This is a genomic window from Nitrosospira multiformis, from assembly GCF_900103165.1.
GTDB lineage: Bacteria > Pseudomonadota > Gammaproteobacteria > Burkholderiales > Nitrosomonadaceae > Nitrosospira > Nitrosospira multiformis_D.
In genome coordinates, this window is the sequence record NZ_FNKY01000001.1 from 2,420,169 (window position 1) to 2,650,854 (window position 230,686).

The 230,686-nt window shown below is 53.6% G+C and carries 205 protein-coding genes, 4 tRNA genes and 1 pseudogene (2 of these 210 only partly in view); 87 read left to right on the forward strand and 123 right to left on the reverse strand.

Going from position 1 to position 230,686, the window contains the following annotated elements:
• From nhaA to BLR00_RS10930, 4 genes are all read left to right on the forward strand, one after another.
• On the forward strand, window positions 1-1,618 hold the 3' portion of the coding sequence (gene nhaA, locus BLR00_RS10915) for a Na+/H+ antiporter NhaA (RefSeq protein WP_074632495.1). 221 nt of this gene lie to the left of the window's left edge; 1,618 of the gene's 1,839 nt are visible here — the last part of the coding sequence; the start codon falls outside the window, past its left edge; it ends in the stop codon at window positions 1,616-1,618.
• 226 nt (window positions 1,619-1,844) lie between these two features.
• Window positions 1,845-2,273 (forward strand): OsmC family protein, encoded by a 429-nt coding sequence (locus BLR00_RS10920; protein WP_074632498.1) that lies wholly within the window; start codon window positions 1,845-1,847, stop codon window positions 2,271-2,273.
• Window positions 2,274-2,749: 476 nt separating this feature from the next.
• Complete coding sequence (locus tag BLR00_RS10925) at window positions 2,750-5,302, forward strand: 3-keto-alpha-glucoside-1,2-lyase-like domain-containing protein (RefSeq protein WP_074632501.1); 2,553 nt, start codon at window positions 2,750-2,752, stop codon at window positions 5,300-5,302.
• Between the two features lie 23 nt (window positions 5,303-5,325).
• The gene (locus BLR00_RS10930; protein WP_074632504.1) at window positions 5,326-6,423 is read left to right on the forward strand and encodes a hypothetical protein; all 1,098 of its coding nucleotides are present in this window, start codon (window positions 5,326-5,328) and stop codon (window positions 6,421-6,423) included.
• A gap of 24 nt (window positions 6,424-6,447) precedes the next feature.
• Here the strand turns inward: BLR00_RS10930 and BLR00_RS10935 are convergent, their stop codons facing one another.
• From BLR00_RS10935 to atpD, 11 genes are all read right to left on the reverse strand, one after another.
• Window positions 6,448-7,338, reverse strand: a complete 891-nt coding sequence (locus tag BLR00_RS10935; RefSeq protein WP_074632506.1) for a GGDEF domain-containing response regulator — start codon at window positions 7,336-7,338, stop codon at window positions 6,448-6,450.
• Between the two features lie 2 nt (window positions 7,339-7,340).
• On the reverse strand, window positions 7,341-10,676 hold the full coding sequence (locus BLR00_RS10940) for a hybrid sensor histidine kinase/response regulator (protein ID WP_074632508.1): 3,336 nt from the start codon (window positions 10,674-10,676) through the stop codon (window positions 7,341-7,343).
• Between the two features lie 506 nt (window positions 10,677-11,182).
• The gene (locus BLR00_RS10945) at window positions 11,183-12,130 is read right to left on the reverse strand and encodes a F0F1 ATP synthase subunit gamma (protein ID WP_074632510.1); all 948 of its coding nucleotides are present in this window, start codon (window positions 12,128-12,130) and stop codon (window positions 11,183-11,185) included.
• On the reverse strand, window positions 12,127-13,719 hold the full coding sequence (locus BLR00_RS10950; protein ID WP_107797589.1) for an alternate F1F0 ATPase, F1 subunit alpha: 1,593 nt from the start codon (window positions 13,717-13,719) through the stop codon (window positions 12,127-12,129). The genes BLR00_RS10945 and BLR00_RS10950 overlap by 4 nt, the downstream gene beginning before the upstream one ends.
• Before the next feature lie 22 nt (window positions 13,720-13,741).
• Window positions 13,742-14,680, reverse strand: coding sequence for a F0F1 ATP synthase subunit delta (locus tag BLR00_RS10955; RefSeq protein WP_074632513.1), 939 nt, complete (start codon window positions 14,678-14,680; stop codon window positions 13,742-13,744).
• A gap of 3 nt (window positions 14,681-14,683) precedes the next feature.
• The gene (locus BLR00_RS10960) at window positions 14,684-14,965 is read right to left on the reverse strand and encodes a F0F1 ATP synthase subunit C (RefSeq protein WP_074632515.1); all 282 of its coding nucleotides are present in this window, start codon (window positions 14,963-14,965) and stop codon (window positions 14,684-14,686) included.
• 263 nt (window positions 14,966-15,228) lie between these two features.
• Window positions 15,229-15,972: a F0F1 ATP synthase subunit A gene (locus tag BLR00_RS10965; protein ID WP_074632518.1), complete on the reverse strand. Its 744-nt coding sequence runs from the start codon at window positions 15,970-15,972 to the stop codon at window positions 15,229-15,231.
• A complete protein-coding gene (locus BLR00_RS10970) occupies window positions 15,962-16,318 on the reverse strand; it encodes an ATP synthase subunit I (protein WP_074632520.1) in 357 nt (118 codons plus the stop codon). Before BLR00_RS10970 ends, BLR00_RS10965 begins: the two co-directional genes overlap by 11 nt.
• Window positions 16,315-16,698 (reverse strand): AtpZ/AtpI family protein, encoded by a 384-nt coding sequence (locus BLR00_RS10975; RefSeq protein ID WP_081346731.1) that lies wholly within the window; start codon window positions 16,696-16,698, stop codon window positions 16,315-16,317. The genes BLR00_RS10970 and BLR00_RS10975 overlap by 4 nt, the downstream gene beginning before the upstream one ends.
• Window positions 16,691-17,080 carry a F0F1 ATP synthase subunit epsilon gene (locus tag BLR00_RS10980; protein WP_074632521.1) on the reverse strand — a complete coding sequence of 130 codons (390 nt, stop codon included), beginning with the start codon at window positions 17,078-17,080 and terminating at the stop codon, window positions 16,691-16,693. The genes BLR00_RS10975 and BLR00_RS10980 overlap by 8 nt, the downstream gene beginning before the upstream one ends.
• Window positions 17,077-18,549 carry a F0F1 ATP synthase subunit beta gene (gene atpD, locus BLR00_RS10985; RefSeq protein WP_074632523.1) on the reverse strand — a complete coding sequence of 491 codons (1,473 nt, stop codon included), beginning with the start codon at window positions 18,547-18,549 and terminating at the stop codon, window positions 17,077-17,079. Before atpD ends, BLR00_RS10980 begins: the two co-directional genes overlap by 4 nt.
• Window positions 18,550-18,989: 440 nt before the next feature.
• Between atpD and crcB the strand changes: the two genes are divergently transcribed.
• The 5 genes from crcB (at window position 18,990) to BLR00_RS11015 (ending at window position 24,384) form a co-directional block, all read left to right on the forward strand.
• Window positions 18,990-19,376 (forward strand): fluoride efflux transporter CrcB, encoded by a 387-nt coding sequence (crcB, locus tag BLR00_RS10990; protein ID WP_074632526.1) that lies wholly within the window; start codon window positions 18,990-18,992, stop codon window positions 19,374-19,376.
• Between the two features lie 174 nt (window positions 19,377-19,550).
• Complete coding sequence (locus BLR00_RS11000) at window positions 19,551-19,868, forward strand: DUF190 domain-containing protein (protein ID WP_074632531.1); 318 nt, start codon at window positions 19,551-19,553, stop codon at window positions 19,866-19,868.
• 262 nt (window positions 19,869-20,130) lie between these two features.
• A complete protein-coding gene (locus BLR00_RS11005) occupies window positions 20,131-21,840 on the forward strand; it encodes a tyrosinase family protein (RefSeq protein ID WP_074632533.1) in 1,710 nt (569 codons plus the stop codon).
• Window positions 21,841-21,851: 11 nt separating this feature from the next.
• The gene (locus BLR00_RS11010; protein ID WP_074632536.1) at window positions 21,852-22,271 is read left to right on the forward strand and encodes a hypothetical protein; all 420 of its coding nucleotides are present in this window, start codon (window positions 21,852-21,854) and stop codon (window positions 22,269-22,271) included.
• Between the two features lie 97 nt (window positions 22,272-22,368).
• Window positions 22,369-24,384 carry a multicopper oxidase family protein gene (locus BLR00_RS11015; RefSeq protein ID WP_256324120.1) on the forward strand — a complete coding sequence of 672 codons (2,016 nt, stop codon included), beginning with the start codon at window positions 22,369-22,371 and terminating at the stop codon, window positions 24,382-24,384.
• A gap of 179 nt (window positions 24,385-24,563) precedes the next feature.
• On the opposite strand, the gene BLR00_RS11020 is transcribed toward BLR00_RS11015, so the two are convergent.
• The gene (locus BLR00_RS11020; protein ID WP_074632538.1) at window positions 24,564-25,244 is read right to left on the reverse strand and encodes a hypothetical protein; all 681 of its coding nucleotides are present in this window, start codon (window positions 25,242-25,244) and stop codon (window positions 24,564-24,566) included.
• Between the two features lie 464 nt (window positions 25,245-25,708).
• Here BLR00_RS11020 and BLR00_RS11025 point away from each other — a divergent pair, with 464 nt between their 5' ends.
• Window positions 25,709-28,936 (forward strand): hypothetical protein, encoded by a 3,228-nt coding sequence (locus tag BLR00_RS11025; RefSeq protein ID WP_256324121.1) that lies wholly within the window; start codon window positions 25,709-25,711, stop codon window positions 28,934-28,936.
• A 129-nt stretch (window positions 28,937-29,065) separates the two neighbouring features.
• On the forward strand, window positions 29,066-30,259 hold the full coding sequence (locus tag BLR00_RS11030) for a hypothetical protein (protein WP_074632543.1): 1,194 nt from the start codon (window positions 29,066-29,068) through the stop codon (window positions 30,257-30,259).
• A 75-nt stretch (window positions 30,260-30,334) separates the two neighbouring features.
• On the opposite strand, the gene BLR00_RS11035 is transcribed toward BLR00_RS11030, so the two are convergent.
• From BLR00_RS11035 to BLR00_RS11055, 5 genes are all read right to left on the reverse strand, one after another.
• Window positions 30,335-30,943 carry a tetratricopeptide repeat protein gene (locus tag BLR00_RS11035; protein WP_074632545.1) on the reverse strand — a complete coding sequence of 203 codons (609 nt, stop codon included), beginning with the start codon at window positions 30,941-30,943 and terminating at the stop codon, window positions 30,335-30,337.
• A gap of 432 nt (window positions 30,944-31,375) precedes the next feature.
• Window positions 31,376-31,849, reverse strand: a complete 474-nt coding sequence (locus BLR00_RS11040) for a hypothetical protein (RefSeq protein WP_074632549.1) — start codon at window positions 31,847-31,849, stop codon at window positions 31,376-31,378.
• Window positions 31,846-32,442: a polysaccharide deacetylase family protein gene (locus tag BLR00_RS11045; RefSeq protein ID WP_074632550.1), complete on the reverse strand. Its 597-nt coding sequence runs from the start codon at window positions 32,440-32,442 to the stop codon at window positions 31,846-31,848. Before BLR00_RS11045 ends, BLR00_RS11040 begins: the two co-directional genes overlap by 4 nt.
• A 228-nt stretch (window positions 32,443-32,670) precedes the next feature.
• Window positions 32,671-33,942, reverse strand: a complete 1,272-nt coding sequence (locus BLR00_RS11050) for an NAD(P)/FAD-dependent oxidoreductase (RefSeq protein ID WP_074632552.1) — start codon at window positions 33,940-33,942, stop codon at window positions 32,671-32,673.
• Window positions 33,943-33,972: 30 nt separating this feature from the next.
• Window positions 33,973-34,983 carry a zinc-dependent alcohol dehydrogenase family protein gene (locus BLR00_RS11055; RefSeq protein ID WP_074634270.1) on the reverse strand — a complete coding sequence of 337 codons (1,011 nt, stop codon included), beginning with the start codon at window positions 34,981-34,983 and terminating at the stop codon, window positions 33,973-33,975.
• 314 nt (window positions 34,984-35,297) lie between these two features.
• Between BLR00_RS11055 and BLR00_RS11060 the strand changes: the two genes are divergently transcribed.
• Window positions 35,298-35,618: a hypothetical protein gene (locus BLR00_RS11060; protein WP_074632554.1), complete on the forward strand. Its 321-nt coding sequence runs from the start codon at window positions 35,298-35,300 to the stop codon at window positions 35,616-35,618.
• 37 nt (window positions 35,619-35,655) lie between these two features.
• Here the strand turns inward: BLR00_RS11060 and BLR00_RS11065 are convergent, their stop codons facing one another.
• A complete protein-coding gene (locus BLR00_RS11065; RefSeq protein ID WP_074632556.1) occupies window positions 35,656-36,666 on the reverse strand; it encodes a zinc-dependent alcohol dehydrogenase family protein in 1,011 nt (336 codons plus the stop codon).
• Window positions 36,667-36,896: 230 nt separating this feature from the next.
• Between BLR00_RS11065 and BLR00_RS11070 the strand changes: the two genes are divergently transcribed.
• The 3 genes from BLR00_RS11070 (at window position 36,897) to BLR00_RS11080 (ending at window position 40,771) form a co-directional block, all read left to right on the forward strand.
• A complete protein-coding gene (locus BLR00_RS11070; protein ID WP_074632559.1) occupies window positions 36,897-39,242 on the forward strand; it encodes a S8 family peptidase in 2,346 nt (781 codons plus the stop codon).
• 358 nt (window positions 39,243-39,600) lie between these two features.
• Window positions 39,601-40,059 carry a ferritin-like domain-containing protein gene (locus BLR00_RS11075; protein WP_074632561.1) on the forward strand — a complete coding sequence of 153 codons (459 nt, stop codon included), beginning with the start codon at window positions 39,601-39,603 and terminating at the stop codon, window positions 40,057-40,059.
• 169 nt (window positions 40,060-40,228) lie between these two features.
• On the forward strand, window positions 40,229-40,771 hold the full coding sequence (locus tag BLR00_RS11080) for a c-type cytochrome (protein ID WP_256324122.1): 543 nt from the start codon (window positions 40,229-40,231) through the stop codon (window positions 40,769-40,771).
• Window positions 40,772-40,891: 120 nt separating this feature from the next.
• Here BLR00_RS11080 and BLR00_RS11085 read toward each other — a convergent pair whose 3' ends face one another.
• The 4 genes from BLR00_RS11085 to BLR00_RS11100 form a co-directional block, all read right to left on the reverse strand.
• On the reverse strand, window positions 40,892-42,295 hold the full coding sequence (locus BLR00_RS11085; protein ID WP_074632564.1) for an adhesin: 1,404 nt from the start codon (window positions 42,293-42,295) through the stop codon (window positions 40,892-40,894).
• A 156-nt stretch (window positions 42,296-42,451) separates the two neighbouring features.
• Window positions 42,452-43,165 carry an NYN domain-containing protein gene (locus tag BLR00_RS11090; RefSeq protein WP_074632567.1) on the reverse strand — a complete coding sequence of 238 codons (714 nt, stop codon included), beginning with the start codon at window positions 43,163-43,165 and terminating at the stop codon, window positions 42,452-42,454.
• Between the two features lie 245 nt (window positions 43,166-43,410).
• Entirely contained in the window at window positions 43,411-44,154 is a 744-nt protein-coding gene (locus BLR00_RS11095) for a 3-oxoacyl-ACP reductase family protein (RefSeq protein ID WP_074632570.1), read from the reverse strand.
• A gap of 85 nt (window positions 44,155-44,239) precedes the next feature.
• Complete coding sequence (locus BLR00_RS11100; RefSeq protein ID WP_074632572.1) at window positions 44,240-44,902, reverse strand: thiopurine S-methyltransferase; 663 nt, start codon at window positions 44,900-44,902, stop codon at window positions 44,240-44,242.
• Window positions 44,903-45,222: 320 nt separating this feature from the next.
• Between BLR00_RS11100 and BLR00_RS11110 the strand changes: the two genes are divergently transcribed.
• Entirely contained in the window at window positions 45,223-45,516 is a 294-nt protein-coding gene (locus BLR00_RS11110; RefSeq protein WP_218124328.1) for a hypothetical protein, read from the forward strand.
• Window positions 45,517-45,854: 338 nt separating this feature from the next.
• Complete coding sequence (locus BLR00_RS11115; RefSeq protein WP_074632577.1) at window positions 45,855-48,026, forward strand: hypothetical protein; 2,172 nt, start codon at window positions 45,855-45,857, stop codon at window positions 48,024-48,026.
• 35 nt (window positions 48,027-48,061) lie between these two features.
• Here the strand turns inward: BLR00_RS11115 and BLR00_RS11120 are convergent, their stop codons facing one another.
• The 5 genes from BLR00_RS11120 to BLR00_RS11140 form a co-directional block, all read right to left on the reverse strand.
• Window positions 48,062-49,624: a flavin monoamine oxidase family protein gene (locus BLR00_RS11120; RefSeq protein ID WP_176759973.1), complete on the reverse strand. Its 1,563-nt coding sequence runs from the start codon at window positions 49,622-49,624 to the stop codon at window positions 48,062-48,064.
• 145 nt (window positions 49,625-49,769) lie between these two features.
• Window positions 49,770-50,222 carry an SRPBCC family protein gene (locus BLR00_RS11125; protein ID WP_074632582.1) on the reverse strand — a complete coding sequence of 151 codons (453 nt, stop codon included), beginning with the start codon at window positions 50,220-50,222 and terminating at the stop codon, window positions 49,770-49,772.
• A gap of 70 nt (window positions 50,223-50,292) precedes the next feature.
• A complete protein-coding gene (locus BLR00_RS11130) occupies window positions 50,293-50,640 on the reverse strand; it encodes a bleomycin resistance protein (RefSeq protein WP_074634273.1) in 348 nt (115 codons plus the stop codon).
• A 308-nt stretch (window positions 50,641-50,948) separates the two neighbouring features.
• Window positions 50,949-52,337 carry a serine hydrolase gene (locus tag BLR00_RS11135; RefSeq protein ID WP_218124329.1) on the reverse strand — a complete coding sequence of 463 codons (1,389 nt, stop codon included), beginning with the start codon at window positions 52,335-52,337 and terminating at the stop codon, window positions 50,949-50,951.
• A 100-nt stretch (window positions 52,338-52,437) separates the two neighbouring features.
• Entirely contained in the window at window positions 52,438-52,674 is a 237-nt protein-coding gene (locus tag BLR00_RS11140) for an anthrone oxygenase family protein (RefSeq protein ID WP_074632585.1), read from the reverse strand.
• Window positions 52,675-52,840: 166 nt separating this feature from the next.
• Here BLR00_RS11140 and BLR00_RS11145 point away from each other — a divergent pair, with 166 nt between their 5' ends.
• The 4 genes from BLR00_RS11145 to BLR00_RS11160 all read left to right on the forward strand — a co-directional run bounded on the left by BLR00_RS11145 (window position 52,841) and on the right by BLR00_RS11160 (window position 56,369).
• Window positions 52,841-53,287, forward strand: a complete 447-nt coding sequence (locus tag BLR00_RS11145) for a VOC family protein (RefSeq protein WP_074632588.1) — start codon at window positions 52,841-52,843, stop codon at window positions 53,285-53,287.
• A gap of 267 nt (window positions 53,288-53,554) precedes the next feature.
• On the forward strand, window positions 53,555-54,748 hold the full coding sequence (locus tag BLR00_RS11150; RefSeq protein ID WP_074632590.1) for a tetratricopeptide repeat-containing protein: 1,194 nt from the start codon (window positions 53,555-53,557) through the stop codon (window positions 54,746-54,748).
• 102 nt (window positions 54,749-54,850) lie between these two features.
• Window positions 54,851-55,930, forward strand: a complete 1,080-nt coding sequence (locus tag BLR00_RS11155) for an alpha/beta fold hydrolase (protein WP_256324123.1) — start codon at window positions 54,851-54,853, stop codon at window positions 55,928-55,930.
• A 151-nt stretch (window positions 55,931-56,081) separates the two neighbouring features.
• Window positions 56,082-56,369, forward strand: coding sequence for a hypothetical protein (locus BLR00_RS11160; protein ID WP_074632594.1), 288 nt, complete (start codon window positions 56,082-56,084; stop codon window positions 56,367-56,369).
• Window positions 56,370-56,396: 27 nt separating this feature from the next.
• On the opposite strand, the gene BLR00_RS11165 is transcribed toward BLR00_RS11160, so the two are convergent.
• The 4 genes from BLR00_RS11165 to BLR00_RS11185 all read right to left on the reverse strand — a co-directional run bounded on the left by BLR00_RS11165 (window position 56,397) and on the right by BLR00_RS11185 (window position 58,646).
• Window positions 56,397-56,867 (reverse strand): hypothetical protein, encoded by a 471-nt coding sequence (locus BLR00_RS11165; RefSeq protein ID WP_143007651.1) that lies wholly within the window; start codon window positions 56,865-56,867, stop codon window positions 56,397-56,399.
• 366 nt (window positions 56,868-57,233) lie between these two features.
• A complete protein-coding gene (locus tag BLR00_RS16730; RefSeq protein ID WP_176759974.1) occupies window positions 57,234-57,584 on the reverse strand; it encodes a hypothetical protein in 351 nt (116 codons plus the stop codon).
• A gap of 2 nt (window positions 57,585-57,586) precedes the next feature.
• Window positions 57,587-57,754: a hypothetical protein gene (locus BLR00_RS16735; protein ID WP_176759975.1), complete on the reverse strand. Its 168-nt coding sequence runs from the start codon at window positions 57,752-57,754 to the stop codon at window positions 57,587-57,589.
• 88 nt (window positions 57,755-57,842) lie between these two features.
• A complete protein-coding gene (locus BLR00_RS11185; protein WP_074632605.1) occupies window positions 57,843-58,646 on the reverse strand; it encodes a VWA domain-containing protein in 804 nt (267 codons plus the stop codon).
• A gap of 369 nt (window positions 58,647-59,015) precedes the next feature.
• Here BLR00_RS11185 and BLR00_RS11190 point away from each other — a divergent pair, with 369 nt between their 5' ends.
• The 3 genes from BLR00_RS11190 to BLR00_RS11200 all read left to right on the forward strand — a co-directional run bounded on the left by BLR00_RS11190 (window position 59,016) and on the right by BLR00_RS11200 (window position 62,623).
• The gene (locus BLR00_RS11190; protein WP_074632607.1) at window positions 59,016-60,665 is read left to right on the forward strand and encodes a tetratricopeptide repeat protein; all 1,650 of its coding nucleotides are present in this window, start codon (window positions 59,016-59,018) and stop codon (window positions 60,663-60,665) included.
• A gap of 69 nt (window positions 60,666-60,734) precedes the next feature.
• On the forward strand, window positions 60,735-61,952 hold the full coding sequence (locus tag BLR00_RS11195) for an NADH:flavin oxidoreductase/NADH oxidase (RefSeq protein ID WP_176759976.1): 1,218 nt from the start codon (window positions 60,735-60,737) through the stop codon (window positions 61,950-61,952).
• A 353-nt stretch (window positions 61,953-62,305) separates the two neighbouring features.
• Window positions 62,306-62,623, forward strand: a complete 318-nt coding sequence (locus tag BLR00_RS11200) for a PepSY domain-containing protein (protein ID WP_074632610.1) — start codon at window positions 62,306-62,308, stop codon at window positions 62,621-62,623.
• Between the two features lie 453 nt (window positions 62,624-63,076).
• On the opposite strand, the gene BLR00_RS11205 is transcribed toward BLR00_RS11200, so the two are convergent.
• Window positions 63,077-63,634, reverse strand: a complete 558-nt coding sequence (locus BLR00_RS11205; protein ID WP_256324124.1) for a transposase — start codon at window positions 63,632-63,634, stop codon at window positions 63,077-63,079.
• Between the two features lie 582 nt (window positions 63,635-64,216).
• Between BLR00_RS11205 and BLR00_RS11210 the strand changes: the two genes are divergently transcribed.
• The gene (locus tag BLR00_RS11210; RefSeq protein ID WP_143007652.1) at window positions 64,217-65,083 is read left to right on the forward strand and encodes a type IV toxin-antitoxin system AbiEi family antitoxin domain-containing protein; all 867 of its coding nucleotides are present in this window, start codon (window positions 64,217-64,219) and stop codon (window positions 65,081-65,083) included.
• Window positions 65,080-65,970: a nucleotidyl transferase AbiEii/AbiGii toxin family protein gene (locus BLR00_RS11215; protein ID WP_107797571.1), complete on the forward strand. Its 891-nt coding sequence runs from the start codon at window positions 65,080-65,082 to the stop codon at window positions 65,968-65,970. The genes BLR00_RS11210 and BLR00_RS11215 overlap by 4 nt, the downstream gene beginning before the upstream one ends.
• A 190-nt stretch (window positions 65,971-66,160) precedes the next feature.
• Here BLR00_RS11215 and BLR00_RS11220 read toward each other — a convergent pair whose 3' ends face one another.
• The 11 genes from BLR00_RS11220 to BLR00_RS11270 form a co-directional block, all read right to left on the reverse strand.
• On the reverse strand, window positions 66,161-66,586 hold the full coding sequence (locus BLR00_RS11220) for a hypothetical protein (protein WP_074632618.1): 426 nt from the start codon (window positions 66,584-66,586) through the stop codon (window positions 66,161-66,163).
• A 63-nt stretch (window positions 66,587-66,649) separates the two neighbouring features.
• Window positions 66,650-69,028 (reverse strand): Tex family protein, encoded by a 2,379-nt coding sequence (locus tag BLR00_RS11225; protein ID WP_074634276.1) that lies wholly within the window; start codon window positions 69,026-69,028, stop codon window positions 66,650-66,652.
• Window positions 69,029-69,266: 238 nt separating this feature from the next.
• Entirely contained in the window at window positions 69,267-69,833 is a 567-nt protein-coding gene (locus tag BLR00_RS11230) for a lipocalin family protein (protein ID WP_074632620.1), read from the reverse strand.
• 131 nt (window positions 69,834-69,964) lie between these two features.
• Window positions 69,965-72,136 (reverse strand): transketolase, encoded by a 2,172-nt coding sequence (tkt, locus tag BLR00_RS11235; RefSeq protein ID WP_074632623.1) that lies wholly within the window; start codon window positions 72,134-72,136, stop codon window positions 69,965-69,967.
• A gap of 78 nt (window positions 72,137-72,214) precedes the next feature.
• The gene (locus tag BLR00_RS11240) at window positions 72,215-72,544 is read right to left on the reverse strand and encodes a hypothetical protein (RefSeq protein ID WP_074632625.1); all 330 of its coding nucleotides are present in this window, start codon (window positions 72,542-72,544) and stop codon (window positions 72,215-72,217) included.
• A gap of 125 nt (window positions 72,545-72,669) precedes the next feature.
• Window positions 72,670-73,035: a monovalent cation/H(+) antiporter subunit G gene (mnhG, locus tag BLR00_RS11245; RefSeq protein WP_074632628.1), complete on the reverse strand. Its 366-nt coding sequence runs from the start codon at window positions 73,033-73,035 to the stop codon at window positions 72,670-72,672.
• The gene (locus tag BLR00_RS11250) at window positions 73,032-73,313 is read right to left on the reverse strand and encodes a K+/H+ antiporter subunit F (protein ID WP_074632630.1); all 282 of its coding nucleotides are present in this window, start codon (window positions 73,311-73,313) and stop codon (window positions 73,032-73,034) included. Before BLR00_RS11250 ends, mnhG begins: the two co-directional genes overlap by 4 nt.
• Window positions 73,310-73,798, reverse strand: a complete 489-nt coding sequence (locus tag BLR00_RS11255) for a Na+/H+ antiporter subunit E (RefSeq protein WP_074632633.1) — start codon at window positions 73,796-73,798, stop codon at window positions 73,310-73,312. The genes BLR00_RS11250 and BLR00_RS11255 overlap by 4 nt, the downstream gene beginning before the upstream one ends.
• A complete protein-coding gene (locus BLR00_RS11260; protein WP_074632636.1) occupies window positions 73,795-75,528 on the reverse strand; it encodes a monovalent cation/H+ antiporter subunit D in 1,734 nt (577 codons plus the stop codon). Before BLR00_RS11260 ends, BLR00_RS11255 begins: the two co-directional genes overlap by 4 nt.
• Complete coding sequence (locus BLR00_RS11265) at window positions 75,525-75,869, reverse strand: Na+/H+ antiporter subunit C (protein WP_074632638.1); 345 nt, start codon at window positions 75,867-75,869, stop codon at window positions 75,525-75,527. The genes BLR00_RS11260 and BLR00_RS11265 overlap by 4 nt, the downstream gene beginning before the upstream one ends.
• A complete protein-coding gene (locus BLR00_RS11270) occupies window positions 75,869-78,856 on the reverse strand; it encodes a monovalent cation/H+ antiporter subunit A (protein WP_074632641.1) in 2,988 nt (995 codons plus the stop codon). Before BLR00_RS11270 ends, BLR00_RS11265 begins: the two co-directional genes overlap by 1 nt.
• A gap of 430 nt (window positions 78,857-79,286) precedes the next feature.
• Between BLR00_RS11270 and msrA the strand changes: the two genes are divergently transcribed.
• Window positions 79,287-80,633 (forward strand): peptide-methionine (S)-S-oxide reductase MsrA, encoded by a 1,347-nt coding sequence (msrA, locus tag BLR00_RS11275; protein ID WP_256324125.1) that lies wholly within the window; start codon window positions 79,287-79,289, stop codon window positions 80,631-80,633.
• A 264-nt stretch (window positions 80,634-80,897) separates the two neighbouring features.
• Window positions 80,898-81,359, forward strand: coding sequence for a universal stress protein (locus tag BLR00_RS11280; protein ID WP_074632644.1), 462 nt, complete (start codon window positions 80,898-80,900; stop codon window positions 81,357-81,359).
• 65 nt (window positions 81,360-81,424) lie between these two features.
• On the opposite strand, the gene BLR00_RS11285 is transcribed toward BLR00_RS11280, so the two are convergent.
• From BLR00_RS11285 to BLR00_RS11300, 4 genes are all read right to left on the reverse strand, one after another.
• Complete coding sequence (locus BLR00_RS11285; RefSeq protein ID WP_074632646.1) at window positions 81,425-81,838, reverse strand: hypothetical protein; 414 nt, start codon at window positions 81,836-81,838, stop codon at window positions 81,425-81,427.
• Between the two features lie 492 nt (window positions 81,839-82,330).
• Entirely contained in the window at window positions 82,331-82,831 is a 501-nt protein-coding gene (locus tag BLR00_RS11290) for an NlpC/P60 family protein (RefSeq protein ID WP_074632649.1), read from the reverse strand.
• A gap of 387 nt (window positions 82,832-83,218) precedes the next feature.
• Window positions 83,219-83,470, reverse strand: a complete 252-nt coding sequence (locus BLR00_RS11295) for a hypothetical protein (RefSeq protein WP_074632652.1) — start codon at window positions 83,468-83,470, stop codon at window positions 83,219-83,221.
• Window positions 83,471-83,854: 384 nt separating this feature from the next.
• Window positions 83,855-84,232, reverse strand: a complete 378-nt coding sequence (locus BLR00_RS11300) for a VOC family protein (RefSeq protein WP_074632653.1) — start codon at window positions 84,230-84,232, stop codon at window positions 83,855-83,857.
• 266 nt (window positions 84,233-84,498) lie between these two features.
• Between BLR00_RS11300 and BLR00_RS11305 the strand changes: the two genes are divergently transcribed.
• On the forward strand, window positions 84,499-84,834 hold the full coding sequence (locus BLR00_RS11305) for a YegP family protein (protein ID WP_074632654.1): 336 nt from the start codon (window positions 84,499-84,501) through the stop codon (window positions 84,832-84,834).
• 206 nt (window positions 84,835-85,040) lie between these two features.
• Here BLR00_RS11305 and BLR00_RS11310 read toward each other — a convergent pair whose 3' ends face one another.
• The 5 genes from BLR00_RS11310 to BLR00_RS11335 form a co-directional block, all read right to left on the reverse strand.
• Entirely contained in the window at window positions 85,041-85,361 is a 321-nt protein-coding gene (locus BLR00_RS11310; RefSeq protein WP_107797569.1) for a hypothetical protein, read from the reverse strand.
• 360 nt (window positions 85,362-85,721) lie between these two features.
• Window positions 85,722-87,065 carry an N-succinylarginine dihydrolase gene (gene astB, locus BLR00_RS11315; RefSeq protein ID WP_074632658.1) on the reverse strand — a complete coding sequence of 448 codons (1,344 nt, stop codon included), beginning with the start codon at window positions 87,063-87,065 and terminating at the stop codon, window positions 85,722-85,724.
• A gap of 62 nt (window positions 87,066-87,127) precedes the next feature.
• Window positions 87,128-87,805 (reverse strand): HNH endonuclease, encoded by a 678-nt coding sequence (locus BLR00_RS11320; RefSeq protein ID WP_074632660.1) that lies wholly within the window; start codon window positions 87,803-87,805, stop codon window positions 87,128-87,130.
• Window positions 87,806-87,880: 75 nt separating this feature from the next.
• Window positions 87,881-89,671, reverse strand: a complete 1,791-nt coding sequence (locus BLR00_RS11325) for an ABC1 kinase family protein (protein WP_074632662.1) — start codon at window positions 89,669-89,671, stop codon at window positions 87,881-87,883.
• 1,505 nt (window positions 89,672-91,176) lie between these two features.
• The gene (locus BLR00_RS11335; RefSeq protein ID WP_074632664.1) at window positions 91,177-91,377 is read right to left on the reverse strand and encodes a hypothetical protein; all 201 of its coding nucleotides are present in this window, start codon (window positions 91,375-91,377) and stop codon (window positions 91,177-91,179) included.
• Between the two features lie 46 nt (window positions 91,378-91,423).
• Here BLR00_RS11335 and BLR00_RS11340 point away from each other — a divergent pair, with 46 nt between their 5' ends.
• Window positions 91,424-91,651 (forward strand): hypothetical protein, encoded by a 228-nt coding sequence (locus tag BLR00_RS11340; protein WP_074632667.1) that lies wholly within the window; start codon window positions 91,424-91,426, stop codon window positions 91,649-91,651.
• 284 nt (window positions 91,652-91,935) lie between these two features.
• On the opposite strand, the gene BLR00_RS11345 is transcribed toward BLR00_RS11340, so the two are convergent.
• The 5 genes from BLR00_RS11345 to BLR00_RS11365 all read right to left on the reverse strand — a co-directional run bounded on the left by BLR00_RS11345 (window position 91,936) and on the right by BLR00_RS11365 (window position 94,618).
• The gene (locus BLR00_RS11345) at window positions 91,936-92,118 is read right to left on the reverse strand and encodes a hypothetical protein (RefSeq protein WP_074632669.1); all 183 of its coding nucleotides are present in this window, start codon (window positions 92,116-92,118) and stop codon (window positions 91,936-91,938) included.
• A gap of 267 nt (window positions 92,119-92,385) precedes the next feature.
• Window positions 92,386-92,461, reverse strand: a tRNA-Glu gene (locus tag BLR00_RS11350).
• 48 nt (window positions 92,462-92,509) lie between these two features.
• Window positions 92,510-92,585: transfer RNA gene (locus BLR00_RS11355), tRNA-Ala, on the reverse strand.
• Window positions 92,586-92,689: 104 nt separating this feature from the next.
• Window positions 92,690-94,081 carry a glutamate--tRNA ligase gene (gene gltX / locus BLR00_RS11360; protein ID WP_074632671.1) on the reverse strand — a complete coding sequence of 464 codons (1,392 nt, stop codon included), beginning with the start codon at window positions 94,079-94,081 and terminating at the stop codon, window positions 92,690-92,692.
• A 192-nt stretch (window positions 94,082-94,273) separates the two neighbouring features.
• Window positions 94,274-94,618 (reverse strand): DUF3024 domain-containing protein, encoded by a 345-nt coding sequence (locus BLR00_RS11365; RefSeq protein ID WP_074632673.1) that lies wholly within the window; start codon window positions 94,616-94,618, stop codon window positions 94,274-94,276.
• A gap of 213 nt (window positions 94,619-94,831) precedes the next feature.
• Here BLR00_RS11365 and BLR00_RS11370 point away from each other — a divergent pair.
• The 3 genes from BLR00_RS11370 (at window position 94,832) to BLR00_RS11385 (ending at window position 96,102) form a co-directional block, all read left to right on the forward strand.
• Window positions 94,832-94,906, forward strand: a tRNA-Val gene (locus tag BLR00_RS11370).
• Window positions 94,907-95,564: 658 nt separating this feature from the next.
• Window positions 95,565-95,762 carry a hypothetical protein gene (locus tag BLR00_RS11380; protein ID WP_074632676.1) on the forward strand — a complete coding sequence of 66 codons (198 nt, stop codon included), beginning with the start codon at window positions 95,565-95,567 and terminating at the stop codon, window positions 95,760-95,762.
• A gap of 58 nt (window positions 95,763-95,820) precedes the next feature.
• Window positions 95,821-96,102 carry a DUF768 domain-containing protein gene (locus BLR00_RS11385; protein ID WP_074632678.1) on the forward strand — a complete coding sequence of 94 codons (282 nt, stop codon included), beginning with the start codon at window positions 95,821-95,823 and terminating at the stop codon, window positions 96,100-96,102.
• Between the two features lie 1,312 nt (window positions 96,103-97,414).
• Here BLR00_RS11385 and BLR00_RS16740 read toward each other — a convergent pair.
• Window positions 97,415-98,188, reverse strand: coding sequence for a PEP-CTERM sorting domain-containing protein (locus BLR00_RS16740; RefSeq protein WP_074632681.1), 774 nt, complete (start codon window positions 98,186-98,188; stop codon window positions 97,415-97,417).
• A gap of 369 nt (window positions 98,189-98,557) precedes the next feature.
• Between BLR00_RS16740 and BLR00_RS11395 the strand changes: the two genes are divergently transcribed.
• Both BLR00_RS11395 and BLR00_RS11400 read left to right on the forward strand, forming a co-directional pair.
• Entirely contained in the window at window positions 98,558-99,838 is a 1,281-nt protein-coding gene (locus tag BLR00_RS11395; RefSeq protein WP_074632684.1) for a glycosyltransferase family 4 protein, read from the forward strand.
• Window positions 99,839-99,880: 42 nt separating this feature from the next.
• Entirely contained in the window at window positions 99,881-100,966 is a 1,086-nt protein-coding gene (locus tag BLR00_RS11400; protein ID WP_074632687.1) for a hypothetical protein, read from the forward strand.
• 31 nt (window positions 100,967-100,997) lie between these two features.
• Here BLR00_RS11400 and BLR00_RS11405 read toward each other — a convergent pair whose 3' ends face one another.
• The 6 genes from BLR00_RS11405 to BLR00_RS11430 form a co-directional block, all read right to left on the reverse strand.
• On the reverse strand, window positions 100,998-102,017 hold the full coding sequence (locus tag BLR00_RS11405) for an ATP-grasp domain-containing protein (RefSeq protein ID WP_143007653.1): 1,020 nt from the start codon (window positions 102,015-102,017) through the stop codon (window positions 100,998-101,000).
• Between the two features lie 608 nt (window positions 102,018-102,625).
• A complete protein-coding gene (locus BLR00_RS11410; protein ID WP_074632690.1) occupies window positions 102,626-102,985 on the reverse strand; it encodes a hypothetical protein in 360 nt (119 codons plus the stop codon).
• Window positions 102,986-103,043: 58 nt separating this feature from the next.
• Window positions 103,044-105,167, reverse strand: a complete 2,124-nt coding sequence (locus BLR00_RS11415; RefSeq protein WP_074632693.1) for an Agd3-related carbohydrate deacetylase — start codon at window positions 105,165-105,167, stop codon at window positions 103,044-103,046.
• Window positions 105,168-105,890: 723 nt separating this feature from the next.
• Entirely contained in the window at window positions 105,891-106,490 is a 600-nt protein-coding gene (locus BLR00_RS11420) for a VOC family protein (protein ID WP_256324126.1), read from the reverse strand.
• A 48-nt stretch (window positions 106,491-106,538) separates the two neighbouring features.
• Complete coding sequence (locus BLR00_RS11425) at window positions 106,539-109,091, reverse strand: PEP/pyruvate-binding domain-containing protein (RefSeq protein WP_074632698.1); 2,553 nt, start codon at window positions 109,089-109,091, stop codon at window positions 106,539-106,541.
• A 2-nt stretch (window positions 109,092-109,093) separates the two neighbouring features.
• A complete protein-coding gene (locus BLR00_RS11430; protein WP_074632700.1) occupies window positions 109,094-109,708 on the reverse strand; it encodes a TetR/AcrR family transcriptional regulator in 615 nt (204 codons plus the stop codon).
• Window positions 109,709-110,008: 300 nt separating this feature from the next.
• On the opposite strand from BLR00_RS11430, the gene BLR00_RS11435 reads away from it, so the two are divergent.
• The gene (locus BLR00_RS11435; RefSeq protein ID WP_074632702.1) at window positions 110,009-110,914 is read left to right on the forward strand and encodes a c-type cytochrome; all 906 of its coding nucleotides are present in this window, start codon (window positions 110,009-110,011) and stop codon (window positions 110,912-110,914) included.
• A gap of 348 nt (window positions 110,915-111,262) precedes the next feature.
• On the opposite strand, the gene BLR00_RS11440 is transcribed toward BLR00_RS11435, so the two are convergent.
• From BLR00_RS11440 to BLR00_RS11500, 13 genes are all read right to left on the reverse strand, one after another.
• The gene (locus BLR00_RS11440) at window positions 111,263-112,057 is read right to left on the reverse strand and encodes a class I SAM-dependent methyltransferase (protein WP_074632704.1); all 795 of its coding nucleotides are present in this window, start codon (window positions 112,055-112,057) and stop codon (window positions 111,263-111,265) included.
• A gap of 102 nt (window positions 112,058-112,159) precedes the next feature.
• Window positions 112,160-112,930 (reverse strand): MBL fold metallo-hydrolase, encoded by a 771-nt coding sequence (locus tag BLR00_RS11445; protein ID WP_074632706.1) that lies wholly within the window; start codon window positions 112,928-112,930, stop codon window positions 112,160-112,162.
• A 10-nt stretch (window positions 112,931-112,940) separates the two neighbouring features.
• Entirely contained in the window at window positions 112,941-113,567 is a 627-nt protein-coding gene (locus BLR00_RS11450) for a hypothetical protein (protein ID WP_074632708.1), read from the reverse strand.
• Between the two features lie 22 nt (window positions 113,568-113,589).
• Window positions 113,590-114,225: a TetR/AcrR family transcriptional regulator gene (locus BLR00_RS11455; RefSeq protein WP_074632711.1), complete on the reverse strand. Its 636-nt coding sequence runs from the start codon at window positions 114,223-114,225 to the stop codon at window positions 113,590-113,592.
• Window position 114,226: 1 nt separating this feature from the next.
• Window positions 114,227-114,427 carry an FAD-dependent oxidoreductase gene (locus BLR00_RS11460; protein ID WP_074632713.1) on the reverse strand — a complete coding sequence of 67 codons (201 nt, stop codon included), beginning with the start codon at window positions 114,425-114,427 and terminating at the stop codon, window positions 114,227-114,229.
• A gap of 21 nt (window positions 114,428-114,448) precedes the next feature.
• Window positions 114,449-114,994, reverse strand: a complete 546-nt coding sequence (locus tag BLR00_RS11465; protein WP_074632716.1) for an OsmC family protein — start codon at window positions 114,992-114,994, stop codon at window positions 114,449-114,451.
• Window positions 114,995-115,361: 367 nt separating this feature from the next.
• A complete protein-coding gene (locus BLR00_RS11470; protein WP_074632719.1) occupies window positions 115,362-116,969 on the reverse strand; it encodes a tetratricopeptide repeat protein in 1,608 nt (535 codons plus the stop codon).
• 26 nt (window positions 116,970-116,995) lie between these two features.
• Window positions 116,996-118,066 carry a hypothetical protein gene (locus tag BLR00_RS11475; protein WP_256324127.1) on the reverse strand — a complete coding sequence of 357 codons (1,071 nt, stop codon included), beginning with the start codon at window positions 118,064-118,066 and terminating at the stop codon, window positions 116,996-116,998.
• A gap of 256 nt (window positions 118,067-118,322) precedes the next feature.
• Window positions 118,323-119,144: a sulfite exporter TauE/SafE family protein gene (locus BLR00_RS11480; protein WP_074632721.1), complete on the reverse strand. Its 822-nt coding sequence runs from the start codon at window positions 119,142-119,144 to the stop codon at window positions 118,323-118,325.
• Between the two features lie 11 nt (window positions 119,145-119,155).
• Entirely contained in the window at window positions 119,156-120,442 is a 1,287-nt protein-coding gene (locus tag BLR00_RS11485) for an NAD(P)/FAD-dependent oxidoreductase (protein ID WP_256324128.1), read from the reverse strand.
• A 64-nt stretch (window positions 120,443-120,506) separates the two neighbouring features.
• Window positions 120,507-121,367 (reverse strand): MBL fold metallo-hydrolase, encoded by an 861-nt coding sequence (locus BLR00_RS11490; RefSeq protein WP_074634280.1) that lies wholly within the window; start codon window positions 121,365-121,367, stop codon window positions 120,507-120,509.
• Between the two features lie 28 nt (window positions 121,368-121,395).
• Window positions 121,396-121,638 carry an FmdB family zinc ribbon protein gene (locus tag BLR00_RS11495; protein ID WP_074632722.1) on the reverse strand — a complete coding sequence of 81 codons (243 nt, stop codon included), beginning with the start codon at window positions 121,636-121,638 and terminating at the stop codon, window positions 121,396-121,398.
• 86 nt (window positions 121,639-121,724) lie between these two features.
• Window positions 121,725-122,378 (reverse strand): beta-class carbonic anhydrase, encoded by a 654-nt coding sequence (locus tag BLR00_RS11500; RefSeq protein ID WP_074632725.1) that lies wholly within the window; start codon window positions 122,376-122,378, stop codon window positions 121,725-121,727.
• A gap of 262 nt (window positions 122,379-122,640) precedes the next feature.
• Here BLR00_RS11500 and BLR00_RS11505 point away from each other — a divergent pair, with 262 nt between their 5' ends.
• Complete coding sequence (locus BLR00_RS11505; RefSeq protein ID WP_074632727.1) at window positions 122,641-124,200, forward strand: sigma 54-interacting transcriptional regulator; 1,560 nt, start codon at window positions 122,641-122,643, stop codon at window positions 124,198-124,200.
• Between the two features lie 455 nt (window positions 124,201-124,655).
• Window positions 124,656-124,886, forward strand: coding sequence for a recombinase family protein (locus BLR00_RS17275; RefSeq protein WP_442512578.1), 231 nt, complete (start codon window positions 124,656-124,658; stop codon window positions 124,884-124,886).
• A gap of 72 nt (window positions 124,887-124,958) precedes the next feature.
• Here BLR00_RS17275 and BLR00_RS11515 read toward each other — a convergent pair whose 3' ends face one another.
• The 7 genes from BLR00_RS11515 to BLR00_RS11545 form a co-directional block, all read right to left on the reverse strand.
• On the reverse strand, window positions 124,959-125,273 hold the full coding sequence (locus BLR00_RS11515; protein ID WP_074632730.1) for a helix-turn-helix domain-containing transcriptional regulator: 315 nt from the start codon (window positions 125,271-125,273) through the stop codon (window positions 124,959-124,961).
• Window positions 125,263-125,595, reverse strand: a complete 333-nt coding sequence (locus tag BLR00_RS11520; protein ID WP_074632733.1) for a type II toxin-antitoxin system RelE/ParE family toxin — start codon at window positions 125,593-125,595, stop codon at window positions 125,263-125,265. Before BLR00_RS11520 ends, BLR00_RS11515 begins: the two co-directional genes overlap by 11 nt.
• A gap of 197 nt (window positions 125,596-125,792) precedes the next feature.
• The gene (locus BLR00_RS11525) at window positions 125,793-127,727 is read right to left on the reverse strand and encodes a hypothetical protein (RefSeq protein WP_074632736.1); all 1,935 of its coding nucleotides are present in this window, start codon (window positions 127,725-127,727) and stop codon (window positions 125,793-125,795) included.
• A gap of 22 nt (window positions 127,728-127,749) precedes the next feature.
• Entirely contained in the window at window positions 127,750-132,669 is a 4,920-nt protein-coding gene (locus BLR00_RS11530; protein ID WP_074632739.1) for a hypothetical protein, read from the reverse strand.
• Window positions 132,670-132,678: 9 nt separating this feature from the next.
• Window positions 132,679-136,284 (reverse strand): hypothetical protein, encoded by a 3,606-nt coding sequence (locus tag BLR00_RS11535; RefSeq protein WP_074632741.1) that lies wholly within the window; start codon window positions 136,282-136,284, stop codon window positions 132,679-132,681.
• A gap of 44 nt (window positions 136,285-136,328) precedes the next feature.
• The gene (locus tag BLR00_RS11540; RefSeq protein ID WP_074632743.1) at window positions 136,329-139,631 is read right to left on the reverse strand and encodes a DUF6603 domain-containing protein; all 3,303 of its coding nucleotides are present in this window, start codon (window positions 139,629-139,631) and stop codon (window positions 136,329-136,331) included.
• Window positions 139,632-140,363: 732 nt separating this feature from the next.
• Entirely contained in the window at window positions 140,364-140,573 is a 210-nt protein-coding gene (locus BLR00_RS11545; RefSeq protein ID WP_074632745.1) for a hypothetical protein, read from the reverse strand.
• A 993-nt stretch (window positions 140,574-141,566) separates the two neighbouring features.
• On the opposite strand from BLR00_RS11545, the gene BLR00_RS11550 reads away from it, so the two are divergent.
• The 3 genes from BLR00_RS11550 (at window position 141,567) to BLR00_RS11560 (ending at window position 145,150) form a co-directional block, all read left to right on the forward strand.
• Complete coding sequence (locus tag BLR00_RS11550; RefSeq protein WP_074632746.1) at window positions 141,567-142,529, forward strand: hypothetical protein; 963 nt, start codon at window positions 141,567-141,569, stop codon at window positions 142,527-142,529.
• Between the two features lie 814 nt (window positions 142,530-143,343).
• Window positions 143,344-143,955: a helix-turn-helix transcriptional regulator gene (locus BLR00_RS11555; protein ID WP_176759977.1), complete on the forward strand. Its 612-nt coding sequence runs from the start codon at window positions 143,344-143,346 to the stop codon at window positions 143,953-143,955.
• A 694-nt stretch (window positions 143,956-144,649) separates the two neighbouring features.
• Window positions 144,650-145,150 carry a methylated-DNA--[protein]-cysteine S-methyltransferase gene (locus BLR00_RS11560; RefSeq protein WP_074632750.1) on the forward strand — a complete coding sequence of 167 codons (501 nt, stop codon included), beginning with the start codon at window positions 144,650-144,652 and terminating at the stop codon, window positions 145,148-145,150.
• A 142-nt stretch (window positions 145,151-145,292) separates the two neighbouring features.
• On the opposite strand, the gene BLR00_RS11565 is transcribed toward BLR00_RS11560, so the two are convergent.
• From BLR00_RS11565 to BLR00_RS11605, 9 genes are all read right to left on the reverse strand, one after another.
• Entirely contained in the window at window positions 145,293-146,273 is a 981-nt protein-coding gene (locus BLR00_RS11565) for a methyltransferase domain-containing protein (RefSeq protein WP_176759978.1), read from the reverse strand.
• 238 nt (window positions 146,274-146,511) lie between these two features.
• Window positions 146,512-147,402: a hypothetical protein gene (locus BLR00_RS11570; protein ID WP_074632755.1), complete on the reverse strand. Its 891-nt coding sequence runs from the start codon at window positions 147,400-147,402 to the stop codon at window positions 146,512-146,514.
• Window positions 147,399-148,022, reverse strand: coding sequence for an adenylyltransferase/cytidyltransferase family protein (locus tag BLR00_RS11575; RefSeq protein WP_074632758.1), 624 nt, complete (start codon window positions 148,020-148,022; stop codon window positions 147,399-147,401). Before BLR00_RS11575 ends, BLR00_RS11570 begins: the two co-directional genes overlap by 4 nt.
• Before the next feature lie 18 nt (window positions 148,023-148,040).
• Window positions 148,041-149,189: a citrate/2-methylcitrate synthase gene (locus tag BLR00_RS11580; RefSeq protein WP_081346736.1), complete on the reverse strand. Its 1,149-nt coding sequence runs from the start codon at window positions 149,187-149,189 to the stop codon at window positions 148,041-148,043.
• Window positions 149,190-149,221: 32 nt separating this feature from the next.
• On the reverse strand, window positions 149,222-150,208 hold the full coding sequence (locus BLR00_RS11585) for a malate dehydrogenase (RefSeq protein ID WP_074632764.1): 987 nt from the start codon (window positions 150,206-150,208) through the stop codon (window positions 149,222-149,224).
• A 127-nt stretch (window positions 150,209-150,335) separates the two neighbouring features.
• Window positions 150,336-152,324, reverse strand: coding sequence for a S41 family peptidase (locus BLR00_RS11590; RefSeq protein ID WP_256324129.1), 1,989 nt, complete (start codon window positions 152,322-152,324; stop codon window positions 150,336-150,338).
• Window positions 152,284-153,843, reverse strand: coding sequence for an amidohydrolase family protein (locus tag BLR00_RS11595; protein ID WP_074632767.1), 1,560 nt, complete (start codon window positions 153,841-153,843; stop codon window positions 152,284-152,286). Before BLR00_RS11595 ends, BLR00_RS11590 begins: the two co-directional genes overlap by 41 nt.
• Before the next feature lie 18 nt (window positions 153,844-153,861).
• Window positions 153,862-154,683, reverse strand: coding sequence for a uracil-DNA glycosylase family protein (locus BLR00_RS11600; protein WP_074632769.1), 822 nt, complete (start codon window positions 154,681-154,683; stop codon window positions 153,862-153,864).
• Between the two features lie 390 nt (window positions 154,684-155,073).
• On the reverse strand, window positions 155,074-155,523 hold the full coding sequence (locus tag BLR00_RS11605; RefSeq protein ID WP_074632772.1) for a hypothetical protein: 450 nt from the start codon (window positions 155,521-155,523) through the stop codon (window positions 155,074-155,076).
• Between the two features lie 414 nt (window positions 155,524-155,937).
• Between BLR00_RS11605 and BLR00_RS11610 the strand changes: the two genes are divergently transcribed.
• The gene (locus BLR00_RS11610; protein ID WP_074632774.1) at window positions 155,938-156,732 is read left to right on the forward strand and encodes a hypothetical protein; all 795 of its coding nucleotides are present in this window, start codon (window positions 155,938-155,940) and stop codon (window positions 156,730-156,732) included.
• A 238-nt stretch (window positions 156,733-156,970) separates the two neighbouring features.
• On the opposite strand, the gene BLR00_RS11615 is transcribed toward BLR00_RS11610, so the two are convergent.
• The 8 genes from BLR00_RS11615 to BLR00_RS11650 all read right to left on the reverse strand — a co-directional run bounded on the left by BLR00_RS11615 (window position 156,971) and on the right by BLR00_RS11650 (window position 168,515).
• The gene (locus BLR00_RS11615; protein ID WP_074632776.1) at window positions 156,971-159,748 is read right to left on the reverse strand and encodes a tetratricopeptide repeat protein; all 2,778 of its coding nucleotides are present in this window, start codon (window positions 159,746-159,748) and stop codon (window positions 156,971-156,973) included.
• 377 nt (window positions 159,749-160,125) lie between these two features.
• The gene (locus tag BLR00_RS11620; RefSeq protein ID WP_074632777.1) at window positions 160,126-160,446 is read right to left on the reverse strand and encodes a P-II family nitrogen regulator; all 321 of its coding nucleotides are present in this window, start codon (window positions 160,444-160,446) and stop codon (window positions 160,126-160,128) included.
• A gap of 9 nt (window positions 160,447-160,455) precedes the next feature.
• Window positions 160,456-163,521 carry an efflux RND transporter permease subunit gene (locus BLR00_RS11625; protein WP_074632778.1) on the reverse strand — a complete coding sequence of 1,022 codons (3,066 nt, stop codon included), beginning with the start codon at window positions 163,519-163,521 and terminating at the stop codon, window positions 160,456-160,458.
• On the reverse strand, window positions 163,518-164,753 hold the full coding sequence (locus BLR00_RS11630) for an efflux RND transporter periplasmic adaptor subunit (protein WP_256324130.1): 1,236 nt from the start codon (window positions 164,751-164,753) through the stop codon (window positions 163,518-163,520). The genes BLR00_RS11625 and BLR00_RS11630 overlap by 4 nt, the downstream gene beginning before the upstream one ends.
• Window positions 164,746-166,080, reverse strand: a complete 1,335-nt coding sequence (locus BLR00_RS11635; protein WP_074632780.1) for a TolC family protein — start codon at window positions 166,078-166,080, stop codon at window positions 164,746-164,748. Before BLR00_RS11635 ends, BLR00_RS11630 begins: the two co-directional genes overlap by 8 nt.
• A 324-nt stretch (window positions 166,081-166,404) precedes the next feature.
• On the reverse strand, window positions 166,405-167,118 hold the full coding sequence (gene dnaQ / locus BLR00_RS11640; RefSeq protein ID WP_074632782.1) for a DNA polymerase III subunit epsilon: 714 nt from the start codon (window positions 167,116-167,118) through the stop codon (window positions 166,405-166,407).
• Between the two features lie 96 nt (window positions 167,119-167,214).
• On the reverse strand, window positions 167,215-167,673 hold the full coding sequence (rnhA, locus tag BLR00_RS11645) for a ribonuclease HI (protein ID WP_074632784.1): 459 nt from the start codon (window positions 167,671-167,673) through the stop codon (window positions 167,215-167,217).
• Window positions 167,670-168,515, reverse strand: a complete 846-nt coding sequence (locus BLR00_RS11650) for a class I SAM-dependent methyltransferase (protein WP_074632787.1) — start codon at window positions 168,513-168,515, stop codon at window positions 167,670-167,672. The genes rnhA and BLR00_RS11650 overlap by 4 nt, the downstream gene beginning before the upstream one ends.
• A 526-nt stretch (window positions 168,516-169,041) precedes the next feature.
• Here BLR00_RS11650 and gloB point away from each other — a divergent pair.
• The 6 genes from gloB to BLR00_RS11680 all read left to right on the forward strand — a co-directional run bounded on the left by gloB (window position 169,042) and on the right by BLR00_RS11680 (window position 175,935).
• Complete coding sequence (gene gloB / locus BLR00_RS11655; protein WP_074632790.1) at window positions 169,042-169,833, forward strand: hydroxyacylglutathione hydrolase; 792 nt, start codon at window positions 169,042-169,044, stop codon at window positions 169,831-169,833.
• 257 nt (window positions 169,834-170,090) lie between these two features.
• Entirely contained in the window at window positions 170,091-171,218 is a 1,128-nt protein-coding gene (gene tal, locus BLR00_RS11660; protein ID WP_074632793.1) for a transaldolase, read from the forward strand.
• A 404-nt stretch (window positions 171,219-171,622) separates the two neighbouring features.
• Window positions 171,623-172,528, forward strand: a complete 906-nt coding sequence (gene gnd, locus BLR00_RS11665; protein WP_074632796.1) for a phosphogluconate dehydrogenase (NAD(+)-dependent, decarboxylating) — start codon at window positions 171,623-171,625, stop codon at window positions 172,526-172,528.
• Window positions 172,529-172,884: 356 nt separating this feature from the next.
• A complete protein-coding gene (locus tag BLR00_RS11670; RefSeq protein ID WP_074632799.1) occupies window positions 172,885-173,301 on the forward strand; it encodes a hypothetical protein in 417 nt (138 codons plus the stop codon).
• A gap of 95 nt (window positions 173,302-173,396) precedes the next feature.
• Window positions 173,397-173,993, forward strand: a complete 597-nt coding sequence (locus BLR00_RS11675) for a TetR/AcrR family transcriptional regulator (RefSeq protein WP_004176067.1) — start codon at window positions 173,397-173,399, stop codon at window positions 173,991-173,993.
• A gap of 169 nt (window positions 173,994-174,162) precedes the next feature.
• Window positions 174,163-175,935 carry a hypothetical protein gene (locus BLR00_RS11680; RefSeq protein WP_074634283.1) on the forward strand — a complete coding sequence of 591 codons (1,773 nt, stop codon included), beginning with the start codon at window positions 174,163-174,165 and terminating at the stop codon, window positions 175,933-175,935.
• Between the two features lie 159 nt (window positions 175,936-176,094).
• Here BLR00_RS11680 and BLR00_RS11685 read toward each other — a convergent pair whose 3' ends face one another.
• Window positions 176,095-176,340 carry a hypothetical protein gene (locus BLR00_RS11685; protein WP_256324131.1) on the reverse strand — a complete coding sequence of 82 codons (246 nt, stop codon included), beginning with the start codon at window positions 176,338-176,340 and terminating at the stop codon, window positions 176,095-176,097.
• Between the two features lie 436 nt (window positions 176,341-176,776).
• Between BLR00_RS11685 and BLR00_RS11690 the strand changes: the two genes are divergently transcribed.
• Window positions 176,777-177,181 carry a DoxX family protein gene (locus BLR00_RS11690; protein ID WP_074632804.1) on the forward strand — a complete coding sequence of 135 codons (405 nt, stop codon included), beginning with the start codon at window positions 176,777-176,779 and terminating at the stop codon, window positions 177,179-177,181.
• A 99-nt stretch (window positions 177,182-177,280) separates the two neighbouring features.
• Window positions 177,281-177,940: a 6-phosphogluconolactonase gene (gene pgl, locus BLR00_RS11695; RefSeq protein WP_074632806.1), complete on the forward strand. Its 660-nt coding sequence runs from the start codon at window positions 177,281-177,283 to the stop codon at window positions 177,938-177,940.
• A gap of 14 nt (window positions 177,941-177,954) precedes the next feature.
• Here the strand turns inward: pgl and BLR00_RS11700 are convergent, their stop codons facing one another.
• The gene (locus BLR00_RS11700) at window positions 177,955-178,611 is read right to left on the reverse strand and encodes a helix-turn-helix transcriptional regulator (RefSeq protein WP_074632808.1); all 657 of its coding nucleotides are present in this window, start codon (window positions 178,609-178,611) and stop codon (window positions 177,955-177,957) included.
• Between the two features lie 216 nt (window positions 178,612-178,827).
• Between BLR00_RS11700 and BLR00_RS11705 the strand changes: the two genes are divergently transcribed.
• Window positions 178,828-179,244 (forward strand): hypothetical protein, encoded by a 417-nt coding sequence (locus BLR00_RS11705; RefSeq protein ID WP_074632810.1) that lies wholly within the window; start codon window positions 178,828-178,830, stop codon window positions 179,242-179,244.
• A gap of 145 nt (window positions 179,245-179,389) precedes the next feature.
• Here BLR00_RS11705 and BLR00_RS11710 read toward each other — a convergent pair whose 3' ends face one another.
• Complete coding sequence (locus BLR00_RS11710) at window positions 179,390-180,172, reverse strand: N-acyl homoserine lactonase family protein (protein WP_074632813.1); 783 nt, start codon at window positions 180,170-180,172, stop codon at window positions 179,390-179,392.
• A gap of 221 nt (window positions 180,173-180,393) precedes the next feature.
• Between BLR00_RS11710 and tal (BLR00_RS11715) the strand changes: the two genes are divergently transcribed.
• On the forward strand, window positions 180,394-181,524 hold the full coding sequence (gene tal, locus BLR00_RS11715) for a transaldolase (RefSeq protein WP_074632816.1): 1,131 nt from the start codon (window positions 180,394-180,396) through the stop codon (window positions 181,522-181,524).
• On the opposite strand, the gene BLR00_RS11720 is transcribed toward tal (BLR00_RS11715), so the two are convergent.
• Window positions 181,493-181,726, reverse strand: a complete 234-nt coding sequence (locus tag BLR00_RS11720; protein ID WP_074632818.1) for a hypothetical protein — start codon at window positions 181,724-181,726, stop codon at window positions 181,493-181,495. The two genes, tal (BLR00_RS11715) and BLR00_RS11720, sit on opposite strands and share 32 nt — an antisense overlap.
• A 463-nt stretch (window positions 181,727-182,189) precedes the next feature.
• Between BLR00_RS11720 and BLR00_RS11725 the strand changes: the two genes are divergently transcribed.
• A tRNA-Asn gene (locus tag BLR00_RS11725) sits at window positions 182,190-182,265 on the forward strand.
• Window positions 182,266-182,600: 335 nt separating this feature from the next.
• Here BLR00_RS11725 and BLR00_RS11730 read toward each other — a convergent pair.
• A complete protein-coding gene (locus BLR00_RS11730; protein ID WP_074632820.1) occupies window positions 182,601-183,488 on the reverse strand; it encodes a DUF2971 domain-containing protein in 888 nt (295 codons plus the stop codon).
• A gap of 218 nt (window positions 183,489-183,706) precedes the next feature.
• Here BLR00_RS11730 and BLR00_RS11735 point away from each other — a divergent pair, with 218 nt between their 5' ends.
• The 3 genes from BLR00_RS11735 to BLR00_RS11745 all read left to right on the forward strand — a co-directional run bounded on the left by BLR00_RS11735 (window position 183,707) and on the right by BLR00_RS11745 (window position 186,480).
• Window positions 183,707-183,904, forward strand: coding sequence for a hypothetical protein (locus BLR00_RS11735; RefSeq protein ID WP_074632823.1), 198 nt, complete (start codon window positions 183,707-183,709; stop codon window positions 183,902-183,904).
• 93 nt (window positions 183,905-183,997) lie between these two features.
• The gene (locus tag BLR00_RS17055; protein ID WP_256324132.1) at window positions 183,998-185,551 is read left to right on the forward strand and encodes a PEP-CTERM sorting domain-containing protein; all 1,554 of its coding nucleotides are present in this window, start codon (window positions 183,998-184,000) and stop codon (window positions 185,549-185,551) included.
• Between the two features lie 218 nt (window positions 185,552-185,769).
• Complete coding sequence (locus tag BLR00_RS11745) at window positions 185,770-186,480, forward strand: transposase (protein ID WP_074632827.1); 711 nt, start codon at window positions 185,770-185,772, stop codon at window positions 186,478-186,480.
• Window positions 186,481-187,170: 690 nt separating this feature from the next.
• Here BLR00_RS11745 and BLR00_RS11755 read toward each other — a convergent pair.
• A complete protein-coding gene (locus BLR00_RS11755; protein ID WP_256324133.1) occupies window positions 187,171-188,736 on the reverse strand; it encodes an esterase-like activity of phytase family protein in 1,566 nt (521 codons plus the stop codon).
• Window positions 188,737-189,016: 280 nt separating this feature from the next.
• Between BLR00_RS11755 and BLR00_RS11760 the strand changes: the two genes are divergently transcribed.
• Window positions 189,017-189,775 (forward strand): bestrophin-like domain, encoded by a 759-nt coding sequence (locus tag BLR00_RS11760; RefSeq protein ID WP_074632832.1) that lies wholly within the window; start codon window positions 189,017-189,019, stop codon window positions 189,773-189,775.
• A 276-nt stretch (window positions 189,776-190,051) separates the two neighbouring features.
• On the forward strand, window positions 190,052-190,351 hold the full coding sequence (locus tag BLR00_RS11765; protein WP_074632835.1) for a hypothetical protein: 300 nt from the start codon (window positions 190,052-190,054) through the stop codon (window positions 190,349-190,351).
• A gap of 262 nt (window positions 190,352-190,613) precedes the next feature.
• Here the strand turns inward: BLR00_RS11765 and BLR00_RS16435 are convergent, their stop codons facing one another.
• The 3 genes from BLR00_RS16435 to BLR00_RS11775 all read right to left on the reverse strand — a co-directional run bounded on the left by BLR00_RS16435 (window position 190,614) and on the right by BLR00_RS11775 (window position 192,250).
• The gene (locus BLR00_RS16435; protein WP_107797566.1) at window positions 190,614-190,799 is read right to left on the reverse strand and encodes a hypothetical protein; all 186 of its coding nucleotides are present in this window, start codon (window positions 190,797-190,799) and stop codon (window positions 190,614-190,616) included.
• Between the two features lie 145 nt (window positions 190,800-190,944).
• The gene (locus BLR00_RS11770) at window positions 190,945-191,355 is read right to left on the reverse strand and encodes a hypothetical protein (RefSeq protein ID WP_074632837.1); all 411 of its coding nucleotides are present in this window, start codon (window positions 191,353-191,355) and stop codon (window positions 190,945-190,947) included.
• A gap of 682 nt (window positions 191,356-192,037) precedes the next feature.
• A complete protein-coding gene (locus BLR00_RS11775) occupies window positions 192,038-192,250 on the reverse strand; it encodes a hypothetical protein (RefSeq protein ID WP_074632839.1) in 213 nt (70 codons plus the stop codon).
• Between the two features lie 268 nt (window positions 192,251-192,518).
• Here BLR00_RS11775 and BLR00_RS16745 point away from each other — a divergent pair, with 268 nt between their 5' ends.
• Window positions 192,519-192,671, forward strand: a complete 153-nt coding sequence (locus BLR00_RS16745; protein ID WP_176759979.1) for a hypothetical protein — start codon at window positions 192,519-192,521, stop codon at window positions 192,669-192,671.
• Between the two features lie 4 nt (window positions 192,672-192,675).
• On the opposite strand, the gene BLR00_RS11780 is transcribed toward BLR00_RS16745, so the two are convergent.
• Together BLR00_RS11780 and BLR00_RS11785 are read right to left on the reverse strand one after the other, a co-directional pair.
• On the reverse strand, window positions 192,676-193,359 hold the full coding sequence (locus BLR00_RS11780; RefSeq protein ID WP_074632840.1) for a zinc metallopeptidase: 684 nt from the start codon (window positions 193,357-193,359) through the stop codon (window positions 192,676-192,678).
• A gap of 262 nt (window positions 193,360-193,621) precedes the next feature.
• Complete coding sequence (locus BLR00_RS11785) at window positions 193,622-194,335, reverse strand: Npun_F0296 family exosortase-dependent surface protein (protein ID WP_074632841.1); 714 nt, start codon at window positions 194,333-194,335, stop codon at window positions 193,622-193,624.
• A 515-nt stretch (window positions 194,336-194,850) separates the two neighbouring features.
• Between BLR00_RS11785 and BLR00_RS11790 the strand changes: the two genes are divergently transcribed.
• The 5 genes from BLR00_RS11790 (at window position 194,851) to BLR00_RS11810 (ending at window position 197,578) form a co-directional block, all read left to right on the forward strand.
• A complete protein-coding gene (locus BLR00_RS11790; protein ID WP_074632844.1) occupies window positions 194,851-195,264 on the forward strand; it encodes a pyridoxamine 5'-phosphate oxidase family protein in 414 nt (137 codons plus the stop codon).
• A gap of 223 nt (window positions 195,265-195,487) precedes the next feature.
• On the forward strand, window positions 195,488-195,793 hold the full coding sequence (locus BLR00_RS11795) for a hypothetical protein (protein WP_074632846.1): 306 nt from the start codon (window positions 195,488-195,490) through the stop codon (window positions 195,791-195,793).
• Window positions 195,794-196,085: 292 nt separating this feature from the next.
• Window positions 196,086-196,484, forward strand: a complete 399-nt coding sequence (locus BLR00_RS11800) for a response regulator (protein WP_074632848.1) — start codon at window positions 196,086-196,088, stop codon at window positions 196,482-196,484.
• Between the two features lie 278 nt (window positions 196,485-196,762).
• On the forward strand, window positions 196,763-196,987 hold the full coding sequence (locus BLR00_RS11805; RefSeq protein WP_074632850.1) for a hypothetical protein: 225 nt from the start codon (window positions 196,763-196,765) through the stop codon (window positions 196,985-196,987).
• Between the two features lie 225 nt (window positions 196,988-197,212).
• On the forward strand, window positions 197,213-197,578 hold the full coding sequence (locus BLR00_RS11810; protein WP_143007654.1) for a hypothetical protein: 366 nt from the start codon (window positions 197,213-197,215) through the stop codon (window positions 197,576-197,578).
• A 558-nt stretch (window positions 197,579-198,136) separates the two neighbouring features.
• Here BLR00_RS11810 and BLR00_RS17220 read toward each other — a convergent pair.
• From BLR00_RS17220 to BLR00_RS11825, 4 genes and pseudogenes are all read right to left on the reverse strand, one after another.
• Window positions 198,137-198,294: pseudogene (locus BLR00_RS17220) on the reverse strand (IS3 family transposase); the annotation flags it as partial.
• Window positions 198,295-198,793: 499 nt separating this feature from the next.
• On the reverse strand, window positions 198,794-199,369 hold the full coding sequence (locus BLR00_RS11815) for a LuxR C-terminal-related transcriptional regulator (protein WP_217628084.1): 576 nt from the start codon (window positions 199,367-199,369) through the stop codon (window positions 198,794-198,796).
• Between the two features lie 117 nt (window positions 199,370-199,486).
• A complete protein-coding gene (locus tag BLR00_RS11820; RefSeq protein ID WP_074632855.1) occupies window positions 199,487-199,969 on the reverse strand; it encodes a response regulator transcription factor in 483 nt (160 codons plus the stop codon).
• A 60-nt stretch (window positions 199,970-200,029) separates the two neighbouring features.
• Window positions 200,030-200,350, reverse strand: a complete 321-nt coding sequence (locus BLR00_RS11825) for a helix-turn-helix domain-containing protein (protein ID WP_074632858.1) — start codon at window positions 200,348-200,350, stop codon at window positions 200,030-200,032.
• Window positions 200,351-201,038: 688 nt separating this feature from the next.
• Here BLR00_RS11825 and BLR00_RS11835 point away from each other — a divergent pair.
• Both BLR00_RS11835 and epsA read left to right on the forward strand, forming a co-directional pair.
• The gene (locus BLR00_RS11835; protein ID WP_074632864.1) at window positions 201,039-201,755 is read left to right on the forward strand and encodes an Npun_F0296 family exosortase-dependent surface protein; all 717 of its coding nucleotides are present in this window, start codon (window positions 201,039-201,041) and stop codon (window positions 201,753-201,755) included.
• Between the two features lie 346 nt (window positions 201,756-202,101).
• Window positions 202,102-202,932, forward strand: a complete 831-nt coding sequence (epsA, locus tag BLR00_RS11840; RefSeq protein ID WP_256324134.1) for an XrtB/PEP-CTERM-associated transcriptional regulator EpsA — start codon at window positions 202,102-202,104, stop codon at window positions 202,930-202,932.
• A gap of 81 nt (window positions 202,933-203,013) precedes the next feature.
• On the opposite strand, the gene BLR00_RS16440 is transcribed toward epsA, so the two are convergent.
• Both BLR00_RS16440 and BLR00_RS11855 read right to left on the reverse strand, forming a co-directional pair.
• On the reverse strand, window positions 203,014-204,120 hold the full coding sequence (locus BLR00_RS16440) for a hypothetical protein (RefSeq protein WP_143007655.1): 1,107 nt from the start codon (window positions 204,118-204,120) through the stop codon (window positions 203,014-203,016).
• A gap of 108 nt (window positions 204,121-204,228) precedes the next feature.
• The gene (locus BLR00_RS11855) at window positions 204,229-205,194 is read right to left on the reverse strand and encodes a polysaccharide pyruvyl transferase family protein (protein ID WP_074632873.1); all 966 of its coding nucleotides are present in this window, start codon (window positions 205,192-205,194) and stop codon (window positions 204,229-204,231) included.
• A gap of 589 nt (window positions 205,195-205,783) precedes the next feature.
• On the opposite strand from BLR00_RS11855, the gene BLR00_RS11860 reads away from it, so the two are divergent.
• From BLR00_RS11860 to BLR00_RS11885, 6 genes are all read left to right on the forward strand, one after another.
• Window positions 205,784-206,767 (forward strand): glycosyltransferase family 2 protein, encoded by a 984-nt coding sequence (locus tag BLR00_RS11860; protein WP_176759980.1) that lies wholly within the window; start codon window positions 205,784-205,786, stop codon window positions 206,765-206,767.
• A gap of 232 nt (window positions 206,768-206,999) precedes the next feature.
• The gene (locus BLR00_RS11865; protein WP_074632878.1) at window positions 207,000-207,305 is read left to right on the forward strand and encodes a hypothetical protein; all 306 of its coding nucleotides are present in this window, start codon (window positions 207,000-207,002) and stop codon (window positions 207,303-207,305) included.
• Window positions 207,306-207,888: 583 nt separating this feature from the next.
• A complete protein-coding gene (locus BLR00_RS11870; protein WP_074632881.1) occupies window positions 207,889-208,299 on the forward strand; it encodes a nitrosocyanin in 411 nt (136 codons plus the stop codon).
• 390 nt (window positions 208,300-208,689) lie between these two features.
• Window positions 208,690-208,947 (forward strand): hypothetical protein, encoded by a 258-nt coding sequence (locus BLR00_RS11875; protein ID WP_074632887.1) that lies wholly within the window; start codon window positions 208,690-208,692, stop codon window positions 208,945-208,947.
• Window positions 208,948-209,122: 175 nt separating this feature from the next.
• On the forward strand, window positions 209,123-209,839 hold the full coding sequence (locus BLR00_RS11880) for a class I SAM-dependent methyltransferase (protein WP_074632888.1): 717 nt from the start codon (window positions 209,123-209,125) through the stop codon (window positions 209,837-209,839).
• An 18-nt stretch (window positions 209,840-209,857) separates the two neighbouring features.
• Window positions 209,858-210,793, forward strand: coding sequence for a bile acid:sodium symporter family protein (locus BLR00_RS11885; protein WP_074632889.1), 936 nt, complete (start codon window positions 209,858-209,860; stop codon window positions 210,791-210,793).
• 362 nt (window positions 210,794-211,155) lie between these two features.
• Here the strand turns inward: BLR00_RS11885 and BLR00_RS11890 are convergent, their stop codons facing one another.
• Window positions 211,156-211,947, reverse strand: coding sequence for a hypothetical protein (locus BLR00_RS11890; RefSeq protein ID WP_074632891.1), 792 nt, complete (start codon window positions 211,945-211,947; stop codon window positions 211,156-211,158).
• Window positions 211,948-211,991: 44 nt separating this feature from the next.
• Here BLR00_RS11890 and BLR00_RS16450 point away from each other — a divergent pair, with 44 nt between their 5' ends.
• The 3 genes from BLR00_RS16450 (at window position 211,992) to BLR00_RS11905 (ending at window position 213,393) form a co-directional block, all read left to right on the forward strand.
• On the forward strand, window positions 211,992-212,222 hold the full coding sequence (locus BLR00_RS16450) for a hypothetical protein (protein WP_074632894.1): 231 nt from the start codon (window positions 211,992-211,994) through the stop codon (window positions 212,220-212,222).
• A 255-nt stretch (window positions 212,223-212,477) separates the two neighbouring features.
• Window positions 212,478-212,849 carry a hypothetical protein gene (locus tag BLR00_RS11900; protein ID WP_074632897.1) on the forward strand — a complete coding sequence of 124 codons (372 nt, stop codon included), beginning with the start codon at window positions 212,478-212,480 and terminating at the stop codon, window positions 212,847-212,849.
• Between the two features lie 100 nt (window positions 212,850-212,949).
• Entirely contained in the window at window positions 212,950-213,393 is a 444-nt protein-coding gene (locus BLR00_RS11905) for a peptidase associated/transthyretin-like domain-containing protein (protein WP_074632899.1), read from the forward strand.
• A gap of 69 nt (window positions 213,394-213,462) precedes the next feature.
• On the opposite strand, the gene BLR00_RS11910 is transcribed toward BLR00_RS11905, so the two are convergent.
• The 3 genes from BLR00_RS11910 to BLR00_RS17065 form a co-directional block, all read right to left on the reverse strand.
• Window positions 213,463-214,293, reverse strand: a complete 831-nt coding sequence (locus tag BLR00_RS11910) for a Cof-type HAD-IIB family hydrolase (RefSeq protein ID WP_074632902.1) — start codon at window positions 214,291-214,293, stop codon at window positions 213,463-213,465.
• A gap of 50 nt (window positions 214,294-214,343) precedes the next feature.
• Window positions 214,344-214,478 carry a hypothetical protein gene (locus tag BLR00_RS17060; protein ID WP_256324135.1) on the reverse strand — a complete coding sequence of 45 codons (135 nt, stop codon included), beginning with the start codon at window positions 214,476-214,478 and terminating at the stop codon, window positions 214,344-214,346.
• Between the two features lie 331 nt (window positions 214,479-214,809).
• Window positions 214,810-215,184, reverse strand: coding sequence for a hypothetical protein (locus BLR00_RS17065; protein ID WP_256324136.1), 375 nt, complete (start codon window positions 215,182-215,184; stop codon window positions 214,810-214,812).
• Here BLR00_RS17065 and BLR00_RS11915 point away from each other — a divergent pair.
• The 9 genes from BLR00_RS11915 to BLR00_RS11960 all read left to right on the forward strand — a co-directional run bounded on the left by BLR00_RS11915 (window position 215,174) and on the right by BLR00_RS11960 (window position 225,016).
• Window positions 215,174-216,583, forward strand: a complete 1,410-nt coding sequence (locus BLR00_RS11915) for an alginate export family protein (protein ID WP_256324137.1) — start codon at window positions 215,174-215,176, stop codon at window positions 216,581-216,583. The genes BLR00_RS17065 and BLR00_RS11915 overlap by 11 nt on opposite strands.
• 202 nt (window positions 216,584-216,785) lie before the next feature.
• Complete coding sequence (locus tag BLR00_RS11920; protein ID WP_074634288.1) at window positions 216,786-217,871, forward strand: urease accessory protein UreH domain-containing protein; 1,086 nt, start codon at window positions 216,786-216,788, stop codon at window positions 217,869-217,871.
• A gap of 45 nt (window positions 217,872-217,916) precedes the next feature.
• Window positions 217,917-220,331, forward strand: a complete 2,415-nt coding sequence (locus BLR00_RS11925) for a heavy metal translocating P-type ATPase (RefSeq protein WP_074632904.1) — start codon at window positions 217,917-217,919, stop codon at window positions 220,329-220,331.
• Between the two features lie 39 nt (window positions 220,332-220,370).
• Window positions 220,371-220,580: a heavy-metal-associated domain-containing protein gene (locus tag BLR00_RS11930; protein ID WP_074632907.1), complete on the forward strand. Its 210-nt coding sequence runs from the start codon at window positions 220,371-220,373 to the stop codon at window positions 220,578-220,580.
• A complete protein-coding gene (locus BLR00_RS11935; RefSeq protein ID WP_368086149.1) occupies window positions 220,564-220,890 on the forward strand; it encodes a metal-sensitive transcriptional regulator in 327 nt (108 codons plus the stop codon). Before BLR00_RS11930 ends, BLR00_RS11935 begins: the two co-directional genes overlap by 17 nt.
• A gap of 82 nt (window positions 220,891-220,972) precedes the next feature.
• Window positions 220,973-221,704, forward strand: coding sequence for a c-type cytochrome (locus BLR00_RS11940; protein ID WP_074632910.1), 732 nt, complete (start codon window positions 220,973-220,975; stop codon window positions 221,702-221,704).
• The gene (locus BLR00_RS11945) at window positions 221,701-222,975 is read left to right on the forward strand and encodes a c-type cytochrome (RefSeq protein ID WP_074632913.1); all 1,275 of its coding nucleotides are present in this window, start codon (window positions 221,701-221,703) and stop codon (window positions 222,973-222,975) included. Before BLR00_RS11940 ends, BLR00_RS11945 begins: the two co-directional genes overlap by 4 nt.
• An 82-nt stretch (window positions 222,976-223,057) precedes the next feature.
• A complete protein-coding gene (locus BLR00_RS11950) occupies window positions 223,058-224,140 on the forward strand; it encodes a DNA topoisomerase IB (RefSeq protein ID WP_074632916.1) in 1,083 nt (360 codons plus the stop codon).
• Window positions 224,141-224,524: 384 nt separating this feature from the next.
• The gene (locus BLR00_RS11960; protein ID WP_074632922.1) at window positions 224,525-225,016 is read left to right on the forward strand and encodes a hypothetical protein; all 492 of its coding nucleotides are present in this window, start codon (window positions 224,525-224,527) and stop codon (window positions 225,014-225,016) included.
• A gap of 330 nt (window positions 225,017-225,346) precedes the next feature.
• Here the strand turns inward: BLR00_RS11960 and BLR00_RS11970 are convergent, their stop codons facing one another.
• Entirely contained in the window at window positions 225,347-225,733 is a 387-nt protein-coding gene (locus BLR00_RS11970) for a hypothetical protein (RefSeq protein ID WP_074632925.1), read from the reverse strand.
• Between the two features lie 274 nt (window positions 225,734-226,007).
• On the opposite strand from BLR00_RS11970, the gene BLR00_RS11975 reads away from it, so the two are divergent.
• The 3 genes from BLR00_RS11975 to BLR00_RS11985 all read left to right on the forward strand — a co-directional run.
• A complete protein-coding gene (locus tag BLR00_RS11975; RefSeq protein WP_218124330.1) occupies window positions 226,008-227,045 on the forward strand; it encodes a methyltransferase in 1,038 nt (345 codons plus the stop codon).
• A 140-nt stretch (window positions 227,046-227,185) separates the two neighbouring features.
• Entirely contained in the window at window positions 227,186-229,681 is a 2,496-nt protein-coding gene (locus BLR00_RS11980) for a TonB-dependent receptor domain-containing protein (protein WP_256324138.1), read from the forward strand.
• Between the two features lie 436 nt (window positions 229,682-230,117).
• Window positions 230,118-230,686 carry the 5' portion of a tetratricopeptide repeat protein gene (locus BLR00_RS11985; RefSeq protein ID WP_074632931.1) on the forward strand. It continues 2,038 nt past the right edge of the window, so 569 of the gene's 2,607 nt are visible here — the first part of the coding sequence; the start codon lies at window positions 230,118-230,120; the stop codon falls past the right edge of the window.

The following is a 230,686-nucleotide window of genomic DNA, read 5'->3' on the forward strand; positions in this document are numbered from 1 at the left end:
CGCCCGCCGTGCCGCCGAGTTGGTGGAATCATACAGCGATCCGACACGCTTCTGGCATGTGCATGTCGCGCTGATGACCCACGCCGCCACGCTGACCGCGGACGACTTGCACACGATCGCCGCCGACCAGATTCTCGAAGAGAAAAATGCGCCGCGGAACGAAGAGGGCACGCTAGGCGCAAAAGCCCGTGTGGATGCGGATGTGGAGAGCGCCGAGGCCAGTGGCGTCATCGTCACGCCGACATTCTTCATCAATGGCCGACGCTACGATGGCCCCTGGGATGCCAACTCACTTTCGGAAGCAATGCTCGGTTCCCTGGGTCATGTCGTCCATGCGGCCGCGCTGGACTTCGCCAAGTGGGCGCCTTCGACTGGTATTCTGCTGCTGCTGACGACTGCGATTGCCATTGCGCTGAGTAATTCCACCTTCGGTCCGGACTTTAATGAATTCTGGGATCAGCCCTTTGGAATCATCTTTGGCGATGCTGCGTTTGATCTCTCGCTGCGCCATTGGATAAATGACGGGCTGCTGGTTATTTTTTTTCTGGTAGTCGGTCTGGAAATAAAACGCGAATTCACGGTGGGTCATCTCGCCAGCCGTCAATCCGCAATGTTGCCGGTCGCCGCGGCCGTTGGCGGTATGGTGATGCCAGCGCTGGCATATCTATTACTGGTGCCGGAAGGTCCGGAAGGCGCATGGTCGCTGGGATGGGGCGTACCGATGGCGACGGACACCGCATTCGCGGTCGCACTGATTGCCATGATGGGCAGGCGGGTACCCATTGAATTACGCGTTTTTCTGACTGCGGCTGCCATTGTCGACGACATCGGCGCCATTATTGTCGTGGCGATCTTTTATACCGATGAGCTGCGCAGCAACTATCTCGCCGGAGCCGCTGCTATCACGGGATTACTGGCGCTGGTCAACCGGAGCGGCATCTATCGCACCTCACCTTACGTATTCCTGGGAATCGGCCTCTGGACCTGTGTACATTCCAGCGGGATCCATGCGACCCTGGCGGGCATCATTCTCGCACTCTTTATCCCTACTCGTCCGCCACCCAACCTCAGGGCGCTGATGCTGCAAGCCGATGCGATCCTGACAGCGGAAACGAAGCGTGGCAAAGAAGTGATGCGCTATGGCCCGTCCGAACCCTCCCTGGAAGCGTTGGATGCCATCCATGAGCGGCTGGAATCCCCGGCTGAACGCATGCTTCGTCACGTCGCGCCAAGATCGAGCTATGTAGTCCTGCCCCTCTTCGCACTGGTCAATGCCGGTGTGGCGGTCGAGACCGGGGCGCTCGGAGGTCAGACGGCACTCATGTTCGGTACCGCGGTCGCACTGGTGGTTGGGAAACCGCTCGGGTTCGTCGCTGCGGCGGCACTGGCCGTCCGGTTGGGCATCGCAACCAAACCCGCGGCATACTCCTGGCGTCAACTCGCCGGTGCGGGAGCCCTGGCTGGTATCGGCTTCACCATGTCACTTTTCATAGCGAGCCAGGCCTTTGAGCTTGAATCTGATTTCGCCGCCGTCAAAATAGCGATCTTCGCGGGCTCGATCATATCGGCGATCATTGGGACGGCGATATTGTGGAATGCGCGGTCCGATTCCAATTGACTCTTCGCAGGATGGGTGGAGCGTAGCGTAACCCATCAAAAAAACACCACTCTGCATGTCCCGGCAGGCGGAAAGAAGCATCATGGAGGCGTGACGTGGAGGATAGCAAAACGATGGGTTGGGCTTCACTCCACCCGTCCTGCGGCTAATCCGTGTGCCACCGAACAGACCTGACATGATTTCCGGCGCAGGCTGGTGATTTTTCATCAATCAGGGAGGAGCGATCATGACAACGAAGAAAGCATGGGCAGTCTGGCAGGGCAGCATCAAGGATGGCGGCGGCACCATCTCCACCGAAACCGGCGTGTTAAAGGAAGCGCCATATGGATTCAAGTCAAGATTCGAAAACGGCAAAGGCACCAACCCCGAAGAGCTGATTGGCGCCGCACATGCCGGCTGTTTTTCCATGGCGCTATCCCTGATGCTCGGCGAGGCGGGACTAACCCCCGAGAAGATCGAGACGCATGCGGATGTAACGCTGGACAAAGTCGGTGAGGGCTTCGAAATCACCGCAAGCCATCTTACCGTAACGGCAAAGATTCCCGGCGCGGATAAAACGAAATTCGAGGAAATTGCCAACAAGGCAAAAGCGGGATGCCCGGTATCCAAGCTATTCAAGGCGAAAATCACGATGGATGCCAGCCTGGAATCTTAATCTCTTTGTCAAACCGCTGCCCGGTGCTTGGAGGTAAAGTTTGCGCCCTTTCATCAGCACATTGATTTCAGGTAACCCGCCCTGAAACTCAGCCTACCTTAAATCCAAGCGGATCACGGTATACGTGAAGCCACGCAGCACAGCCGTCGCCGCTCATCTACTTGAGACCTCAGCGAGCAGAAAAATGCCCGGCGGAGGATTATTGCCGCCGGGCCAACTCGTCCCGTTACCATAAAGGAAGATTTGTTATCTCCCTTAAGCCGCATCTTACCCCCTTTGACGATATTGCCTATTGGACCGAAGTACAAAGGTGGAGAGACAAAATCAGCAGGATCACAGACTTCAACCCGCAGGTCCATTCAAATAAAGACGGGAAAAATTTTTGAATTGTTCTCTGAAGTGGTCTATAGATAACTAGCAGCCTGCCCGATGAAGATCCCTGAAGGATATGGATGGCCAGATGAAGGAGTTTCGATATGACGGCAAGTAAACCTCAAACCACCGACTTTACCAAAGACGTTCTGGGCCGTTACATCGCGAATGGACTGGATGAAGCCCTGAATAGTACCAGCAAGAACGGGCAGCGGCCAGATGGCACTCCAACCAGCGATGCCCGGCCCTTCGATGTAATAGTGGTCGGCGGCGGCAGCTTCGGACCGGTGTTTGCGCAGCACCTATTCTCGCAAGATAAAACGCACAGTCACCGCATCCTGGTGCTCGATGCCGGTTCGCTGGTGCTGACAGAGCATGTGCAAAACTATCCCCCGATCGGGCTTGGCGTCCCCGGACCCATTGAAACCGACCCATTCGTGCCGCGCGCCGAGATCTGGGGGCTGCCATGGCGCGCGGACCCCGCAAAGGTGCCGGGCGGGTTCCCCGGATTGGCCTATTGTTTCGGGGGACGCTCCCTCTATTTTGGCGGCTGGTCTCCACAATTGCTGGATACCGACACCGATACGGAAATGCCGCCGGACCGGTGGCCCGCCAGCGTGGTGAGTGAACTGAATACCAGGCATTTTGCGGAAGCCGCGCAACAAATCGGTACCGACCAGACGAATGATTTTATCAGCGGCCCCATGCATTATGCGTTGCGCAAGCAATTGTTTGACGGCATCAACGGCAATCAGGTCCCCGAGGCGATCAAGCCGGCTGAACTACCTCTGCACTTGCATGTACCGCCCGCCACATCCGTCGAACATAAGGAACAATGCAAGCTGGAAGCACCCTTGGCGGTCCAGAGCCGCGCGGGTTCCGGGTTCTTTCCCTTCAACAAGTTCAGCGCTGCGCCCCTGCTGATCAAAGCGGCGCGCGCGGCTTCCACCGAGTCGATGCAGACCGTGGGCTACCCGGACGATGTCAAGAAGCGATTCATGGCGGTGCCTCACTGCCGCGTAATCCGGCTCGTCACGGCAATCCAGAACGGGCTTGGGCGGGTGACCGGCGTGGAATGCGAGACTTACCTGCCGGTTTGCGGCGACGGCTTCAATGTACAAAAACAGCGTGTGACAATCCCCGTGGCAGACAGCGGCAACGTCATCATCGCGCTGGGCACCATAGAAAGCGCCCGCCTTGCCCTGCTCTCTTTCCAGGGAATCACGAATTACGGCAGGATAGGCCAGAACCTGATGGCGCACTTGCGTTCCAATCTCACCATCAGCATTCCGCGCACGTCATTGTCCAGTCTCAGCCCGGCGGTGAAAGCGCTACAGGCATCCGCCCTGTTCGTGAAAGGCAGGCACACCTTCGCCGATGATTCGGGCAAGGGTTATTTCCACTTGCAGATTACCGCGGCGGGGCTGGACAAACTCAGCGCCGATTCCGAGGCGGAGCTTTTCAAGAAGATCCCCGATCTGGATAGCGTGCTCCCGTTGCAGGAGGTGAACGACCACACGGTGGTTATTACCATTCGCGGTATTGGCGAAACCCAGGGACAGAATCCGGGCAGCGATATCACATTGACGAGCGAAACCGATGAGGTCGGTATGCAACGCGCATTGGTCGCTTACAATCTCAGTGCAAACGACTTCGAATTATGGGACGCCATGGACAAAGCTTCCGATGACGTAGCTAAGGTATTCGCTGGCGGGCACGATTTTACCGTCTTTACGGCAACCGGTCCCCAGACCGTTGCACCAACGGCGGACTTGAAGCAACTCGTGCCCTATAAACCGGGCCGACAAGGCGGACGCCGCGATGGCATGGGCACCACCCATCATGAGGCGGGACCGCTCTGGATGGGCGACGATCCCGATACTTCCGTCACCAATGCCAATGCCCGTTTCCACTTTGTTGACAATGCGTATGTCGCCGGGCCAGCCCTGTTTCCGACAGTCGGCTCGCCCAATCCGATGCTCACAGGGGTTGCGCTGGCGCGCCGCCTGGCGGAACAATTCACCGTTGCGTCGCTTCACCCTGATGCGGGATTCACCATGCTTTTCGATGGCACAGACGCGGGCAAATGGCGCATGTCGACCATCAGGAATCAGACCAATAATAATCCCGGCGGCCTGCTGCTTGTGGATGGCGCCCTGGAAGCGGTGCCAGGCAATGACTTGGGCATGTTCTGGCATACCGACCCGACACCTCAGGATTTCGTGCTTAAACTTGAGTGGTTGCGCTGGCGCGAGGATGACAATTCCGGTGTGTTCATCCGCTTTCCGCACCCGGATAGCAAAAATTACAACAATACCGCCTATGTCGCAATTGATTTCGGGTTCGAGATCCAGATCGACCAGCTCGCACATCCCGACGGTGCGCCCATTCGCAAGACCGGTGCGATCTACGGCTTCGCCGCGCCTAATGATCCCGATAATCTTCCGGTAAAACCGGTGGGTGAATGGAATGAGTTCGAAATTCATGCCCAGGGACAACACTATACCGTGTTTCTCAATGGCATAATAATCACCGAGTATGACAACTCCGATCCGGCGCGTGGCCAGCCCAGCTCGGGAAGCATACCCAGTTTTATCGGGCTGCAAACCCATACTGGACGGGTCGCATTCCGCAAAATCCAGATTAAACCACTTTAACGAGGTTCATCTTGGCAGGAAATATGCGTGGACTACCAAGACCGATAATTTCAGCCTGCATCTGTCTTGCCTGCATCCTGGGCAGCACTGAAACCTTTTCCGGCCCAGACTCTGGAGCCCTCCCTGGGGCCGCTCCTGGAGTCCCGCAAAAAACGCTTACCATCACAGAGCAATATAATCTTCCCATCGCCGAACTCTCGGGACTCGCCATCGCGCGCACTACAAGAAACAAAGGCGGGAATGGAAGCGTAGAAACAGGCGAGGATGGCATCAACATTTATGCTGTTGGCGACGGCAGCTACGAAATCGCTCGATTTCAGATCGACGCGGCATCAGGCGCGGCCATCATCGATGCGCAGGATGTCGCGGATGTGGTACGCAAGGGTAAAGCGGATGCCTCCCAGTGGGAAGCGATCGCAACGGATGGAAGAGACACGATCTGCATGCTGAGTGAGAACCGCGGCGAAATCACGTGCCTCGACCATCGCCTGGAGCGCCGACGGGGAAGCTTCACGCTGGATGTTTCAAGTATCGGCCACCTCGAGTTGGCCTGGGAGGCACGCCCCAATTCACGCGGCGAGGGGATGATACTCATGAAAAAGGGCCACGTCCTGGTTCTCAAGGAAAAGCACCCCGCGATGCTTGTGGAATTCGGCCCGGAAGGCGACTCCCCGATAGGTTACGGCCCGGCCACTTTCCTGCAAGATAATGAAGAATTCGCCGGATTAAAAACGGATTCCGAGGAACCGATTGTTTACCGCGCAAACCGGGCGATTTTCCCTATTCAACGCAGACTGGTGGCGTTGAAGACATGGGAATTCTCCGAGCGCCTGCGCGAACTCGCCATGGATGCAAGCGAAATCACGCTCGGCCCGGATGGAAGCGTTTACCTGCTCTCGCAGGAAAGCGCCACTCTGATCCGGCTGCAAAAGATTCTGAAGCCAGACGAAGACAAAGTCTCGCTGGATCGCGGCGCGTACTGGAAACTGCCCGCTGGGCTCGAAAAAGCGGAAGGCCTGGTGATTGATGGCGACATGCATCCCTGGATCGGTATCGACATAAAACAGACCAGCAAATTCAATCTCTTCCGGTTGTCCCCTATTGATGCCGCACCTGAATAGCGGAGTGTCCCACGAATCATGGAGTCATTTCAGATTTAAGAATTCAACGCGATTGCGGCCTGCTATCTTTGCTCGATAAAGCGCCTTATCGGCGGCTGCGATGAGCGTGCCCGTATCCTCCCCAATCCGGTCACCGCCCACCGTTACACCCAGGCTTACCGTCATGGAAATTTCCCCAGACCGGCTGTCAACAGGCTCCATGCTGATGGAATTACGAATTTGTTCGGCCAGGATCATCGCATCACTCCCCGTACAGGAGGATACTGTAATGAGAAATTCCTCTCCCCCATAACGCCCGATCCGGTCATGAGGACGCAGTACAAGGCGCATGCGCCGGGCTGCCTCCTGCAATACCGTGTCGCCAGCGGGATGTCCGTAGGTATCGTTGATTCGCTTGAAGTGATCGAGGTCGGCAACCACAACACCGATGCAGGTGCTTTGGCACGCCGCCCGTTCCACCTCTTCTTCCAGGTGATCCATGATTGCGGCACGGTTCCATACTCCGGTAAGGCGGTCGTGCGTGGCCTGGATATGCAGTTTCTTATGCAACGCAAGTATTCGTTCGGCCACCCGCAGCCGGGCCGCCAACTGTTCTTCATCGAACGGCTTGGTGATGAAATCATCGGCACCCGCGTCCATGCCTTCGAGATAACTGCCCTTGCTGTCCAGCGAGGTCAAGAGAATGATGTATGTATATTGCAGACTGGGTTCGGCACGGATCATTTTGCACAATTGTGGACCATCGATATCCGGCATCATCCAATCAGAGATCAGCAGAGAATATTCATCCTGTTTCCAGGTCTCCCAAGCCTTCTGCCCGTTTTCCACCGCCGTTACCGTGTACCCCAGTTTCCTGAGCGTCGCGCCAAACAAAAGGCGCGAGGTGGTATCGTCTTCCGCCATTAATATCTTCATAATCAGACCCTGTCGGACGGAGATTCGGAATGCATATCAAGCGCGGCAATTTCGACCTGTACGCGGCAAAATTCACCTTCGATCTGTTCTATTAACGCGACTGCTCCGGTCGTGTTGCCAGCTTTACCCAGCGCTTCCAGCTGCTGGGCAATATCCGCCATGTGCCGCGCACCGACGCTGCCACTCGCGCCTCTGAGCGCGTGAGCCGTCTTGCGCAGAAGCTCAGCATCGCCCCTATCCAGCGAGTTTCGTAGAATGCCGATGCGCTCAGTGCCCTCGTTCAGGAACGACATGAATATCTCACGAATCAAGGAAGGTTCCGTCGCGTCTCCCAACGCGCGCAGATTTGCAATGACTTCGGCACTCAATGCGGATGAAATATTGGGAGGAGCTGAAGATATCAGGGACGAGGAAGGGTCCGGCGTATCAACGCGGACCGTGTTTTCATTCTCTGCCTGGGTTGGCTGGGCGTCATTTTCCCGTTCCCGGTTTTTCCCTGGCCCCCATCGTTTTAAGGCGGCGGCAAAATCTTCCTGCTTCACCGGTTTACTGATGTAATCATCCATACCCGCGAGCAGGCAATACTCTTGATCTCCGTGCATGGCCTGCGCCGTTACTGCAATGATGGGAAGCCACGATTTTCCGCCGGGCCGGCGGCGAATCGCAGCAGTGGCTTCAAAGCCATCCATTTCCGGCATCTCGCAATCCATGAATACCATTTCGTAGGGATACGCCTCCACCATCTGCATGGCTTCCCTGCCATTGGCGGCGACATCCACATGGCAGCCCAGATTTCTCAGCATCATCGCCCCGACAATCTGATTGGTGACGTTATCCTCCGCCAGAAGCACTCGCATGCCAGTAAATGGGGGATTTGCACTCTCGATTATCTGTTCCTCGCAAACTTCCGGAAGGGGCTGACGATCGCTGATGAGGTCTATGGAGCGGCGGCGGCAGTATGCGTCCCAGACATTTACCAGCGTCGACAATAACTCCGATTGGCGCGCCGGCTTGACCAGGTAGGCCGAAAAACCGATTTTCTTGAGCCGCTCCCTGATATCACCCTCTTGTCCCAGCGAACTTAGCATCACCAGCTGGGTGTCGTGGAGCGAAGGGTCTGTTTTGATGGCGCGGCCCAGACTTTCCCCGTCCATTCCCGGCATTTGATAATCGAGGATGGCGATCTGATAGGGGTCACCGGCGGCATGCGCTCCACGCAGCGCCCGGAGCGCTTCCACACTGGATGCAGCGCTTCCGATGCGCATTCTCCAGACGCGGATTTGCTCTTGCAGCACGAGACGGTTAACCGAGTTATCGTCCACAATCAGTACACGGGCACGTGCCAGTTCCACATGCGGGCTCACGGCGGCCGGTTGATTCTGCTGCAGGGGCAGGCTAAGGGTAAACCAGAACGTTGACCCCATGCCCACACGGCTCTTCGCGGCGATGGTACCCCCCATCAATTTCACTAACTGCTTGCTGATGGCCAGACCCAGGCCTGTGCCTCCATAGCGGCGCGTGGTGGAAGTATCCGCTTGCGTGAATTTATCGAAGAGGCTCTCCAATTTATCTGCCGTGATGCCCAGCCCGCTATCCTCGACACTGATGCGGAGCTTGACCTCATCATCATCGATCGAGTCGGTTTCAACATTGATGAGAACATGACCCTTGTCAGTGAATTTGATGGCATTATTGGTCAAGTTCGTCAATATCTGACGGATACGTCCCATATCCCCGATCACATGGCGTGGCACATCCGGGGGGTAGCGCACGATCACATTCACATCATTCTTTCTCGAGGGTTGCATGGCGATCATGCCCGCTACTTCTTCAACGGCCTGAAGCAAGTCAAACGGAATAGGTGCAATCACCAGTTTACCGGCCTCGATTTTGGAGAAATCGAGAATGTCATTGATAATGGTGAGCAACGTCTCGCCGCTTGCGCGCGCCAAGCCCGCCAACTCGCGCTGCGACGCGGTTAACGAACTATTCAAAAGCAGGCCGATGGTCCCCAGCACGCCATTCATCGGCGTGCGGATTTCATGGCTCATGTTTGCCAGAAATTCGCTCTTGGCACTGCTGGCAGCCTCGGCTGCCAGCCGCGCTTTTTGCAGCTCCATCTCGATAGTCTTCCTTGCGGTGATATCCTGACCGGAAAAGTAAAATTCCTGGGTATCCGGTGTGGTGGTGATATTCCATGAAACCCAGCGGCCAGAACCGTCCTTGCAACTCATCTGGCTTTCAAAGGAAACCGGAATACCCGTGATGAGTTTATCCAGTTCCCGGGTAGTGCTCTCGCGGGAATCGGGGGAGACGAATTCCATGAACGGCCGGGATAGCAATTCCTCCGGTGAGAAACCCAGAACCTTTTCCCAGGCGGGGTTCAAGCGTCTGAAATGACCATCGGAGCCCGAGATGGCAAGAAAATTCAAGGACTGGTCAAAGTAGCGATCGCGTTCCGTTTGCGCGGTGATAAAAGCACGGGAAAGGCTGCCTATCTCGTCGCTGGAATCAATCTCGAATTGAGAGACATGATCCATTTCTCCGATATTCCGGGTTTCGTCTTCGAGCCGAACAAGATTCTGTACTTTTCGCCGCACGACCCGGTAAGAGAGTGCCAGCCAGGCCACGATAAAAGCGAGCGTGAGAAAGACGCCGTATACATAGAAAGTGGTGCGACGTTGGGCGGCTACAATCGCATCGAGCGTGCGGGCATCGAACAGTTCGTAGAACTCGTTCACCTGCTGCATGATTCTGGCCTTCTCGATATGGTAGTTCTCATCATGCAGTATGCGGCGGGCCAACTCGGGGTCAGGGGCTCTCCGTATGTCGAACTGATCGGTTGGGTCCCGAAAGAGTCCTTTCATTGCGTGGAATGCGCTGCGCTCCGATTGCACCAACCGGTTGGAAATATTTTCGGCCTCCGTCAGCTTGGCAAACTCTGCCGCAGTAAATCTGGACTGCTCCATCCGGGTTCGTAAGGAAATCTTCCGAGCTCCCGGACTGGGTTGGAAGCCGGGGTCGCCAATTATGAGATTCCAGTAGCTACGCTCGTAGTGGAGGGGCTGTTCCAGTTCGCCATTGCGGATCGCAAGTATCTGCCAATAGAAACGTTCAAACTTCGGGTCGCCGGTATCCACATAGGCTCGAGCCATAGTGGTCATGTCATCCGTCGACTGACGCAGCTCGTCAGCGACGAGGAAAGAAGTGTAGCGAACACTTTGGACCTCATCGAGTTCCTGCTGCCCGAAGAAGCGAAGTACGATAAAAAACACAAGCAGAGAAAGAAGCACCCCGGTTACGAGGTAAAAGATATGACTCAGTTTCCGGATTGTCATGATTCTTCCTTGGGTACGGGTCCACCGCGCGCAAAAAATTCGGAGCAAGCTGTGCTTGCCGGTAGCGCCCCAGGCCGGGCTTCAATTCGATATTCCACCGCCCCGGATCAACGCAACTGCTGTCGGTATGTGCCGTACGGTCAGGATGGAGCCATGTTCCTTACTTAATGAATGCGCACTACTTTCCAGGCAGATATTGTGACAGCGGACTGGACGCACAATCCACATGCAAGCAGGTTTGCAAATCTGGCAAATCTACCAGATGGCTCGCAAGCTGAACCGCTTCCTTATGCCCGTGATGCAGTCAGCCATTAAATAACAAAGGGCTATTCATGAATAGCTGTAACATTTTACAGGTGTGTTGCGGGATCCTGAATTGGCCCCGTATTGAAGACATAAACCAACTTGTGGACGATGTCGCTGGATATGCAGTCGCCACATCCCCGCGTGCCCCCACGTGCCATGGGCCACGTGAGCAATCCGCAGAGACGCGTCCCGGGCTCTCATCAATCCCATCTATCCACCGGCCGCCTTGCCTGCTCCACCCCAGCCAGCGCTTCCACTCCGGATATGACATCAAATAATTCCTCGTCGATCTTGCTTTGGCGCAGGCGATAAAACATCTGGTGAAGATCCGCGCTCAATTGGTCGATATTCTTTTCGGCGCGCTCCATTGCCGCCAGGCGGCTCGCATTCTCGCTTGCGAGGGACTCAGCGCAGGCGCGGAAAAGTGAGACGAACAGGTACTCTCGAACGAGCGCTTGCAGCGTTGCGGGACTGCCGCCCATTACCTCCGGCAGATTCTTCGTTGGCCAGGGAAGGCTGGCAAGGTCGCGCCGCCAGGCTGCGTCCAGGGGCAGCAGGCGCTGATGGACCGGCGCATACACCGCCCCCGCTCTGGAGCTGTTATAAAAGAGATAAAGCTGCGACATTTCATTCGTGCCCTCCCTTTTCCACTGGACATCGCCGTCTACCTGTTCCGGCACCAGCATTTGAAACAGAATCTGCCCCACCAGCGGGGTGATGGTCCTGATCGAAAGCGGAACAGCGAGAAGCCCCGCCAGCGGCATGCCAGTGAGTGCCAGCCGGTCATGCACGCGCTCGCCTACCGCCCAGATCTTTTTTTTGCCCGGCAGAGCCGCCAGCGTCTGGACGGCATAATCGGCCACGACATCGTTGAATTGACCCACCAGCCCCTGATCCGAGCCAAACACCACCGCGCCCATTATGCCCACATCTTTTTTCCGCCCCGCCGCTCCTGTCGCGGATCCGCTTGTGCGGAAGCAGACGCTCAAACCAAGCTGTACAGTATGATGATACCCATCCAGCGCATGCACCGATTTCTCATATTGTCCAATGCTCGCCGCCGCCAGCGCCTTCATGGTGCTAACCACTGCGCGCAGATCTCTGGCTCCTTCGATTTTCCGGCGCAGGCTCGCGGTGGTATCGCTCATGACGTTTCCTGCCCGGAATCGGCATTGGGTTCGATCTCAAACTCAGCCTCGGGTTCTGGCTCTGGTGCGGGCTGAAATCCGGTCAGTGCCTTGCGGGCGATTCGCAGTACCCATTCGCGATCTTCGTCACTCAGATTTGCGGCGGTTTCGATGCGTGCACGTACCTCGGATGGAATATCCGCCACCGCCTCCCTTATAGCCTGCTCGGCATCCACCATGCGGTCGAGCGGCACATCGTCAAACAGCCTGGCGGTCAGCGCCAGCAGCACGGCAATCTGTTCAGGCACGGCAACCGGGGTGGATTCAGGCTGCTTGAGACAGGCACGGATGCGCCGCCCGTGTTCGATAGTCTCCCGGGTATCCTCATCCAGCCTGGCGCCAAAGCGGGCAAAGGTTTCCAGTTCTTCAAACTGTGCGTAATCAAGCTTCAGATCACCCGCCACCGCGCGGTAAGCACCGCGCTGAGCCTTGCCGCCAACGCGCGAAACGGATTTTCCGGCATCGATGGCGGGCAGCACGCCCAATTCAAATAATGACGGAGAGAGGTAGATCTGGCCATCGGTGATGGAAATCAGGTTGGTGGGAATATAGGCGGAAATATCCTGCGCTTCCGTTTCGACAATCGGCAGCGCGGTCAACGAACCGCCACCAAGCGAGTCGCACAGATGCGTAGCACGCTCCAGCAGGCGCGAATGTATATAAAAAATGTCACCGGGATAAGCTTCGCGCCCCGGCGGCCGGCGCAGCAACAGGGAGAGCTCGCGGTAGGCGCGCGCGTGGTGGGTCAAATCATCGTACACGATCAGAACATCGCGGCCCTGCTCCATGAAATATTCCGCTATGCTGGTCGCGGCATAGGGTGCGATATAGGCGAGGCCGGGAGGGTCGTCGCCTTCCGTTACCACGACGACGGTATACTCCATCGCGCCTTTTTCGCGCAGGGTGGCAACCACTCTTGCGACACCCGATGCACGCTGTCCGATAGCGCAATAAACACACAGTACATTCTGGTCTTGTTGATTGAGTATCGTGTCGAGTGCGATGGCGGTCTTGCCTGTCTGCCGGTCGCCCAGAATCAACTCGCGCTGACCGCGGCCCACAGGGATAAGCGCATCGATAACCTTGATGCCGGTTTGCAGGGGCGCCGTGACGGCTGCGCGGTCCATGATGTGCGGGGCGGTGCGTTCGATCGGCAGGCGCCGGGTGGAAATGACCGGCGCTTTGCCGTCGAGCGGACGCCCCAGTGGATCGACAACTCGTCCGATCAGCTTGTCGCTCACCGGCACATCCATGACGTGCTCTCTGCGCTCGACTTCATCGCCGGTATGCAATTGCGAGTAGTCGTCGAGCAGAATCACACCGATTTCATTTTCCTCAACATTGAATGCTATGCCGTATGAATCACCGGGAAACTTCAGCACTTCCTCGAAACCCACGCCGGGAAGGCCGGACACTTTTGCGATACCGGAGGCGATACTCGTGATAGCGCCTGTCTCGCGCAATGAAAGTTGCGGCGTCCAGGCTTGCCGTGCTTGCGCTATTTGTGCGAATGCACTATCGAAGATACTTTGCAGATTCTTGGCGGGCATTTTCATTGGCTTAACGGAGATTTCAAGTCCGGGGCTTCAATACCGTCACTTTTTCCTGCCCTTTATTTCTTTCCTTAGCGCTACGATCCGTTTCAGATCGGGCTTCAGCATCAGAGCTGGATTCAGATTCCAGCTCGCCTTCAACATGATTTTTCAGCAGTCTGCCTATCTCCTTTTCCAGCGATGAGAGATAACCCGCGATACTCCATGCCACCTTATGTCCATGCGTGACGAGTTCAATGCCGCCGATCAGTTCCGGTTCGGTCGCAAACTGGACGGAAATATCCGCACCCAGGCTTTCCCTGATCACGGCGGCAATCGCCTCCTGCTGCGCCGCGGGCAGATCAAATGCGCTGCGAACCAGAACACTGGCTGCCGTTGCTCCCATTCCCGCCGTTGCCAATACCGCCGGTGCCGATATGGCTGCCGAAGGCGGCGGCGTCCTGATAGTCGAGGCCAGCCGCGCCTTCTCGTTTGGACTCAACTCGCGCATGCGCCCGATAAAGGCTTCCGCGATATGCGCCTCGAGAGTGGTATTGGCGAGATCGGCCAGCACCTTGCGGGCAATGGCGAATACTTCCGTGCCTATTCGCCGGGTGAGCGTTTCGCTCAGGCTTTGGTATTCGCGTCTCAATGCCTCTTCCCGTCTGGTACGCAAGTTATCCGCATCCTCCCGTGCGGCGGCGATCAATCGCCGGCGCTCGGTGCGCGCCTCGGCCGAAGCCTTGCTCAAAAGCGCGGCCCGCTGCTGCTCAAATTCATCATGCTTGTGCTGAAACGCATTTCGCTCTTTCTCAGCTTCCGTTTTTTTCGCATCGGCATCGGCGAGTTCCGCCGCAATCCGCTGCTCTCTCGCATCAAGGGCCTTGAGGATGGGTTTATAAAAAAAGCGCTTCAACAACCATACCAGAATGAGGAAGTTGACGACTTGCGCAATAACGGTGAACCAGTCGATCAGCACGGATTATTTTCCCGCAGCCTGTGCAATAACATGGTTCCAGAAGGGGTTGGCGAAAATGAGGATCATGGAAACCACGAAACAGTAAATGGCCAGCGACTCGATGATCGCCAGGCCGACGAATAACGTGCGGGTGATGGTCGCAGAGGCATCGGGTTGCTGCGCCAGCGATGTCAGCGCCGTGGCAACCGCCTTGCCTTCGCCCAGCGCCGGACCGATCACGCCGACGCTGATCGTCAGACCGGCCGCGAGAATCGATACGATTGCGATGAGGGTCATGCTGTCCATAGTTTCTCCTTATGCTTATGGGTATCTGTAATGATGAATTTGGCTCCGATTCGATTTACGAATTCCCTATGATTCATAGTAGGATGGGTGAAGCAAAGCGCAACCCATCATCCCAGCTTATTCCATATCTCCCCTTATTCCCTATCTCGCAAACCTCGCTAATCAGGTTTGGTTTTGATGGGTTGCGCTTCACTTCACCCATCCTGCAAAATTCATATCCATTCTGCATAAATACTAAGACGGATTCATGAGCATAATCTTTATCATTTGATTTTCTGGCCCTTTCCCGCACCCGGTACTCCGGGTTCCGTCGCGCCATGATTGCGGCGGCTGGCATGATCGGCATGGTCGGAGGTGGCGGCCGCAATATAAACCGTGGCCAGAATACTGAAAATATAAGCCTGCACCATGCCCGTCACCAAGCCGAGCGCGCTCATGACGATCGGAAAGATAAACGGCGTGATGGTCAGCAGGATCGCGAGAATCATCGTTCCGCTCATCATGTTGCCAAACAGGCGAATAGCCAGCGCCAGCGTGCGCGAGAACTCGCCGATGATGTTGAATGGCAGCATGAGGGGCGTCGGTTTGAGATAGGAACGAAGGTAGCCGCCCAATCCCTGCTCTTTTATGCCGTATATCGGCACGGCGATAAAGACGCAGATCGCCAGCGCCGTGGTGGTTGAAAGCGAGCCGGTCGGCGGCTCATAACCGGGAATAATGGTACAGAGGCTTGCCGCCGCGACAAATACAAACAGCGTGCCAAGAAAACCGAAGTATATCTGCGGCTGGCGCAAGCCCACTTCTTTAATCTGGTTGCGGATGGCGATAAAGACGATTTCCAGCAGATTCTGCCAGCGGGAACGTTCCAGCCCGATGGAGAGCTTGCGGGTAATGGCTTTTGAACCCGCGGCCAGCACAAACATCAATACCCAGGTATAAACAATCGTGGCATTCAGCTTCAGGAAGCCATATTCCCAGAAGACGATATGGTCGGGACTAAGGTGCATGGCTGGCCTCCCGCACTGGCTTTCCCGCTGGCGGTTCAGTGGGTAATCCAGCGGGCAAAAACGCGGATAAAGGAACCGGAAGAAGCCGCGTCGCAGCCAGCCGCGCGATGATGAATCCGAGCAGGCCCGCAAGCAGCGTTTTCCAGCCATCCCCCGGCAGGCCCAGCAGAAAATAGAAACCCGTCATGACGACGCCTATCCGCAGCAGCATGCTGCCCATGAACCAGAGACCCGCCCGGCTGGATGAAATGCCGTGGCGCACCGTCCACCACAGGCCGCCGAAGAAAATCGCCCCCAAAAGAATACCCGTCACCACCGCTAATGCCGGACTCCATAATTCACTCATCGCAATTTCTCCTTTTCGGGTTCCTCCCGCTCCTCATGGGTTTCCTTATCTTCCTTGTCTACCCAATACCAGGCATTCACACAGCCGATGATCAGACCGATAAACAACAGCATCAGCGTCCAGGAATGTTTCATGGGGACGTGTTGATCCAGCCAGACACCCAACGCCGCGCCAGCCAGCGTCGGCACCACCACTGACCAGCCCACCAGCCCTATCATACCCAGCCCCGACCAGACCGTCTGGGTACCCCGGCGCCGCGCCTTGAGCTTGCGCGCCGCCCTGACGCCCACCCGCCGGCTTAATTCCGGCTCGCTCCCGCCTGTGATGATTGTCTTTCCAGCTTTTCCCCCCCTCGCTTTCTCCCCCGATTCCTTACTCATGATGAAATTCCGCAAAGCGGCGGATAAAACCGCTTTCCATTTTCGCCACTACCCGTCGCAAGCTCAGCTCCTGCTCATCAAGATTCAGAAACTCATTTTTTACGGTCTCGCGCAAGGTGGCGAGATCGGCTCCTTCTACGGCATTGCGCACCGAAACCAGCACTTCCCCACCCGTTTTTATCAGGATGCCTTCATCGACCGCAGCATAGACTTCGCCCTCTTCTTCTGTCCCGTATATCAGAATTCCCGGTACCAGCGCCGCCACGCAGTCGAGCCGGTTGGGCAGGAGTCCGAACGACCCCTCACCCGTCTCGGCGACAATGCGGGTTATGCCGGTCCTGTCGGTGAAAACCCTGTAGGGCAGAAGAATTTTAAGGTTCATGTGGATTCATGCATAATGCTTACCTCGGAATCTGGCTTTGGACCCGGATTCAAACCGGGCTGCGGCTTTACCCGCACCTTTGTAATTTTCACCTCATCAACCGTCCCGATCATATATAGCGCCCGCTCCGGAACATCCTTGAACTCATCCTGGAGAATGCGTTCGCAGCCATCCAGCGCATCCTTGAGACTGACGAGCTTTCCCTTGATGCCGGTAAACTGCTCCGTAGTAAAAAAAGGCTGGGTAAAGAAGCGCTCCAGCCGCCGCGCGCAAGCCACCACATTACGGTCTTCCGGAGACAGCTGTTCCAGTCCGAGCATGGCGATGATGTCCTTGAGTTCCGCATATTGCGCGAGCGTGCGCCGGATCTCCTGCGCGATCCGGTAATGCCGCTCGCCGGTAACACCCGGTGTCGCCATTTTGGAATTGGATTGCAACGGATCGATAGCCGGATACAACCCCTCGCTGGCGCGTTTGCGCGAAAGTACGATGGATGCGGAAAGGTGGGAAAAAGCGTGGACGGCTGCAGGATCGGTGAAATCATCCGCTGGAACATACACCGCCTGAATCGACGTGATCGCACCGGTATCGGTATTGGCAATACGTTCTTCCAGCTGTGCCAGTTCCGTGCTCATCGTCGGCTGATACCCCAGGCGCGACGGCATCTGGCCCATCAACCCGGACACCTCCATACCCGCCTGGATGAAACGGAAAATATTGTCCACCAGCAGTAATACATCACGATGCTCGTCATCGCGAAAATACTCAGCCATGGTCAGCGCCGCATGACCCACGCGAAACCTCGCGCCGGGAGGCTCATTCATCTGGCCGAAGACCATCACCATGTTTTCCAGCACCCCTGCCGCTTTCATGTCGCGATAGAGTTCCTCCCCTTCGCGGCAGCGTTCGCCTATGCCACAAAAAATGCTGACTCCCTCATGCTGCCCGGCCACATTGTGGATCATTTCGGTAAGCAATATCGTCTTGCCCACACCCGCGCCACCAAGCAGGCCCGCTTTCCCCCCTCGCTCCAGGGGCATCAGCACATCGATGATCTTGATACCCGTCTCAAAAATCTCGGATTTGGTGGAACGCCGCGCCAACGGGGGTGACGAATGATGGACGCTACGCCATTCTACGTTTATGGGCGCCGGCTGCCGGTCGATAGGATTGCCGAAAACGTCGAATACACGCGAGAGAGTGGCGTTACCTACCGGCACCATCAGCGGCCCGTGCGTATCCGTAACCGGCATGCCCCGTGCAAGACCCTGCGTGGGTGTCAGCGCGATCCCCCGCACGTTATGCCCGTCGAGCTGGGACAACACCTCGATAACTATTTTCCCTTGCTGCCCGGTGCGCAATAATGAGTGGATAGGCGGCACGCGATTTTCAAATCGTATGTCCACGATGCCTCCGCGCACGGAAACAACGGAACCGAGTTCTGAAAAAGCAGCAGTCGCAGTATTCATGTGTCCCCGGCAGTCAAGGCGATGATCCTAAATCCGGTAGTTGGACGGGGTGAAGTGCGCAGTTTTTGGGGTACAGGGCAAGGCGCAACGACGCGGAATGGTCGTTCCATTCCAAGGAGTTGCAACGCAGCCATGTGCCGCAAAAACTGTGCAATTCACTCCGTAGCGGCCTCACCCAGGAGGCGAGAGTCAAATAACAGGAAATATTGCTATTAATCATAATACTGATCTATTAAATCAGCGATCAACTACCGGATTTAGGATGAGATAACTACATACTTTATGTATAGCATGCTTAATACGATAGTTATAGTTTCGCAGGGTTAGCGCGACGTAACCCAACGAAAAGCTGCGATGAAATCCTGTCCTGTTCCAAACACGATGGCCGAAATTTTTTATTCGCTGTATTCTTATATCTTCCCCATCAATGAGAACGAAAAATGGGCATCTATGCGGTAACGGCGGTGGGAGCGGGTGCGGCCTTGGGGGCATGGCTGCGCTGGTGGTTTGGCATCATCCTGAATCCGGTATTTCCCACCCTTCCTTTCGGCACTCTGGCTGCCAATTTAACCGGCGGTTATCTCGTCGGCATGGCGGTTGAATATTTTCATCACAACACGATGCTGCCACCCGAAGCACGGCTGTTCGCCATCACCGGATTTCTTGGCGGATTGACCACTTTTTCCACTTTTTCCGCTGAAACAGTTACGCTGTTGTTGCGCGAGCAATATGGCTGGGCTTGCGTTATCATTTTTTTACATCTGGCAGGTTCCATTGCCATGACGATACTGGGAATAGTGACGATCAAATGGCTGGCGCAGTCCTAGCAGCCTGTCGGACTTGAAGAATCGAAGCGAAAAAAATGGTTGGGCGAGGACAGATTTTGACGATTTTGCAGGCCAATAGTTGTTCTATTGGTCAAAAAAGCGGCGAAATATGGACCGGCCAGATCAATAAGAAAGAATAATGAGGGAGTAAACAGGAGTAAGTGGGAGATCAACATGCAAGGCATATTTCTCAAATTCTTTGTGGGCGAATACCGTGAACACGGCGGCATACTCTTATACGAGTGGCTGCTGGAGCGCGCAAAAAAATGCGGCTTTCGCGGTGGCACGGCCATACGCGCGATAGCCGGATTCGGCCGGCACGGCATACTGCACGAGGAAACATTTCTTGAGCTTGCGGCGGATCTTCCGGTAGAAGTGAGTTTTGTCCTGAACGAAGAGGAAGCCAAGCGCTTTCTGGAGTTATTGCAAGCAGAAAACCTGGACCTGTTTTATGTCAAATTCCCCGTCGAGTATGGATTTTTGCCGGCGTGACGGCAGATTGCTTTCATTCGTCTCAATTCCATACCACTGCCAACAGACGGGGTTGGCACAGCCCAATCCGCAATTTAGCCAGAATTTAGCCGATCACCCCATCCGCTGAGTCCAGCGTTAGTCCAATACCGGAATACGCCCTAGCGCGCTACCACGTTGAAAGCAGACTATCCCGCAATACCTGTAAGATCTTACAGCTATCCGGGAATGCCGTTTAATTATCTAATCGTGGTGACACAACAACCAGAATAAGGCTCCTCCCATGCAAAATGATGAATTGCGGCCATTATCCATGTCCCGCCGTGAGTTTCTGAAAACAACGGCTGCCGCCGCTACCGTCGTGGGCGCGGCCACCCTTCCATTTGGCAATCTCCATGCGCAAGCACCTGCAAAGTACCGGCGCCTGAACATTTCAAGTCCCGAGGCGAAACGGTCCATCGAGAGCTACAAAAAGGCGATCCGCGCGATGCTTGCGCTGCCGCCTTCCGATCCGCGTAATTGGTATCGCCTCGCCCTGACCCACACAATGGACTGCCCGCATGGCAATTGGTGGTTCCTGGTATGGCATCGCGGCTATATCGGTTGGTTCGAGCAAATTTGCCGGGAACTCAGCGGCGACCCGGCCTTCGCACTGCCCTACTGGGATTGGAGCGAGAATACGGACCCGCGAAATCCATTCCGGCCAAGCGTCCCCGCCGTCATGTTCGATGACGTGCTTACACCCACCGATCCTGCTTATATCGCGCACTTCGATGAATTCCACGCCCGCTACCGGGATGTCATGGCAAAGGCGGATTATTGGAAGCGCATCTACAAACCCAATGGCGAATTTGACGATGGAACACAATATGGCCAGCTCCTCGCTCGCGGCATCCGCACGCCCGATGACCTCTGGTTCGACATCATCAATGATCCGAGAGGCGCCTTCTTTTTTGATCGAGCCCATGCGCGCGGCGTGACAAAAGCGAAGCCGCAGCTCGATGGCAAAACGGCAAAGGCCGTTTCCCTGCAAACCCTGCTGGATGCACTCGCGCCACGCGATTTCCTCACGTTTGCCAGCCCCAAAACAATAGGCCACAGCGGGTTGACCGGCTTCGGCGTTCTGGAGGGGCAGCCGCACAACAGAGTACATAATTGTGTGGGCGGCATTTTTACCGATCCCGGCGGCAACACCACTAACAGCGGCGGATTCATGCAAGCCAACCTGTCGCCCGTCGATCCCCTCTTTTTCCTGCATCACTCGAATATCGACCGGTTGTGGGACGTATGGACCCGTAAGCAACAGGCGCGCGGATATCCTGTTCTGCCGGAAGGTTCGGATCTTGACACGTGGTCTGCGGAGCCTTTCGTGTTCTTTGTCGATTCGAAGGGACGGCCGGTAAGCAAAACGACTGCCGGCAACTATGCCACGATCGGCGATTTCAATTACGATTATCAGCCGGGATCGGGTGAACAAGTGGTGCCGACGGCCCTGGCCGCCGGAGCGCTCAAGGCAAAGGCTACCCGGATCGAGCGTTTCAGCGCACAAATTACCCGCCCGCCGGCAAGCACAACCGGGACAGCGAGCGGCGCCGTGATGATTCCGCACGCACTGCTCCAGGCGGCAACGGAACCGGAGGCACCGAGGCTTTTCGCACAGGTAACGATCGCTCTTCCTCCGCTGGCGCATGGCCGCGATTTCACCGTTCTGGTCAATGCACCGGCCAGCGCGACTGGGGCCGACCCTTCAAGTCCGCACTATGCAGGTACGCTCTCGATGTTCGGTCATCACATCGTGCACGCACCCGTCACCTTCACCATACCATTATCGGGTGCGCTCGCCGCGATACATGAAGGTAAACTCCTGAAAGCAGATGCGCCGCTGGATATCCGGATCGTGCCGGAGCAGATGGCCATGCACCGGGCGCTGGCGGCGAAGCCCGGCATGGAAACAAAGGCCGAAGTCCTTTCCATCGTGGTGGAAGCGCATTGACCGGGAGAATCATGTACCGGCAGTGGCCTGGCCTTGCATCGATCATTATTGTATTGGCATTTTCCGCCGCATGCGTAAGCTGCACGAAGGCTGAAGGTGATTCCCAGCAGGGGGTGATCGAGCTGGCGCTGACCCGTCCCGCGACTCCTCAGGAGGCGGTATGGGTGCAGGTCCGCGCGGGCAAGCTTCCGCGGGGAACGGAGATCCGTGTCAGCACACGCAAAGGAATATTGCTCGGTACCGTCTCGCCTTTTGGTGCGCAGCCGGGGCAAGAGGCCGTCACACACACTATTCCCCTTCCCCAAAGCGTCATTGTAAATAACCGCGTGCAATTGCGCCTTACGGTCGATGCACCCGGCACGCCCGCACGCTCACCGCAACCGGGCGAGGTGGAAAGCATCAATCTGATTTATGTGCCGATTAGCTTCTAGTCCGAAAATACGCATCGCAGGGAAGTGGGCCTCATCCGAAAGATGAAAGTCGAATAATATGAAATATTTTTATTAATCATTATTACTGGTCTATTAAATGAGCGATCAACTACCCCATTCAGGTTTAATTCGTACCTCGTTCCGCGCCCTTGCGCTATCCGCATTCGCATTGTGCGCCTTGGCATCCCTGGCGAATGCCCAGCCGGAAGATCGATTGGAAAATACTCGTGTGGTGGAAAATCCACCGTTGCTGGAGATCATCCGCCCGGCCAGACCGCGGGAAGAAGCGCGCATGGCCGCACCCGAGGGCGTACCCGCACCGGCGGCCGAGGCGGCGTTGGACCTAAACGTCACCTATACCAGCGGCAAGATCTGGAATCCGGCCGAACAGCGCTACGACGCAGTGAAGTTGCGAAGCTATCAGGGCAAAGGGGTCAACCCTGACGCTCCCTACGTGTCGCCCACCATCTCCATCCTGCCCGGTGAGACGATCCGCATGACGTTGCATAATCAGCTTCCCCCGGACCCAAGCTGCATCAAGGAGGGCAAGGATGTCAACATACCCCACTGCTTCAACGGCACAAACCTGCATACGCACGGCCTATGGGTAAATCCGGCAGGCAATGGCGATAATGTACTCATCTCCATCAACCCCGGCGTCAGCTTCCAGTATGAATACAAGGTACCGTCCGATCATCCGGCGGGCACATTCTGGTATCACACGCATCGCCATGGTTCCACTGCATTGCAAGTAGCCAGCGGCATGGCCGGAGCGCTCGTTATCCGCGGCACGCGCTACCCCTCGCAGGAATCGAACGGTGATATCGACACCTTGCTGGCACCCACTAACACCCAGCCTTTCATCGAGCGCTTGCTGGTCATGCAGCAGATCCAGTACGCTTGCCGCGACGCGCAGGGGAAGATCAAGACAAACGCGGACGGCAGTTACAAATGCGATCCGGACGATGTCGGCGGTATCGAAGGATACGATCAGTTCGGCCCTGGCACGTGGCCCGCTTCGGGCCGCTACACCAGTATCAATGGCCAGGTTCTCCCCACCTTCGGCGGCGCCAGAGCGGGGCAGATTGAACACTGGCGTGTAATCCATGGCGGCGTTCGCGACACCATCAACCTACAGTTCCGCAAACTCAAAGAAGGCGGCCGCAGCCCCGCCCTGTTAACGGCGGCCCAGCATAATGCCTATGTGCAAGAGAACTGTACCGGTCCGGCACTGCCGCAATACCTGATCGCGGCGGATGGGCTGACTACAAAGGCCGTGATCAAGACTAATGTCGCTGTCTATCAGCCCGCCTATCGCTGGGATACACTGATGGTTTTTCCTCAAGCGGGCGTTTACTGCGTAATTGACGATGCAGCTCCACCATCCGCGAGCGTGGAACAGGCCCCACCGTCACGCCAGCTGCTGGGCCTCGTCACCGTCGATCCAGGCCACCCGGTTCCTCGCGACATCACCGCCTATTTGACCAGCGAGCTCGTCGCCGCGGCCAAGGTCAACATGCCCGATTCCATCCAGTCGAGGGTGGCAAGCGACCTGCGCGATGGCTTGAAGCTTACCAAGTTCGTGCCGCATGCCGACATCAAGGATAACGAGGTTACCGGCACCCAGGAGCTCCGGTTCAATATAGACGTCAATAAGAGTCCGGCGGAATTCCAGGTGAACGGCAAGCCCTATGATCCGGGCAGAATCGACCGGGTGCTTACACTGGGCGGCGTGGACGAATGGACGCTGAAGTCCGATTTCGTCAGCCATCCCTTCCACATACACGTCAATCCTTTCCAGATCGTCAAGATTCTGGACCCCAACGGGAAGGACGTCAGCACTGCCGACGCCGTGGATTCGATTGACGCACCCGACCCGCAATATCGCGCGCTGAAGGGCGTATGGAAAGATACGCTATGGGTGAAAAACCTGGTGCCGCCGGGCAAGCTGCCCGGCCAGTACACACTGGTCGTGCGCACCCGTTATCAACGCTACATCGGCGACTTCGTGCTGCACTGCCATATCCTGGACCATGAAGACCAGGGAATGATGCAAAACGTCCGCATTGCCCTGCCGGATGGCGGTGGGAGCAAAAGCCACGGCCATCACTAATCACAGGTTGTTGGTTTATCGAGAAAATACTATCAATTTCGTCATTCCGGGCTTGACCCGGAATCCAGTCCGAGCCAACAGTGGTGTGTTTTGAACGCCGCTGGATACCAGCTTTCGCCGGTATGAAGTTTGTACTATTTTCCCACCGGATCAATAGATGGGATGCCGGGCGAGCATGATCACGTGTACCCCTCCTTCCACCGGACTGGTGCAAACCGGATCAGTGGCAACGGCGGGTTTCCGGTATTTTCCGTATCCCTGAGCGCGGCCGACAGGTCGAGCGCAATATCATGCGACTCGGGCGACGGCACGGGAACATCAAACTCCAGCGACAGAAGGTAGCGGGTACCCGGACTGGCAAGCACAAATTCGGTGCCGACATCACGATGCTCCCATTTCCCGCCGCTTTCGACCAATTGCCACTCGTTCTTTGTAGTATCCCACATGCCGAACTGGTATCCCCGCACCGCCTGATACTGCTTGTCACCGGCTACAAGCGAGGCCATCAGGGGCCGGAAGACAAATGCACCTGTCTCCGGCGTCACGTTCACGAAAATTCGTGTCTTGCCTGGTCGATGATTTTTAGGATAAACATTGCGCGGATCGACTGAAAGCGGCAATCCAAAGAAGATCTGGGTATCGTAGGTCCGCAACTGATTGTCGATCTTCACTTGCAGCTTCACCCCCGGCAGATCCAACGTTCTCTCACCCGCTTCCTGCTGCAATTTTGATTCAATCAATGCGGCCGGAAGCGCATCACCCACGTAAGCGGCACTTTCCCATCCGCCCCGAAAACCGGCGCAGCCGATGGTAGTGGCACATAACGTCAGAATAACGGAATACCGTGGCAGTATATGCATATCTCATTCCTCGTGATTCCGAGGGGATTATGGTCTTTACCCGCGCATCTGGACATACGGCGCAGGGTATCAATAAGCCACATCCCGTTGTCATCGCCCGTGCAACTTCCCGCGTCCGCAACAACCTGATCAATAACGTCTTTTAAACTATTCCTAGCTTCGGAGAAATTCACGATACGCATATCTTGCGCTTCCTTTTATCCGTAATTCTGAATCCCGTATAGCGCTTGTCGATTTTTGCTGAATAAGACAACAGGAATTCAACATCTCACTTGTACAATAAACTAAACAAGTATAGCAACCTCATGCAATTGCCAGCCATCCCTGAAGTTATTTGTGTGCGCGGCAGTTGCGGCAGGTACATCACCCAACTCCGTAAAAATCACCGGCGTAATGGGTTTTTACCGCCATCCATGCTATAAATAATTACGACGCATAACCAGCAGCCGGTGCATCACGCGCGCATGCAGCCGGCCGAAAAAACCTTTCATATGGCGGAACAACAAGACGACAAATCCAAACTGCCGCTAACGGGGATCTTTGCGTTGGTGGCGATCGTAAGCAGTTTCCTCATCTACGAGGGGATATCGCTCAAAACCTCCCGGCCCGTCGACAAGGAAATAGCAAGCAAAGGGTCTCTGGAAAAGGGCGTGGTGCAGGCACGCCTGTGGCAGGACCCATTCGAAGCCGTGGAAACACATCGGCTCCAGGAGGCGAAACAACCAAAACAACCAGGGTTGACCGACGACCCGCACACACTGAATAACCTGATCAAGGTCATCGGGGAATTTGGCATTCGATCCGGTCTTCGTATCGTGCCGGTATTCGTGGACGGAAGCCCTTATGTCAATGGCGTCGAATCCCGGCTCAGGGATCGTTACGCCATGGTATCGGCTTTGGGTGCGGCAGGCTATGTGCCGGAGTCGGGTGAGCACATCCGCATATTCAGGTGGGATCAGGAAAAAGCGCTGGAAACCGATGCGTCTTCCCTGCTGATCCCGGTCGAGCTGTTTATCCCGAAGGCAAAGCTCCGGGACAAGGAATATGGAAAACACGTTTTGGTCGTATGGCTCAAAGACCAGGATTTCGGACGGCTGGATAAACTGCTGGCGCATCTTGATGAAACACTCGGCAAAAGCCTGCCGCAAATAGAACCCGTATATAGCGTACTGGGGCCGCGAAGTTCCGCAACCCTGAGCGCCATGCTGAAAGAATTGCGCAATATGCAATCCAGCCTTCTCGCAAATCCCCCTTTCAGTACGTTAAAACATCTCAAATTCTATTCCCCCTGGGCAACGGCGGAGGATACCTTTCTGCTGGACTATCCGCCCATGCAGCCTGGCTCACCAGGTTTGCACAGCGGCGGCCCGGAAGCAAAGAGGACCGTTGAAGAACTATTCAAGTATCCGAGAATCGAGTTTATCAGGACGATCAAGACGGATGCCATGCTGGCGGAGCACCTTCTACAGGAATTGAAGCGCCGCCGGGTGGATTTGGAACCTTGCCCGGACAAGGATTGCAACCCGAAAGTCGCGTTGATTTCGGAATGGGATACGCTTTATGGCCGCTCGCTTCCACGTACCTTTGCGGCGGTGGCGATGAATAACGGTTCCGGCAAAGCCGGCCCGGCGCTGGAATCCGAAATCAATAAATTGCGTAGAGACGAATGGCCCGGCTGGATAACCCCGCATTCATACCTTGCAGGACTTGACGGCGAATTACCGGCGAAAGAGGACGACCAGAAAAAAGAGGGCGCTCAGTCCAAGGTAAAGGCATGGTACGAAGGCTCCTCTCAGGATGTTGAGCAGAATGCCGGACAGCGCCCCGAAGGCCGCGGTCAACTGGATTATCTCCTCAGACTGGCGGCGGCTTTGAAACAGGAGGAAGCAAAGAGCGGAGAGGAATTCAAGGCAATCGGCGTGCTGGGCAGCGATGTCTATGACAAGCTCCTGATTCTGCAGGCACTGCGCCAGACATTCCCTCGCGCCATCTTTTTCACTACCGATCTTAACGCCAGACTGGCCTACCCTCCTCAGTGGCAGTTCACACGTAATCTCATTGTTGCTTCGCACTTTGGGCTGGAGCTCCAGCCAGCGCTGCAAACACCCATCCCTCCATTCCGCGATAATTACCAGACATCGCTGTTTTATGCGGCCCTATGGGCCTTGGAGCATTTTTCGGCAAGAGCGGATTGTCCGGACTGCTTCCAGTTGAGCGTGAACATGGGCAAAGAACCGCAGCCGGCGATATTTTCCGGGAATGTAGCACCACGATTATATGAAATCGGGCGGCACGGCGCCTTTGATATCAGCACCGATATCCAAACAAGCATTGGCCCTCAGGCTTCGGATTACGCAAGCATCCACGCGCAGCGTCCGGATCTGGAGGCTCATTCCGGCACATGGCGAAACCTGAAACAAATGGGTGGAATGGCGCTCGCGGCCGTTGTGCTTGTCCTCGCCGCCATGCTGATCAGCAGCGCGGTGGCAGATGCCTGCCTCAAGCTTGCTTCGAACAAATGGTTCTGGCTGGGCCTCGCCATGGCGAGCGCGGCGGGTTACGGCGTGGCGGCACTGATGACCTGGATGGTACCGAATCCGGCGGAGAACGAGCCGTTCACCCTGACTGAAGGAATCAGCGCATGGCCGGCGGCGTCAATTCGCCTGCTCGCATTGGTGATGAGCGCGATCTTTCTCTGGTATTCCTGGCGAAAGATGAAAGACAACGAGAGCATTCTGGCGCGTGATTTTAATCTCACAGACCAAGATGGCGCGCCCGTGGATAAACTGGATTGTAATTCTCCCGCCTTATCCAGGTGGTCACTTCGCCGTAGCGTGGGAATACATACCTGGCGGCCGCAAATGGCGGATCAGGTCAATGCCGCGCGCCTTTGGCGGGAATACGCCGTGCTGGGGGAGCTGGGAAACTTTGCCATGCGGGGCGTGCCGCAAGTGGCGCTTGCGCTGCTTTTCGCATCTCTGATGATGGTTCTTTTCGGCTTTCCCAACACGCCCTGCCGCGGCCAGGGCTGCTTTGCAATTAATGATACTATCATAATCCTGAGCGTAGTCATGATGCTGATCCTGATATTCTATATGATAGACGCCACGCGGCTCTGCCGCAGATGGGTGGAGTGTGTCGCCATCAAGAAAATCCAGTGGTCCGATGGATCGCTTACAAAAATAGCCAAAGAACGGGGCCGAGGCAATAGTACGGGCACGAGCATGGACAAAGACAACCTGGATGAGTGGCTCGGCATTGAATTGGTCGCCGAACGAACAACGGTCATAGGCAATTTTATCTATTTTCCCTTCGTCATCATGTTGCTTCTGGCACTCGCCCGCCACAACTACTTCGACAACTGGGGATTTCCAGCCGCGCTCGTCATTATCTTCGCCCTCAATGCGATCCTCGTTGTCGTCAATGCGATGGCATTGCGGCGTTCTGCCGAAATGGCCAAACGGGAAGCCATCAAACGGCTGGAAAAGAAGCTTCTTGAACTACCGGATCAAACAGCGTATGGGGAATCGCAAAAGCACGAGATCGAGTGGACACTTGGGGCGATCAGGAACAATCAAAGAGGCGCCTTCCTGCCATTCACCCAGCACCCGGTGTTCGGTGCCGCGATCGCGCTGCCGTCCGGGGGATATGGCCTCGTACTCTTGTTTGAGTATCTGGCGACGGCATTCTGAGGAACCTCAACCTGCGTGGGGAAGAACAGGACTTCCTTGCATTAAACCAGGTTATAACCTATGTTGCATAATAAGTAGTTGCCCATGAGAATTCACGGCAGCCGGTTTTTGCGCAGATGAGGATTAGTCATGCTTGAGCCAAAATGTATGTTCGCCTTCGCTTTTCTTCTGATCGCGGTGCCTCTTTACGCGCAGGATCCGGTGCGATCGCCTGGGATTACCGAAACTGCGGCAGGGCAGGCCGGATCGCAGGTGCAAAATCCAAAAATAGCGTCACCCAGCTTCGATGGCATCGTTATTCAGGTGGAACCCCTGGAAGTAAAGTCGGTGAGCGGAGACGTACAAACGTTTCTTCCTGCTGATCGACAGGCCCCGGCCTACCTCACAAAGCCCAAGCCTGGGGATCTGGTTTCGCTGAGTTACGAACCAACGCCCAAAGGCAATATACTCAGGGAAGAAATCAAGATTATCGGCGCGACCGTCATCGGCACCATCAAGGAAATCGCCACTGATATGTCGTGGCTCATTGTCAGGACCCGGAACCTGGATGAACCCGAGAACGAAGTCAATGTTCCGCTCCAGACAAGCATTCAGTTTCAACCGCTGGTATCGGCCATGCGTCCCGGTGACGGAATCATGGCAACTTATGTGCGCAGTGGAGGCATCAATACCACGGATGGCATCAACTCCGTAAAATCCCTTGAGTGGCAGAGCAAATCGGTGGGGCGTGCCGCGCGCTGGTGGTCACTCATCGGTGCCATGGCGGCACTCTACATTCTGGCTTACATATTCACCAAGGGCCACCCGACTGCGCTCTTTCTGGGTACGGACAATCGCTATAGCAGCTCAAAATTTCAGACCGTTCTCTGGTTTTCGCTCGTTATCAGCGCTTACATCGCCATTGTATATCACCGCATCTTTGCGGCTGGCTGGAGCTACGTAGGCGGAGTGGATATCCCGCCGAACCTGCTTATCCTTTCCGGAATCAGTGTACTCAGTTTTACGGCTGCCAAAGCGATAACCGTCGGCAAGGTCGAAAAAGCCACCTCGGAGGGCAGGACAGATATGAAGGCCAGCGCCGATGCCCCCAGGGTTCTGGATCTAGTCACCGACGATTCCAATCGCACCGACCTCGGCGACTTTCAGATGGTGGCGATCACTATCCTGGCGGTGATTATCTATGCGATCTCTGCGGTTGAGTTTATGGATCACATCGAATTTCGCCGGGTAGTCACAATGCCGGATGTCGACGCAACGCTGCTTTCCATATTCGGCCTCGGCCAGGCCGCCTACCTGGGCAAGAAAGCGGCTGGAAATGAGTAGTTACCGCGACTTCTCGCCAGGATGGAGAAGGCCTCATTGACGCCTTCTCCATCTACTGCCCGATTACCGTATTATTTATGTTTTAGCGCATTGCGTACCGTAGGGGGTGCGGTCAGCGCCTGCCCATGATTCCGCCGCCGGTGCGGTTGCTCTGATCTCCGCGGCCCGCTTCGCGGCGGTTTCGGCATTCTTCGACCGCCCGGCCCCGGAAAGGGCCAACGCATAATCGTCAAGCACGGCAACGTAGAAGTCGGGCGCTTTTTTGGAAGCGATTTCGGGCTCCAATTCGGTTAATACACTTTCAAAGTAAGCGACAGCTTCAGTATATTTTTTTTGAGCAAGATTGAGCCGCGCCAGTTCCGTCAACGAGATATAAAACACGCCTCCGCTTTTCTTGTCCAGGTCATGAGCAGCCGTAAGCTCTTGCTCCGCCTCCTTAAAACGGCACGTCACCCCAAGGGAGCGGCCATATTCATAATGGAGAACAGCCCTGAAGCGGGGACTGGTCTGCGCCAGATTGGTATCGGTGAATGAACGAGCATAAATTTTGCGTGCCGCATCCCAATCCCCCTTGTCCCGGACGGCGGCCGCCGCCTCCATAGTGTCACCCGGTGATTTCTCGCTGACGGAGACACAACCTGCCAAGCTGAGTAAGACAATGACGCCTGGAACGAATCGCTTCATGTATTTCTCCCTGATCTGACGACGCTGAATAAGAATAATCTGATTATTGCCGGTATGATGCACTCCTCCATCCCTTTGTTGATTATATTACATTAAATGCTAATCAAATTTAATCGCTATTTATCGCGGCCGGCATCGGCGGGGGCAAATACGCTGGGAGCAATAACATACTGCCGGAAAGACCGCCTGTCGCGCTTATTCCATATATGTATCATACATCCCGGGTAGGATGGGTGGAGCGTAGCGCAACCCATCAAGATCACACATAACACGGCATATCAAATCATGATCGAAACAAGAGGAAGGCGGATTCAATGATGGGTTACGCTATGCTCCACCCATCCTACATACCCTGACCGGTTTTCCAGCCAAATAGGCAGCGTATAACGCGACCCATCGTCCAGCATATTCCTTCATGAATGCCCGTCAACGTCATGAAAATTTCCGGAACTCGCACTTACCCGTGTCCAACATCAATCCTTTACCTCCATAGCCCCAGACTGCAGTGAAGTGACTGGCTTTTTCACCGGCAATATCGCTGTTACCGTTAGAGATCGTCAATGAAACAATGATCGGTTCATTGCCGGGATGCGCGGCCGGTTTCAATTTGCCGATCGCGATGAGGGCTCCGTCAGCCGCATCTTTTACCGTCGTCGCCGTTGCCGCATAGCAATTGGTCCACAGGCACGCCGAAAGCTCGCCGTTTTTCGTGTTATAGATGAATGACTCGGCATACTGGAAACCATCGGTTATCTTTTCACACCGATCGCTTATGCACTCATACTGAGTGTCGGGCGTGCAATGATATTCCCTGTATTCCTGCGAAAAGCCCGTTGCCGGGCTCAACAACAATGTGAATAGCGGCACGGACGCATAGGGAATAGTGCCCCGCCAGCCATCGATCATGGTTCCGCGATGGTGTAGCCCCATTCCTCCAGTTGCGAGATAAAGGCAGGCAGATCCCTGGCCGTCGCCGGTTGCACATGCATGAGTATGTTGTACGAAACCTTGCGCCACTGCTGCGTAAACTGTGCCTCGATATTTCTTATCTTTTCAGTACCGAGCCCTTTCGGCGCTTTCCAATCCTCGGTGTCGATATCCCATGTCACAATAGTTAGCGACAAGTCGTCGGCAACTTCGACCAGCTCCGGATCGAGATTTCCACGAAATCCCCCCGCTCCATACGGCGGGCGGATCTTTGTTGGCGTCACCCCGGTAACGTCGGCAACAATATTCTGGGTATCCCCCAGCTCGGACCGCACGTCTCGCTCCGTCGCCCTCGCCAGATCCGGATGGCTCCAGGAATGATTCTGGATATCATGCCCCTCGCGGACGATCATCCTCGCCGCCTCGGGATACTGCTTCACCTCGTTGCCGAGCACATAAAATTCCGCCTTGATCTCATTCGCCCTTAACGTTTGCAGAATGCTCTCCAGCGCGCCCACAGGTGCTGGCCCGTCATCGAATGACAAGATTACCGATTTTCCATCCCCAACCATTTTTCCCCCGGATAAATTAAACGATCAGATCTTGACCACCACCTTCGCCCTTACCGTGGCTTTCAAATTTGATTTCTTTTACCGCTTGTTCAATATAGGACATTTTTGGGGAGTTGCAGAAAATACAGGGAGCAAGTCATATCAGCGCGGTGTAATGCGGCGAAAATATTGAAGATATCATTTCACTATCCGCTTGCTCAATATCCTGCGCGTGACGGGTGTTAACCGTTACTTCTTCCGCACCGGCCTTGCCCTGACAATCATTCTCAAGGACTGGTCCTTCGTTAAAAAGGCGACCATCCAGTTAGTCATTGTCATGAGTCTGTTGCGATACGTAATCAAGGAAAAAAGATGTACAAACAACCATGTTACCCACGCCATGAATCCGTTGAAATGTATTTCAGGTTTGGGGAGGTCCGCCACCGCTTTGCTTCTTCCGATTATCGCCAAGGAGCCTTTGTCATGATAGATAAACGGCTTTAATGGCTTGCCATGCAGTGAGGCGATAAAATTATCAGCCAGGTTTTTACCCTGCTGAAGCGCTACCTGCGCCAGCTGGGGGTGTCCCTGGGGAAAACTCTCATCGGAAGCCAGTAAACAGGTGTCGCCAATAGCATAGATATTCCGCGTTCCAGCCACTTTGTTATATTCATCCGCAGATAACCGGTTGCCTCGCCCGTAGCTTTCCAGCGGCATGCCCTCGAATACCCTTGCGATGACACCTGCGGTCCAGAACAGGATTCTGGTTTGAATGGCCTCTCCATTCGCAAGGATTACCGCATCATTTATATAATCCATTACCTGCGTGTTCAGCCGCACTTTCACGCGCATTTTCATTAGTGTGTCATAGGTATACCTTTGTGATTGCCCGCTCATCGATGTCAATAACGCGGGGGCGCCATCCACCAGGTAGATATGTGCTTTATGACCAGCCAATTCGGGGTAATCCTTTTGCAGGATATTTTTGCGCATTTCCGCCAGCATACCCGCGATCTCCACACCGGTAGGTCCGCCACCGGCTACCACCACGGTAGTAAGTTTCCTCTTTTTCGCTTCATCAGTCGCAATGGTGGCTTCTTCCATTTTCTGCAGGACGTAATTGCGTATTTCTATGGCATCATCCATCGTTTTCATGGGAAGTGCGGCCTTGCGAATGTTTTCCATGCCGAAATAGTTGCTTTCGGTGCCGGTGGCAAGAACGAGGTAATCGTAAAATAATTCACCAGTGGATAAAAGTACCTTGTTTTCTTCGGGAACAACCTTTTGCAAACTACCCAAACGGAAGCTTATATTCTTCTTGTCATGAAACAGCTTGCGAAAAGGGTAACAGATATTGGACACGTCCAGAAAACCCGTGGCCACCTGGTACAGCAATGGAGAAAAGAAATTGTAGTTATTCATATCGACTAGCGTGACATGAAAACCCGTCTCATTGGCCAGATGCTTCACCAGATTTATCCCGGCAAAACCACCTCCTACGACGACAATTTCTCTTTTCATTTTTTTACGACAACAAAATCACCGGAGCCTTCAAATATCGAGGCATATCTTGCCGAAGTGCCGGTTGGTTTCCTGATAGCGGAAAGCCTCGACGATTTCCTCCAACGCGAAATGACGATCAATTATCGGCCGCAAACCGGTGGCGTCAATCGCGCGAATCATATCCATCTGCTGGCGGCGGCTGCCAACGACCAACCCCTGCAGGCGTAACTGCCGTGTCAATACCGAAAGCAAGGGCAGCGTCCCTGTCACACCGGAAAGAATGCCGATCACCGCAATGTGTCCGCCGATGCGCGCCGCTACCATGGACTGTGCCAGCGTTGACGGTCCGCCTACTTCAATGACATGATCGACACCGCGCCCTCCTGTCAATCGACGCACCGAATCGCCCCAGTTTTCATCCTCACGGTAGTTGATGAGATGATCTGCCCCCAGCGCTTTAAGCCGGGCGAGTTTCTCATCGCTCGACGACGTGGCGATTACCGTCGCACCCGCCATCCTGGCGAATTGCAAAGCGAATATTGAAACCCCGCCGGTGCCCTGAACCAGTACGGTCTCGCTGGGTTTCAATGCGCCGTCCACCATCAATGCCCGCCATGCCGTCAATCCCGCGCAGGTAAGTGTCGCCGCTTCCGCGTGACTATAGCCCTTCGGCGCATGAGTGAATGCGGTCGCCGGCATTGTCACCTGCTGGCGCGCGAAGCCATCAATGCCATCGCCCGGAACGGTCTCCATGCTCTCAACCTCAGGTTCGCCGTCCAGCCAGGTGGGAGAGAAAGTACTGACGACGTGATCGCCTGCTGCGAAGTCAGTCACTCCCTCACCCACCGCGATGATCTCCCCCGCTCCATCCGACATTGGGATACGAGGCACTGACGGCGCCCACATGCCGCTGACCACCGCGTAATCATGGTAGTTAAGCGAACTCGCCCGGATTCGGACCACGATCTCGCCGGCTTTCGGCGTGGATGAATCGCAGGTGCCCAGCGTTACGCGATCAAATCCGCCGCCTGGCTGTACATAGATTACCTTGATAGTCATGATTTCGCCCTTGCGGAAATGTGCGCGGGTTGAACCGCAAAGAATATTGAGTGCTTGAATATGGGCGGACAACATCCTCGTACTTGAATTGATCAACATCGCCACAGGCGTGAAGACGAGTTGCTTTCATGACAGGCCCCGGATATTGTCGTGCTATATGATAATCCTATATTATCGTTTGCGAACCAGAGCGCTTCTTCATTTGCAGTGGGTGTGCGCTCAAAACGGCGTCGAATTAACCCCGGCCATTTCCAAACGCGACCAAACGCGAGCCGTTACAATAACAGGCCCTAGATACATAAGGAAACAAATTCATGGAATCAAAACCCATCACCAATACAGAGAGCATCATAAATTCCGGGGATTTGCGCACGCGCATCAGTTGGCTCAAGCAGGCATTGAACTACCGGTTTTCTGAAGAGTATTCAAAAGAATTAAAAGCGCTGAATGCGTTCGAGACAAATATCGAGCCCGTTGCTTCGTTCTCGACCTACGCGCCCGGTGCGGATTTGATTCGCGACAGCGACTTTGAAGAATACAAAAAGACGATGGAAGAACAGGATACAACAGATATTTCCAAGGCAGCGTTCAGTCCCGTCGATTTCAATGGCGTGATTTACTGGCTGCGCCAGTGAAGCAAAGCGGCCGCGCCACCGGGACCAGACCGGTGTTTCAGTGGGTGATTACTGTCTTTCCGATATGATCCCGCTCTTGTTGATAATGATACGCATAATTGGCGTGATCGAAAGTAAATGTGCGGGCGATGACCGGCCGCAAGCCGGAAGCGGCAATGGCACAATTCATCGCATGGAACATTTCAATGGAGCCAACGTGAATACCGAGTAACCGGATCGAGCGCAGCATCAATGGCAGCGGATCGATCTGCCCAAAACCCGAAACCAGTCCGATCAACGTGATAATGCCCCCAAATCGTACTGCCCGCAAAGAGCGTTCCAGCGTATTCGCGCCACCAACCTCCACCACGATATCGACGCCCCGGCCACCGGTCAGCTTCATCACCTCCTTGTCCCAATCCGGCGTATTCTGGTAGTTGATGAGGTGATCGGCGCCCATTGCCCGCGCCCGCTCCAGCTTCTCGTCGCTGCTTGAAGTCTGGATAACGATTGCGCCATGCAGCTTGGCGAACTGCAAAGCAAATAAAGAGACCCCGCCCGTGCCCAGCAGGAGAACCGTCTGACCGGCGTGGATTTTCCCGGCTTCCACCAGCGCATGCCATGCCGTCACACCGGCATTTGGCAGCGTTGCCGCTTCCTCATAACTCAAATGCGCCGGAAAAGGAATCGCTGCCCGCTCGGGAAGCACGACATATTCGGCCAGCATGCCATCGACCGTCCCGCCCAGGGAGCACTGAAAAATCTCCTGTGTCAAAGGCCCGGATATCCAATCCGGAAAAACGGTGCCCGTAACGCGATCACCGGCCTGAACGGCTTTTACACCCTGCCCGGTCGCGACCACCTCACCGGCGCCATCCGAAAGCGGAATGACAAGGGGTTTGACCCCAGACGGATAACGTCCATGAGCAACAATAAAGTCACGGAAATTCAGAGAACTGGCACGTACCTGAAGCAGTACCTCCCCGGGACCGGGTTCGGGTTGTTCCAGGTCTTTGCGCAATATCAAGTCCCTTATGCCATGGGTTTCCCTGAGTTGAAAAGCTTTCATTGATGATTCCTTTATTCTAAATCCGTCCTATGGCGAAAGCGCTCCCACACTGGACGCTGTTTAAAAAATTCAGCCACACTGTTAAGTTAGATGACAGATTTGAATTGTCAAGGCAAAAGAGAGGCTTCATCTTACAGTGATTCCATCCGGCTGCATGAGCCTACCTTGCATTTCCCTCAATACATGCTATTCATTACTTACAGCAATGCTTACAGGTCCAGGAGACAATCATGGCGACCAACAATAAAGGAATCCCCGCAGGCGAACCCCAACCCGGCACAGGCTACCGGCGCAGGGTAATTGTAAAATTCAAGGATCACGTCCAATTGCCAGGAGAAAACGCAGCCCGCATGGTAATGGCCGGTGGCGCCGGGCCTTGGGAGGCGCTGGCGGCACAGTTCCAGGGCATTACGCTGGAGCCGCTTCTGACCTTCAAGCAGCCGGATCAGTTTGCGGCGCTGACAGAACGGGCCCGAAGGCTTGACCCCGCCTTCCGGCCCGCCAACCTGAATGCCTATTTCGCCGTGCAGCCGCCGCCCGGCGCAGATGCCGAGGCACTCGCGAAAGCACTCTCCAGCTGGGAATCCGTGGCCACGGCTTATGTCGAGCCGCCACCGGTCGAGCCACCCTTCGTCAATGCGGCGGACGATCCGCGCAGTGTCAATCAGGGCTATCTCGACCCTGCGCCCGACGGCATCGACGCCGAATACGCATGGAATTTTCCCGGCGGCGATGGCGCCGGGCAGGCGCTGGTGGATATGGAATGGGGGTGGACCTTCAACCACGAGGATCTTGCTGCGCACGGTATTACCCTCATCTCCGGTCTGAATCACTCCTTCTTCTTCCACGGCAGCGGCGTACTGGGAGAAATCGCCGCAGTGGACAATAATGTAGGCTGCGTCGGCATCACGCCCGCGCTGGCTTCCATCCGCTGCGTCGGCCAGCACCTGCCAGGGGGTGGATACAGTACCGCGCAACCGATCCTGGATGCCATCGCGGTCATGAGCTTCGGCGACGTGCTGCTGCTGGAGGCGCAGACCAACCTCTTCGGCTACAACCTTGTTCCGGTCGAGATCGAACCGGCGGTTTTCGACGTGATCCGCCTTGCGACATCGCTGGGCATTGTCGTGGTCGAAGCGGGGGGCAATGGTGGCGTTGATCTCGATACCGTGGTCAACCCCGGCGGCCAGCAGATATTCAACCGCGCAAGCCCGGATTTTCTGGATTCCGGCGCCATTCTCGTGGGCGCTGCAAGTTCCACCGCGCCGCACGCGCGGCTCGGCTTCTCCTGCCATGGCAGCCGTATTGATTGCTATGGCTGGGGCGAAAACGTGGATACGCTTTCGTCTGACGGCACCAATACCGCGACCAATCTTTATACAACCGGTTTCAACGGCACATCGAGCGCCTCGCCCATTGTCACCGGCGCGGCACTCGCGGTGCAGGGTCTGTTCCAGGCGAGCCCGGCTGGCGACCGCCTGGATCCGGCGCAGATGCGCGCTCTTCTATCCGATCCCGCAAACGGAACCCCATCGCAAAATCCGGCAGCGGACCGCATCGGCGTCATGCCCAATTTGCGCGCCATCATCGACGGCATGATGCTTAACCTCCCACCCGACGTCTACCTGCGGGATTTCGTTGGCGATAATGGCGACCCCCATCTAGGCGCAATCTCGTCCAGCCCCGACATCATCCTGCGGCAGTCGTCCGTCGCGGACCCGCAGGGCACTTTCGGCGCCGGCAGCGGCACCGAGAACGATATGACGCTGGGTTACGAGGCGGAAGCCGGACAGGATAATTTCGTCTATGTACGCATGCGTAACCGGGGCGGCTCCGACGCCACCGATGTGGCAGCTACCGTCTATTGGGCGCCACCTTCCACACTCCTTACGCCGGATCTCTGGACCCTGCTGGGATCGGTCACGCTGCCAAGCGTGCCGATGGGGGACCTGCTGACCGTCTCGGATGGCATCACCTGGCCCTCGGCGGCGATTCCCGCGCCGGGGCACTACTGCTTTGTGGGCATCCTCAGCACCGCACGCGACCCCGGACCCGCACCGGCCGATTTTCTTGACTGGGATAACTTCACCACCTTCATCCGCAATAATAATAACGTCACCTGGCGCAATTTCAATATCGTCGATAACATGCCGCCGCCGCGCGCCAATCCCCCCGACTACGTGCCTCTACCCTTCCTCGCAGCAGGCGCGCCGGACAAGGCACGCAGAATGCGCCTTGAAATCGTGATGCGGCTTCCCGCCCGCGCCGAGGCCGTGCTGGAACTCCCCTCAGAGTTTGCCGAACTCATTCGCGCGCGTCCCCGCCTCATGCCGTATACGCCCTTCACGAACGCCGAAGGATGCCGCGTCGTCCACCTCCCCATCAACCACTGCGGCCGCACCCGGTTCCCCGAGGTGGTATTTCCCGCCAAAGCACGCATCCCGCTGCGATTGCTCGTGAAGATACCCAAGGAACAGCGTCAGCACGAGTTCGAGCTTTTCGCGCGCCAGGTTTACCAGGGAGAGGAAGTCGGCAGGGTTACGTGGAGACTGGTACCACAACGGCAACCACAGTAGCGTCCAAAACAGGTGAGCTTAAGGCTGAAACTTGATCTTTCCTCATTTTCAACCCAGATAATCCATTAGGACGCAAGGTGATGGCGAGGCAGGTTGCGAGACAGTTTTGCCGGTTGCGAGAAGTCCATAGCTTGGTCTATGGACGACAAACAAGCGGCGAAAATGACCGCAAACTGACCGCCAGCACTCGGGTAGGCTCGGAAGAGCCGCCTAATGGATTATCTGGGTTTAAACTGAGCGAGCGACCACCTGCGGCATAGTCACATCACTTTCAACATCCGACGCACGGAATGTGCTTCAACGTACAGATCAAAAGGTTACTTTCTTGTATCTTTGCTCTTATTCTCAGGAGAATAAAATGGATAACGCCAAAATCGTAAGCGTGCTGAATGGCCTGATCGAGATTTCACGCGATGGCGCCGAGGGCTTCAGGACTTGTGCGGAGGACGTGGACGACGCGGCGTTGAAACTATATTTCCGGAATCGCGCCGAAAGCTGCGAAAAAGCCATTCACGAGTTGAACACCGAGGTCAGGCGGCATGGGGGCGATCCCGATCCGGACGGCACTTTAACGGGCACATTGCATCGCGCCTGGGTTAACCTTAAAACGGCGATCATAAGCCAGGACAATCTTACCGTGCTTGAAGAATGCGAGCGAGGCGAAGCCGCCGCCGTGGTGGCCTATGAAAATGCGCTGCGGGAAGAATTGCCGGGCGAGTTGCGCGCGCTCATCGACACACAATTGGATGGCGCGAAAAGAAATCACGACCGCGTGCGTCAGATGCGCGACACAGCCAGACATTCCAAGGCGACTTGAACGTCATCGGCATACCGTGCATTGAGTAATCCCCATCGCGTGATCTTCGAATCCGGAGTGCATGCGGGCAGTTTCGTTGGCCACAGGCCTACGAGGCGCCGGGACGACGGGACACTGCCGCTGGCAACAAGACACCCTGTCACCGCGGTAAAAAACGTTACACTACAACATGAAAATAACAACTATCGCAATAATGTTGATGTCATTCCTGGCGATCGGCATCGTTGCGCTGGGCTTGGGGGCTTACAATATTTTTGCTACCAGCAAACACTGGGCCGTGACGGAAGCAGTCATCGAATGGATTCGCGAAAGCTCGATCAAGGCACGAACAAACGGTGTGGAAGTCCCTCCGCTCGATGACCGGAACCTTCTGTCAGCAGGGGCGGGAAACTATGATGCGATGTGTACCGCATGCCATTCGGCACCAGGCCGCGAGCCCACCGAGCTCGCGCAGGGACTTTATCCGCAGGCGCCCATATTTCATGAGCGCAGGCCTGAGACCGACGAAGAGCAGACGCTGAATCGTGCCAAAAAACATTTTCTGGTGATCAAGCACGGCATCAAGATGACTGCCATGCCCGCCTGGGGTTTTACCCACGATGATGAAACCATTTGGGGAATGGTCGCATTCATCCGCAAACTAAGCGGCATGACGCCGGAGCAATACAGGGAACTCACCGTATCGAGTCCAGGCCATCACCATAAACATTAGGTATCGCAAAATGCGGCAGGAGGATACCCCTATTCTCCTTCACTACCGGGTTAGTGCACGTAACCCAGCAATATGGGGTATCTCGCCGTCCTCTCGCGATTTGCAGGCGCGTAGGAACCGCTACTTGGAAACCCGGTGCAATGTCAGCGCAGCACCCGCCTTTGTCTCCAGCGTTGCGGTATTGCCATCGGCACCCAGCTTGAACGACGCTGTCTCGGTTCCGGAGAAGCCCGAGCAACCATTGTTATCGTAAGTAAATCCCTTGATGTTCAGCGCCTTGCTACCCGCATCGTAAGTGTACGACGCAAACTCGACACCCGGATCACCGCAACTTTCATGGCCTGGACTTGCGACATCCCCGATGGGGTCGATCATCATGTATTTCCCGTTGGAAAAGAACAAGTAGGTTGGAGTCTTGATGGCAGCCGCATCAGCCGCCCAGGCACCGACAATGCCTTTAGGATCATTCTCCATCTTGAAGAAACGGATCTCCTTGACCTCCGTCTTGATAGGTTCCTTCGACGAACTGATCTCCAGCGTGCCGGCGATATGAAAGAGTTCACCAAAGAGACTCTTCTGTTCCCGCTTCCTTTGCACCGTAAAAATATCCGAAGTAATCAAGTCAGAACCATCGGTACGGATTCGCCAGTTTGGCCGCGGGTTCGACAGCCCGGCATGAAGATTGGTATCGATTACCGGTTGCGCCGCGAACTTGAATCCCCTGGTATCCATCGTGGATAGACGCGCTGCACCGTATTCCACGCCGGCCTTACTGACCAGGTTGCCGCCACATACACGGTTGGTATCGCAGGAATCATCCGGCGAGGCTTCTCCTTGCAAATACTCGCCAGTGCCATCCGTTGAAATGCGGATAACGGAAGCAGTCGTATCGTCATGTTTAACCCAGATGCCGGTGCCGAGCATCTTCATGCCCTGCACAAGAAAATGGGCTCTGGCTTGTGCCGGGGTTTTGACCGGGCCGGCGACGCCGCCCGCCTCTCTCACCTTCTGTAATTCGGGTGATGCGGCGAATGCGGCAGGATCACCGTCAAGATTGATCGAGGCACTGACGGCGGATGCGGCACTCGCGGGAATGGAAATACCGTTCTCGGGGTTGCCATCCGCATCAAGGGACTGAAACAGGATAAGCAGATTTCGCACTCTGTTCTCATTATCGCCAGCCAATTCCATCGGCGTAACAATAGCCGCACCTTTCACTTTTCCAAGACTCAGGCCACCCAGCTTGAATTCTATAGTATCTCCATGATTATACTTGAATATTCCGTTTTCATCCGTGGTGCCGGAACCGCCGGGTGAAGCATAGGCGACGCCGCTCACCGCGGTATCCAGCAGCCTTCCGGTGGCTGGGCCCGTTTGCGGCTTGCCGCCACCACCACCTTTGTTGCTGCCGCTGTTATCCGATGCGGGCCCGCTTCCGTCACCGCAGGCAGCAAGGGCCAGGGCAAATGCCAGGGGCATCATGCGTGCCCAGGAGGTTTCTCTTTTCTTCTGATTAAATTTCATCCAGGTAGTCCGATCTAATTAAGAATTATCAAAAATCATTATTTTAAACTATAACGCCACGGTCTTGAAAAGCATCCCTTCCCTCTGTCCAGGAAGGCGGTCAATATCTCCGATAATCATGCGGCCTTCGGCAACCTGGCGACCCATCCAGCTCCATTATTCCTCGCGCTCGGCCTTTTCCTTCAGTTGAACCCAGTGACTGCCCCCATCCCTGCGGATCACCAGCTCCGGGTAAGTCCGAATCATTTCCAGCAACCCGGAATAACCAAATTGCTGGGGCGAAAATCCCGGATTGGTTCTGCGCATATACTGCCCCAATATCGGCAACCCGACCCAATCATCCGAGGCATCCGCGGCCAGCAATGAAACGGCATCGACAAGCGCCTTGGGGCGCTGTTTCTTGACTTTGGAAGGTTGAGCTTTGATGCTTTCCGATTCCGGCGGCTGATACTCAAAAAACTGATCACTGGCATTTCGCAGCGCATCAGGCGTCTTCTTCTCGCCAACGATATATACCTTGGAACCCCGCTCCCTCAGCTTGCGGCATAAGTAGGAGAAATCAGAATCGCTGGTGACCAGGCAGTAGGTCTCGGCTCTATCGTCGAACAGATCTTCCAGGGCATCCAGCGCAAGCGCTATGTCCGCTGTGTTCTTTCCCGATGCGTATTGATATTGGAGGCAAGGCGTGAAGGCCAGCCGCACCAGGGCTTCCTGCCATTTATTGGCGAGCGTCGCATGATTTCCGTAACCACGGCGTACCACCACGCGGCCAAACTGGGCAACCACGCGCAGCGCATACTCAAGAATCTCGGGCGAGGTGTTATCGCAGTCCACCAGCACCGCGACACGATCCTCCTGGTTATCCAGCACTGACCTACTCCCTTCCGGCGAATTATGTGATGGGTGGAAGATAGATGACAGCCACTCCGTTCATCGCCCGTATAAAACCGCACCACGCCATTATTGGCGAACGACACTATACCAAATGTATTGGCTGGCGCAGATTTTTTAGTTCAATAAGAACTCGCCCTGCCTGACTGGATGGGTTTTATTGCTCGATACCTTGCAATGGCTGCTCGTCGGTAACGCTGCAACAGAGCCGGGCGACGCATACGCTATGCGGTAAATCCTCCATCGATCGCCAGGCTTGCGCCGGTTACGAAACCCGCTTCGGGTCCGGCAAGATACGCGACCATCGCGGCGATTTCGTCGACGCTACCGTAGCGTGGAAGGGCCATGACCTTCCGCAGCATCTCGGCAAAATCGCCCTTGGCGGGGTTCATGTCGGTGTCCGTCGGCCCCGGCTGAACATTGTTGATGGTAATGCCGCGCGGGCCGAGGTCGCGCGCCAGCCCTTTAACCAATCCTGTCAGGGCGGCCTTGCTCATGGCATACACGGCGCCACCCGCGAATGGCATGCGATCGGCGTTGCAACTGCCAATATTGATGATGCGCCCGCCCGTCTTCATGTGCCGTACCGCGGCCTGCGTGGCCACGAACACCGCCCGCAAATTCACCGCCAACATACGGTCAAAATCTTCGAGACGATAGTCATCAATGGGCGCCATCAAGGCAATGCCGGCATTGTTCACCAGAATGTCGATGCCGCCCAGTTCCTCCACCGTTCGCTCCACGGCAGCCACCACCGCCTTGGCATCCGCGCTGTCAGCCTGGATTGCCAATGCCCGCACGCCCAGCGCTTGTGCCGCCGCCACTGTTTCGTTGGCTTGATCAGGCTTGCTGACATAGGTCAGCGCGACATTGGCGCCTTCGCGCGCGAGACGTTTGACAATAGCGGCGCCAATGCCGCGACTGCCTCCAGTAATTAACGCACATTTATTTTGAAGTATAAGGTTTATGAGTTCCTCCTATTAGGGAGTAAGAAACGGAATCAGTGCCTGGATTTCTTCGGAAAGGTGGTGTGCATCAAGCTCCGCTTCCTATTCAAGCGTTTTGCGATGTCAATAGGAAGATGTTTTCCCGCAACCGGCTAAGACCGCGTTTCTGAAAGCGTGGCTCCTGGGCAAGTATATCCGGTTGCGCCAGCAGGCGTATCTCGGCCTGTTTATGGTAAAGCGCTTCCACTTCGCCGGGAGAAACCGCAAACGGCGGCCCTTCCATTTCCGGCTGGGGATAATCGAACGTAACGAGCAGGATTTGTATTGCGGGCGGCAGGATGCCCAGCAAATGACGTACATAACGTTCGCGCATTTCCGGCGGCAGCGCGACCAGTGACGCGCGGTCATACACCGCGCCCGCTTTCGCCAGGTCATCTTTATTCAAATCAAAAAAATCGCCGCACAGAATGCGGATCCCATCCGCTTCGTAGCAATCGAATTTTTCGCCGGTCACGTGATGCGCGGTATACCCGTTTTCCTTGAAGAATGCCTGCACTGCCATGGCGCTCCATTCCACGCCCAGCACCGTATGCCCCTGCTTGCGCAACCATAGCATGTCGCGGCTTTTGCCGCACAGCGGCACGAATACCTCGCTGCCAGGGACAGGATGTAATTCCCGCCAGTATTGACGCAGATAGGGATTAATCTCGTCCTGGTGAAAACCGGTTTCTTCCCGTTTCCAACGCTCCAGCCAATAATCTTTTTTCATTTTCTTATCATATACATTAATTTTGATTCGATAAATGGGTAGTTTATGCCATGGATGGTCCTTGGCGGTGTTTCGATGGAATCAGGCTTGATCGATGCAACAAGATACAGTGATCCTTGTCGCGAAAATGCCCGTTTGGCGATTGTTGATACGTTGATTGATGTATAAAGGAATATTGGGTAAAGTGAGGACAGGCGCAATGGCAACATGGTATGACTTTGGTGAAAAATGGCATCCATCTAGCGGAACCGTAGCCTTCCCGGTTCCCCTAGCCTAAACAGGCGAACTTTGTTGAAATCTTTTTCTTAGGAGCAATCACCATGAACCAGAAGAGCACACTCCGAGTGGGTCTCACAATTATCGTTTTTGCCGCAGCGGGACTGCTGGTCGCTCCAGCGCCCGGTTACTCCCAAACCGGCGGCATGGAACGGCGGGATGATCGCCGGGATGATCGGCAGGATGCGCGTGAAACGAAACAAACTGGCCGAGAAGAGGGACGAGACGCCAAGGCGGATTGTCGGGACGCGGGTGGTAGCGGACCGGAGTGCCGCCAGGAAAAACGGGAAATAAAACAAGACGCTCGGGGCAAAGCCCGAGACATCAAAAAGGACTGATGCTCACAATGAACGGCCGGGTTCTCGACGCTTTGACTCGGCCGTAGCCAATAATAAGAAAACGGGCGGATTTCACCCTTGACCCGGAAACCGGCTAATGGATGTCCCCGGTTTCCGGCCGTTAAAAATATGCCCCGGATAATCCATGAGGACGCGAGATGCAGGCTAGGCAGGTTGCGGACCCCGTCGTGACCGTAGACATTACCATCCAGCTACATAACACCGTCCCCTGCGGCAACGGTTGCATTAAAGCATAACCGTGCGGCCACCTTCACCCCAAAATACGCAAGAAGAGTATCTTTTGCAAGATCACTCCCATTGATTCAACAGCTCACATCATGAACCAGGAAAAAATAGAAATTATCGACTTATGCTCCATCCATCGCGATATTGCCCGCTCCTACCTGGATGAGTTTATTCAAATCTATGAATCTGTTTTTCCAGATTCCATTGAGCGCGAGAATTCAGAACAGTGGCGGCAATCATTTTCAGAATTTTCACCCTCGGTTACCCAGATCAATATCGCAATTGCCCTCAATCAAGAACCGAATCAGGAAACACGTGTAATAGGCGGATTTGTATTTAAGCACTACCGGAAGAGTGGCTGGGGATTGTGGACTCATCTTGCCGTGAAGCCCTCTCATCAAGGAAAGAGCATCGACACACGTTTAATCAAATATGTGGCTGATTCGTTGGAAATACTCCTCTTTGCTGAAACAAGAGATCCGGAAAAATATCCCGATATAGATGAAAGAAGAAAAGCCGAGGAACAAATCGCTCGTTTTACGGGATTGGGTGCCAGGAAAATTGACATCCCCTGCCTGCCGGAGTTGAAAGAAAAACAGGGCTATCATTCTTTGCTGCTGTGTTTTCCGAAAAAGCCAGATCTGGAATTTATTGATAAAGAATATATTGCACCATTTTTGCTTGAATTCAATGAAGCCATTAGCGCCGGTGAGCCCGAGCCAAATGCCGATATCATCAAAATAACACAGGATTTGCCCAAGGAAGTTAAGCTGAAGAAATTAGCAGCAAGAGAAATACCGGTGCTGACTTTAAAAGGCGAATCCATTTTAAAAGCCGCATCGGTTTGTCTCCATTTTGTCGAGAGAAAGGCAAAATGTAGTGATTCGGAGCCTGACAGGGTCTTCGGATCAATGGAATTGGATTTATTGAATTACCAGTTTCAGGTGAACCCGCCGCTGATCAGTAGACATATACTCGGAGAAGGGAATCCCGTTAAGATAATATTTCCGCCATCATTCCAATATACCTCTGAAGGGCGAGCTGAAGCGCTTATTTGCGATCAAAGAGAAAAAATCGTCGATGGCATGCTTAGCATGACTGAGTTTAAGCATAGCAAGATAAGAATATGGCATTTGACACTATCAGCTCAACATTCTCCGCTCAACGAATTCGAAATCATCAAACTTATCAGTCTCTACGATGGGCGATCCGAAAACACGGGTCCATACGTGGAACTCTCCGAAAAAGATGCTGCTTCTGAAAAAAAGAAGCTTGCTAATGAGATAAGGTTTATCCACGGCAACGAGGAACTTTCGATAATTGGATTGATTAGCAAGTTGGTGGCTAATTCCCCTAATTGTGGAGGCCCCTCATCCCAACATGAAAAGCTCGAACTTAAAAGTGGAACGATTCAGCTTCTGCTAAAAAATGAAGAGACAAAAACATTGTTATGGAATGCTATCAGGGCGCGGTCAAAAACTGAAGAAAGCGTCAAAAATGAGCAAGGTTCCGGGAATAATCCTCATGAGGCAACTCGCGCTGTAATGGCCGAAAATGGCCTTCCAGCAAAAATCCTTCAGGCATTGTCGGGAATAACCATCGGAATTTTTGATTTTGGCGAAACAGATTTTGAAGAAATCGTGGATACATTTGAACCATCGTTCGAAGATGGCAGCGTATTTATAAAATTCAATCGATGCACGCTTTTATCCATAGCACAGGATGATCGTGCCTTTGAAACCTGCAGGAAAACGATTGGTATCAGCCCCTATCTGATTATTCCTCACGCGGTTCTCATCCATAATGAAGAATTGGTACTGATGGCGGAGGAAGCAATACGATCAATGCAAAAAAAGGAGTCTTCTATTCGGCCAGTCCTTAGTCTGGGCAAACTGGAGACGGCATATAACGCCGCCGCCGAATATTTGCATAGCTGGTATTTACCGATAATTTTTAATTATCCAACCGAAACTATATTATTCAAGCAGGGTAAAAAGAAACGCGGTTCCACTCAGAAACACAAGATAGTTCAATCACAATTAGTGGAACTTCAAAAACAGATTGAAGAAACCTGGCTGTTACGTCGCGGGATTGTGGGCGGGTTTATTGCGAGCCTGGTGGCGTTTATTTCAGCAACACAAGGTACTCAAACCATACTTACCATGCTGGGTATACACGATACAGGCATTCAGCATGTGTTCGGATTCTTTTTCTTTGCTCTGGTACTGGTGTTGTCGCTGATAGGGCTAAGATTCAAGAAATAACTAGATTCCAAGTAGTGCTCTTTTAAAATTGGAGTTTACCGAAGTGTATCGATAATTGCCTCAGCGGCAGCACGGCCGGTTTCAGCAGCACCGTTCATATAGCCCTGAAATTCTGTACTGCAATGCTCGCCCGCAAATAACAGATTGCCAATCCGGTGTCCAATTTCGCCGTTAAATTGAGTCCATTGGCCCGGCCGAAAGCAGGAGTATGCACCCAGCGAAAAAGGCTCTGAAGGCCAGTGAATGCGAAGGCTGGTGTTTGAAAGATTTCCAGCGAATCCAGGAAATACCTGATCGAGAGCGCGGGATAATTCTTGAGTGCGTTCCTCGGTGGTGCCGGCACCTATCTCTATGCCGGGTTTGCCGCCAAGATAGCAAGTGTATGCGCCGATAGATCCTGCCTGCAATCGACTCGCATCCCAACCCGTCTGAAATGCTTCGTCGGAATAGCATTCGCCGCTATACCCCTGCTCCCGCCAAATTCGCTTGTCGATGCCTATCACAAGTTTTGCATTGGTTCCATAACCGAGAGTACGAACCGCACTTCGCTTTATGGGCGGTAGCATGTCCCCCATCTCAACGTCTCGCAACAACGTAAAAGGCAGCGTCAGGACTACCCAATCCGGATCAGCAGAAATCGTTTTGCCCTGGGTAGTGAAGGTGAGACGAAACCCCTTGCCATTCGGCCGTACTGAAACTAACCGATGCCCAAATTGAATGTCTTGCCCGATGCGTTGCGCGAGCTCATGTGTGATGCGATTATTGCCGCCTTGAATTTTGAAGCGCTGGTCACTTTCACCAAAAATCTTGAATCCGTCTTTCACGGTTACATCAATCATGGACAAAAGATTGATACAAGAAAGCTCGCTCGCATCCAGGCCATACTCGGTTACATAGGCGACATTGATCAAATCGAGAATCCAGCCGCTGGCGCCGATTCGATGAAGATATTCTGACAACGAAATGGCATCAAACTCCGCGTCGATGCTGCTATGCGCCCTGGCGGTAATATTCGAGGACAAGCGCGCCGCATCACTGGCAATTTTTATTGCAAGCGGTCTGAATTCGGCGATTACCTGCTCTTCGCTATAGCAGCGTTTATTGAAAAAGAACATTGTCTTCAGGTTACGTTCATTTTCCATTTCGGTATCGAGCAAAGGGAGTCCGAACGCTTTAGCCAGAGCGAGCATGTCAAGATGCGTTGAGTCGATAAATTCACCCCCCAGCTCCGTTATCAAGCCTGGAGCGATATCGCCGTGAGAGGTGCGTATTCGTCCGCCAATCCGTTGCGACGCTTCATATACAGTGGCCTGATATCCAGCCTGGCGCAATACATACGCTGCGTTAAGCCCGGCAATACCCGCTCCTACGATGGCGATGCGCGGGCTTTCTTTTTTTACGCTGGCCAGTATCGGTGTTGCGTAGGCGGCGGTCAATGCGGCAGCTGAGCGGAGGAAATTTCTTCGCGATCCCGAGTAATCCGCATTGGCCTGCAACTTATAGCCCCGATCAGAACTATTCAGGGCTTTTGAAACCAACCGGAATAATGGGCTTCGCCCCGGCCTGGAGGGAGGGTTTGGAAAATTTTGCGTTATCACTTTGATTCCTGGATCGTCTGGTCAATCAGTCAGCTGAGGCCCGCTGTACCCCGCATCAATTTGCCGGCGCAAATGGTAGCCGTGATAATCCGGTGAGTGGGCAGATCGGCATGCACGGCATCCCGCACAGCCATTACCACAAAACTCATGTGCCAAATTCGGCGCCAAATTCCGCAGCAAGATCGCGGAGCAGGGAGCGGTATACCGTGTTCATATATTCCACTGCCTCAGGGATTCCCGACTGGGTTCCCGACTCCCACGAGCCGGACCATTCCACAAACGTCGTGTTGTCCGCCGTCAACGGCAGCAGATGCAGATTGCCGATGTACTCATGAATCTCCTGCGATGAAATGGGAGACGGCCCTTCATCCATGGAATACATCATCCGCTTCTCGATGGCGCTGTAGGCGATCAATGTATCCAGAAACAGTCCGTTCAACAGGCGCTTCGCACCCACGGTATAGCCATCGCTTTTCCCCACCTTCTCGCACGAAACAATCACGGATGGCGCCCAGGAAAATTCATGAAAGTCGCATATCCGCGACCACACCCGTTCTATCGGAGCGGGAACGATGATTGAATTGTAGACTTTGGGCATGGGTTCTCAGGTAGGTAGAGAAAGCAGCTCGCAACAAGCTCACGTAGCAGGCAAAATCAAATTACTGGCATCATGCCCGCTCCCCGAACTTCAGCAAGTTACCGTGGGTATCAATGACATATAATTCCTTCATGCCCCAAGGTCGAACGACCGGCGGCCGTAACGCCAATCCCCTGGCGCTGAAATCCTGAAATAGCCTGTCCGTATCGGCGACGCGGACATAACAACTCGTATTCTCCGCTATGTGCCTGTCGGAGCAAAGCCAGAAATGAATCTCGGCACCGTCACGGCTTACGATGGCGTACTCGTCCATTCTCAGCGCTTCAATAAAACCCAGGCGTTTCGTATAAAAGGCGATCGTCTCGTCTATGTCAAGCGATGCAAGAACCGGAACCGTGGATTGGATAAGATGAGTCATAATTACATCTGTCGTGTGAAATAACAGCATCCAAGCCTGGCTCTCCAACCAGAGAGAAGATTAAGCGTTTTATTCACGTTCATTCTACATTTCCTACCTGTAATAACCTGCATTTCAAGCTGCCCCGATCAGTATTCGACGACTTTTTCGACCGAGAATAACTGCATCTATCTACCCCGCAAACCAGAGATAACTGCAAATGAACCTGCACTTATCCGCTCCGACTTGTACACACATTCCCGCACAGTTGGTGTACTCCCCTACTGGTTAACAAATGAATGTATCGAGACAGTTCCTAAGTTCGTCCGCTATTCGCTGATTCGCGATGCTGGCATACGCTGACCATCTAGATGCAGGACAAGACTTTCAGCGCGGCCCCCATCATCGACTTCGAAGGTAATTTGAGCGTCCACTCCCTTACTAAAGAAGTCCCGCTCTCCCTCCGGAAAAAACTCGACTTTTTCGTAGCCGGTTGCTTGCACGAAGAGATGATCACCCTCCCGCGTTACAGTCAAGATGAAGTCCTCTTGCCAATGATAGCGGCCTACATAGCCATCGTATAAACATGGATCGATGGCCATTGCGATATGCTGCTTGGGCGGGGGAGAGAGAGGTATTTCTGGATTGAGCAGATGATATCCAACGTTTTCGACGCCAGCGGCGGATGTGTTTGAAAGAACTACGACACCCACTTTCTCCTTCATCAGGAAGCCGATAAACGAGGTATATCCGCCGGTGACGCCATTGTGCCAGATCATTTCATCCTCGCCGCTTTTCATGATCCCCCAGCCAAGTCCCCATTCGCTGTGCATTCCGGTAGGCCGCCGTACTGCAAGTGTCGCATCAAGCGCGGGAGCAAGTGGTGTCTGCTTTATGCCAAGTGCCATCTCCAGGAAAGTCAGCAAGTCGTTCGCCGTTGAGCGCAAGCCTCCCGCGCCGGCAAATGTCGTCAGATCCCAGTTTGGAACAGCTTCCGATGCCAGGTTGTGGCCGGCGGCAAGCCTCGCCTTCATCTCAGGCGAAAGAATGATAGCGGTGCTCTTCATGCCCAGGGGCGTGAATATGCGATTTCGAACGAGAGTTTCGTAATCTGCTCCGGCGCGCCATGTGAGCGCTTGCGCGAGGAGCGCATATCCCAGATTGGAATATGCCCATTGCGCGCCGATATCGCGCGTCAGCTGATGGTTCGAAAGGAACTGATAAAGCTGCTCGATGGAATAATCAGCATAGATATTAACCGGGTCCGCCGCGGGGGAAAAATTATCGGGTATTCGCGGCAAGCCTGACGTATGTGTTGCCAGATCCGCTAATGTGATCTCCTTTCCGCCGCGTTGCGGTACCACCATCTCTTCAGGAAGATGTTTCGCAATGGGATCGGCAAGCTCGGCCTCACTGCGCTGAGTCATGTCGGCGAGCAGCATGGCTGTGAAAATTTTGGTGACGGAGCCGATTTCAAAAACCGTATTCGCATCCACGAAACGAGGGCTGTCTTTACCGGAATGGCCGCGAGCGACGATACGGCGTCCTTCCGGCCCCACCAATCCGACAACGATGCCAACGCGTTGTTTACGGTTCTCGATCCGCTCCGAAATAATGCGGCGAATTTCTGAATCTGCCGGAAAACGAAAGTCGGATGAAGATTGCACTGACGCAGTGACCGCCATTAAAAACACGCCTCCTGCAATCAAGCACCTCATTTTCGCTTCCATAAAAGCTCCATTTGTTGGACTCGATCTGCAACCTCGCGAAACGTGGGCGCAAGCCGCATTCCATCACTCCATAATCTCTTTCCAATATTCAAATTCCAGCTAAACTATTGAGTTTATACAACGGGATACCGAGAAAAACAGTCAGGAACAACGGATTGATGATCACGATGTTGATGGATTGCATGGCGGCAATACCGCTTTCCGGATGGAGCCGGGCGAGCACCTTCATCACGGAATTCGAAAAGACAAAGAAAAGTCCCGCCATCAGCCCGCAACCCAGCACTGCCAGGAACGTCAACGGAAATAGCAGTTCATCAAGTGTCATGGACGTGCCCCGGATCGCCGGCGTATAAACAGGAATGCCTGACCGTCATTCAGTACGCCCCCTTCAGGCTATACTATCGATAATTACCGGACAAGCCAACCCTTGCAGCCTGATGCAGGCAGCAGACTCTCGACAATCAACCGGTTAATCATTCGGAGGAAACAGCATGGACGAGAAAACGAAACCGCACCTGGTCGGTGTCAATCACATCGCGCTTGAGGTCGGGAATATAGACGAAGCGCTGGCCTTCTATGCCCGCATCTTCACGTTCGAATTGCGGGGCCGTGGCCGGGGCGCCGCCTTCATCGACATGGGCGATCAGTTCATCGCGCTGACTGAAGGGCGATCACAGGGTGCGGACGACGACAGGCATTTCGGCCTCGTCGTCGATGATCGTTCCCACGTGCGGGAACTCGCCGAAGCAGCGGGCGCGAAGATTCTCGAAGGCAATACCCTGGACTTTCTGGACCCATGGGGCAACCGCATTCAAGTCGTCGAGTACCGCGATCTGCAATTCACGAAGACACCTGCCGTGCTGAAATTCATGGGCCTGGATCTGGACAAGAGTGAAGAGGCAAAAGCGGAGCTGCGTAAGAAAGGAATCGAGCCGTAAGGAGCCAAGGCACAGGTTCCGTAAGGTGCCGCGTGATTTGAGGTGGGTTTTCAAAGTGGCCCACGGGGAGGTGTGAGGCCCGCTTTTTTATTGCATGCCCAGCGTATCAAAAACCTGACTCTTGTGCGATACTACGCGCGCGCCAGGTTCAGGTCGTAAGAAAATCGGCGATTGCAATGAATACGTGCTTAATCGGTTTGACGTTGTCTGGTTTGATTTGGCTTGCTTTCTGTCCTCGTTCACCTGCGGCCTGCTCGTAAGGAATCCATGAAAACATTCCCGCTCGCCTTCCTCCTCCCCCTCTTGTTGGGCATGACGGGGCCTGCTCATGCGCAGGAGTCGAAATGGCAGATGATCAGCGAGGAGGCAATATCGCTTTACGGGAAGGGTCAGTATGACCGCGCGGTTGCGGCGATCAAGAAGTCGCTTGCCCTGGCGGAAAAAGCAGTGGGGCCCGACCATCCCAATACAGCAACCAGCCTGAACAACCTTGCGGAACTTTACCGCGACCATAGTCACTACGCTCAAGCCGAGCCGCTCTACAAGCGCGCACTGGTAATCCGGGAAAAATACTTTGGCCCCAACCATTTCCTCGTGGCGACAAGCCTGAATGGCCATGCGGAACTCTACCGCGCCCAGGGCCGTTACGCGGAGGCCGAGCCACTTTACAAGCGCGCCCTGGCGATCCGGGAGAAAACCCTCCGCCCTGACCATCCCGATGTGGCCCAGACGCTGAATAACCTTGCGGAGCTCTATTGCATACAAGGACAGTATGCCTCGGCCCAACCCCTCTACGAACGTTCATTGGCGATCCGGGAGAAAGCACTCGGCCCCGATCACCCCACCATGGCAACGGGCCTGAACAATCTGGCGCTGATCTATCACACCCAGGGCCAATATGCGCAAGCCGGGCCGCTCTACGAACGCGCCTTGGGAATCTATGAGAAAACACTCGGCCCTGGGCACCCCAATGTGGGAACAAGCATGAACAACCTTGCGGTGATCTATCACACCCAGGGCAAATATGCGCAAGCCGAGCCGCTCTACCGGCGCGCGCTGACGATACGGGAGAAAACACTCGGCCCTGACCATCCCGATGTAGCGAGGGACTTGAGCAGCCTTGCGGAACTCTATCGTATCCAAGGCCAGTATGCCCAAGCCGAGCCGTTCTATGAGCGTTCGCTGGCAATTTTAGAAAAGGCCCCCGGTCCCCACCGTCTTGACATGGCGACAAGCCTGAACAACCTGGCGTTCATCTACCACACCCAGGGCCGGTACGCACAGGCCGAGCCGTTCTACCAGCGCGCGCTGGGAATTTTCGAGAGCACCCTCGGCCCTGACCATCCCAACGTGGAAAGGAGCCTGGACAACCTTGCAAAACTCTACCGTGCAACGGACCAGACCAGCGCAGCCGAGAAACTGGGCGTACGGCTGGCAAGCTTCCGGGCCACCCCGCGATAACTCCAGGCGGTAACAACTTCGGTTACTGGCGTTCCTGAGAAACCATCACAATCGCCGTTGCCCCCGTTTTACACTCGTGGCATCCATCCGCTTGATTCAAGGTTGTCAAATACAAAACTGATGCACTTTTTTATCAGCCGTGCAGCTGCTCTGGCATGGCTACTGCTGATGATCACCGGTTGCGTACATACCGTGCCATTCAAGGATGCGGCGGGCCGCACCCTGCCCGGCAGCATCGCGAGCATGGAAACCGTGCCCATCGGCGGCATATTCCAAAGCATCTGGCTACGCGCCGTATCCCAATCCAGTCCGGCGCTGATCATCCTGCATGGAGGACCCGGCACCAGCGAATCGGCGCTCTTTCGCCACTACAATTCCGCCCTCGAACAACATTTCCTGGTTGTGTACTGGGAGCAGCGTGGAGCCGGACGCTCGTTCCATTCCGATATCCCGCCGGCATCCATGACCATTGCGCAGTTTGTGCACGACCTCGACGAAGTCGTGGAATGGGTGAGGCGGCGTTTTGACAAGGACAAGGTCATACTGCTGGGTCACTCCTGGGGCACGGTACTGGGTGCGATCTACGCTGCCCGATACCCGGAGAAAGTGTCGGCTTATGTGGGCGTTGCGCAGATTGCCGATGTACCGCAGACTCGCCAGCTCTCCTACGAGTTCGCTTTTTCGGAGGCAACGAAGCGAAACAACGCCAGTGCGGTCTCGGAATTGAAGGCCATCGGCCCACCCCCCTATGATTCAGTAGATGAGAAGTTGACCATCGGTAAATGGGTCGAGCGATTCGGCGGCATGTTCCACGCTGACCTTTCCACAGGAAAGCTTATTTGGGCGGCCCTCAACACCGATGAGGCCAACCTGATCGACCTCGTCAAATTCGGACAGGGCAACCGCTTTTCCCTAATAGCGCTTGAGGATGAAATCTCACGCCTCAATCTGAGCGAGCGCTACCAATCCTTCGACGTGCCCGTATTTTTTCTGCTTGGACGGCATGACCGGCATGTTCCGGCCATCCTGGCCGAACAATATTTCGGGACGATCAAGGCGCCGTACAAGCGCCTTGTCTGGTTCGAGCAATCGGCGCATAACCCGCCCTTTGAAGAACCGGCGAAATTCAACCAGGTATTGATTGAAGAAGTGCTGCCCCTATCAAAGCCAAATAAACATTAGAGAAAATTCGAAAAATGGCGCCCTGCTTTCCCGTAAAGAAAAGCAGCTAGAAGCGGCCAAGAGCGCGCCTGTCAAATACATGTATTCAAAGGGTAAAGGTCCTGCAATAAACCCTCCGTACAATTCAGGATTTCATACGACCCTGGATTTTATGCCTATCCTCACTGCGCAAACCATGAATAACAGGCGATTCTCAAAAAGCATAAAGAAGGAAATGACGGAATACGTGCTTTATATCAGAAGCACGGCAGGCACTATCGAGCGTAAAAGCAGCTACCCCATTTTCTGGTGCTATGAGTGGCTTGTCCCTTACGCGCATGAAGAACCACTCGTCGGGTGGCCTGAATCCAGGGTGTTCTGGGCAAAGGAAATCGGGCCCAGCGTGGGTATCGCGCCAGTTGCCTCGCCTGTTTCTACTCCCCCAGCTCCCCCGGATTAATTGCCCAGACATTCACGTTCACATCAACTACGGACACCTGTCGATACCAAAAGCGTCGCTCTCATTCTTTCGCCAGCAGCGCCAGCTCATTCGTGCATCGACGATACGCCACGAGTTATCGGGCTGGCGCTCCACGATCACCTCAAGACGATGGCCACGTACCGAATCGTCCAGCAAATTGTCATTAATGGCCACGAAATGATAGCGGCCCGGGTGCTCGCCGGGGCCGTGCCACAGGAGTGCGCCCACACGCTCCGCTCCCCAGGATGCGAAGTTCCGCACCAGGAGCACCGGCTCGCGTGGCCAGCTCTCTCCACGACGAACGGCCTCGGCGACCCGCTCATTGAATTCGGTGAACGGTTGTGGCCGAGAGGCGTGCACGGGCACTGCTATGGCGGTCGCAGCCGGATTGGCAGGCAGTATCTGGGCGGCGCAGCCCGGCAATAGCAGCGCGCAACTCATGACGACGACTCCAGTGAAATGGGTAGTCATTTTCATGATAAAAGCGCTCCCGGTAAGAAATATTGCTTGGAACGCAGCTATGTCAATCGCTTACCAGCCTTTCAACGGCGGTGCGCTGCCCAGCCAACCAGGCCCAAATCAACCAACCGCATGGCATAGGTCTCGGTTCCGGAATAGACGCTACCGCGCCGCCAATTCCGAACTCACCGCCACGCACAGCGTTCAGTGCGCTAATACCTGCATCATTCAGCGTTATGGAACAAAGTTTGCCGGCGTCAGTAAGGCTATATGACAATGAACCATAATTCGCTCCAGATATCAGATCGTTATTCCCGGCTGTAGTAGCAATATTCAATCCATTGTCAGAGTGGGCACTTGCTGTTCACTTTAAGAAATTCCATGTCACTGGACACGCCGCAATGAAATCAAACTTTTTGAATCGTGAACCCATATAGCCACCGCCGCGGCTGCTTGATCCTTCGGTATGTCAGAATCGGTGGCAGGCGCCTTCACAGGCGCTTTGGCGGGATCTTCCCAGATCCAGGCATTACACATCAAAGCTGAACCGCAAACCGCTCGCGCAGCGTTTTGCCAAGTCTCCTGATCAAGATTGGGAGCACAAACCAGGATTACCAGAGCTTCGGTCCTGTCCTTGACAGTGCATGGTTTGGAAGTCGCAACTGGATCGGCTAGCGCGCTCATTCCCACCATCATGAAACACATCAGACTAAACCACCTGAAGCAATATTTCATTGTCAATTACTCTCTTCAATAATTGATATGGGTGCGATACCCATATCAATTGCTTCAACGGACGATTGACATCCGGCGGATACTTCACGCATGCTCAGGGTTATTCTGAAAGCATGATCACGTAATCGCCAGTAGCCTCCTTCAGCTTTTCTTGTATCTTGTTTATCCATGCAGAAAAACCACATAGACTCGCCATAAAAATTGATCTTTGATTATATGTCGAGTCTATGGCTTAACGCGGTGTGATACGCTAGAAAATTAGCATACCTTGCTTTTTTTCCGGCGACTCATCCCCGCCAAGAGACCGATAGCAACCAAAGCCAATACAGATGGCTCCGGGACCTGATTCGTCGGTGGAGTAACAGAAGCAATAACCTTCGCAGCCAATACTGGAGCGAGGCTGTTAAAATCGCTGACAGGCACTACCCAGCTGCCACCAATCGGATTAGGGATGTTGCTCGCCTGGTTTACAGCCAAGATGGTAGCCGGAGTAGGAAAAGCCATCGCAAGCATGTTGTTCAATGCAGATTGACTCGAAACCCCGCTGCCGATGGCTTCGATGGAAAGCGCATCGATACCCGCTGCCGCCGCCGCTAGTGAGGCTGCCTCTGCATCATTTTGAGAATTAGGAGCGCCATCGGTTAGCAGATTGATAAGAGACTTGGTATCTGCCGCACTAAACACCGAGGAACCGGTCAGCAACGTGGTCATACTGGTGATGGCTGCCGCAGTATCTGTGCCGCCACCGAGCTTGCTATGGCTGGTAATGGCAGCTTGGATAGTTCCCAAACTGAGTGCAGTGAGAATGGTTGGGGAAACAACGGTAGCAACGGAACTACCATAGTTGACTATACTGATCTCCACACTGCCATCCACGGGGAGGCCAGCCAATGCAGAACTTAATCCGCTACGCATTAAATTGTAATTGCTCGTTGAGATACTCCCCGACGCATCCAATATGAACCCAAGCTGGGTAATGGGCACTGCCCAGGCACCAGAAGATCCCATCGCGAGAGAAAAGCTTAGCGTGAGTATGACAAATAGTTTATTAATTATTTTCATGGTACTGTCCTCTTGAATGTAGAAATATTTTAATTTTTGATAGCGAATCTGAACAGATAACTGTTGAGCTTCAAAAATGTTTAAGCAATATCCGTGCCATCTTTAGAGAATTCTCCTTAGTCCCATGACTTATAGTTTTTATTCAGAAAAATGGCTGCAAAGCTACGCGCTGAACTGTAAGTAAATCTGACATATTTTCCAAGCGAGCGGATCCATCCCCAAGTACAAATTCCATCCGGCTGTACTATTATGAATACATCTTCCGACAGGCAATTTGGGGTTTATCATGAATAAGCCGGGCAGCGGGTTCTTTCCTCTAACACCGGCATGGGATGGGGCACGTTCCGAATCAGCGCTTCAGGAGATGGTATGACTTTGGCGAAAACCGCATCATGGATGCTGACGATATCGCTCTGCATCGGGGTGCCCGGAGCTCGGGGGCATGATGAACACGACCCCACGGGAACCGCCCCGCGCGAAAAACTGGGCGAGGTAAACTTCCCGGTCAGCTGCAGCACCGAAGCGCGGAAGGAATTCAACCGGGGGATGGCCCTATTTCATTCCTTCTGGTTCTATCCGGCTATCCAGTCGTTTGACAAAGTGCTCCAGCATGATCCTCAATGCGGCATGGCATACTGGGGCATTGCGATCATGTCCATAGGCAATCCATTCACATGGCCGCCCACCCCGAAGGCATGGAAGGAAGGTGCATCCGCCGTGGCCAGCGCTCAGCGCGTGGGTGCCGGGAGCGAGCGTGAACGCGATTATATTGCCGCGTTGGCCGCATTCTTCAAGGATTGGGAAACAACCGATTACCGGCCACGGCTACTGGCCTTCGAGGAAGCAATGAAAGGCGTGGCAGCACGCTACCCACACGATACCGAAGCACAGATCCTCCACGCTCTCGTGCTCAACGCTGCAGCGCTGCCCACCGATAAAACTTTCGCTAACCAGCTTAGAGCGGCAAATATCCTGGAGCCGTTATTCAGGAAGTATCCGGATCATCCGGGCGTCGCCCACTATCTGATCCACACCTATGATTATGCCCAGCTGGCGGAAAAGGGACTTCCCGCAGCCAGAGTCTACGCCAGGGTCGCACCTTCGGTGCCACACGCACTGCACATGCCATCACACATCTTCAGCCGGGTTGGCCTCTGGCATGAAATGGTGGAAAGCAATCGCGCCTCTTATCTTGCAGCCAAGAGCGAACTCAAGGAAACGACCCTCGGCATTGGTGCGTATGATGCCCTGCACGCCATGGATTACATGGTTTTCGCCCATCTCCAGCAAGCGCAAGACCAGGCAGCCAAACGCCTTGTGGACGAAGCTACGTCGATTCGCAAGGTCAATGTGGAAAATTTCCCGGCCGCTTATGCCTTCGCCGCCATTCCCGCCCGCTTTGCACTAGAGCGCGGCGACTGGAAAGGCGCTGCCACGCTCGAGCTGTCGCCCGCCGGGCTGACCTGGAGCAAATTCCCGCAGGCTGAAGCGGTCCTTGTCTTTGCCCGCGGCCTGGGCGCCGCGCGCAGCGGAGATATCGCGGCCGCCCGCAAGGATATCGCACGACTGCAGGCACTCAAGGAAACGATGACGGCGACTAAACTGGATTATTGGGCGGGTCAGGCCGACTATCAAATTCAGACAGCCAACGCCTGGCTTGCTTTTGCACAGAGTCGAAACGACGAGGCAGTGCGGTGGATGCGTGCCGCCGCGGAAGCTGAAGACGCAAGCGACAAGCACCCGGTGAGTCCGGGTAATGTCGCTTCTTCTCGCGAGCTGCTGGGAGAAATGCTGCTTGAGCTCGACCGTCCGGCAGAGGCATTTGCCGAGTTCGAGCAATCCCTGAAGCGCGATCCCAACCGCTTCCGCAGCATTTACGGTGCCGCTCGCGCAGCGGAGGCGTCAGGCAACCGGAAGGAGGCTCGCGACTATTATGCCAGGCTCCAGATCCTGGCGGCCGATCATGATACCGCGCGTGATGAACTGGCCCAGGCCAAGGCCTTTCTCGGGAAACAGTGATTGCGGCAACCGCCTCAATCAATTCCCCACGCCAGATTGGCAGGTAATTCTTTTAAGAAAGGAAAAATCATGTCTCAATATGACCCCGACAAACTCGAACACCCCTCTCGTCGCTCGGCAAATGACCTGCTTACCAATACCAGCGAAAGCGTAGTGCAAGACGCTTTTCAAAGTCAGTGCCAGTGCGATCATGACCGCGAAGTGCCCGAAGTCGATCTACTGTCTCCATTGACCATTCGCGGCGTCACTTTCCCCAACCGCATCGCAATGTCGCCGATGTGCATGTACTCGGCGGAGGATGGTTTTGCCAATGACTTCCATCTGGTTCACCTCGGCAGCCGGGCGATGGGCGGCGTAGGGCTGGTAATCGTCGAGGCGACGGCAGTCACCGCCGAGGGGCGCATCTCACCTGCCGACATGGGAATCTGGAAAGACGAACATATCGAGCCATTGGCCCGGATTGCGCGGTTCGTGGAGACGCAAGGCGCCATTCCCGGCATCCAGCTCGCTCACGCGGGGCGCAAGGCCAGTTGCGATAAACCATGGACCGGCGGGCACAGCCTTAAAACCGCTACCGAAGGTGGCTGGCCGGTTATCGGGCCCAGCCCCCTGCCCTTCGACGCGGGGGACCCGATTCCAGCGGCCATGTCGGAAGCGGATATCGGGCATTGCATCGACGCCTGGAAAGCCGCCACCAAACGCGCGCTGGCGGCAGGCTTCAAACTCATCGAGCTTCATGCCGCTCACGGCTACCTGATGCACGAGTTTCTCTCGCCCATCAGCAACCAGCGCACCGACGAATATGGCGGTAGCCTCGAGAATCGCATGCGGCTATTGCTGCGCCTCGCCGGACGGTTGCGCGAAATCATCCCTCATGACCTGCCTTTCTTCGTGCGCATCTCCGCAACCGATTGGACCCACGGGGCCTGGGATATCGAGCAATCGATTGCGCTGTGCAGGGAGCTGAAGGCGCTGGGCGTGGATCTGATCGACGTCTCCTCCGGCGGCGCGACTCCCGATGCGAAGATTCCCGTATCAAGGGGCTACCAGATTCCTTTCGCCCGGCGTATCCGCGAAGAAGCAAAAATCCGCACCGGCGGCCTGGGTATGATTACCGACCCGCAGTATGCGGATGAAATCATCACCAGCGGCCAGGCAGACCTCGTTTTTATCGGGCGGGAGCTGCTGCGAGAGCCCTACTGGGCCATCAAGGCACAACACTCCATGGGGGAGGAACCAGCATGGCCGACCCAATATGGCTATGCGGTGAAACGTCGGGCAAAATAAGGGCGGGAATACAAGAAGTCCGTGATGGAAAAAGGCTTGATAGCTCGCGTTACTTGCGACCAATGGATTTCACTCAAAAAGCTATTATTCATTATTCTTTATAACGATGGGAATCGCCGTTAGCAGGAAACCGCGGTCTGTCCCCAATGCTGTTCCAATCAGATAGTTACATGATCGTCTGAGCAAAACTGCCGGATACTACTGCCTTTTACAAAAGCAGCTTAAGTGCGTTACCGCACAGACCGCTTTCTGATCCGCGTTTATCGTTCAAACTCGCCCTTTATTTCGATTAGTTTTTAAAAATAGAATGTTCTGGCGAGTGTGTTTCCTGAAGATGAGATAGGAGGTCACAAATGAAAACGAAATTATTCATGTCAGTTGTTCTACCCGCTACGATAGTATTCGCAACCTCGGCTTTTGCCGAAAAAGAGGAAAGAATTCCGTGGGCGGATGTACCGCCTGCAGTTCAGAAAACGATAATCGATCACGCAGGCGGTGGAAAAATTGAGGAAATTGAGAAGGAAACGAAAACACAGCACGTTCGAATCCTTCATTTCGATAGCGACAAAATCGTTACTGTTTATGAAGCTGAGGTAGAAAAACCGGATGGTAAGGAAATTGAGATCAGGGTCGACGAAAATGGCAAGCTCCTCAAGATAAAACATCTGTAGCGTCCGTCAAATGAACCACCCCCGCGCCAAGAACGCGGGGTATCAAAAGAAAGAAAACCAATAGGGTCAGACTCTGCGAAAAATGGCGAAAAATGGAAAAATGAATGGAAAAATGGGGACAGACCACGGTTCTCCACTACTCTTGAAATAATTTATCCGATTCTGGTTCCAACATTTTGCGTGGCCGTCCTGGTTTTCCGGGTATTACTCGTTTTCCTATGACTGACGACATTTGCACGGCGAAACGTTCATTACCAAGTGGGGGGAAATGGGGACAGACCACAATTCTCCGCTACTCTTGAAATAATTTATCTGATTCTGGTTCCAACGTCTTGCGCGGGCGTCCTGGTTTTCCGGGTATCACTCGTTTTCCTATGGCTGACGACACTTGCACGGCGAAACGTTCGTTGCCAAGTATAAAATTGCCATTTGTGGCTCGCCGGATTTCATCCATCAATGGCGGCTCCAATTCGTGGCGAAATAACGCGCGGTATGCTGCCTGTCGGGCTGCGGCATCCAGACCCAACATCTCATAAAGTGAATGTGGTTCACCAAGGCATCAACCTCACCCTGCGCGTTCGCCCGGTAACTTGACCAACGATATTCCGTCGGATGCGCTACCATGCCCGCCCGTACCGGATTCAACTCAATGTAGCGTTGGCAAGCCAACAAATAGATTTCGTCTTGTATCAAACAGGAACGGAATCGTCCTTCCCAGAGCGTCCCGCTTCGCTGGTAGGTGCGATTTACATACTGCACGTAACACTGACCCAGTACCTTCATTAACAATCCCGGCGCTTCGACCCCATCAGCCGAAATCAGTAGATGTACATGGTTAGTCATCAGCACATAGGCGTGAACCTGGCATCCTGTCTTACTGGCGTGCTCGGCCAACCAGTCCAAATAGACGGAGTAATCCTCGTCAGCGAAGAAGCAAGCTTGGCGATTGTTGCCGCGCTGGATGATGTGCAGGGGAATATTGGGTAAGACAAGACGAGCTCGGCGCGGCATGGTGTGACTTCAGTAAGGAACACTGGGTGAGTCTAGCAGAAAACAGTGGTCTGTCCCCTATTTCCGGTGAGCGAAATAGATTGATTGGATGCGAAGAAGCCAGCGTGGCAATAATTGCCATGCTGGCTGATGTACAGGGGAATATTGGATAAAATAAGAAAAGTTCAACGCGGTATGGTATGAATTTAGTAAAAAGCCCGGGCCGAGTCTAGTAGAAAACCATGGGCGGTTCGCAGCTTCCAAGCGGTGGCAAGTAGACAAGATACTTAGATTTTTAATAATTTATCCTTTGGAATTGACAAAGTCTTGTTAGAGATGTATTATCCATCCGTCCTAAGGACGGATGGATAATACATCTCCTTAAAGAACTTCCCTATGTGGCAATTTCTCGGATGAACCTGACTATCTTAGACGGGGTTACCTTCTAAAACCTCAATGCGCTCAGCTCTTGACGTAATATTGTAGTTGCAGTATCCTACACACGTCCTAAGGACGTGTGTAGGATACTGCTTTATCACTGATATGACATCCAACGGCTTTCCTATTGTCCGCGCTCTTGCTCTCGAACTCGGGAAGCTAGAAATGCCAGTAGTCCTTCGATACGATATTGCGCGTATCACTTGGCACTTGTACAAGGCTCAAGTTTATGAAGGCCAACCACTCAAAATTAAACGTGCCGCGCTGGATACACGTACCTTCACCAATATTGAGCGTAAGCTTCAAAACGACGCAGTTCTAAAATCGTTGCAAGGCCTGCCCGATCGTGCTGCTTATTCGCTCATAGGTGCCAATGTTACAGACCGCAGCGCCATCATCTGTTCCATTGACCCATTCTGTTACTTATCACATTTGAGTGCCATGGAGTTTCACGGTCTAACCGATCGGATGCCGGAGCAAATCTATGTCTCAACGCCTAGGGGCAGCGACTGGACAATTTTTGCCGAAGAAAAAATGGAAAAAGACTTGGGAAAAGACTTCGAAGTCTACCGAAAGAGTGGCCTTCCTCTACTCCGGCGAACAACGATAACTAAAATCGGGCATCGGTCGGTACATCGTTACGCGAGCATACACCCGGGTGCATTTCGGATAATCAAAGGTTCACCTATCCGAGTGGCCACAATCGGCCGAACCTTCTTGGACATGCTTCGCAAGCCCGACCTATGTGGAGGAATTGCTCATGTGATCCAGGTCTTTAAAAAGTATGCAGCAATCAATAAACGCCTCATCTTCGACGAACTGGATCAACACGGCGCCCCTATCGACAAGGTTCGTGCTGGCTTTATCCTTGAAGAAATCTGTCAGATTCGAGATCCGCGTATTAATGCTTGGAGTATATTTGCTGCTCGTGGCGGCTCCAGAAGATTGGATCCGGCTGCTGACTATGAACCCAATTTCTCTGAGCGCTGGATGCTATCGATCAACATTGCAACATCCGATGAAGAATTGTGATTGATCTTCAAGCTTGGGTCGAATCTGAAGATCAGATAGACCGAAAAACATTTCGACGAGCCGTACAATTGATTCTGCGTGGAATTGCACAGTCGCCTATCCTATCATCAATCATGATAATGAAAGGTGGTGTACTCTTGGCCATTCGCTACCAGAGCAGTCGATTCACCCGTGATATCGATTTCTCTACATCCCAAAGAATCCAAGATGTCGATATTCCTGCTTTGCTGAACACCATCAAAGAAGCATTGGTGCCTATCTCAGCAGACAATGAATATGCCTTGGCATTGCGTCTTCAGTCACACGAGATCAGGCCACCAAATCGTCCCGACGTAAGTTTTCCGACGCTTCAGATGCGCATTGGCTACGTAAGCCGCTTGGAGCCGAGGTCTATGAAGCGTTTAGAAGCAACCGGATCGGCACAGGTAGTTCAGGTCGATTACAGCTTCAACGAGTGGGCCAGTGAAACGGAGAAAGAATCCATTGACGGCGGTTCGCTGTCAATGTACACCTTTCATGATCTCATCGCTGAGAAATTACGATCTGTTTTGCAGCAACCCATTCGAGAACGTGGACGTTATCAAGACATTTATGACCTCTTCTTACTCCTACAAATTGGCCATCCACCGGAAGAGGCCGATCGCGAAGCGGTTTTTCGGAAACTTCTTGAAGCTTGTCGTGAGCGCCAAGTGCCCTTGCACAGAGCTGCGATGCGTGACCCAAAGGTCATTGGACTTTCCAATCAGCAGTATAGTACCGCTCTACCAAGCCTGATATCAGGAGAACTGCCAAGCTTCGATACCGCTTACAGCGCAGTGCAAAATTTCTTCGAATCCTTACCATGGGATACGATGACAATTGGAAACGACAGGGCTAGACTCAGCTGATCTTTAGATAAGAATCCACATTCTTCTGCCACTTGAAATAAAATCTTGGTTGTCCCTAATTCCCCGCACCTGTCCAAAATGCTTCATAACCTACCCTCCCTGAAGACCATGCACAATAGCGTACTACTAGCTCATAGAAACGTCCGAAGGACCGAAAAAGTCGTGATCAGCTCATACCCGACGATCTGTATTAAGCAAGCCTTCTGCCCTGTCGGTAATGTGATGGAGAAAGACGCATTACGGTATCGAAAGCCGCTTTGTACGCAGAGACTTCCCAAAGCCAAGCCTCTTGGACCTCGTATTTTGGATTATAAAGAACCCAAATCAGATAATCCCATTCGTAATTTCTTGCCTTTCCTACCAAGGTTACAAAGCTACCGGACTTGCCGCTGGGACGATTGGCTTTGACTTGATAGCGCGCTCCGTTAAACCTGAAGTCGTAGCCTTTTCGAACCGAAGTCATTCCCTGCATTGAGACGGAATATTCCTCAGCCGACGCACCCAAAATAAGTGCGGCATCCAATTCAGAAATTGCAGAAGTTATGCAAGGGGCATTACCAAATACGCACTCCCATTCAAGAGCCGATTCTACTAATTTCTTCCGTAAATTTTCCATGAACTAAGAATTACTTGTTTCTTTGGTATCTACAAGGATACTCATCCAGTCATATCAACGCAGCTAATAACCCTTCAACCTCGCAAAGGCCGCCGCCATTGCGCCGTTAGGCTCAGGTTCCCGTTTTTGTTGTTGCTGCTTAGGCCGCGATGAATCGTCCCTTCTGTCACCACGATGTTCAGATTTGTCGCTACGCTGCTCAGGCTTGTTCTCGCGTTGTCCCTGCTGTGATGGGACATCCGCCAACCGCATCGTGAGCGCGATCCGCTTGCGCTTTTCATCGATCTCCACCACCTTGACCTTCACCACCTGCCCCACCTTAACTACGGTATGCGGGTCCTTCACAAACTTATCGGCAAGCGCGGAAATATGCACCAGCCCATCCTGATGCACACCGATATCCACGAATGCACCGAAAGCGGCAACGTTGGTCACCACTCCCTCCAGGATCATGTCCGGGCGCAAATCCTTCATCTCGTTCACGCCTTCCTTAAAGGTGGCGGTGGTGAATTCCGGACGCGGGTCGCGGCCCGGCTTTTCCAGTTCACCCAGGATGTCGCTGATCGTCGGTATTCCGTACTTGCCATCCGCATACTTCGCCGGATTCAGCGACTTCAATAGCTGGCCGTTACCGATAATTGTCTTGATATCCTGCTTGAGGTCGGCGATGATTTTTTCCACCAGTGGATAGGATTCGGGGTGCACGGCCGAGGCATCCAGCGGGTTGTCGCCGTTCATGATGCGCAGGAACCCCGCCGCCTGCTCGAAGGTCTTGTCGCCCAGGCGTGGCACCTCGCGCAGAGCCGCGCGCGAAGTAAACATGCCTTTTTTGTCGCGGTAAGTAACGATGCTTTGCGCCACGGTGCTGTTGAGCCCGGATACCCGCTCCAGCAAAAGCGGTGAGGCGGTGTTGACATCCACCCCCACCGCGTTCACGCAATCCTCGACTACGGCATCGAGCGAGCGTGCAAGCTGGGTTTGGGCAACGTCATGCTGGTATTGGCCCACCCCGATGGACTTGGGATCGACTTTCACCAGTTCCGCCAACGGATCTTGCAAGCGGCGGGCGATGGATACGGCGCCGCGCAATGATACGTCCATGTCGGGCAATTCGCGCGAAGCGAATTCGGAAGCGGAATAGACCGACGCGCCCGCTTCCGACACCACAATCGAGGTCAGCTTGAGCGCAGGGCGCAGCTTGATCAGGTCTCTTGCCAGCTTGTCGGTTTCCCGCGAGGCCGTGCCGTTGCCGATGGAAATCAGCGATACTCCATGTTTTTCGGCCAGCTTTCCCAGAATATGAAGCGACCCCTCCCAATCGTTCTTCGGCTGGTGGGGATAAATCACGGCGGTTTCCATGACCTTGCCGGTGGCATCCACCACCGCCACCTTGACGCCGGTGCGCAGGCCAGGGTCGAGGCCCATGGTGGCGCGCGGCCCGGCGGGTGCCGCCAGCAGCAGCGCCTTCAGGTTGCGCGCAAAAACATGGATGGCTTCGGTTTCCGCACGCTTGCGCAGTGTGCCCATCAACTCGTTTTCCAGATGCGGAAAACTCTTTACCCGCCAGGTCCAGCGGACAGTATCGCTGAGCCATGCGTCAGCCGGCCGGCCCTGATTCTTGATGCGGAAGCGGGTGGCGATATGTGCCTCGCAGGGATTGAGCGGTGCATCCCATTTGGGTTTTTCCGCTTCGGAATCGAGCCGCAAGTCGACATGCAGGATTTCCTCGCGGCGGCCACGCAGCATCGCCAGGGCGCGGTGCGAAGGGATAGTATTGATTGTTTCGGAAGAGTCGAAATAATCGGAAAATTTGGCGCCTGCCTCCTCTTTGCCCTTGACGATCTTCGATTCCACTACGCCATGCGCCAGCAGATATTCACGCAGCCACTGGAGCAGTGTTGCATCTTCGGCAAAGCGCTCCATCAGGATCTGGCGCGCGCCTTCAAGCGCGGCTTTGGCATCTTCCACACCAGGGTTATCGCCCTGATCGGTGGTAAAAGCGGGTTTCAGGTATTTACCGGCTTCTTCCTCGGGTTGCAGCATGGGGTTAGCCAGCAACGCATCCGCCAACGGTTCCAACCCCGCCTCCAGCGCAATTTGTGCCTTGGTGCGGCGCTTTTTCTTGAACGGCAAATACAGGTCTTCGAGGCGCGTCTTGTCTTCCGCCTGATTGATCGAGGCCAGCAATACCGGTGTCATTTTACCCTGCTCTTCAATGGAAGCGATGATCGCGGCACGCCTGTCCTCCAATTCGCGCAGGTAGGTCAGCCGCTCTTCCAGCAGGCGCAACTGGATATCGTCCAGCCCGCCCGTCGCTTCCTTGCGGTAACGCGCAATAAATGGCACGGTGGCGCCTTCATCGAGCAGGGCTATCGCAGCAGCGACTTGCGGGGATTGGGCGGCGAGTTCGAGAGACAGGCGTTGCGTAATGGTGGGTAGCATGGTGGATGGCAGCATAGGTTTTATGGAGGAATACTATCTGTAAATAGGCCAAGCATGACGAGGCAGGTCCGATGCAGGACCGCGCCATCATATCATCGATGGATGAGGCGGGTATCTGGAGGCAGGTGCCGCACGGGCAGAGTGTAAATCAATGGCATTGATCTCCCGATCACGCCACGTTCGGGCTTCGAAATAGATAAGAAGAATTTTTTCTACCGGACGCTTCAGGTGCAAGCGCTTAATCCTTGGCGCCCATCGCCTGTGTTTTTGGCGCCTCTACCCCTCCCTGGTCGACATAAATGAGCTTCGTTGTGTCGAATCCCAGCTCATCAGCCTTTTTTATGAACCTTTTCAGTGCTGCGTCATCGACATGCGCGGTCCTGGAAAGAAACCACAAATACTTGCGATCCGGTCCAGTGACGTAGGAATACTGGTAGGCTTCATCCAGGTCGAACACCACATACGAACCATAAAAAGGACCAAAGAACGATACTTTGAGATAGCCGATATCAGGGCTTTCTACGAAATATGCCTTGCCTTCTGCCGTCCGCCATTCTTTTTTCTCCGGATCATATCCGCGATTCAGGACCCGGATGCCGCCATCTTCACGAAGACTGTAATTGGCCGTAATGTTGTTCAGCCCTTTTTCATACGAATGCTCGAGTCGTGCAATCTCAAACCAGTCTCCGAGATATCGCTGGGAATCGAAATTCTTCACCGGTGTAATGCCCTTGGGAACCCCGATTTCGCATCCCATCAGCATCAGCGAAGCTGCCGCTACCAGCATAAACAATAATTTTTGCATCTGGATTCCCTTCAATAGTCGTGTTAAAAACGATATACCTTCATGCTGCCAGGTTGCTCCCCCGGCAGCTGATTCGCTGCGCATGCACGATGCAAATAGTCTTATCGGCGTCGAAGCTGTACCTGCGCGCGTCAGGAATGCCCTTCGGAAGGCGCCGTCGCCGCCACGGCGGTTTCGCCCTGTCCATCTATGCCTGTATCTTCCCGTGCCGCTTCCTCCTCGCGCCCAAGCAGCCTGAGTGCGGCAGCGGTAACGCGCTCGGCTGTAAAGCCGAACCGTTTCATGACTTCCTCTCCTGGGGCCGAGGCGCCGAAGTGGTCGATACCGATAACCGTTCCCTCTGTCCCCGCAAATCTTTCCCATCCGAGAGAAGCCGCGGCTTCGATGGTGACGCGCTTTTGCACAGCGGCAGGCAGGACCCGCTCCCGATAACTGTTGTCCTGCTCGGCGAACAACTCCCAGCTCGGCAGGCTAACCACTCGGGCGCGCACCCCCAGTTCCTTCAACCGTCGCTGAGCCTTGACGCATAGGTCAACCTCGGATCCTGTTCCAATAAGCAATACCTCAGGCGCGCCTCCTGCTGCCTCCGCAAGAATATACGCGCCACGCGCAACCCCCGCCTCCTGCGAGAAGGAACGATCCAGAATGGAAAGATTCTGCCGGGATAATACCAGCAGGGTCGGGGTGGACCGCTGCACCGCAATCATCCAAGCCTCCGCGGTCTCGTTGGCATCAGCCGGGCGAATGACAGTCAAGCCCGGAATCGCCCGCAACCCGGCCAAATGCTCGATCGGCTCATGCGTCGGGCCATCCTCGCCAACCGCAATACTGTCGTGCGTGAAGACATACACCACCCGCAGTTCCATGAGTGCGCCAAGGCGTATGGCTGGCTTCATATAATCGGAAAAGACGAAAAACGTTGCACTGAACGGGAGTATGCCTCCATGCGCAGCCATGCCGTTGACTATCGCACCCATCCCGTGCTCACGAACGCCAAAGGCAAGGTTACGCCCTGTGTGGCCCCACTTGCCGCCTACGGCCCCGGAGATGCCTGGTGTGTCGTCCGGTGGCTGAAAATCACCTTGCTCTTTCAGCGCCGTGTTGGTGGAGGGATTCAAATCCGCCGAACCGCCGATAATATTCGGGATACGCTGTGCCAAAGCGTTCAAAACTTGTCCTCCCGCCACGCGCGTCGATACCGGTTTGTCCTCGGGCTTCCACGCCGGCAGTCCTGCCGCAAAATCCGTGGGCAAACGTCCACCCATGACTTGATCCCATTCGGCAGCTTCCGCCGGATAGGCAGACCGGTACGCATCCAGACGCCGTTGCCACGCCTGCTGATCCGTTGCCCCTTGGTTAATGGCCTGGCGGAAATGCGATACGGCTTCGGGCGGCAGAAAAAACGTATCAGTCGTAGGCCAACCCAGCGCTTTTTTCGTGGCGGCCACTTCCTCCTCGCCCAATGGCGCCCCGTGGGCGTGAAACGTGTCCTGCTTTTTGGGGCTCCCGTAACCTATATGCGTTCGCACCAGCAGCAAGGATGGCCGCCCTGTCTCGGCCTGCGCTTCCCGCAAGGCTGCGTCAATATCGTCCGTGTCGTTGCCGTCCGGCACGCCACGGGTATGCCATCCATATGCCTCAAACCGCCGGGCGACATCTTCGGTAAATGTGAGATCCGTTGCGCCGGCGAGGGTGATGTGATTCTGATCGTAAAGGTAGATCAGCTTGCCCAGGCGAAGATGTCCGGCGAGGGATGCCGCTTCCGCTGCAACGCCTTCCATGAGATCCCCATCGGAAACAAGCGCATAAGTATAGTGATCTACCAGCTTATGGTCGGGACGATTAAAGCGGCCTGCCAGCCATGCCTCGGCAATAGCCATGCCCACGCCGTTGCCGAACCCCTGCCCCAGGGGACCGGTCGAAACCTCCACCCCGGGCGTATGAAGGCTGCGCTCGGGATGGCCGGGCGTGCGGCTGCCCCATTGACGGAAGCGCTTGATCTCATCCAGGGGCAGATCGTAGCCTGTCAGGTGTAACAGGCTATAGAGGAGCATTGAACCATGCCCGGCGGATAAGACGAAGCGATCACGATCCGGCCACAGCGGATCGTGCGGGTTGAATTTGAGAAAGCGTGTCCAGAGAACGTAGGCCATGGCTGCCGCGCCCATAGGCAGTCCAGGGTGGCCTGAGTTGGCCTTCTGCACGGCATCCATGGACAGTACGCGTATGGTGTTGATGCACAGGTTATCCAAGGCTGTATCGTGTGTTGCACCCTTATAGCCTTCGTTCGGCTGCTCTGACATTTTTATCCTCCACACCGGGTACCGGCGAGTTGATACGCTGTTCCTATGAATATTACTGGGAAGTAGCAGGAAATGGAATCAATGAATCAGTTTCGGATAAGCTACCGGGTCGAAGTCCACCCATTCTCCGTTTTCCCACGCGCCCCGGGCACTTTCGATGTCTTTCGCGCCGGAGTGTTTCAGGCTATCGATGATACGCTGCTTCAGTTCCAGTTTGGCCACTCGAACCGCTACCATCATTCCCGCCGGCCTCGGCCGGGGCTCCTGGCTCGTGGCTTCGCCTTCTTCCGGAAGGCCGCTCGCCGCGCCATACAGCGAACCGGCGTATCCTCCAACCGCAGCGCCTATCCCGCCACCGGCGGGGTCTCCCACCAGGGTGCCGATGGTCGCGCCTGCAATCAGTGTCAAGCGGGTGCTGAAGTTATCGCCCGCATCACCTCATGGCAGATTCAGGGTGTTGTTTGAGTGAGGGCGTGGCAAGAGGCAGATCAGTTGTCCTTAGCATATCGCAACCCGTTGCACGGTGAAAAAATTTATTCGGAAGCTCCTTCGGCTCCATCCGGGGCATGCGTGACTTTTTTGACGCCATCCTCGCGTCTGCGGTATATCCCTGCACGCATGAGCAGCATCGCGGTCACGGGCGATGTGGCTATCACAAACAGCGCAATCAGCACCTCCTGGAATATGAACCGGTGTGCCTGCACGGAAGCAATCAATATCGACGCCAGCAACACGCAGCCCAGGCCGAGGGTATTACCCATGGTGGGCCCATGGATGCGCGCAAACAAATCCGGCAGTCTCAGCAAGCCGGAAGAGCCGATCAGCGTCAACACCCCGCCCGATACAAGCAGCAATGATGCCAACAGATCCGCCCACAAGGGAATGTCTGTCATGATCATGGTTCGATCACTTCCCCGCGCAGCAGGAACTTTGCCATCGCGGCTGAACCGACGAAACCGAACAGCGCGATCAGCAGGGCGATATCGAAATAGATTCTGGAGCCAAACTGGATTCCCAGCGTCAGCATCGTTAGCATACCATTGACATATAAGGTATCGAGCGCCAGTACGCGGTCTTCAGCGGCTGGCCCTCGCAACAGGCGGATCGCCGCGCATAGCATGGCCAGTGCGAAAGCCATCAGCGCAAAGGATAGAGCCCAGGGCAGCAGTGGTGTCATTCGAAAATCTCCATCAGTGGACGTTCGTAACGGTGCTTGATCGTTCGAATCCAGGTTTCCTCATCCTGCAAATCCAGCACATGAATCGTCAGGTCACCCCCATCCGCCGAAAGGCCGGCCCAGATGGTGCCCGGTGTCGCAGTAATTATACAAGCCAGCGCCGCCAGCCCGTATGGATCACGCAGATCAATGGGTATCCTCATGAAGCCCGAATTGGAACGTCGCTTCAGGGGCCCAAGAATGATGCCCGCGACGGCAATATTGGAACGGGCGATATCAAACAATACGACGAAAATGAGCCTCACCGCCGCCAGCAGATGGTGGGGACGGGCGCGTAATGGTCGCATGGCCGCCGTCCCGAGCGCGATGGCAACCGTCAGTACCAGGCCCAGCACCAGATGACCGGGCGCCAGCGTATCGTTAAGCAGGAGCCATAAGGCGAGCAGCATCACCGTGAATAGCGTCAGGGATGGCCAGCGTTTCATCGCCCTATTCCTCCTGTTTCCCCTACTCCCCCCACTCCCCCCAGTCCCTCGATGACCTCGATGACCTCTGTCTCGTGTAAGGCATTTGATAACGGACCGCCTCCCAATACCGCGTCGATATACGTCTGCGGCGAGGACAACGAATGTCCCGCGAGACCCAGAAAGTCCGATGCCGGTCCCGCCCCCACCGCCAGCGCCACGCTCAACAGCAGCAGCACGGCAACCGGTGCTGCTTCGACCAGGTGCAACTGCGGCGTCACGATCTCACCCGAGTTCCAGAACAGCCGCACGCCCATTTTGCACAGCGCGATGACCCCGATCAGGCTGGATCCCAGCACTGCCGCCCACAGCACCCATATCGATGTCGGCAGCGCCTCAAGCGGCATGTCGGACGGCACGGTCTCCAGTGCGGCGGAAAGAATCCAGAACTTCGCGACAAAACCCGATAATGGCGGCAGCCCCGTCACCAGAAGCGCACACGCAATGAAGCTCATGCCCAAAAATGCCATTGCCGCCGGTATGACAATTCCCACGGCTTCGTCGGGGCGGCTGGGATCAAGCGGTTCTTCAAGATCGAATGATTCAGCCGCATCTTCCGGAACGTTTTCGCCGGATCGCTGGGTACGCTCGATCATTTCGCTGAGCATGAAAAAAGCACCCGTAGCCAGTACCGAACTCACCAGATAAAACAATGCCGCACTCTTCATCCCGGCGCCACCCAGACCGAGCGCCGTCAACAGCGTACCGGCCGATGCGATGACGCAGTAGGCGGCCAGTCGCTGTGGCTGGCGTGCGGCCAGCATACCGGCAGTGCCCAGTACAAGTGTGACCAGTCCGATACCGAACAGCCAGCCGTCGCCGAATGGGGCCGGACCACCCAAATTGCCGGATGAAATGGACGGGTCGGACAACAGCGAGCCCAATCGCAGCAGCGCGTAAATCCCTACCTTTGTCATGATCGAAAATATGGCCGCCACCGGCGGGGCTGCGGCGCTATAAGTGGCCGGCAGCCAGAAGTTCAGCGGCCACGCTCCCGCCTTGAGCAAAAAAGCCACCCCCAGGATCGCCGCGCCGGCTTCAAACAGGATACGGTCGCCATCCGGCAATGTTGGAACGCGTGCCGCGAGGTCCGCCATGTTCAACGTTCCGCTTGCGCCGTAGATCAATGAAACCCCGATCAGGAAAACAAATGACCCCGCCAGATTGACGGCGATGTAGTGCAGGCCCGCCTTGACCCTCGCCGCACCCAAGCCGTGCAGCGCCAGGCCGTAGGAAGCAGCCAGCAGCACCTCCACGAATACAAACAGATTGAACAAATCACCGGTCAGGAACGCGCCATTTATTCCCATGACGATAAATTGGAACAGCGACTGAAAATGCGGCCCCATCTTTTTCCAGCGCGCCTGCGCATACACCAGCGATGCCAGTGCCAGCACCGCATTCAGCAACAGCATCACCGCCGACAACCTGTCCACCACCAGCACGATGCCGAATGGCGCCTGCCAGCCGCCCAGCAGATAAACACTGATGCCGTCTGGCCAGATCTCGGGCATTGCATCGCTGACCACATAGATCAGCGCCACTGCGGCCGCCAGGTTTGCCAGCGCGGCGCAAAGGGCCACAATTGCGCGTTCCGTGCGCCGGGCTTCGGCGAACAGCAGCATGGCCGCACCCGCCACCAGGGGGACGACTACCGGAAATATGGGAAGGTGCTGTATCCAGGTATTCATGGCTCGAGCTCTTCGCCCTCGACATGATCGGTGCCCGTCAGGCCGCGTGAAGCCAGCAGCACCACCAGAAACAGTGCTGTGGTGGCGAAGCCGATCACAATCGCCGTCAGAACCAGCGCCTGCGGCACGGGATCATCGTAAAGGGATGGATCGGCTTGCCTGAGGATATCGATGATGGGAACGAGCCCCACGGTCAGCCGCCCCATCCCGAAAATGAACAGGTTCACCGCGTATGAAAGCAAGGTGAGGCCCATGATGACCTGAAAGGTACGCGGACGCAGCAGCAGCCACACGCCCGATCCGGTCAATACGCCGATTGCCAGGGCATAGACGATTTCCATCAATTCTCCTTGGCGGCGTATGCCGAAGTGCCGGCCGGGGTCTGTAGGGCCTCTGGAGCTGGCGCCGTTGCCGGTCTGGCTCCGGACTCCACGTATGCGGTGCCGTGCTTGCGATGTCCGCGCCGCGATTGGTGCGCCAGCGCCACCAGGATCAGCACCGTGGCGCCAATCACCAGCAGAAATACACCGATATCGAATAGCAGCACGGTGGAAAGATGCAGCTCGCCGATTACCGGCAAGGCCGCATGCCATGTCAGGGCTGAGAGGAACGGACGCGCTGCCAGCCATGCCGCGAAGCCCGCTCCCGAGGCGCACAACAGGCCCAGCGCGATCCAGTATTGCGGAAAAATCCGGGTACGCGATTCCGCCCAGGCGGTACCTCCCACCAGATATTGCAGGATAACCGCCGTCGCCACGATCAGTCCGGCCACAAACCCGCCCCCAGGTTCATTATGCCCGCGCAGAAGGAAAAAAACCGCCACCATGCCTGCAACCGGCAACAGCAACTGCACGATCACCCCCGGTAGCCGCATCGGTCCCGCTGGCAGCAATGTATGCGGGTCCGGCGGCAATCCGCTGCTTTGCACATCCTGCTCCTGCTGCTGGATCGGCAATCCCACGCTTTCGGGCGCAGGACGGAACCGCCGCAGCAGCGCGAATACCGTCAGCGCCACGATTCCCAGCACCGTGATCTCACCCAGCGTATCGAAACCCCGAAAATCCACCAGGATCACATTGATGACATTGGCGCCCCCGGCCAGTGGCAGGGAATTTTCGATAAAAAACGGCGAAATGCCTTCCCCGGCCCGCCGTGTCAATACCGCATAGCTCAATGCGGCCAGTCCGGTACCAGCAATAATCGCCAGCACCAGGTCCCGTAGCCGCCGAGTTCGGGCCCGCAGGCGCACCCGGAGCGGAACCCGTTTATCATCCACCGATTTATAACGCGGGGGAAGCCAGCGCAAGCCCAGCAGGAGCAGGACAAGTGTCACCACCTCCACGATAAGCTGGGTTAGCGCTAGATCTGGCGCGGAAAACCAGACGAAGGTCATGCAGGTGGCCAGCCCGGCCGCACCCGCCAGGCTGAGTGCCGCAAGGCGATGGTACTTGGCCTGGGTGGCGGCACCGATCGCGCAGGCGGCACCAGCGAGCCACATCAGCGCGAAAGCGGGTTCAACCGGCGCCACAGCCATATTGCCCGCTGGCAACCCCCCATTTGACAAAGGGATCAGCGCGCATGCAAATGCCGCACAGATCAGCAGCAGCAATTGCACTTGCAGCCGGTCTGTCGACAGCCACCGCGTCAGCCCATCTGCCAATGAATCCAGCTTTGTAAGAAGATATTCAAAAATAAGCTTGCCGTCCAGGTGAAAGCGGTCGATCAGCGGCACCACTGCGGTGCCATGATGATATTTTCCAAGCATCCGGTACAGGATGACGCCCCCGGCCATTGCCGCCAGGCTCATGAGCAACGGCAGGTTCCAGCCATGCCAAACCGCCAGGCTGTGGAAAGGCATGTCTGGCCCCAGCACGGATCGCGCCGCCATATCCAGGTATGGTCCAATCGTTTTCGCGGGGATCATGCCGACCACAAGGCAGGTCAATACCAGCAACGCACTGGGAAGCAGCATCCAGAGCGGCGGCTCGTGCGCTTTCCTTGGCAAATCCGTGGCGGGCGGCCCAAAAAAAACCTGCAGTATAAAACGCAATGAATAAGCAACGCTGAGTACTCCCCAGATCACGGCCATTGCCGGCATGCCGATGCGTGTGATCGCATTGCCGCTGATGAATATCGTTTCGGTGAAAAACATTTCCTTCGAGATGAAACCATTGAGCAAGGGTACGCCCGCCATCGCCGCGGCTCCCACCGTGGCGAGCGTGGCGGTAAGAGGCATTGCGCGATACAAGCCGCTCAGCCGCGACAGGTCGCGCGTGCCGGTCTCATGATCGACCATGCCGGCGGCCATGAACAGCGATGCCTTGAATGTGGCATGGTTCATGATATGAAAAATGGCCGCGATCAATGCGAGCGAACTGTTAAGTCCCAGCAGCAGCGTAATCAACCCAAGATGGCTGATGGTCGAATAGGCCAGGACGCCCTTCATGTCACGTTGAAAAATTGCCATGTATGCGCCCAGCCCGAGCGAGCAAAGGCCCGCGCTGCCAATGATCCAGAACCACTCATCGGTGCCTGCCAGCGCGGGCCAGAGCCGCACCAGCAGAAACACGCCTGCTTTGACCATCGTCGCGGAATGCAGATAAACGGATACAGGCGTGGGCGCCGCCATCGCATGCGGCAGCCAGAAATGAAACGGAAACTGGGCACTCTTGGTCAGCGCGCCCAGTGCCACCAGGATCAGCGCCGGCAGATACCATGAATGTGCCCGAATCAGATCGCCTGAAGCCAGTACCACGTCCAGATCGTAACTGCCTGTGATGCGCCCCAATATCAGCACCCCCGCAAGCAGGCACAACCCGCCGGCTGCCGTCACGGTCAGCGCCATGCGGGCCCCGCGGCGCGCGTCGGAACGATGATACCAGTATGCAATAAGCATGAATGATGTCAGGCTGGTCAACTCCCAGAACACCACCAGCTGAATCAGGTTGCCCGACAGCACCACTCCGAGCATGGCTCCCATGAAAGCCAGGAAGAACGAAAAAAAACGCGGCACCGGATCCTGCGCGGACATGTAATAGCGCGCATACAGCACCACCAGCGCGCCCATCACGGTCACCAGCATGGTAAACAACCATGCAAAACCATCCATGCGAAAGGTGAAATCCAGACCTAGCCCGGGTGCCCACTGCAGCGTCTCCCGCACCACCTCCCCTTCGGCGACTTGCGGGTAGAATTGCAATGTCAGGGTGACGCACGCAACCGCGATCGCGCCCGCAAGCCAGGCTTCGGCATTGCGGGCGTGGGAGGGCACAAGCGCGGCGCAGAGACTGCCCACGAATGGCAGGATAACAATCCAGGCTAGCGACATGACACGTTGATTCCGGTTTAGCAAACCCTGACCGTCCCGCCAATCCATCGGATATGGCCATGTGCGGGCAAAAGCGTCAGATACGTTGAGATGAAGGCAGAACGGGCAGAAGCGAGCGATACGCTCCGGCCCGGGCTAAGCAGTTAACATGCCAGCCCTAATAATATCACTATCTGATGAGATACTCGCCAGGAGAACGAGTTCCTGCAGCGGCACGGATTTTTGAAGAGATCGCGCTCCCGGCGCCCAAAGGAAATAGGTATGAATAATGGTTTAATGGTGCTTTTATGGCAGTTGCAGCAAAAAGCAAGTAACATCGAAAAGGACGCTTATCGATAAAACCAGCGCATGTATTGGGCAATCCCTTTAACGGCCTTTTAACGAAAGAACCAACACCGCCCGGGGATGTCGAATTCACCATGATCAAACAATGGAATCAGCGCTCAAAATGAAAGCTGCGATTGCCATGGCAGCCGCTTTAAGCATTATCATCACCGCTTATGCGATGGAGAAAACCGTGACATCCGCTCAGAAAACAGATTTGAAAACAGATTTTATCGTCCTGGGTATGGGTTGCTTTTGGGGCGCCGAAAAACGCATGGGAGAAGTTACCGGCGTCATCGACGTGGAAAGCGGCTATGCGGGGGGCGATCTGCCGGGTGCTGGCTACCAGGATATCCTCAATCATGAAAGAGCGCTTCGCATCGGTAAAACAAACGCACGTAATCATGCGGAAGTGGTCAAGGTGACTTTCGACCCCGCCAAAGTCACGCTGGAAACGGTTCTAGGCAAATTCTGGGAAAGCCACAATCCCACCCAGGGCGACCGCCAGGGAAACGATATTGGGAGCAATTACCGCAGCGGGATTTATTATCATGACGCCGCCCAGAAAACCACGGCCCTGGCTACCCAGGCAGCATACCAGGGGGCGCTTGATGCCGCGGGCATCGGCCGGATAACCACTGAAATTCTGCCGCTAAAAAATTACATCACGGCTGAGGAATATCATCAGAACTATCTGAGGAAGAATCCCGATGGTTACTGCGGTCTGGGTGGTACCGGCGTAAAATATCCCAAACCGGCTGAGCGGGTTGCGCAGAATGGCACCCCTGCCACTACCGCAGGCGTATCCTCTGCGCGCCTGGATGGCGGTAATCTGAATTTCGCTCAGCAACTCATCGCGTTCGAGGCCGAGAATTGCGAGTTTTGCAAGCTCTTCGACAAAGACATACTGAGCCACTGGCAATCCGAGGTCCCCGTCGTTGCGACCATGAACGCCAATCCGCCCGTTGGCTGGGAATTGGAGAAACCCCTGTTCGCCGCGCCGACCATTGTGCTGTTCAAGAATGGCAAGGAGGTGACCCGCTACACCGGCTACAATGGTGAAAAAGCCAATTTCTGGAAATGGCTGGGCTTTCAGCTGCTATCGCCTGAACAACGAAAAATAGCCTTCCAGCAAGGCACTGAACCCCCCTTCACCGCCACTAACCTGGATGAAAAGCGCCCCGGAAAGTTTGTGGATCCCATCACGGGCGCAACCCTTTTTCTCAGCAATGCCAAATTTGAGAGCGGGACAGGCTGGCCGAGTTTTTTCGATCCAATTGAAGGGGCTGTTACCGAACACGAAGACAAGACGCATGGCATGCGACGAGTCGAGGTGCGCAGCGCAAGCTCCGGCATCCACCTCGGGCATGTGTTTAACGATGGGCCCGCTCCCACTTTCAAACGTTATTGCATCAACGGCAACGTTCTGAAATTTATCCCGGACAAAGAATAACTATGCCTCTATATAGTTTTCCGTAGGATGGGTGGAGCAAAGCGCAACCCATCATTGGGTTATTTTCCCACCTCACCAAACTACAATCGCGCTACTATCCGGCCATGATTTGATGTGTTGTGAGCGGTTTGATGGGTTGCGCTTCACTCCACCCATCCTACAATAGTATCGAGCCGGGAATTAACAGGGCGTGGAAAAATTGAGCCAGCCCGTTATTTCCAGCATCACGGGAAATCCGATTCTTGTTGAATAAGGAACGCACTCATGGAACCACTCATCCGGAAGATCATCCTGGCCACCGATTTTTCAGAGGCTTCTCAAGACGCCGTTCGCCATGCTGTATGGATGGCCAAATCGCTAAAGGCGGAACTCAAGGTTCTGCATGTGTTTGAGCCGAGCGGGTGGATGGTCCCCTCGCCCTACTACTTCACGCCTGGATTCGAACAATGGGTGGATGCCAGCCTCGATAAGACCCGGCAGGCAGGAAAAGAATCCCTCGAGGCCCTGGCGGAGTCGCTGGATATGCAGGCTGAAACCATCTTTGTTGAAGGCCCCACGGGTAAGGAAATTGTCCGGGTCGCCGCCGAACACCATGCCGATCTGCTCATCCTCGGCACGCACGGTTATACCGGATGGGATCATTTAACTTTGGGAAGTATCGCGGAATATGTGGTCAGACACGCTGCCTGCCCGGTCCTTACCGTCAAGCACCGCCAGACTTCCTGATCGAATATAAGGACTGGCATGAAAATCGAGCCGTCGCGTCTACGTCGGCTCCGCCAGGATAAGTACTACTGCTGCTTTATGTCCCTGTCTTTGGCATCCTTTGCATTACCGGTGAGGACAAGCACCATCGCTTCGGTTTTTGCATTTTTTACTATTGTGTCTACATAGGACTGGGCAAAAACCGGATCCGTTTTTTCGGCGACCAATGCCAACTGTAGTCGCTGAACATTCTTTTTGCATGAGTTCTCCGCTGTATCCACGACCAGACGGGCATCGGGCGAACCTGCTCTCATCTTTTCGGCACTCGACCAGACACAGATCGAGTATTCCTTGGCGGCCTTTTTAGTGATATCTCCCACCGTTGTTTTTAACGGAGGCGTTGAGACCCGGGGTACCGGCACTAAAGGAGGCGTGTTTCTGCATCCCGCAAGCATAAAGAAACCTATTCCGATCATGGTAACGATTTGTCGCATCTGCATTATTATTCTCCGCTCCGCCATAAGGCAGTTAACATCCGGTTGGCAGTTAACATCCGGTTTTCACCGGCACGGTTACAGGCAGCGCCTGTACCGGTCCAGCAAAATTGGACCATACTATATCCTACGATCTCAAGCAACTTGCATGCCATATGCTAAACATCGCAATTAATACTTTGAAAACATGCTGTTATAATAGTCTCTTAAATCTACCGGCGTAAAAGTGTCATTATTCCCGGCAACCGCGCAGCCTGCGATATCGCGTACAAAATGGCGTGGACTGAACAAGAGCAGGTAAGAAGCAAGAGTTTGGGATGAGGTCTGATAGCCTGGCCGCAATCCGGCCACTTTACCCGGAAGAGATACGCCGCCTCGTCGGAAATCGAAAAGTACTCAGAAAATGGATTATCTGGGTTCAAGGCACTGCTTTCACGGCCACCGTGCCATTTGCGATAAAGGCTTTCTGTAAACCGGGGAGATTGGTTCAGAGGTTTCTCAGGTATCCAGCCGCTTTGCCTTCCAGTAGGCAGATTTCCAATAGGTTTCGCTCAAACGGGAAATAATAACGCCGTGCTTTGTCGACGCATGCAGAAACCTGCCATCCTCCAGATAGACGCCCACATGCCGGACCGATATACCGGTCTTAAAAAACACCAGATCACCTGCCCGTAGCTGATTCTTGTCAATATCTTGCCCCAGCTCCGCCTGAAATTCCGTCGATCTTGGCAGCACGATGCCCAGTTTTGTCTTGAAAGTGACATGAACGAGGCCGGAGCAATCGATGCCATTTCTACTCAAACCACCAAGCTGGTATTTGGTATTTTTCCATTGACCGTATTGCGCATAAAGGCTTTCCTTCACCAGCGCGGAATTGTTCAGGTCCACCTTTGCACCGGGTACGTAGACGATCTTGGGCGCCCCCCTTTCCGGAACGCTGCTACAACCGGCGAGAGCCGTGATGATGAGCACGCCCACCATCCACCGCAGTCTATTCATCACAAGCGATTTTCATACGGAATAAACTGATTCTCTGCGACACAACCATTCTCCCGGTAATATCCTGATCAACCGTGCCGCCACGAAATGTCACGACATCGAGATAACTCGGCGTCCCGTTCAATCACCCTATTCTTGAACCGGCCCGGTGAAATATCCGGGCACTGACGAATTCTAAAGGATTATGCGCAAGCTCAGCAATAGACAGCTTCATTTGCCACCACGCCATTACGATGAATGACGTCATCCCGGGCAATAATGCACGCTGCCCCACGGAAGCCAAATGAAAGCAAAACGGTGCGGCAGAAACAGCGCCCCCATACCCAGTCGGCACGGGGCGCCATGAAAAGAATCAGTGATTAATCAGGATAATCGATGACTTCTGTGTCACTCTTTTAGCACCCCCGTATGTTGCGGCCCGCGGTGCCGTGTTCCAGCAGGCTGTGCATTTTTTTCATGAGTCATTTCCGGAGGGCAATCGCGGCCGGGCATAGCCTTCGAGCTACTATTCTGATCAGCTTTTTTCATCTTGGACGGCTCGCTACCGATAGCTGCTGGATTGGGTTCCCCCGCCAATGCGGCGAACGAGAAACCCATGGCAATCAGCAAGGAAAAAAATAATGAACGTATGGTTTTCATATGAACCTCCTTCAATATGCGTAAAATGAAGCCTTACGCACAACCAGCGTAATCCATGGCTGGACAGCGATTCATAATACTTACAGCCCCCCAACTGCTGGAAAGTCATCCACCGGTTGCCGTACTTTTTTATAGCATAAAAACCATTTTTTGTAAATGGTTATTCCGAGATGAATTGTCTCACTAAAGGACGGCAACGAACAGCAAGCCAGGCTAAACCGCAGAACAGGATCGGGCAGGAAACGATGATGCCTTGGCTTGTTGAGAGGTGGCGTGCAAGGGATGCTGGATTTTGCATGCCAAGGTCTTTGTTATGCGCTATTTACATCCCATCGCCCCATGTCCAGCCCGGATCGGAATGGCGGCATAAGTCGCCAAAATGACTCACGGCATCTTGTAATCAACCGTCAACATTTCCAGCAAATGCCCGCCGGGATCACGAAAATAAACGCCGCGCCCGCCATCATTGTGATTGATATTCATATTTTCCGGCTCGAAGGGGCCACTGCCATAGGGAATATTTTCCGCTTTCAAGCGCTCGAATATTCCATCGAACTCCTCCTCGGGCACTTTAAACGCATAGTGATGAGATTCATAATTATCGTTAGTATCGAAATCCAGAGAAAGTGTATCGTTTACCTTCACCACAATAAAATGGTGAAACTCACCTATGTAATCGAATCCGAATACCCTGGAATAGAACCTGGCGGATTCCACGTTGTTGTGTGCAGGCACAATGGTATGATTTAACGTAATAGTCATAATCTTTCTCCGTTGACGAAAGGCCCCTTTACCCCAATCATAGGGAACCTTCATCCGCATTTCAACGATAGCTGGCAAATTTGCTTTTCAGATCATAATCTCTGGCACATAATAGGAATGTCAACCATAGCCACTTGCTCTGCGTTGATTCTTCTGCTTTATGTTTATTTAAGCGCGATTCAAGATTCAGAGGATTACTACGTAAAATCAAGCGGTTGAATTATGTAGTTTTTTCAGGCTTTATAACAATAAGAGGGGGATTCAAAATGGCTGGGAAATTCGAGATTTATAAAGACAAGGCGGGTGAATTCAGATTCAGACTAAAGGCAAGCAACGGCCAGTCTATTCTTGCAAGTGAGGGCTACAAGGCTAAATCCGGCTGTACCAACGGCATAGCATCTGTCAGGAAAAACGCTCCTGACGACGCGCGCTATGAACGTAAAACAACCGAAAGCGGCAAATTCAGGTTCAACCTTAAATCAGGCAACCATCAGGTAATCGGCACGAGCGAGTCTTATGAATCGGAATCCGCCCGGGATAACGGCATAGAGTCGGTTAAGAAAAATGCACCGGATGCTTCGATAAACGACACCACGGACTAACCTTCAAGAAGGGCCTCCATCAGGAGGCCCTTCTTACTTCCGGACTACTGAAGATTCAGGCCGGTTGGAGTTGGCGCGGCTTACCTAGGCAGCCTGACTAAAGTCGGCACCAAAGTCCGCAGATTTGAATATTCATGATTTAAAGATATTAAAAAACCCGCTTGAAGCGGGTTTAATTTGAAACGGGAATAAATTGAATTCCGGTTTCAGGTGATGCCGCGGCGGGCGCGAGATTTCTGGGTTCTGCGCTGGGGCGCTCCGATAAGACCAGCCAGGGCAACACCGAGAAGCACGAGAGTTCCCAGTTCAGAGACCCCTTTTATCTCCATAAGATGCACAGGGCCTTGATTCCGGCTTGCCGTTTCAGCAGTATCCGTATCCAATGTAGTGGCTGCCACAGTGAAATCCTGAATGGATGTGTGACTTGACAACAGAGCATGATCAGGCGCTGTCCCGGCTTCTTGCACTGCATCCATCATCAACGACATCAAACCTATCAGTGCAATGATTACGATTGTGCTACGCATACCATTCTCCTTATGTAAAAGCTGCATATTTATCTCAGCCACAGTCAAACTAAAACGAACCTTTGGCAGAGATCACCTGCCGCCAAGTTCAGGCATATAACGCCTTTTGTTACATCTTACTCATTCCGACACGACTTCCTATCGGACTTCAGTACTACTCACTTACAAATCCCTGTTATCAATGTGACTATCATGCAACGGAAGAGTTCCCGTTACCCTCGTTACCATATGCCCGCTGTGCAACACGGGCCAATCCTGGTGAACCCTGAATCCTGATTTGGATAACTACTTGAAATAACGAGCTTCTAAATCGCGTCGCTATAGGAGCCGCTATAGGAGCATGTGGGAGCGGGATTTACGCTATACCTTCTGAAAATCGTATATCGATCCCAACGAAAGTATAGCCGTGAGCTCATCCAGCGCGGTTCGACTCTCTCGCAACAGTAACGGATCCGCCAGATCCGGCGGCGAGATGCGTTCACGATAATTTTTCTCGATCCATACCTTGAGCTCGTTGTAGAGGGGCTGATCGAGAATAACGCGGCTCATCCTGGTGACAGCCTCGAATTCCGCCTCGGCAAGTACGACACGCAGCCGAAGGCAAGCCGGCCCGCCGCCATTTTTCATGCTTTGACGCAAATTTACATACTCTACGCGCGTAATGGGGTTGGCTGCGTCCTGGACGACATGTTCAAGAAAAATTCGTGCCGAATCGCAGCTTTCGCATTCAACCGGCGCCAACACCATCATTTCACCGCCGGGAAGACTGATCAACTGGCTATTAAACAGATAGGTGCTTATTGCCTCAACAATGGAAATCTCGGATTCAGTGGCTCTTATGAATTGAATTGGATAATCGCATGCCGCCGCTATTTTTTCTTCGATTTCCCAGCCATCATCAAATGCCGCCTCATGATAGAGCAGAACGTTACAGTTACTGACAGCAAGCACATCATTGTGAAATGCCCCGGCGTCGATAGCGGCCGGACTCTGTTGGATGAACAGTTTCTTACCTGCCTTGATCTTATGGAGGCGCGAAATCGCTTCACACGCTTCCAGCGATTGGCGGGCGGGAAATTTCAATGGTCTTGGCGCGGTTCGATCAGCGGATCGGCCAAATACGAAAATCTCAAGACCGGTGTCGGCGTGATCCTGACACAGGCGCATATGATTCGCCGCGCCCTCATCGGCAAAATAAAGACCCGCCGGGAGCGGATCATGGTGCTCAAAATACCGCTCTTCGCTGAAAATCTTCCTGAGTATCGCCGACGTGGCGGGTGGCTCAATACTTCTATGGAGTTGCGACGGCAGATTAGCTGGCGTGAAGTGCACTTTTGCATCATCGGTATCCGCGCCCGGCGAAACCGTGGCGGCATTCGCGACCCACATGCTGGATGCGGAGTAGCATGCACGCAGCAGTACAGGCGCGGCCGCGGCGGCTTGACTGATAACGGATATCTCATCGCCGGCAAAACCCACCTTCCTGAGCATATCGATAGCCGGGCGGCTTTGTGGCGGCAGCACGCCTTGTCTGATCCCCAGATCGGAAAGACGTTTCATTTTTGCCAGGCCCTGGAGCGCCGCTTCCCTGGGGTTGGAACCGGTCAGCGCGTTCTCCGCCGCCGCGATATTTCCCACCGCCAACCCGCTATAATTATGCGTGGGGCCTACCAGGCCATCAAAATTGATTTCAGCCGCGTTCACGCAGGTACCAGACGTTTTAAAATGCTTGATCGATCATGTGCCGTCGCCACGCTGTAGCGTGCCTATTCCGGGATCAGCCTGCCAACGTTATCGTATAACCAGGCCACCAGTGCATGGGCGCTGGCCCCATGATGGATTTCACGATGGCAATTGGGACAAAGCGCCACGGCATTGGAGATGACGTCCTGTCCTCCATCGGCCAATTGCCGCATGTAATGCAATTCAAGGTGGGGCAGTCCATCAACGTTCTTGAAAGGCGCGGCTTTCTCGCAGCATTCACACGTCCCTTCCGCCTGCTGTAATACCCACGCTGTGACAGGCGCATTGCATCGAAATTGCGTAACCGTCACTCGCCGGGATTTCGGCTTGGCGTTGCCGTTTGGAATAGCGGGAGTTTTTTGCTTGAGCTCATCCCGTACCGCGATCTTGAAAGCGACAACGGGGATCGCCTTTTGACTCTGGGCTTCCCACAGAAATTTTTCGATCTGTGCCGCAACGGCGCCATCAATGTTTCGAGCGGGCTTGAGACCCGTCACCCAGCTGCGCCCCATGAGTGCAAGCACATACGAAATGTTTTGCATCCGGTACTCATATGCCTTCTCACTTCGACCGAATACCTCCGCAAGCCGCTTATAGTAATGTTTCTTTATGAAAGGCTGGCCTAAACGCTCGTCGCGCTGCATCTCGACGTAGGCTTGCACGGAAGCTTTAAGTTCTTCGTCGTTCCACTCATCATTCATCCTGATATCCTATTAACATAATGGAGTCATTCATTCGGAATGGATCGCCATACAGTCCTACAAAAAACATCGTGGTCAAGGCTTTCTGTCTCGGTCCGCCTTATTGCTGCGCGAAATGGAAAGCAGAAGCCATATCCCGCCGATTGTCGCGCACGAATAACCGATCAGCCCAAAGATAGGCAGCCCAAGCAAGGTGGGGCCGCCGGATACGGTCATGACAATGGATGAGCCCACGATAATTGCCGCGACAACGATACCAATCACCAAGCGGTTGGCGGCAGCACCCAACTGGTCTCCCACATGTTTGAGATGCGCGACCTCTACGTGAATATCCAGTCTGCCACGCCGGGCAGAACGCACCAACCGGGCAAGATCTCGAGGTAGATCACCGATGAGGGTGGCTATGTCGGCGGCCGCACGCCAGCCTCGCTTGGCCATGGCCGCAGGCACGTAACGGGCAGCCAGCGCACCCCGTAGCATCGGCAGTGCTTCCCCGGCCAGATCCAGCTCCGGATCCAATTCACGCCCCATGCCTTCCAGCGTAATAAAAGTCTTGACGAACAGCGCCAAATCCGGCGGCAAAGAAAGCTGATGCGCACGCAGGATAGTCACCAGGTCAGAGAGCATATTGCCCAGCTTCAGCTGCCTTAATGACACGCCGAGATATTGATCGACAAATGTCCCGATTTCACTCGTTAGCGCATCCTCATTGATGTCGCCACCCATTCCGCCGCCGCTTGTCCAATCGAGCAGCACATCGGCAACACGCATGTGCTCATGCTGAACCAATCCCAACAGGAGACGGGCCAATTGGTCACGGCGTTCCTCGGTAAGCCGGCCTACCATGCCGAAATCGATAAACGCGAGGCGATTGCCGGGCAAATAAAAAATATTGCCGGGATGCGGGTCGGCGTGAAACAAACCGTCCTCGACTATCATCTTTATCACCGCATGCACACCACGGCTGGCAAGGATCTTGCGATCAAGACCGGCATGATCCACGGCGGCGAGATCACGGCCGGGAATGCCGTCGATAAATTCCTGCACGCATACCCGCTCGCCTGTCCATTGCCAATAGACACGAGGGATAACGATGAGAGGGGGCGCGAAGCCGGTCCCGTCCGTAGCCGCCACAGCATCAAGGCCGGCGGCGGATGTTTCATACGTGGGATCCGGGCCCGAATAGCCCGAGAAATTCATCGCGATGCGTTCAGCATTGCGGCATTCGACCCCAAAATCCAACTCTCGCCGAAGCGATTGGGTAAATTGCCTGACGACCTCTTGCCAATGAACATAGCGCAGTTCCGAATTTCCCGTTTCAATGGCTTCCGCCAGCCTTGAAAGCCAGCGCAGATCCGCCTCAATGACCAACCGGATACCGGGCCGCCGCACTTTTACCACCACCTCCCCGCCTTCTTCCAGGCGGGCGCGGTGCACCTGCGCTATGGACCCGGTTGCCAGCGGCTGGGGATCGAACGCGGCGAATACTTCCTCAGGCGGAGCGCCGAGATCTTCGGTTAGTTGCTGATGAACTTCGGCATAAGGTGAAGCAGGCGTGCTGTCTTGCAGTTTGCTGAATTCTGCGATCCACTCAGGCTCGAAAAGATCGACACGCGTAGCGAGAATCTGACCAAGCTTGACGAAGGTTGGCCCCATTTCCTCCAGTGCCCTCCTCACCCGCGCGTGAGGAGGGAGATGAGCCAGTTCTCCCGCTTCATGCCAGTGCAATACCCGGCCAGTCCGCTCCAGCAAATTGGCGAGTCCCATCCGGCGCACCATATCGCCGAATCCGTAACGAATCAGGATCGATGCAATCTCTTGCAAGCGCCCGAGATCACGGGCCGCCACCAGTGCCTGCCAAAGCATCAAATATCCCTCAGGAATCTATGCTTCGATCGATCGGAATGGATCATAAATAGGGCTCATCTAATATGATGATTAGAAATCATATTATAACCATGATGAGTCTTATTGTCCCCATCCAAACGCACAAGGATCCTTAAACCTTAATCCCTGGCAGCAGATACTTGTTATGAACAGCTGGAAAAATGGGTAACCGCACAGAACCATGCAAGCTTATTCATCGATATAATGCCGCCCGAATGACGGGCTCTTTCAACCTAAATCCGGTAGCTGGACAGAGTGAAATGCGCTAGATGATCCATCCGATAAATGCGATCCCACCAAGGATGGTACCCATTGCATGGGTATCTGCGTGGCCGGCGCGCCGGCAAGCAAAGTGAAGCAGCCCTGCGGGAGCTCAGCGGAATTATGTGCCCCGGAGGAATGGTCTGCGTGGACGATACTCAGTCAACAGTGATCCGCCTAAGGACGGAATCAACTGTATCGACCTGTGTATAAACCGGCAATAGGCTATCAGTCATTCGCATCCGCTCACCCGGAGAACCTGCTTTGTGGGAATCCAGGTGAGCGGTCGTAGTCCTGTCGCATACCTATAACCGTCTTGATCGGTTGCGCGCGCTCATACAACATACGAGGCGCCGCCCGTGACCCTGCTATAACCAATCAGCTTACGAAAGCCCCCGAACCGGCCAGGAGAATCAGAATAAAGGTGCCCCAATAAATCATGTTGTCCATGGCATTACCTTTCACGTAGTTAAGATAATTCCTTAGCATGATCCGCGCAAATTGTTACAACTGTTCGTTAGACCGTCTATGTGCTCGAATGGTTTTCCAGGTTTATTGCAACAGGGAGTACGATGAATTGAGAAAACTTTAACCTGCCGGGAATGTTCAATCCACGCATGAGAAACCACTCGTGGGATGGCCTGAATCCAAGGTATGCTGGGCAAACAAGCTAGGGCCTGTTAACACTTATTTCGCACCCGCGTTGCTACACAAAAAACGCGGAGGCAAGGCGCGAAGCGCAGGCCATAGCAGGCCTATGGCCAAGCTTCGTAACGCGGCATCCGCGTTTTTTGTGCGCAACCCGAAGGGACGGGACGGCTTTCATCCAGCCCTTCGTTACTCGCCGCTTACGGAGGCCTGCTCCGCCGCGCGGCTCATGCCTCGTGCTGGATGAAAGCCGTCACCGTCGCGGGTGTGAAATAAGTGTTAACAGGCCCTATGATCGAGCGTGGGGATCGCGCCATTCAATTCTGCGGCTTGATCTGCCGGCAGCCCTTGATGTTGGGGAACCTTTGAATAAACCCCAGGTTCAGGGGTGCCCATCTTCCGCTTTTTCAAGCGGGCTCATTGTCTTACCTGGCGGCGTTGCTTTTCTGATGATCGCGCGGCAAAGGCGCATTCTGCTGATTCACGCCGCGTGAGCTGGCATGTTGCGTGTGGCGTTTCTCGCTTCTGGCCTATGGCGATCACCCATTAACAGGCGATGTCCCAGTCCTAAGGCATCAGGAGAATTGTTCGCTGCGTGTGCGCCGTCGTTGAATGGTTTTCCCCGCTGCCCGCGTGGGAGCCGTTAGTTCACTCATAGGCTCATATGGCGTTTTCTTGCGCTGAGCACGCTTGAGCATTTTAGTTGTGCTGATTTCCAGCCAGTCATCAAACTGATCGGGATTATAGTCTGATAAATCGTATTCCTGCTTTCTCACCGTTTGCTCCTTTAAGCACAAACCAGCAAAAAGATCCGGGGTGGATATGAATATCCGCCGCCGCTATCCACCCAACCTCGCCTTTTTACTCTTTGAGGAGGAAATGCAAAACAAATACCAACGTTCCGCAACAGATTCTCTGCCGTTTTTCAGGCACAATCTGTTCGGTTCCCCACTTAAGTGGTTTTTTCGCGTTTACCTTCGCTATGTGTGGGAGCTAGACGACGAAAGCTTCAACGGACATTTTCAGGGTGAATGTCTGAATGACCATTGATCTTCAACCCTGCATGAAGCACGCATTCTGATCGAAGTATGGCGAAGGATTACGATTCAATACGGCCGCATAGCTCGCTTGGCAATAACACGCCAGCTGAATTTGCAGCCCAACATCCATTTGCAACCCAGGATTCTACTGTGCGTCGTGTAACTGTAACTATTAGGAGGTAGCGGGTCAGATCTAGTGACGCTGGACAGCGAAATAATTCGTTCGCGGGAATTAACACTGAAATGTGCTAAGAAATAAATACCGGTTAAATGGATCTTGGGTTCGATGTTCCGTTAAATCTCTACCACTAAACTCACGCTTGCAACGGTAATCGAGGAGCCGATACAGTTTCGATGGACAAGATCGACGCTCTGTACACCGACACCATGCTCCGATTCAAACGCTCTGATTTTCTCTAGAATCAGATCTTCAAGCGCATTCTTGGCTTTGTTGACGGCTGCGATCGAATCTGACATATCCTCTCCGAGGCGCTATTGAGTCTTTGGCGAGTAACCTCTGACCAGCTATCGACACTTGAAGTAGTGCGGCAGCAATCCAAGGCGATGCAGGAAATAAAGGAATCCGACGTATAGGTGGATGCTATCGGCGATGGTCGGCATACCTGACCTTGACCGCGATGCACTTAAAGACTTTTTGCGCGGCCTTATTGATCACGTCACTTTAGATCACTCCAGTCTAGCTTATTGTATTCATTACAAATAAGCTAATAACTGGGGATTTCGTGGCGTCCCCAGGGGGATTCGAACCCCCGTACTCACCGTGAAAGGGTGATGTCCTAGGCCTCTAGACGATGGGGACTAAAGGACTTTCTGAACCGATTGCAACAAATACACCTTTGCCGGAATCTGGTGGAGGTAAGCGGGATCGAACCGCTGACCTCTTGCATGCCATGCAAGCGCTCTCCCAGCTGAGCTATACCCCCGATACCTGCCAATACCCGACAAAAGGAAGGCGAATTATACTGAGCCGCCCTGCCCCAGTCAACGTAAAGCGGAACAGGACAAATGGGGTCAAACAATGAAGGCCTCAGGCAGGAAAGTAGGCAAGCCGCTCATTCATGCGCTTGAGTGTTTCTTCCCTGCCGAGCAATTCCAGCACCGCATTTATCGATGGCGTCTGCGCTTCGCCCGTCACCATCACCCGCAGCGGCATGGCCACTTTGGGCATCTTCAACCCATGGGCCGTGGCGGCAGCCTTGATCGCATCCTGGATGGCATGACTATCCCATTCGATAACGGTAAGCCGCTCCATCAGATCAACCAGCGCCGGTTTTGCCTCAACGGTGAAATGCTGCGCCTTCAGTTCCTCGATGGGTTCCAGAAAACGGTAGAAATATACTGCCGCATCAGCCAGTTCCGCCACGGTATTAACGCGCTCCTTGAGGAGGGTCGCCACTTTCTGCAGGTCAGGACCCACAGCGGCGTTGCAACCATCCGCTTCAAGAAAAGGCATGACGAGTTTCGCCAGGCGCGCATCATCGGCAATTTTGAGATACTGCTGGTTGAGCCATTGCAGTTTTTCCGGATTAAATTTCGCTGGCGAACAATTAATCGACGCCAGATCAAACCATTCGACTAACTGCTCGCGGCTGAATATTTCCTCGTCGCCATGCGACCAGCCGAGCCGCGCGAGATAATTCACCAGCGCTTCGGGCAGATAGCCGTCGTCCCGGTACTGCATCACCGAAACCGCGCCGTGGCGTTTCGAAAGCCGTTCGCCATCCGATCCCAGTATCATCGGCACATGCGCATATTGCGGCAACGGCGCTCCCAATGCCTTGAGAATATTGATCTGGCGCGGTGTGTTATTGACATGATCATCGCCGCGAATCACATGGGTGATGTTCATATCCAGATCATCGATCATCACGCCAAAATTATAAGTCGGCACCCCATCCGCGCGTAGCAGCACCAGATCGTCCAGCTCGCTGTTCGCGACCGTAATTTCCCCCTTGACCAGATCACGGAATGTAACCGCGCCATCGAGCGGATTCTTCAGACGCACCACCGGCTTCACCCCGGCGGGCGGTGTTTGTTTCGAATCGCGCCAGCGTCCGTCGTATCGAGGTTTCAATCCTGCTGCACGCTGCTGTTCGCGCATCGCATCCAGCTCTTCCTTGCTGGCGTAACAATAATACGCATTCCCCGTGCGCAGCAACTGCTCCGCCACCTCATGATAGCGCGATAGCCGCTGCATCTGGTAAAACGGCCCCTCATCGTAGTCCAGCCCCAGCCAGGCCATTCCATCGAGTATCGCCTGCGTGGATTGCGCCGTGGAGCGTTCAAGGTCGGTATCCTCGATCCGCAGAATAAATTTGCCGCCGTGCCTGCGGGCATAAGCCCAGGAAAACAACGCGGTACGCGCACCGCCGATGTGAAGATAGCCGGTGGGACTGGGAGCGAAACGGGTACGGATCATGGGGATGCCGATTCCTGGCGATTGGAAAAGACCGCTATTTTACGCGACCCAGACAGGTAATGCTGAGTCATTCGTGGCTAATGTTACCGTAGGTAGCAACTTGGTGCTCTGCGCGTTGATCATGACAGGCAACTTGCGTGAAATCCGGATACCTCGTGGGTGATACCTTAGCGGCTTTTATAATTCCGATATTTAACCCCAGAATATTCCCGTTTGATCACGCTGCACCTCGGCCAATAGCCTTGCGATGTCTCGGCTTTCCGGGTATGGCTCGAAGAGATACCATCTGCTGTTTCGATCCGCACAGTACAGGAACCAGACATTCTTTTTTTCGTCTTTCTTGAAGCGCGCTACAGCCATTTCACCCCATGTGGCGGGATCGTCGAAATGAGGACGACACTCAAAAAGCTTTACTTCACTTCCTCTAATCTTGAATGTAATCTGTATTTTATTTCTGACATGAGCTGGAACCTTGCTCTCGCAATACGCTTTGAAAAGCTTCTCGATTCGCACTCGCTCAAATTCGGACAATGGCATCAAATACGGTCCATGTTTTTTGTAAAGTATAACGCAACATGTACGGCATCAGTCTCTGCAGCGGATACGTCCGCCAATGGCTTCCTTTTGCTCGCCTGATCCATGGCTTAGTGCTATCCGCAGGCAGCGCACGCGTTGACCAAAAGTGCGGATTCGTGCTCTAATTGCGCCTCTCTGAGCGGTTATCCACGGAATTAAGGAATCAACCGCAATGGGCGGTTAACTCAGCGGTAGAGTGCCACCTTCACACGGTGGAAGCCACTGGTTCGATCCCAGTACCGCCCACCAAAAGATAGTCCAAAGAAATTCAACAAAGGCCACATAACCCTCGCCCTTAGTGGTCATACCCAATTTGTCTTTCCCGGGGCACGTAGCAATGGCAGGGCGATGAGCGATGCTCCGGTAAATGCCGCTCTGCGACGCATGGGATATGACACACAAAACGAAATGACAGGTCATGGCTTTAGAGCAATGGCCAGGACCATTCTTTATCAAGAGATCGGTATTGCCCCTGAAATAATTGAACACTAGTTGGCGCATCGAGTTGCGAATAGCTTAGGCATGGCATACAACCGGACAAAGTTCATCAAAGAACGTCGGAAGATGATGCAGCAATGGGCAGATTATCTTGATACGCTCAAAGCCGGAGCCGAAGTGATACTGTTGCCGCAGCGCGCCTAATTGCCTTTAGGGAGCGCTACCGGGACGGACAGCGTAGTAGAGCACGGGTAGCACCCGCTAGGTGGGCAGGGGAATCAAAACAGGTGGAGGCAATTTACACATAATTCTCAGCATTATGTTGAATTTCCAGCCCCCAAAACTGGCTGGTTAGGCGGTACTCATGGGGAAGGAAACCATCGGCAATGGTGGGTGGGCAGAATTGCCTACCTCGTACACCCAATAACCGCTTCCTCATCGAACACTTGCCGAGCATAACCGTCATGATGTGTTGTCGCTTGCAGTGTTGCTGGGAATGCTTGCGGAAATGTACACCGAACCCGGACATGAAGCTGTCAATTCATTGAAGATTGCGCAAGCGCAAGCCCATGCCCCGCGCGGCAATCTGGCGCATGCCGTAGGTCATCTCACTGGGGCGTGGGGAATACTAGCTCTTACCCTTGATAACCTATTTTATCATGGGTAAAATGCTCCCATGAGGGGCGACCGGCGCCGAATTCAACGCAGAAGATGGGTGGGCAGTCATGAGCAATCGCTTCCTGAGGTGGGTCGACACATGGATCGAGGAAAACATCCCTCCCGGCGCCAATTCCGACATAGAAAGTCATGAAGTAAAGACAAAGCGGCTGTCGGAGAAACTGTTCGCCGAGGCAGCTGCGGCCAACTTCACAAACTTCGAGACCGAGGAGGAGCGGGAGCGCGTTACGTCCCGGGTACTGGCCGCGGTCTCGGACAGCAGAGACTTTGACATCGATGCCTATCATCTCAAGTCGCAACTCGCGCGGGAGAATGAAGATGGCGACTGAGCCCCGCATGGTTGGTCTTCAAGGCGGGATCGCGTTGGTTGCTTGGCAGCTGCTCGTGACATCCATAATCAAAAGAGGGCTGTCATTTGTTCTCAAGGATCTTCCTGGAGACAAGCCTGTAGTTTTTCGCATCGGTAAAGCATAGGCGCTTGTCATCTATATTCATGAATATAGATGAGTTCGAGAAATGGCCTAAGTAAATCCACTGGGCATTTCCTTCCTTCTCGCACAGCTCGCGATTGTCTAGAAAGTGAACTTCTTCGCCATATCGTTAGGCATAGTAATGTTCAGTTGTTGAGTCGTCCGCATAGCAAGTCTCCAATTAAAGTAATAGGATTTAATCCTACTATGACTACTATTAGATAGTCCTATTCTAATAGGAAACAGTTACTGCCGATTCATCACCACCCCTTACATTTAATTTGTTGTTGCCCACAGGAAAATCCCCTCGCCCCCGTTCCTGCTCCTCACATTCCCCGCCAGCCGCCAATTGCATGGCGGTTCACTTCGCCTGTCATGGCCTGTGATCCGCAAGGAAGTCTTGCGGCCGCAGCTCACTTGAATTCCATCTAAATCCCTCCTCGCCGGCACGACCTGACATCCCGCGCACCTCCCCCCATCCAAGCGGTGAGAAGAAATCCACGCTGGCCCGTCTCGGCATCCGTGAGCAAGGAGAGCAGGATCAGGCTTTCGTGCCTTATTTCCCGGCTGCTGTTGCGTTGTCCTTCGGCATTTTGGATGACCTGAAAATTCCAGTAGGAGAACAGTGCGATAGTGCAGATTATGGCTAGGGGAAAAGCCGAACATGGCCATTTCGGAAACAAGAAAGTTAATGTTCTTCGTTTTATCAGTCATCAGGGCAAGCGGGCTCGTTGCAGGGAGTCGCTATTTGTTAAACATCGTTGAATTGGAAAATGGATGGTAGCGTGAAAATCACGAGGTACGGGGGTATATTTGGGGGTATCCGTTGGAAAAGAAATATTCAGATCACGCATTGACGGCAGTTTCCATGTTCTATTCGGTTGCAGTACCGCCACCAAAAGCCGATCCAAAGAAGTCCATAAGAACTAGGAATAACGGGCGGCTATTGGCGACCGGTTAAAAAACCATCCTCAACTTTATGTCGTTATATGCTTCCTGCGAGGAGTACAAGTCTGGAGGAACGAACAAACCTATTGCAGGCAAGTATTCTTCCGAGTCGCCCCTCCCCCTTCAAAGAATTGGATGAGATCTTCTTTTCAGAAGAAGTAGTGCTGCAGATCTTCGTCCCCAGCTATCGCTGTCGCTGTAGTTGGGGACGCCAAGACGGATATCAGGTGAAACTAATGCTCCTGCGCCGTGCAATTCTGCCTATGAGCATTAATCCAGCCAGCAGCATGGCGTAAGTTTGCGGTTCTGGCACCACGCTAGCCTGCGCGGAAAGATCAAAACCAACGCTCAGCGATCCGTACCCAGCACGGCTGGTAACAATGCCGAATACCAGGCTTCCTGCTTGAGAATCGGGAGATGGATTCCAGTAGTCGTCAGTTAATGAGTACGAAACATTTGACTGGGCGCTACTACTTCCATTTCCTGTATAGTTATTAAAGCTTGCATTGCCCGAAACGGTGGCATGATCGTAGTAGCAATAATAACAGTCGGAGTCCCCGATTAAACTAAGCGTATAGGGAACAATCACAGTCAGTACACCGGGGCCATCCGCGAAGAAGTCCAGCGACCTGGTTCCTGAAGAGCTCGCAGAACCATTTGTCGCCATCGCGCTGCCCGAAAAGCTTAACGACGAAGCTAAGGTAGAGGCATGTACTCCGCCCGCATCCGCGTTGGTCTCTATTGTACTTCCCCAATCATTGACTGACTTTGAATTGCTCTCATTCATTCTGCCAGAATCGCCTTGCGAGCTGAGCGATGTTCGGTAGTTGCTGAACGTTGCCGCAGATTCTGAGCCGTTCAGGCTGGTAAACACTAGCTGAAGTTGGCTCCAATCAAGGGTGGCGGCAGCCGTAATGGGAGTCGCGACTGCACCTTGGCTCAGCCCAATGCTGATTGAGCCCAGGCCTATGACTAGGCCCTGTCTGAACTTATTCATATGAATCTCCTCAAAATGTACGGTGCATCTCAGCGAATGCTGAGAGGACAGAATAAAAGAATAGATATCGAATTTCTGGCTGCAAACGCACCGTCAAGCCAGGAGACAGAGGGATATACTTAAAGGTTTTTACGCTTTTACGCCTGTCTTACTGACCCTGCTCTCTGCACCCCCAGATCAATTCCGGCTTCAAATAGGCCACTTCTATTCTTGGCAGCAGGATCACCCTGTAACTTCTTACAGCTATCCCTCCCGTCGATTGTCATGCTTAATGAGCATGGCAGCACTCGCGAAATCGAGTTGCGATGAACCACCTTCCATTTATCGATTTTACTTCCCGTGCTTCCAGGGAGTCAGGGGCAATCATCCATGCGTGTATGTTTTATTTCTCATTCCGCCGGGCGGTACGGCGCGGAATTGGCTTTAGTCGAGCTGCTGCAGGGACTGCTTTGCTTGGGTGTTGAAGTTCTGGTGCTGATCCCGAAGAAGGGGCCGCTTCTCGACGAACTTGAGCGTCTGAATATTGAATGGCGAATCGTCGGCTATCCCGTTTGGATGTCTCGTCCCAGGCGGCTTCGCTCCCGCGTGATACGCCTGCTGAAAACGGCACTGATGAGTATCCGGGTAGCCTGGATAATCAGGAAATGGAATGCGGATGTCGTCTATACCAATACCGTCGTGATCGGGGTGGGTGCGCTGGCCGCCCGGCTATTACGCAGACCCCACGTCTGGCATTCGCACGAATCCCTGAAGCATAATCCCAGCCAGAAATTCGATCTGGGCGAACAGACAACCTCTTATCTCCTGCACCGCCTCTCCGCTGCGATTATCGCTACCTCCCACTCCGTCAAGAATGACTACAAGCATCTTCCTGATCCGGACAAGATCCGCGTCGTCTACCAGTCCGTTACCCCGTGCGCCAATGCCGGCTCACGTGAGCCAGTCCAGAATCGGCTATTTTTCCAGTGCGTCATCATTGGATCGCTGCATCCATGGAAAGGCCAGGACCAAGCCATCTCCGCGCTTGCGCAATTGACAGACAGGAACATCAATGCGCACCTGCTGCTGGTGGGGGATGATGGAAGACGCTACCGCGCGCAACTGGTGCAACAGGCAAAAGATCTCGATATGACGCGGCGCCTAACGTTTTACGGCTACGCCGAGGATCCCTTGCTTCTTATCAGGAACGCGGATGTGGTGCTCGTATGCTCCCGCTGGGAGGCTTTCGGCCGCGTGGCGATAGAAGCCATGCTCGCGGGGAAGCCCGTGATAGGAAGCGCGAGGGGAGCCACCACGGAAATCATTCAGCATGGACAAACAGGCCTTCTCTATGAGTGGGGCAACATAGAGGATCTCACGGAAAAGATACAGTTCCTGCACGACAACCCGGAGGAAGCCCGCCGGATCGGACATACCGCTCAGCAATGGGCAGCGAACCGGTTTACCCAGAATCGATATGCGCAAGAAATCCTCGATATTCTGTCAGAAGTGGCACCAAACCTATCCGGTACCACAATGCATCATTTTTCAACCGGTAAGGTGGCTGTGTCAGGGGCGGCTGTGTCGGAAATAGTTGAAAATGAGCCGGTTGCGTCCGGCATGGCTGAGATGGAAACCCAGGTGGAAACATCTAACCGAGGAGCTATTTAAAATATGGAGCGGTATGCCAGGAATGTCTCTTAGGATTTGTTGATGGTTTTCAGGTATGGCATCTTGATTTTCACAGCTATCGCGATTCTGATGTACGGCATTCTAAAACCCCATCGCAACTGGGACATGGTGGCTTATGTTGCTGCCGCTTATCACAAGGATGGCTATCGAGGCGCGGACTTGACCAGGGAAACCTACGAAGACATCAGAAAGATGGTGAGCAGCAGAAGATTCACACTGCTTACCGCGGGAGAATACAGCGAGACGGTATTCAAGGATTCTTCATCCCTGGAGCAGCAGATTCCTTTTTATTCCATACGGGTCGCATATATTGAACTCATGCGGCTGCTCAAGAAAACCGGCTTGAGCTATGCAAGATCCACCTTCGTCATCAGCGCATGCTTCGCCGCGTTATCCGTGTTGGTGCTGGGCCTGATCATTTTAAAAACTTCGGTGCCGATGGGAATGCTGCCCATCGTTGTTGCCGTTACGGGATATACGGACCTAGCGCGCCTCTCCACGCCGGATGCGATGGCGTGTTTATTTTCCCTGATGGGAATATACAGCTTGATGGCGAAGCGCAGGATGGTCTTTCTGATAGCGGCAATCCTGCCTTTGATTAGAAGCGATTTTGTTTTGCTATCGGGTCTTCTGATGGGTTATGCCTATTTGCAGGGGACAAGACTTCTTTCATTGCTATTCCTGATCCTTGCCGTCAGTTCTTATATTCTCGTCACAAAACTTAATGAGGGCTATGGATACTTGACGCTCTTTAACTTCGCCTTCATCAGCTCGCCTGTCCCCTATCCCGCAGATATGGTGATGTCGGCCCGGCTCGGGGATTATGTGGCACCCTATTGGCTATTATTCAATACCCTGATTTTTCATTCCCACGCGGTCATATATATCGTGGCGCTCTACCTCTTCTGGCTGAAGGGAGGGTGGCAAATGAAAGAACAGACCAAGTTCTATGGCCTGTTTGCCCTCCCTCTTATCTTTACCGTGGTGCACCTGATTTTATTTCCGTCCGACCACTTCCGTTTCTTTACGTTTTCAGCCTCTTTAATTCTGGTCTGGATCCTGGATTCCTTAGCACAGCCGGTTGCACCGGCCGCAATGGAGACCTGATATTTTCATTCATGGCCCGTTCGCCTGACCATCATTGCCTTCCGCCACCCCAAAGGGAATATTTCATGGATGCGAGATAGGCTTTGATGATTGCCCGGTGAGGTTTCGGCAGCAGGCATCTGTATAGCGTGACCATATTTTGTCTCGCCCAGGCCCATACCCGATAACGTAATATAAAATAAAAAAAATTCTCTGGAAGATGCTTCCAAACCTGATAACGATTCAGGAGCAGGTCGCCCCATCCTACCCTTAAAGCATGAGGCAGCAGGATTTCCGGGGGATAGTGAACGTCAAAGGGATAGGGCTGCTCCAGCGTTGCACCTGTCAAAAAGTACGTGCGGATTACCCTGGCCGGATCGTCGCCGAAATAACGCGGGTGAGCAAGCCATAAGTTCGGTCTCATATCCGCCTCAAAAAAATAGAGGTTCCCATCAATGCTGGAGCGGATGGAACTGATGTTCACGAAACCGTGCGCACCCAAGGCGCTGCCCAGTAAGCCGAGGTCATCAAAAACCCTTTGTTCCAATAGGGAAAGCTGGATAAATCGCCTGACCGTGGTTGGACCGAATCTGTACTTGTATTTTTCCGGGATGGAGTAGGCAAAATGGATGAGCTTTCCGTTCTGATAAAAAGCCTCCATGGACACCTCGACGCCCTGTACCTTCTTTTGTACCAGAACGGGATAAGCTTTGACTCTTCCTATCGCACTCTCCAGATCGCCAGGGTCCGAGCTTTCGAATATTCCGGTGCCTCCCGAAGCGGAATCAAGCTTGATGAATAAAGGGTGACCCAATTCCCTTGCAGCATTCCTTAGTCCCTCTTCATCGTTGGCAATCCGGAAATCGGGAGTGAGCAGCCCATTTTTCCTGAAAGCCTGGGACAAGCCGGTTTTTGAGAAGACATGCGCAAGATGTTCCTTTGAAGTAACGGGAAGCAACGCCAATTTTTCATCGGTGGAAAGATCGGAATGCAATATCTTGCCCAAGGTGGGATCATCTCCGATCACGACCAGAGAGTATTCCCTTTTTACCTTTTCTGACGCGATCTTCAAAAGAACATCATTTTGTTTTGCAAGAAAATAATCCCGTATCGACCGATTCCTTTTAAAAAGGGGATTGGTCGAAATTACGTCCACGGTAAATCCAGTCCGTGTTAATAAGTTTAGCGCGGCCACCATCAACTCTGGCCACGCGCCACCTATCAAAAGGGCATCGAGCTTATGCATTTTATTTTGTCGCGTTTCCAAAGATGGGAGCGTCGTGATTGGAAGCCGTTACCGAGCCGCCAAGGGGAAAAATCCGCTTTGGGGATCTGATACTCAACATTAAGTGTCAATGTCGGAACAGCTTTTGATTCTAGCCTTTTCGTTGCACCCGGCAAGCTGTATATTCCTACAGCTATTTTTCATTTGAATTTTGTTGTTGGCCAATGGCGAGTGCCCGGCAACAGCTTAAGGGAAGTAGTTCTACATGGGTACACATGACGAATCATGCCGTGCACAAAACCCGTCATCACTCGGGATTTGAAGTTTGTTACGGACGCCGAACTTAATGATTCACATCACAATCGGCAACACGTTTCTTCGATATCATGGCCACAGTCACCGGATTCTAACCAATCAGCACCATGGCCAGTCAGTGCACATCGGGCAGAATGTGATTATTTGGACTGACTTTCGAAATAAGCACTGGCCTCAAGCAGTGGCTTGGGATCACCGCCTTGGCGCGCAACGATCGCCGCCGTCTCTCTGTAGTGCTTTGCCAGCGATCCTGCCTGCCGGGGGTATAGCGGTTCCCGCACCTTTGACTTCTCGTCATTTTCCTTTCTGAACTTCTTTCTGATCGCTTCGTTATTGGTTTGTTGAAGTATCTCATCGGCCCTTTTTTTGTCCGGGGTCAACTCCGCGGCTCCTTTTGTAACCGCATAGGCCAGTTCCTCGGCTCCGGCGCCCGTCGTCACTGTCATGGCAACGATCAACAGGACAAGGAAGGTCTTGGTCGAGTGGATACGATGTATCATTTGGAACATCCTCCTAACCATTTACGTTTCTGGCAAAAAATTGGGCAGTAGTGAATGCTCATTGAGTCAGCGCCCGGTCAATTGAAAATACCGTGGAGTTCGTATTCACGGTAACCCGCCCAATAAACTGACCCCCATACAGATCTCCGCCCGAGAGACCCGTAACAAGAAGATTGGACACAAGTTTGTCGGCGGACAGCGTGACCTGATTCGCCGTGCGATTCCATGTCGCTTGAATAGCCGCGGATTTGGTATCGAGACTTTCCTGCGTATAGTCGCCAATCAGATAATAGGGATAGTTCTTGACCGGCAAGTTGAACAGCCGCTCATATTCTGTAAAGACAGCATTCAGCCAGTCAAACTGGAGGGTATTACCGCTTTCGTCATATTTGGCCAGGTTCGTCTGATGGAAAAAATGCGGCCACTTATTGAAGGTCAGCATGTGCCGCAATGCGATATCGGCTTCGGTCGCGAGAATCTCCGCATAATTCCGGGGGGTGCAAAGCGCTTCCGGTATTTCACATGGATTTTGCCCGGTACTTACAAATCGCCCGTGAAACAGATAGTTGTATTCGTCTTCCAACTGGAGTGGATTCGTCACATTATAGAAAATATTGGCGGGCCAGCGTGGCAACGCAAGCCGATCCTTCTGGCTGCCATCATCGTACTGAGTGATATACCGTTCAACGTTCTGGGCCCGTTGCGATGAATCAAAGGCAAGATAGTCCACGCCAGCCTTGGCAACGGCCTGAAGAAACAGCGGATTGGCCCCACCCTCATCAAATGGCACGTCGTCAGCTTGGACGTTGAACATCTCCGGATGCAAAGCGATATCATCGGTGCATTTGGGATCTTTCAGGCCAGAGTGCTTGCCACTCACGAGCACCCGGCTGTTCTGACTTTCCTCGGGAAGACCCAGAAGCGCCCAGACTTGCCGGTTCTTGATAATCTCCGCCTGGATGGCCGCAATCGTGGTAAAGGCAGCATAATCACAACGCGCATCCGCCGTCACCGGCGCCTTATGCATGTCTGCATGCGTATAAGTGTGGTTGATGAAGCGGAAATGCGCTTTATTGGCAACCACGGCCGCCACCAAGTCTTCCGCCAGGTTGGCGGTCAATGTCGCCGCCCCCGGATCCACCACCGCCCCGGAACCATTGAATGCAAAATCCAGCTTAAAAGTACCGGCTGCCGGATGCGCAGCGCGAAAGGCAGTCTGTTTGTTCACTGCATTGTTAATGTCATCGCCTCTCAACCGATAAGTATGGGCAGGATTATTTCTCTTGAGAGCGGGATCCCACAGGCTGTTGGCAAGAAACAAATCGTCCGAATGAGCAGCCATATGAACATGGCGTGCCCCAACGAATACCCCTTGCGTCACCCAGTTGATAAACTCGTAGGCTAGAACATTTGAATGGACGAGGAATGGGGCATGAGTAATCGTCGAAATCATCACTTCGCGTACCGGTGTTGTCCGGGAAGGCAGCATGTATCGTACGATCGATACCAGCGCTTCACCATTCTGGGTTCTCAGTAGGGGCTCAACGCTGGGAACAGAACCATCCCGAAGGCCGTTGGCATCATTTCGAGGATTCGCGGCGAAGGCAAAGTCCGTGATGGGAAGTGGGTTAGCCTGATTCACATACTCAAAAACTTCCTTGCTGTATCCACCAGGCACTGTCCACCGGGCGACGTAATCGGTTGAGCTGGATGAATAAACCAGGCCATAATCCAGATAGACCCCATAAGGGGGAACCGGGTCCCGATAAGTGCCCGGCCATCCCGACAGCACCGCTTGGCGGACGCCAAAGCCTTTCTGGTAATCGTGCAGGATGTCCCATTCCGCTGGCGTGAAGCCCGGAACCAGATCGGCATCCGTCAGGATGATGCCATTATAGTTGCCTACACAGCCCGCCTCCTCAGCCTTGCAGGCAGCTCCGGCAGAAGTAGAGGCAAGCATCGCTGCCGTTAAATCCTGCGTGCCGGCATTTAATACCTCGTATGGCACCCCCATTTGTTCAAGCACAGGCTTGATGTAGGCGAACCCCAGATCTTCCGCCACCTCGCCTGTCGTGATGACCAATATCCTGAGTTTGATGGCGTTATCAGCAAACGCAGGCGACGACGCCACAGCAATGAAAGCCAGCCATATCGTCATTGAAGCAAACAGCAAGCGTCTCATATTCAACTTCTTTTCATGAAATAAAATTTCCTTTTCGCAAATCCTATGAACGTTAAGACAGCAAGTATCGCAAGATAGTGTCAATGGCTGCCTAAAACCGATGCGATCAGGACAGCTCCAGCTATTTCCATGCAACTTATTCTCTCGCGATAATCCTCACGCTATAACGTTTAGTCCTTGTAGAAGGATGACCGGAAAACCGATCATTGCAATAATTTTATTACCGTCAAGCGTAAGAAAACCTTGCGCAAGCGATTGAACAGATGGCGTCCGAATTTTGCCGACAAATAGGCACTTGAGAGTGCGCTATCGCAAACCTGCCGGAATTCAGCCTATATCCAATAGTTGACCGGATGAAGTGTGTAGTTTTTGGGGTGCGGGGCAAGGCACAACGAAGCGGAATGGCCGATCTATTCCACTACAATCGGACGTTCTCGTCCTTTCGCAAAAGGTATTCCCACTCGCAATGTAGGAATAGTGAGATTTATGCTGGGGGCCAGCACGGTCCTGCATCAATGGCAACCGGGCGATGGAGAACTGCCGAAACGTCAAGGGACAGAGTATTCAAACCCGGACAATCCATTAGGCGGCTTTCCGAACCTGTCCAAGCAGGCAGTCAGTTTTCGCCTAATGAGTTATCCGGATTAAAACAGGCAGGCGAGGCAAACCGGCTGCATATGCCGCCCATACACGCTGCAATAGCGAATTTCTGCCGCGCAAAAACTATCCGGCATACGCCCGCGCTAATTCATCAACATCTATTTTCTTCATACGGAGCATCGCCTCCATCACCCTTCCCGACTTTTCCGGGTCGGCGTCACTCATCATTTTGGACAAAATGCTGGGAATTATTTGCCAGGACGCACCAAATTTGTCCTTCAGCCAACCGCACTGCTGTGCTTTTTCGTCTCCGCCTTCGGATAGTTTCTCCCAGTAATAATCCACTTCTTCCTTGGTTTCACAATCGATCTGAAACGAGATGGCCTCGTTGAACTTGAACGTAGGGCCGCCGTTAAGCGCGGTGAATGCCTGCCCATCCAGTTCAAACGCAATGGTCATTACTGATCCTGCTGGTTTTCCATGCACCTCACGTCCCGCTTCTCCATAGCGGGAAATGTTCAAAATCCTTGAATTCCGAAATATGCCGATATAAAACTCAACCGCTTCTTCAGCCTGGCTATCGAACCACAAACAAGGGGTGATCTTTTGAGTATTTGGCATGACGTTTTCTCCAGTCGGGATTAATAATAAATATGAATGACCATCATATCGGCTAGTCGTTTGCCGAACGCTGATATCGACAAAACGGGGAATTAAAATCATTTTTACACTTTACAATACCCCAGCCGGCCTCCTTTCGCTGGCGGTCACCTACTGCTCAAGCAACGTCACCACACCGCTCGTACCGTCAACTTCCACCATGTCCCCGTCCTTGAGTCTATCCAGTATTCCCGGCAGGTTGACCACCGCTGGAATGCCGAATTCACGGGCAACGATCGCACCATGCGACAAATAGCCGCCGGTTTCCACCACCAGCCCGCCCGCACTCAGGAAAAGTGGTGTCCAGCCGGGATCGGTGGAGGGAGCGACGAGAATATCGCCTGGCTGCAACCGGTAGCCCTCGGAGGGGTGGCGCAGAAGGCATGCTCTACCTGTGGCGCGGCCTGTACCGGTGGGTATGCCCCGGTAACGTGATAAATCATTTTCTGGCGCAACGGTACCTTGCCCCTGCCAGCTCGGCGTCGAATGCTTAGATGCCTCAACCAGTACATCCGGCGCTATCTCCTGTGACCATTGCTCGAATAGCCTGTTCCGCTCGACCACACGCGCCCTCACACCGGCTGCCGGGATATCACCGCCTAGCGCCCGCAGTATTTCAGAGAGCATGAGCTGAAAAATATCCGCTTCCTGCGCCAGCGCCCCCTGCCTGGCCAGATAGCGTCCGGCAGCCAGCAACAGCTGGCGTTCCGGTTCCATATAGGCGACCAGGGCGCTGCGTGCGGCTTCACGCTGGTTGCATTCCTGGCGTGCCGCTTTTACCAGTCCCCTGATAAACGCCCGTTTCCAAAATGGCACGCCAACCTTGATGCGCGTCAGGGCTTCCGCCACGGCTGCCTGCTGGCGAACCCGCAGAGCCACTTCATCAACTTCGGCCAGTTGTGCCAGTGACGACAACAAGTATTCCGGCGTTTCCCGCCATCGCGGATTGCGGAAATAGGTTTCATACAACCCGCGATGGCCGTAATGCTCAAGGAACGTATCGAAAGCTTGCTGAAATTCCGGATCTTTCCCATACTGGCAGAGCTGACGGCTGCCCGAAGCTTCATGGCTTTCTCGCGACGCGATTTCCCATGACAAACGTGCCAGGGCCATCAGCTCATAGCCTTGACGTGCCGTTACGCTCGGCTCGCCGCCTGCGAGCAAGGCCGTACCCAGCGCATATCCCTCGCCCGGAAAATATTTATCCAACTGCTCGACCAACATTGACAAGCTTCCGCCGCCGGAGCCCTGCAGAAAGAATAAATCGACCGCGCCCCGCCCTGCTCGAAACTGGCGCAGGATTTCCGCCCGCAATCCTGCCGCATCCTCGGGAAGCGTTTGTTTACGCCACTGGCCCGCCTCAATCATCGTGCACTCAACGGCTCGCATGCCCCGGCGGCGTTGAGCCGGAGAACGCAGCATATAACGCAACACCCGGCGCAAACGTGCGAGACGATCGCCAAGATTCGTCGCGGGCACCGCAATTTCCGGCTGATAGCCGCCAATCAGCCCATTCAACGCCTTGGGATCGACGCCTAATGCATCGAAACATTCCCACTGCAACAAGGAAAGCGCCAGATAAAGCCGGCCGTGAAAGAGGCCGGCGCGTTGCGCACCCGGCAGCACCGGGTAACCGGCCAGCAGGTAGCCCTGCGTGAGCAGTCCATTGACGAGCTTGCGTGAATTGCTCCAGTCGATGGCCGACAGCGGCTCGGGCACCACTTCGCAGGTATTGCCGCGCGTCCAGTACACCGGCTGGGTTTGTAATGGGGCGTAGGCGTAATGGGGCCTTGCGGTAACCGGCCGGCCCTGGGTCAGCCAAAACCGGTCCCCATCCCACGCCCATTCCAGATCGTAGAATGGATGTGTGAAATCCAGCGCTACAGCGGCGTCGCGCAGTAACTCGGCCAACTGTAAGGCTTGACTGGAAGAAAGAACAAAAGCCCCGGCTTCAGCCGCCGGTGTGGGGATCATTGCCGTTCCACCACCCGGTCGGGTGACGGCTTTGGCCGCCTTGCCGCCCATTCGCCGGTGAAGCAATGTCCAGTGATCATCGAGCGGATCTTCGGCAAAAACATATTCATCGCCATCGGTCTGCCCACTGACCAGCGCCTCGCCCAGGCCCCATTGTGCGTGAATGACCAGCCGGTCGTCACGGCCGCTAATGGGGTCGCAGGTAAAGGCGATGCCGGAGGCAACAGCGGGCAGCAGGGGCATGATAATCACCGCCATACCCGGCACCGTATCATCCGTACCCAGCCCCAGTTTTTGCCGGTAAGCGATAGCCGCCAGCGACCACAGCGATGCCCAGACCTCGCGAATAGCCGCCTGCACCTGTTCCATGCCGCATACATTCAGACACGAGCGGTAAATGCCGGCGAAAGAAGTCTTGGCCGAGTCTTCCCCGGCAGCCGAAGAGCGCACGGCCAGCGGCTTATTCAACCAGTCGCGGACAGCCAGGGCTTCCTGCAATGCGCCAGTTAATTCCGGGGGCAGTGCCGCTCCTGCATGTAACGGACACCACCCGGCTGGAATCACCAGTCCTTCCGGTACCGGCAAACCAAATTGCTTGAGCCGCACCAATTGCCAGGCTTTGCCCCCCACCATCACCGCATCGGCGGCCAGAACGCCTTGCCAGTCGAGCATTGCCGGTTGCGCCGCCATGACTACGGCCGCGACCTCAGTCCAAACAGAAAGAGATCAAGCATCCGGGAAAATTCCTCTGTCAACAACAGATCTTCATGCAGCAACCAGCGCAGCAGCGCCGCCAGATAGAGAAACTCCAGGTAAACCGCCAGGATGACCGGCTCCCGCGCTGCGCAGAACTCTCCGCTTGCCTGCCCTTGCGCAATAAAATGGCCGAAAATACGATCCAGACCGCTACGCGACCCGGCATCCAGCCGGTGTGGCTCGCTCAGCCGGAATTGTACGTAGGGTAGCAGATAGGCACGATGCGACTGGGACCATGCGGCGCTGCGTTCCAGAAACGCCCGTAATTGGCCCTCAAAACTTGGTAGGGAAACAATATCAGCCAAAACTTCGGGCCATGCTTTTTCCAGTTCGCGATGAAAGCGATGGCGCAGCAGGGCCTCCTTGGCCGGAAAGTGCTTGTACAGCGTCCCCTTGGCGACATCTGCAACGTCGGCAATGCGCTCCATGGTCACCGCCGCGAAGCCCTCGCTTTCAAACAATCCCCAGGCCGTATCCGTCAGGAAATCAAGTAACTGCAGACGTTTACGCTCGCGGCGGCCAGGCTCAACGAAATTTTTCGCAATATGCATTTTTATTCCTGCTGAGTTCGCCACACCAGCGTCTATTGCGGTATTCTTACCTTAATAATATAAACTGTGTATATAAATGTACGACGTTCATCTATTTATTGCAATGCCTGTTTGGCCTTTCACGCACATAAATAAAACTTAAGGTTTAATCTCTGGCTTTGCATATGCTGCTAAGGTAATCTTGCGATGACACGCGAGAAAGCCCATTACCGCTAAATCCGCTAACAACATGATGCCGGTTTTGGTCCTGGAATAGGTGAAAGAGAATGCGAAACAGTCTAATGGCGCGCTGAACTGGTAATGCTATCCCTAGCCCCCAAAATTTTAAGACATAGCCTCCTGTGTGGCCTGCTTGCCAGCGCTTTATCTCTTGCGCCAGCATTTGCACAAAACCCGATTACCTTCGAATTCAAAGGTGTGGATCAAGCTGTCAAAACACTCTCTTTAAAAGACCTGGGCGCCATCACGCCAGCAGTCTCGCTGAAGGTTTTTGAAGTACACGAAAATGCTGAACGCATTTATCGCGCTTTTCCAGCCCGGCCTGTATTGGATAAAATATTCGGCAAGGAGTGGGAAAAAGCACAGGAAATCGTATTCACCTCCATCGACGGATATCAACCAAGCATTCCGATAGCGAAGTTCCTCGCATATGACGCCTACTTCGCCTTCGCACATGAGAATGGCGCACCATTCACGATGACCAACACGCTACAGAACAATGAAATCGTACCACTCGGACCGCTGTACCTGATCTGGGACAATATCAACTCAAAAGTACTGCTTGAATCCGGCGCATCGGACATGCCCTACCAGATCAAGAGCGTCGAGATCAAGTTCGTGGCGCCGTTTCCCAATATCGCTCCCCCGGCAAATGCCTCCGCGGAAGTACAGCGGGGATTCGCACATTTTCGTAAATATTGCATGGCATGCCATACGATCAATGGCGAGGGGGGTGGCAAAGCACCGGAACTTAATTATCCGGTCAGTGTGGTCGAATATATCAAGCCTGAATACCTGAAGCGCTGGATCGAGAATCCCCAAACCATCCGGTACAACACAACGATGCCGGGGCTTGCGAAAGAGATTCCTGACCGGGGAAAGATCACGGAAGAACTTATCCTGTATCTCAAGGTAATGAGTATTACAAAGCGTGCCCCCATGAAGCCATCGGACCAAGGAGAATTAGATAGGCATCCACGTCCGTAGCTGTAACAACCTGCATTTGAAATCGCCCCGACCGGCATTCAGCGCGATTTTGAGTCAGGAATAACTGCAACTATTCATCCCCGCAAACCGGAATTAACTGCTAATGAACCTGCGTTTATCCCCGTCGACCTGCATTTGATCTTCGCGAACCGGGAATAAGTGCGACTGACGTGTCCCTTATTTTAGATCGGCAATCCCGCCGCCCATTTCCGATCGTGTAACTCGCTCGGTCCCATTTTAGAAAAAGGTCAACTGAATTTATTGAAAACGAGCGACTTGCTCTTGACCGATCTCCAACCAAAAGGACGATTTTGAGGGAAGTATGGCGCAACCCCCCAAGTTGCAATCTCAAGGCTTTTCTGCTTCAAACAGTATGGCTTGCATGGGATAGCGCGTGGGATTTGAGCCATACTCTTTTGTCAGCGCTTCCGCCAGCGCCTCGACTATCTTCTCGGGTTCGACTTCGCCGCGCTCCCTTATTTCCTCGATGACCGGACTGAACACCAGCCCCCGCGCGAAGGCCACTACATCCATAATATCGTATTCCCGTCGCTGAACCGAGATGCCAATTCGCGCAAAGCCTGAACGAATAAGCGCTTCTTTGATAGGGTCGATTTCGAAGCAGGAAACGGGAAGTTCGAGGAACTGGGGCGGGTTCGAGGGAAAGAATTGCTTCATCACCTCAAAAGCCAGGCTGGCGAATGGATTGTAGCGCCGGGAGTCCCACACACTGAACAAGTACCGCCCTCCACGTCTCAGCGTCCGGTGCGCCTCGCTAAACCCCACATCTTTATCGAAGAACATCACCCCGAACTGGCAGACCACCGCGTCGAACGCCTCGTCATCGAAAGGCAGCGCCATGGCGTCGGCGATCTGGAACGTGACCTGCTCATGGGGGAGAAACTTTGCGCGCGCTACATCCATCATGGAATCGCTGATGTCGATCGCAGTCAATAGCGCGTCCTTGGGAAGTCCGTCACGCAATCGCCGGGTGACTATTCCTGTGCCGGCCGCGATTTCGAGCACGTCGCGGACGGATCTTCCCGTTGTGCGTCGTGCGATGTCGGTAGCATAGTACTCGAAAAGCACGTGTCCGAGATCGCGATCGTAAGCGATGGCGACATCGCCAACATAACCTGCCATTTGACAATTCTCCAATAGTAGATGGGTTACAGGGGACCTGGCTGTTCAGGCCCCCACGGTATGGGACTGTGGAGTCTACACAAGCATTAAATTGCCAATCCGTTAAAAAATACAGGACTCACCATCCTCAGGTACCAATACGCGTTGTGTCATGCCCTTTTCATTGATGAACTCACGCAGTTCTTTTCTTGAAAGCATGGCATGGTTCACGGATTCCATGTGGCTCGCAATAATGGTTGCCTTGGGAGCGGCTTTATAAACCTCGTAAACATCCTTCTTATCCATGATAATCGGTTCATAGTCCAGGACCTGAGCGTCTCCGCTGTTAAGGATGATGACATCGGGCTCGTATTTCTTCAGGTTTTCTTCGACTCCCTTGTACCAGACGGTATCCCCCGCGATGTAAAGCGTCTTTTCATCGGAATGTTTGAATACGACACCCGACACATGGCCCAACAGGTCGGCCCATTTTTCAACAGTTTTTTCTCCACCATGCCTGCCCGGGGTTTTGATGAGTGTGATGTCATCAAAAACCGTGTTCGCCCCCAAAACCCGTATGTTCTTGAAGCCTTGCCCCTGAATTTCGGCTGCATCATTCTCGTTTTGCGTAAAAATCAGCATGTCTTTAGGCACTAGCTTTATGGCCGCGTCATCCCAATGATCCATATGAACATGGGTCACAATGACTGCATCGACATCAAGGATCTCGTCCATCGGAATAGGCAGATCCACCACCGGATTAGCTATGTGACTATTGATGGTCCCATCGAACCCTGGAAAAGCTCCTTTTTCTCCCAGCATGGGATCAACCAGGAATTTTTTTCTTGCATATTCGATAATGAGTGTTGCATTTCGCAGTTGCTGGAATTTCATGAGAACCTCCTTAAAGTTTTCTAAAGATATGAAAAACGATTGCCGTCACAATCAGAAGCAATAGGGGCCAGAATTGAGCGACATTTTCGTACCATTGCGTTCCCACCGTGATGGGAATTTCCAGCGTGAAATCCACCTGATTCTCGTCTTTCCCGGATAAATAAAGCCTGTATTCACCCATTTCGCCCATACGCAATGCCCGGGTGATAGTGCCAGCCTCGTAGACTTCCGCAGGAATCGTCAGCAGTGTTTCCGAGGGTGTGTAGCCTTCCATTCTTGCGAGCCTTATGGCCAGCGGCCACTCACGCGCGGACTCGGGGTAAAGAAGATCGATTGTGACATCCAGCGTTCCGGGGGCGGGTATTTTTCCGCACAGGACAGGAACGGACATCGCGCTGTTTGCATTCTCAGGAATTTCATAGTCTCCGGGAATGAAATAACCGGAGTACCCTATCACCAGGGATCCTGACTCTATTGTGCATGTGCCGCCACGAAAGCCCTTAGGATAGGTATTTGACTGATCTCCCTGGGAACTCACGTGAAATTGCAAGCCAACCGCGACAATAATTGCGAGAGCTCCGGTCAGGATCAGGAAACGCCGCATGCCTGTCGATAAACTTCCCCAAATGCCGTCCATTAAGTCTCCTATAAAATTCTGGCTAAGTCGATTCCATCGATTCCATGGTAGCCGCTGATACAGGTACTTCTGTCTGCAAGGGTGACCACTCCGTGCAACGCAGAACGTCCTCGGCGGCAAGCCGGGCGATGTAGGCTGCCTTGCTGTTTTGGGTGACCATGGCAGTTATAATTGCGCCCTCGATGATCAGGCCGAGTTTCTGGATGGCAATATCGGGATTACTGGCACCGCTTTCCACAACCAGTGTCCCGAGCCGGCCAATTATCTGGTCGCGGTATGCGCCTGCCATATCCCTTACCCAGCCGCTCCCCTTCTCATGTTCCGCCACGGCATTAACGAATATGCAACCAAAAAAATCTTCTTTCTCGAACCATTTTTGGAGCAGATCGAACAGGGCGAGGATGCGGTTCTGGGGGGAACATTTCAGAGCTGGCAGATCCAGGTCGAACCAGTGAAACCACATGTTTGCTTCCGTATCGAGCACCGCCTTGAGCAGGTTTTCCTTGGAGCCGTAATGCGTATAGAGGCTTTGACGGGCCACGCCTGCTTCCTCAAGAATCCGTGTAATGCCGGTCGCATGTATTCCCGCCTGGCAGAACAGGCGGCGCGCGGCCAAAAGCAATTTTTCCTCCGTCGATTTAAGGGTCTTTTTCTTCATCCTATTCCTCCACAGCCTGCATTGATTGATGTGGACTTGCCCATCCGGAAGCGCCCGAGGTGGCCAATTGTTTCCTGATTTTTCCCACCGCGGCTGTTTTCTCCAATACCAGCGGCTCAAGACCAATTCTTTTCAGCTCATACGCCGCCGACAATCCCGCTGGGCCCGCGCCGATCACTGCGACATCATGTACACCGGTCATATCCATTCTCCACGGTGATCATCAAAGCTCAGCTGCCAATTCTGTCTGCTTGCAATTGATCTCGACGTCGAGCGGAACCGGGCGGATGATGGTGTCCGGAATGGGCGCGGTCTTCAGCAGCTTGTCCAGAATTTCCTTCACCTTGTCGGGAGCGGAATCGGTCCGGATGTCCACTTCCACCCCGATGCTCTCAAATCCTGGATTGGCGGCTTCAAGGCCATAGGCGGCACGGAAATTTACCCGGCCGGAAACATCGAGCCGCAGCGATTTTACCGTGATGCCGGCAGCCGACAGCCCACCGATATAGGTGGCGGTAAGGCAATGTCCGACTGCGGTGAGCAGCATGTCCTCCGGTGTTATGCCGACTCCGCTACCACCGTAGCGCTCCGGTTCATCGCCGGTGACTTCCTGGCCGTCCGTAACACGTGAGACGGTGCGGTAGCCGTTGTTCCAGACAATGGTCGACTGAAATCGGGGCTTGGAAAGAGGCCCATCTGCATCCGTCTCGATAAGATCCTGCGTTGTCCGCAATCTATCGAGGTCGATTCCATTCACGTATTTCATCATTATCGTTCATCTCCTCTCATCATCGGAGTACCTATGCCACGCTTGATTTTCATGCATTCAGAGTAGCATCAAAGATAGACCGATCAGTCTAGTTATCATTCTATACCGTGAACAAAGACATTACAAGAAGTACGGATATGAATTTTTTGAAGAGTGAATTCCCCTGCCAGGAGAAAGCATCAATTGATGCAGGCTTGATCGTTCAGGGATGCGAACGAATACCTTTTTGTGTGTAGTGGTAAGAAATCGCTGGACAGATTATTTACGGGATCAAGAGCCGAAGGCCGTGACCAGCGACCGTTCCTAGACAATGAGATAACCGCTCGCCTGAAACCAGCTATCCGACCTTGGGAGAGCATCTATACAGTTACCTTTCAACTATACGCTTAGCCTCGACTATCCCGGGGCGCGGGCTGTCAGAGTACTCGGTCAATTTAAGCAGCTGCTCCGAGTAGTGAACTGCTATCTGCTCATTGCCCACTCGTTTTGCATTTTGAGCCGCTCCCGCGATCGCGGCATATCGGTTGGGCTGTTGTTCAAGAACTTTTTCGAACTCAGCGAAAGCATCAGCCGGTTTACCGTCGCGTTCAAGTGTCGTCGCCAGCATCTCTCGCGCCGGAACGACTGGCCCAGGAGTGACGACATTCTTTGCGCTCGCATCTTCACGTTCTGCCGCTCGGCGCAGTATTGTGATACCCTCATCGTGTTTGCCTTCAGCAAAGGCTGCCAGTCCGCGTACTACCTCGACCTGGATGTCGATCTGATCCGCCCAGTAGTTCAATTTCATAGATGCCGCCGCATCACGAAGTTCAGCCAACCGCTTCGCCTCGAAGTTCGCCTTAGCCGGCTCTCCACTCATCGCTGAACCAATACCGCGGGCGAAAGCGTTGACCGCTTCAGCCTGTGGATACTTCCTCCATGGGTAGGTATCCCGGGCATGTAATGGCAAATTCGCGGCCTCCTGCCAGGCTCCGCGTTCAAGTGCGATCCTTGCGGGGATGGCGGCGTACGGATACGCGACCCCAAGCATGTCGATTCCATATCTCGCTTGTTCTTGCTCCATGACCTTTCGCGCCGCAAGATCCTGACCTAACTGTAGATGGGCATATGCCATGTAGTCGGATGCATGATGCCCGTCGTGGGTAATCAAGTCATCAGCCGTCGCGGCCGCACGACGGTTTGTGTCAATCGACTCTTGCCAGAAGCCTGTGAGGGTGAAGATGTGCGATGGCATGTGCAAGGCGTGAGGCGCGTCCGGAGCGATTTTCGCGTACTTCCTTGCAGCGTCAATCCCACGCTTGGCCAACGGTGGATAGTCATAACTGTGAATCAGATAGTGTGCCACTCCAGGATGGTTGGGTTCTCGGGCAAAGATTGGCTCGAGTAGCAGGGCGGCGTGCAATTGGTTGCTATAGGTTTTGTCAGTAGGATTGAAATTCCTTGATAGAATGAGCGCATACAACACGGTTGCCTCACTGTCGTCGGGGTTCCGTTGCGCCAGCTGCGCCATCGCTTTTTCGAAGGCATCAGCCCTTTCTCGATAGTTCGCGTTGTTCAAGCCTTTAAAGAATATATCGAGTGCATCGACATAGTCACGTTCTCGCTGAGTCTTCAGCCCGGAATTACGTGCGGCATCGAGTAGTGTCGGCCCCTCAGTCATTGCTTTTTCTGACAAGGTGACTGGCCAGGCAAACGGGTTATCGAGAATCGCTAGAGCTTTTACCCAATGAGCCATGCCACAAGTGGGGTCGGCCTTGAGTACGTCGTCAGCCGTTGCAATGGCACGCTGCCATTGAAAAGAGTGGTAGTACGCTATTGCCACATTAAATTTGGCTTGTGCCGTAGCGTTGCACTCCACTTTGAAGTGGACATCGCCAATCATGGGTTTATGTGAACCCCCGTCATCCGCTCTTGCGACTTGAGTCAATGCCAGTGCCAAGAGCGTTGATATTAATACCTTAGCGCCTTTCCTCATGAATTCATTCCAGGCTTCCTTGGGTGTCATTTTCTGGTTTTGGCAAGTAAATTAGGTGGTGGCCCGATCGGCTCGAATTTTTTCAATAATGGAATATCCTCTTTGCTTATCCATCGGATATCCGTATCAAATGTGTTTTGGGGTTCCCAACTGCCGGTAAATTTCTTACCATCAGGCGTGAAAGTCCAGCACATTTCTTCACCAGGGGTATTGATGACATCGCCAAGATTGATCGGTTTCTGCCATTCTCCATTGGCATCCTGATGTGAAATCCACATATCGTGCCCACCCCGGGAATCCGGATCAATCCGTGTACTAGTGATGACCATACTCTTGCCATCTTTTGATACCCCGGTCCAGTGCATATGGTCACGCTGTGGAGAATTGATTTTCGCTCCCAGGCTCACCGGTTTCTGCCACACCCCATCTTTTTTTTCGACTTTCCAGATATCACTCTCTTGCGTAACTCCCGGTTGGCTGTAATTGAAATAAATGAGGCTGTCGGAAATAATAATCGGACAATGCTCCTCACCGGTTGGGGTATTGATACTGGGAAGTTCCGGAACATCGTTCCAGTTTCTGGCCGACTGCCATATACCATTTACCTTCTGAACGACATAAAGATCACCTGACAACAGGTTACCCGGTTCATATCTCGTAAAATAAATGACATTGCCATCGTCCGAGAAGCTGGGTTCCAGGTCCCAGGCCGCTGTATTGATATTTGGCCCTACGGTCGGATCGATGTCAGGACCGAGATGAATGGGTTCCTGCCATACACCATCCACATTGCGAGCCATCCATATGTCGAAATTGTAAGGGGTGCCGGGTGATTCGATACTGCCCGCGCGAGTTGAAACAAAAATAGCTGTTTTGCCGTCTGCACTGTAAGTAATTTCTATTTCCGAACCTGATGAGTTGATGGGTGCTCCCATATCTTTTGATGCAGCAGGCGGCTCAGTTGCTCCACCGCCTTCGGTTCCGTGCATACCCGGCATGGCATAAGACAGATTGCTTGCCAGCATTAATACCGGTAGCGTGGAACAAAGCTTCATAACAAAGCTGTCTTTCGTTCCATTCACGCATTTCATCGTCATCGTTCATCTCCTTATCATCGCTGAGAAACTGATGCCATTTTCGAGGAGCATCAAAATAGACCGATCAGTCTATTTTCATTCTATACCCTAAAAAAAGACATTACAAGAGGAGTGGAGATGAATTTTTTGAAGAGTGAATTCCTTTCCCAAGAGAAAGCTGTCAAATAAAGTAAGAGACTCTGCGGGAAAATTAGAGGCCTTGCTTCACAAGCGAGGGGGAAAGAAATCTCTTCTTATCCTAGTGTTTGTTTCAGTTTCAGCTACTCATACCTGTTACAACCGCTATGGCTTTGATTCCCATACCCGTCGCCACGGCCCCCGCAAGAATGGCGAAGCTTTTTTGCAATGCCGGACCCGTAAAGTGGTGGGCAAATCTGCTGGCCATCAGCATTGCTGTCACCGCACCTGCCACGAAGGGCAGCGCAATGGGCCAGTTCATGCTTCCAGCCACCATTGCCGAGAATGCACCGGCCCCGGACACCATTGCAATGACCGCGAGCGAGGTGGGCACGATGGTCCTCATGTGAAGAAGGGTGGCTTTTTGGAGTGCGGGCACGATGATGAAGCCGCCTCCCACCCCGAGAAGGCCAGAGAGAAAACCGGCTGCAATTCCAGATAATGCGAGCGATCTCGCGCAACGGGCGTCCCAGATAAGTCGTCTGCTGAAATCGTCGAGCTGGCACGGCGTAGCCAGCAAGGACGGTGTGGCTTTCGCAGAATGGCTTCCCGAACGCCTGAACATTCTGATGGCGATATAGCCGAGCACTGCCGCAAACAGGAGGCTCAAGGCCGCATCGGGTATTTTCCGGGCGATGTATATCCCCACTGGCGACGCCAGTGCGCCGGTGAGCGCGATGAAGCCAGCCGCCCGATACCTTACCCTTCCCTGTTTCAATGCCAGGAGCGCGCCGATGGCAGCCGTAATGCTAACCGCAAACAGGGCAATGGGCGCAGCCTCCGCTACCAGTAATTGCAAACCAAAAACGAGTAGCGGAACGGCGATGATGGCGCCCCCCGCCCCGGTCAGCCCGAGTATTACGCCGACCAGGGCACCAAAAAGCGCGGCCATCATTGACATGAGCACGACACTTAGGTGGGGCTGCCCGGGCGGGCAAGCCATTCGCGCCCTTTCAGGAAACCGTGCCAGTAAAACCAGGGAAGGAATTTTGCCTTGAGCAGCCAAGCCAGAAAGCGCGGAACCGTTGGGTCGAGACGAAAGGTTGGAAGCAGCTTGCCGCCATACCCGAACTCGGCAAGAATGACCTTGCCCTTCTCCACCGTGAGCGGACAGGAGCCATATCCATCGTAGAGCGTTGCCATTTCCCTACTCTCCCTGGCAGCCAGGAGGTTTTCCGCAACCACGACGATCTGCTTCCTGACGGCAGCGGCGGTCTTCGCGTTAGGGGAGGAACACACGTCCCCGAGAGAGAAGATATTCGCGTAGCGGGTATGTCGCAGTGTCTTGTGATCGACCTCACACCATCCCGCGGCATCAGCCAGCGGGCTCTTGCGCACGAAATCCGGCGCGGCTTGGGGTGGCGAAACGTGCAACATATCGAAGGATTTTGCCACCCATTCGACGCTTCCATCCGGCTGGCGGATATCAAAGTAGGCGATCCTGTTTGGCCCATCCACCTTGACGAGATTGGAGCTGAACGCGAGATTTGCGTTATAGCGCTTTACATACTCCATCAACGGCGGAACAAAGGCTGCCACGCCGAACAGCACAGGCGCGGCGCTGTTGAACTCCACGCTGACTTTGTCGAGCAGCCCTTGCCGCAGCCAGTGGTCGCAGGACAGGTACATCGCCTTCTGCGGGGCGCCCGCACACTTGATCGGCATGGGCGGCTGGGTGAAAAGCGCCTTGCCGCCCTTGAGTTCCTTCACCAGAGACCAGGTATACGGCGCCAGATCGAAACGGTAATTGGAAGTGACGCCATGTTTCCCGAGCGTATCCTCCAGCCCCTCGATCTGCTCCCACGCAAGGCGCAGGCCTGGACACACCACCAGTTGCCTGTAGCCGATAGAACGGCCGTCCGCCAGATGAACAAGATTGGAGTTCGGATCAAAAACGCTCGCGGCAGTCTGGATCCAGGTGGATCCTGAGGGAATGACGCTGGCCATGGGCTGCACGGTTTTTGAAATGTCATACGCGCCTCCTCCCACGAGTGTCCAGGCTGGCTGATAATAGTGCCTGTCACTGGGCTCGACGATCGCTATACGCAGAGAAGGCTGACGTCGAAGCAGGCTGGCGGTGATGCCTATGCCTGCCGTGCCTCCTCCGATCACGACGATATCAAAGTCTTCGCCCCAGCTGCATGCGGCGTCGATCGGGGCTGTGGGTGTGTCGTTGTTCCAGGTACGCTCGTTCATCATTTCGTCCCCCTTCTTTCAATTGTTCTTGCTCCGCCCGGCCCCGCGCTCTTTGTTTTCCAGCGTTTTAGATCACGTTCAGTGGTATTTTCAGGTACGAAATCCCGTTATCTTCGGGAGGAGGCATTTGCCCCGCGCGCACATTTATCTGGACGGACGGAAGTAGGAGAGTGGGCAGGTCGAGCGTGGTATCCCGCGCTTGCCGCATGGCCACGTACTGGTCTTCGTCGATACCATCGTGCACATGGATGTTATGAACGCGCTGCTCAGCCACGGTAGTCTCCCACCGGATAGAGCGGCTTGCCGGAGCATAATCATGACAAACGAAGAGACGCGTTTCCGCTGGATAGGCAAGAAGCCTGCGTATCGACCGGAACAGACGCCGGGCATCCCCACCGGGAAAGTCAGCACGCGCAGTGCCAAGATCGGGCATGAAGAGTGTATCGCCCACAAAGATTGCATCGCCCATCTGATAGGACAGGTCCGCCGGGGTGTGGCCGGGCGTCAAGATCGCCGTTGCCGTCATCCTGCCGATACTGAATGTTTCACCGTCGGCCAGCAGATGATCGAAGTGACCGCCATCCGGCGTAAAGTCCGATCCCAGATTGAAAATCTTCTTGAAAGTCTCCTGCACGGCAGGAATCTCCTTCCCAATAGCCGTTCTGCCGCCCAGCTTGTTCTTGAGATAGTCCGCGGAGGTCAGATGATCGGCGTGCGCATGCGTTTCGAGGATCCATTCCGTCTTCAGTCGTTTTTCGCTGATGAAGGCGATTATCCTGTCTGCTGAGGCCATGCGTATCCTGCCTGATTTCGGGTCGTAATCCAGCAGGGGATCGATAATCGCGCAACTGCCAGCAGGCTCGTCATAAACGACGTAGCTCAGTGTCCATGTGGCCGGGTCGAAGAATGCCTCAATATTGGGTTTCATCTGCAGTCTCTTTCTGGCCAAGCGCGAGTTAAGCGTGCCCACATCCACACCCTGGCGCGTGCACGTGTTTTGCCAGTCCAGTTTTTGGCTGAAGTGAACGCATTGCTTGATCCCGGCCTCGCGCCATTTCCCCATGCATGGCAGGAACAGAAAGAATCAGTTTTTCTGTTGAGCTTCCGCATGCCAAACAATCCGGGTTAGGCGCGTGGATTGAATGGCGTACTTCAAATTGAAGTTTGCACTCTGTACACAAGTAGTCATAAGTTGGCATTTAGAATCCCTATATCCATTAAAACACGCTAAGACGTGACCACCCGGTATGACAAGTGATCACGTTTCCGGTTTTTTCTCTTGAGCTTAGCTCCAACGAGGTGGTTGTTTACCTTTGACACCGAACGGGACCGAGGTAACGTCAGTTCTTGCACGTTTCTCAGGATCAAGTGTGGGAGCCCTAAGGCGGCGCGTCTCCACTTCCCAGATCCAGCCACTGATTACAGTATCTTTAGGTATGAGAGGGTGATTCTTGAAAGCTTCGACTGTCTTCATGCAGGTTACGTCCACATCATCCATCATGCCGATCCACTTGGCGAACGCACCTTTTTCCAGCTTCAACTCGGGTAAAGTGGAATCCAATGTAATATTGTCAGGATCAATGCCCTTGTCACGAAAGTGTTTCTCCAAATCTTGCGCATTTACAGACAACATGCCGCACTGCGTATGTTGAACAATGACGATTTCTTTCGTGCCGAAGAAATTACACGTGAGCATGGCGGAGCGTATCGCATCGTCGGTCACAATCCCGCCCGCGTTTCGGAAACAATGTGCATCGCCATGTCCTGCCGGTGTGTCCACGTGAATGCCAAGGGCTTCATCTACTGGCAGGCGCTCATCCATGCAGGCGAGCACCCACAAATTGAGGTTGTTCGCCCCTTTAGGCCCATAGCGTCGACGTGTTGCCCAGAAATCGTATGCCTCGACACGTGTGCTCAGCTCCTCTTGGAGAGTTTTCAATTTTGAGTCTCCTCTTTAATTGGTTGTAATTTAAAAACTACTCCCTAAAGCGAACTACTTTTTAAGTAGAACCTAAAGGGGTTTCATAAACGGATATTTAACTCGCACATCCGGGATGCAATAACATTGCATGCAAATCCCATGCCATGAAGAACAAAAATAAAACTCCCACATATTCAATTGCTTAACTTTTCATTCTTGTCATTTTAGTGAAGCCGTGCTTCAATCAGTGAAGATCAACTTCATACATAGCCCACAATCCATGAACAACAATCCTCTTTCTGAGTTAACACCGGATTTTTTTCTGCAAACCTTTATTCTTGAGCTTATGCATGCCAGCGAACAACAGGGACAAAAACATTGCGAACAGTTAATTGAGCATATAGCCAAAACTGCAGGCTGTTTTTTTGAAGAAACTTATCGAGAAAATACTCATAAAAATGAACAGCTCGATAATGAAAGCTATACCGAACTCATACTCGGCATCAAAAACAATATCGGTGGTAAATTTTCACTGGTTTCCAGTACCCAGGACTGTATTACAGTTACCAATTCCCGCTGTCCTTTTGGCGAACAAGTCACCAACTTTCCTGAGTTATGCAGGATGACTTCCAGCGTATTTGGGGGTATCGCAGCCAGAAACTTTGGCTATGCCAAAGTTGACATCAAAAAAAGCATAGCTCGCAAGGATGGCAAATGTGATGTATGTATTTACACCAATCCACAGGCAGCAAAAGGACAGCGTGGAATGGAATATACCGATACAACGCCAGTCAAGGAAATTAACGATACCAAGGAATTGCAGTGTCGAATTGAAACAAGCATGCAAAGGCTTTGGCAGAAACAGAATAGGAAAATATCAGAAAAACATCAGCCCCCTGCAATCATCGCAAAATCACCAATGATGCAGAAAATACTGGAATTAATCGAGGTTATTGCACCCACTTTGGCAACGGTTCTGATTCAGGGTCAAACAGGTGCAGGTAAAGAGCTGATAGCACGTGCGATACATGCGATGAGCGATCGCTCCCATAAACCATTCATCGCCATTAATTGCGGCGCGATTCCAGAAAGCCTGATTGAAAGCAGCTTGTTTGGACATGAAAAAGGCGCTTTTACAGGAGCCATAGAAGTTCACGAAGGCTATTTCGAGCGGGCCGAAGGCGGTACCTTGTTTCTGGATGAAGTCGATTCATTGTCACCAGCAGCACAAACCAGATTACTTCGTGTGATCCAGGAAGGAGAATTGGAGAGAGTTGGCGGTAAACAAACATTAGCGGTTGATGTAAGGATCATCTCAGCAACAAATCAAAACCTGGAAGATCTTGTTAAACAGGATCGGTTCCGCAATGACCTGTACTACCGCATCAACGTAGTTCGTTTAAGCATTCCTCCCTTGGCCGAACGGCCAGAAGATTTGCCTTATCTCGTGCAATTGATCATTCAGCGATTGAATAAGCGGTATAACAAACAGGTCGAATCAGTAAGCCGTGAAGTCATGAAGAAAATCCGGGCTTATCATTGGCCAGGCAATGTTCGTGAGTTGGAAAACGTCCTTGAACGCAACATCTTGTTTGTCAGCGGTAAAGAAATGACTGAATTGGATTTAGAGCTTCCAGCTAAAACAAAAAGTATGGGTGAATGGAAAGACGAAAAAGAACACGCCCTTACCAAAATAGAAAAATCGTTCCTTGAGACAGCTCTGAAACAACATTACGGAAATGTAAAGAGAGTCTCTGAAAACATGGGAATCACATCACGCGCGGTCTATTCGAAGCTAAAAAAACACAAAATCAACTTGGCAGATTTTCGGGTTTCTTGATTCAAAACCTGGATACACAGTCCCCATCAGCACAAGGCATTGCAAAGCGGCTTTCCTGTCCGTAAGCCCCGCCTTTCAGCTTCAAACGCCCCTGTTTTTAGCGGCTTGGACAGAACTCCTAGCTGTAGCGACCTGCATTTAGAAATGGTCCGACCAGCATTCAGTGCGAATTTGAGTCAGGAATAACCGCAATTAAAAAGTGGCATGTTGGTCCAACAAACCTCCGTTTGTTGGACTCGATCACAACCTCGCGCAAATGTAGCTGCAACCCGCATTCCGGCACTCCATAATCTCTTTCCAATATTCAAATTCCAGTTATACTTGAATTTCGTGATTTATTGGACTTGCTGCCATGCTGATCGGCTATGCTCGGGTATCGACCGATGACCAGAACCTTGACTTGCAACGGGATGCCCTGAAAGGGGGCCGGATGCGAACGCATTTTCGAGGACACGGTGAGCGGCGCCAAGGCGGATCGTATCGGTTTGGCCGCACTCATGAACGTGTTGCGTGCTGGCGATACGGTCGTCATATGGCGGCTGGACCGGTTGGGCCGCTCGTTCAAGAACCTGATCCAATTAGTGGAACGTCTCGAAACCGTCAAGGTAGGACTGCACGTAGCGGCTTCCCCGACGGCTGAGGGAATTCACGCACACTTCATTGGAATAATTCAGGAAAATGCATAATGATTATCTCCGCAATCCGGCTCTCCGTAAATCACAATTTCGTCATTCAAACCTCCAGGCAAAACTTCCCCATCACGCATGCTCGGACGGAGGAACCTGTACAGATTGCACGGCAAGGCGCAATCCCATTGCCTTGAGAATCGCGGAAAAGCTGCTCAGTGCGGGATTACCCTCTGGCGACAAAGTACGATAAAGCTGCGTCGGATTCAGATGTGCTTGCTCGGCTACGGCTTGCACACCGCCGAATACTTTCGTCATTTGCCTAAGGGCAATCAAAAGCTCGCTTTGATCGCCATCCTCAAGAATGCTGTTGAGCAATTGGACAGCGTAAGCCGGATCTTCCCGATACATCTCGGCCATTGCTTCGTCATGAGTTCTATCTTTCATCGCTTATTCTCCTTTGCCAGTCCTGCCAGTATTCACAGGCACGATCGATATCCGTATCTTGCGTCCGCTTGTCGCCACCGCACAGAAGCAACACAATTTCCTTATCTGCGATAGCGTAGTACACCCGATACCCTGCACCTACATCAATGCGTAACTCCCACACACCATCACGACAGAATTTGTGATCGCCGAAATTACCCAGCTCAATACGGTTCACGCGCCGGTCTACCGCGATCCTTGCTGTCACATCACGCAACTTGCGAAGCCAGTCAAGGTAGATATCTTTACTATCATCGGTCAGGTAGTGCCGGATTTCATACATAACATATCTTCGTTTATAGACGAATCTATGTCAAGGAACTTCACAGAATTGTAAAGCCGAGAGCAGCTTTTCTCTGAGGTATACGATGCAAGCCTTTCCGGACCGGCAGTGCCACAGTCACGAACCTAATAACACACTCATTCAAACGATTTCCACGCGAGCTTGCTTGCCTGATTCGAAACTCAGTCAGACCAGAATCACACCTTCCCTCTCGATACCACATCGAACTTCAGCCCGCTGCTGCCTTCACCGCGACCGGTGACCTTGCTGCGGCCAATCCACAGCAATCCACGCCCTTGGGCATCACGGGCGTAGTTGAAGCTGCGCTTGAGCTCGATGCCGTCACGCGGCACTTCCTCTTCTTCAACGCGCAGGTAGTCGTTGGCGACGGCGGCGCCTGGATCGAGGCGGAGCAAGCTGCCGCGCGGATGGAACATGAAGCCTTGCAACTGATTGTCCGCCCCGCCCTGAACCGGCGTGGTCTCGACGAAACTGTTACCGCGAAGCCGGGCGATGAATTCGCTGTAACCTGCGTTGCGCGGGTCGCTCAAACGGCTTTCAGTCACCTGATAGTAGTGCGTCACGACTGCGCGCTGCAACTGGATAGCCCAATTGGCAGGGGTTGCACCCGCCTTGCGAACCGGGAGGAACGGCACCCAGTTGGCGGCCACCGGTGTCTGCAACCGGTACTGTAATAGCGCCCCACCCGCCACCGGGCTCACATCGGGCGGTGGGCGCAGTGTCTGGGTGGTCGACAGCCGGGTGCTTTCGAACTTGCGGTCGATAGGCTCCCCCGAGGTGCCCTGTACCCGCTTCTCGATGCCCCACACCAGATTGGCCATCTCATCGCGCATCATCAGCACGTGTTCGAGGGGCGGGCCTTCGAGCGTGTCCAGTTTCGGACATAAATATAACGTATTGCTGAGCCGTTCCACCGGGGCGCCCGCGGCGAGGCTCATCTCGTACATATTCCACTCGGCAGGCGGAATCGGCAGCTCGATGCCAAAGTTGTCGAGCACAGTGAAGGTGGTGGTGCGGTATAACGCGTTGGCCGGCAAGGTGAGCGGCAATACGAACCAGTCATTGCCGAAGACCAGCGCGTACTCGAGCACCGCCAGGCGCGCAAGGTCGCTCTTGGCAGCTCCGAGCATGCCGAAGTTGACGCGGCCGTCTTCAAACTCCCAATAACGGTCGGCGGGCATGCCAAGGTAGTGAGCAGTAGCAGGCATGGGTGGGCGCGCGGGAATCACGCTGAAGGCATCCGAAGGGCCGGCTGGCGCCCCTGTTGCAGCCCCGAGCGTGTAGGTATGCCAGTCGAGCCGCCCATCCGTATATTCGTCAGCCAGCAGGCGTACCGGCGCGCCCTCGCCTTGCGCGCCCAGTGAAAAACTGTACTCGAGACGCTGCGGCTCCCAATAGGCGCTGGCCCCCGGCGTAGTGCCATCGAGCGCCAACTCACCGAGCCAAAGCGCCCAGCGCTCCATCAGGTCACAGTAAGCTTTTATCTGCCCTGCCGGAACACCCCTGTCGCTGGCAAATGCTTCGAGCGCGGGTCTGCTGCCACCGAGATCCTTCAGGTCACCCGACAGGGCGAGCGCATCGATGGCACGCTGATTGAGCAGCGCGTTCCATACGAAACCTGCCGTATCGGCGACAGGATCATCCGGTGCGGCGAGCGTTGCGGGATATTTATCCAGCAGGGCCTGCACGGTCGTACCCAGACTCGCGGCACGCAACATTCGCATGAGCTGTTGCCCGGCCTGCGCATTGAGCTTGGGGTGCACCGGCAGTACCTGTTCATGCTCGACATGCGCTTCCACCGGCGATGCACCAGGTGGAAGCGCCAATGCAGCAACCGCCCCGGTATTATGTTGGAGTGTGGTGACAGGCAGGCCGGCCATCTCCAGCATCGCGCTGATGGGGCTGCCTGCATCCTCGCCCTGGAATTCATTGAATTGCCACTGCCGCGCCAGCATCCAGAGAGGATCGGCCACGCGAGCCTGCAGACTCTCGGAAACGTCATCGCTGGTGGGCAGCGGTTCGAGCCGCGACCAGGTGGTATGCGATGGATCAGGTCTTGCGACGAGCGGCGTCCCGGCGGTGATTTTAGCGGCGGATGCGGAGATTTTCATTGCGCTGTCCTCATGATGTACATCATTCGCTCCCGGTCATCAGTGTCGTACCCGCCGCCATCGTGACGGTACCGCTGCCCACGCTGGTGGCCACGCGCAGCAGATCGAGATTCTTTGCCAGCATCACGCTGAAATCAACCGACGGCACGTCCTGCTTGAAATTGTTGGACAGGAAAATGCCGGGCAGTATCAGCCCCAATCCCTGCAAATCCTGGGGCCGTACCGCACGCAAGCGGGCCAGCGACATCGCTTCGTTCACCACGCCGAGCAGCTCGTCCAGCGTCCAGTTCTCCGACGCCGGATCAGCGGGCACTGCCATCAGAATGCTTTGCGGAGGACGCGCGCCGGGCGCATCGAAGTGGAAGCCAAGCCCCGTGGTTTCCTTATCGGACGGGATCGACTCCATCCACTCGTCGACGAAAAGTCCCGCCATTGCCGCATCGGCGTCCAGCGTAGCCAGCGCGCCGGGAGCGTGGGCCGCCACGGCCACCACCCCGCGCAAATCCTGTCCGGTCGCCGGTGGCAATGCGGCCCAGTGCGCCGCCGCATCACGTGGAAACTGCATCAGCTTGAAGTCCAGCGTATCGCCCTCATAGCCAGTCGCCGCGCCCAGCGCTTCCGCGGCCGTGAGTGCGTCGGACAGCATGCCGGTGGCTTCGCGCACACATGCCAGCTTCGGCAACCACCCCGCGACCGCAGCATCATCGTTGCCGAGGTCTACCTTGGCCAGCAGCGTATCGCGGTCGCCAAGCGTTGCCTGGGCCTCGACCGCAAAGGCGCCCAGCGTAAACATCGGCAGCACCGGGAAGGCTTTGCCCATGATGGAATGAATGCGGTCCAGCGCTGCCTGCACCTGTCCGCCAAATCCCTCGGAAACCGTGGCTTCCTGCGCCGTTTTGATTCGCGCGCTCATCTCGTCGCGCAAAGCGCGGACTCGCGCCACCGCGCGGGCCGCCGTATCGCCGGGCGCCACCTGCTCGCCCTGCACGTCGGCCGTGGGCGAGACCGCAACCGCGTTGCTTGCCAAGGCGCTCCGCCAACCCAGCACATAGGCTTTCGCAAGGGCTGCCTGTGCAGCGGTGAATAGCGCCTGTGTGCCGGGCGCAACAGGATCAAGCGTCGATAGGTCCTCGGGGGCAAGGTCACTGACCGCATCGAGTGCCGCCAATGCATCGGCTGCCTGTGCATCGGCGATGGCAAGCCGCCCTTGTAACTCCGGCAAATCCACTCCCGCGAATTCGCCGTCGTCCTGCGTCGCATCTGACTCGACCCCGTCGCGGGCCTGAACCATGTCCATACGGCGCAGCGGCCTGGATTTATCCACCAGCCGCCGCAATACCCATGCAAACGACTCGAATGCGACCAGGCCGATGTGGTCAGCCTGCATCGCGTCGGCCTGCAGCACAACCGCCATCTGGTCAGCATCGCCGCCCACCTCCGCGCGCAGCTTGGCACCCAACAGCGTGCCCAGACGCTCCTGCACGCCGCTGTGCCCACCGCCCTGCTGCGCTTCGCTCTGCAGCACGAGCGCCAGCGGCGAGAGTCCCAGCTCGGCGATACCGGCGCTCAGCGTTTTGCCGGTATCCGTCCACGGATCGCCGGGGCTGGCGGGTGGGGCAAATACCTTGGCGACGAACTCGTAGCGCGCCGGATCACCCAGCAAGCGGGCGAGCCAGGCATTCAGACGTGGCTCCATGCGGGCGGAAATTTCGTCATCCGCCACGCCAGCCCAATCGCCAGGCGCTGTGGATTGCAATGCCACCACCACCCGCTGCGTGTAACCTCGCGTGGAATGCGGCGTCTCCACCACACGCGTTTCAGGGGGCCGCATCTGTTTATCGAGTGTCATCATCGCCGCACCCGCACCTTCCATATTACCGCCCACCATCTGGTATACGCTCTCGGAAATCAGCAGATCCGACACCGAATCCATCTGATCCAGCAGATCGTCAATGACATCGGCAATTGCCCCGCCTTGCTGCGTCAGCGCGGCCGGTACGCCAGTCACCGCAAAAGCAGCCTTATTGTTGCGGTAGACGTCCATCATGCGCACGCCATCGACCACATCGCGCGCGGCGATTTCTTCTTTCGCCTCGTCCCCGCTGCTACTGCCTGCGGGCCGCAGTGGGAACGCGCGACGGAACTCGAGAATGTGCTGCGGCAAATCCTTGTCGCGCAATCCTCGCTCGAAACGATAGCCCAATAGCGCCGCCATCGACTGCCCGTTCGCCAGGCCTTCAAGCAGCCGCTTCGCCCGTTTGACACGGTGCGAACGCAGGTCGATGTCGAAGGCGCTGCCGGCCGCCTGGCGGTTTGCCAGAAAACCGCTGCGCAAAACGGCCACGGCGGCGGCTTGCTGTAATGAGGGTGCGTGCACGTAGCCCAGGCTGTCGAGCGACTGGCTCGGGCGCTGGGACGAGTCGGGCAGCAGGTCCTCCACGATTCCGAAAGCACCGATGTGAATACCTTCGGGCTTGGACTCGCGCATGGCGTCGAGCCGGCGGGTGGCATGAGAAGTGATCCATGCGTCGAGACGGTGAGCGAACAGATCGAGCGTGGTACGGAACGCTTGCTGCAACTCGCCCGCGGTACGGTCTTTGAGAAAGGCCAGGCTATCATTGAAACTGGCAATGTTGCGCATGTGCTCAGGCCATAGCTGTGCCGCCATGCCGAGCTTGGAACCGATGAACTCTTCCACCGACAACTGGCCGGTGGTGCCGGAGAGTTTAAGACCCAACACAGCTCGCGCGTTGTTGACGTCGATCTGGTCGCCTACCAGCGTGCCGCTGTCCACACCGATGTATTCGGCGGTACGAAAGCGTTTTGCCTGATTTTTCAGTTCCACGCTTAAGCTGCCGATGGTTTGCAGGTGCCCGTAAAACAGATCATGGCCGGACTGCAGCACCTCTTCGTCGGCCGCAAAACCCAGCATCGCCTCGAGCAGCGACTCTCCGTTCTGCATCGCCGCGAGCGGCGAGCGGATATTGCTGGTGGCCTGAGTCAGCAACTGCAACAACGTTGCGATGTAGTTGCGCTTGAGCATGACGGCGCCATCGAGTTCGCGCTGCGGCTGGTCGGGGTCGCGCTGCACCCAGGGCACGGCATCCATGGCGTGCGGCTTCGGGCGCACGGCGCACAGGGAGAGGAATGGAATCTTGGTTTCAAATAACTGCTGATCGAGCAGGTCGGCGATCAGTCCACGCAGCATCAGGCCCTGAAACTGGGCAAAAGGCGCGATGTCAGGATAATTGGCAATCGTCGCCGGACCGGCAACTTCCCAGTAGCGTTTTGCGGTTGCCCAGGGTTGCATCGCCAGTACCTGATGCAGATTCTCGGCACTCGGGTCGCGCAAGGTGGGGACGCGTGGAATCGCGCTGTCCCAGAAATTGCGGAACCATTGTTCGGCCTGCGTCAGCTCACGCTCCAGCGGGGAATTGGCGGGCGGCACATAGTTGCGCGCGGTCACCGGCAGGATGCCATAGGGCTGCTTGCCCACGCGTAGCGCCGACAACGGGCCTCCCGCGCGCAGGTAGCGCACCGCCCAGGCGCGCAGCTGTTCGTTCGCGGCGTCGTCGATCAAACTGTTGGCGCTGGATAGCGGGTTCCAGAAATAACGCAGCGTATAACCGAGCGTGGCGTTCCATAGCGCGTTGAGCATGTGCCCCGCGGTGGCGCCCTCGACCAGATCGGCGCCCGGAATGATGCCGGCGTCAAACACTTCAGCTGGCAGTCCCAGCAGGTGCTGCAGACGCGCACCGGCACTCGCGAGTTCAACCGCCGCGGCAGCGGCTCGTGCATCGGCATTCTCCGGGTGCAGCTCGGCCGCGACATCGGCACCGTTGGCCGCGAAGCCGGCGCGCGTACTTGCGGTATTGTTGGTCGGCGTACCCTGGGCCACGAACTTCAAGCCGCCACTGTGTTGATGGTTATCGAGCAGCGTAGCGATGAGAGCGGCCGCCGAATCGGGCGTCTGCGTCCAGTCGACACCCAGCACGATCAGGCGATCGATGCGGTCACGCATTTTCGCACCGGCCTTCAAATCCGCCTGGGTAATACTGATGGCCATGCCGGCATCGAGCGCTGCCGGGTAATTGACCATCCACGCGCGATCGCCGCCAAAGGGATCATGCTGCGCCGGATCATCGACGAGTAATGGGTCAAATGCCGGTGACATCGGTAGCAGATCGGCCACCGGCTGGCCCCACTTGCGAAACACCTCGCGGCCTCCCGCCTGGCCGATGACGACAAAGCGATCCGGCAGGGCGGTGGCGTAAACCGTCGCCGTATCGGTGTTCGCAAGGGGAATCGACCCGTCGTCGAACACCGGTGCCACCGGCTCGCCATTCGGTGCGTGGCCGATCTGCGCGACGTTGCTGGGTGTCGTGCTGCGCACGATCCACGCGGCACGCGCGGGCGGGTAGATACGCACAATCTGTTTCCAGGGTGACTCCGCATCCTGCGGCTCGGCAAAACGCTGCGTCCAGTAACGCTTGCCTTCGCTTACCTCCGCAGGCGTCAGGCCCGGCTCATGCCCAAAGGCATGAATGGCATCCGGGTAGATGCGCACCATCAGCAGCGAAGCGTCATCGGTGTAGCGCGTCTGTACCGCCACCGGCAACAACATCACCGGATGTGCTGACGACAAGGCTTGCACCAGCACCGCTGGATCGCGCTGCGCCAGCAACCGCTGCGACAGCTCCGTAAGCCCGGCTAGACGCTCGGCCGTGCCGGACAATGCGTCTCGCGCTTTTCCCTGCAAGGTTTGCACCGTGCGTTGCTGGCGTCTTACCAACTGTTCGGCAGCGCCGCTGCGCAGCAAGTCGTCAAGGCCGGCTTGTGCCTGCTTAAGCTTTACGCCCGCATTGCGTTGCGTGTCGCGTTGCCGGGCCAGTTCGCCGCGGGCACGCTGGATGGCATCGAGATTCAAATTCAATAGCGGCATGAGGTCTCCTCAGGTCTTCAGGTCGGATCCGATGAAATATGCGCGAAACGGCTGTTGCAGCAACGCCTTCGCGATTTCGGCCGCTGTGGGTGTAGTGGTCAGCGTGGGAAACGAGGCAAACGGCTTGTTCGGCACCTGCACCAGGTTCGCCACGCTGGTGAAAGCACCCGGCTGCACGTCCACGTTTGTCCACGACAAGGCCTTGTAAGGGTTGTAGTTCTTGTAGAGCGGCGCAGCAACGTTGGCTTCCAGTTTCACCAGCGTGTCGAGCAATACCGCGCGCCGCTTGAGCCCTGGCTGGCCGGTGACAGGCTCCGCGACGTCGAAGCCGAAGCGCGGCTCGGTCATTTGCTCTTCGAGTACGAAGCACCATTTCTCTATCTGGTCATGGTCGATGTCAAAACCGAAGAAAGTAATGTCTTCACCGATCATCCCGGAGAACACCGGCAACTCGACCGCGCCGTCAGGCCGCTGGCCCGCCGCATCTTTCAGCAGCGTATCGGCGCCACTGGTCTTCTTCCACGCATAGACCGCTGTGTTCGGATAGCGCCGCAACAACTGGCCGCGCACCAGCAGCGCCACCCGGTCGGGGTCGCCGGCGATGGGGTCGACGCGATTGCCCAGCGGCTGCGCGCCCCAGAGATGCATCGGCTGCATATCGTCGAGCGGGATCAACGGATAAGCCGGTGCCGGACCCAATAACTGGCGTCCCCAGAAGCGCTGAAAAGGCGTACCGCGCAGATCGGTGGGAAAGCCGCGCCACAGCAATTCGCGGTTCATCTCGAAATTGGCGCCGGCCATGAAGCTGTCGATGAAATGCTGGTTCACTCGCACCAGCATCACCAGATCTTGCGGAATATCATCCACACCGGGCATGAAGGCATTCTTGTCGTATTTCGCGAGGCGCTCGTACAAGGCTTCCGGGAGCTTGGGCCAGGCCATCACACGATCGAACAGCGCGGGAATCATGAAGCGCTGGCGAGCCAGCGCATCGGTCAACGACAGGTGCGCGGCGACAAACTCATTAGTGGTATTGACTGCCAGGTTGGACACCGAAACCATGGAAGCAAGCCGCGCGGATAGTGTTGCTTCGGGTTGGGTGCGCAAGCGGATGATAGCCGCCGCCCCCGTCATGCCGAAATCCACCGGCTTCACCACTACGCGGCTCACCGCATACGCATCACGCCAGGCATTTTGCGTGCCGCGCGTAGCCACCGCATAGCGCTGCAGCACATCGCGGTCACGCAGCACCGTGGGCATGGTCAGCGAGACTGTTGGCAACACCCGCCCAGCGGCTGGCCTGCCGGCAAATTCGAAATTTTCATTGAGTGCAAAATTAAGCAGCGCGGCACCGGGGCTCGACACCAATGCATTCACCGGCAAGGCAGCGAACACCCCCGCAGTGTCGAACTTGCGGATGTCGGCCATCCGCACATTACCGAGCTTGATGCCGGCCAATGGCAGCCCCGCATCCGGAGTCCTGATTTCGCGGCGTAAGCGGTCGAATGCGCGCATAACCGGCTTGTCCAGCCGTACCCCGCCGCTGCGCGCATCCAGGCTCACCGTGCTGAACTGCAGGCGGCCCGACTCGCGACGCGCCTCGATCAAAATACCCTCAACCCCACGCCCGCCCAACGCCTGGATCGAATTGGACACCACTATCCAGTCGGTCGATTGCACCGTCGGCGCACTGGCGGCCAATAAGCCGAAACGCTCGACATGCAGGTCGGTAAAAACGCCCTGGCCCGTGCGAATCTTCAGTTCGGGCACACCGCTGCGTTTCAGCAAATCCGCACTCTGCCCCGCGGCGGCAGTGATCTGCTTCACCTGGTCCACCGTAAACCGCCGGCCCAGACCGGACGCGCTGAGATCGAGCTCTCTCCCCGGTGCGCCGCCCAGGTTGACGGTATCGAATGCCTTGGTGCTCAGGATACCGTCGGGCAAGAACGCGTTGACGCTGAAAGCAGCTGGTTTCTTGCTCGCTTGGGCCATGACACCCACATAGCGCGCGGTCTGCGTGGGAAGTGCTTCAAGGCTGCGAGTCAGGCGCGAAGCCATGCGCAGCGAACGGCGCGCCGGGCTGATGGCCCGGCGAAGTGCGGTGTCTACCATTGCGGCGGGCAGGCTGGAACGGTCGATCTGGCCACCAAGAGAACCGGTTTGCCCGCCGATTTTAAACCCGGTGCCATCGCCCGCCAGCGCCTCGATGCGCGGCAGCGCCGGCCCCATCACCTGCAACAACCGCTCGGGCGCCAGCACATCGAAATGCTTGGCCTTGAGCGCCCGCTGCGCCTCAATCGCCAGGCGCGTCAAATTAAAACGCATCTCGGCATCCAGGATGGTGCCGATCTGGTCCCAGGCCGCGTCGACAAATGACTCCTGATTTTGCCGCACCACTTCCGCCCCGTAGCCAGCCGCGCCGCGATAGCGCGGGTTGAGGTTCAGATCGGCCACCCAATGCTTGCCAAATTCCGTCTTGGCCGCCTGATGCTTCCTGGCATGCCACGCGCCGACCATCGGCGGCTTGACTTCGAGGCGGCGTCCCGCCGCGTTGGTACTGCCGTTACCGACCGGGTTGACGACATTTTCCTGCGGCGTGTTGACAATGATGGCGAGGCTGTCAGCCTGTGTCCCGTTCGGCGGCGCGCCCGGCGTATAGCTCAGCGGCACCAGCGCGCCTTCCATCGTCGCCTCGAGACCTGGCGTGGAGCCGTTGAGCAGGTCATCAACGCGCATGGGTGCGGTCCCCACCTCGGCAAGCGCATCACCTACCGGCGTGTTCTTGTAGGCGCTGGGGGTGCGCAGACGGCGCGCCAGCGACTCGAAGTCGCCGGCGGGACCGGTGGAAAATTCCCAGTGGAAATACACCGGCAGCAACACGTCGGCGGCCACGTTTGTATCCCATGCGGGGCCAAGCGTCGCCATGCCTGCCGGATTGGCTTCGGCCAGGCCAAGGCCGCGCAGCCGCCCCGGCTCGAACGCCGGTACCACGCAGGCAACGTAATCCTTGTTGGGCTCCAGCCGGCGCGGGCATACCAGGCGCGACACGTTGCTCGCCGGATCATGCTGCAAGTCCGCCTGGATGCCCGTATTGTCGACCGCCTTGCTGACAACCTGTGCATGTGACCACGACCACGATTCACCGAGCCCCGGCAACTCGCTCTTCACATCCGCGCCCGTGATACGTATGGTCGGCAGTGGACCGTTTGACGGCATTTTTGGAACGCCTGTCCGGGCACGATCAAGTACCACCAGCACCAGCCAGGGACGCAGCCGGTCATCCGCATTGGCCTGTGCGGGCGTAAGCATCCAGGGGAAATCGGGCGGGTCGAAATCGACGATGGCAAGGTAGTTCGGCTCGAAGTTGCGCGCATGCGGCTTGGGATCGGTGCGCAGCACCAGTCGTGTGTCGATGCCGATTACATCGCCCGGACCGTGCAAGACCATCTGCAGTGGATTGATCTGGGTACCGGCATTGGGTCCGGCCAGCGTTACCCCCACTGGCGCGCTGGCGCGGGCTGGCAGCAACGGCTGGGCACCAAGGTTATCGGGGTTGCCTAGCGCGACGGTCAGGCCGCGCCGCACCCACGGCAGGAACTGGTAGGAAACAGCCATATGATGTTCTCCTATTCTTCTTCAGCGTTCATCAGCGCGTCGGCTCAAAATATCTGCACGGTCTCGAATGCTTCAACCACTTGCAGGCCTGCACCGCTGCCCTGTGCATAATCCTGTGCATGCCAGTACGAATGCGTGGCGGCGCCGGTGAGTGCCGCGCCCTTCATCGTACCTGCTGCCAGGTCTATTGTTTGGAGCGGCGGCGGATTGACATTGATCTTTACCTCTACCGCGGGCTTGAGCTTGGCCGGGCGCCGCAGGTCGGAGCGATTCGCCGCGCCGAGCGACTTTGCCCAGGTCATGTGTCCGGTTTCGGTGAGCGCCGCATAGGACAATAGCGATTTGACCGCCGGGGTGGAAAGATTCACCTCTTCATAGTCGAACACGTCGGCCACCGCAACGCCGAAGAGATAGTCGCGCTGGCCAACTTCGAAGCCGGCTTCGAACCGATCGAACGAAGGCTTGGCAAAAGTTTCGTCTTCAGTCAGCTCGAGAAATTGCGCGGCTGAAAAATTGTCGTCCAGCTTGCGATCGGCTACCTTGGTAATAACGCCAAACACGATCTGGTCAATGGCGATTTGCGTTTCGCCATCGATGCCGTCCGTGCCCAGCTTGGCCAGTTTCTTGGCCAGCGGCATGCGCTTTTGCACGAACTGAAGCACCGCGTTCGGATGCGCCAGAATGCCGGTGTCATCAGGTGGCTTCGCGAAGGCGGCAAACGCATCCTCCGCCTGGGGAAGTTGCGCGGACCAATTGCCGGCCTTCTCCAGCTCGATCTTGAGTTCCGCCGCCAGCGACAAGCGGCGCACCGTAGTAGCGCGGTCTTCACCCCAGCTCTCATCGACGTGGAAACTGAAATCGGGCAATGGCCAGGGTGTATGGATTTCGGCACGCCCGACAATATGCCACCGGCCCGGTCCGGCGAACAGGCCGTAGATATCCACGCTCGCGAAATCGATGCCAAACACTTCAACGCCTGCCCAGACGTGCAGATCCACCTCGAAGCGGAATTTCGGAACGATGTAGATGATGGCATCGAATTCGAAGCCGCCCTCGAAGCTCGCAATGCCTATATCGCCCCAGACGCGCATCGACGAGCCGCCTTGCACGGTGGCCGAGGTGACGGCAAAGTAGCCGCGAAATTGCATGCCAACGATACCGATGGATAGATCCGCGCCAATGCGCTGGAACGGCGAGGGCAAGCCGGGCGGCAGATCAGTGAAACGCGGGTGGAATCCCCCGGCGCTGATCAGGAAGCTGGGCTTGTCGCCAAAGATTGCACGAAAGGCGAACTGCCCGGTGAGCGAGATGAACACCACGCGCGAATCGCGCAGCACGCCATCGAACCAGATCTTCAGCGGGTCGAACACGATACCGCCGGCAAAATCGACCTGGAGCCGCAGGAGGGCGAGCGACTTGTCCACCAGCGGCGGCAACTGTACGATCACCTGGCCAACAAAGACAATCTGGCTCGCTTCGATCAGCACGCCCACGCGCGCCGTCACCAGGCTCGGTGTCCCCCACCCCAGCTCGAGCATCGGTCCGATGACAAAACCACCCGCCTTGAACGGAAAAATGGTCCGCAGCTGGTTGATGATCTGCGGCGCATTGGCGATAGGATTTTGCGGAAACAGGAAACTGTCGAGCGACCCGCTGGCGAGTCCCTGCGACAGCGTATCGACGCTTACGGTGTGTTGCACGCCCAGCAGTCCGCCAACACCGGTAAGCGTAAAGCCAAAGCCAAGTTGAATTGGCGGCAGTTGCGCCGTGATGATGAGTAACAGCGACCATCCCCCCGGATTTTTGGTGGACAGGAGCCCGATGGCCTTGACCCCGATGGTGGCGATACGGATGTCGAGAATGCCGCCATACTCGCCGTGTTCGGGGTCGAACAGAAGAAAACCGCCGCCCTTGACAATGCCTGCATCGATGCCGAGCCCCACACCTGAAGGCGGCTTGAGGTCATATTTCGGCGCTACCCCGCCGGCGAGCAGGTTATCCAGCCTGAGCAGCGTCCCGAGCCGGTCGATGGAACCGGAAAACGGGCCGATCAGCACCTGGAACGACCCCGACAGCTCGATGTCGATCTTGTTCAGGTTGTCCGCCTTCGTCATTTCGAAGGTGAGGAACGGGATCTGCACCGGGCTGTTCGGAATCTTCTCCAGCGGAATCGTAGCCTTGAGGCCGGTCCCGTCCTTCAGCCTCAACCCGCCGCCCACATCCGCGATCAGGCCAAAAGTCAGTGCCACCTCGATGGCATCACCGAGTATTGCGCCAAGGAACGGGTCATCGCCGATCTTGAGCACCAGCTTGCTGTCTTTCAGGTCGAATTCAACCTTGGGGTCCAGCTTCTTCAACGTAAAACCGCCCGACAACTCCCCTATCGAGAAGTGAGTACTGTCCTTGTTGCCGAGGATCAACGGTTCAACACTGCTTGCGCGCTTGAATAAAATGCCGATTTCGGCGGTACCGGTCAGCTTGGGCGGCGAGATACTCGCCGGCAGCGGCACCAGGGCGGGCAAATCGAATTGCACCTGCATGCCACCATCGGCTTTGAACTCGATCTGGAACGCGGTGCCCGCGCCACCCCCGGCCTTGACTTTCGTCAGCAGCGCGGCATACAGCGTCTGGGGGCCTTCGAAACCCAGCTTCGCCTCGAGCTGGCCCGGAATGAGCTGGTAAGTTTTTGTCGCGAGCGCGGGTACGGGAATCGCTCCGCCGGGAACCGTCCAGCCCTTTGAATCCGAAAGGTTGGGCGCACTGAAAGACCGGTCGAGGATGGTGCCCACCGCCATGATCACGAGGCCGAGAATCATCTGCGGCTCAGCCACTTGCGCGTCTGACAGGGCATTGCTCGCGGGATCCTGCCCCTTGATCAGGTACACCAGGCGGCGCGCCGGCGGCCTGGCATCCGGTTCATCGGCGTCACCGCTCAGGATCAGCAGCAACTTGCCGATGGAATAGGCGCTCGGCGGCTTGCCAGGGTCCGCTGAAACGATACGATTGATTTGCCGGATGACCTTCGACAGATCGTCAAGGCCCAGATTACCATTACCGACATCGGACAGCAGTTCGCCGACCGTTTTCAACGCCGCCAGCGTTTCACCGGTGACCAGTGCCGCAATGGCGAGCGATTCCGCCTCCGCGCGTGTCGCAGCAAATGCCTCCGGATCGATCGTCGCCGCAGTCTTGCTCAGCTCGAGACCGAGCCGGGTGCGCAAGGCGTCAGCCAGGGGCGCCGCGAGCGCTACCGGCCCCGTGGCCGGAATATCAGCTTCCAGCGCTGCCACCGTGGTTTGAAACCACTTGAATACCCGCAGAAATACCTTGTCGGAAGTACCGGCCATGTAGCCTCCCCCTATCTGATTATTATGCGGCTACTGCCCGAAGTCTGTGCAGTTACCTGCATCCTGCCTAGTTTTGCCTCTACCTGACTGGAGAACGCGAGTGCCTTGGCTAAGCGCTCTCATCGCGCAACCCAGCCTTTTCTTTTTAGCAGAAAAAAACAGAAAATCCAGTTATGCATGAGTTATTTTGGATACGCATTGATCTGAGCACCTACGCCGGCCTCTCGTCGCTGGAAAACGGCCGCTATATCGCTTTTTACCATCGATACATGTTTTATGGCGGGTTGAACTAGGATAGCTAACATAACGCGGTCTTTTACAATAGCCGACACAGTGATATCTGCGCACCCTAAGCCCTGAAGCGTTTGAACGCGCCTTATTATGAGACCATGATGTGTCTACCATTCCGGAGAGAATTCACCATTTTCAGTTTCTAATACAAATTGAAATAAGAGGGTTCAGTCAGGCCCCCGAAGAATTCGTGGGATCAACCGGAGGTATAGGAATGATCGGGACGCCAGGGGGGAGAAAGGGGTGCGCCGCCGGTGATCGCACTAAAGAACAACGACTGGACTGCATAAGCGCTTGGAACAGATATAGCTACATTGATGGTAGGGGCAGAGCCGGAGAGGAGCTATCCGGATGTGTCGTTTTCTTCATCGAGCACCTGGTTGACGGTGAATTGCATGAGAGTCGTCTGCACCAGGTCATTGTTGGTGAGTACCATCGCGGTCAGGGGATCCTAGGACTAGCCACTAACTCGGCCATTCCCGCTCCATTCGGGCCCGTGATAAAAATACTGCCTGAGATTCCCACCACCTGCCCGGCAGCATTGATTGCTGTCGCCTCGCTGAAATATCCATAATCCAGGGTGCCGAGATCGGTCATCCCCACACCGTTTGGGCCTGTAATGAAAGCGCGGGCATTACCATTTGCGATCATCCCATACCCGGCTACCTACCGCTTTCGTTAATATCCCGGTCGACGGTCTAAGATCGCCCCAAATTACCGAGATAGGTTACTTGCCGCCAGGATTAACGATGGCTAAGGAGAAATAGTCGGCGAAGGCTGGGATCGTCAATCCAAAGCCAGCGCTGAGGGCTGCGACCAAGGCGAGATTGCGAGTTCCAGAGATGGAGACGACTTTCTCCGGTAAAAGATCAGGAGTCGGATTCGTTTGGCCATGTAGATGCTAAAGACATTTAGGATATCAACATAGAGTATCGGCATATCACCATTTCTGCCTACTCATGCCCTTCCTTTTGGCACTTCTTTCGGGGACGCGTTGCAGATGCAATCAACCCCAGGCCAAACCAGCAAAGCTATCATCAATGCCGTGGATAAATTTCCTGATTTTGTTTTCATGATAGCTATGAACCAGATAGGAGGAGAGTAAATTTATCCTAGCTCAGATAATGCTATAGGCATACTGAGGGAACCCTTGATTTCATAGTAAAGGAAACTATTAGCGATAGAAATAACCAACCAGCAATTCTATGGCAAACAGCGAGACGGTCACCCCTAATACCGTGCGGTGGTAATTGATTATCATATTAGAAGTCCAGCACGAGCCGCCAAAGTATATTGGGACAGTGTGCCCATAAGTTTGGGATAGCCTGCATAGTCTCGCTCGATAATCAGGCCCATCATATCCTCTGTGGTTTCCCTGTTAATAGAGCGGCCAGATGTGAGTGGTCTAGTTTATAGACACAGGCATGAACAACGAAGAGTCGATATAAATTTACTAGGGAACCACGGGCGCGGCAAGTCTGGAATAGCGTAAGAACTTACACGTTTCCAAAGCTTGGGTAAGAGTCTTACCTGGCAGGTTTTTACATCCAGTTAGCTTGTCGAACCGGGTCGCAAAAAGCACCAGGTGGTTGATGGTGTTTTGTAATTATAACTGTCCTTCTTTTCATATAACTTGGAGATAGCATGTCTACTTTGTTCACGATTAATATACAAAATAACAGCAGTTCCTTTCAAAACTTCTATGTCTTTCAGCAACCTGCACTCTACGTAGGAGGTCAGCAGGTGTATTCGAATAGCTTGTGGAGTCAGGGTGTGCTGCCCAGCAGTACAGGGGGGTCTTCCGCAACATTTATGATGCTTCAGCAGTTCTATGCCGGTGTTCAGCAGCAAATAACCCCCCCTGCAGTCGGAGGGGTTTCTGGATACTCATCTGCGATTCAAGCGATAGGCTTAACACCCGCAGCAGGTGGTTCCCCAACGAATAACACGACGAGCATGATCATATCCCCAGGATTAGGATTGACGCCACCTGTAAGCACAACTGGTCCTCAAACTGGTGCTTACCGGATTATCACCCCCACCTTTAATCCTACCGTAACTCCATACAATGCAGGAGCAGCATCTCAATCCCCGTCGGGTATAGTGACTCTTTCCAATTTCGTCGTTGCCCAGCCAAATCAAAACATAGATTGTCAGCCTGTACTACAGTTTTATGTACAGACTGGGACTTACACACCGGGTATGGTTATTAATTTTTCGACTTCTTCAGTAAATGCCGCCCTGTGCAATGCAACTACAGGATTCGTGACATTTAATGTTAGTTACAATGTGGATGGTACCTGGTCTGTGACGCCATCAGCTGCGACAAAAGTAATGGGGCAACCCCGAACCCAGGCACAGGTCCATCCTGCGATACCTTCGCTCTCCGCAGATGCGGCAAACAATGCAGAGATCAAGAATGAAGCCGGAACAGCGGTGATATGTACAGGTTACGCCGCTAACTTTAATGCGCCTGTCACAGTTCAAGCTCTGAGCAACCCCGGTGTTATCCATCTCCATAATGAGTATCAGGTTGGTCCCGCCGGTGGTCCTTATACCGGACGCATGTGCACAAATATAGCGGGGAATATTGCTACATTCGTGTAGCCGTTGAGGTCCGGAATCTTCTATCGGATGCCAAAACAAAGAGGGACCCGATTAACCCGATTAGGTCTCTCTTTGTTCATTAAACAATGTTCGAAAACGGTAACTTTAGAAGCTTGAACGAAGAGTTGATCGAGTAACTTTTTTTGAATTCATGTTGTTCTTCAGGCGACGATGCGGCGAGCTTCGGGTACTTGCAGAATATAGCTACTTGCAAAGATGGTAGTGCGCAAACACTTCCCCTATGCATCCGGCAAAAGACTGAAGAGATTGAGACAGTCTGCCAATAAGTTTGGGATGGCCTGTATGGTTTCGCTCGATAATCACGCCCATCATATCTCTGTAGCAATGTTGATGGAACGGACTAATGCAGTAATCAAGTTAATGCAAGCACGTGCATGGCCCCGGGGCACATCTCCCATTCCTCCGCATCCGAGAATAATACAACTTCATATATTGGTTTGCTGGGATGTCGACAGATACGTAGTTTCCGAATCGATCTGAATTCATCATTTACCTGTACACGTGGAACCATTCAGATGAACTCGACGATCCGGTTCCTTGTTCCCGCGGCCATTCGTGCACGCCCTCGCATAACACATCGTGCAGGCCACTTCGCGTTATCCCTTTGAAGGAACCACAGAGCCTTCATTTTTAATTTATGAAAGGCATAGGAGTTGAGATGACCAACGCCGCTCACCGATTGCTGGATCCGACAGCCCGGAGCGTTAAATATATTTTACTGCGACTGCCCCATGCAATAAAAATACCTCCATTGTGCCGTCCCGAGCTCGGGTGTACTGTGATATCAGATCAAATGTTTCATGATCAATCTTTGAACGCACGATGGCTGTTTATCAATCCGCAATGGCCGATATTTAAGGAATTACAGGCAGAGACGGCTGCCTGTACTCTCATAGCCCTTCTTGCGGAGCCACTGGTTCGAAGAGACCGTACGCCTTCTGTTAATATCCCGGATAGACGGCGGGGAGACAGACGGCGGGGTGATCTTGCCGTCGTCAAGGAGTTTATTGATAAGTCGTTAGCCTTGGAGTCCTTGGATGTGGCATTAATCGGGCATCAATTTGGTATGTCACGTTCATCTATTTACCGGCTGTTCGAGTCGGAGGGAGGGTTGGCTAATTACATTCGCCGTCGTCGATTACTGCACGCATTCTCGTTATTAGTCTCACCACCACCCGAAGGCCGCCTGCGTATCCTTGACGTCGCAGTCGAATGCGGATTCAGTAGCGATATGGTTTTCGCGCGAGCTTTTCGAAAAATGTTTTCGTTGACCCCAAGCGCAGTGCGTTCGATGGCCGCGCTACAAACGCCAGAGCCTGGTGATCTGTTGACGAAGCTTCAGAGCAGTTCCATGGCTGGCATGTGCGATCTTTCGCATATCCTTGGACTTTCCCCGAAACGGTAGACATTCCGGGAGGAAATCCATCCAGTCCAGTCGTTGCCACCACGGGAGGTTCTGATTTCCAGCGTTAAGTTTGGAAGTTGACCGCTCATTTAATAGATCAGTGTTGTGATTAATAACAATATTTCGTATTATTTTACGCTCACCTTTTGGATGAGTCCGCTACAGGGCAGATTGCACGGTTTTTACGGCGCATGTCAGCGTTGCAATTCCTTGGAATGGCGCACCCCGGAGTGTGGCACGAGAGGAGCCCCGCGAAGCGGGGATCAGGCAGCGCAGGGGATGCCGTGACCGCGTTCCACGTGCATGGGGCGCCCGCATCCCGCTACGGGGTCACACCTTCCTGCGGAAGGCATTGCTCCGCCCTGCGCGGTCGCACCATTCCGCGTCGTTGCGCCTTGCTCTGCACCCCAAAAATCGCACGCTCCGCCCCGTCCAACTGCCGGATTTAGGATTATTCGATATTCCCGCGGACCGAACTACTAGCCACGATAAGTTGGCTCGGGCGCTCGGATTTGCGTGCATCGTAAGTGCTGGCTGCTGGAGCACTAGGGTGTGCTGGCGAAAACGGGAAAATCAATCGAGAGAAAGGTCATTTGACTACCATCATCGAATTTTCCTTTAAAATCTACTCACGATTTATGAGCATCACGAATCGTTGATGAAGGACGTTTCTTCAATCATAAGGAGCCAGCAAATGTCATACGTATACAAGGTAATTGACTCACCTATCGGCAAATTAAAGCTTGTTGCAAATGGATCAAGGCTCTCTGCAATTTTATGGGAAAACGACAAACCAAATCGAGTACGGCTTGGCTCGATTCACGAAGATAAAGATAACCCCATTCTGGCAGAGACGGAACGGCAACTGAATGAGTATTTCGCGGGAAAAAGAAACTGTTTTGAGCTTGAACTCGACTTTGCTGGAACCGAATTTCAAAAAAAGGTTTGGGAAACGCTGTTGACTATTCCGTTCGGAGAAACTCGCAGCTACGGGGAAATCGCGGTGCAAATTGGCAATGCCAAGGCAGTTCGCGCAGTGGGCGCTGCCACTGGAAAAAATCCGATCTCTATTATCACCCCTTGCCATCGCGTAATAGGTGCATCGGGTGATCTCACGGGATTTGCTGGTGGACTCAGGGTAAAGAAGATGTTGCTCACTTTAGAAAGTGGTGATACGTCGCAAACTGCAGTATGACTGATGATGACTTATCGAGAAGTATCCATGGGGTGCGTTTTTCATCTGGATCGGATGCGAGCGTGGCCGATATCGCCGTCGCGGGTGCGAAATAAGTGTTAACAGGCCCAAGCGTATAATCTCCTGGACCAAACCACTGACTTCACAACGAGTCGCACGCCTCGAACAGCTCCGCGTGGACACTCCAGACCATGTGCTTGCGCCTGTCATTATAGGTAACCCACCTTAGGTCGCGCCGGTAAGCGTCGTTATGTGGACTAGGTCCACCTTCTACTACACTGCCGATCCCGCCTATCGGGCGAAATCCTAACCGTTGCGCCAATCTACGAAGCGACTCCTCTGCTGTACCCAACTCAGTGCCGTACGCGCCATAGCCCAGCCAGTTGCTACGATCGACGAAGCGCTCGTCCTGATCGAAGGGGCTACTCAGTAGTAGCAGGCCACCGTCGTGTATTCGATGTCGCAGTGTACGGAGAAACGCTTCCAGGTTTGGCACGCGTTCAATCAGTGCCGAGCATACAATCCCGTCGAAGAGACGGAAGGGAAGGCACTGTTCGTCAGCGACCACGAAAACCACGTTGTTGCGAACAACAGAGGACACATCCACAACGATCTCTGCATCTCCTGCGTACTTTCCGGAAACCGTCGCCTCCCCCGCGCGAAATGAAACGCAGCGATGCCGTTGTATCGTTTTGGCAACTCGAATATGAGTTTCGGAGGAATCAGCACCTACGACAACTCGAGCCCTCCGCGCGAGCTCGTGGGAGAGTCTTCCCACCGAACACCCCAGGTCGAGCACTGTAGCGCCCGGTGGGAGTTTAGTGAAGAGCATCTCGGCCATGGACCGATAGTACATATTGTTTGCTGAGGACGAATAGAAACCCGTGGCATCGTGCAGATCGAGATGAGTGCGTGCTGCCTTGTCATCCGCGATCACGTCGCGAAAGTGGGTCTGAATATAGGCGCGCGCATACGCCTCGGAGTTATACCGTCCTCTGCCAAAGTCATCCTTTCTTCCGGCCGAATGAGGTAGTCCAGAAAAGAATCCTACACCATCCTCTACACAGAAGTTGCGTTTGCATCGCAAGCAATGAAGAACCCCGGCTTCGAATGTTGAGGTCATTTCAGGAGCCACCTCAATCTTACCTGTGTATGGCACAGCTTCGAGAGGGGGCGGATTGGGAGCGTCATTTACACAGACGGGACAGACTAAGTCACTGCCTATGAGATCCAAACGCATAGAGCTCTCCTGGGTGAAAAAGACATGGCAATGACGTTACTCCTCCCCGGGCAATGCACTTTCACCTAATAGTCCTGGGATTTGGGATCTCTGAAAATCCAAAATCTGGTGCGCGCATCCCTCACGCAGGGTGTCGCAAACCTTTCATATAGGCAATCGCTTGATCAAGTGCTTCTGGGATCTGCCCATCACTCGCATAGAAAAAATGCTTGGGCTCCTCAAGCATGAAAGTCCCACGAATGCCCATCGTTATGAAAGTGCTGTCTCGCGGCACCAAGACGACGGCCTTGCGAGCTAGGGTGGGGTCCGCGCAAACAACCCCATATTCCATCGCAACCGACGAAGACCCTGGTGTCAACAGAACAACTATATGTTCAGCGATATGCATAAGTGCATGCACGCGAAGAAACAGGTTCAGAATGTCACGTGCATGGGTCATGGAGGTCATACACTCAAGTCCGCTCAGCCGCAACCGATGGCAAACCATAACGGTGCGTTCAAAGGGCAGAATTGGCTGTTCCGTAGCCAAGCGCTCCAAAACCGCTGTAGGATTGTCGAAGAGACGAATTGCATAATCTGCTGGAAAGAATGCCCCCAATATAAGGACGCGAGGCCGGGGAGCAGTACGGATTCCGAATCGCCCTTGTAATGGGATTGGAGCGACGCGGGAAAATCGCTGACTATCAACACAATCACATAAATCGTACGTTTCTCCCTCAATGAAGGCTTCTAGACTGCTAGCGCTCCGTCCGTTCTCGAAACAAGGTTTATTGAAAACCCAAGCTAGATACCTGCTCGTGGTTTGTAATCCGTACGTATCGAGAACTGCCATGCTTTGATGTAGCAACGCCCTCCCACGGCTACCATCGGTGTACAGACTTAATTCACGAGAGAAAAGCGGATAAGCAAATGTACGCTCACCGACCGGAACATGAAAGTAGTAGCTTGGCGACATAATGTTACGGAGAATCGAATCGGCCAATCCACCCTTTAACATGGGATACTGATTCATAATGCCTTCGGGGGAGTGGTGCTCGCGTACAGGTTGTGCTCAGCAATATAGGCAATGAGCTCAGGAGTCAGTAGCGGAGTCGGTACTCCGCGAGTAAGCTGATCACGGACCTGCGTTGATGACGCGCCTCGAATTCGCGGCACAAACGATTGAACAGTGCACCGGGCTAGAGTGCTACAAACGATCGAATCTTCGTCGCGTAGGCACACAATGAGTTGCCGGACCACTTCAAGCGAGTGTTCTGGGAACTGTGCGACATACCATTCTAGGGTACTTGCGCCTAATATGAGGTAAACATCATCATCTGGATGCGCTTCTTCAATGGTGCGGTGAATATCCCACAATTCAGCCTTCTCAAACCGCTCGTTATCTTTTGCTGAGAATTGGGTGAGAACACCAGGGTACGCTCCAAAAAGCAAATCAATCATTTTCTGACGATGAACTAGATTGACCAAAGCCTTATATTTGACGAGCCGGTCAGCTACAACATAGACCAAATTTAAGCCAAACTCCTGCATTGCATCCTGCACGAGGAATAAATGTGCAAGGTGTGGCGGGTTGAAACTCCCCACGAACACACCGATTCGAGATCTCCGAGCCTCGCGCGAAGTAACAGCCATGGTTTCACCCAAAGCATTTCAAGGAAATTCTGCACCAGCAACGACCTTCCCGATATAGGCCGACCGTGGATGCATCACACCAGTCAGGCCACTTTTCTGCTGTTTGCGCTGCTCAGCGATATGAGCGCTCCAGCCCGCGATACGGGCACAGGCAAACACCGTCACCAGGAGGTCTGACGGCACCCCGACTGAACGCAAGACGAGTGCGGAGTAGTACTCCACATTCGTCAGCCATGGGTGTTCAGGTTTGTGATACCTAAGGAAACTGAGGATCCGCTGCTCAAGATGGTGTACTTTGGCATGCATCTCGGGGTCCAAGACCTGAAGCATACCCTTGAATATCTCGGATCGCGGATCTATGGTCTCATACACAGGATGACCGAATCCCATGAGTCGCAAACCTTTGGCTAGCTGATCACTGCACCACTTCTCGATATCCACAGCGCATAGAGCTTCATCGATTTGGTTCAATACAAGGGGTGGGGCTCCGCCATGTAGCGGCCCTTGAAGTGCGCAAATTGCACCTATAACAGCAGGATAGTAAGTGGCGCCTGTTGAGGCGATGACACGTGCGTTCAACGTAGAGGCATTCAGGGCATGCTCTGCCATCAAGACCATGTATGTATCCATAGCCTTTGCATGTTGCTCACTCGCTTTTTCACCGCTAAGCATATAGAGAAAATTTGCGGCATGACCAAGCTCTCGAACCGCTGGCAGAGGCTTTAGGCGCTGCCTGAGACGATGAACTGCCGCCGCGATCGAAGGTAACGTCGCAACGCAAGATATCATGGTCTCCAATTCTGACTTCGCATCATCCCAGATTGCGCCCTCAGCAGCCAATACCGCCTTAACCACGTCAATTGGACGTGAATGGGATGGGAAACAATTCAAGACAGTCTGGCTGAGCTCAGAAAGGCATCTACTGTCTACAAAACCGCGCCGGAAGTCCTCCCGCTCCCTTCCTCTTGACAGAGAACCGTGCAATAGTAGGTAAAATATATCCTCAAACTCTGCATCTCGTGCCAACTCCTGAATACCGACGCCCCGAATAAAAAGTCGTCCGGTCCTTCCATCGATTAGACTAAGCTCGGTCTGTGACGCGATCAACTTATCGAATTGTACTTTTGTTGCTCGCATAGATTTCTCAAAGGCATTGTGCGGATTCATCCGCAGGGTATTGCCCCCTTGGTTAACAGGCCCTAGAGCAAGTGCTTAACAGCATCCTGCTCGCTAATCAGCTCAGCTAATGTTCTCTCGATTCGATCTTGACTGAATTCATCGAATTCCAATCCTTCGACGACGGTGTACTTTCCTCCGCTGCAGGTAACCGGGTAGCCGAATACGACGTTCTTTGGAATGCCATATTCGCCGTTGCTCGGTACCCCCATCGTGACCCACCTACCCTGCGTGCCCATAACCCAGTCGCGCATGTGGTCGATTACTGCGGTTGCTGCACTACCGGCGCTTGATTGCCCCCGTGCTTCGATGATCGCCGCGCCCCGTTTGGCAACAGTAGGCAGGAATACATCCTTGTACCAAGCATCGTCGTTTATGATGCCTTTGACACTCTCGCCTTCCATGGAAGCAAACCGATAATCCGGGTACATCGTAGAACCATGATTGCCCCAGACAGCCAAATACTTGATTAAGGAAACAGGCTTACCCATCCTGATGGCGAGTTGACTGAGGGCACGATTGTGATCCAGCCGCAGCATGGCTGTGAAGTTCTCCCGAGGCAGGCTCGGCGCGCTCTGCATCGCAATCCAAGCATTTGTATTCGCTGGATTCCCAACGACTAGCACTTTGACATTCCGGCTCGCGACAGCGTCGAGTGCCTTACCTTGGGCGGTAAATATCTGTGCGTTGGCGGCTAGAAGTTCTGTTCGTTCCATACCCGGACCGCGCGGCCGGGAACCCACCAGAAGCGCATACTCAGTGTCCTTGAAGGCGATGGTAGGATCGCTATGGGCTTCCATCCCATAGAGCAGTGGAAAAGCGCAATCTTCCAGCTCCATCATTACCCCTTTTAGTGCTGCCTGGGCCTTCTCGTTCGGAAGTTCGAGCAATTGCAGTATAACCGGCTGATCTTTTCCTAACATCTCGCCACTGGCGATGCGATAAAGCAAAGCATAGCTCACTTGACCGGCAGCACCGGTGACGGCAATCCGAACTGGTTTCGTGCTCATTGCAGCTCCTGGTTGATACGATAGAAATCGGGTAACCTAGTTAAGATGAGGGACCAAGTTATAAATGATAACGTCCTTTATCATTCACAAATCCTAAAGGAGTGCCACATCCAGATAAACCTTCGCGTTAATAACTTACCTTCCGCCGCTGGCAGATTTCCCCATTTCGGCGGCCGACAAATTCTACAATTTTTGCGGGGGGCCGTGGTAATTCCCATGTCCCATCGCCTATTTTACGCACCGCCTCGAATGGCCGGCCATCGGTGTATGTTTCCAGTTCATCCAGACCGTTTGTGGTCACGGCTACAGTATTGCCGTTAATTTCCACTTTCAGTACCGTGCGCGGGATACCCGCAAGAAATCCGGCACAAAATGCAATCATTTCCCGATTCTCGTGGAGCAGGTCGTCGAGGGTCATTTCATAGGGAATTCCCGGAACGCCCAGATCCTCTATCGGCGTCCCATCGGCGGCACCGCTGCGAAGCGCGCGGCGAATAGCCACCGTGTAGCCGACATCGGCGGGCAGGCCTTCAAGTTCAAAAGGCGTACCCACCAAGGCCTCGCGAAGATCATAATGTGTCCAGACGTTGGCCCCCCCCGCGCCGCTGCCCTCCCCCACGCATACCAGTGTGCCTATCGCATTGTCGACAAAGCCTGCGGCGAATAGATCACCCGCTGAATACGTATTGGGGTCCACCACACACACGATCGGCCCGCTATAGCGCTGGCCGATATCATTGCACCAGTCGGGATCGGTCAACGGCAAGGGTTGCGAATAAGCCTCTCCCGTGGCGATCGCCGCCTCGAGAGACGGCAGCCAGGCTTCGAACTCCATCCGGTTGAAAGGACTGCGCGCCAGGGCCCGCATCAGCGGAGTCGCCAGCACGCTAAAGCGCGCGGGGGTAACAGTATTCGGCGTGAACAGTTGCAGCAACCGCTCGGCCGCCCAGATCAATCCCCCGGGATTGCCGCGCAAATCAAGGATCAGGCCGGTTTCCGGCAAAAGATCCAGTAGCCGTATCACCTCGGCGATGAAGGCGTCATCATCATCGACATCGAAGCTCCAGATACGCAAGTAACCCAGCTCGCCCTGCGCCTTGTTTTTGATGACCTTGGCCGCGAGCGTGTCTTGAAACCAGGTCTTGATCCATCCCTTGTCGCGTGCAACGGCGACACCACTGCGCTCAGCCTGCCACACACTTCCTGAAAACATCATTTTCTTCGCGCGCCGCACGACCTCCGCCGCCGGGTTCGCGGCAATATAACGTGATGCACGCGAACCCGGCCGCTGGCTGGTTTCCGCGCGGGCGGGATGGACGACGCGCCAGGGAATACGGATCTCCCGGCGCGTCTCGCCGGACAAAATCCGGTAGCCGATGTCCACCAGCATCTCATCCGGTGGCGGCCCTCCCTCAAGCGCCCTGAAAGTAAGGGATTCCAGCGCCCTGGCACGGCGCGCGTCCGGACGTCCGCCGGTTTCCCGGTCCGAGTACAAATCCACCGCCCTGGCAAAGGGAATGCTATTCCAGCTTTCCAGCACGACGCCCGCTGTAAATTTGGGATCGCGCACCAACTGGGGTGCCGATACTTTTGAAACCACGAAAACGGGTTCATCGTGCGAACCATATTGCTCAACAAGAAATGGAAGTGTCGCCACCGCCCCTTGACCGGCCCTGGGTCCGCTATAACGGGTATGCGCATCGCGCAAGCCCAGGACAATCGAGGTAAGCGCCAGATGGAATTCCCCCTCCGACAACTCGGCGACGCGACTGCGCAGCAAATGTAATGCCTGCACCGGATCAAGCGCATAGGCGGCACGTTTCTGGGGGAGATGACAATAGGCGCCGCTGATCACGGTAACCAGCGCATCGATAATGCGCAGCCGTTCCCCGCCATCCAGCACATACGCGAGTTCTATCCGGGCACCTGCTTCGCCACCCGTCTCCCCGCGTCTGGCACGTGCCACCGGGGGGGCCGTGCCAAAAAGAAATTCGCTGAGGAGTTGCCCGGTCTGCGCTCTCAAGAGGGTGGTATCGGCGTCCCTGCCGCGGATCAGATTGATCATGTCAGTTTTTTTACGTATAAAAATCGGCCAGTCCGTCAAGTAACCCCTCATGAAATCCGCGACCGGGAATCGAAGCAAAAAATTCGCTATCGTGCGCAAGCGGCTGGATCGGCGGAACGATAATTTTCCCCAGATCTTTTGGCAGCCCTCCTACCGGCACCTTTCCCGTGGGCATGTCCAGGGCGAGACGCAAGCGCGGCGCGCCACCCGAGCGAATGGATGCAAATGCAAGACGGCGCGCACGCTCGATGGCCATCTTGGGATCAGCCCGGACTTCTTCCAGCCGCTTGAGGACATCTCCGAAAGACCAGGGCTGAGCGTCCGCGTCATCAAACCGGGTGAGGGCAAGGCGGCGCGACTGGCCACTGAGCGCCCCATTGAGGCTGATCTCGCTGGTTTGCGTCGCCCCGCCCTGCCTCATGAGCGCTTCGGTACCGTACAACGGCCGTCCGTTCACCACCACCAGCCGTACGTCGGCTTCGGTCGCATGAAGAATCGTTTTGAAGGGATCGGCCTTGGGCTTGGCCGCAATCACAGCCACATCGCCCAGCGCTCCGGGTTGCAGGCGTCCCACTTGCCGTTGCCATGCCTCGGCTAGCACGTCTCCCGGATTGGCGGTGATCATTTTAACAAGATCGAAATCCGTCAACCCCCATCCATTGGCATCGCTCACCAGCGAAGCCACCTTTAATTCACCGAGCACGTTTCGTGTGCCGGAGGGGCCCCAGTCCGAACCCACACAGAGATTGATTCCCCGCACCAGCGCCGCCGGAACATCGGTCGTAGTACCGTACAACCACAGATTTGAAAACGGCGACCAGACAATCGCACCCGGTTCACGCCAGGTATCGTAGGCTGCCGGGTCGACCGAATTGGTGTGAATGGCGACAAGGTGGCGCTGCAGGCAGCCAGCAGTGCGGGTTGCCAGATACTCCCGCTGTACGATCGATCCCGGCCGTCCCTCGGCGCAATGGTAAATGAACGTCGCTCCCTGGCGCATGCGGGTAGCCCGCTCGCCGAGCTGCTCCGATTTGAGGGTGAGCGTTGACGCCAGCACCTGGTGGCGGCCGACCTCGCCACCCAGCGTCTCATCCTCGATATTGCGCACCAGCCAGCCATCCAGCGGACGATTGCTCGGCGGTGAACCCTGGATGCTGGTCGTGCCGCCAATCAGTGCGCGTATTTCGGCATAGGCAAGCAGTTCCACCGGCGTCGACTCGATAAAGGCATAGGCGGGCCAGGTCACGCTCTCGGGATAGGTTGGCCGCGTGGGCCATATATCATGATGCGGGAAGGGTACGGTACGATTGGGCTCGACCCAGAGGGGAAGCGTTGCATACGCGAGATGGCTGTGCAGATCGATAAAACCGGGAATAACAAGATCGTTATCGACATCCACCACCGGCGTGGTCTCGAATCCCGCGGGACCTTGGGCGGAGCCTTTGGTAACCGCGGCAATGCGCCCGTCATCCCCGATCCATACCTTGCCCTGAAAGGTTGCGGTCTCGCTCGGCGCGACTTTCAGGGCCCGGCTGAGCGGGACAATGCGACCGGCAACGACAAGACTCATCAGGTCATGGACGCAACCCTAAGCGGGAAGCACCCCCTTGGGTACACGCACGACAATGGTTCTGCGCTTCTCTAGCGGAGTCTCGCCCTTTCGAGTCGCCCAGCCCTCCTCAGTGCGCATCCAGGCCGGTGTACCCGGCGGCAAATCATCCGGCAGGATATCCGGTAAATCACCGGCGGCAAAGGCGGTCCCATACGGTACCAGCGGTTCCGTTGTGTCAGGGTGGTGAATGATTGGCTTAAGCGCCGCCAAGCCATCGTTCCAGTTCTCAAGCATTTTCGTCACCGCCACCAGCCGCTCCGCGTTGGTGTCGGCCGAGCTCTCAGGCCAGGTCGGATGCGTCAGATGCTGGAATGGCAGCGAAGAACGGCCGGCCGCATCGGGAGAAGCAAGCCAGTTCTGCCATGCCGTGTTCGCGAGTCCGCCCAGGGCCACCACTGCTTCAATCGGGCTGCGATCGAGAATAGCCTTGATCCATCGGTTGCGATAAGCGGTAATCCCGGGATCGCCGATATGGCGGGTGCCGCCGCCCTGACCGTACACGCTATAGAGAAAAGTATTGATAAAAACGTAGCTGCGAGTGATGCCGAGACGCCGCAGGAAACCTTGCGCACGCTTGCCTGCCGTGCCGACGAGAATTCGCCGCGCGACCACTTCGTGCTGCGCGGGGTCCTGGCCAATGATAAGCACGCGTGCACTGCCATCCAGCCGGCCCCGATGAAAAACAGGGCCCCATTCCACCCGGAAATCGGCTGGGGGATAAATATCTTCCGCGGGATATTCCGATACAAGCTTGGCGAAGGGCTGCTTGTAATAGCCACGATCAAACGGAATAGCCATGGATTTTCCCTTTCCGGACACAGGCCTTTCGCAGCTCGCCCGGTTTTGCTGCCGGTACACGATTGAGTCCGGCTTATTTTCTGAACCGAATGCTATGGCGTGGTGGTTAAACCTGAATCCAGCGATTAACCGCTTACTTTTTGTTTAACACAACGCCACGTATAGATTTTTCATCGCTTGATCATCGCCGCGCCGGCTTATCGATTATCCCTCTCCGTTTCCGGATGCCGGGCATACCCAGGCAAAATCACGGACAAGCATTTTCGAAGGACGGAAATTGCAACCTCCCCCCTTGCAACTTCCGTCCGGTTGAAAATTTACGCTCAACATACTGCTGTGTCAACGACGCCTTCTTCCGACGGCGCGCGCTTCCTGTCCGCCCACACGATATTATTTGGCAAGATCGATCAGTTGATCGAGCAACACCCTCTTCTGCTCACCCAATTCAGCGTAACGCGAATACAAGCGGTTGAGGTCGCGGGTGTATTGCTCGATACGTTCCTGGCGCTCCCTCTGCATCCGCACGTTATCGTCATAGCTTTGAGGAGGATTGTCCTTCAGTCCGCCCATGGCGTAAGCCGCCATCGAGTCAGCCGGTTGTATTCCCTGGGGATAATTCTGCTGGATCTCATTGCGGCGCAACTCCTGCGTCATCTGGAATTGCTGGTACACGGCCTGCTGCTCCTGTTGCACGTGATTCAATGCCATTTCCAGCTGCGCGACGCGGGGATTTGGTATCGGCGGAGCGACTTTTGGATAGGGGTTTGAAGCAGTCTGCGCCAAGGCGGAACCCGCCATACTTGAACCGAGTAAAAACAGGGCAAGAATTATTGGCTTCATGATTCCTCCTGGAAATGGGCAGGGGATTCCATTACGGTAGCCGCGGTGATAACCTGCCTGGCAATACCTGCTTGCATGTTGTTTATCTACATACTGCCACAGTATATCCGAGACCATCATGTCTGGCGATGATCCCCACGCGGACGCCCAGTCACCATGGGAAATCAATTCGGGCTGTTTTAGCTGCCTAAGGCCTCTAACAGACCCACGCATAAGGCGCTTTATCCAATCCTATGGCATAATCAGGTCGGTGCTTCATGCGATGTGTATATAGAGGTATCTCTATTCGATCAATGACCGTTAAGCATTAGGACTGTGGTGGAAATTCGACACGTCATTTCCTCTGCATTCCGCAAGCGCCAAGTGGCTCACCATACTTAACGCAAACTGTATTTTCAGATTTAGGAGAACGATATGACAAGTGAGACAACCGGTAACGATACTGAAAATGCGAAAGTGGAGAAAGCTGACGCCAATGACCGCGCGAAAATTGGAAAGAATATTGTCTACTTCGCGCTAAGCGTTATAGGTATTCTTGGTTTTGTTTCAATTCTGGCCGCATCCTTTGGAACTGCTGGAGAAAAAAGTTTTACTCAGGTAAAGGACATATTGGGGATACTTTTGCCTGTCCTTGGCACATGGGTTGGGACTGTGCTCGCATTTTATTTCTCAAAAGAGAATTTCGTCGCTGCCGCGCAACAAACTTCCAATCTGGTGCGCCAGTTAACACCGGACCAAAAATTACAGGCTATCCCGGTCGAAGAAGCGATGATATCGATAACTGCCCCAACCACCGTCAAATTAACCCTGAACAAGGCAGAAGAGGAAATCAAACTCAAAGCAGACATACTTGATGCGCTGCTCCCGGAGGGAGGCAAGAACCGTTTACCCTGCGTCGATCCGGAAGGAAAAATCAAGTATGTCATTCATCGCAGCATAATCGAAGGGTACATTTCCAAGCAGGCTTTTTCAGGAAGCGCCAATCTGGCTGATCTCACGCTCAAGGATATGCTGGCCGTCAATCAAATCCAGCGCATTGCAACCGCTTTTGGCGCCGTAGGCCAAAACGCCAAACTGAATGCCGTCAAAACGCTTATGGATGGCAATCCAGAATGTTCGGATGTCTTCGTGACCGTGGATGGAACGAAAAACGGTAACGCCGTGGGATGGATAACCAATGCTATCCTGGCCGAAAAATCCAAGGTTTAATTGACCGGAGTCCAGCACTCGGCCATTTCATCCGCGTCAACTTCAGGTTCTATCGATCTTGATTCGCGATGTTGCTAGCAGCCTGCCGGACTTGAAGAATCGAAGCGAAAAAGTGACTGGGCGAGGACAGATTTTGACGATTTTGAAGGCCAATAGTTGTTCTATTGGCCGAAAAAGCGGTGAAATATGCACCGTCCAGACGCTTTTGCAGCCGATTTCCTTTAAGCCCGACAGGCTGCTAGGCTGCTTTCCAGGCTGTCCACGCATCCAGAGTTTTTACGGAAGCACGATCTGCTAAAACATCCGCCAACCTCGGCAGCCACTCTGATTCAGGATGATTAGCCTTAAGTGCTTGGGCAATTACGCCGGAGAAGTCCCATTCGCCCGTGCGGATGGAGAATTCACTAATCAGGCGCTTAAGTTCAATGAGTGCATTGGTGTATGCCAGGGGAGCGCAACAATAAGCATACATCCAGCACTCTGCGTTGATTGTGGCGGGTTGTTTAGCATTCAGCAGTTCTATAGCAATATCCAAGACGGATCTCGCTTCGTCCATCTGACCTTTGGCAAACAGTAAGCCAGCATAGTTGCCCAAGTTAATTGCATCCTTCGGATCGGCTTCCAGAGCACGCTTGTACATCGCCTCGGCCGCACCAAAATCCTTGCGGTGGTTTTTCAGAAAGTTGGCGTAGTTGCACAAGGCATTCGCATTCTTCGGATCGGCTTCCAGCGCACGCTTGTACATCGACTCGGCCGCATCAAAATCCTTACGGTTGTTTTTCAGGAAGAGGGCATAGTTGCCCAGATTATTCGCATTCTTCGGATCGGCTTCCAGCGCACGCTTGTATATCGCCTCGGCCGCACCAAAGTCCTTGCGGTCGTTTGTCAGAAAGTGGGCGTAGTTGCCCAAAGCATTCGCATTCTTCGGATCGACTTCCAGCGTACGCTTGTACATCGCCTCGGCCGCATCAAAGTCCTTGCGGTTATCATCCAGAAAGAGGGCGTAGTTGCCTAAAGCATTCGCATTCTTCGGATCGACTTCCAGCGCACGCTTGTACATCGCCTCGGCCGCATCAAAGTCCTTGCGGTTATCATCCAGAAAGAGGGCGTAGTTGCCTAAAGCATTCGCATTCTTCGGATCGGCTTCCAGCGCACGCTTGTACATCGCCTCGGCCGCATCAAAGTCCTTGCGGGTGTCAGCCAGAAAGAGGGCGTAGTTGCCCAAGTTAATTGCATTCTTCGGATCGGCTTCCAGCGCACGCTTGTACATCGCCTCGGCGGCATCAAAGTCCTTGCGGGTATTTTTCAGGAAGACAGCGTAGATGCCCAAGTAAATTGCATTCTTCGGATCAGCTTCCAGCGCACGCTTGAGCATCGCCTCGGCCGCATCAAAGTCCTTGCGGGTGTCTTTCAGGAAGACAGCGTAGTTGCCTAAAGCATTTGCATTCTTCGGATCGGCTTCCAGCGCACGCTTGTACATCGCCTCGGCCGCATCAAAGTCCTTGCGGTTGTCATCCAGAAAGAGGGCGTAGTTGCCCAAATTATTCGCATTCTTCGGATCGACTTCCAGCGCACGCTTGTACATCGCCTCGGCCGCATCAAAGTCCTTGCGGGTGTCTTTCAGGAAGACAGCGTAGTTGCCCAAGTTAATTGCACTCTTCGGATCGGCTTCCAGCGCACGCTTGTACATCGCCTCGGCCGCATCAAAGTCCTTGCGGGTGTCTTTCAGGAAGACAGCGTAGTTGCCCAAGTTAATTGCACTCTTCGGATCGGCTTCCAGCGCACGCTTGTACATCGCCTCGGCCGCATCAAAGTCCTTGCGGGTGTCAGCCAGAAAGAGGGCGTAGTTGCCCATTAACTCGGCGCTTGAGGGTAACATTGTAATCCCTTCCAGGTAGATATGATGGCGTTTCTCCGGGTCAGCCTCGGCACGAGCCCGCATTTCCCACGACCACCAGTCATTCGGGTCCTTGAACGCCTCCACCAATACCTGACGGGTCGCCTGTTGATCAACACCTGAGATCATGGCTGGGACAATTTTTTGGAGGTTCTGCGCTTGTTCACGGTAGTTCACGGCCCTTTTCTTGCCGAGATCTTCAATGCGGCTAGAGATTTTTGCCATGTCGAAATTGGGAATCAGTTTCGCGGCCAACTGCAACATGAATTCGTCGAAACCTGGTATCGCAACCATTACGCCGCCATGATTTACCAATAAGCTCTTCACCAAGGCTGACGGAGGCGATCCGGCTTGATAGCACCAGATGATCCGGCCGGTAATATCGCCGGATTTCAAACTGTTCAAGAACCCCATCAGGCTGCCATCGTTGCCACCATAGCCAATCACCAGCGGCATATAATGCTTGAACAGACGAGTGAGTGCTTCCGTCCAGCCTTTCTCCAATGTCCCCACCCCTACTGTGTCGTTCTTGGGGTCAAGAAACAGATCGCGATGTATTTTGGCGACCAGCGGTCTACGCAATGCCGCCCGGACATATCCGGTAAGCGACTCATGCCCTACTATCAGTGGGGGTTTGTGGGCATGAATCGCTAAAGCATCGGCCACCAGATTGTCGAAATTGGTAGTGACAACGACCTTGTGCCGGGTTTGTTGCATGATCTCGGCCAGCAACGAATACCCGAGGCTAGGCTCTTTGCCATCCATGGCCGCTTCAAGCGCAGCAAATCCGGATTCAGGATCACCACGAAAACGGCGCTCGAATATCCGGGGGTAGAACTCAGCCGCATGATCCCATGTGAGACCATCAATTCCCAGCGTATTGGAGGCTATCCATGTATTACGATCTAAATCGTCGCGACACTCGCGTATATGTAACTCATTCAACCAATTCTCCGCCATTGCTTTTCCGGTAGAGATGCCGGATGAAAAAGAGGCGCCTGAACCAAGCAGGAAAGCTAAGGAACGGTCCGGCATGGACTTATTGAGACTCGCTATTTCCTCAAGCACACCCGCTACTGTCCATTCCAATGGAGATTTTGTAGACGCTGGCTCATTCATCAATACGCCTCTATACTATTTTCCGTAGAGTGAGTGGAACGCAGCAAGATAGACTTCTCCCAGCAATTCCGCATCCAGCTGCGCCCCGTGCAATGTGCGTCGGGAATTATCGACCTTATAGTGCTAGCTAAACACATCCAGATGGCTTCTCGTTCTGGATAATGCTGTTTGGCTATTTTCAAGGTATCGGTTACCGAATGGCATATGTGTTCAATGGTTGTAATTCGGCCAACCCCAATTCATGATCGAGAAATGCAATATTCAACACGGTGTTGTGCATGATAAGCTCCGTTCCTCAAAAAAATCGAGCAGCTTGGGCGTCGAACGATATAACGTAGTCAGGATAATCGTCGTCCGGTTACGAAAAACTCTCAGGTCTATTCGCTCCCCCGTTCGCCCGTACTGATACGTCCACTCTCGTTTACGTCGAGGACATAGACCTTACCGGCACCATGTTGATGAGTGTTGGCAACCGTCATTACTTCATTGAAAATACATTCCACCAGATTATCAGGAGCGAAAATTTCAATGCGCTTTTTTGGTACGTACGGCGTGAAATCTCGTCCAGTAATTAGTTTGACTCGCCCGAAGCCCTCGCAATCGGATACGCTCATACCCGGGAAATCAGGTATTTCAAGCAGCGTCTGGGTGAGTTTTGATAGCATGAAAGGCTCAATATAGGCGCGGATTTCTTTCATGGTGATGCCTCAAGGATGCGGTTGTTCAAAATTGCGGTAGAGTGCCGGGAGCATGGTCAAGGTTAACAACGTCGCGGTGATCAGTCCACCAATAATAACCACGGCAAAAGGTTTGATGGTTTCTGATCCGACGCCGGTGGACAACGCTGCGGGCAACAATCCCAGCATTGCCATCAACGCCGTCATCACCACGGGACGTAAACGGCTGACAGAACCCTGCAAAATGGCTTCATTTAGCGAAATGCCCTCGCGCCTGAGCAAGTTGATCTGCGATAGCAGGATTACACCGTTTTGCACGGCAATGCCAAACAGTGCGATGAACCCAACCGCTGCCGAGACGCTTAAATGGATGCCGGTTAATAGCAAGGCTATCAATCCACCGATCATCGAGAAGGGAACGTTCATTACAATCAAGGAGGCGTTCTTGATCGAGCGGAATGTCCAGAATAACAGTACGAAAATCAGGATAAAACTGACGGGAATGATAAAGGAAAGTCGCTTCATTGCGCGTTGCTGGTTCTCGAACTGGCCGCTCCAGACTATGCTGTAACCCGGCTGCAGGTGAACCTGTTGACCGATTTTTTTCTGTGCCTCGGCCACAAAACTACCCAGATCGCGCCCTATCAGGTTACATTTGATGGCGATACGGCGCATATTGTCCTCGCGGCTAATACGCGAGGCACCTTGACTCGTCTTGATCTCCGCCAATTCGGCCAATGGAATACGGCTCCCATTCGTGGATAAAACGGTGATATCTTCAATTGCCCCCACTGAATCGCGTGCCGAACTGATAAGTCGCACGGTAATGTCGAAACGGCGTTCCCCCTCCAGCATTTGGGTAGCGGTTTTACCGCCAACCGCCATGGAAATCACGTCCTCCACATCCGACACATTGATACCATAACGCGCAATTTTGTCCCGATCGATGGAAATGACCAGCTGAGCCAGCCCCGACTGCTGCTCGGCGGCCACATCGGTGGCGCCTTCTATAGAGCGCAGGAGGCCAGTGATCTGATTGGCCTTCTCCTGAAGAATGTTTAGATCTTCGCCGAAAACCTTGATGGCAATTTCGCCTTTAACGCCGGAAATAGCTTCTTCCACGTTGTCCTGAATCACTTGGGAAAAATTGAACTGCAAACCGGGGAATACCGCCAGGCGTTTCTGCATCGCTTCGACAAGCTCATCCTTGTTGCGATGATGCCAGGTATCCTTTGGCTTGAGATCGATAAGAACCTCCAGATTATTGAAACCTTTAGGATCGGTACCATCCTCCGGGCGCCCCAATTGCGTAAGTATCGACTTCGCCTCGCGGAATTCAAGCAGGCGCGCGCGTATATCTCTTTCCAGATCCTTGGCCTTATTGAGGGAGACCGGCGTTGGCAACGTTATGGTCAGCCAGACGTTGCCCTCATCCAGTTTGGGCATGAATTCCGTACCAATCAGCGGAAAAGAGGCCAGAGACAAGGCCAGCATTAAACCTGCGCCTGCGAACAATTTGCGCGGATGGCGCAACACGGCCTCCAGCAACGCCAGGTAACGCCGCTCCATGCCATGGATAAGCGGATTGTGCGATTCGGTGAGTCGAGGTCCCACCAGATAACTCAATAGCACCGGAACCAGGGTCAAGCTGATGAACAGCGAACCCAGCAAAGCAAAAGTAAGTGTGAGTGCCATCGGAGAAAAGATTTTTTCTTCAACGCGCTGAAAGGTAAAAATAGGTAAAAAGGCGATAATAAGAATGGCTTTGGAAAAAAGTATCGGCCGGGCCATTTCCGCCGTTGTCATGAGCATGGATTGGCGCATATGCGCCACACTTGCCTGTTGACGCATCTCCAGAGTCACTTTGACCATGACGGCTTCTACCAGCACCACGGCGCTATCCACAATAATGCCAAAGTCGATCGCGCCCAGGGAAATCAGGTTGGCGGAAACCTGCATGGCATCAATCAGGATAAAGGCAAATAACAAGGATAGCGGGATAACAACGATAACCACCGCTGAAACCCAGACCCGGCGGAGAAAAATAATCAGAACTACCAGAATAAGTGCGGCGCCCTCCAGCATATTCCGCTCGACCGTATGAACGGTATGCTGTATCAGTTCCGTACGATCATAAATGGGAACGATCTTGACGCCTTGGGGCAGGCCGTAATTATTAAGATGCTCGATTTTTGCCTTTACCCCATTTATTACTTCAATGGCATTTCTGCTCTTGATAAGCAAAACGATGCCCTGAACCACATCGTCGTCGTCGTTGTAACCAACAATGCCAATACGCGGTTGGGAATCCACGACCACATCGGCAATATTCTTGACAAAAATTGGAACACCTTCCTGGCTGGCAACAACGATGTTTCCAATTTCATCACCGGATTTCAATAAACCTGTGCCACGCACTACCAATGCCTCATGGCCATGATCGAGATAACCGCCGCCGATATTGGCATTATTGATAGCGATAGCCTGATAGACTTGAGGAAGCGTCAACCCGTAATTCCTGAGCTTGCCTGGATCGATCTGCACCTGGTATTGCTTGATGCCCCCCCCGAAAGCGACTACATCAGCTACCCCCTGGACGGAGCGGAGCGTGCGCTCGATCATCCAATCCTGTAACGCCCGCTGTTCCACCAGGGGAATGCCAGGGGCTTCGATACGATAACGAAAAATCTCGCCGATACCGGTCGTCAAGGGGCCCAGTATGGGTTTTACTTCCGCCGGCAGGCTAACGGTTTTTAGCCGCTCCAGCACCAGCTGCCGTGAAAAATAATCCTCGGCATCGTCATCAAACGTCAGTGTTACCACCGACAAGCCGAAAATGGATACCGAACGCATATTAATCATATGCGGCAGACCATTCATCTCCCTTTCGATGGGCAGGCTGATCAGTTTTTCCACTTCTTCCGGGGCTTGGCCGGGATATTGGGTCACCACTTGTACGAAAACATTCTGCACATCGGGAAAGGCCTGTATCGGCAAGCGCTCGAACGACAAAGCACCCAAGGCAGCCAGAAACACAGACGTGCTGATAATCAACAGGCGTTGTTGCAGGCAGAAGGCGATGATCCTGTGGATCACGGCGCACTTTCTCCACTTTGCTGCTCGGTGTCCTGTTCAGTACGCAGCAACAAGGCCCCGCCCACTACGAGCCTGTCCCCGGGCTTCAATCCACCAAGAATCACCGCCCGGTCTTTCAGGCGCAGACCCACTGTAACCGGGCGCTTCTGGTAATGATAGTCACCTATATTTACATATGCCCAGTTGGATTCATTGTCGGCAAATATTGCGTTCAAGGGAACAACCACAGCCAGATCATCGGCATCACTTTGTACCGTGATGCTTGCGAACATGGCTGGCAACAACCTTCTCTCTGTATTGGGTAAAATGCACCGCACCTTCACTGTGCGGGTCGTTTCATTTACCACCTGGCTTATATAGCCGACGGTTGCGGTAAAATCTTCCCCCCGGTAGGCGGGAACTTGCAGCAACACCGTGGCACCGGCATGAATCAGTCCGATATCTTTCTCAAAAATATCCATCTGCACCCATAACTGATCCAGATCGGAAATAACGAACAATGGTACGGCCAGATCAGAGCGGACCTCCATGCCTGGATTGATATTGCGTTCGGTGATCGTTCCTGAAAGCGGCGCATGCAAAACAAAGCGGTTATCGGGGCGCTGGCTGCGAACACCCAGATTAACCAGTTTCAGGCGCGCCCTCTCCGCCTCGCTGCGAGCCCGGATCAGGCTATCCTCCGCCTGCTCACGCTCCTTGCGCGGAGCGATGCCATTATCATAAAGTTCCTGTATCCTCTGAAAAACCCGGTTAGCGAGATTCAAATCGGACATGGCTCCCGCATAGGCCGATTGCGCCTGCCCCAGTTCCGGGCTGTCCAGTTCAGCGAGCGTATCGCCTGTCCGGACATAAGCACCTAACGCCGCAATGCCACCGGTCACCCTGCCTGCAATCGGTGAGGAAACACGAGCGGTACGGGTTTCGTCATACGTGATTTTTCCCGTGACGGCATCCATCAACGGACGTTGAACCAGCTCGATAGTTGTTTCTTTTATAAAATCGCGCTTGGGTGAATCCAGGCTGAGTATGACCTCGTCCCTGGGGTGATTGGCGGCAGGCAATGGTTGCTCATGATTTTGCTGCTGACAGGCTACCAGCGACAAACTTAGCAGTCCGATGGCAAGATGCATGATGGCGAAAAACCTCCTGCCTATAAGCTTTACCTGGCCTGGATTCATTCGCTTATCTGGACCGGGAGTCCACAGCGGGAAACCACCAGGCAACTTAACCATTGCTGCCCGCCAGACCCCGAGAGGAACCTTTGGTTTCCTCCCCATATGCCATTAACAGATCTGCCCAGGCTTTACTGCGATTTGCCAGGGCAGTGTAATAATCCAGCATTATTGCTCTATAGCTGCGCTGTGCGTCGATCAAATCCAGCACGCCCACCGCTCCTTTTTGATAAGCGATTTCCTGTGCTTTACGTAAGGTCTCGATGCGCTTGACCACCGATGTCTCAAAGCGCCGGGCTATCGCGTCGGCGCTCTTCCACGATGCCGAGGCTTTCATCACCTCCGCCCGGATATCCTGTTCAGCCTGCGCCAGCGCCAGTTCAGAGTTGGTTACACTCACACGAGCTTTGGAAATTTCACCTTTTTGCTGATAAAACACGGGAATGGGTAAACTGATACCGACGCCGCCCGTGCGCGGGAATTGGTTGCCCTGATCCTGGTCATAAAAAGCGGTTATGGTCACATCGGGAATGATCTGCCGCTGCGCCAGAGTCAGCATCTTCTTGGCTTGTGCGATGCGCACCCTTGCTGCACGCATATCCGGTCGCCGTTCCAGTGCACGCTCAACCAACTGGTCTTGCCCGGCCAGCGCAATCTCTGGAGACGCTTCGGGCCAGGTTTCCACTGCGGTGATCTCTATGCTGTTTTCAGGCCAGCCCAGCAGCAGGAGCAGATCGGCTCGCGCCTGATTTAACGCCGCCAGGGCCTGATCCTGATCACCCTGAACCTTCAGGCTTTCCACTTCGATACGAATAAAATCGACTGTTGCGACATCCCCTACCTTAAGCCTGACTTCATTGACCCGCAGGATTTCCCGGTAACGCTCAAAGTTATCGCTTGCCGCTTTAAGTGTCTTTTGCGCCAGCAAAAGACTGTAATAACTGCGCCGCACAGCGTTGGTGAGCACGCGTGCGACATCCTGCACGTCAAAATTGACCGCTTCGGTGGCGAGTTCGCTGCTCTCTATCCGTAAACGGCGTTTTCCGGCAGTCACGATGAGTTGTTCAATTTGCGGGAGTATCGCCGGCACCGCCAGGTTACGACTCTCCCGTGCAAATGCCCTCGGGGCCAGTTCTGAAGTGGTGAGCCTGAACACCGGGTTAGGAATCGCGGCGGCAATAATTTGCTCTGCCTCGGCACTATCAATGTTGAGGCGTGCCGCGATCAAACCGAGGTTGCGCTGATAAAATAGCGCGATAGCCTGCTGTTCGGTAATAACGAGCTGATCCGTGGGCACGGCTTCTGCCCGCAGCGTTACCGCCCATGAGACCAGCAGTATACATGCCAGAATTCGCAGGCTTGACGCCGCCTTTAGCAAACTCGGCACATCAGTAGTGTCCGTGAATTGCCATGATAGACATTTGCCTGAATGAAGCGGTGACGACTGCTGGCATCCGGGATGACAGGCAGTGTGTGGATGCCTGGATTAAAGGGAGAGGGCAGCCGACGGTCAGCCAGAGGTGGAAATTGTATTGCCATACAAGGTATTTTCCCTTGCCTGATGAGCGAATTTCGTCGATGTTGCTCCCGACAATGCAAAGTGGGGACAAATTTTATTATAGTACGGCTGCCAGCCGTCAATCTTGCAATCGCTCATCCAACCCCTCTCCGAATCTGCCTTTTTCCAGGAGCCTTCACCGCTATTGCGTAACTAGCTCCCTATTGGCGCATCGGATTCCAACCGTTTCCATAGACACTTACCCTTGCTTTCGTGTTCAATCAATTCAAGCTGCTGTGCGTGGGCTTCCAGTTCCTCCGCGCTGGCGGGCAGTATTGTCAGCCGTAAATCTCGTAAATTGGCGGCGATCTCAAGCGCGGAGGGCGCCTCCAGTTCCATGAGGAGGCTGTCCTGTCCCCGCGTCATGGCAAGATAGACTTCCGCCAGCAATTCCGCATCCAGCAGCGCGCCGTGCAGCGTACGCCGGGAATTATCGACCTCATAGCGCTCGCATAACACATCCAGATTGTTTCGCTTTCCGGGATGCAGCTCTTTTGCCATTTTCAACGTATCGGTCACCGAATGGCAATATTCCCTCAATGGCTGCAACTCGGCCAATCCGAATTCATGATCGAGGAACGCAACGTCAAATGAAGCGTTGTGCATGATGAGTTCAGCCCCCTCAAGAAATTCAATCAGTTCGGGGACGACGTCCCGAAATTTCGGTTTGTCCTGGAGAAACTCGACGGTCAGGCCATGAACCTGCAATGCCCCCTCATCGATCTCCCGATCCGGATTCAGATAGCGGTGAAAGCGGCGGCCGGTCAGTCGCCGGCTTAGCATTTCCACCGCAGCAATTTCGATAACGCGGTGGCCGAGACGGGGTTCCAGACCGGTGGTTTCAGTATCGATAAAAATCTGGCGCACAGGTTTATATTCCTATTCAAAACTCATTTTTATATAGCCTTTTGCAGCTGAAATAGCTTAACCTCTCTCATCTGCTTATAGCATCTGTCTTGTCATTTATTCACTCTCCAGCACCGATTGCACACCGCGGTTAGCAAGTACGTCCGCCTGTTCGTTACCTTCGTGACCGGAGTGGCCGCGCACCCATAACCACTCGATTCGATGGCTCTGTGTCAACTCATCCAGTTCTTTCCATAAATCATCATTTTTTACGGGCTTTTTATCAGCGGTGCGCCAAGCACGCTTTTTCCAGGAGTGGATCCATTCGCTAATGCCCTTTTGCACGTACTGGGAATCCGTATGCAGCCGCACTTCGCACGGCTCCGTCAGGGCTTCCAGTGCGCGGATGACCGCAAGCAGCTCCATCCGGTTATTGGTCGTCAGCTTTTCACCACCATACAACTCCCGTTCGTGACCGTTATATCGCAGCAGCGCGCCCCACCCGCCAATGCCGGGATTGCCCTTGCAAGCGCCGTCGGTAAAAATTTCCACTACTCCGTCACGCTTCGCTTTCACTCTCCGCCTTGCGTAGGTGTCTTCACCAGGATCCCATTGCGCGCGGCCAGGCGCGGCTCTTGCCCGGAAGTATTGGCACCGAGTTTTTGCGCGACCGGAGCCATGCCTCTCCTCGCGGCACGCACCTCATTCCATTCAGGCTTGATGACGCGCATGCCATGCACGCGCTTGACTGCCGTCAGGAAGTAAATACCGCCGGAGAATGGCCACCAGCGATCACCTGCGGCCTCCATGAAATTAAATCGTTTCAGCCACTTTTCCTGACTGAAAGGGGGTGCGTAGCAACATAAACGATCTTTAGTGATCTCGAAATCCAATAATGTCAACCAGTCCTTGAGCCTTGGCAGTGCAATGAACTTGCCGTGCCAAGGAAAATGCTTCTCCACCGGCGCGTCTCTGAGCTTCGGCATCAAATTGCCGCACCAGGGAAAACGCTCCTCCACCGATCCGAAAAACCCTCGCACGCCCCAAAGACTGCGAGGATTGAAACCACAGACGATGACATGCCCCTCGGGCATGAGCACCCGTTGCACCTCGCGCAGAATCTGATGGGGATTGGCACTGAATTCGAGCACATGGGGCAGGAGCACCAGATCGATGCTGTTCGTTTCAACCGGCAGAAACTCAGGAGCTGCCCGTAACGCAGCACTTTCTTCAATGGCTGCACAGAATCGTAACGGCATGCGGTTGGCGCTTAGAAAATCGTATTGCGGAAACCCTATCTGCATGGCGTTGTAGCCAAACACATCCACCACGGCCTGGTCGAAATGGCTCTGCTCCCGCTCCAGCAGATATTGACCCAGACAGGTGTCAAACCATTCCAGCCTATTTTTTATCGGCATATAGTATTGAAGAACGGCAGAAGGGAATTCGATTATCCTAAATCCGGCAGTTGTACGGAGCGGAGTGTGCGGTTTTTGGGGCGCGGGGCAAGGCGCAAGGACGCGGAATGCGACCGCGCAGGGCGGAGCAGTGCCTTCCGCAGGAAGGTGCGACCCCGAAGCGGGATGCATGCGCCCCATGTACCTGAAACGCGATCACGGCATCCCCTACGCTGCCCGATCCCCGCTTCGCGGGGCCCCTCGTGCAACGCTTCGGGGCGCCACTCCATTCCAAGGAGTTGCAACGCCGCCATGCGCCGTAAAAACCGTACAATCCGCTCTGTAGCGGGCTCATCCAAAAGGTGAGGGTTAAATAGCATAAAATATTTTTATTAATCATAGCAATAACCAAATAAGTGAGCGGTCAAGTGCCGGATTTAGGATTATGGACTAATATGAATATTTATTATTCTGTTAAGTTCAATTCATCAACTCGCCATCAGCCATTTATCCGATTGAACACAAATTCGAAGTGACGCCAGCAATCATGACTACGCCGTATATCGTTGCGATTCACGCATTCACCGATAATTATATCTGGGTTATCCGCGACCACTGCCACGCCGCCGTGGTCGATCCGGGCGACGCCTCACCCGTGCTCGATTACCTGAAACAAGAAAAACTGAAACTCATCGCCATTCTCAACACTCACCACCACAACGATCATGTGGGAGGCAACGCCGCGCTGCTGCGGGAATTTACGGTGCCGGTATTCGGCCCCGCAAACGAATCGATTCCCACCGTCACGCACCCTCTCAAGGAATGCAACGGCAACGCAAGCGAGGAAGGCATCGCCTATATTCCGGAATTCTCTCTTAGCCTCAGGGTGCTGGATATTCCCGGCCATACCGCCGGACATATTGCGTATTATGGCGCAAACCTGTTGTTTTGTGGGGATACTCTGTTTGCCTGCGGCTGCGGACGGTTGTTTGAGGGAACCGCACCACAGATGGTGAACTCACTGCAAAAACTGGCGGATTTACCCAAAGAAACCGGGGTCTATTGCGGCCATGAATATACCCTCAACAATATCCGTTTCGCCAGAACCGTTGAGCCCGGCAATCAGGCATTGATCGAACGCGAAACGGTGGTTGAAGCATTGCGCAAACAGAATATCCCGACGTTGCCCTCTAGCATCGCGATAGAAAGGGCCATCAATCCGTTCCTGCGCTGCAATCAGCCCGAAATCATCCGTAATGCCAGTGTCTATGCAGGCAAGCCGTTATCCGATCCCGTTAGCGTATTTACCGCATTGCGCGACTGGAAGAATCATTTTTAACCCGTGATAAAGCGGGGGGAGCAGGCAAATTCGCAAAGCGAATGCTCGCAAATTCGAATTTATAGAGGTGCTCATGAATGATCGGACGCTTCCGTTGTCGTATAGAGGCGCCCTCTTTCATCAGCGCAGCATCCACTGCGCGTAATACCGCAAGTACCGTTACGTCAATTCAACCGCCCGCTACGGCACAATGAAACAGCAAATTACCGTTCATGACATTGTTTACCACAGCGGCACATTACGGGAGTTTAAAACACATGAATCCTTTAGAGCAGATCCTACAGTGCGGCCAATCCATCTGGCTGGATTCGATCAGCCGCGATCTCATCAATAGCGGAGAGCTGCAACGCCTGGTAACTGAAGACAAGCTACGCGGCGTAACCAGCAACCCCACCATCTTCGAGCAAGCCATCAATCACGGCAGCAGCTACGACGATGCGCTGGGCGCATTGCTGAAAGCTGATGAACACCAAACCGACAAGGCGCTGTTTGAAGCGCTGGCTGTTGCCGATATACGCAGCGCCACCGATGTGCTGCGGCCGGTCTATGACGCAACCCAGGGCGGCGATGGTTACGTCAGCCTCGAAGTCTCGCCGCATCTCGCCCATGACACGGAGGGAACCATTGCCGAAGCGAAGCGGTTATGGGACGCGGTGCAACGCCCGAATCTGATGATAAAAATTCCAGCCACCCCGGCGGGTATCCCCGCGATTTCGCAATCCATCGCGGCAGGCATAAACATCAACGTGACCCTGATGTTTTCGCTGCGGCATTATGAAGATGTGGCGCGAGCCTATATCCGCGGGCTCAATGGCAGAGCGGAAGCATCGCCGGGTAAAATGGTAAGCTGGCCGGTTTCGGTTGCGTCATTTTTTGTCAGCCGGGTGGATAGTGTTGTCGATCCCCTGCTGGAAAAGAACGGGTCGCCCGCGGCACTTGCCTTACGCGGCAAGATCGCCATCGCCAATGCCAAGCTCGCCTATCAGCGCTTCCACGAAATATTCCATAGCGAGGACTTTGCCGATTTGCGCCGCAAAGGCGCAAAAGTGCAACGTCCGTTATGGGGCAGCACCGGCACCAAGAATCCCGCTTACTCCGATGTGCTCTACATTGAGCAATTGATCGGTCCCGATACCGTCAACACCGTGCCGCCCAAAACGCTTGATGCATTCCGTGATCACGGTCACGTGCGTGAAACGCTCACGGAAAATATTGAACAGGCGGAAGCGGACGCTGCACGGCTAAAGGAGTTCGGCATCGATCTCGACGCCATCACGGAGAAACTCCAGGATGACGGCGTGGACGCTTTCGCCGCATCGTACGATAAGCTGCTTGCCGCGCTCAAAACCAAGCGCGAGGAAATCCTCGCCAATCACGTGGCCTAGCAGCCTGCTGGAACTCGCGTAGGATGGGTGGAGCGTAGCGAAACCCATCACACCACCAGGGGTGCGCTACTTTACTGAACCTCTGAATAAGTCCTCCAAAGAGTGTATCTGGGGCTACATCGAAGACTTATTCAGAGGGCTTGAACCTAAATCCGGCAGTTGACCGCTCATTTATTAGGTTAGCGTTATGATTAATAATGATGCTTTACGCTATTTAAATCTCACCTTTTGGGTGAGACGCTACCGGGCAGATTGCACGGTTTTTACGGCGCATGGCAGCGTTGCAACTTCTTGGAATGGAATGACCATTCCGCGTCGTTGCGCCTTGCCCTGCACCCCAAAAACCGCACATTCCGCCCCGTCCAGCTGCCGGATTTAGGTTGAACAATCGGGAGGAAAATAATATGGAACTTGGAATGATCGGCCTCGGACGCATGGGCGGCAACATGGCGCAACGGCTGGTGCTCGGCGGCCACCGCGTCGTCGGCCATGCCCGCAACCCGGAAACACTCAGGGAAATCGAAAAAAAAGGCATTGTGCCGGCGACGACACCCGAAGCACTCGTTAATGAATTGAAATCGCCTCGCACGATATGGCTGATGGTTCCCGCGGGTGCCCCGGTGGATGAAACAATTACCGCGTTGTGGCCGCTGCTCATACCGGGCGACATCATTATCGAGGGCGGCAATTCAAATTACAAGGATACGCAACGCCGTGCGCAAATGCTGGCGACAAGCAAGATTCATCTTGTCGATGCGGGCACCAGCGGCGGCATATGGGGGCTTCAGAACGGCTACAGCATCATGCTGGGCGGCGATGAACAAGTCATCGAGGGATTGCGCCCCATCTTTGAAACCTTAGCTCCCGCACCGGATAAAGGCTGGGGGCGTGTCGGCCCCAGCGGTGCGGGGCACTTTACCAAGATGATTCATAACGGTATCGAATACGGCATGATGCAAGCATATGGAGAGGGATTTGCGATCCTGCGCCACAAGCAGGAATTCAACCTGGATCTGCATCAGATAGCGGAGATCTGGCGCGATGGCAGCGTGGTGCAATCATGGCTGCTCGACTTGACTGCCGCTGCCCTGGCGGAAAATCCGGGTCTGGAGGGTATTGCCCCGTATGTCGCCGATTCCGGTGAAGGACGCTGGACGGTCGCCGAAGCGATTGACCTCGATGTCGCAGCCCCGGTCATCACGTTGGCATTATTGCAACGCCTGCAGTCGCGTGATGCCGATTCATTCTCGAACAAATTGCTATCGGCACTACGCAACCAGTTCGGGGGACATGCGATGAAAAAGGAATGAATCCCCAGGTGAGCAGGAGGCAAGGAAGCGCGCCAATAAGCGAAACATATTGCCCCGTATGCTGCGGCTACTGGGCTACTGGAGCGCTGTAAAATAAAGTACAGGGTATGGGGACGACGTTCCCACACTCTTCCCATTGCCAAATCCGGCCCATCGGACTATCTCACGTTCGTCAAGACGTTCAGGCCACTCGATATGAATTCATGGGGTCAAAACACACTTTAAACATTATTAAGTTGACAAAGTGTTTTTAGTTGTATAAGATTCAAACCATGAATGCTGGGAATTGAAGAAGTGCTCGACGTTTCCCCACCGAATGCCAACGAAAATCGCTAGTAATATTAGTAAGGTACACGATGAAAACAAGGAATATTTTTTCAGCTTTATCCATGATCGGCTTCCTGGCCTCGGTGAGTTCATCCGTAATCGCTGCCGAGCCTGTTGATACTCCCGAGATTCGCGCAGCTGCTCAAAAAGCCGTTACTCGCAGCGACCATGAGGCCATAGCCAAATTCTATGAAGACGCAGCGACGCAGATAAAGGCAAAAGCGAAGGAACAACGGGAACTGCTTGAGCAGTACGAAAACAAAAGTTATCTGTATGGCAGACAGGCGCAGGATCTTCAATCGCATGCCTCCGCGCAGGTGCGTGAATATGAGCGAGCTGTCGAGGCAAATATCAAGGAAGCCCGCCTTCATCACCAAATGGCTCTGAAGGCCGACGAGAATCATGCCGCTGCTAACCAGCAAAAGCTGAGTGCCGTAAGCCGGTAACAAATTTTATGTAATTTCCTGATGGCAAACGGCACTTGGTTGGGTGCCGTCTTTTTTTCTTGACAATCCAAGACAACCGGTCGTATTATTTACCTATGCTTAAGCCCACCAAAAAGGAATTCAACAGAGACAACCTGTTAAATCAGGGAGTCGCCTTGCTCAGGGGGCAGGGCTATCACGGTACCGGACTCCAGGAGATCCTGGATGCGGTTAATGTGCCCAAGGGTTCTTTTTACAATTACTTTGGCAGCAAGGAAGATTTTGGTGCGGAAGTCATTCAACACTATACCGATCCATTTATCGCGCTGTTAACTGATCATCTGGAACGATCCGACGCTGACGCGCTCGGTGCAATAAGGCGTTATTTTGATGAGCTCATCGTGGAACTTGAGAGGGATGAGTTTAAAGGCGGTTGCCTCCTGGGTAACCTGATGGGAGAAATAGGCGATACCAGCGAAGTTTGCCGTAAATCGCTTCAATCCGCCGTCAGGCGTTACCAGGATGTATTACAGTCCGGACTGGCCAAAGCACAGCAGCAGGGGACGGTAAGATCGGACAAATCACCTGAAATGATGGCCGATCTGCTGGTGAATACCTGGCAGGGCGCTTTATTGAGGATGAAAATAGAAAGATCATCCGCGCCGATCAAGCAGTGCTGTCAGGATTTACTGGACGATTTTTTCAAACCCTGATTTTTTTGCCCAATAATAATACGACCGGTCATATGTATTCCTGCCTCTGCATATTTTATAGCAACCCATCATGGGATTATTTCCATGCTTCACCACGTTGCAATCGCGCCGGCGGAAGGAATTTCCACTGCCTGGAAAATTGTGTATTTTTATTAGGGAGGTAATGTCCATGCAATCCGACATCGTCCGTTCAACACTATTAATTCTGGCCCTGGCCGTCGCGGGTATTCCCGGCGCATTCGCCGAGACCGGCGCCGGGACTGGCGACGTGGCTTCGACCAAAAAGCGCGAAGCTTCCGCAGGATCCGGAGGCGGCCACCAGCATTACGCGCAATCCGATATGGCGAATAATCCGGGTCCGGATGGCAAGCTCGCACCCAGGCTGCAGAACCTGGGTACGCATACATTCCCCGTCAGCACGCGCAACAAGCTGGCACAGCAATACATCAACCAGGGGCTGAACCTCGCCTATGGGTTCAACCATGCCGAGGCGCGCCGGGCATTCCGTGAAGCGGCACGGCTCGATCCTGGACTTGCGATGGCCTACTGGGGTCAGGCACTCGTGCTCGGCCCCAACATCAACGCAATGATGGAACCGAACGAGGAGCCGCAGGCTCTGGAGATCGTGCAACAGGCCAAGTCGCTCATGGCGAAAGCATCACCCAGAGAGCGTGCGCTCATCAATGCTCTCGAGAAGCGTTACTCGGGGAATCCCGAGAGCCGGACAACGAACGACAAGGCTTACGCGGAGGCGATGCGGGAAGTGCACCAGCGTTTTCCGGATGATCCCGATATCGCGATGCTTTATGTAGAGTCGGTGATGGATCTGCGTCCCTGGGGCTACTGGATGCGCGATGGCCAGCCGTACGAGGGAACAGCCGAAATTGTCGCACTCACCGAAGAAGTGATGCGGCGCAATCCGAAGCATCCCGCCGCGCTGCACATGTATATTCACCTCATGGAACCGACCAGCACGCCCGAGCGGGCGGAGAAGGCAGCCGATACCCTGCTGACGCTGATGCCGGCGGCGGGGCACATGATACACATGTCATCACATATCTATCAGCGCGTGGGCCGCTACGCCGACTCGATGAAGAGCAATCAGCTTGCCATCGCGGCCGACGAGGATTACATCGCGCAGTGCCGCGCCCAGGGGATATACCCCATGATGTACTACCCGCATAATATTCACTTCCTCTGGTTCGCGGCGACGGGAGACGGTCAAAGCAAAGTGGCAATCAAATCCGCACGGGAAGCCGCCAGCAAGGTAGACGATGCAGTGCTGGAGGCGATGCCGCTGACGGCGATATTCCGCATGGTGCCGTATTGGGCACTTGCGAGGTTCGGCCACTGGCAGGAGGTTCTTGAAGAACCCGCCCCGCCATCCACTAGCCCGTTTCTGAAAGGAAGCTGGCACTATGTACGCGGCCTCGCGTTTGTTGCCACCGGGCAGTTGCAACAGGCCGATCAGGAACTGGGCGCGTTGCGCGAAATCATGAAAAACCCGGCGCTGGATCTCCCCCTTTTCTCGAAAAATACCGCGCGCACCGTGCTGAGCGCCGCACCCGAGGTGCTCGCCGGCGAGATCGCCGCGGCGCGCGGACAGTTCGATCAGGCTATCGCGTACCTTGAACAAGCGGTTCGCCTTGAAGATGCCCTGATATACACGGAACCATCGGAATTCAGCGTTCCGCCACGGCTGACCCTCGGCGCCATCCTGCTGGAGGCAGGACGTCCGGCCGAAGCGGAGACCGTGTACTGGGAAGACCTGCGGCGCAATCGCGACAGCGGGTGGGCGCTTTACGGATTGATGCAAGCATTGCGCGTACAAAAGAAGGATGATCAGGCGGCGCTCATCGAAGCACGTTTCAACAAGGCCTGGGCACGTGCCGACGTGAAACTCAGGGGGTCACGCTTCGGACGCGGGGATGCAAAGATGTAACCAATACTCAAATCGCCAAGGAATCTTTGAATAAGTCTCGTTGCCACCAATGCGCTCCACGGAGGACTTATTTCAGAGATTCCACCCCTGAGGAGCCCTGCTGCAAGCTTGCCATTTCTGTTCGTTGTTGATTTATGTTTCTATATTTCTCTTCCACCCTCAGTCTCTGGTCTTCAATTTTCCCTCATTCGCTGCTATGAATGCACGGATATCATCTGACATATCCAGCAACTTTAGCCATTGCTCTTTGTAAAGCGTCACGGGAAAACGGCCCATGCCATACACCGAGAGCGCTCCCTTTTCGCTCACCTTCATGGTGATCCCGGTACTGGCTCCTTTTTTGAGTGCTTCGTTTTCTTTACGCAATCGCTCCAACTCAGCTTTCATGTCCTCGTCTGACATCATTCCTCCCAGATTATTGTGCTACCCGATAAGTATGCCTTTTTTTAATCTGAAGCACGATCTTTGGCTATGATAGCGTGACTAAAAAACGTGGGGAACCACCGAACAATCCGTCAATCCGGTAAAATATCTGGATTGAAGACTGATAAAATGGAACTGACTGACGTTATCCGGGACTAATTGATAAGTGCCCGGCTAAGTCAAAAACATTGATGGAAGTCTTCTCAGAAGGACTGCGCATCACGTCACCGCATCGGTTGTTGCCGTACTTTCACCTTCCATCTTGAATTCGTCGTCGTTACATTTAACCTGAACCCGGCGGTTGACCGTTTATCTTTTCAATTAAGCACCATGATCCACAAAGACATATACGCTTGAGCTTCACCTTTGTGGTGAGTTTCACTACAACTACCGGATTCAGGTTCAAAGAAGAACGCCCATGCGCAATCCATTTCAAAATGATGCTTTAGGCAAATTTATTTTGCGCCTTACGGTTGGCACGCTGATACTGCTGCATGGAGTATTCAAAATGCTCAATCCAGGCTCTCTCGAATTCATCAGTAAGCAACTTGCCGGGTTTAATTTACCTGCAGTTCTGGCTTACGGCGTTTACGTGGGCGAAGTTATTGCGCCGCTAATGATTATTCTGGGAATTTTTTCTCGCCTGGGTGGATTGCTGGTTTTTGGCAATATGATATTTGCATTGGTACTGGCACACCGCAGCCAGCTTTTCTCGCTAACGAGCAATGGCGGCTGGGCACTTGAATTGCAGGGTTTCTATTTATTTTCCGGCCTCGCGATATTATTCCTTGGTAGCGGTAGAATAGCGATCAAACCGGATTGATATAATGTACGTACGGACGAATTGGTTATGCGCGTAAAATCCCCACAATCTCCTGATTCCACTCATTCCGAACAATGCAGATGGCATTCGATCGCAGATATGCCGGAACTGCAAAATGTAGCGCTGAATATGATACTCGACAGTGCCGCCGCGGCGATCCGGACACGGGGACAGTTTCACTTCGTACTCGCGGGTGGCGACACACCCCGCGCAATCTATAAACAGCTGCGGGCGGCACATACCGACTGGACAGCCTGGTACGTCTACTTTGGCGACGAACGCTGTGTGTCGCCCACCGATCCCCGGCGCAACTCTGTCATGGCCGGAGAAGCGTGGCTCGATTATGTCGAAATTCCGGCGGATCAGTTGTACACAATTCCGGGAGAGCTTGGCGCGGATCTGGCGGCTTGCGAATACGCGCAGACCTTAAATACCGTAGGCATATTTGATTTAACGCTGCTTGGGCTCGGCGAAGATGGCCATACCGCCAGCCTGTTTCCCGGTCAGGAATGGGGAACCGAGCCTGACTCACCTGACACGCTGGCGGTGCTGAATGCGCCCAAACCCCCACCGCAGCGCGTTTCACTGAGCGCGGCGAGGCTCAGCCGTTCACGGCAGGTGATATTTCTGGTCGGTGGTGAGTCCAAGCGGGATGCGGTGGCACGATGGCGTGCGGGCGAAAATATTCCGCCGCGGGCAATAGTGCCGGAGAAGGGTGTCGATGTACTGGTGGAATCTGCTTTACTGAAGCCTCTTTAAACGGCTATTTATCTTTATTTACCTTTGGATTCGTCGTCCTCTGGCTTGAATCTGAACCGGCACAAGTTACCGCCGTGAACCATGCATTCATGTTGCTCGACCTTGCTTTCGGTGAAAGTCTCCATCAGGCCTCTGTCAAGATGGCAAATGTCAGTATCTCTTACCGCCATCCTGTGGAACACGCAATTATCCGCTTCGATTACCGTCTCGCCACCCTCGAATGCCACGGTTTTTGCGTTATAACCAAGCTGATCCATTACCTCGGCAAGCTTCTCGATTTTCTCCGCGTGCGTGGCCAGGCCGGGATGTTCGCTGCGAAGCTGACGTCCGACCCCCGCACCAATCTCGCCCAGACGCCTGCTCATGTTTTCCGCACCCTCTTCATTCTGAACAGAAGCCACTACCAACTGTGCAAGCCACGAGTACTGGCGCGGAAAACTCTCCCGGCCAAGCTCGGTAAGAATATAAAGCTGCTGCGGACGTCCTCCTCCTGAGGGTCGCGTGTTACCGGTCTCCACCAATCCTGCCGCTTCCAGCGAGGCAAGATGTTGCCGTACCGCATTGCGCGTAATTTCAAGTCCCTTCGAAAGCTCGTCTACGCTCAGGCCCGGCTTGCCCCTGCGCAGCAGCTTGAGCAATTGTTTTTGCCGTTCACCCATAGTATTAAGCATTTGGCTTCCCTTCCTTTCTCCCGTCCAAGTAATTATAAAAAATTATTATGGAACACATTATCACCTGTTACATCTACTAACAGAATACAACATTAAGACACTTTAAGCATAGAAAAGTTGACAAAATGCGGTTAATGTTTTATGGTTTTTTCGACCCCAAAGATAATTCAAACTGCTCATCGCTGTCGATGAACCCCGCTTAAAGGAGGTATCTTTATGAAAACAAGGACGTTTTTTGCAGCCATGTCCCTTGGTTTGTTGGCTGCCTGTGCCCAGGTAACTCCTCTCGAAGCTGTTCAGAATACCCATGTTCGCAAAGCTGCCCAGAACGCCCGAACCCGTAGCGACCATGATGCCCTGACGAAGTATTTCGAAGATAAAGCAAAGGAAATGCATTCGAAGGGCGAGGAACAGAAAAAATTGCTTGAGCATTACGAGCAAAAAAGCTATCTCTATGGCCGGCAAGCCCAGGATCTGGAATCACGCACTTCGGCTTTGGTACGCAAATACGAAGAAATCGAACGGGCAAGCATCAAAGAAGCCGCCGCTCACCGGCATATGGCGAAGGAAGCGGCTGACACCGAGGGCCGGCTCGTGGATAACGCTTCCCAGACACGTCCGCAGCACAACTAAAAGCGTATGGACTGCTCCCTGTCCGGGGCGCTCTGAGTAATCCTGAGGAATACGGTTCTACCGTCCCGCGATGGTGCGATGGCATGAGAGAAAGCTGATTCCTGGGGCAAGCTTTCGTGTCCTCCGGTTTTCGGATGGACTGTGCTCATTCTCTCCAGGCTGGAAAACCCGGCAAGCTCCGGAAAAAATCCATGTCGTGGTTGGGCCAGAGTTCCGCATCTTCCTTGCGGCCTAGCGCCTTGAGCTTACGGATACTCGCCAGCGCCAGCGTCTCATTATCCTGCCAGCAATAGCCCGGCGCAATTTCCTCAGACAGATTCTCGCCCAGATCGGCCGCATCGCCGCACAAGATGACGGGCTGGCCCTTTTTCAGCTCGATGAATAGCGACATGTGCCCTGCTGTATGGCCAGGGCTGGCGACGGCATGCACACCCGGCGCCACCAGATACTCGCCCGTTTTTACCCGCCATTGATCCGCATTGGCCAGCTCACCGGCAAACACGCCGCTATCCAGGCCGGTACCTGCCGCAGCCAATTCATCACCCTGGATATGGACCTCGCAACCCGGCAGATCGCAAAGCCCGCCCACATGATCAAAATGCAAATGGCCGATGAACACGAGATCGATATCGGATAGCGAGAGTCCCAGTTGCGCCAGATAGCGGGGGATGCGCTGCGCTTCCTGCATGGCGGGCGCCTCCACCCGCGGGCGCATGGGATCATAATACCTGGCGCGCAAGAGCGGATCGGCCAGCTTGCGATAGTCGCATCCCGCATCGTAAAGAATGCGCCCGTTTGGCGTTTCGATCAGATAGGCAAGGATCGGCGCATCGATGAATTCGCCGTGACCACGGTTGCGCGTCGAGATAGTCTTCTCATAACGAATCGTACCCGTGAGCAGCGGCCAGACTTTCAGAGCGCGAGACATGATGAAACTCCTGGAGAAAGTGGTACAAGCCCGAACAGGCTTACGTTAACCTAAATCCACCCTGTAGCGAACTCACCAAAAAGGTGAAGGTCAAGTAATGCGAACAGTCTTTGTGGATCATAATGTTAAACTAAGAAGCGAGTGATCAACTGCCGGATTCAGGTTCGTCTTTCAACTTGTCGTTGTCAAAGCTCATTCGACGCATTATCGGTACTCTACTCATGAATATGCTACTTCAGTTAAAAGAACACGGGCAGTCCGTCTGGCTCGATCATATCGACCGTGATCTCATCCACAGCGGCGGCCTGAAGAAAATGGTGGATGAAGGTGAAATATGCGGCCTCACCACCAACCCGGCCATTCTTGCAAACGCCATGGGTTCAGATGCCGGGCAGGCGGGGGAAATACGTACCCTCCTCCGCCAGGGACATACCCCCGCAGCCGCCTACGAAAAACTTGTCATTCCGGAAATAGCCGCCGCAGCCGACATGCTGCGTCCAGTTTATAAAAATACGCACCGCCGCGATGGCTATGTCTCATTGCAAATCGCCCCGGCATTCGCCGATGATACCGCGGGAACAATAGCGGAAACCCGCCGCCTGTGGCGAGCTGTGGGACGGGAAAATCTCCTGATAAAAATTCCGGCGACCGAAGCCGGCATCCCCGCCATTACCCAACTGACGGCCGAGGGAATCAACGTCAACGTGACGCTGCTATTTTCGCAAGCCCTGTATGAGCGCGCTGCGCATGCTTACCTGGATGGACTGGAACAGCTCATCGCGCGTGGCGGAAATCCGGCCCCTGTCGCCAGCGTGGCGAGCTTTTTTATCAGTCGTCTCGATACCGCGGTCGATGCGATCATCTCCTCTCACCTCAACCAGTGCGGCTGGATCAAGACCTACAACGCGCTGGAACGCGAATCGCTCAGAAACCTGTCAGGAAAGGTAGCTATCGCCAATGCCAAAGTTGCCTACGAGCGCCAGCAGGAGATCTTCTCCAGCCCCCGCTGGGATGCACTCGCTGCGCAGGGCGCACAAAAACAGCGGCTTCTCTGGGCCAGCACTGGAATCAAAAATCCCGCTTACCGGGACGTAAAATACATCGAGGAACTGATCGGCCCTGACACCGTAACCACAATCCCCCCGACAACGCTGGCGGCTTTCCGTGAGCATGGAAGAGTGCGCTCCAGCCTGCGAGAGGATGTTGCAAGCGCAACCGTCCTCTTGAGTACCCTCAAGACCCTGCGCATCCCGCTCGACGATATCGCCAGCAGATTATTATCCGGCGGAGTGAAACAATTCAGTGCCACATTCGAAAAACTCATCGATGCGATTCCACAGCCTCTTCCGTAGTATCTTCCGCATCTTCCGCATGATGGAGGATCTGGGATACGAAATGGGCGGAAAAATTCATTACAAAAGGCACCAGCAGAATAACCACCAGCAGTGCCAGCAAGGCGGTATTGACGCTTACCCCGATTTCTCCCCGCATGACTTTCTTGAAGAACCATGTGCACGCCCCGATAACGCCTACCAGGAACGTGGAACCAATCATTATGTACTCGCTGTCATCCATGATTCTGAATCGGGGGGTTAGAGGTTGGAGTGCGCGGTTTGATGTGCGTCCTGTAGCAAATCACTCATAAAGGTGAAGATCAAATAACACAAGAACCATCTGGAGATCATAATAGAAGCGAACAATAGCTACCAACCATAGGATTCAGAATCATATCCAATTTGACCTGCGAATTGCTATCGCAACCAAAGAATATTCAACATCATCATAGGTCAGATTGATGCTATTAGCCGGAAGGAAGTAATGGATAGAGCCCCATGCACAATTCCATCCAAAGAAAAATAACAATCGATCAAAAGAATTTAGCCCTGTCAGCCGTAAAAAGTTAAATATTACGACTAAAGCGCTGACGTTGGCGGCAAATAATCCCATAAATCAAGGCATCTCGGGGTTTTCGATTGACCGCCGAGCCTCAAACAATTAGTATATGCACCTCTTCAATTCCCCGATAGCTCAGTCGGTAGAGCGACGGACTGTTAATCCGCAGGTCCCAGGTTCGAGCCCTGGTCGGGGAGCCAATATCAGCAAGCGTTTCAGCGATTTTATGAAACGAATTCTGCTCCGCAAAACAGAGTTTGCTCCGCAATTATTTTAATTCGGTGCAATTCCACCACATCAAAACGGTTGAGTTCGCGGGAATTAAGTCCCTCGTCCTGACATCGCAAAAACAGATGGGGTTAGCGGCCCCAGGGGGAGTCGTCCAAATCCCCACCATTTCCAAGCGAAAAACGTTTGGAATTCCACCGTTAAATCACCGTGCTATAGCCGCATGATATTCAACTCCACCGCCACCGTATTCGGAGTGAACCGTATTCAATTAAATCTGAACGTCCGCGGACTCACACGGGGCGCTTTACCACGTGCGATAGGGGATAGTCGATGCACCGACACCCTTCGTTGAATGCTGCTTGCAGCTTAATAGAAGCATCTGCACCGCATGTATGCCTCTCGTCGGGTCGATCGATGGCCCCACTAAGAGGCTGTAGATTGGCAAAAGCTCCTCATTGTTTGAGAGTGATATGTCCACAAACGGAGTCAATGTTGACTGACCAGTGCGGATTCGAATCGCTCGCGGCTCGGTTACCCACGCTTTTGATTCGGAAAGTTCCTTTCCATCAATCGGCCTAGAAACGTACATGCCATCAGATATGAGTCTCCACTCAGCTTCCTCGGAAAAGGACGGATGCTTGAGCTGGGCAGCGAGAAGGGCAAAGTTATCCCAAAAATTCTGAATTAGAGTGTGTTGCCGCATTGAGAACTCACCAGCTGAGAGACTGTTCACCCACGAACGGATGTCTTCCACGAACTTCGCGATGAGCTGCTGTTGTTCTTCTCTGTTGTATGTGCATCTGACAAGATGAAAGCCTGCCTTTCGGGCTGCTTCCCGCAACTCTGACGTGGAAAATCCAATCGAGTATCCTGCGACACCGCCCGCGTATGCGCGCCATAAACCGAGGCGATCCTTGTGCTCGGACATGGAGAAGACAAATACATTTGGGTATACGTCCCATGCCTGTGGGCGCACGAAAGGAAGTACGAAAGCGAACTGCTCAGTATCACCGCATTCGAACGATGCCATCGCCTCACGTAGCAGTTCCATGGCATAGTTGAACTCGCGAGCGTCGTTCATGTAACAAATATTGGTCGCCCAAACGACGCGGTCACGGATGATTCCAATGAGCCCATTTTGCGTGGTGTAATGATGCAACGCTCTGGGATCTTTAGGGCCTGATTCCACCATCTTTTATAATCTCCCGAAGCCGTAAAATCGAGTGCCGAACTAGGCTATAGAAAAGCATCATCTTAACATCTTGCCTCAAGCGCCGAATTGCATCAATGGTGAATCAAAACAACATTACGTCACCCGCTTTATGAAGCGAAATGGGAACTCTATTTTAAGTTGAATGGTTCGTAGTGAGGGTCGATCGGGGGACCAATAAGGATGTGCGTTTGGTGCCGATGGATAAGACCAATGGCATAGGTGCGGCTGGTGAAATTATTCGAGGGCAATTTCTGGCCGAAAATCTGTCGAGAAACTTTACACCCGTTCCTCAGAAGATTTGCGACAGCGCAACGCCCTTTGCAGACGAGCGAAATAAAACAATGACATATACGGAAAACAAAAATTTGGTACGGTTTATGCTTCATTTTCAGTAGCAGAAGAAACATATTATTTGTTCACCCTGCAGGCAATTCAGAACAGGGGCTGGTTCTGAATGATGATCTTCTCACCGACAGCGCAATTCCAAGTTGTGCGAGGAAGGTATTCTGGTTCGCCATTCTAAAATTACCAACGCAGCCAAGACGCCATCAAGGGCGTGTAATCCTATTTTTCCAATTTTCTATATGAACAGCAAACAAGCAGGTATTCAGAAGACGATCATAGGATTGTTGGTCTTGGCTCTATCCATTTGTCCGGTTTCACCGGTACGGGCTGGGCCGATATGGGAAAACGGGCGAGCCTATACAGGAATGCTTGTGGACGGGGCGGTCGAAACGGCTGAAGCGACTATTGGACATCTGGAAACAGCCATTCAAGTCGCAGAGGCGGCGGTTGTAGCGGCCAATGCGGCTCTTTTCTCAGCAAGAGCTGCAGCAGCAGGTGCCTCGGGAACCGCGGCAGCTGCTGCACTTGCGGCAATTGGAGCCGCTGAAACTGCTGTCGCGACTGCCGAGCTTGCCCTGGCAGGAGCGACAGCAGCGGTACCGGCCACAGTCGTGGTCGCCGCTGGGGCTATCGGAGGGACATTAATCGGTGAAGCCCTGAGAGGACTTTGGGAATGGTCCTGGGGTCTAGTCAGCGACGCGACATCCTCCGATACGACTGGCCCTATTTACGCCTCAGCGACTAGTGCGGAAATGGAAGCATTGCTTCCTACTCTTGTCTCCATCGGAACCGGCTTTAACTTGACTAATACCGATTTTCTCGCAGCCGGTAGTTCTGGCTTGATTTCCCAAGCGTTTATCACTCAAGGTGCCCATATGTTCATTGGGGCTTCGCTCGGTGCAGCCGCAGCCACAGCAGGCCGCTTTGATGAGGTGCTAACTGCAGTAGCGGATCTCCAAGGTGAGTTAATTGAGTATCGCAGCACTGTTGAGGCATTTGCCGGAGTTTTGGAAAATACCTCTTTCCAATCACCTGTCGCAGGCCTTCTGGCTGCTAGAACGAATTTCGACAGTGCAGTTGCTGAAGCCAGAGCGGCTTGTCCTGCCGCTGCAGGAAGCGCATGTTCCGCAATGAATACCGCCTTAGATAATGCAGTGGCCGCTTTTCAGAGCGCCCAGGACGCTGTTGGGACAGTAGCCTTCCCTGCGCTGGTAGGTGGCTCTAACCCTGTTTTCCCTGATCTGACATTACTACGGTTTAATCAGTTTCTAAATGATACTGCATCGTTAGGAGCAGCTGCGTTGCCTGGGCAAGAGATTGCGTTGGCCGACAGGCTGTTGCTCGAGGCCGGCGTATTTTTCCCTGGGATGACCAGTTTTGGACCAGCCATAGCAGCTTACGACGCGCTGGGTGATACCGGAGGAAAGGAGAGCGCGCTCTTTGACGCAGTTACAGGGCAGATTAACCTTGCCGACTTGCTTAGGGGGTCAGCCACGACATTATCATTAAACGGGGCTTGGTTGAACATAGATCTAGAGCAATCGCCGGTGACACAAGAGGCACGAGCTGCAGTTCCCGAACCCTCCACCCTTATGTTGCTCGGCCTCGGCGTCCTCGGCCTGTTCGGCTACGGCCGGCGCCGCCAGAAGGTGATCAGGTATTCACAAAGTGATGTGATCCGTTCAGTAGCAGTTTGATCTAGAGTTGGTCGATGCAGTGACCCTGCCCCAGAATCGGTAGCGATTTAAAATGGAATATTCCGACTGAAAGGTTCGCCCTATTCTTTCTCAATGTACTTCGCCCTCTGCTCCATTCCTTCGAGAATCAATGGTCAGAATCAATGGGGTCAGACTCGATTGATTATAAACTAACGATGCGGTAAGTCGGCGCTTCCCCCCTGAAATAAAGGATTGTGATGGCCCGCTTGTCCAGATTTATCCTTCCCGGCCAACCGCAACACGTCATCTTACGTGGCAATAATCGAACTGAGATTTTCTGCGCAGAAGCGGATTATCTTTTCTATCTTGAGAAATTACAGTCGGCCTGCAAGAAATACAACTGTGATATTCATGCTTACGTGCTGATGGCCAACCACGTACACTTACTTGTCACACCCCACGAAGAGCAGGGCCTGAGCAAATCCTTGCAAATGCTGGGGCGTTACTACGTACAATATTTCAATCATTGCTACCAGCGCACGGGCACGCTGTGGGAAGGGCGTTACAAAGCCACTCTAATTGATACCGAGACGTATTTATTGACTTGCATGCGTTACGCAGAACTTAATCCAGTGCGTGCAGGCATGGTAAAGCACCCCTCCGAATACCGTTGGTCAAGTTATGGCTATAATGCCTTGAACCAGGCTAACAATTTGGTAACGCCACATCCTGAATACCGGCGTTTGGGAAATAATCACGAGGAGCGCCGGAATGCATACCGGCAATTATTCAAGCACCATATATCTAAAGAGAACATTAACGCGATCAGAGACGCGACAAATAAAGCTTGGGTATTGGGAGATGACCGGTTCAAGCGGAGTATTCAAGAGAAATTGAAGAGACGAGTAGAACCCACGGCCAAGGGTGGGGATAGGAAATCAGAACAATTTAAGATCAATCGAGTCTGACCCTATTGATCGAGCAGCGTGACCGAAAAGTTACTGCGAAAAGAAGAAGACTCACCAGAGATTTACCATTTGCCCCGATTGGATGCGCTACCGGAGCCACTGTACGCGCCGCCACCCGCTATCCTTTCCATTTGAGGGACAGCAGGATTATGGACACGGTCATGGTAGAGTTTTTCATTGATAAGGAGGGGTGGGTGCATCTTCCCCGTATGATCGAGGCCAAAAATGAAGAACTTGGGTGACTGGCACTTACTGCCGTGTCGCGTTAGAGATACACCCCTCCTTTGCGAGCTGGAAAGCCCGCTGTGGCGCGTGCCATGATGCCGATGAGGTTTGAACTGCAATAGCGGCGCAGATCATCAAATTAACACAAATTGAAACTACTACCATGTTGCTCTTGGGAGAAGGAAGTTTCTGGAATTGAAGTTAGTTGAATTGGTTCGCGCAGACAGGACACCAGCCGACCTCTCCCGAAAGTTCCAGGTTACTGCGCAAACTATTCACACAAAATCAATGGGTCAGACTGACCCCATTGATTTTGTGTGTTTGATAACATTTTTCTGAACACTACTCATGGGATTACTCCTTTGCGCTTGCGCGCTCAATTTGATAAAGATTCGCATCTCTATCAACGGGTAACCCCGCCTTTGGCAAGGTCCTGCTGTCAGATTAAATCACAACTACTACAATTTAATTGGTTGAGATTACCCTGCGACGAGCTATTGCACCTACCAAGCCAAGGCCTATCAACAGCATGGCGTAAGTTTCCGGTTCTGGAATTGCCGCTACTGTTTGGGGAAGATACACAGATCCCCCAAGATCAGCGTCCTTGAAACCGATTACGAAAAACTTGTTGTCGCCTGCAACAGAGGTAAAATCATTGTCGTTAGCCAAAACAAGAGTATGAAAAGTGTTCGCGCCAACAGTTACATCGTCACCAAAGGCCACACCTTCCAACTTGGACGGGATATTTGCATCAGTAATGCCATTTGCGTTGAGCAACGCCCTGATATCAAGAAACAAGCTGCTTGCCGGATGTCCCTGGTTGGCTAAAAGATTTGCTTCGCCACTCATACCCGTTATGTCAGTGGCACCCGCCAGATCGACCTTCCACAATTGCTTTATTGCCGCATTTGAACCATCGCCCAGCCCTTTGCCGTCCCGTTCCAGAACAAGGAATTCATGATTGTTAATGGCGAGGATTTCACTGCTATTGAAGTTCTTGCTGCCAATCTGGTTGTCATATGCGAACTCTTGAGTGGCGCCGGACGCCACATCTATTTTGACGATGCGGTTGGCCCTGCCGCCGTCACCGCCATCCTGCGCCAACGGACTTTGCATGAAGCCATACAAAGTAGTGCCATCCGGGGAAATTGCAAGACCTTCCATACCCTTGTTGGCTACCCGACCTGAGGTATTTCCGCTGATTTCCAGGGCGCCTTGTGAGTTCAGGTTGGCCACGGCCAAATTACCCGGCAACACAAAGGACTTCATGCGTTCGCCCGTCTGACGGTCAAACTGATACACATAGGGACCATATTCATCCGATATAAACACGCTTTTACCATCGTTTGAAACACGAATGCCTTCAGGATCGAGACGCCCGTTATTTGGGTTGAGCGAGTTGCCTGGTCCAAAATTATCCGAACGACCACTGAAATAATTAATCGCCGTAGTGTTCAATGCGGGGGCGCCGCCAGTTGCGTAGGTCAATGGAGTGGTGCTTGAAAGCAAGGTGGTATTGTTTAAACTGGTGGTAACCGTGAGGGGCAGCGAACCCGAACCCGCCGAGTAGCTTAAACTGATCGTGTTAAAACGGGAGATAAAGGAGGTAGTGTTATCCACAGAGCTCCCACCCGCATAAGCGAGAGCATTCGGACCTCTGTCCGGTAACGCCAAGAACGTATTGTTGCCCGCATAAGCCAGCCCTGAGCCCATGCCCCCAAGAAGATTGGCAGCGATCCCATTTTCGAGTGAGCCATTCAAGCCTGACATATCGCTCGCGGCACTCGAGAAACTGCCGATACCAAGCAGTATTGGCGTTGCGTTTGCGGCCGGAGCTACTAGTAAGGACGCCAAAAGCGCCGGCAGAATTTTTTTTGAATTGCGGTGTGCGTCTATCACTATAAGCTCCGTTGAAATTAAATAATCAGGTCGTTTGATTGACCGAAGGTGCCCGACTGCATTGGATCGTCGCATAGCTATATGACAAAAATAAGAGAAACTGATTGGTTCGAACGGTTCATAGATAGCCACTCAAGATTGCCTGGAAGATACCTGGGTGTTGAGCGCGGTCGGCGCAATCGGTAATGTCAGAAATTGCAACGGGCCACCGCCCGTAATCCCACTCACCACTTCGATCTGCTGCGTGGGAGCACTGTTCTTGTCTGTGTCTGCTTGCCTGTCCACAGCACAGAATCAGCGATTGACTAAGATTGACAGGGCCTCATATACTCAGGCCGCTACTTCTCGAATTTGTTATCGTTTCCCCTCGGCAGATTATGAAAACTGAAACCATTCAGCGGTCGAAATTGCCGTGAGTTCGATAACTATCGCATTGGTCGCTTTTGTCTGTATTTTTGGCGGGACGCTGTTCGGCTTTTTCCTGAGGAGTGCCCTTCCCCCACACCACGTGAACGAGGAATCAAAGGAGGCCGTAAAGATGGGGGCTGGCCTCGTGGCAACGATGGCGGCCTTGGTTCTCGGCTTGCTGGTCAGCTCGTCAAAAAATACGCTTGACGAGATGAATACTGGAATTGTCAATTTGGGGGCAAAGGTCATCCTGCTTGACCGCGTCCTGGCGAGCTATGGGCCGGAGACGAAGGATGTCCGAGACATGATTCGCAACACGCTCGACAACACAATACGATATATCTGGCCCGAGGAACATACCACGCAACGCATTGATGTCATTGTAAAATCGACCACCCTGGAGAAAATTCACGCCAGTATCAGCAATCTCCAGCCGCAAACTGACACTCAGCGCAGGATTCAATCGGAGGCGATGCAGCTCAGCAACGATCTGGCCCTACTACGCTGGACGTTGATCGAGCAAAGGCATAAATCGATTTCCGCAATATTGCTTGTAGTGCTGTGCTCGTGGCTTGCCATGCTCTTCACCAGCTTTGGCATGTTCGCTCCCCGCAACCCAACAGTCATTACTGTTTTGGGGATTGCCGCGCTATCGGTCTCCTGTGCGCTTTTCATTATCGTGGAGATGAATAACCCGCTGGAGGGGATCATCAGGGTTTCCAGTGTTCCGTTGCACAGTGCAATGGGTTTTCTCGGCAAATAACTGGGAAGGGCTAAATGCTAAAGGTGGATTCCAGTTAAAAACCTCTTCCGGGCACTCTGTCAAAATGGACCGAGAAAAAAACGTCGTACACGCGCTTGCCGAAATTCTCAACAATCCGTGCCGGTGCGCGTCACCGTCACCCCAGCTTGTCGTTTTTAAAACGATCTGCAGTTTTCAATCACCATCAAGATTGAAAATTTCTCGCAAATAGGTCTTGACCATTAATTGCCCATGTGAATAATTGGCACATACCGGCCGGTCAATAAGGAGAAGAAAATGAAAATTACCATTCCTGACGTCAATTTCTCAGACCTTCATTTAAAGCGGGATTCTTCAACTGATGGAAATATTGAATTTGATTGGTCTCTTATTGAGGACATCTGCGACGCCAGCGGAATCGATATTTCAGAGTTCAGGAACGAGGATGAGGACAACGTTTGCCATCTTATTCACCAGTGGTACTCTGAGCATCGGACTCGTGGGGGTAGACCCGATCCTGTAATGGAAGATATCCTCGTTGAGGAAAAACTCGAAGAGATTTTCGGAAGCTTCAGTCATAAACCAGGCAATACCTAGCGAGCGAGATGTTTCTTGCCCTCCCCCGTTATATTCTTCATCGCATTTTTTGCATTCATTGTGATTGCTCCCACAGCAAGTAATCCGGATATTCCTAGCCATGACTGGGCTCGCAATAGCCTATCCGCCATTCACATATGAGTTCCTTGACCCTCTGATTCAGTCCGGCCATTTGTAAATACGTTCATCCACCGCCTGTACCTCGCATCATTCACGATAGGATCGGATTTACACTTGCGCTGTTTTGATACGGTTTATGGACTCACTGCTTGCCGATAAGCAGATCGGCACGCCATAAACAGGAGTAGATTGCGGCGCAATAAAAAACCCCACCAAAGCGGGGTTTGTGAAATCTTATTGTCGGCCTGGCAACGCTGCCCAGATTTGCACGCTTGCCAGCTGCCTCTGAATAGCAATTTCCACCATGAGCGATGTCAGCGATGCTCATGCCACTGTGGCCGAAATGATCAGACCCCGGAAGGCTATAAAGCTCGATGCACCCTCGACAAGGCCTTTCCGAGAACTTTTGACTATTTCTGTTCGCCTTATAGCTTTCCTGATCGCAGCTCTGATTTAAGGAAAAAACTTATATACTATTTCTCGGTTTTTATGGGTTTTATGCTCATCGTTTCTTCCATTTTCCGGAATTTAGACGCGGCCTCGGTGGTACGATTTCTCAGCTTGGATAAACTAGCGCGAGTCAAGCATTCCACCTTATACATGCTATAGCCACACTTGTCGCCATCATGCTTGGCAACATCGGTCAAAAGGTATGCAAGAAATTTTGGGCCGTGTCGGGTATTTGCCGTACAAAGACCTTGAGCAACCCCATGTGCACTGGTACCGCAATCATATACAGGTTGAATCTCACAGTTGAGGTTCTTCTCCCCTACACAAAAATACATGGGCGAGCCGGCCGATGCTTGACCAATCCATCCGTAAACTCCTATAACAATTAAAGCGTTAGTTAAAATATGAAGTGCCTTTAAAAATTTCTTATTCAATTTCTTCCTCCAAGTTAATTAAATTCACCATCAAAATTTTTCATAAAAACGATTTAACTCACCTCAAACCATAGTATAGAAGTTAATCATAAACTGTGCGCCCAAACTTGAGCAGGAACAGGTAAACCCACCATTTTTATAGCTCTAATGGTACGTCAGCATATTAGCGTCAATGCCCGCTCCAGCCGAATTTGAGCTCGGCGCTGACTTAAATAGGAGTCGAGTAGAAAAAAAATTGACCAACCACCAGCTCTGGGTTGGCTACAAAAACTTGACCCGAATGGGAGGGAGAAACATTGACCCGTCAGTCTGCATAGGGGTTGAAATTCCATCGGATCTGGGTAGCCTTGCCGGAAAATAGGCAGCAGGGAAACGAGGAGGATAGATTTTTCGAAAGCAGGTTTGATGGGTTGCGCTACGCTCTACCCATCCTACCTTTTCAGCTATGGGGAGGTAGAAAGAACGATGCAGGAGCAGGACGTTGCAGTTAAGTATTCCGCTCTGAATCGCCGAGGCTCGATCCACACGGTTGCGGGATCAAGCCTTCCGGCAATGTAAGCGCCCAGGGGCGCGAGTTGGCACATGGACGAAACATACATCAGTATCAAGGGCCATTGGAAAACATCTATACCAAACCGTCGACAAAACGGGACACCCTGCTGTTTCGTCCTACTGCCAAGTTTTACGCCATGGCCCTGGGAGTAATTTTCCTGTCGCGGCGAGGCATGAAGCTGAAAATACCGGGATGAGCGTACGCTATGTAAGTACCCGCCAGGATGCATAACTCTAAAATAACCACGTCCGTGTTGAATTCATTCAAGATGAGGGCGGGAACAGCCCACAGGAGAGCGAGAATCACGGGAATGAAACCATAAACTTTAGGAAGGGTTTTCATGAAAGATGCTCCTAGATACTATTTAGTAAATATCCCACTACTCTTGCAAGTAGTTCAATAAATCAGACTTGATAGTTCACAATAAGTTCACAAATAAGGGACATATTTTTCACAGTTCCTTAGATTGAAATTTGGTTCTTGTCCTCTAAAACAATGTTGCGGGTATCGCCGCCCTGCCCCATCTGAAGTTCTGGCAGGAAGAAGAATTGCAATATATTTCGTACCATTCAGCTGCAAGCAGTCTACCTGTTTGTGGAAGAATTGGGATGTGGCTGATTTTGCTGGTGGACTTTCCGGCCCCACTCGCTACCGTATCGAGACCTGGAACAAGACAATACAGCCATTGGGGATTGAAGGACGGCCTCTTGGCAGACTCATCGTCGCCAAGTACAAACGACACGCTGATTCGTTGATGAGCTAGCTCATCAACGGCGCAGGATGGCCACCCAGCGTGCAATATTGAGTAGTGTCATCAAGGAAGCCGCAACATAAGTCCAAGCTGCGGCATTGAGCAAGCGCCGGGCATGCGGCATGTCTCCCTCGATCAGATAGCGCCCACGCTCCAGAATGGGCAAGGCACGAGCAAAACTGGCATTCATTTCCATCGGAAGGGTTAGCGCATGCACCAGCGCCGCGCTGCCGAGGGTCAACATGCCACCGACAACGAATAGTAATCCTGCCGCGGGAGAACGCAAAACCGTCATGATCACCGGGGCCAGCATCAGAATACCGGCACCCAGTTTCTCCGCGGGCGCAGCCCATTGCACCAGCGTAGTCCGCAGGGCAAGTGGCGGATAGTTATCCCGATCCTGGATCGCGTGGCCGACTTCATGCGCTGCAACCGCGATAGCGGTCAGTGAGCGGCCGTTGAATTTATCCGATGCAAGCCGGACCATTTTTGCTGATGGATCATAATGATCGCCCAGCTTGGTTTCTTCCACCCCCACGTGCTGCAAATTAGCCTCATTCAGCAGATTTCGAGCGAGTTGTGCGCCTGTGAAGGAATAGCGATCTGCCGGCTCACTATATTTCTCCATGGTATGTTTGACCCAGTATGAAGGTCCAACAACGAGAAGAAGGATTAAACAGATCAATACCAGATAAAGCATGGCAAAAAATACCGTTAAGAAACGAGTGTAATCAGAACAGCGAGGAACGATCTATCGACACCTCGGGCTGATCATACGCTTTATGCAAACGTTTGATCCATCATGGACCAGATAATTCCTGACTTCGAATGCGTAATACCGGACGGAATAATTCGCTCGGATTCTGGTAGACGAGAGGATCGCGTTGCAATAAAAAACCCCGTCAAAGCGGGGTTTGAGAAACCTGATTGTCGAGAAAAGGCTCGTTAAATACCGTCTCTGATTATTGAGTCCGGCGACGCCGGACAGCTATGCCTCCCAGCAAGCCAAGACATAGAAGAGCAAGGGTGCCGGGTTCAGGCACGGTGCTCTGAGGAAGATCGGTAGGATTACGCGACAGTGCCACATTATCGAACTCAAACGCCCATCCTGTACTCGACGCAATCACCTTGTCAAAAGCGACGGAAGAATTAATGTTCACATAGAACGTGCCGCTCGCCCCCTGATCGCCATTGGCCAGGCTATTGACATCAAGGCCGGAAAAATTAAACAGCAAGTTGCTGCCATCGTAGAAGGATAGCGTATTGTAACTGTCAACCGAGCCCCACAGCAAGCCAAAATACTGATTATACTCACCCAATTGGAATATGACTTCTCCAATGCCAGTGGTCAGGTATTGAGTCTCGTCCGGGCCATCGGCCTGAGAGTTGCCAAATGGTGCGCCATTGCCGCTTGAAATGAACGGTGCGGCATATTGCCCCGAAACGTTTGGAAGTGTGGCTGTGCCAGCTCCTGTACCGCTGAATGCGACGGTGACACCGTGGCCTGCGGCACCGCCCGTCGCTGAAAGGGCATCAAAATTCAGATATACCCCTGCACCACTGGGAATACCACCCACCGAAGCGGTGATCACCGCCGCCATGCCGGCAGACGGTACCACAGCAGCTCCAAGGGCGAAAACGCCTACCATGGTGTAAAACTTAATTGCCCTATTCATCACTTCAGTACTCCCTCTCATAATTCATCAGTTGAAGTTGCCTACCAGAAAAAACGATATCGTGGCAACTCATGTGTGAAATCTTACGGACTTGAGAGAGCTCTGAATATTGGACTGAAGTGCATGCGACTAAGGTACTACAAGGCATCACTCATAAGAAATAGGCCGATACTATAAATGTTTTCGTCATAAATAGTGAGGATTTCGGCGCAAAAAAAACCCGCCGAGGTGGGGTTGAGGTGAGCATCTTTGTAGTGCTCATAGTACATCTTCCCACTTGGCCGCTTACTTGGAATGGTTTTCCTGCTGCGACACGCAGATAAACCGATCACAGCATGGATATCAAGACCAGGAGCGCGATCCAGCAGATACACCCGACTGACGAGAGGTATACTCCGAGACCAGCGATGCTTTACGCAGACCTGAAAAGAAATGCTGAAACCCGTACTCAGGCAATCCATGTAAAGCACTGAAAAAATCTGAATGTCAAACCCGGTCGATATAAAGGAATTACCATGAAAATTGATGAGCAACATAATGCCGCCCTGGCTAAGGTGGCTGAAATGGTAGGCGACGCTAAATTCGCGATGTTGACGACTCTTGAGAAAGACGGGACCTTGCGTAGCCGTCCGATGGCCACTATGCAACTTGACGGCGACGGCAATCTTTGGTTCTTTACGTCCCAGTCATCTCCAAAAATTGTGGAAGCTAAGCCGGATCAACAAGTCAACCTCGCCTTTATGCGCACAGATAAACAGGATTATCTTTCCATATCCGGTGCTGCTGAGCTGGTACACGATAGGGAAAAAATGCAGGACTTATGGTCCCCATGGGTCAAGCCCTGGTTTCCAAAAGGGCTAGACGATCCAGACCTGGCTTTACTCAAAGTCAGTATTATGGAAGCAGAATACTGGGATGCACCCGGATAGCGCTATGGCGCGTGCAGATGCACATGCCCATAGCCATAATGCACCCTTGCCGCGGAAATCCCCTTGATGCACATGAGCAGTACGGACGAATCGCGGGCGCGTGACTTATACACCAAACTCGACATCCTCGGCAACGTGCAGTCCAACGTGCGGTAGCGTACGGTTTATATTTTATGCATCGCATAGACTTTCATTTCAGCTATCTTTATATGAAGGAACTGCCATGAAACATCTTCTGCCCTTCAGAAGCAAAACGCTTCAAACGCTAGTTCTTATCAACGCCCTAATTCTGGGGTTGACAGGTATGGTTCATGCTCAATCGAAAAATCTTAAAGATGAATACACGCAAAAACCGGTAGCAACCGAAGAAAAGCCTGCGAATAAGCCCAATGCAACAAACGAAGCGAAAAAAATGGGAAAGAAACAATCCAAGCCAGAGCCCGATAAGGACACTGCGAACTATAAAGGTGTTCAGCCGCCTCAAGGCGGTCGATTAGGGCAAGGTCCAGACCATCCCCATCCCCAGTAAGCCCCAGTAGTGGGGTGCTCCCCGCTGGCGATCACGCAGGACAGGTTCGCTGCGCGGATGGGTTATGCGAATAGCGGGTTCATAAATTCCTTCCCCGACGGGTAGTTTCACGAGTTCGAGATCAGGCTGCAGCTACCCTTAATAGGGAAAACCGCTATGTATGGGATCGCACAGTGACGATTCAAAATCAAAAGTAATATGAGTGTCATTATAGTTTGCGGTGCGTGCATCCCTGCAGTTGGGTTGCGCTCACTACAATTTCAAGTTTTCCTTAAATAGACGGGGCTTGGATATGGATAACTCAACTCTTGTACTTTCCGGAGTGAAAATACTCGTTATTGATGACGAGCCCGAGGTTCGGGATATCATTAAACGGATACTGACTCTCTATTATGCCAGTGTGATGGCTGCTGCCAATGCAGCCGCGGCTCTAGAACAGATGAAGACGCTCAGGCCCGATGTTATTTTGAGCGACATTGATATGCCGCGGATGGATGGTTATCAATTCATTCGTGAAGTGAGGAATCTGCCGGCATATAAAGGCGGACAAACTCCAGCTGTTGCCCTCACCGCATTCAGTCGGAGAGAGGATCGAACAAATGCAATTAATGCCGGATTTCAGAAGTATCTTTCCAAGCCTGTCGACTTTGAGGAGCTAATCGACACTATTGCAAGCGTGGTCGGACAATAGCCCGAATACAGGTCATATAAGTGCTCTTTGCCGAGCCTTGCATCAAGATAAAAAAATAATTCCGTTACAGCAGTAAGAAGGAAAAGAGAAGATGATTCAGCGAATAGCATTGGTTACCACGGCATCTAGTCCCGATTTCTTCATCGCTTGCGTCAAGTAGATGACCTGAATCAAAAGTCTTTTGGAAACACAAAAAAGGCGATAGCGTTGGTTTGGCGCCGCAAGAATCCTGATTTACTCATTAATCCATCGCAGCATTTTGTTTACAAGGCCAGGCAATGCCTAAATATGTCTTCTATATACGAGCCGAGGAAGGCGATATCGAGCGCCTGGGAAGTATTATTGTCGATCGTCCCGATGGCGATCTTTTAGGTTCTTATAGGCATGAAGAGCCGCTGATAAATTTCCCGGAAACCACTGTATTCTGGGCAAACGCGCTGGGATCCAGCATAGGGATAGCTCCCCTGAATCCATTACCCATAAAAAAACTCACTGGGTTATAGGTGGGTCAGAAATAAAAAACCCGCGTGGCTGGCGGGTTCCGAAGTAAGCATTTCTCATTCGATGAAGTACTTTTATCAGTACTCTCCAAGAACTACAAACAGTTTTTTAATGAATCGGACTTGTATTAATTCTTCCGCCTGCTATTCTGCAAATGTCGTTTAGTTAGAACTATCGCTGGATGCCTCCTCGGAGAGCCAGTGATAAATCTTGAGAGGGACACAAAAATGAAACCGATAATTATCATTGCTTCCTTTTGGTTGACGGTGCTTATCCCGTCTACTTCGTTTTCACACGACGAATTAACTGACATTCCGTCTGCTCATCGCGAGACCGGCCATGTTTACATTGCAAACCGCACAGATGCAGAAGTCACCTTCTACCTGGAGTCGCCAAACACGATTCGAACAAAGCATCTCCTCCCTCCCCGATCGGGAGCGACATTCAGCGGAGCAGCCGCGGATGAGTGGTTTAACATTCATATTTACACCGGTGACACTCATGTGAATTATGGCCTGGACGCAGGCAACCGATACTACATCAAGCAAAACCTGGACGGCACTCCAGACGTATATGAAATGCTCAAACGCTGACATACCCTAACCGATTTTCCAACGAACCGTCCATCGCCCTTTTCCAAGTGTGTCCACACTTTGTAGACCTTTTACCTGATTTCAATTAGCACGGTTTTGCAACGGGTAGCCAAGCATCCGAGATGTGCCCAGCTCGATCATGAAAACCATCGTTCCCTTATCAAGGGATTTGTGTGTTACTGTGAGAAAGCCACACTTCAATCGCGGATATTAACCGCCATGCACTTCCTGCTTAATCGTCTTGTGTGAGGTAATCGTGTCGGACATAGTCAATGAACTCAGACAGCATGCTCTTATCTGCGCGAATGAAATTAAAAAATGGAATCCCGATGATTCTAATAAAGTAGAAAGAGCATATGGGCTGGCTGAGATGTTCGCTGGCAACCATTGTCCCACGTGTTGGGTAAAGGACGAAAAAGCGATGCTGCTGACAGTTCTAACATCCAACTTTCTAACATTTCGTACTGTTACGAAGTACTACAGATGTGGACGTTGCAAGTTCAGCTGCGTCTTCCCAAAGCAACAGCGGACTGAGACATAATCCTCCCACTCACAATGCTGTTCGCGCTCAATTGCCACGCCATATCGCTTGCGTCGACGCTTTACTGTCAACCTGGCCGCCTGGTAAATACAAAAAAACGTTTTTGATTGGCATCCGCCGCAGCAGGTCGCAAATGCACCTGGCCAAGGCCGCGACGTCTAGTCGCCAATTCGACATTCGACCTCACCACAGCTCATTACCCGGGTGCACCTTTGGCGCACAGGAAAATTCCGGCGAAGGTAAACTGAAACGGAAGAGGCAATAAAAACCCGCCGAAGCGGGTTTGAGTGGGAGAGGAGATGAGCGCTTGATTAGCCGCAAGTTTTTTATGAGCGGTTCATTATCAAAATATTGTGGATATGTATGATATTGACACTCTTTCAACACTCTTTTCGGGCTGTGGTTGTAATCTTAGTCGTTTATTACAATATTGGTAGATCCACAATGCCCGTTTGTATCCTCCCTTGTGGTATCATCACTTCGCAAAACTATATGCTTTTGATAGATCCACAGCGCTTTCGTGGAATGCAAGCGGTGGTATGAAGGCCCCATACCACGAGCCTTATCTGGTCGTACCGCCATTGCGATACGGCAGCTTTCGGAACCCCGCATATTTCTCGTAATTTGCTTTGAAAAAGTTACGCTCACATGGCAATGCGTAAAATTGATGGTAGTTAATGCGCCACTCCTGACGAAACATGATGCGGTATCGAACCTTTCACCATTAATGCCAGCTTAAGACGATCGGCAATCTCCAGCTTACGAAAAACCTCGCTCAAATGCGCCTTGACCGTGCTTTCGGTAATGTCCAGCCGGCGTGCAATTTGTTTGTTGGAGTCACCATTTCCCACAAGTGCGGCAATTTCGTACTCCCGTCGGGTTAGATTTGCAAGCAGGTCGCTAATGGCCTGTTTCATCTTGTTCTTTTCCCTTGTGATCGCAACCAGTTCGTTCAAAAGATGCCAGCTGAGTGCCCGCCGGAGCCATAATTCTCCTCGTTGAACAGACTCAACAATAGTTTTAAGCTGCTCGGTTTCGATATCACTTCTGCAACAACCTCTAATGCCGGTTTTAAATAGATTCCATTCGATTTCGTCAGATATAAGGGAAGTCAAAATAATTATTCTGACCTCTGGATTCAGTTTCATCAAACCCGAGATGCCATCTGGTCCATTCAGTTGAGGCAGCTCGTATTCAAGCAAGAGTATTTTTGGTTTTATCCGGACCAGTTCCTGCTTCACGGAATCCATGTTGGTTGAGCAGAAAACAGGGGCGCAACTGCTCACAGCCTGCTCCCATTGCGACAGTTTTTCTTCCGATGAACTCGCCAGTAGTATCAAGAATGTCTCCTATTAATATTCATGAACTCAATGCAATACCTCATCCATGATTTTGCCGAGCATTTTGCGTGTCACCCAGACTTCGCCACGATCTACTACACGCACTGCCTTCAAGAAATAAGCGCGAGTCGCTTCGTGGTCCATGCAACCACGCACTCCGGTAGCCAATGCCTGCAGTATTTCCTCTTCTTTCGCGGATTCATCGGTCAACAGGACCAGCAGTGTTTCGGGATATTCGCGATACAAAGCCTCCAATAGAGCAAACCCCCCGGGAGATTCATGCAGGTGGACAAATAAAATGCGGGGTTTAAGCTGGCCAATTCGCGCAATCACATCTTCAATTTCTGTCATATCCGTACGCGGTTTGAGTCGCCGCTCGCCGGATGTCTCAAGCTCTCTCGACAAAACATTTGTGATTACCTTGATATCTTGTTCACCTTGCAAAGACTGTTCCAGGTTCGCGCGCCGCACCGAATTCGTATCGGCTATTGCCACGGTTACTTTTTTCATGTTTTCTCCTTTCTGCCGAAATACCCTCGGCGTTGTCGCAATGTTTCCAGAAAATTGATCTTAGCGAGTATTGTTGATACTGTTGTCCTGCTTCTGACGCTGGCGTCTATCGCGACGGCATGCCCGTCTATTGCCCTGACGCCGCTCTTCGAAGCCTGGCATAGCACCAAGGCTGCCAGGAGTGGCCTCTCCTTCCCCGGCAATCAACCAGTCAAGGGAAAAACCGAGCTTGGACCGGAGTTCGATAAGCCTCTTTATTTCCGGGGTAGATATGCCGGCTTCCCATTGTGAAACAGCAGCTTTGGTGACCCCGCATAATTCCCCTAACTTGCTTTGATTAAGCTTGTATTTTCGCCGTAACTGAATAAGTCTCGGTCCCATATTTATCCTATCTGTTTGACATTCATTGATTGGCAAACCTCATCGGTAAAGCTTTACTAAACTTTTTAAAAAGTTTAGTTCTTCTTTACTAATTTGTAAATAGCTTCATTTGAGAAAACGCGCCCATTATTGCCATGCGTGGATCCCAAATTTTATAAGTTTGCTCGGCATGCATGGCGTGGTGGGGTTTTACCGGGATATATCTCAGAAGCTTTTCAACCTTGGAATCGTTGTCGGTTTGTAGGTGCTGATACTTCCGTAACAGCGTGTAAAGAAAATACCACCCGCATACTGCTGCGCAACTGGAAAGCAATCCCTTGATCCGGAAGTTATCGATCAATGTGTCTCCCGTCCCACTGATTATTGGTAATTTCGGTGACACCTTACGTGGGAAATTTTCAGTTTCTCACCCTGACTCTCCCCTATGAAAACAACTTTCTCGCCACGCTGCTAAGCGAACAGCATTAGCACCTTAGTACTGCAATACCTCGGTACGTAGCACTTTAGTACATGACGAAGGAATTTTCACATCAAGAACTCCCAGAATATTTAGTACCATATATATATGAATATAAATACCTATTTACCCTGGCACACTGTTTGCTTATAAGCATATGGTAACAAACATATGACTCGTCGCTGTTGTATTCCCTCAGCGATCCTCAACAAACAGACAGGGAGATTTTTGATGTTGAATAATGCAATTAGGTTTTATGCGATAACGTTCGCCTTGAGTGCCACTATGGTATCGTCGGCTAGCACGGCGGCTTTGCTCAGCGCCTCTGTGGGCGGCGTTCCCGTCGGTGCAGGCGTGTATGAAAATTTTGATAACCTGGCAGGCACCGGCGGACTTAGCGCCGAGGGCATCACGGTAACATTCAGCGGCACCGAAGCCGGCACGGCCACCCTTCCAGATGCTCCGGGGCAATATGCCTCTCCGTTCATTTCAGGTAGCAATGGCGCGCCGTTTGGCAATCTCCAGGCTAATGGCCCGGACCAAACCCAGTATCTGACTACTGGCATCGGACAGGTCTCACTAGAGTTGAATGGATACCACCAGTACTTTGGCCTGCTATGGGGCTCGGTGGATGATTACAACACGCTGTCCTTCTATGACGGCAATACCCTGCTTTTTAACTTCACCGGCCTTAATGTTGATGGCATGGCCAATGGGAATCAAGGCGCTGCTGGCACGTTCTATGTAAACATCAATTCCGACACTCCATTTAACAGAGTGATCGCCTCAAGCACAGGGTATGCGTTTGAGTTCGATAACGTGGCGCTGGCAGTTAATCCTGTCGAATTTCCTGAAACGGGTGCTGTTCCCGAACCCGGAACTTTAGCTCTTCTGGGCCTTGGTTTGCTCGGGGGTATCGTTACCCGTCATCGCCGGACTGGAAAGTGAAAAACAGCAAGCACTCCTTTAGACATGAACAGTACTTGTACCTTGATCCAATTGGCAGCGTCAGTCATATGAGTAAGATGTCGTTCGGGGCAGCTACTTTCCTTCATAGCTAATGCAAGCCCAACCCGGCCCGTACGTAACGGCGCGCGCCGGGTTTTTATAGCGTCGAATATGGGCTTTTAATTTCTGTACTTCTGCCAAGCAGGCAATGCGCAAAATCCGCCTATGTTTTATTAGGCTGCATGAGATCGAGTAAAGTAAAAATGAGGTCGATCCCATGAAAAGTTAAACGGAATTACATACTCAATATAAAAAAAAGATTAAGTCAGGGGTGCATGAAAAGAATATGGGGCAGTTTCCGCAAATGAGGTTTCCTACTCTGTCTGATGAGCATTTATCTCGTTACTTCCGCATCGTTGGGGAAGGTATTGTGGTGAATAGCCACCTTGATCTTTTGAAATGGATGCAAGGAGAAATGCAGTATTACCTCCCCCATGAAATCATGCTCGCGGTTTGGGGCGAAGGTGAGGAGAACAGTCTTCGCCACGACCTCGTTTCTGCACTTCCAGGAGTCCGAACCAACTATTTGCAATCTGAAGATCTTCTTGCGCTGCAGCAGAATTTATATGGATGCTGGGTCGGGTTGGGTAGAGTGCCTTTTAGACTAAATCTCGGCGAATGTATCTTCCGCCCTGATAAGCTGGCCTCACACTGTGCTTTCGGTCGAGCAATATACGGGATGCAATCTCTACTCATACACGGCATCAATGACAACCGCGGGGGCCAGGATTGCCTCTACATAATATTCAGCTCAACCGCCAGCCTCGATAACTCCGGCCTGTCCGCAATAGAGAGTCTGTTGCCCTATCTTGACACCGCACTGCGCCGGGTAGCGCCCTTGCCGTCCTCCGCGATGACAGGATTTCTGGCCAACTCGGAGAAAGATCCTGGACTCAAAGGGTCCGAAACCGAATCAAGCGAAGATCATGGGCTGAGCAAGCGCGAAGATGAAATCCTGGACTGGGTAAAGAAGGGAAAGAGTAATGCGGAAATAGGAAGTATTCTAGGGATTAGTCCCTTCACCGTGAAAAACCACATGCGGCGTATCTTCAAAAAACTTGAAGTCAACAACCGCGTTCAAGCTATTTCCAAGAGCGCTCAAGGGAGGCCAGATTGAGCACTATTTTTATGAATCTAACGACCCGGTAGGCAGTTTTGATAATTAAACTGTTTTCCAGAGGTCGTTAGATTTGTAGCATTACTTTTGAATACTTTCAATACTCTCTTCCGACCGCTGAATCAGTTTTTGTAGTGCTCTCTCAACGGGAGGGTCAAGATGCCCCACCAGTTCCCTTCGGAAATTAAGTGATAACTTTTGGTTTAGTGGCGGCAAAGCCTCAATAGCTTGAACCAGAGGTAGATCTTCCGGCATTGTGCTGAGCTTCAGATCGGGGGCATGCCACCGCAAGGTCATGCGCATGAGTACGCACTTATGGCAATAACCACAATTTCCCAGTGATGATGGATATTCCCAGCAGATGCGTAAGTGGTTTTTTATTAACGATCTCGCAACAGGGTGATTCACCAATCGCTTTACTTTTTCTGATCGAGAAACGTCATGACCCACGCTTTTGATTGAAAGTCGGCTGGAAGACCAATAAGGATCGAGATCAGGGTGCGAACCCCAGGGACCCAGGTGATCTTGATCATAACTGGATGAAATAAGCAAAGAACCAATATGCTCTTGTAGAAGGTGCCCCAAAAATGCGATTGCCCCCCCATGGGAAAACTCCCACGATAATCTCCGAAAGAGATGATGCACTCTGAGATCTGTCTCAATCATTGTCCAGTTTTTCCCCGTTGCCTCAGCCACTGAGGCCAGGGAATTGCACATCGGTGCCAGAATATCTCTTCTTTCTATTGGGATATCAAATCCGGAAGCCAGAATTAAAAGATCCGGAGCTGTATCGGCAAAGAAACAAGAGTAAAACGAATCAACTCCCAGGCTAAATGCCAAACCAATCCCTTGCCTCGGCTCACCAGGATGACTTGGTGCAAAGTCAGGGCGAATTACCCCACAATCCCACCACTCATCAACCTGATTGAGTATACGTTTTGTGTTCTCCAGCCACACCGGATCGCACAAATCCCCGACAAGACGTCTTCCCATCACCATCGTAGGCAATAGAAATGCCGAACCCAAAGCCTCAGGAGATAACACAAGTTCGGTGCGTTCACTTCGGACATGAAGGGAATTGCCATCGATTCTCGTGCGTAAATCATTGCCATGCTTTATGGACGATGGAATAGATACGGGGATATCGAGAAAACGAGCTATCCGGTCACGTAATTTTGGCTTCCACATATTTCCGTAACCTCTCTATTTTGTGGTGCCTGTCAGTCGCCGTCTGGCGTAATGGAGGCAACTCCACTGCCTTGGCCAGATAGGGGTAGAGCAGCAGCGATTTCCATACTAGCGAATGTTTTCCCGGCTCAGTAAGTTTGTGTTGCCTAATTGCACAATATCGCTGACTCCCGTCCAGGCAGCGGCATAGGAATGATTCTTACCATAAGAGTTGTTCCAGACAATATTCGGAATCTCCATCAGACAGGCCAGGATATGCGCGTGCAATCTATCGGTCGTAATGACATCAAATCTGCCAAATAGATTGACAACGTCATCAACGAGCTTCTCCGCGTACTCGACCCATAAATCCAGTTCATGGGTGAGCCGTTCAAGGTTAAAGTACATCAAGTGTAACGCGCGCAGTAAACGACGTGCCTTTCGAATGCGGTGCTTGTTGTCACGTCCCACCAGCTCGCGCCAGTCAGTACACAGGTCAAAATCAGTCACCGTACCACCGGAGCGCTCGCTATCGTCTCTCATCAAAGCGAGATGGCCCCTTTCCGAAGGAAAGGGGCGCTGTATTGGCCATAACTGATGCGCCATGTCGGGGAGAAGATAAACGTGCCGAGACATCGGGAGTGCAAGTTCATACGAACGTTGATCTCTGACGCAAATATGGAGATCAGGGTGCTGCGAAAAGACCCTGCAACACTCATCATATGCATTCCTGGATAGAAAATGAATTGTCTGAGGGAGAATGACTATTCTGTTCTTTGGCAGTGCCCGGACTACCTGCTGGCGAGCCTGCTGCGGCCCCTCATAGAGATCACCAAGATTTCCTCCACCTTGAAACACAATCACATCATTGGGAAGTGCCCACTTTGTGCGGAAGCTGAAATACGCTGCTTTGATATCAATTTTTATTTGATAGCGCTCAAAGAAGCGTAACGTGCCAAACATAATTAATAAGTCTCCTATGTTTCTGTGCATAGGAATATCAAGATAGTGAACTCGATCTGTTCCGATCAGGGTGACGAGGACCTCATGTTTATCCGCCAGTGAGCGCATTACTTCGGCATGATTGATTTTCATTGTGTATCTTTTCGCTTTTGGGTTTCGTGCCTCCGGCGCTGCGGATCATTGATGCTGGTTCACGATTTTCCGCTACCTTGTGCCCAAGTCAAACTGCAGCGAAACATTCGTTCCGCCAGCCTCCCCACAACACGTGCCCTACCTTATCAAGACACATTGAATTTTCCTTGAGAGGGAAAGCAATTGATACCTGTAAAATTTTACAGCTATTGGGCCACGTAGCCACATGATGTAATAGAGCAGCTGCTTCTAAAGCTTTGGAATGATAAAAGCGTAGTTCAAGATGCGGGCTCAGGACACCTGTCGCGATTATGTCGAAGATGTGAGCTGATGTGCATATAGCTTGTCACACCCACCGCTATCCGATCAGAGTGGAAGGATGCTCTCTTCCATTGTGGGGGCCTCAAGTTTTTCTTTTCAGACTTTTTCTCTCGGGCTCCGGTGAATTGGAATGCGGAATACAGACTTTTTCCTCGCACCCCTGAGAAAACTCGTAGGAAGGAAACTATTTTTCCGCTGGAAAACCTTATGGGCTCCCCATATATTCGCAAGGACAAATCAGACTGCGGGTCAGACAACGCTCATCTCAATGATCAGAAATGAGAAGGCCATCCTCGAGACCTTCTGCGCGCATGCCTCATCTCTATTTGATCGCGTTATTCTCATTGATCACCTCTCGTCCGATGGCACCAGGGAATATATAAAGCTTCTGTCAGAGAGATGCTCCAATATTGAGTATTACTGCTTTGATGAGCCTGGCTATTATCAGTCTGAACTGATGACCTGGACCGCAAGTCATCTTGTGGATAAAAAAATGCCGGGGTGGGTATTCTTTCTCGATGCAGACGAGTTTATGCCATTTAGATCGAAGGAGGAGTTTAACCGCAAGCTTTCACAGTTTAGCCAATTTCCGGTAATCTCGATGCCGTGGCTCAATCTGGTGCCTTTGGACATGGAAAGTGGCAGGGTAATCGACGAGTTCTTTCTGAAACCTCCCAAACCTTCCCGTCATCACAAGATTGCGTACCAGCCCAGCCACATTCCCTCGGGTGATTACTTTATTGCCCAAGGGAATCACGCTCTCTTCATGGGAAACAGGTCTTCGAAAGTAAAATTGCCAGCAAAAAACAGTTTTCCGCTTTATCACTTGCCAATACGGACAAAACACCAGCTTCTGGAAAAAATTTGCTATGGAATTGATTCCTACCGGCACATGGGTAGCGACCGGAAGAACAATAACGGCATTCATTGGAATGAGATTCATCGCATTATCGAAAACAACAATCTTACGAATGAAATAATGGCGGGAATTGCGGCGCAATATGGCGACACTTTGTACCCGCCTTATGAAAAAAGTTTTGAAGAGTTACTGAAAAATGGTTATAGCAAGATACGAATGGAGATATGTTGTTCAGAAGCCATGATTACTTTCGCTGACGTTGCCAAAAACCGCCACGACGGAACCATTGTTAAGAATACCGGCCTATCTATAGATATACCCAACGATCCGTCAACAAATCACCGGAAAATAGACTTCGATCGATCGATGGGTTCCATGCGAATGTCCGAGTAACAGACTATGGCAGTTTGAATAGTTTTGAAGAGCTGTCCTTTGAGTTCCTGAGATAATAATATGATTCTCTCAGCGCTGCAGTGGATTTAAACGACAAACCAGCTATTATAGAAGCGGATGGTTCTATTTTAGGGACAATGTGGGCGGAACTCCAACGCCGACCGGCATGCATCCTTTAGTAAGATTCCCGAACAGGACTCAAGATAAGTATTTATCCCCTATTTGAACAACTATGCCGAATTCCTCTCTGAAACCTCCTATCGAAAGCCGGAATGAAACGGATATCGCCGAGTACTTCAACCACATCCAGCGGATCTTGGGTGAGATTCCTGAAGCTGAGACGCGAGCGGATTTAGCCACTAAAGTTACCGAACTTAGCGAAGCCATTACTGCCACTCGATTTTTTGTAGCAATGAAAATCGAAGACTACATAGACCTGAATAAGCGTCTGATAAAGCTCGAGAAGAAGATCAAGAAGCAGAGCATCCGCGAAGACATGGTGGACTTGAAGAATCGCAGCAAAAATGCGACTGAGTAAGGATAGATTTTGACGATTTTGAAGGCCAATGGTTATTCTATTGGTCGAAAAGGCGGCGAATACTTCTTTGCACACACATATCGTCGTCCTGGAAGAAACGAATGATGTCCGAAAAATCAGGGAGATCATGTAAAGATGCTGTAATAAGGATCGGGTAAATTGCTTTATGCTTTATGCTTTATGCTTTATGCTTTACGCGTTACGGCAAACCGTGGTTGTCCTCTCTTCTTCCAGTCCCGGCCATAAGTTTCTTGATGCGGTTATCGATCGTTTTGGTCTGCTCCTGTGGTGCGTCATTTCGAGAGGCTCGGATTTAAGCCTGCTGAAATGACGCCGTGGGTGCGGTACGGTGGAAAGCCTATGACGTGCTGGATGCCATCGAGAAGCAGGCAATGGCGAGAATGGCGGTAAAGCCGGGAGAACATGTTGATCGAATCGGGTAAGAAGCTATATCTCAACGGTATATTTGACGGGGCGCTCACGATTTGACATCCGCGATTATCCCATCTAGAGTATCAAACTGGAATCAAAAAGGTGAATGCTGTTTCATTAAAAACGTAAATTTGAGGAAAGGAAAGTTATCATGAAAATAACCAAAACGATGTTTGCGGGTTTTGCTCTTGGACTGCTGTTAGTAGGAACTGCGCAAGCAGCGGAACAAAAATTCAAAGTAATTATTAATGCCTACGACACCAATATTCCCGAGCTCAACGTCGAAGGGGTGACAGTCAAGAACATTCGTGCTTTCAATGTTCTCAACGAACCCGAGACATTGGCAGTCAAGAAGGGGACTTCGGTAAAGATTACCATAGAGAACAAGTCTCCCATCAGCGAAGGATTTTCCATCGACGACTATGGTATCAAGGAAGTCATTAAGGCGGGAGAAACCAAGACCGTTGCTTTTGTGGCTAACAAAGCGGGCGCCTTCACCATTTGGTGCCAACTCCATCCCAAGAATATCCATCTGCCTGGTACCTTGAATGTCATTGAGTAAAGAAACCTTACGTAGACGATGACGAAATAGCAGGTCGGCGGTGGAAACAGACGGACTGATACCGTGTTGATTCCACCGCCGTAAGCCCGGTCACAAGAACCGCGTTGAAGCAACAGAAGCAACCAAGCTCTGCACCAATAAGACGCCGGCGGTCGCGACACCATCAGGATTTTAGCGTTTGGCCAGTTTCAGATGATGCGGCAAGCTCCATCATCACTCCTCCTTGGTCAGCAGTCCCCAGGCTGTAATCACTACTGAGATGCCTCGTGCAGGCGCTCGGCTTCCTTGTCCAAAGATCCAGAACAAACATATCTAATTAAAAAAAGGCGGGGATTCCAACGTGATAAGCTGTGACTTTCATATCGCCTCAATTACACAGGAATCTCCCCCATGAAAGATTTGCAAGAAGCCACTGTGAAAATATGCGAACTCAAGGGCGAGAATCTGGCATTACTGGCTTTGCTTTCTTGCCTGGTAAAAGCCTCATCGCCATACGAACGCAATGCCTTTCCAGATGCATTCGAACGAGAATTGGAATCTGCACGGATCCAGTGGCTGAATTCAGATGTTTCAGAACATGTCTCCGTCGGACTTGAGAATATGGCAACCGCCATTCATTCCCTGCTGGCTAGCCAGAGCCGGATCTAGGGAAGATATTTTCCATACACTCCAATTCAGGATAACCCATCCTCAAACTGCCTGTCAGATGCTTTTGCAGCCGATTTCCTTTAAGTCCGACAGGCTGCTAACAGTGAGTGCACACCACTTTTTTGCCCATGAATAAACGAATTCCTAACCGCTCTTGATATCGATTTCCTGCTCAATGACCTCTCCCGAAACCACCGCCATCTTCACCCGCTCCTGGTCGCTCTATGATTTGCTCACCGAATACAACTACATGTTTCATCGGGAAATCTATAGGAAGATTGAGGATATCCTGAAGCTGCGCGGCGATCAGGGTCATTACCGCCTGCTCGATCTCGGTTGCGGCAACGCACGCTACCTGGCTCCCTGCCTGAAGCAGGCTGTCCCGGTAATATATGAGGGCGTGGATTTGTCCGAGGCGGCGCTGACAGAGGCGCGTGGCTATCTGGCGGAATTGCCCGGTCAGGTCTTTCTGACCCGTAGAGATCTTTTGGAGGCGATCGAGTCGACCGAAAAAACCTGGGATGTGATCTTCACGGGATTTGCGATTCATCACCTGGCGCCCGATGAAAAGGCGCGCTTTTTCCATGCGGCCGGGCGCTGCCTCGCAGAAAATGGCTGGTTGATCCTGGTGGACGTGGTACGCGAGGAAAATCAGGACCGGGAAAGTTATCTGGACGGTTACCTGAAATTCATGCGTGAAACATGGACGAAGGTGCCAAAGGATCAATTGGAAGAAGCTTGCGCCCATGTCCATGATCATGATTATCCCGAATGCCTTTCCACCTTGCGGGGGATGGCCAGCGAAGCCGGTTTGCACTCTACCCAGCTGATCAGTCGCTACGCACAGCACCACACCCTTCTATTTTCACGTTCCACTTTAGAAAAAATCTGAGGCGGCCCGCTCAACGCCATGCTGCAGCGATTGGCCCTTCTGTTCCCGCTTTGGATGATTCTCTCCGGAGCAATAGCCCTGTACTGGCCGCACTGGTTGACGGCCCTGAATCAGGGGCCGGTGATGGTATTGCTTCTGGCCTTCATCATGTTGTGCATGGGCCTGACGCTGACCCTCGAGGATTTTCGCAGGATCGCCCGCCTGCCCAAGGCCGTGGCGATCGGTTTTGCGGCACAGTATTCCATCATGCCCTTGCTGGCCTGGGGAGTGGCTCAAGCGCTGAGCCTGCCGCCCCACTTCGCCGTGGGCCTGATCCTTGTGGGTTGTTGTCCGGGTGGCACGGCCTCGAATCTGGTTACCTACATCGCGGGGGCAGACGTGGCGCTTTCGGTAGTCATGACAGTGTGCTCCACACTGGCAGCTGTCATTTTAACGCCCCTGCTGACCCAGTTTTTTGCGGGAACGCTGGTGCCAGTGGATGCCTGGCTGCTGTTCAAGCAAACTCTCCAGGTAGTCATCATCCCTGTTGTACTGGGCGTTGCGCTCAACCGCTGGGCGCCGCGGCTGGTCATGCGCGTGATGCCGGTGGCGCCGCTGCTATCGGTGATGGGTGTGTGTTTCATCTGTGCCGTGGTATTTGCCGCCAATGCGGAGGCCATTCTGAAACATGGCTTTCAATTGATTCTTGCGACCATGCTGTTGCATGGAGGGGGTTTTCTGATCGGGTATAACTTCGCCCGCATCTTTGGCTGTCAGCAACAGAGCGCCCGTACGATTTCCATTGAAGTGGGCATGCAAAATTCCGGTCTCGCCATCGTGTTGGCCAAACAGGCCTTCCCGTTGCTGCCGCTGGCCCCCGTTGTGGGCGCGGTTTCAGCGGTGATGCATTCTTTGCTGGGCAGCCTGCTGGCAGTGTTATGGCGCACGCGATCACCGCGGCCTCACATAGAGTGATCCCGACACTTCCCGTCCTGATTGCCAAAAGCCCGAAACTTCATCATGCTTTCACCAAACCGGTCATTTCAGGCAAGCGAAAACAGGCTTACGGGCCGACCCCATTTATTTGTGGAACTACCTGGGTTGAACCTAAATCCGGCAGTTGACCGCTCATTTAATAGATCAGCGTTTTGATTAATAACAATATTTCGTATTATTTTACGCTCACCTTTTGGGTGAGTCCGCTACAGGGCAGATTGCACAGTTTTTGCGGCGCATGGCAGTGTTGCAACTCCTTGGAATGGAATGACCATTCCGCGTCGTTGCGCCTTGCTCTGCACCCCAAAAATCGCACACTCCGCCCCGTCCAACTGCCGGATTTAGGTTGAAATGACTATCGCGAGCGGACAAACACTCCCATCGCAAGACAAGCCGGGAGAACATTTTTGAACGGAATCCCAATCCTGGGATAGAAAGTACAAAGTAATCTTGTCCGCGTGGCTGCGCATAGCAGCCATTCCAGCTGCCCCATTCACATCATTACGGTTGATGCGAAAGTACAATTCGTTAGCGTTACTGCACATGAATCCATAGCGTGCTTTGCTATCGCGAGCCTCGAAGCCGAATGCGCCGCTGCCTGCTGGCGTTGGGTCTATCGTCATCAACCGTCCAGAGAGCTTCACCGTCCCTTGAGTCAAAAGACTATCGACCAGCCCGGCTTGTTGATTGTGCCGCACCCGGTTCGCAACAATTTGACGTCTCTCGGCCTCTGACAAGGCTTTCGGTTGTTCAGACCCGGGAATCGATGGTGCAGAGGTGTCTCGATGGTTATTTGAGCTTGAGCTGAAACATCCGGATAACGCCACCAGAACAAATCCGATAATGGCTATGAGCATCGACGCACCGCCGCCACTGCCGCCACCGCCACTTCTGGCGACAAATAAGCGAGAACTTTGCCCGCGGGATGTGGGTTCCAAATTGCCATCAGAAGTGGTGATTTGCTCGTCCGCCTGGCCATGATAATCGTTACCGCTATAACCATCGTTCTTTGCTCCGCTTGATTCCGCTTGGGCTTGGGTAAAACACCGTATGTGTACTTCAGTCCCATGTACCTCAGTCCAATTTTCAACACAGCCAAAACCCGTCATATTGCAATCACGGGTATTTATCATTTTTTAATTCCGGTAGCGGATGTCAATCACAATCCTGGGCAATCATGGCACACTATCAAAACGCAAGCTTTCTTATTCAATCCCAGCATATCAAGTTTGATAAAAAGTATCCTCCCGGCACTACCGTGCCGGACGCGGGAATTTACCGATGCACGGGTTGTGGCCATGAGATAGTCATCGCAAACGGGCAGGCGCTTCCCATGCAAAACCAGCACCAGCACGCCTTCGAATTTGGCATGGTATGCTGGGAACTCATTGTTTGCCCCGTGGATTGATGACCGGTAACAATAACCGGCCGCTTGCTTAATCAATATATGATTGCGCCGCCCCATTAGATCCTTCCATTTTGATCCTTCCATTTGCGCTACACCAACCCCTCCGCCCTTTCAAGTCTCCCGCTTGTTTCCGTTAGCGGAATATAGCAACCACAGGAGCACCTTCGGAACTTTTACCCCATTGTTCTTCTCGCACTTACGTATGTGGGGAATCGCACAGAGTTTATTTTTACAGCGTGAGAAACTGTTTAATAGATGCTTGATCCGCATCTTCATGCAATCAAGCTCGTGCTCCACTCGGCCCTCTATGATCGTTTGAGGTGCAAAGCCGGTACCGATTTCAATCATTCCGGCTTATTAAGTTTAAAGGAGCAAATGATGAGAGAAACCAAATTAATAGATATGTCTGGCTTGAGTGGCGATCCAGGAAGTGACGATTTGCTGGACGATTTATTTTTCCGCCTTGAATCGGAAATTCCGAACGCACTCCTCAAAAGTTCGAAACGTATCTATTTACCATCCTGCGTAACAACGGACTGTCTTGCCAAAACCCCGATGAAGCTGGGCGCCAGCAGAATCGGGACGATCATGCGACAATCTGCGATATCCGGACGTATAACACAGTAAACGACAGATTTTCCCCAATCCCGTTACGAAATGGCGCTCTCAGGTTCGTGAAATATTCACAACTCCTTCAGCTTGATGAGTTCAGAAAGGAAGATTTTCCATGAAAATTCAAATCAAAATCAGCGAAATAGCGATAGCTTTCACTTGCATTTTTTCAACCTTGAGTTTCGCTGAAGAAAATCCATCGCTTCCGCCCGTGCAAACGCAAGGTCAAACGCAGTTTATCTCAGGAGGCATAGGCAAGGATGAGTCGGAAGCAATACTGAAAGCAAGGGGTTCCTGGCCATTGATGCTTGAACTGACTCAAGCGGCTGATCCCAGACCCCGATACATCAGCGATGCCCAGATAACCATCAAGGATGAATTGAATAACACCGTTCTGGATACGACCGTTGAAGGCCCTTACCTGCTGGTGAAGCTTCCAGCCGGAAAATATTCCCTGGATGCCACTTATAACGCGACCACTCTTCATCGCAAGCTCAACCTTCAGAAAGGGCCGAGTGAAAAAGTTACTTTAGTCTGGCCTGCCGCCAAAAAAGATTAATGCCGGACTATCCCGATAAAAAACGCTTACGGTTTGGTGGGAACGTGAATATCACTATAAAAACCCGCTCTAATCCGGGACACCAAAGAAGCGCTGCAGGAGCCAGTCCTGCTCAAGCGCGAAAGCAACTCCGTCCTCGCCATTAGTCAGCGTAATCCAGTCAGCAACCGCCTTGACGGTGTCCGGCGCGTGGCCCATCGCCACGCCGAGCCCGGCGTGTCTCAGCATTTCTATATCGTTTTCGGCATCTCCGATAGCCATCATTTCGCTGAGCGTTATGCCATGAAACTGTCCGATTTTTGTCAGGGCCGCCGCCTTGTTTGTCCCTTTTGGCATTATCTCGAGCATATAGTCATGGCTGAAGACCGCGGAGCATCGGGATGCGATTGCGTCACGCATGGCCCGGAGACAAACGATACCCTCAGCATTATGACTCATGATCTGCAGCTTATGAGGCGCCACGTTCAGACCCCGCAGACCGGGAACAACCACCGGTTCCTGCCTTAAAACTCTTGCTTCCTGCCGGTACAAACCCATGGCATCAGGCGTGTACCAGTGATCCATGGTGGACCAGGCAACACTCAACCCATTAGCTAATGCTTCATGAGCCATTTTCTCCGCATGGGCCAGTTCCAGCCGCTGCTGGAGGATAATTTCAACCCGCTTGTTCGAATCGACACGTGCCACCGCACCGCCGGAAAACGCCACCACATAACCCTCGACTCCCAACTCCATGAGGAGCTGCGACAGGGAGCCCACGTGGCGGCCGGAAGCCAATATGACCTGAACCCCTTGTTGCCAGATGTCATGAATGGATTTTTTTACCGCAGGTGAAATGTCATGCGAGGAATCCAGCAATGTTCCATCTACGTCGAGTGCAATAGCTCGCAGCCTTGACACTATTAGCGACCTGCCGTCGTGGCTCCACACCGGCTTATATTGCGGCGGCTTCAGAAAGACCTTCCGCTATGCACTTCCCGCACTTCCGGGTGGACTTCGAATGCGTAACCGGCACACGCAATGTACACAGGCAATACGATATGTGCGGCAAGCGAACAGGCGCCAGCAGCGTTGTAAAGTTTCATCAAAATTCTCCTTGATTGTTCATGATGACTATAGGGCACATGAGATATTTTCCACTGATTCTCCACCATCGTCCACGATCCGGCGACTGCAATGTGATAACTACATACCATTACCCCTATAGGGTATTGACATATACCCTATCCCCGTATACAGTTAACGCCACAGATCTTGGGAAACCGCCTGATATCCAGATAAGTAATGCGGTAATCACCAATAAAAAAAGGGGGTCTGGATATCTACCTGAAGAAGATTCGCGGAAGATCCGCACGGTCGAGAAAGCACCGAACAAATTGGCCGGCATCACTGCTACCGTCCAGCCAGTCTATTAATTCAACTTAACTGAAAGGGGTCACGAATGCAAATAGAAGTCGTAAAAGTCAAGGGTATGAACCGGATAGGTTGCGTTAATGGTTCGAAGAGCACCATGAATCTACTCCGTCCCCTGATTTCCCAAGGAATAAGCGCTGCCAAACCCAGGACATTTCCGGCACGCAACCCCGGATCACTTTTGAAATGGTGCCTGGGTGCGGGAACGTTGGGACTGGCGTGCCATGTTTTCGCGGCGGATCCCGCTCCCGCCGCCAACGCCGCCGGAACGCCAGCGGCTCCGGCTGCGGCACCCGCAACTCCCACGGCAGGCGCCCCATTCGATTGGTCAAAAGCGCCTCCCGTCACCGCGCCGCCGCGCCCCGGTATGTTTTCCATCCCGCCAACCGGCCCGGGATACTATTCACTCTGGGATGTGGTCACCGGCAATGAGCGTCAAGCCCCGCCGGTTGCGCCCAACGCACCCTATGCCCTCATGACCACCCCCGCCTTCGAGATCGATTACCGCTATATGGAGAAGCCGGGGTATGAAAAGGATCTGTTCGATCCCCTTAAGCGCATCCACATGGGGGAGGATTTCCTGCTGTCTTTCGGCGGCAGCTTCTGGTACCGCTACATGCGTGAATCCGATGCCCGCTTGACCAACACCAGCGATAATTACCACATGATGCGCAGCCGCTTCCACGCCGACTTCTGGTATCAGGACAAGGTCCGGATCTTCGCCGAGTTTCTGGATGCCCGCACCTTCGGTCAGGCCTTGACACCCGCCGCCACCGATGTCAATCACACGGATATGCTGAATCTGTTTGCGGATATCAAGCTGGCGAATGTCAAGGAGGGTCCCGTTTATCTGCGCGTCGGCCGCCAGGAATTGCTCTACGGGTCGCAGCGATTGATTTCCACCCTGGACTGGGTGAATACGCGGCGCACCTTCCAGGGCGCCAAGGCCTTCTGGCGCACGCCTACTTTTGATCTGGACGCTTTCTGGGTGCGGCCGATGATTACGCAACAGAGCCACTTCGATAATTGGGATACGAAGCAGGAGTTCTTCGGTTTATGGGGCACCTACAAGCCCATGAAAGGCCAGCTGGTCGATATGTATTTCCTGAGCCTGGATGATAATCGCAACCGGGCGATCGGCAGCAACGGCCTCATGGGCAATTCGAACACGCATACGCTTGGCGGGCGCCTGGCCGGCGACTACAATCAGTTCCTCTATGAGTTGGAGGGCATGTACCAGTTCGGCCAGTACTCGAATCAGGATATCTCGGCCTTCGCGGTCGCCTCCGGCGCCGGCTATCATTTCAAGGGGGCGCCCATGAATCCCCAGTTCTGGCTGCGCTATGACTTTGCCTCCGGCGACAAGAATCCCAATGACGGCGCGCGCAATACCTTCAACCAGCTCTTCCCTTTCGGGAACTATTATCTGGGCTGGATCGACCGCGTGGGCCGCCAGAATATCCATGATTTCAATGCCCAGATCAATCTGCATCCCCAGCCCTGGGCCACCTTTACCGCCCAGTACCACCGCTTCTATCTGGCCAACAAGCAGGACTTTCTGTACAACGCCGCCGGCGCCGCCACCCTGCGCGATGTCACCGGCCAGGCGGGCGGTTACGTCGGCGATGAAATCGACTTCCGTTTCAATATCCACGTCAACCGCCAACAGGATATCCTGGTCGGCTATTCGAAACTCTTTGCCGGCAATTTCCTCAAAGCCACCGCTCCGGGTGTCTCCCCCGATCTCTTCTATGTCCAATACAATATGCGGTTTTGACAGGCATCAGATGTTGATTTCATATACCCTAATGGGGTATTGACATATACCCTGGTATAGTATACAGTGGAATCGAAATTGTGAGAAACCACTCGATAACTCGCTTCAAGGCACGTACTTTCACTTGGGCGCGAAATCTGGTGGATTTCCGGAAGCGGATCAAATTGATGATATCGTCAACGAAAGCGTTAGGGTATACAAAATGGCTGCCAAATCGGCTCATCTGAAAGTCAAAGGTATGCACTGCACCGGTTGCGAGGAAACCATCGAGAATGCGGTGGGTCACTTGCCTGGCATACGGAAAGTCAATGCAGACTATGTCAAGCAAACTGTCGATATTGAGTTCGACAGCAAATCCATAGGGGAAAGCGGCATTCGGCATGCGATCGAAGAAAAAGGTTATGAATTCGAAAGTGCATTCACGGAATCTTCCGGCCACGCGATACGAAATGCACTGATTTTTCTCACCTTCCTGCTGGTGGTGGGTGGCATGACATTCTGGGGCAAGAGCATGATCCCGGGTTTAGTGGGAGAGATGAGTCCTCAACTTGGCTACGCCATGCTGTTCTCTATCGGATTCTTTACCGGGTTTCACTGTATCGGCATGTGCGGCGGTTTTGTGGTGGGTTATGCGGCGGCTATCGAACCACGCACCGCCAGTACCACGGCAATGGCGCATCTGATGTACGCCACCGGTAAAACAGCGTCTTATACGGCTATCGGCGGCAGTTTGGGACTGCTGGGTTCCCTCATGGCCTTCACCCCCGTCATGCGGGGTGCCGTCACACTCGCGGCCAGTCTTTTCGTAATCATCTATGGCCTCAAGATGCTGAATGTGTTCCCCGTATTGCGCAACTTCACCCTGCGTTTGCCCCGGTTTGTCGTGCGAGGCGTATCGAATGAATTGCGTCAGCGGCGCAGCCCCTTATCCATCGGGCTTTTAAATGGCTTAATGCTGGGTTGCGGTCCGCTGCAAGCGATGTACATTATGGCCGCCGGTACCGGTAGCGCCCAGGAAGGCGCCATGATGCTGTTCTTTTTTGGTCTAGGCACCCTGGTGCCGCTTCTAAGTTTCGGGCTGATCGCCAGTTCCGTATCACGCGACATCATCAATCTGCTGGTACGTGCATCCGCCATCATGGTTATCGCCATGGGCCTGATGATGGCGGATCGGGGACTCAAACTGACCGGGTCCGGTTATGACTTCAACTCGCTGTCGGCCCGCTGGCAGCAGGCAACACCCGCGGGTAATCATCTTGAATCAGGTGGCACTACCCGGCAGCGTTAAGTGACGCGACTGCCATGAATGAGACCAGATGGATGGAAAATATCTATGAATACACTCGCACTTAAACAACTCGAACTGCCCATCGAAGGCATGACCTGCACTGCCTGCGCGGCGCGCATCGAAAAGAATCTGAACAAGCTGCCGGGCGTGCGTGCGGTGGTCAACTTCGCCAATGAAAAAGCGCGCGTGGAGTTCGATGACACAGCCACCCTGCCTGAAGAGCTCGTCCGCTCGATCGAAAAAGCGGGGTTTCATGTCGCACCGCAATCGATACAACTGCAAATCAGCGGAATGACATGCGCCGCATGCAGCGGACGTATCGAAAAGGCGCTGAACAAACTGCCCGGCGTTACCGCCACCGTCAATCTGGCCACGGAAATAGCGCACGTCAGCCTGAACCCCGGTGCCGGTGTAACGATGAATGACCTGGTCGCCGCCGTTGCCAAGGCAGGCTATGGCGCCAGAGAAATCAGTGAGGCCAGCCGAGCCGAAGAGAAAGCACGGAAACTTGCCGCGTACCATGCGGAACTTCGCATGTTCTGGATTTCGGCGGCGCTTACCTTGCCGCTGATGCTGCAGATGGGTCCCATGTTCTGGGGCGACCATGCGGAATTCGTACCGCGCTGGCTGCAGCTTCTGCTGGCAACGCCGGTACAGTTCTGGGTAGGCAAGCGCTTCTATATCGCCGCATGGCATGCGTTGCGCGGGGGTGGCGCCAACATGGATGTGCTGGTCGCGCTGGGCACCAGCATGGCATACTTTTTCAGCGCGGTGGTTACGTTGCTGTCACTGAATCAGCATGTCTATTTCGAGGCAAGCGCGGCCATTATCACCCTGGTATTGTTGGGCAAACTGATGGAAGCCCGCGCCAAGGGCAAAACTTCAGCGGCCATTGAAGCACTCATCAAGTTGCAGCCAAAAATCGCCCGGGTGGAGCGCGACGGTGTGGTCGTCGAAGTTGATGCAAACTCGCTCAAGGTTGGCGATATTTTTATCGTGCGCCCCGGCGAGAATCTGCCGGTGGATGGCGTTGTCATCGAAGGCGCTTCCAGTGTGAATGAGGCGATGCTGACCGGCGAAAGCCTGCCAATCACAAAACAGGCAGGGGCCAGGGTTTATGCGGCCACCCTGAACCAGCAGGGGCTGCTCAAATGCCGCGCCACCAGTGTCGGCGCGCATACCCAGCTTGCGGCCATCATTCGTCTGGTGGAAGAAGCACAGGGTTCCAAGGCGCCGATCCAGCGATTGGCCGACGTCATTTCGGGCATATTCGTGCCGGTGGTGGTGATCATCAGTACCCTGACGCTGATCTTTACATGGTGGCTGGCGGGCGAATTCGTTCCGGCGCTCGTCAACGCCGTGGCGGTGCTCGTCATTGCCTGTCCCTGTGCGTTGGGACTGGCCACGCCCACCGCGATCATGGTCGGGGCGGGGCGCGGCGCGCAAGCCGGCGTGCTGGTGAAAAATGCCGCCGCGCTGGAGCAGGCGGAGAAAATTCAGGTGTTGATCGTGGACAAAACCGGCACGCTCACGGAAGGTAAACCGGCGGTTACGGATATTGTTCCGGCACGATCGAGCTCAGAGCACGCGCTGATGCAGGTTGCGGCGACGCTGGAACAAGGCTCGGAACATCCCCTGGCAAAAGCGGTGATGGAACATGCGGTCAGCATGAATATCCGGCCCCAGACAGTAACTGATTTTACCGCTGTCACCGGCAGCGGAATCACGGCCCGCATCGATGGCATTGACTATATCCTCGGTTCACCCAGATTTCTACAGGAGCATGGCGTGCTGGCGAATGACGATTCGATAGCTGTTCTCCAGGGCGAAGGTAAAACCGTCATCGGCGTGGCCGCTTCGCCTAAAGGTACGTTGGGTACTTTGGGTACTTTCGAAGTTCTCGGTTATCTTGCCATTGCCGACCGGTTGCGCAGCACTTCCGTACAAGCGGTAAAACGACTGCAATCAATGGGTGTCGAAGTCATCATGCTGACCGGCGATAATCCCGCCACTGCCGCTGCCATTGCGAAGCAGGTGGGGATTAGCACTTATCGCGCCGAGGTGCTGCCGCAAGACAAAGCCGCCGAAGTGAAAAAGATGAAGATCGGCGGCAAATTCATCGGCATGGTGGGCGACGGCATCAACGATGCCCCGGCACTGGCCGCGGCCGACGTAGGTTTCGCCATCGGCGCGGGTTCCGACGTGGCGATTGAAGCCGCCGACATCACCCTCATGCGTAATGACTTGATGAGCGTGGCTGACGCCATTTCGCTCTCGCGCGCAACGCTGGGAAAAATCCGCCAGAATCTATTCTTTGCCTTCATCTACAACGTACTGGGTATACCCCTGGCGGCGATAGGATTGCTTAATCCCGTAATCGCGGGTGCGGCAATGGCAATGAGTTCGGTATCGGTAGTCAGCAATTCATTGTTGCTGAAACGATGGCGGGCGGGTACGTGAGCGGAACATTCATTCAACTTAACTGAAAGGAGTCATGAAATGCAAACGGAAATCATAAAAATCAAGGGAATGACCTGCATGGGCTGTGTCAACAGCGTGAAGAACGTATTGGAGAAGATACCTGGCGTGAATGGCGCGGATGTTTCTCTTGAACAGAAACAGGCCGTGATCCAGTACGACGCAGCCGCAACCAGCCCTAACCAGTTCAAGGATGCTATCAAGGAGGCCGGTTTTGAAGTCGTCAACTAAAAAATTGTCTCCTGGAAAGGAACCGTGCCATGCGCCGCAGATGGTGGTGCAACCTGACAAGGAAGCCCTGATGAAGCGCCTCAACCGCATCGAGGGTCAGGTGCGCGGCGTCAACAAGATGATAGCGGAAGATCGTTATTGCGTGGATATCCTGAACCAGGTCTCCGCGCTGCAATCCGCGCTCGACGCCGTTGCCATGCTGTTATTGGAGAATCATACCCACGGCTGCATGCAAGGTGCCATCAAGTCGGGTAAAGGCGATGAGGCAATCGATGAACTGATGGCGGTAGTACGAAAATTCGCACGGTAGCAGTGGCGGCAAAGCATGGTATTTCAGGCTGGCTACTTGCTGCTGTCGTGCGTCCGATAAAGACGAACCGGTAGGAAACGTAATGACACGATTTGTCCTGATCGCTTTTTTGTTGTTTGCCGGACCCGCTATCACCGCCAATATTCCCCCGGTTGATGCGCCCGACACGATGGCGGAGCGGGTAAAAGCCTGTATTGCCTGTCATGGTCCGGAGGACAAGGAGGGCCGGGATGCGTATTATCCACGTATCGCGGGCAAGCCTGAAGGCTATCTTTTCAATCAATTGCGCAATTTTCGGGACGGCCGGCGCCATTACCGGCCCATGGGATTGTTGCTGGAAAATTTGCCCGATCAATACCTGCGGGATATGGCCGCCTATTTCGCTTCGCTGAAACAGGCTTTTCCCCCGCCCGAGCCGCTGATCTCCTCGCCCACCGAAATCAAACTGGCTCGAAGACTCGTAACGCTGGGCGATCCCGCACGGAAAATACCCGCCTGCGTTGAATGTCATGGCAAGGACCTGATGGGAACCGCGCCTTTCATCCCCGGCCTGCTGGGTCTGCCACGCGTCTACATTATCGCCCAGTTCGGCAACTGGCAGAATGGCGGCTTGATGCGAGGACAGACACCCGACTGCATGTCGGAAATTGCAAAACAGCTTACTACCGACGAAGCAAGCGCCATTGCAGCGTGGCTAGCCGCGCAGCCGGTCTCCGAAACCGCTTTGAAGCATGAAGGCCCGGTGGCAGCCCTTCCCGACAAACTCGCCAAGCGCTGCGGCAGCATCGTCCTGCAATCCGGGGGATCGCGATGAAACCTGTTGTCATCGCTGCCGCACTTGCCGGGCTCATAGGTCTTGGCCTGTTCCTGGCGCCGATGAATCGGCCACCGGTGAACGAATCACCGGTGTCAAAGACTGAGGACCCCGCAAGCCTACGGGCAAAAGGTGCCTACCTCGCGCAAGCCGGTAATTGCATGGGATGCCATACCGCCCAGGATGGCAGGCCTTACGCGGGGGGGCATGTCCTTGCCACGTCAATCGGAACATTCATCACGCCTAATATCACGCCCGATCCGGAAACCGGTATCGGACAATGGACCGAGCAGGATTTCTGGCGCGCGCTGCATGACGGCAAGGCACGCGACGGCAGCCCCTTATACCCGGCTTTTCCCTACACGGATTACACAAAGGTGACACGCGAGGATGCCGATGCGATCTTCGCCTACCTTCAATCACTTCCCCCCGTCTCGCAACGCAATCCACCGAGCCGGATCAATTTCCCCTTCAATCTGCGCCCGCTCCTGTATGTCTGGCGCGCCCTCTACTTCGAACAAGGCGTTTATAAACCCGAGACCGCAAAGAACGATGAATGGAACCGTGGCGCTTATCTCGTGCAAGGGCTCGGACATTGCAATGCGTGCCACACAACACGAAATCCGCTGGGTGTGAGCCAGGGCAATGTGCTGGGAGGAGGACAACTCATGGGTTCGAACTGGTATGCACCCTCCCTGACGTCTCTCCAGGAGGGCAGCGCTTCGGACTGGCCGCTGGATGATATCGTCCAACTACTCAAGACAGGCCTGTCATCCCGGGCAGTCGCAACAGGGCCGATGGCCGACGTAGTCAGCCAAAGCCTGCAGCATCTGACGCCGGATGATGCTCGCGCCATGGCTACCTACCTCAAGTCACTGCCTGGAAGCGCTCCACATTCCAGGGGAACGGCCCCCGAGCTTACCGATGAGGTGGATAGGCAGCTTCGGCGCGGCGGCGAGATTTACGAGAAATATTGTCAGGATTGCCATGGAAGCTTCGGGCAAGGTGCGCCCGGCATTTATCCGGCGCTGGCAGGCAACCGTGGCGTCACCCTCGCCGCTCCGATTAACGCAATTCGCAGCATACTCAATGGCGGTTATGCACCCGTCACGGAAAGCAGCCCGCGCCCCTACGGCATGCCGCCGTTTGCGCAAATCCTGCCCGATGAAGAGATCGCGCTGGTCTTATCGTATATTCGTAACGCATGGGGCAATCGTGGCAGCCTGGTAACGGCGGTCCAGGTCGACCGGAGCAGGAAGGGTGCGCAGTGAGCCTGAATCGGGTGATTGACCGTTCAAAAGATTGCAACGTCCCTGGGCTGCATTCCTGTCACCATAATGGGAACGCAGACGCGTGACGGTTCAGCATGACAAGAATGGATCGAGCACCCTGGCGTTGGCGTTGGACGACCTGGCCGCACAGGCGGCAGCGGCAGGGCTATTATACGTTTCGGATAATGAGCCCGGCATCCGGAGAATACGCCGGGGCCGTGGATTTCATTACATCGGTCCCGATAAGAAAATACTGATCGATAAGGGTGAGCTTGAACGTATCGCCAGGCTGGCAATCCCTCCGGCCTATACGGACGTATGGATCTGCCTTCACGCGCAGGGCCATTTGCAGGCCACAGGGATCGATGCGCGCAAGCGTAAGCAGTATCGTTATCACCCCGGCTGGCGTGTGGCGCGCGACGGTATCAAATTTGATCGAATGGTGGAATTCGGCGAAGCGCTGCCTGGGCTTCGGCAATGCTTGCAGCGTGACCTGAGGCGTCGAGGTCTGCCCCGGGAAAAAATTCTGGCAGCTATCGTGAGCTTGCTGGATACCACCCGGGTACGAATTGGCAATCTGTCCTATGCACGCGACAATCGCAGCTTCGGCCTCACCACGCTACGTAAACGTCATCTTGCTGCCGTCAGCCAGCGGCACGCACGGCTGAAATTCCGCGGCAAGAGCGGTGTCGAGCATGAAGTCGATGTTGATAACCCGCGTATCGTCAAAATCATACGCGATTGCCAGCAATTGCGCGGTCAGCATCTTTTCAAATACCTGGATGAGGCAGGCAAGCCTCATCCCATAGGCTCGGAGCACGTAAACGGCTACCTGCGCGAAATCATGGGTGCCGAGTTCACTGCCAAGGATTTCCGGACATGGGGCGCTACGCTGAGAGCGTTTGAGCTGATGCTGGATACGCCATTGCCCGAACCTCCAACAAAACGCGCCCTCAGAGCCTGCATCGTCACCGCAATAAAAAAGGTTGCTGAAGAGTTGCGCAATACCGTTGCAGTCTGCCGAAAATCCTACATCAATCCCCTGATATTCTCCGCATGGCAAACGGGCGTTCTCCAGCAGTGTATGCGCGAGGAATCGGAGGGCATCCGCGGAGAATTGGAGTGCATGGCTCTCGCATTTCTTCGTCGAGCACAGTCTGAATAACGCTCCGGCACATACTTCGCACCAGCAAAACAACCCCGCCGAGCCGGCGAATTAACGAGTCAATGCGGCAAAATGACGCATGTGGCATATTGCCGCACCATGGAATTGATGGATATCAACCCTGTCTAATTCTCATCTGGATTCATTCAGCGAAACGCTGGAAACCAGTCGGCAGCCGTTTTTTTTACAGCGCCCCGCATAGGCTGCGGGATCAATCATATGACAATTTATTGTTTGTTATCTTTTATCCGGAATATCTTTTTGTTTAACGCAACATATACCCTATATAGGTATTGACATATACCCCCACAAGGTATACAGTCAAGCCGTCAAGAATCACTCATGAAACTTAACCGAATTTTGCATAATCCCAGGAGAACATAAATGAACATATTACGAGTCGCTACGTTTTTGATTGGCACCGCGCTGATGGGGGCATCCCTGTTTGCCGCCGCACATACCGAAGAATATTTTGATTCCGTCGAGTCGCCCCATGGCGGACAGATGCGGATGTCCGGACCTTATCATCTGGAGCTTGTCGCCAAGGATAAGGAAATCGTGCTTTATGTGATGGATCATGCCAACAGCAAGCTGAGCGCCGAAGGCGGCTCGGGGAAGGCGACTATTCAAACCGGTAAAGGCAAAGCCAGAACCTCGGTCAAACTGGAGCAGGCGGGCGACAATATCCTCAAAGGGACGGGCGAATTTTCCATCAAGCCTGAGACAGTAGTCACCGTATTCGTTGAACTCCCGGGGCAGGAAGCATACTCAGCCAGTTTTACCCCGCTCAAACCCAAGGCCAAGCTCGCCATGAAAACTAAAGCTGCCAAACCACAGGCGGATAGCGGTGATCCACATCACCATACGCACCACTGATTGGGCTTGGCTGGTTTGATAGTTAAGTAAAAAACCCGTCATCCTTGACGGGTTTATCCTAGGGCCTGTTAACACTTATTTCGCACCCGCGTTGCTACACAAAAAACGCGGATGCCGCGTTTTTTGTGTAGCAACCCGAAGGGACGGGACGGATTTCATCCAGCCCTTCGTTACTCGCCGCTTACGGAGGCCTGCTCCGCCGCGCGGCTCATGCCTCGTGCTGGATGAAATTCGTCGCCGTCGCGGGTGCGAAATAAGTGTTAACAGGCCCTAAATCCGCTCGCACCTTGTCCCCTTCTCCGCGAATTCACGTACGCTAATTCCGGCCATTCATACAGGCTCCCCTTTCACCAGGGAAAGTTTGGTATCAGCCAGCAGGTTGCAAAGCAGTCTCTGGAAAGAGGTGTCTCCCTTCAGCACGGCGCGAGCATCAATGACAAGACGCAGACGACCGCTTTGCAGCCTCAGTAGCTTCAGATAACTGGGGAAAAAATGATGAGCCGGTACAGCGATGCCGGAACCCGGGCATTTGGGGGGATAACCGACCCACTCCGGCACCAATCCAGACTGGCGCAGGGTGACTTCCGATTCCTCGAACACATATGCGGTAATGCCGATAGCGTCGCTCTTCCAGCGGCTTATCGGCATGAGAAGCGGCACCGCCTGAGGAATTGACTTCGCGATTTGCGTGGAAACGCGCTTGGATTGACCTTCCATGACATCACTCCTCCGTAAGCAATTCAAGACTTGCCATTCACTCCGGCGCGGTTTCCGTTACCGGAGATATGTCGCCGCCAAGTGCCCTATCATTCATCTTACGGATTTTGGACACGTTGAAAATTGTACTGAAGTACATCCATGAAATCTTGTGCCCGGCTATTTCACTGGATCGCGGAAATAACGGGTAAAAAAATCCCGAGACGGGTTAAAAATGTAGCAGAATTTGTTGTTACGCAATAACAGCTAATCGAAGCAGATATATTCCATTACAATGACTTGTTCATCTGGAGCCATCATGCAGGATCACCCTACCCCCGAAAAAATATTGCAGACCGGCATGGCTTTCTGGGCATCAAAAACGCTGCTCAGCGCTGTCGAGATGGGTATTTTCACCGAGTTATCGCGCGGACCCGCGAGCCTGGATTCGCTCAGCGAAAGGCTCGGCCTGCATCCCCGCTCGGCACATGATTTCCTTGATGCGTTGCTGGCGCTCGGCTTCCTCAAGCGTGAGGGCGGCCGCTACAGCAATACGCTCGAGACCGATCTGTTCCTCGACCGGAATAAGCCATCCTACATAGGTGGCATTCTTGAGATGGCGAATCACCGCCTCTATCCATTCTGGGCTGATCTCACCGAGGCGTTGCGCACCGGTCAGCCGCAGAACGAGTGCAAGACCGGCGGCGCCGGCCTTTTTGAAACACTTTATGCTGATCCCGCACGTCTGAAGGAATTTCTCTCCGCGATGACCGGTGTCAGCCATGCATCCAATACCGTGATCGCCCGTCTTTTTCCCTGGAAAGATTACCAAACGTTTATCGATGTAGGCACTGCACAGGGAGATCTTGCCGTACAGATTGCGCTCGCCAACCCTCACCTGCGCGGGGTGGGATTTGATTTGCCCGAAGTTGCGCCAATCTTTCAGCAATACACCGCAGCCATGAGCGTCGCAGACCGGCTCACGTTCATGCCGGGCGATTTCTTCAAGCATGATCTCCCGAAAGCAGACGTTGTGCTGATGGGACATATCCTGCACGACTGGGATCTGCCCACCAAAAAAATGCTCATCCGGAAAGCGTTCGAAGCTATTCCCGCAGGCGGCGCCCTTATTGTCTACGAGACCATCATTGACGATGACCGTTCACAGAATGCCTTCGGGCTGATGATGAGCCTGAACATGCTGATCGAAACGCCGGGAGGTTTCGATTACACGGGTGTTGACTGCAAGGCCTGGATGAGTGAGGCCGGGTTCTCCATCACACGCGTCGAGCCGCTGACCGGACCGGATTCCATGGTTATCGGAATCAAATAGAACGAGGAGCTAGTTCGGGGTGCGGCAATTTGCCGCATTCCTGCGCCAGCCAAAATGCATTACTCTCGCGATCCAGCCTATTGCGAGAGGATATTGTGCGCTGGATTCGACATGTTACGGTTATAAAGCAAAAACCTGTCTTGCTTACTCTGGCAAGTCTGTTCTGCGCATCTTCTGTCTGGGCAGCCGGCGAAGCCGAGCCGCCGGCAAAAGATGCGGCCAAATCTGTATCTCCGGCAGAAAAAAAACCAACTGCCGCCGCACCCTCACCGGAAGCACTCAGGGATACTGATGTAGCGCCCGCTCCCACCGAAAAGAAAACACCTACCAGCGAGTCTGCGATTAAATTGCCGGAAATGACGATCGGAGGAAAAGTCACGCCAATTGCCAAGCAAACCGACAAGGAGAGATACCGGCTGCCCCAGACAACAGAGAGCATCACCAGGGAAAAAATGGACGCTACCGTCAATATGATGCAGACGGAGGATGCCATCAAATACCTGCCATCCGTACAAGTACGCAATCGCTATATCGGCGACACCAACGCACCAGTGGGAACGCGCACCTCCGGCACATCCGCCAGCGCGCGCAGCCTGATTTATGCCGACGGTATCCTGCTGTCTTCCTTGCTCGGTAATAACAACACAAACACCGGTTCGCCCCGCTGGAACACCGTCTCGCCCGGAGAAATCGACCGCATCGATATCATGTACGGGCCATTTTCCGCCGCTTATCCCGGCAATTCCATGGGTGGCGTGATCAACATCACCACGCGTATGCCGGAAAAATTCGAAGCGGGCGTGGATGTGCAACAGTCTTTCCAGACTTTTAATCTGTATGGCACAAAGGATACTTATCATAACCAGCGATATTCCGGATACATTGGCCACAAATATAAAGATCTATCGATGCGCTTCGACTACAGTCATCTCGATGCCCATAGTCAGCCCATAATTTTTACGACTCCCCTACAATCAGCCGGCGCCCCATTATCTGGCGGGGAGACGCCGGTAACGGGAGCTATCGCCGGCCAGAACCCCACACTTGCCCCTAACTACGTGCTGGGTGCCGGAAACATTAATCATACCGTGCAGGACAACTTCAAGTGGAAGCTGGCCTACGATTTCACGCCGACCATAAGATTCGCCTACACCTTTGGGATGTGGCAAAACAACGCGAGTGCCAGTGCTCAAAGTTATCTGAGAGACGCGGCAGGCAATGTCATAGATAGCGGCGCGGTCAATATCAATGGCAGACGATTCAATCTCAACACTGTCAGCTCCGGCCTACCCGCCTTTGCCGCGAATCGGACCAATCAAACAACATGGTCGCATGGCCTGAATCTCAGATCCAACACCGGCGGAAAATTTGACTGGGAACTGGTAGGCAGCGTAATCGATTTAAGCACGGATAACGTGCGCCAGCCAACGGTTAATCCCATCCTGGCAGCCGCTAATGGACCTGGCAGGATCACCAGTCTGGCCGGTTCTGGCTGGCATACATTCGATGCCAAAGGTATCTGGCGGCCCCGCGTTGATTTTCTCGGCCTGGGTTATCATGAGATCAGCTTTGGTTTTCACCATGACCTCTACACCCTGAAAAACCCGGTATTCAACACCAGCAATTGGCAGACGGGCGGTCCCGCAACTACCTTCTCAAACTCGACCGGCAAAACCCGTACCGAAGGTTATTGGGTACAAGACGCCTGGGATTTCCTTCCACACTGGAACTTCACGGTCGGTGGACGTTTTGAAAACTGGCACGCTTATGACGGCGTGAACACCACTGCTGCAGGAACGGTTAACCAGACTGATAAAAGTGCGTTCAATTTTTCACCCAAAGGGAAGTTAAGCTGGAGTCCGATCGAACAGTTGAGATTTGGCGCAGCCATCGGTCAGGCTTACCGCTACCCCACGGCCTCGGAATTGTTTCAAACAACGACAGTGGCGGGTATAGCATTCAACGCAAATCCTAATCTCCGGTCTGAAGATGCCCTCTCCTCAGAACTCTCCGCCGAATATTTTCCGGAAAAAGGAAGAGTGCGTCTCAGCCTGTTCCAGGAGCGGGTAAAAAATGCCATTTTTACCCAGGTTGGGACGGTCAATGGTATTCAGACAAGCTTTATTTCCAATGTGGGTGAAGTCGATACTTATGGCGTCGAGTTTTCCGGGGAAAAAACGGATGCCTGGATTAGAGGTCTGGATATCCTGGGTAATTTCACCTGGGCTGATTCAAGAATCAACGAGAACCATGCTGCCGACGCAGCAGCGGCGCTGTTGGGCCCGACCGCAGCCAATCCCAACGCTGCCGTTCCCTCAACTGGCAAACGTCAACCCCGGGTTCCGCAGTGGCGATCCAACGTAGTAGTTTCTTATCGAGCGACCGACAAATTCACTATCACGACAATGCTCCGCTACAGCAGCGGCCAGTTCGGCCAATTGAATAACACCGACACCAATGGTTTTTCATATACAGGGCTTACCAGCTACACTGTCGTCGATTTACGCGCAAATTATAGACTCAGCAAGCAAGTAATGATCAGCGGGGGTATCGACAACGTTAACAACGAAAAATACTGGGTCTTTCACCCCATGCCGCAACGGACTTACTTTACCCAGATACGGTTCAATTATTAGCAGTCCCTGCAAGAAAACCGTGCCTATTGATCCGGCCTGAATAAGGCTCTACGCAGTAGTGAACATGGATGTCTTGGAAGAAACTTTCGACGCGCATGTGTTCGTGGTTTAACTCCGGACACTATGTATCGGCAAGAAAATACCATGAATTCGTCATTCCGGGCTTTGACCCGGAATCCAGTCCAAGCCAATAGTTGCAAATTTTTAAGGCCACCGGATACCGGCTTCCGCCGGTATGACGCTGATACTATTTGTTCACTGGATTATAATCGGGCAGGTGAAACACCTCTAAGCCAGACTTTGATTGGCTTACTATGATGGGCTGCTTGGGATACCTTCCAAGAGGGCAAAGGTAAAGGGCATCGGATTAAAGCAAAGACGCCTGGTTCAACCCCGGATTTGTTTTTCGAGCCATCATTTCTGCGTTGATGATCCCATGAAAAAAATTTCGCGCAACGATCCATGTCCCTGTAACAGCGGCCGGAAATACAAGCACTGCTGCCAGCAATCCGAGGAAGCCCGGTCGGCAGCTCAAGTGGCAATGCGGGTGGCGAACGGGCACGCCCAGACTCCTTCGTCTGATCCATCTATTCAAGCATATCTCCAGACCGCGATTGAATATCACCAGGCAGGTAATTTACCGCAGGCCGAAGCCATTTATCGTCAAATACTCCAGGCAGCACCGGATCACCCCGGTGCACTGCACTTCCTGGGGCTCATTGCAAGGCAAGTGGGCAAGAATGAAGCCGCTATCGAACTTATCGGCAAGGCGCTTGCGTTCAAACCGGACTATGCGGAGGCACACAGCAACCTGGGAAATGCGCTTAAGGATCAGGGCAGATTAGAGGAAGCGATTGCCAGTTACCGCAAGGCGCTCTCATTCAAGCCGGGGTTCACCGAAGTATACGCCAACCTGGGTAACGCACTTAAGGATCAGGGCAAGCTGGACGAGGCTATTGCCAGTTATCGCAAAGCGCTGATGCTCAAACCGGATTTCGCGGAGAT

Excerpts from the sequence above, each read along its gene's own strand:
- BLR00_RS11870 (WP_074632881.1), top strand. The coding sequence starts at position 207,889 with ATGAAAATAACCAAAACGATGTTTGCGGGTTTTGCTCTTGGACTGCTG.
- BLR00_RS11970 (WP_074632925.1), bottom strand. The coding sequence starts at position 225,733 with ATGGAAGGTCAATCCAAGCGCGTTTCCACGCAAATCGCGAAGTCAATT.
- BLR00_RS11295 (WP_074632652.1), bottom strand. The coding sequence starts at position 83,470 with ATGAAAACCATACGTTCATTATTTTTTTCCTTGCTGATTGCCATGGGT.
- BLR00_RS11855 (WP_074632873.1), bottom strand. The coding sequence starts at position 205,194 with ATGAAAATCAATCATGCCGAAGTAATGCGCTCACTGGCGGATAAACAT.
- BLR00_RS11260 (WP_074632636.1), bottom strand. The coding sequence starts at position 75,528 with ATGAATACCTGGATACAGCACCTTCCCATATTTCCGGTAGTCGTCCCC.
- BLR00_RS11825 (WP_074632858.1), bottom strand. The coding sequence starts at position 200,350 with ATGGGACCGAGACTTATTCAGTTACGGCGAAAATACAAGCTTAATCAA.
- BLR00_RS11460 (WP_074632713.1), bottom strand. The coding sequence starts at position 114,427 with ATGACCGGTGTACATGATGTCGCAGTGATCGGCGCGGGCCCAGCGGGA.
- BLR00_RS11280 (WP_074632644.1), top strand. The coding sequence starts at position 80,898 with ATGGAACCACTCATCCGGAAGATCATCCTGGCCACCGATTTTTCAGAG.
- BLR00_RS11205 (WP_256324124.1), bottom strand. The coding sequence starts at position 63,634 with ATGCCGCGCCGAGCTCGTCTTGTCTTACCCAATATTCCCCTGCACATC.
- BLR00_RS11765 (WP_074632835.1), top strand. The coding sequence starts at position 190,052 with ATGAAAATTACCATTCCTGACGTCAATTTCTCAGACCTTCATTTAAAG.
- tal (WP_074632816.1), top strand. The coding sequence starts at position 180,394 with ATGAATATGCTACTTCAGTTAAAAGAACACGGGCAGTCCGTCTGGCTC.
- BLR00_RS10975 (WP_081346731.1), bottom strand. The coding sequence starts at position 16,698 with ATGAGTAAGGAATCGGGGGAGAAAGCGAGGGGGGGAAAAGCTGGAAAG.
- BLR00_RS10930 (WP_074632504.1), top strand. The coding sequence starts at position 5,326 with ATGCGTGGACTACCAAGACCGATAATTTCAGCCTGCATCTGTCTTGCC.
- BLR00_RS11040 (WP_074632549.1), bottom strand. The coding sequence starts at position 31,849 with ATGATCGATGGCTGGCGGGGCACTATTCCCTATGCGTCCGTGCCGCTA.
- BLR00_RS11400 (WP_074632687.1), top strand. The coding sequence starts at position 99,881 with ATGGTTTTCAGGTATGGCATCTTGATTTTCACAGCTATCGCGATTCTG.
- BLR00_RS11615 (WP_074632776.1), bottom strand. The coding sequence starts at position 159,748 with ATGAATGAGCCAGCGTCTACAAAATCTCCATTGGAATGGACAGTAGCG.
- BLR00_RS11835 (WP_074632864.1), top strand. The coding sequence starts at position 201,039 with ATGTTGAATAATGCAATTAGGTTTTATGCGATAACGTTCGCCTTGAGT.
- BLR00_RS11710 (WP_074632813.1), bottom strand. The coding sequence starts at position 180,172 with ATGTCTCGCGCTCTGAAAGTCTGGCCGCTGCTCACGGGTACGATTCGT.
- BLR00_RS11255 (WP_074632633.1), bottom strand. The coding sequence starts at position 73,798 with ATGAAACGCTGGCCATCCCTGACGCTATTCACGGTGATGCTGCTCGCC.
- BLR00_RS11585 (WP_074632764.1), bottom strand. The coding sequence starts at position 150,208 with ATGAGCACGAAACCAGTTCGGATTGCCGTCACCGGTGCTGCCGGTCAA.
- BLR00_RS11650 (WP_074632787.1), bottom strand. The coding sequence starts at position 168,515 with ATGCCGATAAAAAATAGGCTGGAATGGTTTGACACCTGTCTGGGTCAA.
- BLR00_RS11015 (WP_256324120.1), top strand. The coding sequence starts at position 22,369 with ATGAGCGATCAACTACCCCATTCAGGTTTAATTCGTACCTCGTTCCGC.
- BLR00_RS11325 (WP_074632662.1), bottom strand. The coding sequence starts at position 89,671 with ATGCTTTGGCAGGCACTGGTGGCGGCCCGTGATCTCGGGCGCTTGCAA.
- BLR00_RS11285 (WP_074632646.1), bottom strand. The coding sequence starts at position 81,838 with ATGCAGATGCGACAAATCGTTACCATGATCGGAATAGGTTTCTTTATG.
- BLR00_RS11010 (WP_074632536.1), top strand. The coding sequence starts at position 21,852 with ATGTACCGGCAGTGGCCTGGCCTTGCATCGATCATTATTGTATTGGCA.
- BLR00_RS11475 (WP_256324127.1), bottom strand. The coding sequence starts at position 118,066 with ATGACGATGAAATGCGTGAATGGAACGAAAGACAGCTTTGTTATGAAG.
- BLR00_RS11270 (WP_074632641.1), bottom strand. The coding sequence starts at position 78,856 with ATGTCGCTAGCCTGGATTGTTATCCTGCCATTCGTGGGCAGTCTCTGC.
- BLR00_RS11600 (WP_074632769.1), bottom strand. The coding sequence starts at position 154,683 with ATGGCTATTCCGTTTGATCGTGGCTATTACAAGCAGCCCTTCGCCAAG.
- BLR00_RS16450 (WP_074632894.1), top strand. The coding sequence starts at position 211,992 with ATGGCACACTATCAAAACGCAAGCTTTCTTATTCAATCCCAGCATATC.
- BLR00_RS10920 (WP_074632498.1), top strand. The coding sequence starts at position 1,845 with ATGACAACGAAGAAAGCATGGGCAGTCTGGCAGGGCAGCATCAAGGAT.
- BLR00_RS11745 (WP_074632827.1), top strand. The coding sequence starts at position 185,770 with ATGGCCCGCTTGTCCAGATTTATCCTTCCCGGCCAACCGCAACACGTC.
- BLR00_RS11410 (WP_074632690.1), bottom strand. The coding sequence starts at position 102,985 with ATGATACATCGTATCCACTCGACCAAGACCTTCCTTGTCCTGTTGATC.
- BLR00_RS11730 (WP_074632820.1), bottom strand. The coding sequence starts at position 183,488 with ATGGTGGAATCAGGCCCTAAAGATCCCAGAGCGTTGCATCATTACACC.
- BLR00_RS11150 (WP_074632590.1), top strand. The coding sequence starts at position 53,555 with ATGAAAACATTCCCGCTCGCCTTCCTCCTCCCCCTCTTGTTGGGCATG.
- BLR00_RS11875 (WP_074632887.1), top strand. The coding sequence starts at position 208,690 with ATGAAAGATTTGCAAGAAGCCACTGTGAAAATATGCGAACTCAAGGGC.
- BLR00_RS11520 (WP_074632733.1), bottom strand. The coding sequence starts at position 125,595 with ATGTATGAAATCCGGCACTACCTGACCGATGATAGTAAAGATATCTAC.
- BLR00_RS11775 (WP_074632839.1), bottom strand. The coding sequence starts at position 192,250 with ATGAAAACCCTTCCTAAAGTTTATGGTTTCATTCCCGTGATTCTCGCT.
- pgl (WP_074632806.1), top strand. The coding sequence starts at position 177,281 with ATGCCGGAACTGCAAAATGTAGCGCTGAATATGATACTCGACAGTGCC.
- BLR00_RS11570 (WP_074632755.1), bottom strand. The coding sequence starts at position 147,402 with ATGAATCAGTATCCCATGTTAAAGGGTGGATTGGCCGATTCGATTCTC.
- BLR00_RS11670 (WP_074632799.1), top strand. The coding sequence starts at position 172,885 with ATGAAAACAAGGAATATTTTTTCAGCTTTATCCATGATCGGCTTCCTG.
- BLR00_RS11550 (WP_074632746.1), top strand. The coding sequence starts at position 141,567 with ATGTCTACTTTGTTCACGATTAATATACAAAATAACAGCAGTTCCTTT.
- BLR00_RS11070 (WP_074632559.1), top strand. The coding sequence starts at position 36,897 with ATGGCGACCAACAATAAAGGAATCCCCGCAGGCGAACCCCAACCCGGC.
- BLR00_RS11310 (WP_107797569.1), bottom strand. The coding sequence starts at position 85,361 with ATGCGTAGCACAATCGTAATCATTGCACTGATAGGTTTGATGTCGTTG.
- BLR00_RS11885 (WP_074632889.1), top strand. The coding sequence starts at position 209,858 with ATGCTGCAGCGATTGGCCCTTCTGTTCCCGCTTTGGATGATTCTCTCC.
- BLR00_RS11605 (WP_074632772.1), bottom strand. The coding sequence starts at position 155,523 with ATGAAGCCAATAATTCTTGCCCTGTTTTTACTCGGTTCAAGTATGGCG.
- BLR00_RS16730 (WP_176759974.1), bottom strand. The coding sequence starts at position 57,584 with ATGAAATATTGCTTCAGGTGGTTTAGTCTGATGTGTTTCATGATGGTG.
- BLR00_RS11880 (WP_074632888.1), top strand. The coding sequence starts at position 209,123 with ATGACCTCTCCCGAAACCACCGCCATCTTCACCCGCTCCTGGTCGCTC.
- BLR00_RS11560 (WP_074632750.1), top strand. The coding sequence starts at position 144,650 with ATGTCATACGTATACAAGGTAATTGACTCACCTATCGGCAAATTAAAG.
- BLR00_RS10950 (WP_107797589.1), bottom strand. The coding sequence starts at position 13,719 with ATGCCCGCCAAGAATCTGCAAAGTATCTTCGATAGTGCATTCGCACAA.
- BLR00_RS11385 (WP_074632678.1), top strand. The coding sequence starts at position 95,821 with ATGAGCAATCGCTTCCTGAGGTGGGTCGACACATGGATCGAGGAAAAC.
- BLR00_RS11735 (WP_074632823.1), top strand. The coding sequence starts at position 183,707 with ATGGATAAGACCAATGGCATAGGTGCGGCTGGTGAAATTATTCGAGGG.
- BLR00_RS11435 (WP_074632702.1), top strand. The coding sequence starts at position 110,009 with ATGCTATCCCTAGCCCCCAAAATTTTAAGACATAGCCTCCTGTGTGGC.
- BLR00_RS11810 (WP_143007654.1), top strand. The coding sequence starts at position 197,213 with ATGAAACCGATAATTATCATTGCTTCCTTTTGGTTGACGGTGCTTATC.
- BLR00_RS11440 (WP_074632704.1), bottom strand. The coding sequence starts at position 112,057 with ATGGCAGGTTATGTTGGCGATGTCGCCATCGCTTACGATCGCGATCTC.
- BLR00_RS17060 (WP_256324135.1), bottom strand. The coding sequence starts at position 214,478 with ATGAAACTTTACAACGCTGCTGGCGCCTGTTCGCTTGCCGCACATATC.
- BLR00_RS11455 (WP_074632711.1), bottom strand. The coding sequence starts at position 114,225 with ATGAAGAAAAAGACCCTTAAATCGACGGAGGAAAAATTGCTTTTGGCC.
- BLR00_RS11085 (WP_074632564.1), bottom strand. The coding sequence starts at position 42,295 with ATGAAATTTAATCAGAAGAAAAGAGAAACCTCCTGGGCACGCATGATG.
- BLR00_RS11785 (WP_074632841.1), bottom strand. The coding sequence starts at position 194,335 with ATGAATAGGGCAATTAAGTTTTACACCATGGTAGGCGTTTTCGCCCTT.
- BLR00_RS11055 (WP_074634270.1), bottom strand. The coding sequence starts at position 34,983 with ATGACTATCAAGGTAATCTATGTACAGCCAGGCGGCGGATTTGATCGC.
- BLR00_RS10935 (WP_074632506.1), bottom strand. The coding sequence starts at position 7,338 with ATGAAGATATTAATGGCGGAAGACGATACCACCTCGCGCCTTTTGTTT.
- BLR00_RS11590 (WP_256324129.1), bottom strand. The coding sequence starts at position 152,324 with ATGAGGGGTTACTTGACGGACTGGCCGATTTTTATACGTAAAAAAACT.
- epsA (WP_256324134.1), top strand. The coding sequence starts at position 202,102 with ATGGGGCAGTTTCCGCAAATGAGGTTTCCTACTCTGTCTGATGAGCAT.
- BLR00_RS11145 (WP_074632588.1), top strand. The coding sequence starts at position 52,841 with ATGGACGAGAAAACGAAACCGCACCTGGTCGGTGTCAATCACATCGCG.
- BLR00_RS11115 (WP_074632577.1), top strand. The coding sequence starts at position 45,855 with ATGAACCAGGAAAAAATAGAAATTATCGACTTATGCTCCATCCATCGC.
- BLR00_RS11220 (WP_074632618.1), bottom strand. The coding sequence starts at position 66,586 with ATGGAAAATTTACGGAAGAAATTAGTAGAATCGGCTCTTGAATGGGAG.
- BLR00_RS11945 (WP_074632913.1), top strand. The coding sequence starts at position 221,701 with ATGAAACCTGTTGTCATCGCTGCCGCACTTGCCGGGCTCATAGGTCTT.
- crcB (WP_074632526.1), top strand. The coding sequence starts at position 18,990 with ATGGGCATCTATGCGGTAACGGCGGTGGGAGCGGGTGCGGCCTTGGGG.
- BLR00_RS11290 (WP_074632649.1), bottom strand. The coding sequence starts at position 82,831 with ATGAATAGACTGCGGTGGATGGTGGGCGTGCTCATCATCACGGCTCTC.
- BLR00_RS11720 (WP_074632818.1), bottom strand. The coding sequence starts at position 181,726 with ATGATTGGTTCCACGTTCCTGGTAGGCGTTATCGGGGCGTGCACATGG.
- gloB (WP_074632790.1), top strand. The coding sequence starts at position 169,042 with ATGACTACGCCGTATATCGTTGCGATTCACGCATTCACCGATAATTAT.
- BLR00_RS11415 (WP_074632693.1), bottom strand. The coding sequence starts at position 105,167 with ATGAGACGCTTGCTGTTTGCTTCAATGACGATATGGCTGGCTTTCATT.
- BLR00_RS11545 (WP_074632745.1), bottom strand. The coding sequence starts at position 140,573 with ATGATCGCAAATGGTAATGCCCGCGCTTTCATTACAGGCCCAAACGGT.
- BLR00_RS11565 (WP_176759978.1), bottom strand. The coding sequence starts at position 146,273 with ATGACCTCAACATTCGAAGCCGGGGTTCTTCATTGCTTGCGATGCAAA.
- BLR00_RS11125 (WP_074632582.1), bottom strand. The coding sequence starts at position 50,222 with ATGCCCAAAGTCTACAATTCAATCATCGTTCCCGCTCCGATAGAACGG.
- BLR00_RS11320 (WP_074632660.1), bottom strand. The coding sequence starts at position 87,805 with ATGAATGATGAGTGGAACGACGAAGAACTTAAAGCTTCCGTGCAAGCC.
- BLR00_RS11535 (WP_074632741.1), bottom strand. The coding sequence starts at position 136,284 with ATGGCTGTTTCCTACCAGTTCCTGCCGTGGGTGCGGCGCGGCCTGACC.
- BLR00_RS10925 (WP_074632501.1), top strand. The coding sequence starts at position 2,750 with ATGACGGCAAGTAAACCTCAAACCACCGACTTTACCAAAGACGTTCTG.
- gltX (WP_074632671.1), bottom strand. The coding sequence starts at position 94,081 with ATGATCCGTACCCGTTTCGCTCCCAGTCCCACCGGCTATCTTCACATC.
- BLR00_RS11680 (WP_074634283.1), top strand. The coding sequence starts at position 174,163 with ATGCAATCCGACATCGTCCGTTCAACACTATTAATTCTGGCCCTGGCC.
- BLR00_RS11190 (WP_074632607.1), top strand. The coding sequence starts at position 59,016 with ATGACTTTGGCGAAAACCGCATCATGGATGCTGACGATATCGCTCTGC.
- BLR00_RS11465 (WP_074632716.1), bottom strand. The coding sequence starts at position 114,994 with ATGATGAAATACGTGAATGGAATCGACCTCGATAGATTGCGGACAACG.
- BLR00_RS11890 (WP_074632891.1), bottom strand. The coding sequence starts at position 211,947 with ATGATAAATACCCGTGATTGCAATATGACGGGTTTTGGCTGTGTTGAA.
- BLR00_RS11300 (WP_074632653.1), bottom strand. The coding sequence starts at position 84,232 with ATGACTATTACGTTAAATCATACCATTGTGCCTGCACACAACAACGTG.
- BLR00_RS11930 (WP_074632907.1), top strand. The coding sequence starts at position 220,371 with ATGCAAACGGAAATCATAAAAATCAAGGGAATGACCTGCATGGGCTGT.
- BLR00_RS11630 (WP_256324130.1), bottom strand. The coding sequence starts at position 164,753 with ATGGTTAAGTTGCCTGGTGGTTTCCCGCTGTGGACTCCCGGTCCAGAT.
- BLR00_RS11265 (WP_074632638.1), bottom strand. The coding sequence starts at position 75,869 with ATGGAAATCGTCTATGCCCTGGCAATCGGCGTATTGACCGGATCGGGC.
- BLR00_RS11065 (WP_074632556.1), bottom strand. The coding sequence starts at position 36,666 with ATGAAAGCTTTTCAACTCAGGGAAACCCATGGCATAAGGGACTTGATA.
- BLR00_RS11925 (WP_074632904.1), top strand. The coding sequence starts at position 217,917 with ATGAATACACTCGCACTTAAACAACTCGAACTGCCCATCGAAGGCATG.
- tal (WP_074632793.1), top strand. The coding sequence starts at position 170,091 with ATGAATCCTTTAGAGCAGATCCTACAGTGCGGCCAATCCATCTGGCTG.
- BLR00_RS11905 (WP_074632899.1), top strand. The coding sequence starts at position 212,950 with ATGAAAATTCAAATCAAAATCAGCGAAATAGCGATAGCTTTCACTTGC.
- BLR00_RS11815 (WP_217628084.1), bottom strand. The coding sequence starts at position 199,369 with ATGGATTCCGTGAAGCAGGAACTGGTCCGGATAAAACCAAAAATACTC.
- BLR00_RS11225 (WP_074634276.1), bottom strand. The coding sequence starts at position 69,028 with ATGCTACCCACCATTACGCAACGCCTGTCTCTCGAACTCGCCGCCCAA.
- BLR00_RS11915 (WP_256324137.1), top strand. The coding sequence starts at position 215,174 with ATGTTTTCCATCCCGCCAACCGGCCCGGGATACTATTCACTCTGGGAT.
- BLR00_RS11305 (WP_074632654.1), top strand. The coding sequence starts at position 84,499 with ATGGCTGGGAAATTCGAGATTTATAAAGACAAGGCGGGTGAATTCAGA.
- BLR00_RS11690 (WP_074632804.1), top strand. The coding sequence starts at position 176,777 with ATGCGCAATCCATTTCAAAATGATGCTTTAGGCAAATTTATTTTGCGC.
- BLR00_RS11020 (WP_074632538.1), bottom strand. The coding sequence starts at position 25,244 with ATGCATATACTGCCACGGTATTCCGTTATTCTGACGTTATGTGCCACT.
- BLR00_RS11580 (WP_081346736.1), bottom strand. The coding sequence starts at position 149,189 with ATGAATCCGCACAATGCCTTTGAGAAATCTATGCGAGCAACAAAAGTA.
- BLR00_RS11165 (WP_143007651.1), bottom strand. The coding sequence starts at position 56,867 with ATGAAAATGACTACCCATTTCACTGGAGTCGTCGTCATGAGTTGCGCG.
- BLR00_RS11075 (WP_074632561.1), top strand. The coding sequence starts at position 39,601 with ATGGATAACGCCAAAATCGTAAGCGTGCTGAATGGCCTGATCGAGATT.
- msrA (WP_256324125.1), top strand. The coding sequence starts at position 79,287 with ATGGAATCAGCGCTCAAAATGAAAGCTGCGATTGCCATGGCAGCCGCT.
- BLR00_RS11140 (WP_074632585.1), bottom strand. The coding sequence starts at position 52,674 with ATGACACTTGATGAACTGCTATTTCCGTTGACGTTCCTGGCAGTGCTG.
- BLR00_RS11795 (WP_074632846.1), top strand. The coding sequence starts at position 195,488 with ATGAAACATCTTCTGCCCTTCAGAAGCAAAACGCTTCAAACGCTAGTT.
- BLR00_RS11420 (WP_256324126.1), bottom strand. The coding sequence starts at position 106,490 with ATGATTTTAATTCCCCGTTTTGTCGATATCAGCGTTCGGCAAACGACT.
- BLR00_RS11450 (WP_074632708.1), bottom strand. The coding sequence starts at position 113,567 with ATGGACGGCATTTGGGGAAGTTTATCGACAGGCATGCGGCGTTTCCTG.
- BLR00_RS11780 (WP_074632840.1), bottom strand. The coding sequence starts at position 193,359 with ATGCTTTATCTGGTATTGATCTGTTTAATCCTTCTTCTCGTTGTTGGA.
- BLR00_RS11900 (WP_074632897.1), top strand. The coding sequence starts at position 212,478 with ATGCTTGATCCGCATCTTCATGCAATCAAGCTCGTGCTCCACTCGGCC.
- BLR00_RS11230 (WP_074632620.1), bottom strand. The coding sequence starts at position 69,833 with ATGCAAAAATTATTGTTTATGCTGGTAGCGGCAGCTTCGCTGATGCTG.
- gnd (WP_074632796.1), top strand. The coding sequence starts at position 171,623 with ATGGAACTTGGAATGATCGGCCTCGGACGCATGGGCGGCAACATGGCG.
- BLR00_RS11005 (WP_074632533.1), top strand. The coding sequence starts at position 20,131 with ATGCAAAATGATGAATTGCGGCCATTATCCATGTCCCGCCGTGAGTTT.
- BLR00_RS11345 (WP_074632669.1), bottom strand. The coding sequence starts at position 92,118 with ATGTCAGATTCGATCGCAGCCGTCAACAAAGCCAAGAATGCGCTTGAA.
- BLR00_RS11185 (WP_074632605.1), bottom strand. The coding sequence starts at position 58,646 with ATGAAAATAATTAATAAACTATTTGTCATACTCACGCTAAGCTTTTCT.
- BLR00_RS10960 (WP_074632515.1), bottom strand. The coding sequence starts at position 14,965 with ATGGACAGCATGACCCTCATCGCAATCGTATCGATTCTCGCGGCCGGT.
- BLR00_RS11480 (WP_074632721.1), bottom strand. The coding sequence starts at position 119,144 with ATGTCAATGATGGCCGCGCTTTTTGGTGCCCTGGTCGGCGTAATACTC.
- BLR00_RS11620 (WP_074632777.1), bottom strand. The coding sequence starts at position 160,446 with ATGAAAGAAATCCGCGCCTATATTGAGCCTTTCATGCTATCAAAACTC.
- BLR00_RS11135 (WP_218124329.1), bottom strand. The coding sequence starts at position 52,337 with ATGAGGTGCTTGATTGCAGGAGGCGTGTTTTTAATGGCGGTCACTGCG.
- BLR00_RS11045 (WP_074632550.1), bottom strand. The coding sequence starts at position 32,442 with ATGGTTGGGGATGGAAAATCGGTAATCTTGTCATTCGATGACGGGCCA.
- BLR00_RS11485 (WP_256324128.1), bottom strand. The coding sequence starts at position 120,442 with ATGATGAACGAGCGTACCTGGAACAACGACACACCCACAGCCCCGATC.
- BLR00_RS10945 (WP_074632510.1), bottom strand. The coding sequence starts at position 12,130 with ATGAGCGATACCACCGCGAGCCTGCGCCGGAAAATCGAAGGAGCCAGA.
- BLR00_RS11920 (WP_074634288.1), top strand. The coding sequence starts at position 216,786 with ATGGCTGCCAAATCGGCTCATCTGAAAGTCAAAGGTATGCACTGCACC.
- BLR00_RS11110 (WP_218124328.1), top strand. The coding sequence starts at position 45,223 with ATGAACCAGAAGAGCACACTCCGAGTGGGTCTCACAATTATCGTTTTT.
- BLR00_RS11700 (WP_074632808.1), bottom strand. The coding sequence starts at position 178,611 with ATGCTTAATACTATGGGTGAACGGCAAAAACAATTGCTCAAGCTGCTG.
- BLR00_RS11035 (WP_074632545.1), bottom strand. The coding sequence starts at position 30,943 with ATGAAGCGATTCGTTCCAGGCGTCATTGTCTTACTCAGCTTGGCAGGT.
- BLR00_RS11340 (WP_074632667.1), top strand. The coding sequence starts at position 91,424 with ATGAATATCCGCCGCCGCTATCCACCCAACCTCGCCTTTTTACTCTTT.
- BLR00_RS11540 (WP_074632743.1), bottom strand. The coding sequence starts at position 139,631 with ATGGCCGGTACTTCCGACAAGGTATTTCTGCGGGTATTCAAGTGGTTT.
- BLR00_RS11195 (WP_176759976.1), top strand. The coding sequence starts at position 60,735 with ATGTCTCAATATGACCCCGACAAACTCGAACACCCCTCTCGTCGCTCG.
- BLR00_RS11210 (WP_143007652.1), top strand. The coding sequence starts at position 64,217 with ATGCCAGTAGTCCTTCGATACGATATTGCGCGTATCACTTGGCACTTG.
- BLR00_RS11250 (WP_074632630.1), bottom strand. The coding sequence starts at position 73,313 with ATGACACCACTGCTGCCCTGGGCTCTATCCTTTGCGCTGATGGCTTTC.
- BLR00_RS11395 (WP_074632684.1), top strand. The coding sequence starts at position 98,558 with ATGCGTGTATGTTTTATTTCTCATTCCGCCGGGCGGTACGGCGCGGAA.
- BLR00_RS11000 (WP_074632531.1), top strand. The coding sequence starts at position 19,551 with ATGCAAGGCATATTTCTCAAATTCTTTGTGGGCGAATACCGTGAACAC.
- BLR00_RS11790 (WP_074632844.1), top strand. The coding sequence starts at position 194,851 with ATGAAAATTGATGAGCAACATAATGCCGCCCTGGCTAAGGTGGCTGAA.
- BLR00_RS11490 (WP_074634280.1), bottom strand. The coding sequence starts at position 121,367 with ATGAAACCCAATATTGAGGCATTCTTCGACCCGGCCACATGGACACTG.
- BLR00_RS16440 (WP_143007655.1), bottom strand. The coding sequence starts at position 204,120 with ATGTGGAAGCCAAAATTACGTGACCGGATAGCTCGTTTTCTCGATATC.
- BLR00_RS16740 (WP_074632681.1), bottom strand. The coding sequence starts at position 98,188 with ATGAATAAGTTCAGACAGGGCCTAGTCATAGGCCTGGGCTCAATCAGC.
- BLR00_RS11675 (WP_004176067.1), top strand. The coding sequence starts at position 173,397 with ATGCTTAAGCCCACCAAAAAGGAATTCAACAGAGACAACCTGTTAAAT.
- BLR00_RS10965 (WP_074632518.1), bottom strand. The coding sequence starts at position 15,972 with ATGCACCTTAGTCCCGACCATATCGTCTTCTGGGAATATGGCTTCCTG.
- BLR00_RS11705 (WP_074632810.1), top strand. The coding sequence starts at position 178,828 with ATGAAAACAAGGACGTTTTTTGCAGCCATGTCCCTTGGTTTGTTGGCT.
- BLR00_RS17065 (WP_256324136.1), bottom strand. The coding sequence starts at position 215,184 with ATGGAAAACATACCGGGGCGCGGCGGCGCGGTGACGGGAGGCGCTTTT.
- mnhG (WP_074632628.1), bottom strand. The coding sequence starts at position 73,035 with ATGATCATGACAGACATTCCCTTGTGGGCGGATCTGTTGGCATCATTG.
- BLR00_RS11470 (WP_074632719.1), bottom strand. The coding sequence starts at position 116,969 with ATGAGGAAAGGCGCTAAGGTATTAATATCAACGCTCTTGGCACTGGCA.
- BLR00_RS11200 (WP_074632610.1), top strand. The coding sequence starts at position 62,306 with ATGAAAACGAAATTATTCATGTCAGTTGTTCTACCCGCTACGATAGTA.
- BLR00_RS11030 (WP_074632543.1), top strand. The coding sequence starts at position 29,066 with ATGCTTGAGCCAAAATGTATGTTCGCCTTCGCTTTTCTTCTGATCGCG.
- BLR00_RS16435 (WP_107797566.1), bottom strand. The coding sequence starts at position 190,799 with ATGAGCATCGCTGACATCGCTCATGGTGGAAATTGCTATTCAGAGGCA.
- BLR00_RS11100 (WP_074632572.1), bottom strand. The coding sequence starts at position 44,902 with ATGAAAAAAGATTATTGGCTGGAGCGTTGGAAACGGGAAGAAACCGGT.
- BLR00_RS10970 (WP_074632520.1), bottom strand. The coding sequence starts at position 16,318 with ATGAGTGAATTATGGAGTCCGGCATTAGCGGTGGTGACGGGTATTCTT.
- BLR00_RS11505 (WP_074632727.1), top strand. The coding sequence starts at position 122,641 with ATGAACAACAATCCTCTTTCTGAGTTAACACCGGATTTTTTTCTGCAA.
- BLR00_RS11685 (WP_256324131.1), bottom strand. The coding sequence starts at position 176,340 with ATGATGTCAGACGAGGACATGAAAGCTGAGTTGGAGCGATTGCGTAAA.
- BLR00_RS11575 (WP_074632758.1), bottom strand. The coding sequence starts at position 148,022 with ATGGCTGTTACTTCGCGCGAGGCTCGGAGATCTCGAATCGGTGTGTTC.
- BLR00_RS11050 (WP_074632552.1), bottom strand. The coding sequence starts at position 33,942 with ATGAAAAGAGAAATTGTCGTCGTAGGAGGTGGTTTTGCCGGGATAAAT.
- BLR00_RS11595 (WP_074632767.1), bottom strand. The coding sequence starts at position 153,843 with ATGAGTCTTGTCGTTGCCGGTCGCATTGTCCCGCTCAGCCGGGCCCTG.
- BLR00_RS11160 (WP_074632594.1), top strand. The coding sequence starts at position 56,082 with ATGCCTATCCTCACTGCGCAAACCATGAATAACAGGCGATTCTCAAAA.
- BLR00_RS11525 (WP_074632736.1), bottom strand. The coding sequence starts at position 127,727 with ATGAAAATCTCCGCATCCGCCGCTAAAATCACCGCCGGGACGCCGCTC.
- BLR00_RS11130 (WP_074634273.1), bottom strand. The coding sequence starts at position 50,640 with ATGACTCATCTTATCCAATCCACGGTTCCGGTTCTTGCATCGCTTGAC.
- BLR00_RS11080 (WP_256324122.1), top strand. The coding sequence starts at position 40,229 with ATGAAAATAACAACTATCGCAATAATGTTGATGTCATTCCTGGCGATC.
- BLR00_RS11365 (WP_074632673.1), bottom strand. The coding sequence starts at position 94,618 with ATGCCATTGTCCGAATTTGAGCGAGTGCGAATCGAGAAGCTTTTCAAA.
- BLR00_RS11800 (WP_074632848.1), top strand. The coding sequence starts at position 196,086 with ATGGATAACTCAACTCTTGTACTTTCCGGAGTGAAAATACTCGTTATT.
- BLR00_RS11025 (WP_256324121.1), top strand. The coding sequence starts at position 25,709 with ATGCAGCCGGCCGAAAAAACCTTTCATATGGCGGAACAACAAGACGAC.
- tkt (WP_074632623.1), bottom strand. The coding sequence starts at position 72,136 with ATGTCAGAGCAGCCGAACGAAGGCTATAAGGGTGCAACACACGATACA.
- BLR00_RS11445 (WP_074632706.1), bottom strand. The coding sequence starts at position 112,930 with ATGAAATTCCAGCAACTGCGAAATGCAACACTCATTATCGAATATGCA.
- BLR00_RS11430 (WP_074632700.1), bottom strand. The coding sequence starts at position 109,708 with ATGCATATTGCGAAAAATTTCGTTGAGCCTGGCCGCCGCGAGCGTAAA.
- BLR00_RS11865 (WP_074632878.1), top strand. The coding sequence starts at position 207,000 with ATGCCGAATTCCTCTCTGAAACCTCCTATCGAAAGCCGGAATGAAACG.
- atpD (WP_074632523.1), bottom strand. The coding sequence starts at position 18,549 with ATGAATACTGCGACTGCTGCTTTTTCAGAACTCGGTTCCGTTGTTTCC.
- BLR00_RS16735 (WP_176759975.1), bottom strand. The coding sequence starts at position 57,754 with ATGGATAAACAAGATACAAGAAAAGCTGAAGGAGGCTACTGGCGATTA.
- BLR00_RS11555 (WP_176759977.1), top strand. The coding sequence starts at position 143,344 with ATGTTTCATGATCAATCTTTGAACGCACGATGGCTGTTTATCAATCCG.
- BLR00_RS11860 (WP_176759980.1), top strand. The coding sequence starts at position 205,784 with ATGATCAGAAATGAGAAGGCCATCCTCGAGACCTTCTGCGCGCATGCC.
- BLR00_RS11960 (WP_074632922.1), top strand. The coding sequence starts at position 224,525 with ATGAACATATTACGAGTCGCTACGTTTTTGATTGGCACCGCGCTGATG.
- BLR00_RS11530 (WP_074632739.1), bottom strand. The coding sequence starts at position 132,669 with ATGCCGCTATTGAATTTGAATCTCGATGCCATCCAGCGTGCCCGCGGC.
- BLR00_RS11425 (WP_074632698.1), bottom strand. The coding sequence starts at position 109,091 with ATGGCGGCGCAACCGGCAATGCTCGACTGGCAAGGCGTTCTGGCCGCC.
- BLR00_RS11060 (WP_074632554.1), top strand. The coding sequence starts at position 35,298 with ATGGAATCAAAACCCATCACCAATACAGAGAGCATCATAAATTCCGGG.
- BLR00_RS11975 (WP_218124330.1), top strand. The coding sequence starts at position 226,008 with ATGACTTGTTCATCTGGAGCCATCATGCAGGATCACCCTACCCCCGAA.
- BLR00_RS10980 (WP_074632521.1), bottom strand. The coding sequence starts at position 17,080 with ATGAACCTTAAAATTCTTCTGCCCTACAGGGTTTTCACCGACAGGACC.
- BLR00_RS11515 (WP_074632730.1), bottom strand. The coding sequence starts at position 125,273 with ATGAAAGATAGAACTCATGACGAAGCAATGGCCGAGATGTATCGGGAA.
- BLR00_RS11805 (WP_074632850.1), top strand. The coding sequence starts at position 196,763 with ATGCCTAAATATGTCTTCTATATACGAGCCGAGGAAGGCGATATCGAG.
- BLR00_RS11940 (WP_074632910.1), top strand. The coding sequence starts at position 220,973 with ATGACACGATTTGTCCTGATCGCTTTTTTGTTGTTTGCCGGACCCGCT.
- BLR00_RS11820 (WP_074632855.1), bottom strand. The coding sequence starts at position 199,969 with ATGAAAAAAGTAACCGTGGCAATAGCCGATACGAATTCGGTGCGGCGC.
- BLR00_RS11495 (WP_074632722.1), bottom strand. The coding sequence starts at position 121,638 with ATGCCAACTTATGACTACTTGTGTACAGAGTGCAAACTTCAATTTGAA.
- BLR00_RS11610 (WP_074632774.1), top strand. The coding sequence starts at position 155,938 with ATGACAAGTGAGACAACCGGTAACGATACTGAAAATGCGAAAGTGGAG.
- BLR00_RS10940 (WP_074632508.1), bottom strand. The coding sequence starts at position 10,676 with ATGACAATCCGGAAACTGAGTCATATCTTTTACCTCGTAACCGGGGTG.